Origin of the sequence: Ectothiorhodospira shaposhnikovii, from assembly GCF_047222355.1 — a bacterium.
In the GTDB taxonomy this organism is placed as follows: Bacteria; Pseudomonadota; Gammaproteobacteria; order Ectothiorhodospirales; family Ectothiorhodospiraceae; genus Ectothiorhodospira.
Window position 1 is genome coordinate 1,154,156 of the sequence record NZ_CP178333.1, and the last position, 229,568, is coordinate 1,383,723.

The window sequence follows — 229,568 nt, forward strand, 5'->3', positions numbered from 1 at the left end:
CAACATGCTGGTCTGCTCCAAGGCCATGATCAACGTGGCCAGAAAGCTGGAAGAGCGCTACGGCACCCCCTGGTTCGAGGGCAGCTTCTACGGCGTGCAGGACATGTCCCAGGCCCTGCGGGATTTTGCCTGCCTGATCGATGATCCGGATCTGACCCGGCGCACCGAGGACCTCATCGCCCGAGAAGAATCCCGCATTCATGCCGCCCTGGAACCCTGGCGGGACCGCCTGCGGGGCAAGCGGGTGCTGCTCTACACCGGTGGCGTCAAGTCCTGGTCGGTGGTATCCGCCCTGCAGGATCTGGGCATGACCGTGGTGGCCACCGGCACCCGCAAGTCCACGGATGCCGACAAGGCCCGCATTCGCCAGCTGATGGGGGAGGACGCGGTCATGATCGAGGACGGCAGTCCCGCCAACCTGCTGCGCATCTATGAAGAAACCCGGGCCGACATGCTCATCGCCGGCGGCCGCAACCTCTATACCGCCCTCAAGGCCCGCATGCCCTTCCTGGACATCAACCAGGAACGGGAACACGCTTACGCCGGTTACGAGGGGATGCTGGAACTGGCCCGTCAGCTGGCCATCACCCTGGAAAGCCCCATCTGGCCCCGGGTCCGCGAACCCGCCCCCTGGGATGCCGACGGCATGCCCGCCACCTCGGAGGTCCGCTGACATGCCTGAAATCCTCAAGCGCAACAAGGCCCTGTCCGTCAGCCCCCTCAAGGCCAGCCAGCCCCTGGGGGGTGCCCTGGCGTTCCTGGGCATGGATCGGACCATGCCCATGTTCCATGGCGCCCAGGGCTGTACCGCCTTTGCCAAGGTGTTTCTGGTGCGCCACTTCCGGGAACCCATCCCCCTGCAGACCACCGCCATGGATCAGGTGAGCGCGGTCATGGGCGCCGACGAGGCCCTGGTGGAAGGCCTGGCCACCATTTGCAACAAGTCCGCGCCGGCCCTGATCGGCATCGTCACCACCGGACTGTCGGAAACGGAAGGGGCCGACATCCATCGGGTGGTGCGGGAGTTCCGGATGCAGCATCCCGAGTTTGCCCAGGTGGCGGTGGTGCCGGTGAACACCCCGGATTATTGCGGCTCGGCGGAGACCGGCTTTGCCCTGGCGGTGACCGCCCTCATCGATACCCTGGTGCCCGAGGCGAAGGCGGCCGGGACGGTCCCCGGCAGTCGGCCCCGGCAGCTCAACGTGCTGGTCGGGTCAAGCCTGACCCCGGGCGACGTGGACCATCTCAAGGAGATCATCGAGGCGTTCGACCTGGAACCGGTGGTCCTGCCGGATCTGTCCGCCTCCCTGGATGGTCATCTGGACGAGGCCCGTCTGTCCGCCCTGACCACCGGCGGCACGCCCCTGTCCGCACTGGCTACGCTGGGGAATGCCCAGGCCACCCTGGTGGTGGGTGCCTCCATGGCGACGGCGGCGGACCTGCTCAAGGCCCGTACCGGCGTGCCGGATCTGCGTTTTGACGGCCTGATGGGCATGGATGCCACGGATGAACTGCTGCTGACCCTGTCCCGGCTCAGCGGCCGGCCGGTGCCGGTCCGGCTGCGCCGCCAGCGCGCCCGTCTGCAGGACGCCATGCTCGACACCCATTTCATGATGGGACTGGCACGCATTGCCGTGGCCGGCGAAGCGGACCTGCTGGCGGGGTTTTCGGCCCTGCTGCGGGAAGTTGGCAGCGAGGTGGTGGCCGCCGCCGTGCCCGTCAAGGCGCCGGTACTGGATCGCCTTTCAGTACGCACCATCAAGATCGGCGACCTGGAAGATCTGGAGGCCATGGCCCGGGAGCAGGGAGCGGAACTGCTCATTGCCAATGCCCATGGGGTGGCCTCGGCCCAGCGGCTGGGCATCCCCCTGCTGCGGGCCGGGTTCCCCCAGTACGACTGGCTGGGCGGCTTCCAGCGGACCTGGATCGGTTATGGGGGTGCCCAGCAGGCCCTGTTCGATCTGGCCAACCTGCGGGTGGCGTCCCACCACGGCGTGACCCCCTACCGCTCCATCTACGACCGTTCCCCCGACACCGACCTTCCGGAGGGTCCTCGCCATGGGACTTCAGCGTCGCCTGCAGGTGGTTACGCCGCCTGTCACTGAGACCGCCGTCATGTCATCGCCAGCCCCGGTTCTGATTGCCTTTGCCAGTACGGACCTCAAGCGGGTGGACCAGCATTTCGGGTCCGCCCAGTGCCTGGCCATCTACCGCCTGGAAAGCGAGGGCAGTGCACTGGTGGAGGCCGTGCAGTTCGGCATGCAGGCCCGGGACGGCCATGAGGACAAGCTGATGGCCAAGTTCGATGCCCTGCAAGGCTGTGCCGCCGTGTACTGCGAAGCGGCGGGCGCCTCGGCGGTGAAGCAGCTCCTGGCCCTGGGGGTACAACCCCTGAAGGTGGCCCACGGGACCCGCATCGGTCCGCTGCTGGGCGAGCTTCAGGACGTGATTCGGGACGGTTGTCCGCCGCCCTGGCTGGCCAAGGCCATGCAGCAGGGACGTTCGGACCCGGACCGGTTTGACGCCATGGCCGCCGAGCCATGGGAAGAAGAAGCCTGATCCATCAACCTGTGGACATTTGGGGAAGACATCCATGAGCAACACCACCGCTGATCCCATTCTGGAAACTGATTTCATGAAGGAGATGGTTCGCCAGATGCGGGCCCTGGACACCTTCGGAACCCGGGATGGGCAATCCGACGAAGCGCTGCTGTCCCAATTCGTCATCACCCCGGAAAAGCGCAAGGAGATCCCCCTGGTCGCCGACATGGACCGGGCCACCCTGGCACGGGTGAATGCGTTCTACAACGCCGTCGCGGTGCTGATCGAGAAGGAATGCGGCCGCATGGCCACGGTCATGCTCAGCCTGAACGGGGAGGGTTTTGGCCGCGTGATCATTTCCGTGGGCAAGCTGCTGGTGGTGGACAAGACCCTGCGTGATGTTCATCGCTTCGGTTTCGACAGCCTGTCGAAGATGAAGACCGAGGCGGACAAGCTCCTGTCGGTGGCCCTGAACATCGTCGGCGATCACCCGGACGTGGCGGGGATGTAACAAGCAAGCCCTCATCCCCGGCCCTTCTCCCCCTGGGGGAGAAGGGAGACAAAAAACATACATAGAGAAGAGGCGACACCCATGACCCACATCACCGGCCTCACCCGGGGCGGGACCCCCTGGATACCGGCCTTCATCACCGAACTCAAGGAAGAAAACTGCATCGGCTGCGGCCGCTGCTACAAGGTCTGTACCCGCAACTGCTTTGAACTGGTGGAACGGGAAATCGACGATGACGACGACGATTTCGATGACGATGCCTCCATGGTCATGCGCCTGCTGGACGCCATGGACTGCATCGGCTGCCAGGCCTGCGCCAAGGTCTGTCCCAAGAACTGCCATACCCATGCCCCCGCCGCCCTGGCGAGCTGAACCCTAGAATCCCGGAGGACAGAAGCCATGTGGGACTATTCCGAAAAGGTCAAAGAGCACTTCTTCAACCCCCGCAACGCCGGCGCGGTCGAAGGGGCCAATGCCATCGGCGAGGTGGGTTCCCTGTCCTGCGGGGATGCCCTTCGCCTCACCCTGAAGGTGGACTCTGAGACCCAGGTGATCCTGGATGCCGGTTTCCAGACCTTCGGCTGCGGTTCCGCCATCGCCTCCAGCTCCGCCCTGACCGAACTCATCAAGGGCATGACCCTGGACGAGGCCCTGGAAGTGACCAACGAGGACATCGCCGACTTCCTGGACGGCCTGCCGCCGGAGAAGATGCACTGCTCCGTCATGGGACGGGAGGCCCTGGAAGCGGCCGTTGCCAACTATCGCGGCGAGGTCTGGAAGGATGACCACGAAGAAGGTGCCCTGGTCTGCAAGTGCTTTGCCGTGGATGCCGTCAAGGTGGAGCAGACCATCCGCGAGAACGGCCTGCGCACGGTCCAGGACGTGACCTTCTACACCAAGGCCGGCGGCGGTTGCAGTGCCTGCCACGAAGGCATTGAGGAGATCCTGGTGCGGGTGCTGGCAGAACGGGGCGAGGCCTTCGACCCGGAAAACCATGTCACCGCCCAGCCCGAGGCCCGCCGCGGCAACACGGTTCGCATCATGCCCAGGATGTCGGTGCGGGTCATGGCGATGGAGGAATGATCATGGAACCCATCTATCTGGACAACAACGCCACCACCCGGGTGGACCCTGCGGTGGTGGAGGCCATGCTGCCCTTCTTCACCGAGCAGTTCGGCAACCCGTCTTCCATCCACAGCTTCGGCAACCGGGTGGGGCACGCCATCAAGCAGGCCCGGGGCCAGGTGCAGACCCTGCTGGGGGCGGCGCACGATTCGGAGATCGTGTTCACCTCCTGCGGCACCGAGTCCGACTCCACCGCCATCCTCTCGGCGGTGAAGGCCCAGCCCCAGCGCCGGGAGATCATCACCACCGTGGTGGAACACCCGGCCATCCTCACCGTGTGCGAACAGCTGGAGAAGGAGGGTTACACCATCCATCGGTTGCCGGTGGATGGCAGGGGACGACTGGACCTGGACCACTACGCCGCCCTGCTGTCGGATCAGGTGGCCCTGGTGACGGTGATGTGGGCCAACAACGAGACCGGCACCCTGTTCCCGGTGGAGACCATGGCCCGGATGGCACGGGAAGCGGGTGTAATGTTTCACACCGACGCGGTGCAGGTGGTGGGCAAGCTGCCCATCGACCTGAAGTCCTCCGCCATCGACATGCTTTCCCTGTCCGGTCACAAGCTCCACGCCCCCAAGGGCATCGGCGTGCTCTACCTGCGCCGGGGCCTGCGCTTTCGGCCTTTGCTCAGGGGCGGCCATCAGGAACGGGGACGGCGGGCCGGCACCGAAAACAGCGCCGGCATCGTTGCCCTGGGCAAGGCCGCCGAGCTGGCCATGACCCACATGGAGCATGAAAACACTGAAGTCCGCGCCCTGCGGGACCATCTGCAGGCGGGCCTGGCGGCACGCATTCCCCATGCCCTGGTGATGGGGGACCAGGACAATCGGCTGCCCAACACCTTGAACATGGCCTTTGAGTACATTGAAGGGGAGTCCATCCTGTTGCTGCTGAATCAGGCGGGGATCGCCGCGTCCAGCGGCTCCGCCTGCACCTCCGGTTCCCTGGAACCCTCCCACGTCATGCGGGCCATGGGGATTCCCTACACCGCGGCCCATGGTTCGGTGCGGTTTTCCCTTTCCCGCTACAACACCCGGGCCGAGATCGACCGGGTGATCGACGTCATGCCGGACATCGTGGCCAGACTGCGCAAGATGTCCCCGTACTGGGGCGTGGACGGCCCGGTCACGGATCCGGAAAAGGCCTTTGCCCCCGCGTATGCTTGAACCGGAATGAGTTGACATCCTCCGGAAAGCCCCTCTCCCCCGTGGGAGAGGGTGGCGGCCGTCGTCATCTCGTTTCCTATACTCGGGTTGCTGATTGGAAAAAAGTACGCGCTTGGCGCGAAGCAACTTTGAGGGGGAAATGATGACGAAACCTATTGTGGCGGCCGTGGAACCGGTGGGCATCACCCTTGAAAAGGGCAAGAGGTATGACTTTTGTCGTTGCGGGCGTTCCAGGGATCAACCCTTCTGCGATGGGTCGCACCAGGGTACCGGTATCGAGCCGATCTCGTTCCAGCCCCGTGATGATGGTGAGAATTGGCTGTGCATGTGCAAGCAGTCGGGTGATCTTCCCTACTGCGACGGCAGCCATGGGAAGGTGCCGGAAAGCGCGATTGGACAGGAATTCGACGGCGTGGGCGGTGAGGTGGAAGATACCGAAGATGACGCCGCTCCCGCGCCGCGCAACACCAAGACCGAACCCCATGTGGAATTCATCCATGCTCTCGCCCGAGGTGGACTGGAAGAGGTTGGGGCCATGGGTCCCACGGTTGCAATGGGCGTGCCGCGCGATCGTATACCATCCTGGGACGATATCCAGATCCTCACCGCGCAGTTCGCGCGTCGGCCGCTGACCGGCGACGTGGATGTGGCCAGCGAACTGGTGATCGGCCCGGAGGCCCGTCGTCCCCTGCGTCTGGAGATGCCCCTGCTGGTCACGGACATGAGCTTTGGTTCGTTGTCCCGGGAGGCCAAGATCGCGCTGGCGCGGGGCGCCGAACGGGCCGGCACCGGCATCTGTTCCGGGGAAGGCGGGATGCTGCCGGAAGAGCAGGCCGAGAACTCGCGCTACCTCTTTGAACTGGGACCGGCCCGCTACGGCTACTCCGAGGCATTGTTGGAAAAGGTGCAGGCGTTCCATTTCAAGGGTGGTCAGGGTGCGAAAACCGGTGTCGGCGGCGTGCTTCCCGGTGCCAAGGTCTCGAAAGAGATCGCCGAGGTGCGAGGTATTGAGGTTGGTCGGGATTCGTTATCTCCTCCGGTGATCCCGGACCTTGAAACACCCGCCGATTTCAGGCGCTTTGCGGATTCGATCCGCGAGCGAACCGGCGGAATTCCGGTCGGCTTCAAGCTTTCCGCAAACCACATCGAGCGGGATCTGGGTTTTGCCCTGGAGGCGGGTGCCGATTACGTGATCCTGGATGGTCGTGGTGGTGGAACCGGCGCCGCGCCGGCCCTGCTCAGGGATCATATCGGCGTGCCGACCATTCCGGCGCTGGCACGGGCGCGGCGTTACCTGAACACGCGCGGTGCGAGCGGACGAGTCACACTGATCATCACTGGAGGGCTGCGCACGCCGGCGGACTTCGTCAAGGCCCTGGCGTTGGGTGCCGATGGCATTGCATTGGGCAACAGTGCGATTCAGGCGGTGGGCTGTGTCGGCGCGCGCATCTGCCACACCAACCGCTGCCCGACGGGCATCGCAACCCAGGATCCGGAGTTGCGTCAGCGACTGGACCCGGAACAGGGGGGCGTCGGGCTTGCCCGCTTCCTGCTGGCCTCCGTGCAGCTGATGCAGGTGCTGGCGCGTGCGGCCGGCAGGGCACGCTTGGCGGATCTTGGGCAGGACGACCTGACCACCTTCAATCGTGATCTGGTAGAGATGGCCAACTTGCCCTACGCCGGAGGGCCCGATTACGGGTGAGTCGCGTCTCGCGCCCGTTGGATGAAGTTCCGTGAAAAGCGCCGCGGAACCCGTTTTTAGGAATTTACCTGTGCTGGATCAGGAACTCGGCACTTGTCGTAGTGTAACGTTTGCAGCGTCATACGTGACCGCGTTGAGTCAGCGCGCTATTTCCAGTAAGACTTATTTAGAGGAAATTCAAATGGTTGATGAAACGAAAGGTTCGCTCTCGGGGCTCAGCGAAGATGAAGCCATGGAGTTTCATGGTGTCTTCATGACCAGCATGATGGGTTTTCTGGCGGTTGCCGCCGTTGCCCACGTTCTGGCCTGGATGTGGCGTCCCTGGGGTGTGGCTTGGTAAGACTTGTCGCCTGCAAGGGCGAATCAAGTCTCAAGCCGTGCCTTAAGTGAAGCAGTAGTAGCAGTTTCTTTCCGATATAGGAGATTTCAATATGTGGCGTACTTGGCTGCTGTTCGATCCTCGCAGAGCGTTGGTTGCCCTGTTCACTTTCCTGGCCGTGCTGGCTCTTCTGATTCACTTCATCCTGCTGAGCACCGAGCGCTTCAACTGGATGCACAGCGCCTCTCTGGTTGACAAGACCGAGCAGGTCGTGGCGCAGGCGTAAGCCGGCAAATCAAGCCTTGGCTTGAAAGCGTCTGATGCCCGCGCATCCCGGGCGGGATGGCAGTTAATCTGCGTCCCGCCCGGCATCAGGGCCCGTCCGGCGATAAAAAAGCTTTTACCACTCGGTGGTAAAGGCTTTTTTTTGCGTTCCGGAAAAAATAAAGAATAAAGTCGAGCGGCTAGATGATGACCGAGAATGATCCACCAATACCCGATACTCACCGCTTCAGCGAGGCGGAGCGCATAGCCATCTATCGCAATATCCTCTGTCGAAGGGACGTGCGGGGGCAGTTCCTCTCCACCCCGATACCCGACGACATGTTGGCACGCATCCTCACCGCCGCTCACTTCGCCCCTTCGGTGGGTTTCATGCAGCCCTGGAGTTTCGTGGTGGTCAAGGATCCGGACGTGAAGCGCAGGGTCCACGAGGCCTTCAGCCTCGCCAACGAAGAAGCAGCGGAGATGTTCGAGGGCGAACGTCGGCAAATCTACCGCAGCCTGCGACTGGAAGGCATCCTGGACGCCCCCGTCAACCTGTGCATCACCTGCGACCGGGATCGCGCCGGCCCCGTCGTGATCGGCCGTACCCACGATCATCGCATGGATCTCTACAGCGTCGTCTGTGCAGTACAGAACCTGTGGCTGGCCGCTCGCAGTGAAGGGTTGGGCGTGGGCTGGGTGAGCATTTTCCGGCCCGAGGACATCAAGCGGGTGCTTAATCTACCCGAGGATATCGTCCCCGTGGCCTATCTCTGCATTGGTCGCGTCAATCAGTTCCACGACCGACCGGAACTGGAAACCGCCGGCTGGCGTCCCAGACTACCGCTGGAGCAACTGATCCACATGAATAGCTGGGGCCACGCGCCCGCCGATGACGACCCACTGGTGAAGGCTGTCCAGGCCTGCCAGAGCAAGGCCGCTCAATCGGATCTTCCTCTTTGAGCAGAGACACTGACCCATCTCGATAATGGGATTCTCGTGTGCTCGATTTACGATCCTTGTAGAAGGGGATAAAGCGAAAAAGTTATAGTGATGCTCCTGGGGTCTGGTCGATGGCGCGGGTGAAGTCCGGCACTGGCGCGTTGCCAGCGTTTCTCCGGAACCCGCAATGTGTGCCATAACCCGGCATCAAAGAGGATTCATCCTCATGTCTTGTCTGCTGGCATTGCAGAGACTCGCATTCAGGCGCACTGTATTTGCGGTAGCGTGCTTATTGATTTTCGGTTTTATTTTTAATGCTGCCTTGGGGTACGTTCTGGCAAGTCATGCAGATCCACCGCGCGTGGAGACTCCCCCGGTTGCCGTTATCGTCGGCAATAATGCCCCTGAGTCTTCGAGACTCCGTATTGCGGTCTTTACCCCAACCACGGCGGATAATACCTATTGGCCAGAGATCCATGCGGTGCTACACGCCGTCGCCGCTGATCTTGAGATCGACCTTGAGATTCATGAGTTTAGTGTTCTGGATCGCTTTGCGACAGTGTCGGCTGGAGTGAGGCGGCTGACGACAGAGCCTCTGCCGGATGCGGCCATCTTCTCGGTTGAGTTTGGACAGGCGAGCCGGTTGATGAGGGCAGCCGAGAAAATGGGAATCCCCTTTTTCCTGAACGGCCCGCTTTTTCCTGAAGAACTGGCAGAAATCGGGAAAATACCTGGCCGGGACTATACGTACTGGGCTGGTTATTTCCATGAAGACGAAGAGCGGAAAGGCTATCTCCTGGCGCAGGAACTGATCGCCGCCGCCCGGGAGGCAAATGCAGGGAAGGCTGACACGATTCAGGTGGCGGGCATCAATGGGTCCAGGTCCTGGTACGGATCCATTCAGCGTGAAGCCGGGCTGCGCCGAGCAGTGGACGAACATCCGGATGTCCGGTTGGTGCAGATGGTCTACACCCAATGGTCTCCGGAGGAGGGACGCAGGATGGCCAGCCAGATCTTGCGCCGCTATCCCGAGATTTCTGTGCTGTGGGCGGCCAGTGACCAGTTGGCGATCGGTGCCGCTGAAGCAATCGACAATGATCCGGCCGATGATGGTCCGGTAGTGCTGACCGGTGGATTGGATCTATCACATGCTGGCATTGATGCCGTGCTCAAAGGCGAACTGGTGGCAACCGTCGCCGGTACCAGTTTGCTGTGGGCTCAGGTGATGATCGATTTGCATGATCACCTGCATGGGCTTGATCCTGTCAGCGACTCAAGCTCTGTGCTGCTATCCGCGCCGATCGTTGCCGATCGCTTCACGGCGGAAGACATTCGGGCCTGGATATGTAGTTTCGATTCGATCGATTTTCGCCGATATTCCCGTTTCCATCACGGCAAAGATGTGTTTCGCCTGAGTGAGATCACGGGAGATCGGTAGATCATGCCAATGGCTTGGACAAGAACGAAGCACCTTGGCTTCATCATCCTGATGAGTACCGTTGTAACGATGCTCATTCTGGTGTTTCAGGCCTACGTCTTTTATCAGCAGGGAGTAAAGGATCGTGATCAGACCTTGCAGTCGGTAGAGAAAAGCTATCTCGACCCAACCGCCGCCGCAGTTTTTTTCTTCGAACAGCAGCAGTTGAACCTGATTTCCGGGGGACTGGTCCGGCTGCCGTACATCGATGCGGTATCCGTCTACGAATATGTCCTGGGGGAGTACCAGCCGCTTCTGAGGACGATGGAAGATCCTGGGGACCTCGAGTCGTTTGATTTTGCGTTGCTGTATGACCATGAAGGGGATCAGCGTCATATTGGAAAACTGACGGTCTATTCCGACCTTCGCTACCTTCGGGCGCAGGTATTGGAAAACCTGAGACGTACGGCTGGGTTCAATCTCCTGATCCTCTTGGGGATGGCGGTATGCGTGTGGTGGCTCACCAAGCGCGCTTTTTACCTGGCCTCGATCAAACGCCAGCTCGAGGACAATACGCGGCTTATGAGCATGGCCGCGTCGGTTGCGAAAATCGGCGGCTGGGTGGTTGATCTGGAAACCGATAGGGTGTACTTGTCGGACGAGGCTTGTCGTATCCATGATATGCCGCCCGGTTCGACGGTTTCGGTCAAGGAAGGCATCAGGTACTACGCCCCCGAGTACCGTGAGCGCATCGCCGAACTGTTTGAGGCGTGTGCCCGGAACGGGATGCCGTATGACGAGGAACTTGAGATCCTGAGCGCCTCTGGGAAGCGCGTCTGGGTGCGTACGGTAGCGCAGCCGATACGTGATTTTAACGGGCGCATTGTCCGTGTCGCGGGCGCCTACCAGGAAGTGACACAACGGCGCCAGGCGGAGCAACGACTACAGGAGTCGGAAGCCATGCTGCGCGCGGTCACCGAAGCCTCGCCGGACCCTATCTTCATGTCCGACGACAGAGGCAAACTGGTGTACTGCAACCCGGCGTTCGAAACCACTCTTGGGTTCTCGCCGGAGGCCTTGATCGGGCGGACCGTTCACGAGGCCCTCGCGCCAGAGCGTCACCGTGAAGCGATCGCTCGCGGTTACGCAGATTTTGTCCAGGCGGGTCCCAGTCCCGTACTCAGAACCTTGACAGAGCTTGAAGCCTTGCATGGTGACGGGCGCGAAGTGCAGATAGAGTTGTCCATGTCGGCGCTACAGATCAATGGCCGCTGGCACGCAGTGGGGGTGATGCGCGACATCACCAGGCGCAAGCAGTTCGAACAGGTTCTCTCCACTCTCAATCGCGAGTTGGCCCGGCTGGGGGGTGACGAGTTCTTCGGCCACGCCTGCCGCCTGCTGTGCGAGGCACTGGGCACCGACATCGCCTTTGTGGGCCTTCTGGAGGCGGAACAGCACCGGTTGGAGGCGTTTGCCGGATGGACCGATGGCCATTTGCTCACGCCCTTCCAGTACGACCTACCGGGGACGCTCTGTGCAAATGTCATCAAGGAGGGGGCCGTCTGCTATCCGGAGGACAGCCAGTCCCTGTTCCCCGATGACCCTCTGCTCAAGGAAATCGGCGTCGAGGCGTGCGTCGGCCACAAACTGATCGACAAGCAGGATCGAACCCTGGGGGTCCTGCTCACGTTGGGCCGGCAGCCGCTGACGGAGCAAGTGCGCGGCCTGGCCCTGTCCCTGCTGGGGTTATTCGTCGATCGTGTGGCCTCCGAGATCCAGCGCAGCGCGGCGGAGAAACAGTTGAGGCAGGCCGCCAACGTATTCCATTACGCTAACGAGGGGATCCTGATCACGACCCCTCAAGCCGACATCATCGACGTCAACGCTGCCTTCACCCGCATCACTGGTTACGAGCGGCATGAGGTGTTGGGGCAGAATCCGCGCTTGCTCAAGTCCGGCAGGCAAGGTAAAGCCTTCTACGCCGAGATGTGGCGGGCGCTGCAGGACGAGGGCAGCTGGACCGGCGAGATCTGGAACTGTCACAAAGACGGCGACTCCTACGCCGAGATGCTGACCATCAGTGCGGTGCGCGATGCCGACGGCACGATACAGCGCTACGTCGGGCTGTTTTCCGACATCACGCAGCTCAAGGAGCAGCAGCGGCAACTGGAGCACATGGCTCACTTCGACGCGCTCACCGGTCTACCCAACCGGGTCTTACTGGCGGACCGTCTGCAGCAGGCGATGGCCCTGATGGCACGGCGTCGACAGCAGCTGGCGCTGGTCTATATCGACCTGGACAGCTTCAAGAGGGTCAATGATCACTACGGCCATGATGCGGGGGATCGTCTACTGGTCGCCTTGGCCGAAAAGCTGCAGGCATCCCTGCGTGATGGAGATACCCTGGCCCGTTTGGGGGGGGACGAGTTCGTTGCGGTATTGCTGGATCTACCCGATGTCGAGTCCGCAAGACCGCTGCTGCGGCGCTTGCTCAACGCCGCGTCCTGTCCGGTGAGTGATGGGGAGCACAGCCTGCAGGTCTGCGCCAGCCTGGGGGTCAGTCTCTATCCCCAGGCCGAACCGATTGATGCCGACCAGCTACTGCGCCAGGCGGATCAGGCGATGTACCAGGCCAAGCTCGCCGGCGGGAATCGTTACCACCTGTTCGATGTGGAACATGATCGCTACCAACGCGATCGGCACGAGGCGCTGGAGGCGATCCGCCAGGGATTGGAGAACAATGAATTCGTGCTCTTCTATCAGCCAAAGGTGGCCATGGAGACTGGCGTTTTGTTGGGTGCCGAGGCTCTGATCCGGTGGCAGCACCCGGAGCGGGGTTTGCTACCACCTGTCGACTTTCTGCCGCAGCTGGCGGGCCACCCGCTGATGGTGGGGCTGGGCGACTGGGTGATCGAGGCGGCGCTGGCGCAGATCAGCCAATGGCGTGAGCAGGGGCATGCCCTGACGGTCAGCGTCAATGTGGATGCGCTGCAACTAACCCAATCCGATTTTGTTGCCAAGCTGCGCGCCGCACTGGCCCGCTACCCTGCCGTGCAACCGGGTGACATGGAACTGGAGGTCATCGAGACCAGCGCCCTGCGGGATATTGCCCACATTTCGAGCCTGATCAGGGAATGTCGTGGGTTTGGTGTCAGCTTCTCGCTGGATGATTTCGGCACCGGCTACTCTTCGTTGACCTATCTGAAGCGATTGCCGGTAGAGACCCTCAAGATTGATCAAAGCTTTGTGCGCGACATGCTGGATGATCCGGATGATCTAGCCATTCTACATGGGGTGATCGGCCTGGCCGAGAGCTTCCAGCGTGGTGTGGTCGCCGAAGGCGTTGAGACCGAGGTTCACGGCCAAATGCTGTTGCAACTGGGCTGCAAAATCGGCCAAGGCTATGCCATAGCAAAACCCATGCCTTCAGAAGAGATGACGCGATGGCATGCACGGTGGCAGCCCCATGCCAGTTGGAGTGGAACCTCCGCGATCCCCGATACCCTGCTGCCCGTGCTGTTCGGCATGGTTGCCCATCGTGCCTGGATGAACGCGTTAAAATCTTACGCGCACGAGACAAACCCGCATCCACCCGAACTGTCACCGCAACAATGCCACTTTGGTCGTTGGTTGGCGAGTCAGGATGGTAGGGGAGATACCTGCCCGGTGGTACTGACCCTGCACGAACAAGTGCATCAACTGGGCTGTGAACTGATCATGCTCATACAGAAGGGTGACGATCACCTGGCCCGGAAGCGTTTGGCCGAAGTGGAGGCTCTGCATGATCGACTCATGGAGGCAATTTGGGAGCTGATCGGAACCTGATGGTGGAAGCGGGTCCAACCTTGAGCCTATGGCTTTTCGCCTTCAAGGCCCAGAACGAAAAAAGGACCAGCAACGCCAAGTTACTGGTCCTTTTTTTCCTAATATGGCGCGCCCGGAAGGATTCGAACCTCCGACCACCTGGTTCGTAGCCAGGTACTCTATCCAACTGAGCTACGGGCGCTGAACAACTGAAGCGCGCATTCTATGGACGAGGCTGGGGGGTGTCAAGCATTTTTTTAAAAACTCCCGAACAGGGTTCCCAGGGTGATCAGTACCACCAGCGAGATGAACGGGGCCAGCATGGCCACCATGGCGATATCGAAATAGGCCTGGCGGTGGGTGAGGCCGCAGATGGCCAGTAGGGTGATGACCGCGCCGTTGTGGGGCAGGGTGTCCAGACCCCCGGTGGCTACCGCCGTCACCCGGTGCAGCAGTTCCGGATCGATGCCCCGGGCCTGGGCCATTTCCATGTAGGTCTCGCCCAGGGTGGACAGGGCGATGCTCATGCCCCCCGAGGCGGAGCCGGTCATGCCCGCCAGGATGTTCACCGCGATGGCCAGGGAAATGAGCGGGTTGTCGCCCCCCAGCCCCACCACCGTATCGCGGATCAGCAGGAAGGCCGCCAGGGAGGCGATGACGGCACCAAAGCCCACCAGGCTGGCGGTGTTGAAGATGGGCAGCAGGGAGGCGTTGGCACCGCTATCCACCGATTGCTTGAGTGTGGGCAGGCGCTTCCAGTTGGTGGCGATCACCACCAGCAGCGACAGCACCAGGGCGGCGATGACGGACCAGATCCCCCGCACCTGTTCGATGCTGGTCTCGCCGTACAGGGGCAGGGCAAGGAAGTCCGTGTCCATGCGCGGGATGATCAGGAAGGTGAACAGCAGGTTGATGGCGATCACCAGCACTAGGGGCAGCATGGCCACGAACACGGAGGGCGGTGCCACCGGGCGCTGTTCCACCGGCAGTTCCATGAGGTCGAAGCCCTCGCCTGAGGCCTTCTCTCGCAACTCCTTGTTGGGGGTGAAGTCCGCATCCGGATGGTCGCCGTAGCCTTCATGGGCCAGCTTGCGGGAACGGTAGGTGAGCCAGAGCATGCCCAGGGTGAACATCACCAGGGCGGTGATGATGCCCAGGCCCGGCGCTGCGAAGGGGGAGGTGCCGAAGTAGGGCATGGGGATGGCGTTCTGGATCGCCGGGGTGCCGGGCAGGGCGGTCATGGTGAAGGTGAAGGCACCCAGGGCGATGGTGGCCGGGATCAGACGCTTGGGAATGTTCGACTGGCGGAACAGGGCGGCGGCGATGGGGTAGACCGCAAACGCCACCACGAACAGGGAAACCCCGCCGTAGGTCATCAGGGCGCAGGAGAGCACCACCGCCAGGATGGCCCGGCTGCTGCCCAGCCAGCTGATGATGGCCTTGGCCAGCACGTCCGCGCTACCCGAATCCTCCATCAGCTTGCCGAAGATGGCCCCCAGCAGGAATACCGGGAAGTAGAGGGTGATGAAATCCCCCGCCGCTCCCATGAAGATCTGGGTGTAGCTGCCCAGCACCGGGCCGTCCATGGTGGCCACCACGGCGAAGGTGGCCAGGGCCGGGGCCAGGATCAGCAGGCTGATGCCCCGGTAGGCCAGGTACATGAGCAGGCCCAGGGCGATGAGAATGACCAGGATGCCCATCATGACTTGGCCTCCTTGCGCGGATGGTCGCGGTGGTTGTCGCTGTCCTCATGCTCCAGATCGGGCGGGGCGAAGGTGTCGGTGAACAGGCTTTTCAGGTCGAAGCTGGAGCGCAGGCCCAGGTCATCGAAATGGCGTTCCAGGAAGGCATCCGCCCAGGCCCTGCCCCGGTCACGGAGATGGGTGAGGTAATCCCACTCGGCGTTGAGCTTGCTGGAGGCGTCCAGATCCTTGAGTTCCTCGTGGGCGTGGATCAGGTGCACGAAGATGTCCCGGTAACGTTCCGATTCCAGCTGCTCCGCCTCGATCAGCTGGTGTAGCAGCTCGATGGCGCGCAGTTCCTTGATCAGGCTGGCGTTGAAGGTGATCTCGTTGAGTCGGTTGATGATGGCACGGCCGGTCTTGGGCAGTTCCTCCCGGATCAGGGGATTGATTTGCACGATGATCAGGTCCCGGGTGGCGGTGTCTTCCACCAGGGGGTAGAGGGCCGGGTTGCCGATGTAGCCCCCGTCCCAGTAGGCCTCGCCGTTGATTTCCACTGCCTGGAACAGGAAAGGCAGGCAGGCGGAGGCCATCACCGAGTCCACGGTCAACTCGGGCTGGGTGAAGATGCGGCCCCGCCCGGTGCGCACGTTGGTGGCGGTGACGAATACCTTGAGTTTGCTGCAGTGGTTGACCCGGTCGAAATCCACCTGTGCCGCCACCAGATCCCGCAGGGGATTGATGTTCATCGGGTTGAGTTCGTAGGGGGAGAACTGCCGGGTGAGCTGTTCGAAGAAGAGGTAGCCCGGCGAATGATCCATGCTGAAACGGTGGGTGAGCCGGTCCCAGAGGGTGCGCTGGATGGGGGAGAAGCGGGCGGCGTCGCTGACGGTTTTCCAGAAGGCGGTGAGGGCGTCGCGGGCGCCTTCCCGGCCGCCTCGCTCCAGCCCGTCGGCCACGACCACGGCGTTCATGGCGCCGGCACTGGTGCCGCTGACGCTGCTGATGTGGATACGGGGGTCCGCCAGCAGGCGGTCCAGGACGCCCCAGGTGAGCGCGCCGTGGGCGCCGCCTCCCTGCAGGGCCAGATCCACGGTCTTGCGGGGTGTGCTGTTGCTCATTGGTCACTGATTCCGGTGTGAGCTTGGTTCTATTGCAACGCAGCAGCGGGAGGATGTCCAGTTCTGGAGAAAGTGGGCGGTCCTCGCTGTCACTCCGGGAGTATTCAGCGTCGCTCCCGCGTAAGCGGGAGCCCAGGGTTTTCTGGCCCGTCACTGGATTCCCGCTTTCGCGGGAATGACGGGGAGTCGTGGGAATGACGGGTTGGGCAGGTCGGATCAATCGTCGTCATCATCATCGTCGTCATCGGACAGGTCCACGGTGATGGGGCGATAGATCTCCACCCGGTCCCCTTCCTGCACCGGGTTGTCCAACTTGCAGAACTTGCCGTAGATGCCCACCTTCTGATGATCCAGATCAATGCCCGGAAACCGCTTGAGGATGCCGGATTGCTCGATGGCCTGCTGCACGGTGGCCCCTTCCGGCAGTTCCACCTGCAGCCAGGCCTGGTTGCCGGGTTCACTGTAGGCTACGCCGACTTTCATGGATGTGTTCCTCCCAAGCCTGTCATGTCATGAGGATGTGGCCGGGGCCGCCGCCGGCGCCGTCCGCGCCGCCAGTCGGGCATCCAGCACCCGTTTGCCCGCCAGGATGAAACCCAGGGCCAGGAAGGCGCCGGGGGGCAGGATCATGAGCAAAAAGCCCCGATAATCGGGGATCAGGGTCAGTTCCATCCAGGCAAAGCTTTCTCCCAGCAGCAGGTGGGCATCGGCGAACAGGGTGCCGCTGCCGGGGATCTCGCGCACGGCCCCCAGGACCACCAGGATCACGGTGAACCCCACTCCCATGGCCAGACCGTCCACCATGGCCCGGTGCACCGGCTGGCGGGAAGCGAAGGACTCGGCCCGGCCCAGAATGGCGCAATTGGTGACGATGAGAGGGATGAACAGGCCCAGTGCCTTGTGCATTTCATACAGGTAGGCGTTCATCACCAGGTCCACCAGCGTCACCAGGCTGGCGATCAGCAGGATGAAGACCGGAATCCGCACCTCGGGGGTGATGATGCCCCGGAACATGGAGACCAGAAGCCCCGAGGCCACCATGACGAAGGTGGTGGCCAGGCCCATGCCCAGCCCGTTGGTGGCGGTGCCCGTGACCGCCAGCAATGGGCACAGGGCCAGCATCTGGGCCATGACCACGTTGTTGTCCCAGATGCCGTCCCGGAACAGACGGCGATAGTCCTCCAGCAGTGCCTTGGCGCTTTGGGTCATGGGCGTATCTCCGGCAGATTCCGGGCAGATGGGGATGTCCGGGGGTCCTCGGGGGAGGCAGAATCCTGTGTGGCTGTCGGCATCCGCTCATCCGGTCCATCCGGGGCCCGTTGCAACAGTTCCGACTGATGGGCATGGAACAGGGTCAGCCCGTCCCGCACCGCGTTCACCACCGCCCGGGGGGTGATGGTGGCCCCGGTGAATTGGTCGAAGGGGCCGCCGTCCTTTTTTACCGCCCAACGGGGGGCGGGCAGGGCGGCGAAGCTCAGGCCGTCGAAGGCCAGGATCCACGGATCACGATTCACCTCGATCTTGTCGCCCAGTCCCGGGGTTTCCTTGTGCTGCAGCACCCGCACGCCCAGCACTTCACCCATGGCATCCACCCCCATGAGGATATGGATGGGACCGGCATAGCCTCGGCCCTGAACCCGGAACGCCACGCCGGACACACGGCCTTCCTGCCGGGCCCGGTAGACCTCCAGGGAGCGTCCGTCGTCGGTGCGCAGGGTATGGATGTCCTCCTGGGGGCGATTGTCGTGCATCTGCGCGGGCAGGACCTGTTCCAGGGTGCGGCGGAAATCCTCGGCGCGACGCTCGGCGATGGTGTCCCGGGTCTGCAGGTCGGCAATCACCAGCACGGCGCTGGCCAGCAGGGCGATGCCCCCCAGCAGGGTGGCCTGGTAGCCGACCCGCTTGCGATAGGTGGGTTGTGCCAGGGTGGTCATGGGCGCTTCTCCTGAGCCGGTGCTTCCGTGTTTTTCATCGGCAGGGGCTTACCGCGCCGGGTGCGGCCATAGGCACGGGGGCGCAGGTAGTGATCGATCAGGGGCGTGAGGGCGTTCATGAGGATCACGGCGAAGGCGGCGCCTTCTGGATACCCGCCCCAGGTGCGGATGACATAGATGAGCAGGCCGCAGCCGGCGCCGAACAGTAATCGCCCGGCCACGGTGCTGGGAGAGGTGACCGGATCGGTGATAATGAAAAAGGCCACCAGCATGGCCGCACCGGAGAACAGGTGCAGACCGGGTCCGGCATAACGCTCCGGGTCGATGAGCATGAATATGGTGGACAGGATCACCAGGGTGCCCAGCATGGCCACCGGGATGTCCCAGGTGATGATGCGTTTGGCCATGAGCAGTAGCCCCCCCGCCAGGAGCAGCAGGGCAGAACCTTCACCCAGACTGCTGGGTACGAAGCCCAGGGCCTGCTGGAGCGGGGCATAGACTCCGGGCAGGGTCTCGGACAGCCCCAGGTCCCGGCTGAAGCCGGTCTGGGTCTCGCCCAGCACGGTGGCGCCGGTGACGGCGTCGGGAATCGCCGCCAGGCCGAAGGTGATGGCCAGCCCTTCCAGGAAGCCGGGGGCACCCTCTGAAAACAGGGGGGAAGGCGTGATCCAGGTGGTCATCTCCAGGGGGAAGGAGACCAGCAGGGCCACCCGGGCCAGCATGGCCGGGTTGAACAAATTCTGGCCCAGGCCGCCGAAGACGTGCTTGCCGACGATGATGGCAAAGGCCGCCCCCAGCACGCCGATCCACCAGGGCGCCCACGGCGGCAGGGTCAGGGCCAACAGCAGGCCGGTGACGATGGCCGAGCCATCCATCAGGAACGGCGATACCGGCCGCCGGGCAATGCGCAGGCACAGGGCCTCGAACAGCACGGCGGCCAGAATGGTGATGAGCAGCAGGTTCAGGGCGGGCCAGCCGAACAGGTAGACACCGAAGGCGGTGGCCGGGAGCAGGGCGAGGGTGACCCAGCCCATGTTCCAGGCCACGCTGCCTGGGGCATGGGTATGGGGGCCGCTGACGGGGGTGGTCTGAGTCATGGGTTAGGCCTCTGCCTCATCGGCGGCGGGGGTCTTTGGGGTCTCCTTGGCGGCGCGGGCGGCCTTGGCTTCCTCGGCCTTGCGCTTGGCGGCCTCGCGCTCCGCCTTGCGCCGTTCCGCTGCCTCGGCCTTGGCCCGGGCTTCCGCCTCCTGGCGTTCCCGGCGTTGCTGGGCCAGCCGCTTGATCTCCTCCTGGCGACGCTGCTGTTCCCGCCGCGCCCCCAGCACGCCCTTGGCATGATGGAAGAACTGCACCAGGGGGATATGGGAAGGGCAGACATAGGAGCAGGAACCGCAGGCCACACAATCCATCAGGCCGTAATCGACGGCGCCGTCCATGTCCTCCTTGCGGATTCTTGCCGCCATCTCCAGGGGCATGAGACCGCAGGGACAGGCCGCCACGCAGCGTCCGCAGCGGATGCAGGGCATGGTTTCGCCGATGTTGATCTCTGCCTCGGTGAGGGCAATGATCCCGTTGCTACCCTTGATGACGGGCACCTGGGCATGGGGCATCACCTGGCCCATCATGGGGCCACCCATCAGCAGACGGGCCGGTGGTTGCCGGGTGCCGCCGCAATGGGCCAGCAGGTCTTCCACCCGGGTGCCCAGCAGGACCTCCAGGTTGGCGGGTCGCCGGACCGCGCCGCCGCCCACGGTGACGATGCGGGAGATCAGCGGGCGGCGCATGCGCACCGCCCGATGGACGGCGTAGGCCGTCCCCACGTTGTGGACGATCACGCCGATGTCCGCCCCCAGCTTGCCGGCCGGGATCTCGCGGCCGGTGACCGCCTTGATCATGTGTTTTTCCGAACCCATGGGATAACGGGTCGGGACCGCCATGGCCTCGATGGTGTCCATCTCATACAGCCGCGCCTGCAGGGCGGCCAGGGCTTCGGGTTTGTTGTCCTCCACCACCACCAGGGCGCGTCGCGCCCCCAGGGCATGGCGCATGATGCGGATGCCGTCCACCACCTCGTCGGTGCGTTCCCGCATCAGGCGGTCGTCACAGGTGAGATAGGGCTCGCATTCTGAGCCATTGATAATGAGGGTATCGATGTGATGCCGGGACCCCAGGTTCAGCTTGATGGCGGCGGGGAAGGTGGCTCCACCCATGCCCACCACGCCGGCCTCGGCCACCCGGCGGGCGATGGCTTCCGGTTCCAGGTTCAGGGCATGTTCCGGGTCCGGGTCCTCCAGCCAGCGATCCTCGCCGTCCGGTTCGATGACGATGGTCTCCACCGGCAGGCCGCTGGGATGGGGGGCGGGATGGGGTTCCACCGCCAGGATCCGGCCCGAGGTGGGCGCATGCACGGCCGCCGACACGGCGCCGTCGCCGCGGGCGATCATCTGGCCCTTGAGGACGGTGTCGCCGGCCTTGACCACCGGGCGGGCGGCGGCACCGATATGTTGCTGTACCGGCAGATAGAGCCGTGTCGGCAGGGGCAGGGGTTCGATGGGCAGTCCGCTGGTGGCCTGCTTGCGATCATCGGGATGGACGCCGCCCTGGAAGACGGGCCGCTTGCGCATGAAAGAGAACATGGGGAGCACCTTCAGGCCGATTTGGGTTTGGGCCAGTGCCAGCGACGCAGGCTGGGGGCTTCCGGCACCAGGCTCAGACCCTGGGTGGGGCAGACCTCCACGCATTTGCCGCAGCCGTTGCAGGCCTCGACGAAGACCGTATGGATCTGCCGGTTGGCGCCCATGATGGCGTCGGTGGCGCAGACCTTGTAACACCGGGTGCAGCCGTTGCACTGATCGGGATCGATCACCGCAAAGGCGGGGACTTCCTCACCCATGGCGGACAGGTCCACGGTGATGTCCAGTTTGTCGGCCAGTTGCTGGGCCAGGAGCTTGCCGCCCGGCGGACACAGGGTGACGGGGGCCTCCCGGGACGCCAGGGCCTGGGCGGCACTGGGGCAGCCGGGCAGGCCGCACTGACCGCAGTTGGTGCCGGGCAGCAGGGCCTCGATTTCGTCCACCAGGGGGTCCTTATCCACCCGCAGGTATTTGGCGGCCATGCCTAGACCGTAGCCCAGGAGCAGGCCCATGGTGGTGAGGATGAAAATCGCGGAAAGCAGGGATGGTTCCATCGGAAATTCCTCCTGTCGCGGTCAGGCGAAGTTGAGTCCGGCAAAACCCATGAAGGCCAGGGACAGCAGACCGGCGACGATGAAGCCAATGGGGGCGCCGGCAAAGGCGGCCGGTACGTTGCTGATGGCCAGGCGTTCCCGCAGGGCGGCGAAGATCACCATCACCAGGGTGAAGCCCAGGGCCGCGCCCAGGCCGAAGGTCACGCTCTGCAAAAAGCCGTGGCCTTCCTGCACATTGAGCAGGGCCACCCCCAGCACCGCGCAGTTGGTGGTGATCAGGGGCAGGAAAATCCCCAGCACCTGATAGAGGGCGGCACTGGTCTTGCGGATGACCATTTCGGTGAACTGCACCACGGCGGCGATCACCAGGATGAAGGACAGGATGCGCAGAAAGCCCAGGTCCAGGGGTGCCAGGACGAAATACTCCAGCAGCCAGCCGGCCACGGACGCCAGGGTGAGCACGAAGGTGGTGGCCAGCCCCATGCTCAGGGCCGTGTCCAGCTTGTTGGAGACACCCATGAAGGGACACAGCCCCAAAAATTGCACCAGCACCACGTTGTTGACCAGGGCGGTGCCCACCAGCAGCAGCATGAACTCGGTCACGGTCGGTTCCTTCGGTTCGGTTGACGAAGGAATTGCATCTTGTGTGCCAGCCGCCTCATGCACGATGAAGGCGCATGAATCCAGGGGTCTTGTGGGGAATTGCACCGTGCTGGTGCGTATTGCTCTGTGCGGATCGTGACAGCGTGGGCCGGGTGATGTGGGTTCTGTCGGGAAGGCGACAATGCATGGCTGTCTCGCTCGGGGAAAGACCGGACCTTTTGTATTGGCCTGGATGTTGCAGTGTGTTTATCAGGAACCCAGCCCAACTCACCCGGGAGACACACCTCCATGAGCCGACCCGATCAACCCGCCGTCGCGGGCCTGGCCGATACCATCCTGACCCCGGAGGGGGTGTTGCCGGCGCGCCTGTTCTTTGAAGCGGTGGAGCAGTCCTCGGTGGCCATTTCCATCACCGATACCCGGGCCAACATCCTCTATGCCAATCCGGCCTTTGAACGGGTGACCGGTTACGGTGTGGCAGAGGTGGTCGGGCGCAACGAATCCATTCTGTCGGATCGTCATACTCCAAGTCTGGTCTACGAGACCCTCTGGGGACGGTTGCGCCAGCTCAAACCCTGGTCCGGGGTGCTGGTCAACCGCCGCAAGGACGGTAGCCGCTACCTGGCGGAATTGAGCATTGCCCCGGTGCTGGATGGCCAGGGTCAGCTCAGCCATTACCTGGGCATGCACCGGGATGTGACCGAGATGCACCGGCTGGAGCAGCAGGTGCGCAACCAGAAGGCCCTGATCGAGTCGGTGGTGGATGCGGAACCGGTGGCCATCGCCCTGCTGGACGAGGCCGGTCAGGTGGTGTTGGGCAATCAGGCATACAAGCAACTGGCCGGCGACATGGGCGGGCGCGAGCCGGCCCGGGAATTTCTCACCGCCCTGGCCGAGAGCATGGGCGATGCCTTCGAGACCGCCCGCAGCACCGGGGAAGGCTTCGTCGACCGGGAGGTGCAGTTCGATCCGGGTGGTGGCCGTGCCCCTCGCTGGTTTTCCTGTTCCGGCACCTGGTTCAAGGAGCGCGACACCAGTGCGGATTCGTTTTTCGAGGCCCGCAAGGCCAGTTACCTGGTGCTGGTGGCCAAGGAGGTCACCGAGATCCGTCGCCAGCAGGAAGAGATGCGCATGAATGCCCTGCGTGCCCTGACCGCGGAGAGCGAGCTGGTGGAGAGCATGCGCGAGACCTTGGCCGGCGCCATTTACCAGATGCAGGGGCCGGTCAACATGATCGCCGCCGCCACCCAGCTACTGGCGCGTCGGCGTCAGGGGGAGGGCGGTGCCGATCCCTTGCTGAACGTGTTGCAGGAGGCCCTGGACGCCGGTCGTCGGGCCCTGCAGACCCTGGAAGACTCCATGCCCGAGGAGCGGGATGAGCCGGTGGCGCCGGTCAACATCAATGCCCTGCTGCGTGAGGTGTTGGGGCTTTCCACCCGACGTCTGCTGGCTGCCGGGGTGGTGGTGGACTGGCAGCCGGCGCCGGTGCTGCCCTGTGTGCTGGGTCGGGAAGGACGACTGCGGGGTATGTTCAAGCAACTGGTGGACAACGCCCTGGATGCCCTGGACGGCGCCACCGACGGCCGTCGGGAGATCCGCATCCTCACTGAGTCCCGAGGGGATGCGGTGCATGTGACCATCCAGGATTCCGGTCCGGGCATTCCCGAGCATCTGCGCCTGCGGGTGTTCGAGCCCTTTGTCAGTACCAAGGGCCGTTCCGGCCGTGCCGGGATGGGGTTGCCCATGGTTCAGGAGGTGGTGAACCAGCATGCCGGCCTGATCGAGATCGATCCCGGCTGCCATGAAGGTTGCCGTATCCGACTGCAGTTCCCCACCGCCGCACGACGACAAGACCCGAACTGACTAGGGAAGCCTCATGGTAATGTCTTCTTCAGCCGTAAGAGAGAATGGCGGGCATCGCTCTGCCCTGGTGGAGATGCAGCTGGACGCCCTCTATCAGGTGAGCCAGGTGCTCAGCCGTTCGGCGGATCTGCACGAGATCCTCTCCGACGTGCTCCATGTGCTGCACGAGGCCGCCGACATGCAGCGGGGCATGGTGTCGTTGCTGGACCCCTCCAGTGGCGAGCTGATGGTGGGGGCCGCCCATACCGGCCATCGCGAGCAATTGGAAAAGGTGCGTTATCGTCCCGGCGAGGGGGTGGTGGGGGCGATCCTGAAGGAAGGCGACACCCTGGTGATCCGGCGCATCGCCGACGAGCCCCGGTTTCTGGACCGCCTGCGTCTTTATGTCCCGGATCTTCCATTCATCGGCGTGCCCATTCAGGTGGGAGACGAAGCCCCCATCGGGGTCCTGGCCGCCCAGCCGGCCGCCGACGACGGTCTGCTCACGGAGCGGGCCCGTTTCCTGGAGATGGTGGCCAACCTGCTGGCGCAGACCGTGCGTCGTGCCTGGGACCTGGAAAAGGAACGCCAGGCGCTGACCGACGAACGGGACCGCCTGCGCCGGGAAGTGCGCAGCGGCTATCATCTGGACAACGTGGTGGGGCATTCCCGAGAGATGCGCCGGGTGTTCGAGCAGGTGCGCCAGGTGGCCAAGTGGCACACCACGGTGCTGATCCGGGGCGAGACCGGCACCGGCAAGGAACTGATCGCCAACGCCATCCATTACAACTCTTCCCGGGCCAATGGCCCCTTCATCAAGCTCAACTGCGCGGCCCTGCCGGACAACCTGCTGGAAAGCGAACTGTTCGGCCATGAAAAGGGGGCCTTTACCGGTGCGGTGGCCCAGCGCAAGGGGCGGTTCGAGCAGGCCGATGGCGGCACCATCTTTCTTGACGAGATCGGCGAGATCTCCCAGGCCTTCCAGGCCAAGCTGCTGAGGGTGTTGCAGGAAGGCGAGTTCGAACGGGTGGGCGGCACCCGTACCCTCAAGGTGGATGTAAGGGTGGTGGCGGCCACCAACCGTCACCTGGAGGACGAAGTGGAGCAGGGGGAGTTTCGCGAGGACCTGTATTACCGGCTCAACGTGATGCCCATCTTCCTGCCTGCCCTGCGCAAGCGCACCGAGGACATCCCCGATCTGGCCCGTTTCCTGGTGGCCAAACTGGCCCGGGCCCAGGGGCGTCCCCTGGACATCACCGATGGCGCCATCCGCACCCTGATGCGCCACGACTGGCCGGGTAACGTGCGCGAACTGGAGAACTGCCTGGAACGGGCGGCCATCATGAGCGAGACCGGAACCATCGATCTGGATGCGATCCAGCTTACGGGGCTGGAGGACAAGCTGCCCACACCGCGCAAGAACGGCGCGCCGGCCCCGGAAACGGATCTGGATGATCCGGAACTGGACGAGCGGGAACGAGTGATTGCCGCCCTGGAACAGGCGGGCTGGGTGCAGGCCAAGGCGGCCCGCCTGCTGGGGATGACCCCGCGCCAGATCGCCTACCGGATTCAGACCCTGAAGATCCGCGTCAAGCAATTCTGAGTCCGGCCGGCAACCTGCTGATGCCCGTTCCCTTTTCTGGTACGCTTGGCGACTCGGTTCACCAGGCTGGCCTCCATGCGCACCCGTATCAAGATCTGCGGCATCACCCGACCTGAGGACGCCCGGGCCGCCGTGCAGGCGGGCGCGGACGCCCTCGGGCTGGTGTTCTACGCGCGCAGCCCGCGCGCCGTCACCCCGGATCAGGCCCGCGCCATTGCCGCCGTGGAAGCCCCGTTCGTCACCCGGGTCGGCCTGTTCGTGAATGCGGATGCCCAGTGGGTGCGTGAGGTGCTGGCCCGGGTCAGCCTGGACCTGTTGCAGTTCCATGGGAATGAATCCCCGGCGTACTGCGAGTCCTTCGGTCTGGATTACATCAAGGCCATTCCCATGGCCGAGCCCGTGGCCGTGGGCGAGTACATGGACCGTCATCCCGGCGCCCTGGGCTTTTTGCTGGACAGCCATGGCGCCGGTCAGGTGGGCGGGACCGGCAAGACCTTCGACTGGTCCAGCTGGCCTGACCGGGCAACACGCCCCCTGATCCTGGCCGGCGGACTCCATCCGGACAACGTGGCCGCCGCCGTGCAACAAACCCGCCCCTGGGCGGTGGATGTGAGCAGCGGCGTGGAGTCGGCCCCCGGCCTGAAGGACCCGGAACGCATGACCCGATTCATCAGCGAGGTATTACGTGTCGACCGTGATCAAGCCTGAACAGACGCCGGACTGGCGTGCCTTCCCGGATGCCCGCGGGCATTTCGGGCCCTATGGCGGCCGTTTCGTTTCCGAGACCCTGATGGAACCCCTGCTGGAACTGCAGGAGGCCTATCAGCGTTATCTCCAGGACCCGCAGTTCCTGGCAGAGCTTGACCAGGACCTGGCCCATTACGTGGGGCGCCCCAGCCCCCTCTACCTGGCCGAGCGACTGACCCGGGAGCTGGGTGGGGCCAAGGTCTATCTCAAGCGGGAAGATCTCAATCACACCGGCGCCCACAAGGTGAACAACACCATCGGCCAGGCCCTGCTGGCCAAGCGCATGGGCAAGACCCGCATCATCGCCGAAACCGGCGCCGGTCAGCACGGCGTGGCCACCGCCACCGTGGCGGCCCGGCTGGGGCTGGAATGCGTGGTCTACATGGGCGCCGAGGACATCCAGCGCCAGGCCCCCAATGTCTACCGCATGCGCCTGCTGGGCGCCCGGGTAGTGCCGGTCACCTCCGGTTCCCGCACCCTCAAGGACGCCCTCAACGAGGCCATGCGGGACTGGGTCACCCACGTGGACAACACCTTCTACATCATCGGCACCGTGGCCGGTCCCCACCCCTATCCCGCCATGGTGCGTGATTTCCAGGCCATCATCGGCCGCGAGGCCCGCGAACAGTACCAGGCCGCCGAAGGCCGGCTGCCCGATGCCCTGGTGGCCTGCGTGGGCGGCGGTTCCAACGCTATCGGCCTGTTCCATCCCTTCCTCGCCGACGAGGGCGTGGTCATGTACGGCGTGGAGGCCGCCGGTGACGGTATCGATACCGGACGCCATTCCGCGCCCCTGTGTGCCGGCAGACCCGGTGTGTTGCATGGCAACCGCACCTATCTGATGGAGGACGAGGACGGTCAGATCATCGAGACCCATTCCGTCTCCGCCGGCCTGGATTACCCGGGCGTGGGTCCGGAGCACGCCTGGCTCAAGGACGTGGGTCGGGTGCGGTACGTGCCCATCACCGATCGGGAGGCCATGGATGCCTTCCACCGTCTGACCCGCACCGAGGGCATCATACCCGCCCTGGAATCCAGTCATGCCGTCGCCTACGGCCTCAAGCTGGCACCGACCCTGGAGCCGGAGCAGGGCATCATCATCAATCTGTCCGGTCGGGGCGACAAGGACATCAATACCGTAGCCCGTCTGGAGGGGATCGAACTGTGAGCCGCATCGCCGCCCGTTTTGAAGCCCTCAAGGCCCGTGGCCGCAAGGCCCTGATCCCCTACATCACCGCCGGTGACCCGGAGCCGGGCAACACCGTGCCCCTGATGCACGAGATGGTGGCGGCCGGTGCCGACATCATCGAACTGGGGGTGCCCTTTTCCGATCCCATGGCCGACGGTCCGGTGATCCAGCAGGCCTGCGAGCGGGCCCTCAAGCACCGTGTCAGCCTGCGCAAGGTGCTGGAGATGGTGCGCGAGTTCCGGCGCGACAACATCGAGACCCCGGTGGTCCTGATGGGGTATCTCAATCCGGTGGAGATCATGGGCTATGAGACCCTGGCCGATGAGGCCGCCCGGGCCGGCGTGGACGGCGTGCTGACCGTGGACCTGCCGCCGGAGGAGAGCGCGGAGCTGGCCGGCGCCTTGAAGCGCCACGGTGTTGACCCCATCTTCCTGCTGGCACCCACCAGCCATGAGGCGCGCATCCGCGGCGTGAGCGACGTGGCCGCCGGGTTTGTCTATTACGTCTCTCTCAAGGGCGTCACCGGGGCCGCGACCCTGGATGTGGAGGCCGTGGCTCAAAAGCTGGCCCTGATCCGTCGCCAGACCGACCTGCCGGTGGGGGTGGGTTTCGGTATCAGTGATGCCGAGGCCGCCGCCAAGGTGTCCCGGATCGCCGACGCCGTGGTGGTGGGCAGTGCCCTGGTCAAGCGTATCGCCGCCCATGCCGACGACCCCGCCGCCGGGCGTCGTGAAGTGGCCCAGGTGCTGGCCGGAATGCGTCGTGCCATGGATCAGGCCACCACCGCGACCCCAGCCTGAGCCGGGACCCCGATTCATTCATCCAAACGTTGACGATCGCCCATGAGCTGGTTTGAAAAACTCGTTCCTTCCCGGATCCGCACCGACGCCACCAACAAGCGGGCGGTGCCCGAAGGTCTGTGGCTGCGCTGCGATGGCTGTTCCGCCACTCTGTACCGCCCCGAGGTGGAGCGCAATCTGGAAGTCTGCCCCAAGTGCGGTTTCCACATGCGCATCAACGCCCGCCGGCGTCTGGAAGCCTTTCTGGACGAAGGTGAGCGCCAGGAGATCGGTGCCCAGATCGAACCGGTGGACATGCTGAAATTCCGTGACAGCAAGCGCTACAAGGATCGTCTGGTGGCGGCCCAGAAGACCACGGGCGAGAAGGATGCCCTGGTGGTCATGCAGGGCCGGTTGTTCGGCATGCCGGTGGTGGCCGCCGCCTTCAACTTCAATTTCATGGGCGGTTCCATGGGGTCCGTGGTGGGCGAGCGTTTCGTGCGCGGCGTGAATGCCGCCATTGAGGCCCGCTGCCCCATGGTCTGCTTCTCCGCCAGCGGCGGCGCCCGTATGCAGGAGGCCCTGTTCTCCCTCATGCAGATGGCCAAGACCAGCGCCGCTCTGGCGCGCCTGAAGGAAGAGGGGCTGCCCTTCATTTCCGTCATGACCGATCCCACCATGGGCGGCGTGTCCGCCAGTCTGGCGATGCTGGGTGATGTGAATGCCGCCGAGCCCGGTGCCTTGATCGGATTTGCCGGTCCCCGTGTGATCAAGCAGACCGTGCGCGAGACTTTGCCGGAAGGTTTCCAGCGGGCGGAATTCCTGCTGGAGCATGGTGCGGTGGATCTGATCATCGACCGTCGTCAGATGCGGCCTCGCCTGGGCAAGCTGCTGGCCATGCTGACCCATCAGCCCGCGCCGGATGTGCCGGTGCCGGTAGAAGATGATGACAAGGAGAAGGCGGAAGGTAGTGGCGCCGAGAATGACGGCGACCGGACGGAAGGCGGCGGTGACGCGGGTGCCCAGTCCGCGCCTCAGGGGCAGGGTCACCACGGATGACCACCCCAGCCTTTGCCGGGCCGCGCCACCACACGCTGGCGGCCTGGCTGGCCTGGCAGGAACAGGCCCACACCCGGGCCATTGACCTGGGTCTGGAGCGGGTGGCCGAAGTGGCCGATCGATTGCAGCTCAGGCCCGCCCCGATGCCTGTCGTCATCGTGGGTGGCACCAACGGCAAGGGTTCCACCGTGGCCATGCTGGAGGCCATCTACCTGGCGGCGGGATACCGGGTGGGCTGCTATACCTCGCCCCACCTGATCCATTACAACGAACGTATCCGTATTGATGGCCGCCCGGTGGCGGACGCGCCCATCTGCGAGGCCTTCGCCGCCATTGACCGGGCCAGGGGCGAGATCAGTCTCAGCTATTTCGAATTCGGCACCCTGGCCGCCCTGTGGCTGTTCCACCGCGAGCGGGTGGATGTGATGGTGCTGGAGGTGGGGCTGGGCGGGCGTCTGGATGCGGTCAATATCCTGGATGCGGACGTGGCCGTGGTCACTGCGGTGGGTATCGATCATCAGGCCTTTCTGGGGGACGATCGGGAGTCCATCGGTTTTGAAAAGGCCGGTATCTTCCGGGGTGGTCGCGTGGCCGTCTGCGGTGATGCCGACCCGCCGGCCCGTCTGCTGGCCCATGCCGACGGGATCGGTGCCCGCCTGCTGCTGGCCGGGCGGGACTTTGCCCCGCTGACCGGATCGCGCACGGATACCTGGCAATACCGGGGTGCGGGTCTGGTGCTGGAGGGATTGCCCGCGCCGGCACTGTCCGGGAGTGTGCAGTACCGCAATGCCTCATCGGCGATCACGGCGGTGGTGTCTCTGCGGGAACGCCTGCCCGTGACGCAGGATGCGGTTGGCCGGGGGTTGGCCACGGCACGTCTGCCCGGCCGTTTTCAGCTGTTGCGGGAAGCCCCGGCATTGTGGGTGGATGTGGCCCACAATCCCCAGGGGGCGGAAAGCCTGGCCCTGAACCTCTTGGGCGTGCCCTGCCGGGGACGTACCCTGGCGGTGATGGGGGTGATGGCTGATAAAGATGTGGAAGGCATCCTGCATCCCCTGCTGGAGGTGATTCATGACTGGCATGTGGCCGCGCCCCGCACCGAGCGTGCCCTGGAAGCCGGTGTGCTGGCGGAACGCGTGGCGGTGCTCACGCGGCAACCGGTGCAGTCCCATGCATCGGTGGAGCAGGCCTGCCGGGCGGCGCTGGCGGCGGCCGGCCCCGAAGACCGGATTATCGTCTTCGGTTCCTTCTTCACGGTGGCCGAAGTGCTGCAGGGAGCGTTTTCCGGGCCTCCACCCACGGGCCGTCCTGGGTTATGATTGGGGCATATGTTCATATTGGCCGGAATTTTCGCGGGCCGTCAGGGTCTTCTTCATTTCAGGCTGATCAGATAACACCAACACCCACTTAGGAGTACATGCTGTGACCCAGATCGATATCGGTATCAAGGAGCAGGACAGAGTCGAGATCGCCGAAGGCCTCAAGCGCCTGCTGGCCGACTCCTACACCCTCTATCTGCAGACCCACAATTTCCACTGGAACGTGGTGGGTCCCCAGTTCCGTGACCTGCACCTGATGTTCGAGGAGCATTACACCGAACTGGCCACCGCCGTGGACGACATCGCCGAGCGCATCCGTGCCCTGGATGTGCCCGCCCCGGGGACCTACAAGGAATTCGCCCGCCTGAGCAGCATCCAGGAAGTGGAGGGCGTGCCGCCCGCCAAGGAAATGGTGGACCTGCTGACCGTGGGTCATGAGCAGGTGGTGAAGACCTGCCGCGACGTCCTCAAGCTGTCCCAGGAAGCCGGTGATGAATCCACCTCCGCCCTGGCCTCCGATCGCATGCGCATCCATGAAAAGACCGCCTGGATGCTGCGCGCACTGAACAAGTAAGTCCCATGTCCGTGTCCCCCGGCTTGCCGGGGGACACGATGTTTGTGCGGTCGGCATGAAATGTCCCCGCAAAGTTCCGCATCACCCCTGCCACGTCATTTCCATGACAATCGCCCTTTGTCTTTTTGTGCCAATTAGGGGAACATTACGCCCTTGATCTGGGAACGGGTTCCCTGGGATTCCGGCTTTGCCGGGGTCGACATGGGGTATCTCTCAACGCTCGGCGTTGACCCGGTGCATGACCGGGCCAGGGCGGAGCCTCATCCCGGCATGGGCGCCGCTTGCCGTGGCAGCCCGGCCGCTACCTTAAGGCAGAACAGACAGACTATGGCTTTGACGTTTCCGTTTTCGGCGATTGTCGCGCAGGACGAGATGAAACTCGCCCTCCTCATCTCTGCCATCGACTCCAGTATCGGCGGTGTGCTGGTATTCGGAGATCGGGGCACGGGTAAATCCACCACGGTACGTGCACTGGCTGCGTTGCTGCCTCCCATGGAGGCGGTCGTCAACTGCCCCTACGGTTGCGCGCCGGAAAAGCGTGCCGGCCTGTGCGGCGTCTGTGAAGGTCCCGATGCCAAGGACAAGCCCAAGACCCGCAAGGTGCCGGTGCCCGTGGTGGACATGCCCCTGGGCGTGACCGAAGATCGGGTGGTGGGTGCCCTGGATCTGGAGCGGGCCCTCACCCAGGGCGAAAAAGCCTTCGAACCGGGCCTGCTGGCCCGCGCCCATCGCGGCTTTTTGTACATCGACGAGGTCAACCTGCTGGAAGACCACCTGGTGGATCTGTTGCTGGACGTGGCCGCGTCCGGCGAGAACGTGGTGGAGCGTGAAGGCCTGAGTATCCGCCACCCCGCCAAGTTCGTGCTCATCGGCAGCGGTAACCCGGAAGAGGGGGAACTGCGTCCCCAGCTGCTGGATCGCTTCGGCCTGTCCGTCGAGATCACCACCCCCACCGATCTGCCCACCCGCATCGAGGTGGTGCGTCGCCGCGATGCCTTCGAAAAGGATCCGGAAGGCTTCACCCAGAAGTGGAAGCGTCAGGATGCCAAGTTGCGCAAGCAGCTCGTCGACGGCCGCGCCCTGCTGCCCGAAGTGGTGGTCCCCGACGTGGCTCTGGAGCGGGCAGCGCAGCTGTGTCTGAAGCTGGGCACCGATGGCCTGCGCGGCGAACTGACCCTGATCCGCGCCGCCCGCGCCCTGGCCGCCTTCCAGGGCGACAAGGAAGTGACCGACGAACACCTGCGCCGCATCGCCCCGCCGGCCCTGCGCCATCGACTGCGCCGCAACCCGCTGGACGACGCGGGCTCCACGGTGCGTGTGGAGCGGGCCATCGCGGAAATGTTCGACGCATGACCGATCCGCGCGCACCCGAACTGACACCGTGGGCGGCGGCCGGCATTGCGGCCGGCCTGTTTGCCGTCGATCCGGCCGGTTGCGGTGGTCTGGTGCTGCGTGCCCACGCCGGCCCGGTCCGTGAACGCTGGCTGGAGCAGTTGCGTCAGCTGCTGCCGTCGACCTCTCCCATGCGTCGTCTGCCATTGCACATTGCCGACGGCCGCCTGCTCGGTGGCCTGGATCTGGCCGCGACCCTCAAGGCCGGTAAGCCCATTGCCGAGCGGGGATTGCTGGCGGAGTGTGATGGCGGCGTCGCGGTGGCGGCCATGGCCGAGCGCCTGACCGTGGCCACCGCCGGTCGCATTGCCGCGGTGATGGATTCCCATGAGGTCCTGTTGGAACGGGACGGCCTGGGTCTAAGGGTGCCCACCCGGTTCGGGGTGGTGGCCCTGGACGAAGGTGTCACCGATGACGAGGTGGTGCCGGTGGTGCTCACCGACCGGCTGGCCTTCCAGGTGGACATCGTGCCCGTGGGTATCCGGGATGTGGAAGAGCCCTTCTGGACCGTGGACGACATCGTTGCCGCTCGCAACCTGTTGCCCCAGGTGGAAGCGGGGGATTCCGTGCTGGAGGCCCTGTGCGGGGCCGCCATGGCATTGGGTATCGCGTCCCTGCGCATCCCGTTCCTGGCCCTGAGGGTGGCCCGCGCGGCCGCCGCCCTGGATGGTCGTACCCAGGTTTCCGACGATGACGCGACCCTGGCCGGGCGGCTGGTGCTGGCCCCTCGTGCCACCCGGTTGCCGCCCATGGAGCCGCCGGAGGATCAGCAGGAGGAGGCACCGCCGCCGGAGCAGCAGCCACCGGACGAGCCGCCGCCGGAAGGCGAGGATCAGCAGACCCAGCAGGATCTGGACAAGCCCCTGGAAGACCGGGTGCTGGAGGCCGCCAAGGCCGCCCTGCCGGCCGGGTTGCTGGCCCAGTTGCAGCTGGGCGCCATGCGCAGTCGCTCCGGCTCCGCCGGCAAGGCGGGAGCACTGCAGCAGGGCAAGTCCCGCGGACGCCCCATCGGCACCCGTCGGGGGGAGATCCGTGCCGGTGCCCGGCTCAACGTCATCGAGACGTTGCGGGCGGCGGCGCCCTGGCAGCCCCTGCGGCGGGCACAGGCCCTGGCCAGTGGCGCCGTCAAGGGACCGCGAGTGCATGTGCGGCGGGATGATTTTCGCATCACCCGCTTCAAGCAGCGCACCGAGACCACCACCATCTTTGCGGTGGATGCCTCCGGTTCCGCGGCCCTGCATCGTCTGGCCGAGGCCAAGGGGGCGGTGGAGTTGTTGCTGGCGGACTGCTATGTGCGTCGTGACCGGGTCGGGTTGATTGCTTTCCGGGGGCAGGGGGCCGAGTTGCTGCTCCCGCCCACTCGTTCCCTGGTGCGGGCCAAGCGCAGCCTGGCCGGTTTGCCGGGCGGCGGCGGCACGCCTCTGGCTGCCGCCATCGATGCCGTGCGTGAACTGGCCGAGGCGGTGAAGCGTCGGGGCGAGACGCCGGTGGCGGTGTTCCTGACCGATGGTCGGGCCAATATCGACCGGGAAGGCAAGCCCGGTCGACCCAAGGCCATGGAGGATGCCGTGGCCGCGGCGCGGGTGCTGGCGCAGGAGAACTTCACCACCATCCTGGTGGATACTTCTCCCCGACCCCAGCGTTCCGCCCAGGAACTGTCCCAGGCCATGAACGCCCGCTATCTGCCCTTGCCCTACGCCGATGCGGCCACGCTGTCCTCGGCGGTGCAGGCGGCCAGCAGTTAAGGGGCCGTCATGACAGGCCGGCTGGACTGGACGCGGGATGGTCATGATTGGCCGCACCGTGACGCCAGCCGGTTTGTCGAGGCCGGTGGTCTGCGCTGGCATGTGCAGTGTCTGGGGGAGGGGCCACCGATCCTGCTGGTTCACGGCACCGGTGCCGCCTCTCATAGCTGGCGTGATCTCATGCCCCTGCTGGCCCGTCACTTCACGGTGATCGCGCCGGATCTGCCGGGGCATGGGTTCTCCTCTCCACCGGCGCGCTTTGCCGGGTTTGCCCTGCCGGGCATGGCGGCGTCCCTGGCGGCGCTGCTCGAGCAGATGCACCTGTCTCCGGTCCTGGTGGCCGGGCATTCCGCCGGGGCCGCGGTGCTGGCCCGCATGTCTCTTGACGGACACATTGCGCCGCGGGCCCTGGTGAGCATCAACGGGGTCATGCTCCCCTTGCCGGGTACGGTGAGCCTGTTCTTCAGCGCCTCGGCGCGTGTCCTCTCCATGATTCCCTTCATCCCCCATTACGTGGCCTGGCGGGCCACGGACCGTCGTGCCCTGGAAGGATTGCTGCGGGGAACCGGTTCGCGGGTGGATGCCCGAGGCCTGGAGTTGTACGGGCGTCTGGTGCGCAGTCCCGGGCATGTGGGTGGGACCCTCAACATGATGGTGAACTGGGACCTGCATCCCCTGGCCCGGGACCTGTCCCGTCTGTCGGTGCCGTTGGTGCAGGTGGTTGGCGGCAATGACCGTACCGTGCCGCCCTCGGAGTCGCGACGGGTGCAGGCGCTGCTGCCTCAGTCACGCCTGGTGACGTTGCCCGGCCTGGGGCATCTGGCCCATGAGGAGCGCCCCGACCTGGTGGAACCCCTGTTGCTGGAACAGTTTCCGCCATGTTCATGAATGAACATTGAACAAGTCCTCTGCCGTCACTTCTACGTCCACCGTCATTCCCGCTTACGCGGGAATGACTTTTTCAGGGCATTCTGAAGGGAATGACGTGCCTCATGTAATGCGCATTTAGCCGGTTCAAACGCGCTTCTCTCATATGGTATGCCCCGTATCTCCCTGCTAGACTGTCAAGCAATACTTACAGTTGATAGGGTTGCTCTGTGTCCACGGTGGTAGAACCTCATTCCGCAACAGCCTCCTCTCACGCCAACCCGGATGCCCCTCATGCCGTGGTCATCGGCAGCGGTTTCGGCGGCCTGGCCGCCGCCATCCGCCTGGGCGCCCGAGGCTACCGAGTGACCGTATTGGAAAAGCTGGATGCGCCGGGCGGGCGCGCCTATGTCTTCCGCAAGGACGGCTTCACCTTCGACGCCGGCCCCACCATCGTGACGGCCCCCTTCGTGCTTGAAGAACTCTGGCAGCTTTGTGGGCGGCGCATGGAAGACGACGTGGACCTGCGCCCCATGGATCCGTTCTATCAGATCCGCTTCCACGACGGCGAAGTCTTCAATTACTGGGCCGACGTGGAGGCCGTGCGCGCCGAGGTGGCCCGTTTCTCTCCCGACGATCTGAACGGCTACGATGCCTACATGCGCGACAGCGAGGCCAACTACCGGGTCGGCTTCGAGAAACTGGCCCATGTGCCCTTCAATTCCTGGACCGACATGGCCAAGGTGGTGCCGGAGCTGCTCAGGTTGCGGGCCGACCGCAGTGTCTGCGGATTGGTGGCCAAGCACATCAAGAATCCCCGTCTGCAGCAGGTGCTGAGCTTCCATCCCCTGCTGGTGGGCGGCAACCCCTTCAGGACCACATCGGCCTACACCTTGATTTCCTATCTGGAACGGCGTTTCGGCGTCCATTCCGCCATGGGTGGAACCGGCCATATCGTCAAGGGGCTGGTGGGCCTGATCGAAGGGCAGGGCAATGTGGTGCGCTGCAATCAGGAAGTGCGGCAGATCCTGGTGGAGAACGGTCGCGCCACGGGTGTACAGCTGGCCTCCGGCGAGACCATCGCCGCCGATGTGGTGGTGTCCAACGCCGATTCCGCCGCCACCTACCGTTATCTGGTGCCGGAAAGCGCCCGTCGCAAGTGGACCAATCGACGTATCGAGCGTTCCCGTTATTCCATGAGTCTGATGGTCTGGTACTTCGGTACCAAAAAGCGCTATGAGGATGTCCCGCACCATTCCATCATTCTGGGACCGCGCTATCGGGAGTTGTTGGATGACATCTTCGACCGCAAGGTCCTGGCGGAAGATTTCAGCCTGTATCTCCATCGTCCCACCAAGACCGATCCTTCCCTGGCCCCGGAGGGTTGCGACACCTTCTATGTGCTGTCGCCCGTTCCCCATATGGAAAGCGGTGTGGATTGGCAGCAGCAGGCCGAACCCTATCGCCGCAAGATCGAACAATACCTCTCGGAACACGTGCTGCCGGATCTGGAAAACCAGGTGGTGGCTTCTCACATGATCACTCCGCCTTATTTCCAGAACACCCTGTCTTCCTTCAGGGGGGCCGCCTTCGGACTGGAGCCCATCCTGACCCAGAGTGCCTGGTTCCGTCCTCACAATCAGAGTGAGGATGTGGACCGGCTCTACCTGGTCGGTGCCGGCACCCATCCCGGGGCCGGACTGCCGGGTGTGATCTCCTCGGCCAAGGTGCTGGACCGGGTGGTTCCGGATGCAGCGACTATCAAAGGTGCCTCATGATCAAGCTCAGATCCTCCGAAAAGCGCATGTCCCGGCGCGCCGCCGACGCGGCGGCCTGCCGGTCATTGCTGTGTGACGGCTCCCGGTCGTTCTATGCCGCTTCCATGTTCCTGCCCCAGCATATCCGTCGGCCGGCCACCGCCATGTATGCCTTCTGTCGCCTGGCGGATGACGCCATCGACCTGGACGAGCGGGGCGACGGCCTGGAGCGCATGCAGGCACGTCTGGATGCCATCTACGACGGCAAGCCCATGGACATTCCGGCGGATCGTGCCTTCACCGAGGTGGTGAGGCGCTATTCCATTCCCAAGGCGTTGCCCCAGGCCCTGCTGGAAGGGTTTGAGTGGGATACCCAGGGACACCGCTATCCCGATCTTGCCTCCCTGGAGGCCTACGGCTCCCGGGTGGCCGGCACCGTCGGCGCCATGATGACCCTGGTGATGGGGGTGCGCTCGCCCGACGCCCTGGCCCGGGCCTGTGATCTGGGGGTGGCCATGCAGCTCACCAACATTGCCCGCGACGTGGGCGAGGATGCCCGTAACGGCCGTATCTACCTGCCGCTGGACTGGTTGCGGGAGAAGGGGATCGACCCGGACGAATTTCTGGCCAATCCCCGCTTCACCCCGGAGATGGGAGAGATCGTGCAGCGATTGCTCAAGGCCGCGGATGTGCTCTACGAGCGGGGTGCCGTGGGGATTCATGCCCTGCCGCCATCCTGTCGCAAGGGCATGCAGGCCGCCGCCGCCCTCTATTCCGAAATCGGTCGGGAAGTGGAGCGTAACGGCTGTGATTCCATCTCCCGGCGCGCGGTGACATCTCCTGTCCGCAAGGTGCTGGCCCTGTACTCCATGTCTCGACGCTGGGGCAGGGATGATCTTCGCGTGATCAAAGAGATCCTGTCGGAAGATCCGCTGGAGGCCAATCGTTTTCTGGTGGATGCGGTGCGGGAGCAGGAAGTGCTCACCCAGGAGATCCGTCCCCAGGGCGTGGGTATGGGGCGGGTCGAAGACCGTATCATGTGGCTGCACAACTTGTTTCAGCGGCTTGAGCAGCAGGATCGCCGTTCGCGTACTACCCGTGTCTCCCGCACGGGACCGGGCGGCGGGACGCCGGTGGCCGGCTGAGTCTTGTGCCGCCCTCGGGCCGGGTTCCGTACCCGGCCCGATTCGTTTTCAGCCTCTGGCCCTGCGCGGCATCCGGAACGGCAGCATGAGCTGTACCACGGTGGTCTCGAAACGCTCCAGAGACAGGCTCTCATGAAATGCCAGCCCCGGCTCCCCTTCAATGCGGGTATCCAGCAATGAGCGCACGTAGAAGGGGGTATCCGTCAAGGTCTGTCGGACCGCGGCCCGGCCGTCATCCGCCCGGGTGGCCCGGTCGATCCGCCACCATGCGGAGGTCGGCAGCCCCTGGCGCCGTGGGGGTTCGACATCTCGTACCCCGCCCCGGGGATTGAAGCGCAGGGTCAGCATTCGCTCCTGGTCATCCTTCTGGGTCGCCTCGTAGAGCACCACGGTGTCCCCGTTGGGCATGACGGCCCGCGACCAGTCCCAGTACCGAAAACCGTGTTCCAGGGGTTCGGTCCCGATGTTGCTGTCCATGTAACCGTGGCCCTGCCAGCGTAGCCCCGGTTGTTGCAGATCCACTTCCACGCGTGCGCAGGGGGCGATGGGGCGCCAGTGATGGCGCTCCTGCTGGTCCAGGGTATAGCTTCTGGCCGCCAGCGCCTCGGGACGAAGCCTGATGGTGCCGCGGATGCGGGAGGGGAGGGGGGCGGTGACTTCGTTCAGATGCACCGTCAGGCCGTCCGGCCCCCATTCCAGGGCACTGGGTCCGATCACCAGGTTGTCCCGATCCCTTTGCAGGTCGCCACGGCCGCGCTCGGTCATGGCCCAGCGCCGGGGTGCATTGCCGTAGAGGGCGACGTTGATCGAGACATGGTGACTGGGGTCTGCCGTGCCGCGCCGACGGGCGAGGGCATAATAGGGTGAAAAGACGCTGCCGACGAAGGCGATCAGGGTGATGCCGTGGCGACCGTCATCACTCCAGGCATCCAGATACCACCACAGATAGCCGCCCGGGGTCACTGCCTCCGAGAAGTCAGGTCCTGTATCACGGTCCGTGCCGCCAGTCGTCCCGACAGGGTCGCCATGGGCACGCCCGCTCCTGGATGCACGCTGCCCCCCGCCAGGTACAGCCCCGGTATCCGGCTGCGGCTCTCCGGCCGGTCGAACGACGCTCGCCATCCATGGGTCGCCCGGCCGTAGAGTGCGCCCCCCGTCGCTGGGAACAGGTGCTCGAAGTCCGTCGGCGTGGTGATCGCGTGTGGCGATTCTTTCAGGTCGATCTGCAGACCACAGCGCGCCAGGAGCCTGAAGGTGCTCTCCTCGCATTGGGCAATCTCCGTGGGTTTGTAGTGATGTTGATCGCCGATTGGCGGAGCGTTGACCAGGCAGAGTAACCGCTCCGCGCCGGATTGTCCGTGACAATCATCATCCGTGCGATCCTGGGCGCAGATATAGACCGTGGGCTCTCCGGGCAGGCGATGATGTTCAAAGATATCCCGGAACTCTGCCTGGTAATCCCTGGAGAAGAACACATTGTGCCGGATCAGGGGGAACCCCCGAGGGGCGGCCTTCAGGCTCCAGGTCAGGGCTGACAGGGAGCGTTGTCCGGGCTCCGGCCCCTGCGTGGCGCCGGCCACGTCGAGGCCCAGGCGACCCCGTGCCAGGGCGCCCACATCCCCATTGAAGATCACCAGATCCGCATCCAGGGATTCGTTCTCGCCCAGGGTGACCCCGCGGACCCGTCCCGCCCGGATGTTGATGCGACTGACCCGGGCATTGAAAAGGAACTGTACGCCCTGGGCGGCGGCCAGTTTGCACAGTGCGTCGGGCAGGCGGGACATGCCGCCTTCCACGGTCCAGACCCCCTCCTGCTCCACGTGGGCGATGAGCATCAGGGTGGCGGGCGCCTGATAGGGAGAGGAGCCGCAGTAGGTGGAGTAACGACCAAATAGCTGGCGTAGCCTGGGGTCGTGAAAATGCTTGCCCAGAGCGCGCCAGAGGGTGTCATAGGGGGATATCCGGATCAGGTCGCCGATGCCTCTGAGGCCGGAGCGACTCACCAGGCCTGCGGGCGTGGGGCGGGAATCCCGGATGAAGGTATTTTCAAGGGTTCGGTAGGTTCGCTTGGCACGCTGGCAGAACTCCTTGAATCGCCGGGCTTCTCCGGGGCCGGAAAAAGTGCCGATGGCCGCGGCGGAGCGTTCCGGGTCGGCAAACAGATCCAGGCGCTCGGTCTCGCTCCAGGCATGGCGGGCCAGGATTTCAAGGGGTCTGAGACGAATGTGTTCGTCCAGACGGGTGCCTGCTGATTCGAACAGTTCATCAAACACCCAGCGCATGGTAAAGACGGTGGGTCCGGAGTCGATGGGGGCGCCGTCCACCACGACTTCGCGGATCTTGCCCCCGGGGGTGGCGGCTTTTTCCAGGACCAGAACCTCGATGCCCTGCCGATTGAGTTCCAGTGCCGCGGCCAGTCCGGCGATGCCGGCGCCAACGATGATTGCCTTGGGATTGCGCACCTGAGTTGTTGCCTCCTGCAAAGGCCTTTGACTCGGCCGGGGGTTGTGTCTATGCTGAGCACCAAGCATAAGTGACAACCTAACCTTACACTACGGGGCGGAGGCAAACCATGGATGCCATGACGCGAATTGAGCAGGCTTTGAACCAGGCGTTGGCCCGTGGGGAGACCCCGGCCTGTCCGCCGCTGCTCGCCGAGGCGTTGAGGTATTCGGTCTTCCCCGGCGGTGCCCGGATCCGTCCCCAGTTGTGCATCGCCGTGGCCCAAGCCTGCGGTGATGATGCGCCGGAGCTTGCCGACGCGGCGGCTGCTTCCATCGAACTCATGCACTGTGCCTCCTTGGTGCACGACGATCTGCCCTGTTTCGACAATGCCGACATGCGTCGCGGCAAGCCCTCGGTCCACGCGGCTTATGGCGAGCGTCTGGCGGTGCTGGCGGGGGATGCGCTGATCATCATGGCCATGGAGACGCTGGTACACAGCGCCACCCACCGCCCCGAGCGCCTGGCTCCCTTGCTGCTGACCGTGGGGCAGGGCGTCAGCGTGCCCTCCGGCATCATCCCTGGCCAGGCCTGGGAATGTGAACCGAATGTGGATCTGGCCCAGTACCAGCGGGCCAAGACCGGCGCCCTGTTCGCCGCCGCCACCATGGCTGGTGCCGTGGCCGCCGGTCATGAGCCCGCCGGCTGGCGGGCCCTGGGCGAGAAGCTGGGCGAGGCCTTCCAGGTGGCGGATGATCTGCGCGACGTGGCATCCAATCCGGAAGAACTGGGCAAGCCGGTGGGCCAGGACGAGGCCCTGGGTCGTCCCAACGCCGTGGCTACCCACGGTATCAAGGGCGCCACCAAGTACCTCAAGCAGTTGCTTGACGAGGCCATGGCCTCCATTCCCGCCTGCGCGGGGGAGGCGGAACTGCGTGTGCTGCTGATGAAGAAGGCCGCCAAGTTCCTGCCCAAGGAACTGGCCCAGCAGGCCGCCTGATCCGATCATGGCGCACCGGCCAGGGAGGCTGAAATCCTTTTCCCGGGACGCTCTCTGGCGGGGCCGTTTTCTGGCCCTGCGCAACCGTGTGCTGTCCAGTCCCCGGTTTCAGCGCTGGGCGGCCGCATTCCCGCTGACCCGTCCTGTTGCCCATCACCATGCCCGCCGGATGTTCGATATCGTGGCGGGCTTTGTCTATTCTCAGGTCCTGTACGCCTGTGTTCATCTGCGCATTCCCGAACTGTTGCATGAGTCGGGGCCGCTGACCATTGAAGAGCTGGCCGCCAAGGTCGATTTGCCGGAGGAGTCCTGCCTGCTGCTGGCAAAGGCGGCGGCTTCACTGGATCTGATGGAATACCATGGGCGGGGTCGCTGGGGCTTGGGACGCCAGGGGGCCGCCATGATCGCCAACCCCGGCGTGGCGGCCATGGTGGAACATCACGTCATGCTCTATGCCGACCTGCAGGATCCGGTAGCTCTCCTGAGAGCCGGCAAGAACGGTCAGACCCGGCTCGGTCGATTCTGGGCCTATGCCGGGCAGGAGCCGCCCAGTGGCCTGGACGGAGGGCGGGTTGACGAGTACACGCGACTGATGTCCGTCTCCCAGCAGCTGGTGGCCGAGGAGATTCTCGATGCCTTCACGCCCAGGGGCTATACCCGATTGATGGATCTTGGTGGCGGGAACGCCACCTTTCTCTCCGCGGTGGCCGCCAGGGTGCCGGATCTGGAGCTGGCGCTGTTCGACCTGCCGGCAGTGGCCGAGAAGGCCCGAGCCCGTTTTGCCGAATTGGGTCTGGCGCACCGGGCCACGGCCATCGGTGGTGATTTCTTTTCGGATCCGCTCCCCAGGGGGGCGGATCTGATATCCCTGGTGCGCGTGGTCCACGACCACAACGACGATCACATCCTCGGGCTGTTCCGTTCCATCCGGGAGGCGTTGCCGGATCATGGCGCATTGCTGCTGGCGGAGCCCATGTCCGGCACCTCGGGCGCGGAGCCCATAGGCGACGCCTATTTCGGCATGTATCTTTTCGCAATGGGGCGAGGGCGTCCCAGAACCCCCTCCGAGCTGGAAGAAATGCTTTTAAAATCAGGCTTTACCCGTATTCGCCTGATTCCCACCAGAACACCTTTATTGACACGTGTCATGTTGGCTCAACCCTGACCTGGGGTGAGTGTTAGTTTGGGTTGACAACATCCGGGGTCACGCTAGACTTACACGCATATCTCGTAGGGCCAAATCAGGCCCCAGGCCAAGATTCTTATGAAAGCGACAGCCGTCGTCATCCAACAACCTGAATCTCTTGAAATTCGCGAGCTGGAGCTGACTGCTCCCGGTGCGGGGGATGTGGTTGTGGCGATCGACTGGAGCGGGATCAGCACCGGCACCGAAAGGTTGCTCTGGACAGGCAAGATGCCCAGTTTTCCCGGTATGGGTTATCCCCTGGTGCCCGGCTACGAATCCGTGGGCCGGATCATTCAGGCGGGTCCCGAGTCCGGGCGTCGGGAAGGTGAGTGGGTCTTTGTTCCCGGGGCTTCCTGTTATGGTGAGGTGAAGGGGCTGTTCGGCGGTGCCTCGTCCCGCGTGGTGGTACCCGGCGGCAAGGTGGTTCCCATTCCCGATCGCCTGGGTGAAGAGGGGGTGCTGTTGGCGCTGGCCGCCACCGCCTATCACGCCATCTTCCAGGGGCAGGCCGTGGATGCTCTGACGCCTTCCCAGTTACCTGATCTCATCGTCGGTCATGGTGTTCTTGGTCGACTTCTGGCCCGTGTCGCCGTGGCGGCGGGCGCCTCCCCCGTGGTCTGGGAACTGAATGAATCCCGTGCCGCTGGCGCCGAGGGGTATACCGTCGTTCACCCTGAGCGGGATGAGCGGCGTGACTATCACACCATCATCGACGTCAGCGGCGACAGCGCCCTGCTGGATACCCTGATTGCCCGCCTGGCTCGGGGCGGCGAGGTGGTGCTCGCCGGTTTTTACAGCCAACCGCTTTCGTTTGCCTTCCCGCCCGCGTTCATGCGCGAAGCCCGGATCCGCTGTGCTGCCGAATGGCGCGCGCCCGATCTGGCGGCGGTGAAGGCGCTCATCGAATCAGGCCGACTGTCTCTGGGCGGCCTCATCACACACCGCCGCCCCGCAGCCGAGGCCGATGAGGCCTATCGGACGGCATTCGGTGATCCCGAGTGCCTGAAGATGGTGCTGGACTGGAGATCCAGCCGGTGAGCGGCGGTGGTCATACGACTTCCGTCTCCGTTGATGCGCTCAGGGAACAGATAAGTTCCCGGCCAGCGGCGGAAACGATCCTTCCTGAAGGGGATGAGCGCGTGCAAAGTAGTACAGCCAAAGAAACCCAGATCATCGCAATCTATGGCAAGGGTGGTATTGGCAAGAGCTTTACCCTGTCGAACCTGTCCTACATGATGGCCCAGCAGGGCAAGCGCGTCCTGCTTATCGGCTGCGATCCCAAGAGCGATACCACGTCTTTGCTGTTCGGCGGCAAGGCCTGTCCCACCATCATCGAAACGGCTGCCCGCAAGAAACTGGCGGGTGAAGAGGTGGAGATCGGTGATGTCTGCTTCAAGCGTGGCGGGGTGTTCGCCATGGAGTTGGGTGGTCCGGAAGTGGGGCGCGGCTGTGGTGGTCGCGGCATCATCCACGGTTTCGAAATCCTGGAAAAACTGGGTTTCCATGACTGGGGATTCGACTATGTGCTGCTGGACTTCCTGGGTGACGTGGTGTGCGGCGGGTTTGGTCTGCCCATCGCCCGCGACATGTGCCAGAAGGTCATCGTCGTGGGTTCCAATGACCTGCAATCCCTCTATGTGGTGAACAACGTCTGCTCCGCGGTGGAATATTTCCGTCGCCTGGGTGGCAACGTGGGCGTGGCGGGCATCGTCATCAACAAGGATGACGGTACCGGCGAGGCCCAGGCCTTTGCCCAGGCGGCCGGCATTCCCATCCTGGCTTCCATCCCCGCCAACGAAGACATCCGCAGAAAGAGTGCCAATTACCAGATCGTCGCCCATCCGGACGGCGAGTGGGGGCCGCTGTTCGAGGCCCTGGCGACCCAGGTGGCCGAGGCGCCGCCACAGCGTCCCAAGCCGCTGACCCAGGATGAACTGCTGGGCTTGTTCTCCAGCGATGAAGTGGGACGGGATGTGGTGCTTGAGCCGGCGACCTGGGAAGATGTCCATGGTCATGCCATGGTCAAGAAGCCGTCCCTTGAGGTGGTCTATGACGATGTCTGACCGACATCGCCACCTCATGGAGGCCAGTCACCCCGATGTCGGTCGTGCCGGTGGTGGTGCCGGGTCTCCGGATCAATCTCAAGATGCGACGCCTTCCGTGAAAATCAACAAGATTCCAGTGACCGTCGAAACGACGGCTGCCGCCGCCGGTTCCGGCTGCCATGGCGGCCGGGAAACCATGGCGGCGGCAGCGCGTGCCGCCGGTCAGAGCGAGACCCTGGACCAATACGCCAGGGATTATCCGGCGGGTCCCCATGACCAGCCGCAGAGCATGTGCCCGGCCTTCGGTTCGCTGCGCGTGGGTTTGCGCATGCGCCGCACCGCGACCATCCTGTCCGGCTCCGCCTGCTGTGTCTATGGCCTGAGCTTCACCTCTCATTTCTATGGCGCGCGGCGCACTATCGGGTATGTTCCCTTCGACTCCGAAACCCTGGTGACCGGCAAGCTGTTCGAGGATATCCGGGAATCCGTGTATCAAGTGGCCGATCCGGCGGTCAATGATGCGGTGGTCATCATCAATCTTTGTGTGCCCACCGCCTCCGGGGTGCCGCTGCGGCTGCTGCCCAAGGAAATCAATGGGGTGCGCATCATCGGGATTGATGTCCCGGGTTTCGGTGTCCCCACTCATGCCGAGGCCAAGGATGTCCTGGCCGGCGCCATGCTGCGCTATGCCCGTGGCGAAGCCGAGCAGGGTCCGGTGCAGGCACCTCGGGATGGGCGCAAGGACAAGCCGACGGTCACCCTGATGGGCGAGATGTTCCCGGCCGATCCGGTGGGCATCGGCGCCATGCTGGAACCCCTGGGTCTTGCCGCGGGTCCCGTGGTGCCCACTCGGGAGTGGCGTGAACTGTATGCCGCGCTGGACTGTGCCGTGGGTGCCGCCATTCACCCCTTCTATACCTCTTGCGTGCGCGAGCTGAATGAAGCCGGTCGTGAAGTGGTTGGCTCGGCCCCCGTGGGCTATGACGGCACGGCCGCCTGGCTGGAGGCCATCGGCGAAGCTTGCGGCGTGGCCAGGAGTGCCGTTGACACTGCCAAGAACCGCTTCCTGCCTGCCATCAAGGGTGCGCTGTCCGGTGCCCCGATCAAGGGTCGCATCACCCTGTCGGGTTATGAAGGCTCCGAGTTGTTGGTGGCGCGACTGCTGATTGAAAGCGGCGCGGATGTCCCTTATGTCGGCACCGCCTGCCCCAGGACCCGCTGGTCCGATGCAGACCGCGAATGGCTGGAGAGCAAGGGTGTCCGGGTACAGTTCCGTGCCTCACTGGAACAGGATCTGGCTGCCATCGAAGAATTTGGTCCCAACCTGGCCATCGGTACGACGCCGGTGGTGCAAAAGGCGAAAGAGAAGGGTATTCCTGCCTTGTACTTCACCAACCTCATTTCCGCCCGTCCCCTGATGGGGCCCGCGGGTGCGGGTTCCCTGGCGCAGGTGGTCAATGCCGCCCTCTCCAATCAGGCTCGATTTGATCGCATGAAGGCCTTCTTCGAGGGTGTGGGTGAAGGCCATGCCACGGGTGTCTGGGAAGAGGTTCCACGGGATTATCCTGAATTTCGTGAGCGCATGAAACGTCAGCGGCAGCGTGTCGCCGGGCAGAGCGGTCCGGGGGAGGTGCGCTGATGTTCGTCCTGGATCTGGATCGCGCGGGTGGTTACTGGGGGTCGGTCTACGCCTTTACCGCCGTCAAGGGGCTGCAGGTCATCATCGACGGCCCCGTGGGCTGTGAAAACCTGCCGGTGACTTCGGTGCTTCACTACACCGATGCCCTACCGCCCCATGAGTTGCCGGTGGTGGTGACCGGGCTGGGTGAGGAAGAGCTGGGGCAAACGGGAACCGAGGCCGCCATGAAGCGTGCCCATCAGACCCTGGACCCGGATCTGCCCACGGTGGTGGTGACCGGCTCCATTGCCGAGATGATCGGTGGTGGCGTGACCCCGGAAGGCACAAATATTCAGCGGTTTCTTCCGCGGACTATTGACGAGGATCAGTGGCAGAGCGCGGATAGGGCCCTAAACTGGTTGTGGACTGAATTTGGAAGCAAGAAGGTGCCTGCCCCGAAGGCACGCAAGGCCGGAGAAAGACCGAAGGTCAATATCATCGGCCCCATGTACGGTACCTTCAACATGCCGTCCGATCTGGCGGAGATCCGCCGCTTGGTGGAGGGCATTGGTGCCGAGGTCAATATGGTGTTTCCCTTGGGGAGTCATCTGGCCGAGGTGCCCAGACTGGCGGATGCGGAAGTCAACATCTGCATGTACCGGGAATTCGGCAGACTGCTGTGCGAGACCCTGGATCGGCCTTATCTGCAGGCGCCCATCGGTCTACATAGCACCACCTTGTTCCTGAGAAAACTGGGTGAACTGCTCGGGTTGGATCCGGAGCCGTTCATCGAGAAGGAAAAACATACGACGGCCAAGCCACTATGGGATCTGTGGCGGTCGGTGACACAGGATTTCTTCGGCACGGCGACCTTCGGGATCGTGGCGACCGAAACCTACGCCAGGGGTGTCAGACACTTCCTGGAAGAAGAGATGGGAATGCCTTGCAATTTTGCCTTCGCGCGCAGCGCCGGGGCAAAACCCGATAATCAGTCGGTGCGCAAGGCCATTCATGAAAAGACGCCGCTAGTGCTGTTCGGCAGCTATAACGAACGCATGTATCTGGCGGAGATCGGGGGGAGGGCGATGTACGTACCAGCCTCCTTCCCAGGGGCGATCATACGGCGCCATACCGGTACCCCCTTCATGGGCTACGCCGGGGCGACGTATCTGGTCCAGGAGGTGTGCAACTCGCTGTTCGATGCGCTGTTCCACATCCTGCCCCTGGGTACGGAACTGGACAAGGTGGATGCAACGCCGTCGCGCCTGCACCGGGAACTGCCCTGGGATGATGAAGCCAAGGCCGTGCTGGACAGACTGGTCGAGGCATATCCGGTACTGGTCCGGATCTCCGCCGCCAAGCGCCTCAGGGATGCCATCGAGGCAGCTGCAAGGCGAGAAGGCGAGGAAAGGATCAGCGTGGACAGGGTCAACAGGACCCACGCGGATGTGGCGGCGGGCAGGGCGGCCTGAACAGACGACAGCCAGGGCAGGGTGAACGAACTCTGCCTTGGCGCAGAATGGATTGAAGCAGTAAACGCACATCGGAAGGATTCGATGTCGCGCAGGACAACGGATTCGCGGTTTTCTGGACGTCGCCGCCTTTGCATGCAGTACCGCGAGGCGATGTCGTCCTGACCTCCCGAAGTCAGGGAGGTTATGGGTCGATCGTGAAAGCGCTGTGACATGCAACTGACAGGTTCATGTCTTCAGTCATCACCCGTTGACCGGGTCTTTAAACGGTATGACAGGTGACACGGTCGTGAGTTTCGTTGTGGAGGCAATTTTTTCCATGACGGTCGTGATCGCGTTGAGTCAACGCGGTATTTGCCAATAAGGCTCATTTGGAGGGTATTTAAATGGTTGACGAAACGAAAGGTTCGCTCTCTGGGCTCACCGAAGACGAGGCCATGGAGTTTCACGGTGTCTTCATGACCAGCATGATGGGCTTCCTGGCCGTTGCTGCCGTTGCTCACGTTCTGGCCTGGATGTGGCGTCCCTGGGGCGTGGCTTGGTAAGACCTTGCACCATTCTGGTGTATTGGTCAGTACCAGGTCTTTCGAGCCAAAGTTTTAAAAGTAGTTCCCTAAAAACATAGGAGATTTCAACATGTGGCGTGTTTGGCTGCTGTTCGATCCGCGCAGAGCGCTGGTTGCCCTGTTCACGTTCCTGGCCGTGCTTGCACTGCTGATCCACTTCATCCTGTTGAGCACCGAACGCTTCAACTGGATGCACTCTGCGTCGGCTGTCGAAGCGACTCTGCAGGCTCAGGAAGGCGGTTCAGCACTGTCCTGATAGCGTCTGTAGCCGCAGGTGTTGGGCGGGTGTCGGCAGTCATGCCGGCTCCGCCCGGCATCCAAGGCCCTTCGCTAACAAGCGTGTTGAGAGTATAGGGCTAGGGCCGGAATCTCCGGCCTATGCCTTACTGACCGGAGGTTCTAGGAATGTCCATGCTGAGCTTTGAGAAAAGATACCGCGTACGCGGGGGGACGTTGATCGGAGGCGACCTATTTGACTTCTGGGTCGGGCCTTTCTACGTCGGATTTTTTGGGGTCCTAACGGCGTTTTTCGCGCTGTTGGGTACACTCCTGATCGTCTGGGGTGCGGCTATGGGCCCAACCTGGAACATCTGGCAGATCAGCATCAATCCCCCCGACCTGAGTTACGGCCTTGGCTTTGCACCCCTGACCGAGGGTGGGCTTTGGCAGATGATCACGATCTGTGCCTTGGGCGCATTCGTTTCCTGGGCGCTGCGCCAGGCTGAAATTGCCCGCAAACTGGGTATGGGTCTGCATATTCCGATCGCCTTCTCCGTGGCGGTCTTTGCCTATTTCACGCTGGTTGTCATTCGTCCGGTGCTGCTGGGTGCCTGGGGTCATGGTTTCCCCTACGGCATCATGAGTCACCTGGACTGGGTGTCCAACACCGGTTATCAGTTCCTGCACTTCCACTACAACCCGGCCCACATGCTGGCCATCGCCTTCTTCTTCACGACGGCTCTGGCCCTGTCATTGCACGGTGGTCTCATCCTGTCCGCAACCAACCCCAAGAAGGGTGAACCGGTCAAGACGCCTGAATACGAAGATACCTTCTTCCGTGACGTCGTCGGCTATTCCATCGGTGCCCTCGGCATCCACCGCCTGGGTCTGTTCCTTGCCCTTAGCGCCGCCTTCTGGAGTGCCGTCTGTATCGTCATCAGCGGTCCCTTCTGGACGCAGAGCTGGCCGGAATGGTGGAACTGGTGGCTTGACCTTCCTATCTGGGCTTAATGTAAGGGGACCACAATGGCCGAATACCAGAACATATTTAACCGGGTGCAGGTCCAGGCAGAGCCTGAGGCTGGCGTACCCCTGCCGAATGGTGATCGCGAACGCATCGGGAAACCGCTGCTGTTCTATTGGGCCGGTAAACTAGGTAACGCCCAGATCGGGCCGATCTACCTGGGCTGGACCGGATTGGCATCCATCCTGTTTGGTTTGATGGCAATCCTGATCATCGGTTTCAACTTCTTGGCCCAGGTCAACTGGGACGTCATCCAGTTCTTCCGTCAGCTGTTCTGGCTGGGACTGGAGCCGCCTCAGGCTCAGTACGGCCTGGGTATTCCTCCGCTGGCCGAGGGCGGTTGGTGGTTGATGGCAGGTTTCTTCCTGACCACTTCCATCCTGCTGTGGTGGGTGCGGATGTATCGTCGTGCGCGTGCGCTGAACATGGGTACCCATGTGGCGTGGGCCTTTGCCGCGGCAATCTTCCTGTATCTGAGCCTTGGCTTCTTCCGTCCGATCCTGATGGGTGACTGGTCCGAAGCAGTGCCGTTCGGTATCTTCCCGCATCTTGACTGGACCACGGCATTCTCTCTGAAGTACGGCAACCTGTACTACAACCCGTTCCACATGCTCTGCATTGCCTTCCTGTATGGTTCTGCTGTTCTGTTTGCCATGCATGGTGCAACGGTGCTGGCTGTGGGTCGTTATGGCGGTGAGCGCGAACTTGAGCAGATCACCGACCGTGGTACCGCTTCCGACAGAGCAATGCTGTTCTGGCGCTGGACCATGGGCTTCAACGCCACCATGGAATCCATCCATCGCTGGGGCTGGTGGTTCGCGGTTCTCGTACCGATCACCGGCGGCATTGGCATTCTGCTCACTGGCACGGTAGTCGACAATTGGTATCTGTGGGCGATCGATCACGGCGTGGCGCCGTCCTATCCGATCGTACATCCGAACGTCGAAGATCCGGCCATGCTTCAAGGGATGTCTCAATGAAAACGATGACGCGTAAAACGACGACAGTGGCGGCCCTTGCCGGTGCCGCACTCCTGATGACCGGCTGCGAACTGCCGATCGGGATCGAAACCGAACAGACCGGTTATCGCGGTCTGGGTATGGAGCAGGTAACCAAGCGCCATCTGGAAGCCATGAAGCGTAGCGGCATGGAAATTCCGGAGCCTGAGCGTCCCGCGGCTGCCGCCGGTCCCCGTGCCGGTGACATCTACGAGAACGTGAAGGTGCTGGGTGACCTGAACATCTCCGAGTTCAACCGTCTGATGAACGCCATCACCGCATGGGTGGCACCGGAGGAAGGTTGTAACTACTGCCATACGCCGGGCAACTTCGCCGACGAAAATGTCTACACGAAGATTGTCTCCCGGCGCATGCTGGAGATGACCTACACCATCAACCAGGAATGGACCGCCCACGTGGGTGAGACCGGTGTGACCTGCTACACCTGTCACATGGGCAATCCGGTGCCGGAAAATATCTGGTATGAGGACCCGGGCTTCAAGCAGGCCGGTGGCTTTGCCGCCAGCCGTATGGGTCAGAACCTGGCCGGTACCAACGTGGCTTCCGCCTCGCTGCCGAATGATGTCTTCACGCCCTTCCTGCAGGGTGATGAGCCGAAGAACATTCGCGTGACGCCGCGGACCTCGTTGCCGATGGGTGACAATCCGTACAACCTGGTGGACGCCGAGTGGGTGCATGGTCTCATGATCCACTTCTCGGTGGCCCTGGGTGCCAACTGCACCACCTGCCACAACACGAACAACTTCCCGGAATGGCAGACCAGCCCTCCGCAGCGTGTGACGGCATGGCACGGCATCGAGATGGTTCGGGCACTGAACAATCAGTACCTGAATCCGCTGCAGCCCGAGTATCCGGATTACCGTCTGGGTCCCACGGGTGACGCGCCCAAGACCAACTGCGCCACCTGCCACAACGGTCTGCAGTTGCCGCTGGATCGTGCACAGATGCTGAAGGATTATCCGGAACTGAACCGGGTGAACCACCGCGGCGCTCAGCCCGCGGCTACCACCAGCGCTGCTGCTGAAACTGCCGGTGACGCAGATGCGGAGGCTGTCGAAGGGTAATTCTTCGTACCTCTCGGCTGAATGACCCGGATGGAACCGGGTGAACAGGGGACCTTCGGGTCCCCTGTTTCGTTTGCGCGGAAATGGGTGCAAGGCGTCATGGCTTTGTGTATGTTGCTAGCGGCTTGAAGCGGTTTTCCGCTCTGGTAGCCTTGACGCTTGGTGGCCCATGGGCCTTGAGAGGAACAGCAGTGGTCGGAAATCGAGGGTTCGGGATTGATGGCTTCACCACCTGGCATTGGCTGCTGGGTGCCGCTGCAATGGTGATCGTGCTGGGGGGGCTCAAGACGGTCAGCCATATTCTTACCCCGTTTTTGATGGCGGCTTTCCTGGCCATCATCTGCGCCCCTCCCCTGACCTGGATGCAGCGTCGTGGTGTGCCGGGGGCGCTGGCGGTCCTTATCCTGTTCTCCGTCGTGGGCTTTACCTTCTTTCTGTTGTTTCTGGCGCTCAGGGATGCGGCGGAAAGCCTTGCCGTGCAGGCCCCGCTATACCAGACACGCCTGACAGGCTGGCTGGAGCATCTGCGAGCGATGGCTGAAGCCCGCGGCCTGCCGGAGGATCTGCTACCGGAAAAACCGGCCTTGCCTGCTACCGCAACCATCACCAATGCAGCCAGGGCCATCGCCGGGGGAGTGGGGCAATTCACGGCCAGTACCTTTCTGGTGCTGCTGGCCTTCATGTTCCTGCTGATGGAAGAGCGGGTTCTGGCGGCCAAGCTCAATGCGGCCTTCCCGGGGCGTCGGCGTGCCAGGGTGAGAATGCGGCGCTTTTTGCGCTCGGTCTATCATTACCTTGCCATCAAGACCGGTGCCAGTGTGGCTACCGGTCTGCTGGTGGGTATCGGGCTGAGCCTCATCGGTGTCGACTTCGCCATTCTCTGGGGAATCCTGGCGGGACTGCTCAATTTCATCCCGACCATAGGCTCGATCATTGCCGCGGCCCCGGCGGTGCTGATTGCCCTGCTGGGCATGGGGATGACGGAGGCGGTGCTGGTTCTGATCCTCTATGTGGTGGTCAACGTGGGCATCGGCAGCATACTCGAACCCAAGTTCATGGGGCGTACCCTGGGTCTGTCACCACTGGTGGTGCTGGTATCCTTGTTGGTCTGGGGATGGGTATTCGGGCCGGTGGGCATGTTGTTATCCATTCCCCTGACCATGATTGCCAAGCTGGCATTGGAGTCCAAGCCGGACACGCGCTGGATTGGTATCCTCATGAGTGATCGGCCCAGAGGGAGCTAGCCACGTCCGTGGCCGGCTCGGGACATGCTTTTCAGGAGATCCGGATTTGATTCCCTTGATACTTTCAGGCGGTGCGGGTACGCGGCTCTGGCCCATGTCGCGCCAGCTTTTTCCCAAGCAGTTTCTGCCCTTGGCTGAACCGCAAAGAACCCTGCTGCAGGCGACCCTGGAGCGTTTGCCCCAGGGGGATGATCTGGGCCGGCCGGTGGTGGTCTGCAACGAGGATCACCGCTTTCTGGTCGCCGAACAACTGCGCGCCATGGGGGTGCAACCGGCACGGATCATTCTGGAGCCCATGGGACGCAACACGGCACCGGCGGTGGCGCTGGCCGCGTTGGAACAGGTGCAGGACGGTGCGGACCCTGTGTTGCTGGTGATGCCGGCGGATCATGTGATCGCGGATGTGGAAGCCTTTCGCCGTGCGTTGTCGACGGCCCGTGTGAGGGCGGAAACCGGCGATCTGGTCACCTTCGGCATTGTCCCCACCGAGCCCCATACCGGCTATGGCTATATCCGTGCCGGTATCGGGACGGAAGAGGAGGGGGCCTTGCCGGTGCTGGAATTCGTGGAAAAACCGGATCAGCAGACGGCGGAAGGTTATCTTGCCGGCGGCGACTATTTCTGGAACAGCGGCATGTTCGTATTCCGGGCCTCGGTGTTTTTGCAGGAACTGGAGACTCACGCACCGGACATTCTTGTCGCCTGCCGCAAGGCACTGGAATCCGCCCGGGCGGACATGGACTTCCTGCGGGTTGACCGGGACGCCTTTGCCGCCTGCCGCGGCGATTCCATCGACTATGCGGTGATGGAAAAGACCGGGCGGGCCGTGGTGGTGCCGCTGCGGGCCGGCTGGAGTGACGTGGGTTCCTGGGCCTCCCTGTGGGCGGTGGGGGAGAGGGATGCCGACGGCAATCTGGCCCAGGGAGACGTCATCACCGTGGGTGCCAGGAATTGCTATGTCCACGGCAATCAGCGTCTGGTGGCCGCCGTGGGCGTGGAAGACCTGGTGATCGTGGAAACGGCGGACGCAGTGTTGGTGATGCACAAGGACCGCGATCAGGAAGTCAAGGAAGTGGTGGCGCGGCTCAAGTCCCGTGGTCGTGAAGAGGCGGATATTCACCGCTGCGTGGCTCGGCCCTGGGGCACCTATGAGCGCATTGATGCCTCGGATCGTTTTCAGGTCAAGCGCATCACGGTCAAGCCGGGACAGACCCTGTCGCTGCAGATGCATTATCACCGGGCCGAGCACTGGATCGTGGTGCGGGGCACGGCGCGGATCACCCGGGGGGAGGAGGTGTTCGTGCTCACGGAGAACCAGTCCACCTTCATCCCCCTGGGTGTCACCCATCGCCTGGAGAACCCGGGCAGGATTCCCCTGGAGCTGATCGAGGTGCAGTCGGGAAGCTACCTGGGGGAGGATGACATCGTCCGCTTCCAGGACACCTACGGTCGCAGTTGAGTCGGCGAGGGCGCCGCCTCAGGCGGCATCCTGCTTCGGGTTCAGTGCGTTCACCAGTCTCAGCACCGCCTGCACCCGCTGTTCCAGGGTTTCCATCGGCTCGAAGAACCTGAGCTTGTCGGGGCCGTCGAGCCGATAACCTTGGGGATTGGACTGGATCAGGCGGATGACGTCGGCGGGATCCACGGCCGGGTCCGGATGAAAGAGCACTCGTCCGCCCTGGGGACCCAGTTCCAGCTTGCGCACCCCCAGCGGCTGCAGTTTGAGCTTGAGCCGGGTGGCCTCCACCAGGTTTTTTGCCTGGGGCGGGAACAGCCCGAAGCGGTCGATCATTTCCACTTCCATTTCCCGTAGCTGTGCCTCGTCCCGGCAGCTGGCCAACCGCTTGTAGAGGATCAGGCGGCCGTGGACATCCGGCACGTAATCGTCCGGCAGCAGGGCCGGCAGACCCAGGTCCACCTCGGTGGTGTCGCCGGTCGAGGTTTCCAGGTCCGGGACCTTGCCTTCCTTGAGGGCCTTCACCGCCCGTTCCAGCAGTTCGTTGTAGAGGGTGAAGCCGATTTCCTGGATCTGGCCGCTCTGTTCATCACCCAGCAGTTCCCCCGCTCCCCGGATTTCCAGGTCATGGCTGGCCAGGGTGAAGCCCACGCCCAGGTCTTCCAGGGATTCGATGGCTTCCAGGCGCTTGACGGCATCCGGTGTCATGCCGGAGGGGTGGGGTGTGATGAGATAGGCATAGGCCCGGTGGTGACTGCGCCCGACACGGCCCCTGAGCTGGTGCAGCTGGGACAGCCCCAGCTTGTCCGCACGGTCCATGATGATGGTGTTGGCCGTGGGCACGTCGATGCCGGTCTCGATGATGGTGGTACACACCAGGATGTTATAGCGCCGGTGGTAGAAGTCGAGCATCACCTGTTCCAGTTCCTTCTCCCGCATCTGTCCATGGGCGATGCCGATGCTGGCGGAAGGGAGCAGTTCCGCCAGTTCGCGGGCGGCCTTGTCAATGGTGTCCACCTGATTGTGCAGGTAGTAGACCTGACCGCCGCGCCGGATCTCGCGCAGGCAGGCCTCCTGGATCAGGGCATCGTTGCGCTGGCTGACGAAGGTCTTGATGGCCAGTCGTTCTTCCGGCGGGGTGGCGATGATGGACAGATCCCTGAGTCCCGACAGGGCCATATTGAGGGTGCGTGGGATGGGGGTGGCGGTGAGTGTGAGCATGTCCACCTCGGCCCGCAGGGCCTTGAGCCGCTCCTTGTGTCGCACCCCGAAACGCTGTTCCTCGTCGATGATCACCAGCCCCAGGTTCTTGAACTTGAGATTGCCTTGGATCAGCTTGTGGGTGCCGATGACGATATCCACGCGCCCGTCTTCCAGGCCTTCCATCACCGCTTGCTGCTGTTTCTGGGAACGGAACCGGGACATGGACTCGATGCGGATGGGCCAGTCGGCGAAACGGTCGCGGAAATTCTGGTCGTGCTGCTGGGCCAGTAGGGTGGTGGGTACCAGCACCGCCACCTGCTTGCCGTCCTGGACCGCAACGAAGGCGGCACGCATGGCCACCTCGGTCTTGCCGAAGCCCACGTCACCGCAGACCACCCGGTCCATGGGGCGCTCGGACGCCATGTCCGCCAGCACGGCCTCGATGGCGGACAACTGGTCCGGGGTTTCCTCGAACGGGAAGGCGGCGGCAAAGGCCGCGTACTCATCGCCATGGGGCTGGTAGGCGTGCCCCTTGCGGGCGGCCCGCCGGGCATAGATGTCCAATAGTTCCGCCGCCACGTCCCGGGCCTTTTCCGCCGCCTTGCGGCGGGCTTTGGCCCAGGTATCCGTACCCAGCTTGTGCAGCGGGGCATGCTCCGGATCGGAACCGGTGTAACGGCTGATCAGGTGCAGGGAGGAGACGGGTACATACAGCTTGTCACCGCCGGCATATTCCAGGGTGAGAAACTCGGTTTCCTGGCCGCCGACGGTGAGTTTCTGCAGGCCCAGATAACGGCCCACGCCGTTGTCCTCATGGACCACGGGTGCGCCGGGGTGCAGGTCCGTCAGATTGCGGATGACCGCATCCGCGTCCCGGGTGGGGCGATGACGGCGCCGTTCCTGGCGGACCCGCCGGCCGAACAGGCTGGATTCGGTCAGGATGGCCAGACCGGACTGGGGCAGATACAGGCCGTCATCCAGCGGCGCCACGGTCATGCACAGGGGCTGCTCCGCGGCAAGGAAGGCCTGCCAGGAATCCACCGGGGTGGGCAGAATGCCGAAGGGGCGCAGGGTGTCCAGCAGCACTTCCCGTCGTCCGGCGGATTCGGCGGTGAACAGGACGCGTCCGCTAAAACCCTCCAGAAACCGTTGCAGGCCCTGGGCGGGCTCGTTCTGGCGGGGATGAATCCGCAGGTCGGGCAGGGCTGCGGTTTCCATGTTGCACAGGCCCGCGCCGGTATCGGGCAGTGCCATGGCCTGGATCTGCAGATGCCGGCCCCGTGCCCATTGCCGGGACAGGGTTTCCGGGTCCAGGAACAGGCTGTCGGGGGGGAGCAGGGGGCGTTCCCGGTCATGGCGACGTTGCTCATGGCGATGGGCCACCTGATCGGCAAAGCCCCGGGCCGCCGTGTCCGTGTCGCCTGCCTGGATGAACAGGGTATTGTCGGGCAGGTAGTCGAACAGGGTCTCGGTGTGGTCGAAGAACAGGGGCAGGTAGTATTCGATCCCCGCCGGGGCGGCCCCCTGGCTGACCTCCCGATAGATCAGGCTGGCCTGGGGGTCGCCTTCAATGAGGGTGCGATAGCGTTGGCGAAAACCCTTGATGCCGGCTTCGTTGAGAGGGAACTCATGGGCGGGCAAGAGACGCACCTGCATGACCGTGTCCCGGGAGCGCTGGGTTTCCGGGTCGAAGGTGCGGATGGACTCGATCTCGTCATCCATCAGGTCGATGCGATAAGGCACCTCGCTGCCCATGGGAAACACGTCCAGCAGGGCACCCCGGACCGTATATTCACCATGCTCCATCACTTGGTTCACATGCCGGTAACCCGCCTCTTCAAAGCCGCTTCGGAGCTGATCCCGGTCGATGCGTTCTCCCTGGGACAGGAGCAGACACTGGGACTGCAACCAAGCCTTGGGTGCCAGCCGCTGCATCAGGGTGGTCACCGGGATGATCAGGGCGCCGTGCCGGAGGGAGGGCAACCGGAACAGGGTTTCCAGGCGCCGGGAGACGATGTCCTCATGGGGAGAAAAGACATCGTAGGGCAGGGTTTCCCAGTCCGGGAGGGCGAGGATGTCCCGGGTGTCGCCCAGGAAAAAGCCCAGTTCCAGCTCCAGGCGCTCGGCAGTCTGGGTATCGGGAGTGACCACGACACTCAGGCCCCGGTGCCGTTCCAGGGCGGCGGCCACGGCCAAGCCCAGGGCGGCGCCATACAGCTGCCCCCAGTGGGCACTTTGGTTTTCATGGGGCAGGGCGGGGGGATTGAGGGGGGTGAAGGTCTTTGACTGATCCATCCTGACTGCGGCCCGGCGGCTTCATTGACGAGCGCAGATTATACCCGGATGGGCAGGGGGGTGTCGGCAGGCGGGGAAGAACTGCCCCGCCAATGGCGGGGCAGTGACGGCTCAGGAGGATTCCTTGTCGTCGGTTCTGATGTTGAGCAGGGTGTAGGCAGGGCACCAGCTCATGAGGGCGCTGGCCAGCGGGATCAGACCCAGCCAGCCCCAGGGGGTCTGAGGGCCGACAAAGACGAGGGCAATCAGCCCCAGGCCGACCACGATGCGGATCATGCGATCAGTGGAACCCATATTCTTCAGTTCTTCCAGATTCATGCGGTGTGCTCCTCGGGTTGGATAACAGCTTAAATCATAGCGGTTACAGGGTTATTCTGATTGACTAGGGGCAGGGTTTTTGGGATTCATTCTCCTTTGATTACGGGATTAGTCCCTGTAACGTTTCAGAAGATCCCCATAGGCATCGATCCGTCGGTCCCGCAGATACGGCCAGATTCGCCGTACCGCCTCGCTGCGGGCCTTGTCGATATCCACCACCAGTACCTGTTCCTGGCTGTCCGAGGCCTGGGCCAGGAATTCTCCCTGGGGGCCGCAGACGAAGCTGGATCCCCAGAATTGACTGCCGGCGGTGACCCCGGACGGATCCGCCTCAAACCCTACCCGGTTGCAGGCCGCCACCGGGATGCCGTTGGCCACCGCATGAGCGCGCTGCACGGTGATCCAGGCCTCCCGCTGACGGGCCTGTTCATCGGCCGTGTCGTTGGGGTCCCAGCCGATGGCAGTGGGGTAGATCAGCAGTTCCGCCCCGGCCAGGGCCATCAGCCGTGCCGCTTCCGGGAACCACTGATCCCAGCACACCAGCACGCCCAGGCGTCCCACTCGGGTGTCCACCGGCTCGAAACCCAGATCCCCCGGCGTGAAGTAGAACTTCTCGTAATAGCCGGGATCGTCCGGGATATGCATCTTGCGATAGACCCCGGCCAAGCGCCCGTCGCTATCCAGTACTACCGCAGTGTTGTGGTACAGGCCGGGGGCACGCCGCTCGAACAGAGAGCCGACGATCACCACCCCCAGTTCCGCCGCCACCTCGGACAGGGCCTGGGTGCTGGGACCGGGAATCGGCTCGGCCAGGTTGAACAGCTCGGTATCCTCCGTCTGGCAGAAATACAGGCCGGTGTGCAGTTCCTGCAGGATGATGAGTTCGGCCCCTTGGGCGGCGGCCTCGCGGATGCCCCGCAGGCTTTTGTCCAGGTTGGACCGGGTATCTTCCGTGTTGGAATGCTGGATCAGTGCGATGCGCATGATGAGGTTCTGGGTCGGTTCAATGGTCGTGGAATGAAGGAAAGGCAAAGCCCGTTTCAACTGGAACGCAGGGAGTGCCGGTCCGGTGCGGGCGGCCCCCTGCGGGTCGCCAGGTAAAAGTGGAAGCAGGCCAGGCAGAGCATGAGCAGACTCATCAGCATGGCGCCCCGGTAGGGACCGAAGAAGATCCATGCCCCCAGCACCAGAAAGGCGATGCCCGTACTGCCCTGGATGATGAGTTTCTTTACCCGTCCCGCATTCCAGGTGGACATGGTGATGAACCACCAGCCCATGGGCAGGCCGGGGGCGGAGAACAGCACCACCAGCTGTCGGAAGATCCCCTCCAGATGGCCCAGGGCCAGATGAATGCCGAGGCTGCCGGCCATCAGCAGCAGCACACCGACGGCGGCGATCCGGTAGCTGGGCTGACGTGAGCGGTACCAGGGGCGTTTGACCGGGGTGTTCATCGGAGTGAAATACCTCAAGGATGTTCTGAGCAAACTATTTCGGCATGAAAATCGTCATTCCCGCGCAAGCGGGAATCCAGTCACGGCCCCTCCCGCTTTCGCGGGAGTGACGGCAGGTGCGGCCCGGGAATCCACCCACCCGCCGATCATTCCGGCACCCGTTTTTCGCAGGAAAGTGACGGGGCCAAGATATTGGTCGATTCCGATGCCGGCTGACAACCGCCACGGGCCGATCCATACAGTGCCATACACACACATTGGATCAACCGGAGCAAAAAGCGTTCAGAGGCCGGACCTGGACACATTGATCAGAGATCAAATCTTTGCAAAACAGGCCTGCACCATAACCGAATCATGCCGGATTGCCCATATTGTTTCCCTCATCGCGAAACAGGCGTTTGGGAACCCACCACAGGAAGACGGCCATCCCCAGCAGTTCCACCAGACTCTGGAACACGACCACCACCACGGCCACCTCAAGGGAAGTCGGCAGCGCCAGGGCCAGCGGCAATACCACGAAAGAGTTACGGGTCCCGAAGCTGAAAGCCAGGACCCGGCCCTGTTCCGGGGGTAATCGGAACAGCCTGCTCATTGCCCAGGCCAGCCATCCCGCCGCGACAAGGAACAGAATGAATATCGGCAGCAGATGCAGCAGCAGGGGGAGGGCGCCCACCACCAGTGGGACCTGGGAGGTCGCCACGATGAACACCACCGCCGCCAGCAGCGGCACCGGCAGATCCCCCAGTCTGTTCACGAGCCTTCTGGGCTTGTCGGACCTTGCGGCCCAATGCTCGGTGCCCAGCGCCAGCAGCAACGGCACGATGATCAGACCGAAAAACGCCCGCAGCATCTCGTCCCGGGCCAGGGCAAGGCTCAGGTCACCGGGAAACAGGAACCACAGGTAGATGGGCAGCAGGAGGATCTGAAGCAGCAGACTGACGGGAGAAAAGGCGATGGCCCGCCGTGTGTCACCCCCGCCCAGCTGAGTGAAGGTGATGAACCAGTCCGTGCAGGGGACCAGCAGCACCAGGAGTATCCCCAGGCGCACGGCGGGGTCCTCGGGGGCCAGCAGCATCAATGTCCAGGCCAGCAGGGGGATGAGCACAAAGTTGCCCAGCACGGCCGCGGCCAGAAACCGGCCGTCCCGGAAGGCATCCCGCAGGCGGTTCAGCGGCACCAGGGTGAAGGTGGCGTACAGCAGCAGGCCCAATACGGGCCACAGCAGAGGTTCCAGCACCGCTCCGGCTGCCGGCAGGGCGGTGCCGAGCATGAGGCCTGTAAGAATGGCGGCAAGGTAGACGAAGACCTGATGGCGTTCCAGGGCCTGACGGTTCAAGTGACACCTCTCTTTGATTGACCGGGCGGATGCCCTGAATCGATCACGGGGTGCCGGAACTTGCCGGAATCCCGTCGGTTGGTTCGACTTGCAGGTTCAAGTCACCGCCACGCCCTTGACCATGGCCCAGACGGTCTGACCCTTTGCCAGCGCGAGCTGCCGGCAGGAACGCAGGCTGATACGGGCGAGCAGGGTCTGGCCACCGGCATCCAGATTCAGGATCACATGTCCGGGCTGGGGATCATCACTGATGTCACTGATCCGGACCTGAAGGGCGTTGAGTACGCTGCTGGCATCGGGCCGGGTCAGGGCCACGGATACATCTCGGGCGAGAATGCGTGCCCTCAGGGGAGTGCCGACGGCCCGCTCCTGATGGGAGATCAGCAGACTGCCGCCGGCAAAGGCCAACTCCGTCAGGTGATCGGGTTCATGGTGGACGGCCACGGTGCCTTCAATGACCGCCGAGGCCTGTTCGCTGTGGGCCAGGGGCAGGTCGGTGCGGGTCAGCAGAGTCTGCAACGGCCCCTGGGCCAGGGCGCGTCCCGCCTCCAGCAACACCATGTGGTCCGCCAGCCGTGCCACTTCCTCGATGGAGTGGCTGACGTAGACCACCGGGATGGACAGCTCATCCCTCAGTCGTTCCAGATAGGGCAGGATCTCCCCCTTGCTGGTCACGTCCAGAGAGGCCATGGGCTCGTCCATCAGTAACAGTTGCGGGCTGGTGAGCAGGGCGCGGCCGATGGCCACCCGCTGGCGCTGACCACCGGAAAGGGCATCCGGATAGCGGTCCAGCAGCTCGGTGAGTCCCAGCAGGGCCGACACTTCGCCCAGGGCCAGGCGGCGCCTGTCCGGGATCAGGCGCTTGAATCCATAGAGCAGATTGTCACGCACCTTGAGATGGGGAAACAGGCTGGCCTCCTGAAAGACATAGCCCAGGGGGCGCTTGTGTACCGGCAGCCATCGACGACCCTCCTGCCAGGTTTCGCCGTGGAACCTGAGCCGCCCCTCTCGAATGCGCTCCAGGCCCGCCAGACAGCGCAGGATCGTGGTCTTGCCGGAGCCGGAGCGACCGAACAGGGCGGTGACCCCCTGGCCGGGGATATCCAGATCCACATCCAGAGTGAAGTCGCCCCGGTCCAGAAAAAAGCGTGCCTCGATGCTCATGACACCACCCCCACCACCTTGAAGCGGCGATTGAGGGCATACACGCTCATCAGCAGGATGAAGGCCAGACAGACCAGCAGCAGGGACAGGGCATGGGCCGAGGCGTAGTCCATGGCTTCCACGTGGTCGTAGATGGCGATGGAGGCCACCTGGGTCTGGCCGGGGATGTTGCCGCCGATCATCAGGATCACACCGAATTCTCCCAGGGTATGGGCAAAGGACAGTACCGCCGCGGTCAGGATGCCCCGGCGGGCCAGGGGCAGTACCACCGTGAAGAAACGGTCCATGGGGCTTGCCCGCAAGGTGGCCGCCGCTTCAAGCACTCGACCACCAGTGGCGGCAAAGGCGTTTTGCAGGGGCTGCACCACGAAGGGCAGGGAATAGAACATGGAGCCGATGACCAGCCCGGTGAAGGTGAAGGCCAGGTGACCCACGCCGATGTCTTCCAGAAAGCCCCCCACGGCGCCCCGGGGTCCCAGCAGGATCAGCAGGTAAAAGCCCATCACGGTGGGCGGGAGTACCAGCGGCATGGCCACCAGCGCCTCGATCATGACCTTGCCCCGCCACCGGGTATGGGCCAGCCACCAGGCCAGGGGGGCGCAGAGCACCATGAGGATGCTGGTGCTGATGAAGGCCAGTTTGAGGGTGATCCATAATGCGGTGAGATCGTTGTCGCTGATGCCGAACATGCCGCCGTACTCCCTTGCGTGAAGTGAGTTATTCCCCGGGCAGCACGAACCCGTAGGCCCGCATGATGGCCCGGGTCATGGGGGCGTTCATGTACTCGGCAAAATGGTGGGCGGTGGCGTTGTCCGCGGCCCGCCGAGTGATGATGAAACCCTGTTCCAAGGGGTTGTGCAGGTTGTCATCTATCAAGTGATAGGGTCCCTGGTCCCGCACATGGGGGTTCAGGGCCAGAGACAGGGCCACGATGCCCACCTGGGCCGCGCTGCTTTCCACCAATTGCAGGGTGTGGGCGATGTTTTCACCAAAGACAAAGCGGGGCATCAGTTCGTCCCACAGGCCGACGGCTCGCAGGGCTTCCTCCGCCCGTGTCCCGTAGGGCGCGTGGCGAGGGTTGGCGATGGCAATGCGCCGGAATTCGGGCCGGGACAGGTCATTCAGGGTCAGGGTAGAGGCGTCCACCGTGTTGCTCCACAGCACGATGCGGCCGATGGCGTAGGGGATGACCTCGGAAGCCGCAAATCCCTTTTCCTGCAATATCCTTGGAAATTCAATGTCGGCGGAAAAGTAGAGGTCAAATGGGGCGCCGTTCTCGATCTGGGCGCGGAAGCGACCGGATGACCCGTAGATGACCTCAATGGGGCGGTCCGGGTGGTCTTCCCGGTAGGCCTCCAGGATTTCATCCATGGCATAGCGCAGGTCTGCCGCGGCGGCGATGCGGGTGGGTGCTTGCGCCTGGAGTGTCCCGGTCAGGGCAAGCAGGACCAGGCCGAACAATCCTTTGAGTAACAAGTGGTGCATGATCGTGTTCCTTTTCCTGAAGGGTTGGCGGTGGATGATGGGTACGAATGCCTGAAGCTCGGATAAGTCCGGAGATCACTCATTGACGGCCAGGATGACGTGGGGCGCCTTGATCAGGGCACAGGCCCGAGATCCCTGGGTGAGCCAGCCTTCGTCCAGGGCCTCCCGGGTGACGACGGCGGTGAGGACCCGGCCATGGCCCAGGTCCAGCTTGACCTCCGCGTTCACGGGGCCGGACTCGATGTGGCTGACAACGCCCTGGAGGCGGTTACGGGCGGAAAAGCGCAGCGCGTCGGCCACTTCGCTCAGAATCACGAAGGAAGACTTGATCAGTGCATGGACTTCCCGGCCCACCTGCAGCCCCAGTTCCAGGCCGGCCTCATGGGTGACCACGGCGTGGATCTCCAGCCCATGGCCGATATCCACGGTAATCTCGTCGTTGACCGCGCCCTGCGTGACGCGGGAGATCTTGCCTTGGTAGTGATTTCTTGCCGTTGTGCGCATGGATAGTTTCCTCATCAGTGTCCAGACATCGCCTAATTCGCCCGTGGACCGGGCCATTTGCTGCAAAAATTTCTGGTACGCCTGTTCGGCGGCCCGGTACTGCGCAATCACCTGTTCGCCGTGGGCGGTCAGTCGGGTGCCGCCGCCGTGCTTTCCTCCCGCCTGCCGCAGCAGCAGGGGTTTGTCCGCCAGATTGTTCATGGCGTCGATGGCGTCCCAGGCCGCCTTGTAGCTCATGCCGATGGCCCGGGCCGCGGCGGAGATGGAGCCGGTGGCGGCGATCTGCTCCAGCAACTGGATGCGGGCGCCGCCAAGGAAGGTCTGGCCGTGCAGCTTGAACCAGAACTGCCCGTCGATTTCCGGTTGCATGGGGTTTTCCTGGTCTAAGGTTCGTTATGTATTTCTGTATATAGCGAATGTCGAAACACAACTCACGGGGTCGCTGTGCTCTAACTCAGCATTTTTTAGGCCAGCCAGATTGGTGCTTTTAAATGTCTGGTTTTAAAGGATTTGTTATTAAATCTCCATGGTCTGAGGGTGGGGTTTGCGACAGGAGAAAGGGGAGGGTGAGCCCGTTGTCTGAAATCCTACGTTTCCCGGGATCGGCCCGGCGGGCGGGGTGTCTGGGATAATGGCGTCATGAACGTGGATTGATTTATTTATATTCCTTGTCAGTATATGTGGTCCTGCAAATGGATGTGAGCACGTTATGGAGCCCGGAAAAGACCCATGATCCCTGCCTTCCTGCGCCGTCATCCCCTGACCGTCATCGTGCTGGCCCAGCTTTGCGGCACATCCTTATGGTTCAGCATCAATGGTGTGTGGTGGTCGATGGCCCCGGACCTGGGTCTGTCGAATGCGGATCTGGGGTATCTGACCCTGACCGTGCAGCTCGGATTCATCGTTGGCACGTTGACCATGGCGGCCACCGGCTTGGCGGATCGCTTTCACGCCAGTGTCATCTTCGCCGTGGCCTGTCTGTGCGGTGCGCTGGTCAATGGTGCCTTCCTGCTGGTGGCCGCCCAGCCGCCCTTTGATCTGTTGCTGCGGTTTCTGACCGGTCTTTGCCTGGCCGGGATTTATCCTCTGGGGATGAAATTGATCATCTCCTGGGTGCCACGGCACGCGGGGGTGGCGCTGTCCTGGCTGGTGGGCATGCTGACCCTGGGCACGGCACTACCGCACCTGATGCAGGGGATGACGCTGGGCATACCCTGGCAATGGCCCCTGCTGGGGGCCTCGATGCTGGCGCTGCTGGGCGGGGGACTGGTGCTGCTGCTGGGCGATGGCCCCCACCTGCCCAAGGCCGGAGGTAAGATCCCGCTGCGCCAGGGACTTTCAGGGCTGAAGATCCCGCGTTTTCGTGCCGTGGCCGGGGGGTATTTCGGTCATTGCTGGGAGCTCTATGCCTTCTGGATGCTGGTGCCGTTGCTGGTGGGGCGGGAGATTGGCCGTCTGGGTGCCGCGGATGCCTGGATACCCTGGCTGGCGTTCGCCGTCATTGCCCTGGGGTTTGCGGGGTGTGTGGGCGGCGGTGTGATCAGTCGTTACCGGGGGAGTGAGTGGGTGGCCCGTCGCGCCCTGGCGATGTCCGGCGCCCTGTGTCTGGCCTATCCTTTCCTGACCTGGGCACCCGCCGGTTTATTGCTGATCCTGCTGGCCCTGTGGGGGGTGGCCGTGATTGCCGATTCGCCACAATTCTCCGCCCTGGCGGCAGCCAATGCCCCGCAGGAGCTGGTGGGTTCATCGCTGGCGGTGATGAATGCCATCGGCTTTGCCCTGACGGTGCCCGCCATCTGGCTGACCAGCCTGTTGTGGGAATTGCAAGGTGCCTGGGTCCTTCTGTGGCTGCTGCCGGGACCCTTACTGGGCCTGTGGGCGATGCGGGGCTTGAAGAAGAAGTAGCATCAATGCTTACCTGATGGCCCATCAACCCACCGCATCCGCCTCCGTCAGGGCCGGGTCTTCCGGGTTTTCCGGTTCTTCCTGGCAGTAGACGTAGGTCACGCCGCTCAGGCGACGATTGAGCTGCTGAAAACCGTCCAGAATCTCCCAGGCCGGATAGGGCAGGCCGGGATGGGCGCGCTTGGCCTGGATCAGCCAGCGGCTGTTGTCCTGTTTGCGCTCCAGGATCTTGCGTCCCAGCTCCGGGCGTTCACGCATCAGCATCCGCGCCACGGTGTTCATCTGCTGGGTAAAGCGAGCCGCGGCATCCAGCACCAGCGGCCGCGCGGCCTCCAGGGCCCGGGGGGAGGCCTGTAGCAGGCGCCGGGCTTCGTCATGGAGTTCCGGTCCCAGGGTGCGAACGATCATGGGCAACTCCCGCATGAAGTCGTCCATGGTGTCCTTCAGGGCCTGATCCTCCCGATTGAGGGAATCATCGGGAATGGCATCCAGAAAGGCGGTCAGTTCGTGGCAGACCGTCTGCACCTCACGACCGCGGCGGGTGATGTCCGCTTCCAGACCATCGTCCAGCGCGCCTTGCTTGAGTCCCTGCATCACGCCGTCACCCATCAGGTGGAGGGTATCGAAGATACGCAGGGTTTCCCGCAGGGCCGCGTTGATGGCCAGAGCGGGATTTTGCAGCAGCAGCGGATCCAGCCTTGGGGTACCGGCCTTGCCCGGGGCGGGGCTGTCCGGAATCAGCATCCTGACCCAGCGTTCCAGGGCCGGGGCAAGGAACAGGGCGGCGCAGGCCAGCAGGTTGAACAGGGTATGGGTCCAGGCCGCCTGCTGGGGCAGTTCGCCCGGCAGTACCTGAAGCGGCAGTTGCGGAATGCCCAGCAGAAGGCCGGCCGCGCCCAGGGCCAGGGGCAGTTTGACCATGAGGATGGCCAGTCCCAGACGGCGTCCCTGGGCATCTCCCCAGCCGGCCAGCAACACGGTCAGGCACAGGCCGATATTGGCACCCAATACCCAAAGCAGCAGCATCGGCAGGGTGATCTGGCCGCCGGCCACCAGGGCCAGGGCCACGGCGATGGACGCGGTGGCACTTTGCACCATCAGGGTCAGCAGGACCGCGCCCACCAGAAACAGCAGGGGCAACTGGCTCAGGGCGGCGAACAGAGCCTCCACCGCCGGATCGGAACCCAGACTGGTGGCGGCGTCGCTCAGCAGGCCCATGCCCATGAGCATGAAGGCGAAGGCCAGCAATGCCTGACCCACGCCGCGAGGACGACTGGATTCCACGAACAGGAACAGTCCGGCCCCCACGGCAAGAAATAGACCGATATAGTGTTGCAGATCGAAGGAGACCATCTGCACCAGTACCGTGGTGCCCAGTTGCGCTCCCAGCAGGACGGCCAGCACGTTCTTCCAGGCCACCTTGCCGCGGCGGGTCATCTGTACCGAGAGCATGGCCGTGGCCGTGGAGGAGGGCATCACCGCGCCGCTGGCCACGCCGCCGACAAAGGCGCGGGCGCGGGTGCGGGTGAAGCCCTGCAGCCAGTCCAGCAGGTCACCCCCCATGATGCGGGCAAAGCCCTTGCGCAGAAACCGCAGGCCAAACAGGATCAGCAGGATGCCGGCGATGAGGTTGATCGGTTCCATGGTTCACCTTCGCTCAGATTTAGGTTTGTTGCGTAGGCCATGTGAACGGTTTATCCGATCACATGGCCGATTTCCATATCAGGCGCCGGGAATATGGGCGCCCAGGAGCCAGGCGGCCATCAGGAAGTACACCGCCAGGCCGGTGAAGTCCTTGATGGTGGTGATGAACGGGTCGGCGCCGGGGGCATGGTCCACACCGATCTTGACCATCACCCAGGGCAGCAGGAAACCCAGGATGGAAGCGGTGAACACGGCGGTGAACAGGGCCACGCCCACCACCACGCCCAGCAGCGGAATCCCGTTGGGCGCACCCTGCCAGAAGTAGGCGATGGTGCCCGCCAGGACCGCGATCACCGACGCCATGGCCAGACCCACCATGGCCTCCCGTACCAGATGGGAGCGGAAGAAACGTTCCATGCTGATGTGGCCCAGGGCCAGGCCACGGGCGAAAATGGTGGTGGACTGGGTGCCTACATTGCCGCCCATGTCCATGACCAGGGGGATGAAGATGGCCAGGGCCACCAGGGCGGCCAGGGTGTCCTCGAAGAAGTCAATGACGCCCCCCACCATCAGGCCACCCGCCAGGGTGACCATCAGGAAGGCCAGCCGTACCCTGACCGAATATCCGATGGGGCCGGAGGTGAGCTTTTCCGACCGCACCACATCCTTGGCGTGCACCATGCTCCCGATGCCGGCCTTCTTGTACACGTCTTCGGAGACGTCCTCTTCCAGCACGTCCATGGCATCGCTGAAGCACAGCACGCCGGCCAGACGATGCTGATCATCCAGTATCGGCAGCACCGGCAGGTCACTGCGCTGCAGCAGGCGGGCGGCATCCACCTTGTTGTCATGGGTGCCGGCGGTCACCCCTTCCCCGTTCACCAGGTTGCGGATGGGTGTGTTGCTTTCGGCCCGCAGCAGGCGGGTCAGGGAGACATGTCCCAGGTACTCCCCCTCGGCATTGGTCACGAAAACCACCGCGCCCATGTCTTCCGGGCTGTTCTCGATGCCGCGCAGTCGTGCCATGGCCTCTGCCACGGTGGTGTCCGCGGTCACTGCCACGTGATCCGAACGCATGACACGCACCACGTTGTCCGCATCGTGGCGAAGGATGGTCTGTACCGATTCCCGTTTTTTGGCGGGCAGGAGGGCCAGCAGGTCATCGCCGTAGCGGCGGGAGAGCAGGGCGACGGCCCGGGCGATGGTGTAGCTGGGCAGGCGGGCGGCAAAGCGGGCGGCTTCCGCCTTGCCCATGTGCTCCAGCAGACCCGCCTGTTCCTCGTCGTCCATGTGCAGGAAGGTGGCCACGGCTTCCCTGGGTGTCAGTTCGGAAAAGATGGCCAGTCGGTAGGAGGGTTCGATGGCGGCCAGACAGCGGGCCTTTTCGGTGGGATCGGCATCCATGATGAGAGTCTTGGCCTCATGGAACTGGCCATTGCGAAGATGGTTGAGAACGATGTGGTTCATGGGATGAATTCCGTAATGAATGTTTTCGGCACGAAGCCGTCCACGGAATTCAGGCAAGGGGAGGCCGTGCCTCCCTGGATGTGTGAAGATCAGCGGGGAGGGAAGGCCAGCCGCCTGATATCGGCGAACGGCATGTCAAAACCTCTCAGCCGCCGCAACGGGCGGGGCGAGGGCGGGGGTTCGGGTTCAGGGTCGTCTGGCAAGGACATCACCTCCTGGCATCGGGTTTTGGGTGGCGCACACAGCACCGCGCCACAGGCCGCCGGCCCGTGTCGGGTGTTGGATGCAAGTCAAGGGAAGTGCCCGAAGGGGCAGCCGTCAGCGCGCCCCGGCCCTGTCAGGCAACGGAACGAGCAGGTACCTGTCCACGGGGACAGGATGACGGGGATGCACTTTCGGCTATCGGCTCCCTGGTTGTCGCGGCAGTGTGCGGCGCGCCAGGGGAGCCTCATGGGCGGTAAGGAATTACCGCGGGAGAGAGGGAACCCGAGGGACGCTGCAGACCGCCGTATCGTGACCGTGATCGGCCCGAATCAAGCATCTACAACAAGAACTGTCCATGGGGTTATGGGTACCTCTACAGGTTGCAAAGGGCGGATTTGCCTCAACGGGCGGCATTCTACCCCCAGGAGGCGGTCGGGTAAACCCGATGTTTGCGGTGAGTCGAGCTATTTGGCGATATCCTTTGGCCTTGCCGTGCTTCCCGTTCCACATGCCGTCTGGCGGGCGATGGCTGTTTGCAGGGCGATCGTCCCGCTGTGCCGCCTGCCGATGGCGCCTTCAGGAACTTGTCGTGGAGTCTGGCTACCCAGATAGCGCAGATGGCTGCCGCAGCGTGCGCGGCAATCGGTGGCGCCAAAACCGGCAATCAGCACCTCGCCGCCCGTGGCTGCGTTGAGGTCGCATTCGGCTTCATGATGCAGACTGACGTGGATCACCCGCGCCTCCCGTCGACTCAGCAACCAGTCAATATGCCAGCGCAGCGTCTTGTCTCGGCTCAGGTGTCGCTCCACCCGGGCCACCAGATTGCGTCGGGCGCTGCCGGTATAGACATACCAGCCGGCAGGCAACCGGTGTGATGCCAGTCGCCCCGCCTGGATGCGGCAGGGGCGACTGAGCCGGATATAGAGCTGGTAGGTCGTTGGTAGGGCCAAGGGGCACTGATCCGGGGCGGGGCGACCTGCCCGATACTTCAGGAGAACATGGATTTGAACGTGGCCCTGATCTCTTCCCGAATGATTTCCCGAATCCGTTCTTCGGAGATCGGGGGTTCCTGCTTGGGCAGGGCCTCCAGCTCGGCCTGGATCATGGCATGGATGGCGGCTTCGATGGCGCCGGGGGTGGATGCGGATGCCGCAACGGGCGCGGCGGTCGGTGCTTCATCGATCCGTGGCATTTCTTCCGGTTCGGACATGGGGGCCTCGGTTGCTTGTTCTGGCGTGGTGTCGTCAGGAGTGAGTGTATCTTCTTCCGGTTCCGGTTCCGGTTCCGGTTCCGGTTCCGGTTCCGGTTCCGGTTCCGGTTCCGGTTCCGGTTCCGGTTCCGGTTCCGGTTCCGGTTCCGCCATGGGTGTTTCCATGGTCGCTTCCGTTTCCGGCATGGCCTCATCCTCTTCCCGGACGGGCTGGGGTTCGGCTTCCATGATCATTTCTGCTTCCGCCATCGCCTCCTCGATCACCGGCGTGGATGGAGGGGGTTCGTCTTCAGGCTCCGGTGATTCTTCACCGGCCTGCTGCAGCAGCATGTCGAGGACCGGGTCGTGCTCTCCTGCAGTATCGGGGGGTGTCGGCTCTTCTCTTGCTTCTCGGGACCACATGGCATCACTGACCAACTCCAGTTTCTGGACGGAAGGCGCCTCTGCGGCCAGTATGTCCTCAATATCCGGTTCCGGTTCCGGTTCCGGTTCAATCTGCCGTGGTGGCGCCTCATCGACGATGAATCGGTCAAAGTCACCGTTTTCGATCCAGTCCGCCCATTCATCATAGAGGGCATTCTTGTCCGTGACACCCGGGATATCCCCGGAAATGAAGGCCGAGACATCCGAGACCTTGTATTTCTTCCGGACGTACTCCGCCAGAATGACGCCGATATCCTTGTTTTCGCGGGTCAGCGCCACCAGGCGCATCAAGCTCTCGGATTTTGCATTCATGTCGGTTCCCTTCCGGCTATGCCGGCCGGCTGAGTGGATGGGTCGCTGTGGCCCTCGCCAGGCCCCTCATGAACACCTTATCGGCAAGTGGGCAGGGAAATTGAACATTTCCCCGCGCTACATCGTGCCGAGGATCCAGCCCTCGACCCGGGCGATGCGGGATTCGGCGTGTGTGAGCGAAGGGGTGAGATATGAAGCGAGGCTTCCGTCCAGGTCGAAACGGCGTAGCTGCAGGGCGACCACGTAGGCGTCATGCTGGTCGGGTGTGCGGCCGTCCCGTGGATGTGCCTTGCTCCACAGGGAAGGGTAGACCTCGACAAGGACGGCGCGACCCGGGGGCATGTTCCAGCCATCGAAGGGCCAGACATGCAGCCGCTGCCCCAGTGCCAGCCGCAGCAGGCGTAGCCAGGGAAGTCCGGCATGGGTTGATTTGGCCACCGAGCCGGGGACGTCGAAATGAAACACGGACTTCGCCCCCGCCCTTGCCTCGGTAAGGCGACGCCAGCGGGTGTTGCCGGAACGGTCCCGAGCATATCCGCACGAACCGTCGCGGACAAAATCCACATAGGTGTGTTGATCGTCGGTGGGCCAGTGTTGGTGAAAATCATCCAGGAAGGCGGTCCAATCCGGGGGCAGGTGATGGGCTTCGAAATACCGCAGGGGAAAGGAAAATCCGTGATCGATGCCGACGAGGGTAGGTACGTCTTCGGACAAGCGGGCGGTCAGCCACGCCGCAAGACCACGCCGGGTCCAGTATTTTCGTGGACTTGGTGGCGGAAGGACCTCCGTCGGCAGGGATTCCCGGTCGGCTTCGTAGACACGCAAGCCCTTGAGACTGTCATCCGGCGTTTGCGCGCCGGAGTAGTCGATGCCGATATAACGATGGAAAGCAGGATGTTTCACAAGCATCCCTCTGCTATTCGTCGGCATGGTGTTGCAGCCAACGATGGCCTTTACCGGTCACGCGCTGATGCTCCCGTTCTGGTGAGGTGAACAGGCAGGAAAAGCACTTTCAGGATTGTGGGAGGCAGTGTGGGAACGAAAAAAAAGCCCGCCCGTAACTTTTGCTGAAACGGACGGGCTTTTTTGTTTTGGTGGTGGAGCGGATGGGAATCGAACCCACGACCTCAGCAGTGCGATTGCTGCGCTCTCCCAACTGAGCTACCGCCCCATGGGGTGAAAGTATACTCCAGGGTTCCTGCTTGTCACCAGTGCCGGGGGCGGTGCCTCAGCCGGTTGCCGGCTGGAGCAGGATGCCCGCCAGCGGTGGCAGGGTGAGCACCACGGAGTAGGGTTTCCCCATCCAGGGTATGTCTTCGGCTTCCACTTCCAGGTTGCCCAGATTGCCGCCGCCGTAGTAGTGGGAGTCGGAGTTGAAGATCTCCCGATAGCGGCCGGGGCCCGGTACGCCGATGCGATAGCCTTCCCGGGGTACGGGGGTGAAGTTCAGGGCGCTGATGATGAACTGGTTGCCGTCTTCGGTCTTGCGCAGGTAACTCAGGACCGACTGGGCGGCGTCATGACAGTCGATCCAGTCGAAGCCCTGCCATTCGAAGTCGAGGTGATGTAGCGCGGGCTGTTCCCGGTAGAGACGGTTGAGGTCGGCGACCAGGCGTTGGACGCCTTCGTGGAAGGGGTATTGGAGCAGGTGCCATTCCATTTCCCGGGATGCGTCCCATTCGTTGCCCTGACCGATCTCGCAGCCCATGAACAGCAGTTTCTTGCCCGGGTAGCTCCACATGAGGGTGTAGAGCAGGCGCAGGTTGGCAAACCGCTGCCACTCATCGCCGGGCATGCGGTAGAGCAGGGAGCGCTTGCCGTGGACCACTTCGTCGTGGGAGAAGGGCAGCACGAAATTTTCGGTGAAGGCATAGAGCAGACCGAAGGTGAGCCGGTCGTGATGGTAGTGGCGGTGGATGGGGTCCTTCTTGAAATAGTCCAGGGTGTCGTTCATCCAGCCCATGTTCCACTTCATGGCAAAGCCCAGGCCTCCCAGCCAGGTGGGACGGGTGACCTGGGGCCAGGACGTGGATTCCTCCGCGATGATCAGGGCCCCGGGATGGCGGCCCTGGACGGTACTGTTCAACTCCCGCAGGAACTCAATGGCATCCAGGTTTTCGTTGCCGCCGAACTTGTTGGGTACCCAGTCACCGGGTTCCCGGGAATAGTCCAGGTAGAGCATGGAGGCCACGGCGTCCACCCGCAGACCGTCGATATGGAATTCCTCCACCCAGTACATGGCGCTGGAGACGAGGAAGTTCCTCACCTCGTTGCGGCCGTAATTGAAGATCAGGGTGCCCCAGTCACGGTGTTCGCCCAGGCGAGGGTCTTCATGCTCGTACAGGGCGCTGCCGTCGAAGCGGGCCAGCCCGTGGGCGTCCTTGGGAAAATGTCCCGGCGCCCAGTCCAGCAACACGCCGATGCCGTGTTCGTGGCAGAGATTGACGAAATAGCGGAAGTCATCCGGTTCGCCGAAGCGGCTGGTGGGGGCGTAATAGCCGGTGGTCTGGTAGCCCCAGGAGCCATCATAGGGGTGTTCGGTGATCGGCAGCAGTTCCACATGGGTGAAGCCCATGCGGGTGACATAGTCCACCAGTTCCCGGGCCAGTTCCCGGTAATTGAGAAACTGGCCGTCTGCGTCCCGCCGCCAGGAACCCAGGTGCACCTCATAGACGGACATGGGGCGGTGCAGCCAGGCCTCGTTGCAGCGATCCGCCAGCCAGGCCTGGTCGGACCACTGGAAACGGCTGGGAGGGCTGACCACCGCCGCGGTGCGGGGGCGCAGTTCAAAGCGCTGACCGTAAGGGTCGGCCTTGAGCAGGATGGCGTCGGTGTCGCGGTTGCGGATTTCGTACTTGTAGAGGGCGCCGGGCGCCATGCCGGGGATGAACAGCTCCCACACCCCGCTGCCGCCGCGTACCCGCATGGGATGGCAGCGGCCGTCCCAGCGGTTGAAGTCGCCGACCACGGACACCCGTTCCGCGGCGGGTGCCCAGACCGCGAACCGGACGCCCTGAATGCCGTCTACTTCATGAAGATGGGCGCCCAGGAATCGGTAGGCGTGCCAGTGGCGCCCTTCGTTGAACAGGTGGATGTCGAAGTCCGGCACCTGGGGGGCGAAACAGTAGGGATCGTAGGCAATCTGCTCGTGGCCATGACCATCACTCCATCGTATGCGATAGTGTGAGGGCAGGGCGTCGCGGGGGCCACGCCACTCGAACAGCCCCTGTTTGCCGACGGGCTTCATGGGGGCGTTGAGTTCCATGATGCCGGCCTCGCGGGCGAAGGGTAGCAGGGCGCGCACCACGCACTGCCCCGCCTCCATGTGACGACCCAGAAAGGCAAAGGGGTCGTGATGCCGTGAGTCAAGGATACGTTGGAGATGTTCGTTGTACGATGTAGGCATGAGAGGTTCCGTGGCTGGCGCGGCGGTGTGGCGGCACTTTCCGTGGCTGCAGAAATGATGTAATAGATTCGAAACAGGGACATCGCACTATGATAAGCGGGCCATGCCGGGGGCTGAAGTACCCGATTGAGTCAACCCTATCATGAGCAGCGTGACCGAGTCCCCCATTGACCCGGGTCCGGGAAAGTCAGCGTCAACTACCCCCGACTGAAGTCGGGGGCTTGCCTGCCTGCCGCGTCGCAGGTGAAAGCAAGCCGGGTTGACCAGCCTGAGCCCGCCTGAGCAGGACGCTCGAAAGGGGCTACGTTTGCAACAGGTCGTCAAGACCCACCGGCGGATGCTTCCTCAGTCTGCCGCTCTGGAAGGTTGGGATCATGCTGGCGAAAGGTAAAGCGCCGAAGGTTCCAGTCGCCGCGCCAGCGGGAGCCGGTTGCAGACATTGGCGAGGGGAGATAGGGCGAAAGCCCTGCGTCACTGGTGCCCTTTACGGGGCAGAGCCTTGCGGCCCAGTGGGTGGAAGGCCCACACCTTTTCCTGTGGCTGTAATACCGCAGCCGCAATTCCTCCCGCGATTGAAATCGCGGGTTTCCTTGCGGAAAGATTATGAAATCACAATCTCAACGCTTCGTCAGTCGTATCACCCGAGACACCCTGGCATTGATCCTTGCCGGGGGGCGGGGGTCCCGTCTCAAGCAACTCACCCTGTGGCGCGCCAAGCCGGCGGTACCCTTCGGCGGCAAGTTCCGGATCATCGACTTTCCGCTGTCCAACTGCATCAACTCGGGTATCCGTCAGGTGGGAGTGCTCACCCAGTACAAGTCCCATTCCCTGATCCAGCACATCCAGCGCGGCTGGGGGTTCCTGCGCGGGGAGTTCGGCGAGTTCGTGGAACTGCTGCCGGCCCAGCAGCGCATTGAGACTTCCTGGTATGAAGGGACGGCGGACGCAGTCTATCAGAACCTGGACATCATCCGTGACCATGACCCGGGGTATGTTCTCATCCTGGCCGGCGACCATATCTACAAGATGGACTATGGCGACATGATCGCCTACCACGTGGAGTCCGGCGCCGACATGACCGTCGGATGCCTGGAGGTGGATCTGGAAACCGCCCGGGGGTTTGGCGTCATGGCGGTGGACGGAGACGGCCGGGTGCGTCAGTTCACGGAAAAACCGGCGCAGCCCCAGAGCATTCCCGACAAGCCGGACAAGGCGCTCGCCTCCATGGGGATCTATGTCTTCAATACCCGCTTCCTGTTCGAACAGCTGATCAAGGATGCGGATACCCCGGGCTCCAGCCATGATTTCGGCAAGGACATCATCCCCAACGTGATCAAGTCCTATCGGGTGATGGCGTATCCCTTCCGGGACGTGCAGACCGGTTCCCAGGCCTACTGGCGTGACGTGGGGACCATCGACTCCTACTGGCAGGCCAATCTGGAGCTAATCGGCGTGACGCCGGAACTGAATCTTTACGACATGGACTGGCCCATCTGGACCTACCAGGAGCAGTTGCCGCCGGCCAAGTTCGTGTTTGACGACGATGACCGGCGCGGCATGGCAGTGGATTCCATGGTCTCCGGGGGTTGCATCATCTCCGGTGCGCTGGTGCGACATTCCTTGCTGTTCTCCAATGTGATCGTCAACTCCTTCAGCCAGATCACCGATTCCGTGGTCCTGCCCGATGTGGAGATCGGTCGTCATTGCCGGATTCACAAGGCCGTGATCGACAAGGGTTGCCGGATTCCCGAAGGCATGGTAATCGGTGAAGATCCGGTGGAGGATGCCAAGCGCTTCCATGTCTCGGATGGCGGTGTGACCGTGGTGACGCCCGAAATGCTCGGCAACATGCCCCGCTATGCCCGCTGAGTCCTCCACCCGGATGAATTCTCCGGCGATCAGGCTGGTGCTGTGCTGGCACATGCATCAGCCCGAATATCGCGAGGCGGGCACCGGCCGCTACGCCCTGCCCTGGACCTATCTGCATGCCATCAAGGATTACGTGGACATGGCCGCTCACCTGGAGGCGACTCCCGGCGCCCGGGCCGTGGTCAACTTCGCCCCGGTGCTGCTGGAGCAGATCAAGGATTACGCCGATCAGGTGGCTGCCTTCCTGTCCCGGGGGGAAGCCGTTTCCGATCCGGTACTGGCCTTGCTGGGGGCGCAGTCGCCGCCCGCCGGTGTTACCGAACGCATGCAGCTGGCCGAGGCCTGCGCGCGGGCCAATCGCAAGCGTCTGATCGAGCCCCATGCGGATTATCGGATGCTTGTCGACATGCTGCCCTGGCTGCGCCAGCAACCGGATGCCGTGGCCTATCTGGCGGATCAGTATTTCTTCGATCTTGTGACTTGGTATCACTTGGTGTGGCTGGGTGAGACGGTCCGGCGCAAGGATCCCCGCATCGATTCGCTGATGAAGCAGGGGCGTGATTTCACGCCGGGACAGCGCAGGCTGTTGCTGGAAATCATTGCGGAACTGCTGGGGAATCTGATCGGTCGCTACCGGCGCCTGGCCCGGTCGGGGCAGGTGGAGCTGTCCTTCACCCCCTATGCTCACCCCATCATGCCCCTATTGCTGGACTTGAAATCCGCACGGGAAGCGGTTCCGGAAATGAAGCTGCCCGAGGCTTCCTCCTATCCCGGAGGCGATGCCCGGGTCCGCTGGCACGTGGCGCACGGCATGCGGGTGTTCGAGTCGCATTTCGGCCTGCGCCCGGCGGGTTGCTGGCCCTCCGAGGGCAGCGTCAGCGATGCCACCCTGCGGTTACTGGCCCAGGAGGGGGTCCGGTGGGCGGCTTCCGGTGAGGGGGTGCTGTTGAATTCCCTGCGCACATCATCCGTGAGCCCGCCGGCCGCGGATCGTACCTGGCTCTATCGTCCCTATCGTTACGATGCCGAATCCCTGGCAGTCTTTTTCCGGGATGATGCCCTGTCCGACTCCATCGGCTTTCGTTATGCCGACTGGCATGGGGATGATGCAGTGGCCGATTTCATTCACCAGTTGGAGCGGATCGCCGGTCAGCTGGCCGGCTCACGCAGGCCACAGGACCCACCGCCGGTGGTATCCGTCATACTCGATGGCGAAAATGCCTGGGAATACTATCCCAACAATGGTTTCTATTTTCTCTCCGCCCTGTATCCCAAACTGGTGGCGCATCCGGACATCGAACTCACGACCTTCAGTGACGTCCTGGATGACGGGCCGCCCCCGTCGGCATTGTCCCGCGTGGTGGCGGGGAGTTGGGTCTATGGTAACTTCGAAACCTGGATCGGGTCCGCGGACAAGAATCGGGGCTGGGACATGCTGGTCGACGCCAAGATCCATGTGGACCGGGTTCTGGCACAAGGCCGGTTGACGCCGGTCGAGGAAGCTGCGGTGCTGGATCAGCTGGCGGTCTGCGAGGGTTCCGACTGGTGCTGGTGGTTCGGTGACTACAACCCTTCCTCGGCGGTGAGCTTGTTCGAGCGTCTGTATCGTCAGCACTTGAGCCACCTGTACCGTCTCATGGGGGAAACACCTCCGGCTTATCTGGCACAGTCCGTGAGCCGGGGCAGTGGCGAGCCGGTGGCGGGCGGTGTCATGCGAACCGGTCAGAAATCCGAATGATGAAGGTGGTGGTTCAAGGTTCTCCCGTGTCCGGTCCATGCAGTTCGGTATCATCGGCGGGAGTCAGTCACATTGGACGGAGGCAACGTGTCCGTAACCGTTCCTGAAGCCCGGTCATTTCTGGACCGGCGCCGTGCCGGTATTCTGCTGCATCCCACCTCGCTCCCGGGCAGTGCCGCGCAAGGTGCCCTGGGACATGAGGCCCACCGCTTCATCGAGTTTCTAGAGGCCTGTGGCGCGACCGTCTGGCAGGTGCTGCCGTTGAATCAGCCCCACGCCGGTGGATCCCCGTATCAGTGCATGTCGGTACACGCCGGCCATACCGGTCTGATCTGTCTGGAAGCGCTGCGCCGACGGGGCTGGCTGGCGGAGGAAAAACCCGCCCATCGGGAACTGGGGTTGAGAAACCCCTTCGGCTGTATTGCGTTGCAGGAGGCCAGGCTGGGTTTTGAGGCCCATGCCGGTGATGATGAGCGGGCCGCCTTTGCCGCCTTCAAGTCACATCATGGGTACTGGCTGGAAGACTACGCGCTGTATCTGGGACTCAAAGCCGAACAGGGCCAGGCCCCTTGGTGGGAATGGCCCGCACCCTTGCGTGATCGGGAGGAGGGGGCACTGGCGGCGGCCAGGCAGCGGCTTGAGTCCGTGCTGGAACAATACCGTTTTGAGCAATTCCTGTTCTACGATCAGCTGCAGGCGGTGAAGCAGCATGCCAACCGCAGGGGGATACTCCTGTTTGGCGACATGCCCATCTTCGTGGCCAGTGACAGTGCCGATGTCTGGACCCATCGTCGCCTGTTCGATCTGGATGCCCGAGGTCTGCCCAATACCGTGGCCGGGGTGCCTCCCGATTATTTCTCGGCCACGGGCCAGCGTTGGGGGAATCCTCACTATCACTGGCGGAACATGGAGGCCGACGGATTCCAGTGGTGGATCGAACGCATCAGTGCGGCCCTGGAGATGGTGGACCTGATCCGCATCGACCACTTCCGCGGCTTTGAGGCCTATTGGTCGATCCCCGCGGACGAGGAAACCGCCATCAACGGTCACTGGGTGCCGGCACCGGGCAAGGCTCTGTTCGATACCTTGCGGGAACGGTTTGGCACCTTGCCGCTGGTGGCGGAGGATCTTGGCGTGATCACCCCCGAGGTGGAGGCCCTGAGGGAACAGAACGGCCTGCCGGGAATGAAAATCCTGCAGTTTGCCTTTGAAGGCGGGTCCGCCAATCCCTATCTGCCCCATCATCACCAGGAAAACTCGGTGGTGTATACGGGCACCCATGACAACGACACCACCCTGGGCTGGTATGCCGCCTGTGACGAGACGCTCCAGAGCCGGGTGAGGGAATATCTGGGTTTCCCCGATGAGTCCATGCCCTGGCCCCTGATACGCAGCGCACTGGCCTCGGTGTCACGCCTGGCGGTCCTGCCGATGCAGGACGTGCTGGAACTGGATGGGCATCATCGCATGAACACGCCGGGCACCCAGGAGGGTAACTGGTGCTGGCGTTTTTCCTGGGAACAGGTGCCCGACAGCCTGGCTGGATACCTTCGGCATCTCATCAGTCTCTACGGCCGGGTCTGATCCGGGGCGACGGGGAGCGGGGAACCGTCCTGGAGCAGGCTGCCGATGACATCTGCCGGCTGCGGATGGCTGAACAGGAAGCCTTGTCCCCGCGTGCAGCGATGCGCCATCAGGAAATCCCGCTGGGTCGGGGTTTCCACCCCTTCCGCCACCACCTCCAGACCCAGATTCAGGCCCAGTCCGATCATGGCATCGACGATAGCCATGGTCTGTCTGCAACGTGCGGGATCCCGTTCCAGCTCCGCAATGAAGGACTGGTCGATCTTCAGGCCGTGGACCGGCAGGTTGCTCAGGTAGCTCATGGAGGCATAGCCCGTTCCGAAATCATCCAGGGACAGGGTGAATCCGGCCGTTTTCAGCTCCGATAGGATGGCCCTGGCGTCGTCGATGGAGCGCATGGCCGTGCTTTCGGTGATTTCGAATTCCAGCAGCGCGGGGTCGATGTCGTGTTGTGACACCGTGGCCAGGACCTCGGTCACAAGGCCTTGTTTGTAGAGTTCCTGCGTGGTCAGGTTGATGGCAACCGGTACCACGGGGATACCGGCCGCTCGCCAGCGCTGGATCTGTTCGCAGGTCTTGCGCAACACCAGTGGGCCGAGACTGAGAATGAGGCCGCTGCTTTCCGCCACCGGTATGAAACGGTGAGGGGGCAGGAGCCCCTGTTCCGGGTGAAGCCAGCGCACTAGGGCTTCAAGACTCTGGATCTGCCCGGTGGCCATGTCGACGCGCGGTTGGAAATGGAGCAGCAGTTCATCCCGTTCCAGGCCCCGGCGCAAGGCTTGTTCCAACTGAAACTGATCCTTGAGCTGCTTGTCCATGGTGGAGGTGAAGAAACAGTAGGCGCGCCCCTCGCCGTCGTTCTTGCTGCGATGCAGGGCGGCATCACCTCGACGCATCAGTTCGTCCACGGTATCGGCATCTCCCGGGAAAAGGGCGATGCCGGTGCTGGCGGTGACCACTAGAGACTGGTCCTGGATGGTCAGGGGTTGTTCCACCAGCTGCTGGATGCGTTCCGCCAGATGCAGCGCGTCCTGGGTCTGTGCCATGTGCGCCTTGAGCAACAGGAAGTGGTCCCCACCCAGTCTTGCCAGGGTGTCTTCCTTGCCAAGCAGGCCCTGGAGCCGATCGGACAGGATGCGCAACAGTTCATCCCCCGCGGCATGTCCCAGGGAATCATTGACCCGCTTGAGGTCATCGACATCGATGGAAAAGATCGCCAGGTGATCACCGTTATGTCGGACCCTGACCATGGCGTGCTGGAGGCATTCCCGCATGACCGCCCGCTTGGGCAGGCCGGTGAGAGGATCATAATGGGCCAGGTAACTCAGCTGTTCCGACAGGGCCTTGCGGTCACTCAGGTCCTCGGACATCTTGACGAAATGAGTGATGTCTCCCTGGGTATTTTTCAGCGGGGTCAATGTCGCTTGTTCCCAGAAATGCTCCCCGGATTTCTTGCGTACGGCCAGTTCTCCGCTCCATATCCTGCCCGCGGACAGGTCATGCAGAATGCCGTCAAGATCCGGACTCATGGCCGCGTCATGGGGATGGATCAGTGCCAGGGGTTGGCCCTGAATCTCTTCTCGACTGAAACCGGTCAGTTGGCTGAAACGGGCATTGATGTATTCGATACGGGCTTCCCGGTCGGTAACCAGCACGATACTGGGACTTTGCTCCACCACCAGCGCCAGTCGCTGGATGCGGCTTTGTTGCCGCTTCTGTTCGGTGATGTCAATCAGTCCGCCGTAGAGCCGGACCGGCCCCGTGGGGTGTGATGAGGGGATGCATTCGGAGGTGGCCCTGACCCAGCGGGGCGGGCCAAGCTTGCTGCGCAGGCGCAATTCACAGCAGGAGGCCCGGCCGGGTTCAAGCTCGAGGATTTCCCGTTTGAAGATTGCCTGATCCTCGTCCAGGACCAGGAATTCCCAGGAGCCCCGATCACGGATATCGGCCACACTGTAACCGGTCATGGCCTGGATCGAGTCGGTCATCCAGTCGATCTGCAGTGTGCCCCGGTCATCCCTGAGGCAGGCATAGGCGATATCGCTGGTCACGGCGCAGATATGCCGATAGCGCGCTTCGCTTTCCTGAAGTTCCTTCTGGGCACGACAACGGATGATCATGCCGGCCAGATTTTCCGCGACCATGCGCATCTGGTCGGGCTGTTCCTGCCAGTGGTGAGCCGGCAGCTGCCCGAAGCTTTCCAGCAGCAGCAGGCCCAGGATTTCACCGTCGCTGATCATGGGGACCAGACGGACCGAGCGGGCGTTGTCAGGGCTGAGCAGCTGATGTTCCCGGGCAAATTCCGGGGGTTGTCCCGGCCCCTTTTCCAGCATCAACACCTCACGGGCTCGCATCCGGTGGGTGGTCCAGGGCAGTTGCGTGACATGCCATTGCCGGCGCAGGTCGGGTCCCGTCCCATCGCCTTCCAGGCCGGACCAGTGATGGGTAAGTTCCAGGGCGTTGCGATCCGGGGAATATTCCAGGATACGGCAGCGCTCTGCCTGGAAAAACCGTCCGATCTGTTGCAGTGCCTGCACCATGGCCGGGTCCATGTGCTCGATGCGGGTATTGACGAACAAGGACGAGATATTGGCCAGCATGGCCTGGAAGCGCAGTTGGTGTTCCAGGGAGTCCTGGGCATTCTGCCGTTCGGTGATATCCCGGTTGATCCCCCGATAGCCCATGAATTCACCGTGGGCGTCCATCACCGGGTTGCAGACATGTTCGACCCAGCGGGTTTCGCCGCTCTTGGTCAGGATCCGGAACTGCACCGGGGCACTGTCAAGTGTCCTGTCCGTGGCGGTCTTGTGCGATTGGTACCGGGGCAGGTCATCCGGATGGATGATCCGTTCCATGAGTTCGGGATCGTCCATGAAGTCTTCCGCGCTATACCCGGTGATACGCGCACAGGCGGGGGAGATGTAACGAAATTCCCCGTCATGGCCGAGCCAGAAATCCCAGTCGGGGGAGAAGGTCGCCAGGATGCGGTAGTTGTCCTCACTCTCCTGCAGACGGGCATAGGATTCCATCAATGCGTCACGCTGCTGTATGAGCGGGGTCTGGTCCACGATGCTGCAGATGAAACCCGGCTTGGCGCCATCCGGTTCCGGCAGGCGGATCAGGGCAATGTCGGCGATCAATGGGCGGCCGTCGGCCCGCCGCAGTCGAACGGCCTGGCAGTCCGAGCGTCCATCATGGCGTGCCCGCTCCAGTGCGTTTTCCAGGAAATTGCGGTGCTTTGCCTCGGATAGCTGGGTGAACAACCTGCGATTGAGGGCGAGGGTCCGGTGTGCGGCGCTGTTGGCGTCCTGCAGAAAGCCGCTCCAGTCAATCCGCAGGACCGGTAGCGGCAGTTCCTGATACAGGCGGCTGAACCGGCTCAGCGCCAGTTCGGTTGCCGTCTGGCTCTCCAGCAATGCCTCCTGCTGGATGCGCAGTTCGGCATGGTAGATGTGCAACTCCTCCAGGAGTGTCTCGACGTCCAGCTCACCCCGTTGCAGGGAGAACAGGGTGCTGTCGAAGCTGTGATCCCGCAGGATCTGCTTGGCTCTTTCACGCAGGGTGGCGGCGTTGAGCAGTGGCATCTTGGAGGCCATGAGTTATCCGAAGACGACGTTCAAACGTCCCAGGATACGGCAAACAGACAACTCGATGCACCCGTGGCCCCGCAGGCGGTCTCCCGAACGGTAGTGTTCTTGTGGACCAGCGATCGGAATAGGTGCTCAAAGGTTGCCGCATAGTAATCACAGACCGGCTCGTGGGCCTGGATTTCCTTGCAGATGGGGCCGCCGGTAATGCTCAGTTCCAGGCTCCGGTCGCGGTTGACCTGGAAACGGCCGCTTCCGGTGAAGGTCCAGGCATTGCGTGAAATGGCGGTCAGGAGAATGCGGCTGGCGGGTCCCGCCGGCAGTAGCCGGAGCAGTGTCTGGACCGGTTTGGGAATACGGTTGGCCAGCAGGTATTCGGCGGTCAGGCGGCCTGCCTCGAGGGAGACCGACCGCGCCTCTTCGGGAGTGAGGGTTTCCCGGACCACCCGGTGCAGGGCGGTCACGCCTTTTTCATCCACCATCTGGGTGGGCGGCTCGGACAGATAGTGCATCAGCCCGGCGGCTTCGAAGATCCGTGCGGTTACGGCCTCTCCCTGCTGGTGGGTCAATGCTTGAGCCATGCGGGTGATGGAGTTGGGACCGATGGTGCCGGGGGTATGTGCGTGCGCAGTCATGATGGGTGTGCAGGTTCAGGAGCGAAGACGGCCGGGACCGGCAGCAAGCCCAGTCCCTGGAGACTCCTTGTCAGGGTCATTGGCCACCGGGATGTTGGGTCTGATGGGTCGGAAACAGGGTTCGGGCTGACGGGAGCGAAGCGCCCAGTTCCACAGTGCCTGCGAGGGCAGGGGCAGTACCAGGAACCAATGCTCGAGGATTGCCAGGATCATCAAAATGGCCAGGAAGGTTGCCATGATGGCCTGGTGGGCGGAGACCTCCGGACTCAAGGCCATTTGTACCAGGAATACCGCCACCACCGTGGACGCGGTGACCGTCAGGGGGAACAGCAGATTCATGGGGCGCTTGCGGAAGTAGCTCTCCAGGTAGCGCAGATGATCCGGTAGCCACTCTTCATTGAGATTGCGCACGCCGAGGAAGACGTTGAGCTTGGTGCTGGTGCGCATGATCCAGAGGATGAGGAAGGTGTACAGGCCCATCTGATTGGCGCCCCCCCAGGTTACCCACAAAATGGCGACCGCACTGATCAGTAGTGCCAGTTCATGGTAGATGATGGCCTGGGTGGCGTAGAGGAATCGCCGCCAGCCACGGGCATTGTCCGGGCAGCGGGTACGCCGGGAGCCCGTGATCAGCCCCATGAGGAAGCTCATTTCCACCCAGCCCCAGATCAGGATGGCACAGGTGAAGGCAATATAGGCGCCGGCGACGGAGACATCCTGACTGGTGATGGCCAGACCGTACAGGGCCGCGGCGCCAAGCAGGGTGGCGCCAAGCATGCTCCAGCGATAGGTATGCCGGGGGAGTCCGTCCAGATAGATGATCGCTCCGGTGCTGAACCACCAGAGGAAGACCACATAGAGGATTGGCAGGCCGAACTGTGTCACGGATTCAGTTTACCCGGTTTCGCGGCCTAGCGCGCAAGGAGTGCCGCGGTCAGGAGTCCCTGGCCGCGTCCAGAAGCCGGCCGAAGGCGGCGGCGTTGGTGGAGCCGAAGGCATTGAGCTCGTAACGCAGGCCGGTGGCGGGATCTTCCAGCGTCAGACTGCCGTTGGACCAGCGTGTCAGGCGCAGGGGCGAGGGATCGCTTTTTTCCGCCTCGGTACGACGATCAAGGGCGATGATACGGATGACGGTGCGCATGAACCCGCCTTCGGAAGGGCTGAGCACCTGGAGGACCTGACCATTGGCGCCATCGAGCACCGCCAGATAGCCGCCGGGGCGATCTTCGGTGCGCAGGTCCAGAGTCTGTACCGCCGTGACCTGGGTCGCGCTGGATGGAGCCGCGGCATCGACCTGGGCTGGGGAGGATCTGGTGGCCGTGGCACTGGCACCGAGGTAATACACCCCCGCGCCCAGTGCCACGACCAGCACGCCCAGCCCGGAGAGCAACAGTGTGGTTCTGGATCGCTGGCTCGCCGGCTTCTCACTCATGATGCGGTCTGGCTCGAGGTCTGATCGGTACGTTTGCTGGGTGCGGAACCGGACAGCATGCCCGTCAGCTCGGGTCTGGCGTTCGGATCCGCAGGTACATATTCACCATGGATGGCCTTGCCCAGCAGCTCTGCAACGCGCTTGGCATCGGGGATGCAACGCAACATGGGCTGAGGGGTCAGCAGACGCCAGGGGCGAACATGGGGCCACATGATCAGGTAGGACACCCGTTCCGGCGGCTCAAGCACCAGGGCAATGTCGCCCGTTCCATCGGCGTAGGCCTTAAGTGACGCGGACTGGATCACCCGGTAGGGGAGGTTCACCGACATCTGTATGGCAACCCCGAAACGGATGACGATACGACGATTCGTGATGGTATAGACCGTGGCACGTGCCATCAGCCACGCCAGTAGGTAGAGCAGGGCTACCGCGGTCACGGACAGGGTCAGGACAAGGGCGATGTCGGCCAGTGCTCCGGGGATGGAGGCACCTTGCATCAGGCTGTAGCTGCCCCGGGCCGCAAGGAAGATACCCAGATAGACCATGACCTTTCTGACGTGAAAGGCCCGCCGGGCGAGGGCGCCCCACAGGGGGGCGCCTTGCCACAGGATGTGCTCCCCCTCGGGGGGGAGCTCGGGCAGACCACGGATCGGTTCAGGAGCGTGGTCGTCGTGACTCACAGGAAGGCTTCCCTGCGTTCCTTGGTGGCGTAGAAGTGACCACCACCGAAGTAGGCCATGATGCGGTCTTCTTCCAGGCGGGTGACGGACTCGGCATTACGGGTCACGGGGGCATCGGCGAAGTGATGGGACATCACGGACACCACGCGAACCTCGAAGGGACGACCGTCGATCATGCGCTCGCCCAGGCTGGCGCCTGCCTTGGCCTTGGCGGCGCGAGCCACCTTGGAGAGGAACATCGGCACCAGGACGGTGCGGTTGGCAATCTCGGAATTGACTTCCACCTCCAGATAGCGGGGCATGGCTTCGGAGCGGTCAACCCAGATGTCACGCACGGTGCCGGCCACCTTGCCGTCAGCGGCGTAGACGGGCATGCCGCGCGGATCGGGATCACGGGAAGGCACGCCGAAGCCGTGGCTGGTGACGCGCATGGGCACGATACGGGGCGTACCGTCCATGGTGACGTCGGGCTCGTCGGCACGCTGTGCCCAGGAGGCCGGACCCACGCCGTCAATCATGGGATTGCCGGTGGGCTCCAGCGGAGAACCGGGGAACTTGTTGGCCGGCTTGGCATGCACTTCACGGGTATCGGGGTTGCCGTTGGCGATGATGATGGCACCACCGTCGGCGGTCAGGAACTGCTTGGGACCGGGGACGGGCGGGAAACCCTGAACCGTGATGTAGGGGGAACGATCAGACTCCAGTGGATACCCCTCCCGCTTGTTTTCGCGGTGGAGGTAATAGACTAGGCCTGCAAAGAAGAACCAGAAGACGTACAGCGTGACTTGCGCGACATCCATATATTCAGTAATGGCACCGGTTGGCATTGCATTTCCTCCAAGTTTCGAGTGGGCCTAGCCGGGGAAGTCGGCCATGCCGAACCTCGATGAAGATTGCTCTCGGGAAACGCTCTTGCTGCGCACGAGCGGTCCGATCGCGACGAGTGTGGCTAACAACAACACTATTTCAATATGGTAGACCACCGCATAGCCAATTTCCGGACCGGTCAGGGACGGACCCAGCAGTTCCCTGCTGGTCATGGCATTGACGATGTCGCGAATCACACCCCCCAGGATGATCCCAAGACCCAGGGCGGTTGCCTGAACGGCGCCCCAGGCACCCAGTGCGATGCCGCTTTGTCCACCATTCTCCCGGCTCATGGCCGCAATCAATGTGCCCACGGCGAAAAAGCCTGTACCGAAACCGATGCATGTGGCACCGATACGGAACAGCAACGCCGAATCCATGGGTGCTGCAAGGATCACTGCCGTGAACGCACCAATGCCGATCAGTGCGCCCAGGGCCGAGAGCCGATAGGGGTTCCCGCCGCGGTTCAACCACCAGGCCGCCAGGGCCAGGGAGGCCAGGGTACCGCCCGCAAGCAAGGCCGTCAGTGTCGTTGTGGCACTGACGGACAACCCCAGAATTTCTCCGCCGTAAGGCTCCAATAATATGTCCTGCATCTGGAAACCGGCCGTTCCCAGCCCCACCACCACGAGAAAGCGCGCCGCATGGCTCTGACTCATGTAATTGCGCCAGGCTTCCTTGAAAGGTTGCCGCGGTGCGTTCTTCGAGGTGCGTGCAGGGTTACGTGCCTCTTGTTTCCATAATGCCAGACAATTTACAAGGAAAGTCACGACAGCCGCGCCTTGTATGACCTGGATCAGTTTCATTTCGCTGAAATCGATCAGCAGGGCGCCCAGGGTGAGGGCGCTGACCAGCATGCCCACCAGGAGCATGGTGTAGAGGAGGGCAACCACCCGTGGCCGCTTGTCTTCCGGGGCCAGATCGGTGGCCAGGGCCAGTCCCGCGGTCTGGGTGGTATGCAGTCCGGCGCCGGTCAGGAAAAAGGCCAGCGCGGCCGCCGCGGGACCCGCCCATTCCGGTCCCATTTCGCCGCCGGTGGACATGAGCAGCAGGGCAAAGGGCATGAAGGCCAGGCCACCGAACTGCATCAGCGTGCCGATCCAGATGTAGGGCACGCGGCGCCAGCCCAGGGCGGAACGATGGGTGTCGGAACGGTGTCCGATGAGGACGCGGAAGGGCGCGAACAGGACAGGCAGGGCGACCATCAGGGCCACCAAGGCCGCCGACAGGCCCAGTTCCACAATCATGACGCGATTGAGGGTGCCCGTTAGTAGAACGATGGCCATGCCCACGGAGAGTTGGAACAGGGACAGGCGCAATAGCCGCCCCAGGGGCAGATCCCGGGTGGCGGCATCGGCGAAGGGCAGAAAGCGCGGTCCTACATGGGACAGCGCTCTGGCGATCTGTCGGCTGACGGCCTTCACGTCACATCATTCCTGCCTGTGCTCAATTCCAGTGCCTGGGAGGTATAGAACCCCTTGGAAATGCGATGGGTCCGCATGGGTTTCCAGCCGTCGAGGGCGGGTTCGGCGGCAATCAGTCGTAGCAGTGTCTTTTCGGCCACCGGCTCGATGGCGGGGGAGCGGTCGCTCTTGGGGAATACCTTGCCCACCGTGTGCATGATGGCCAGGGCCGGGGTGCGCGGGGCAAAGGTGAACAGCAGTCCCGCATGGGTGCGGGCAGCCAGCACAGAGAGGGCCTGGACGATGTCCTGGGACTGATAGTGGATCAGGGAATCCATGGCCACCACATAGTCGAATTCACCCAAGGTCGGGTCCAGGTAGTCGCCCACATGGAATTTGATCTCGCCGGTACCCAGATCCTCGGATTGGGCCCGTTCACGGGCCATGTCCACCAGGTTCTGGGACAGGTCGATGGCGATCACGTGGGCCCCGCGACGGGCGGCCTCCACCGAGAGCATGCCCGTACCGCAACCGGCATCCAGCACCCACTTGCCGGTGAGGTCCTGCGGCAGCCAGTCCAGCAAGGTGTTGCGCATCTGTTCCCGACCGGCGCGCACTGTGGCGCGAATGTGGCCCAGCGGCGTGTCGGAGGTCAGCTTTTTCCAGGCATCGACGGCGGTCCGGTCGAAGTAGGTTTCCAACTGGCCGCGTCGCTTCTGATAAGAGGGAGAAGGCATCAGGAAAATCCGTGTGAGTCAAAATGGGGCGGCATGGACCCTGATTATAGTTGGCCGCGGGGAAGTCCTCATCCCCGCGGGCCGTCCATCCTGATCAGGGCAGGACATGCATGGGGCCGCGGCCGGCATGTGTCACCGACCGAAGTGTGCCTTGGCATCGTACAGGGTGTCGATTTCGATGCGACTGATCCCCCGTTCCTTGGCAAAGCGCTCGGTATTGCGTCGTGCCTTGCCGCGGACGAAGAACGGGATCTTGCGCAGTTCCTTTTCCGCTTCCGGAGACCAGACGGGTTCGCCGTCCGTCGGCGTCGCCTCCGGCTCCGGCTCTACCGTGGCGGCAGCGGGGCTTGTGGCCGCCTGGGCGGCCCCCACGGGGCGGGTTTCCGCCGGCGCGCTGGCGCCCAGATGTGAAGGGCCTGCCTCGGCGTGGAACTCGAAGTCTTCCCGGAACATGCCCAGCAGGTGTTCTTCCAGGCCCATCATCAGGGGGTGTACCCAGGTATCGAACAGGACGTTGGCGCCGCCAAAGCCCATCTGGGGGGCGTAACGGGCAGGGAAGTCCTGCACATGGACCGGCGCGGAGATGACGGCGCAGGCCACACCCAGACGCTTGGCGATATGCCGCTCCATCTGGGTGCCCAGCACCAGTTCCGGATGCAATTCCGCCACCTGGGCTTCCACTTCCAGATAATCGTCGGTGATCAGGGGTTCGATGCCGTACTGCTTGGCAGCCTCGCGTACCTCCCGGGCGAATTCCCGGCTGTAGGTGCCCAGCCCCACCACGGTAAAGCCGAATTCCTCGGTGGCGACCCGGGCCGCCGCGACGGCATGGGTGGCATCACCGAAGATGAACACCCGCTTGCCGGTGAGGTAGTTGGAGTCCACCGACCGCGAATACCAGGGCAGACGAGAATCGCCGTCCCCCAGGGCGGGCGCCGGGTCGACACCGGCCAGGGCGGCCACTTCGGCGATGAATTCCCGGGTGGCACCGACCCCGATGGGCACCACCTTGGTGAAGGGTTGCTTGAACATCCGCTCCAGCCACTTGGCGGCGGTGGCGGCGATCTCGGGATACAGGACCACGTTGAAATCGGCCTCGCCCAGGCGGGCGATGTCCATCGGCGTGGCGCCCATGGGGGCGGTCACGTGGACGTCGATGCCGAGGCTGTTCAGCAATCGGGTGATTTCCTGAATGTCATCCCGATGACGGAACCCCAGGGCCGTGGGGCCGAGGATATTGCAGCGTGGCCGTTGTCCTTCGGGGCGGGAAGGGCGCTCGGTGCCCGGCGCCGGGGCATGGGGGCCGGCCAGACCGCGAACGACCTGGTAGAAGGTTTCCGACGCGCCCCAGTTTTCCTTGCGCTGATAGGACGACAGCTCCAGCGGGATGGCGGGAACCGGCAGACCCAAGCCCTTGGCCAGACCGCCCGGGTCATCCTGAATCAGTTCCGCGGTGCAGGAGGAGCTGACCAGCATCGCCTGGGGTTTGAAGCGCTCGCAGGCCTCCCGGGCGGCTTCCATGAACAGTTCAGCCGTGTCCTGACCCAGGTCACGCCCCTTGAAGGTGGTGTAAGTCACCGGCGGACGCTTGTTGCGCCGCTCGATCATGGTGAACAGCAGATCCGCGTAGGTGTCACCCTGCGGTGCGTGAATCACGTAATGGAGGCCTTCCATCCCGGTGGCCACGCGCATGGCGCCCACATGGGGTGGGCCTTCATAAGTCCAGACCGTCAGTTGCACGACATCAGACTCTCAGTTTGGCCTTCCGCAGCAGCGGACGGGCGAAAAGTTCAGCAAGATCAGCCGCCTGGTCATAGCCCTGAATGGGAGTGAAGACCAGTTCGATGGACCATTTGGTGGTGATCCCCTCGGCTTCCAGCGGATTGGCCAGTCCCAGTCCGCAGACCACGACATCGGGCCGGGCGGCGCGACAGCGGTCAAGCTGCTTGTCCAGATGCTGGCCTTCGCTCAGGGTGGTGCCTTCCGGCAGCAGTGTCAGTTCTTCCGCCAGATGCTGGCGATGCAGATGGGGAGTGCCGATCTCCAGCAGTTCCATGCCGGCTTCCCGGTGCAGGAAGCGGGCCAGCGGAATCTCCAGCTGGGAATCGGGCAGCATGAACAGGCGCTTGCCCGCCAGTTGTTCGCGCATGCGGACCATGCCGCGCCGGGCGCGCTCGATACCCGGGGCGGTGACCCGGTCGAACAGGTCGCCGGCGACGCCGAAGGTATCCGCTACCGCCTTGAGCCAGCGGGTGGTGCCTTCCTCACCCAGGGGAAAGGGCGCGGCAATGCGGGTGGCGCCCCGCTTTTCCAGGCAGCGCGCGGTGTCCGCCAGGAAGGGCTGGGCCAGGATGTAGCGGGTGTTGGGGCCAACGGCCGGCATCTCGCGGGAATTGCGTGCCGGCAGGAACTGCACCCGGGTGATGCCCATTTCGTTGAACAGGCGCATGAACTGATCTTCCACCACGTCCGCCAGGGTGCCCACGACCAGCAGGTCGGGCGCGCTGTCGGCGGGGGCCTGGGGCAGTTCCGGGACCAGCGCCGCCAGGCAGGTGTCCTCTCCCTGGGTGAAGGAAGTTTCCAGGCCGCTGCCGGAATAGCTCAGGACCCGCACCTGGGGCTGGTGCTGCCGGGACAGTCGGGAGGCGGCCTTCTCCAGGTCCAGCTTGATGACCTCGGAGGGGCAGGAGCCCACCAGGAACAGCATGCGGATATCGGGGCGGCGTTCCAGCAGGCGGGCCACCACCCGATCCAGTTCTTCATTGGCGTCGGCCAGGCCGGCCAGATCCCGTTCCTCGATGATGGCGGTGCCGAACCGGGGCTCGGCGAAGATCATGACGCCGGCCGCCGACTGCATCAGGTGGGCGCAGGTCCGTGAGCCGACGATAAGGAAGAACGCGTCCTGGATCTTGCGGTGCAGCCAGATGATGCCGGTGAGGCCGCAGAACATGGAGTTCTGTCCCCGCTCGCGGATGACGGGGATGTCCGTCAGCTTGTCACCGCTCATTTGCTCGATCCTTCGGCGGGGGCGGTGCCTTGCAGGCGAGCGGCGCGCAGCTTGATCAGGAACTGGGCGGCGTTGACCACATAGACGGCATAGGCCACCAATGCCAGATACATCTGCTGTTCCGTGCTCAGGAAGTTCCAGAACAGGGACACCATGTAGGCGGTGTGCAGCGCGATCACCAGCATGCTCACCACATCTTCCCAGAAAAAGGCCTTGGCAAAGAGGTAGTGACCGAAGACGACCTTCTCCCAGATGGCGCCGGTAACCATGATGGTATAGAGAATGAGTGTCTTGAGGACGATGGAGGCATGGGCCAGCCAGAGACCCTCGCCGGTCATGAGGTAGCGCACGACCAGCCAGGCACTGATGATGAAGACAACGAACTGCAGTGGCGCCAAGATGCCCTGGACCAATGTCCACGGCGTCTCGTCGCGACGCCGGCGTTCTTCGGGAGTATAGAGTGGGCGGGGCTTGCGCTCACCGGCTCCAGCATGCTGCATTGCGCCTTTCTCCAGACAGCTCAACGTGGTGGCGTGAGTTTGTACAAGGGTCCCTGGTTTGTCAATCAAAGTGGACGTAAGCATTGGTTGACAATCCTTTATCGGGCAACCATGATTTTTGTGGGTAAAAAAGCGCCCTCGTCCTGCTAGACTGCCTGTTTTGAATGCCCGGAGAATGGCTGTGCTTTCCAGGCATTGACCGACTGTCGCCGCCACGGTGGCTTTCCGACGTCCTTGGGAGGGGTTGATGGTGACTGCGAGACGACCGACCAGTCGCGACGAGCGGGTGCCGACCCGAAGTCCTGGTGGGGAAATGATGGATCTGCACATGCTCGATGGTTCCTCCGCCAATGCGGATGGGGAAGGGCGATCTCTTGCGGCGGAGGGCGATATCTCGGATGCGCGGCCGGACCGGGATACCGAGCGTTTGAGAAGCGAGCTTTCCAGGGTCATCGAGGGGGAGATCATCCCCCGTCTGATGCTGGCGCACCGCACCCGAACCGGTGGCGACGGCCGCCGGCCGGGGAGCCGAAAGGGGGGGCGGTCCGTGACGATCGGCCCCGACACCGCGCCTATCAATGGACAGTCGGTGGCAGAGTTTGCCCGCTTGGTCATGGAGCATGATGCCGCCGCCGCCTCGTCCTATGTGGACATGCTGCGTGCGCGGGGTGCCACTCTGGAGATGATCTTCGTGCAGTTGCTGGCCCCCACGGCAAAGCGCCTGGGGGAATTGTGGGAGATCGATCAGGCTGATTTTACAGAAGTGACCGTGGGCCTTTGCCGGCTCCAGCACGTGCTGCGGGAGCTGGGGGGCATCTTCGAGGGAGAACTCGGGCACGAATTGCCCAGTCAGAAGAGGGTGCTGATGGCCCCGATACCCGGGGAGCATCACACCTTCGGTCTTCTGATGGTTTCTGAATTCTTTCGCCGCGCGGGTTGGGAAGTCACCTGTGACCCGGCGATCAGCGCCGCTGAACTGAATCACCTGGTGCATCGGGAATGGTTCGACGTGGTGGCTCTGTCCGTCAGTTGTGAACCGTTGCTGGAACGGGTTTCCGGCACGATCAAGGGGGTTCGTCGCGCATCCCGAAACCCTGCTGTCGGGATACTCGTGGGCGGACGCCTGTTCGTGGAAAACCCTCACCTGGTGTCCGTGGTGGGGGCCGACATGACGGCGACGGATGGCAATGAAGCGGTTCGTCGGGCCGAGGACATGCTGTTCCGGCGGGTGGGTTGCGTGAGTCAGCAGATTGGCTGATGTGATCCGGATACAGGATTTGATACCGATAAGCGTGGAGCGAGTGAAGCAGTTCAAGGCCCCAAAGCAGTCGCTCGGGGAGCTGAAGCCCGACCAGGTGGCGTCCCTGATCGCCGCGGCGGCGGATGTTTCCCTTGTGCTGGATGACGCCGGCGTCATCCAGGATCTCGCCTTTGGCAGCGATGAACTGTCCATGGAAGGGTATGGTCAGTGGTTGGGCAAGCCCTGGGTCGATACCGTCACCCTGGATAGCCGCAACAAGATCGAGGCCCTGTTGCGGGATGCCGGCGCCGACGGCAATACCCGCTGGCGTCAGGTGAATCATCCCTCGGGCCGGGGTGTGGATGTGCCGGTCATGTATTCCGCGGTCAGAGTGGGGGATGATGGCCGCGTGGTGGCCATGGGCAGGGATCTGCGCGGTATCGCCACCTTGCAGCGTCGTCTGGTGGAATCCCAGCAGATGATGGAGCGCGAATATTCACGCCTGCGTCATGCCGAGACCCGTTATCGCCTGTTGTTCCAGGTGGCTTCCGAGGCCGTGCTCATCATGGATGCCGCCACCCATAAGGTGGTGGAGGCCAATCCATCCGCCGGTGAACTGCTGGGGGATAGCGTGGGCAGGATGGTCGGCAAGGTATTTCCGGAAGGCTTCGATCTGGAAAACACCCAGTCCATTCAGGACATGCTGGCCACGGTGCGTGCCACCGGGTATGCGGAAGAAGTCAGTGTGCGTTCCCTTGGGGGCGAGCGTGAATTCATCATCGCCGCTTCCCTGTTTCGTCAGGACAACGCCTCCCATTTCCTGGTCCGGCTGCGTTGCCCGGTGCTGGATGCCCTGTCATCGGTGGGGCCGCAGATGCACTCCCGGGTACTGGCCATGGTGGAACGGGCACCCGACGGTTTCGTGGTCACCGATCTTAGCGGTCGCATCCTGACCGCCAATCCGGCCTTTCTGGAACTGGCGCAGATGCCGACTGAAGATCAGGTTCGTGGCCAGTCACTGGGGCGTTGGCTGGGTCGACCCGGCGTCGACCTCAACGTCCTCATCGGTAATCTGCGTGAACACGGTTCTCTACGCCTTTTCAGCACAGCCATGCGCGGTGAATACGGCTCGTCCACGGAGGTGGAGATTTCCGCCGTGGCGGTGCTTGACGCCGACAGCCCCTGCTTGGGTTTTACCATTCGCAGCGTGGGGCCGCGGCTGTCCCGCGATAGTGTGATCGCCCGGGATGGTCCACGTTCCGTCGAACAGCTCACGGAACTGGTTGGACGGGTGCCGCTCAAGGATCTGGTGCGGGAAAGTACCGACATGATCGAGCGCCTTTGCATCGAGGCCGCACTGGAACTGACCAATGACAACCGGGCTTCTGCCGCCGAGATGCTGGGTCTGAGCCGACAGAGCTTCTACGTGAAACTCAGGCGCTACGGCCTGGGTGACCTGGCCCCGGAAAACGAAGACAAGCTATGACCGGTAGAGCTTGCGAGCATGATTCACCCTTGATTTTCATGCCCCCGATGGCCGTGTGATGGTGGTGTCCATCATTCATTACTTATGGCGCCCGTGGGCAGTGTAAATGAAGCTTGACGATCCTGTTAGCCGCGTATAATTTACCCGCCATGTCGATTCCAGCACCCCGTGCAGTCCTTGAACTGCTCAAGCCCGTCACCTGGTTCCCGCCCATGTGGGCCTTTGCCTGTGGCGTCGTCTCATCCGGTGTCGCCCTGCAGGAGCGGTGGTGGCTCATCATCGTCGGCGTGGTCCTGGCGGGTCCGCTGATCTGCGGCACCAGTCAGGCGGTCAATGACTGGTTTGACCGCCATGTGGACAAGATCAACGAACCCCATCGCCCCATTCCCTCGGGGCGGATTCCCGGCCGCTGGGGGCTTTACATCGCCATCATCTGGACCATCCTGTCCTTGCTGGTTGCCACCTTGCTGGGCGTTTGGGGCTTTCTGGCGGCGCTCTTCGGCATGATCCTGGCCTGGGCCTACAGTGCCCCGCCCACCCGCCTCAAGCGCAACGGCTGGTACGGCAACTCCGCCGTGGCCATCTGTTATGAAGGGGTGCCCTGGTTCACCGGTGCCGTGGTGATGACCGTGGGCACGGCGGCCGCCGGTTTCCCCGACTGGCGCATCGTGGTGGTGGCCCTGTTGTACAGCGTCGGCGCCCACGGCATCATGACCCTCAACGATTTCAAGTCCGTGGAAGGGGATACCCGCATGGGTCTGGGTTCCCTGCCGGTGCAGCTGGGCGTGGAACGTGCCGCCCGCCTGGCCTGCTGGGTCATGGCCCTGCCGCAGGTGGTGGTGATCGCGCTGCTGTTCTCCTGGGGCGCCCTGTGGCATGCATTGGCCATCGCCGTGCTGCTGGCCGTTCAGGGGGGACTGATGCTGCGCTTGCTCAAGCAACCCAAGGAACTGGCGCCCTGGTACAACGCCACCGGCGTCACCCTTTACGTGAGCGGTATGATGATCACGGCTTTCGCCCTGGGCAGCATGAATCTGATGGCGTCGTGATCAGCACCTTGCCAGGGTAGTTTTCGGGGGGGAGTCGAGGCGACGGGTTCGCCGGACTCCCCTTTTTTGTGACTTTTTTCCGTGGTGTGGTAGTGAGCCGCGGAGCCGGACAAAGGTGAATCAAATGGCTGAAATGGAAACCTATGATGTGGTCGTGATCGGCGGCGGTCCAGCGGGGGCGACGGCCGCCACCGATCTGGCCAGGGCCGGGCGCAAGGTTCTGTTGCTGGATCGGGAAGGGCGCATCAAGCCTTGCGGCGGCGCCATCCCCCCCATCCTCATGACCGAGTTCGACGTGCCGGAAGAGGTGCTGGTAGCCAAGATTCGCTGCGCCCGCATGTTCTCTCCCTCCGACCGCAAGGTAGACATGCCCATCGACGGCGGTTATGTGGGCATGGTGGACCGCAAGACCTTTGATCCCTGGCTGCGCGACCGGGCCGAGCAGGCCGGTGCCGAGCGCCGCGTGGGCACCTATGAGAAGATCGACCGTGACGCCGACGGCACCGCCGTGGTGCGTTACAAGAATGCCGACGACGAAGTGGTGGGCGTGCGTGCGCGGGCCGTGATCGGCGCCGACGGTGCCCGTTCTTCCGTGGCCCGCCAGGAAGTTCCCGGCGCCGACAAGATCCCCCATGTGGCCGCCTACCATGAGATCATCAGTCGTCCCACCCGGCCGGACGCGGAATATGATCCCGAGCGCTGCGACGTCTATTATCGCGGCTCCCTGTCTCCCGATTTCTATGCCTGGGTCTTCCCCCACGGCGACACCGTCAGTGTGGGGGTCGGTTCCGCCCATCGTGGCTTCTCCCTGAAGGGTGCGGTGGATGAGTTGAGAAAGGCCGCCGGCATGGAAGACTGCGAAACCCTGCGCCGCGAGGGTGCTCCCATCCCCCTGTACCCGATGAAGTGCTGGGATAATGGCCGTGACGTCTTGCTGGCCGGGGATGCCGCCGGCGTGGTGGCTCCCGCCTCCGGCGAGGGCATCTACTACGCCATGCTGGGTGGGCGTCTGGCGGCGGAGGCCGTGCACAACTTCCTCACCTCCGGCAAGCCGGCGGACCTGAAACTGGCCCGCAAGCGCTTCATGAAACTGCATGGACAGGTATTCTGGGTGCTGGGCATCATGCAGCGCTTCTGGTATATCAACGACAAGCGCCGCGAGCGATTCGTGGCCATCTGCCGCGACAAGGACGTACAGGATCTGACCTGGCAGTCCTACATGTACAAGAAGTTGGTACGGACCCGTCCCCTGGCCCAGATCCGTATCTTCTTCAAGGACATGGGACACTTGCTGGGTCTGTCCAAGGTCTGAGGAGCGAGCCGTGGCCCAGTGGTTTGCCTCCGGTCTGGTCGTCGATCTGATCATCCTGGCCATGGTCCTGGAGGCGGCCCTGCTGGGCCTTTGGCACCGTCGTACCGGCCGGGGGATTGCCTTTGTCAGGCTCTGGCCCTTCCTGCTGGCCGGCGTGTCTCTCATGCTGGCCCTGCGGGCAGCGCTGACGGGGGCGGAGTGGTACTGGATCTCCTTCTGGCTGCTGGCGGGATTCGTGGCCCATGTAGCGGATCTGTGGCAACGCATGCGCTGAACCATGGATGCCATGACCTTCGATACTGCTTCCCTGCGCGACCCCCGTTCCAAGGGGCGTCATATCAAGGCGTGTCTTACCCAGCAGGTGCTTTACCAAAAGAGCACCGGCCTGGAACGCTTTGATTTCGTCAGTCAGGCCCTGCCTGAAATCGCCCTATCACAGATCGATCTTTCCGTGAGTCTGGCGGGGCGTGCCCTGTCCGCGCCGCTGATGATCGCCCCCATGACCGGTGGGGACCGGCGAGCGCTGGTGATCAATCATCGTTTGGCCCGGGCGGCGCAGCGCTGGGGCCTGGCCATGGGCGTGGGGAGTCAGCGAGTGGGCATTGAGGACCGCAGTCGGGCGCGTTATTTCGAGCTGCGCAGTCAGGCGCCCACCGCCCTGCTGTTTGCCAACCTGGGGGCGGCCCAGCTGGTGAAGGGATGGGGTAGGGATGAGGCCCTACGGGCAGTGGAAATGATCCACGCCGACGCCCTGTTCATCCATCTCAACCCCATCCAGGAAGCCGTTCAAGGCGGAGATCTGGATTTTCGCGGTGTCGCGGATCGTTTGAGCCGACTCTGTGAAGCACTCGAGGTTGCGGGTGTGCCGGTGTTTGTCCGGGAGGTGGGTTTTGGCATCAGTGAACAGGCCGCCCGGCAGTTACTGGCCTGCGGCGTGTCCGGCATCGATTGCGCCGGTGCCGGCGGGACATCGTGGGCACGGGTGGAATCACTCTGCGCGGATTCCGAGCGGGAGCGTCTGATGGGGGAGCGCTTCGGTGAATGGGGGATTCCCACCAGCGACAGCATCCTCAATGTGCGGCGGGTTTCCCGGAGCCTGCCCCTGATTGCCTGCGGCGGCCTGACCAACGGCATTGAGCTGGCCAAGGCCCTGGCCCTGGGGGCGGATGTGGGGGGCATGGCCAGGAGCATGCTGGTGAAGGCCTGTCAGGGGGAGGACGCCCTGAACCGTTTCATTGCCGACACCCTGGACGAGCTGCGGATCTGCATGTTCGGTACCGGCGCCGCCACCGTGGCGGCGCTACGGGGCACGGTGGTGTCCTGTCGATAGCTTCTTGGCGCACAACCCCGCGGTAGCTCATCGACGGGGCAATGTTTGTCAAAATGCGCACTCCATCACAGGCAGTGTTGCCTGTTCGGGTCTATACCTTTGCGTCATGGGGGAGTCCTTGCCGGTGTCTTATGCCGAAGTGAGGTGGTGCCATGGACAAATCACTCAATTCCGCTCCCGTTACCGCAAGCGCGGAACCCATTCCTCAGCGCATTTCCCGTGATCGCCCTTTTCACTGGCTATCCATGGGGGCTAGGGATTTCTTGAAGGCCCCCGTGCCTGGACTGATCTACGGCTTGCTGGTGGTACTGCTGGGTTATGCCATTCTCTGGGGTGTGAGAGCCGAGCCCTTTCTGGTGCTGACCTTCCTGGCGGGGTTCCTGCTGGTGGGTCCCTTGGCTGCCATGGGCATCTATGAAAGCAGCCGCCTGCTGGAACAGGGACGGTCGGTTTCCTTCATGCAGACTTGGCGGGTCTGGCGGGAGAACCCGATTGTCATCGGTCTGTATATTGCCTTCCTGTCGGTGGTCATGATCGCCTGGATTCGTTTTACTTCCCTTATGCTGGCACTGTTTTTTGACCGTCTGCCCGCGGGATTGCAGACCAGTTGGACATCCTTGTTCAGCACCGTGGAAGGTCTGGGATTTTTGGGTATCTTCATGGCCAGCGGCGCCCTTGCAGCCTTGTTGGTGTTCATGACCGGGGTGGTCACCCTGCCCATGATCACGGACCGGCGCGGCGAAATCATCGACGGTGTGGTGACCAGTGTGCGGGTGGTGCTTCAGAACCCTGCCGCCATGGCGATATGGGCCGGGCTGCTGGTGGTCCTGACGGCCTTCGGGTTTGCAACCCTGATGCTGGGACTGATGGTGATCCTGCCGATTCTGGGGCATGCCACCTGGCACGCCTACAGGGAGTTGGTGCACTGGTGAAGTGATGCGCCCGAACGGTTGTGGGATGGGTCAAATCAGCGGAAACATCATGGTCAGGGTCCAGCCCAGGAAGGCGGCCATGGCCAGCCCCCCGGCCCAGGGCCGTTGCGCCGGCAGGCTCACCAGCAGGGGCAGGGCCAGCATGACCGGCAGCAGGGGCAGGATGATGAGCAGGAACATCATGCCGTCCACCACGGCGGCGGCAATGCCGACGGTGACCATGGTCACCAGGGTGATGCCCAGGCCAAGGCCGAAGCCCCGGATGCCCTCCCGTCCCAGCAGGGCGGTGGACAGGGCCAAGGCCCAGGGCAGGATCAGCAAAGTCAGCACCGGCAGATAGGGCAGGCGGTGCAGCGGGGGCCACCAGGCCAGCCAGACCTTGGCGCCGAGCACACCGAAGGCCAGCATCAGCACGCCGAACATGACCATTCCCCAGCCCAGGTCCGACCATTCCGGGCGGGGCGGTCGGGTGCCCAGGGCCAGCCAGAACAGGCCGGCCAGGGCCAGCCAGAGGGCGAACTGGGGACTCACCAGGATGCCCCCCAGTCCATCCAGATAGATCACCTCGCCGATACCGATCAGGGCCAGGGTGGCTCCGATACCGCTCAGGGCGGCGCGCAGCAGGGGGCGGCGCGTGTGATCCAGCCAGTCCGGATGCATGCCGAGCAGGGAAGGGGATTCCCGGTGCGCGAACAGGGGGACCAAGGCACGCCAAAGGATCAGGACTGCCAGCAGGTGCAGTAGCCACCAGGCCAGGGTGGGATTGGGCGAAACGTCCGGGATCGAAAGATCCCAGGCGCGGGCAAACCAGGCCAGGGAGGCGGCATGGGCCTCGTGGCGGAACAGGATGCCGATGTGTTCGGCATGGGGAATGACGGTGAGGGTGCGCGCGGTGCCCTGCAGGGGATCTCCCCCCTCGCCGCCGGCCTGTTCCAGCAGGGTTTTCGCCGCCGCCAGGAAGGGGCCTTCCCAGGCGCCGGCCATGAGCATCAGGTTGCGGGGGCTGTCCGGGCCGACCTCGCTCTGGCCGGGGGAGATGGCCACCACGGCGCTGACATCGTCCAGGCGCAGCCTGCCGGCGTCGATAGCGGCCCCGGCTCCCAGGGAATGCCCCAGCAACCCCAGGCGCTGGTGGTCTACCTCGGGACGGCTCAGCAGCAGATCCAGGGCGGTCTGGACATCCCGCTGAAACTGTTCTGGATCATTCCACCAGTCCAGGGGGGCCTGATTGCGACCGTGACCACTCAGGTCCGGCAGGGCCACCACGACGCCGGCGCGGGCCAGGGTCAGCGCCCAATGGCGCATCAGACGGTCGGAGCCGGCAAAGCCGTGGGCCATGACCACGCCCGGCGCCGGCTCGGTCACGGCGGGCAGCAGCAGAGTGACGGGGACGCCGTCCCGGGTGAGGGACAGACTCTGCACACCCCGTTCGGCGGCCAGTACCATCCACCAGGCCAGGGCCATGAGCAGCACCGCGATCAGGGCGGCGCCCAGGCGCAGGGGCAGATATCTGTTCATTGTGAGGCGATCCCCACCCGGGACTCGGCGGGGAGCCAGGGAAGGATCTGTTCCGGGTGATCAATGGCGGCATCCGCGCCCCAGGTGGCGGCTGCCTGGGCGTCGTCGATATAACCGTAGAGGGCGACCAGGGTATGGGTCCCGGCGGCGCGCCCGGCCTGGATGTCCCGCTCGGCATCACCTACGTACAGACATTCGGCCGGTTGGCAGGCCGCCTGTTCACAGGCCAGCAGCATGGGCATGGGATGGGGCTTGCGCTGGGGCGTGGTGTCGCCGCTGATGACGGTGACGGCCCGTTGGTGCAGATCCATGGCGCGCACCAGTGGATCGGTGAGCCAGGCCGGCTTGTTGGTGACGATGCCCCAGTTCAGTCCCTGGTTCTCGATGGCCTGGAGCAGGGTCTCCATGCCCGGAAACAGGCGCGTTTCCAGACACAGATAATGTTCTGCGTAAAGATTCAGGAAACGCAGCCTGAGGGTTTCGAAGCGATCGCCCTCGGCGTCGGGAAAGGCCAGTCTGACCAGGGCCGCGCCGCCGTTGGAGACCTGGTTACGTACGGTTTCGAAGGGCAGTGCCGGCACGCCCTGTTCCCGTTGCAGGGCAACCAGGGCGGCATGCATGTCCGGGGCGGTGTCCGCCAGGGTGCCATCCAGGTCGAACAGCACGGTTCGCAAGGGCTCGCGGCTGGGCATGGACTGGTTTCCCCGGCTGAGTCTGAGTGGCTGCTTCGGCTTACGCCTCGCGGATGGCGTGGGCCAGATAGTTGACATCGACACCGGGACCCAGGCGATAGGTGCCGGAGAGGAACTGGTAGTGCATGCCCATCAGTTCCTTCAGGGTCAGATTGGCCTCGCGCATCCATTGCTCCATCTCCGATGGGCGGACGAAGCGGGCGTATTCATGGGTGCCCTTGGGTAGCATGCGCATGAGGTATTCCGCGCCCAGAATGGCCATGGCGAAGGCCTGGGGCGTGCGGTTGAGGGTGGCGAAGAAGACATGGCCACCGGGCTTCACCAGGCGGGCGCAGGCATGGATGACGGAACCCGGGTCGGGGACATGCTCCAGCATTTCCATGCAGGTGACCACATCGAAGGCGCCGGGCATGGCTTCTGCCAGCACCTCGGCGGAGGTCTGCCGGTAATCCACTTCCAGGCCGGACTCCAGCAGGTGCATGCGGGCCACGCCCAGACCGTCCTCGCTCATGTCGATGCCGGTGACCTGAGCGCCACGCTGGGCCATGGCTTCGGAGAGCAGGCCGCCGCCGCAGCCCACGTCCAGGACCTTGAGGCCCTTGAGTCCGCCGCAGCCTTCATCGATGTAGTCCAGGCGCAGGGGGTTGATTTCGTGCAGGGGGCGGCATTCACCGCTGGGGTCCCACCAGCGGTGGGCCATGTCACCAAACTTGGCGATCTCGGCGGGGTCGACGTTGTGATGGGTCTCGGACATGGGGATCGGTCTGCTGGAATGATGGGGCATTGTACTCACCGGGGCGACATTTTATCCACCTGGAGCCGGAATCCTCCAGGTGTCCATCCCGGTGGGAGCGGGTCTGCCCGCGAACAGTGGCTCATCCGGAGCCGGTCTGATGATCCGCCCTGGCGATCTTCTCCTGCCAGATCCCGATGCGCCGGTGCAGATCGGCCTCGTCAATGGTGGTGAGCTGCCGGTCCCGCAGCAGCGGGCGGCCGTCCACCCAGACATCACTGACCTGATGGCGGCCGCAGGCATAGATCAGATGGGATACCGGGTCATAGACCGGACGGCATTCCAGGTCATCCATGAATACCGCGGTGATGTCCGCTCGCTTGCCGGGGACCAGGGAACCGATCTCATCAGCCAGGCCCAGGGCGCGGGCGCCGTTGAGGGTGGCCATGCGCAGGGCGGTGTGGGCGGGCAGGGCCGCCGCGTTGCCGCTGACTCCCTTGGCCAGCAGGGCGGCGGTGCGCATCTCGCCGAACATGTCCAGATCGTTGTTGCTGGCGGTACCGTCGGTACCCAGGGCCACGTTGACGCCCGCCTCCAGCAGGGCCTGCACCGGGCAGAAACCGGAGGCCAGTTTGAGGTTGGATTCGGGGCAGTGGACCACATGGGTGCCGGCCTGGGCCAGGTGGGCGATCTCCGCCGGTTGCAGCTGGGTCATGTGAATGGCCATGAGATTGGAACCGCTCAGGCCCAGTCCGGCCAGCCGCTCCAGGGGCCGGACACCGAAGCGGGCGGTGGCCTCGTTGACCTCGTGGGCGGTTTCATGGACGTGCATGTGAATGGGCAGGTCCAGTTCATCGGCCAGGGTGACCAGCCGCTTCAGGGGCTCGTCGGACACCGTGTAGGGGGCGTGGGGGGCAAAGCAGAAGGAGAGCAGGGCGTTGCCTTTGTGGCGATCGTAGATTTCCAGGCCCTTGGCGATGTATTCGTCGCCGTTGGCGGCCCAGCTGCTGGGAAAATCGATGACGATGAGGCCGATGGCCGCTCGCAGGCCCACCTGGGAGGCCACCAGGGCGGTGGTTTCCGGGAAGAAGTACATGTCATTGAAACAAGTGGTGCCGCCGCGCAGCATTTCGGCGGCGGCCAGCAGGCTGCCGTCGTGGACGAAATCCTCACCGACGAAGCGGCCTTCGGCGGGCCAGATATGGTTCTGCAGCCAGTCCATCAGGGGCAGGTCGTCGGCCAGCCCCCGCAGCAGGGTCATCGGCGAGTGGGTGTGGGCATTGATCAGGCCCGGGATGAGGGCGTGCCGGTCCAGGCGGCGGTGGGTATCGGCCTGGTAGCGCCGTTCCGCCTCGGGGGTGGGCAACAGATCCAGTATGCGGCCCTCGTGGATGACCAGGGTGTGATGGTCCAGGACCTGATTGTCCGGTTCCACCGGGATGATCCAGCGGGCGGAGATCATTTTTTCGACGTTTTTCATGGCGGAAAAGATAACTGCACCCTGTCGCGGCGGGCAAGCGGTACATCGGTCTTGATCCAACCCACTGGCGGCGGAATCATGGCGGACATACAATCCTGCCCCATGAACACACACGCCCATGACTCCATTCGTGCCGTGCAGTGGACCGGCACCCACCTGCGCCTGCTGGATCAGCGGCGCCTTCCCCACGAATCCGTCTACCTGGACATGGATACGGCCCCGGAGGCGGCCGTGGCCATTCGCGACATGGTGGTGCGCGGCGCCCCGGCCATCGGGGTGACGGCCGCCTATGCGGTGGTCCTGTCCGCTCGTCAGGCCTGGTCCCGTGATCCGTCCCACTGGCGGGACGCCATGCAGGCGGATCTGGACACCCTGGCGGCCTCTCGTCCCACCGCCGTGAACCTGTTCTGGGCCCTGGCCCATATGCGTCGGCTCATGGATCGCCTGCCCGACGGTGTCGACCCCACCGGCGAACTGCTGCTTGAGGCCGAGCGCATCCATCACGACGACATCGAAGGCAACCGCCGCATGGGCGAACTGGGCGCCGCCCTGATCGACCCCGGCAAGGCCGTGCTGACCCACTGCAATACCGGCTCGCTGGCCACCGGCGGCTACGGCACCGCCCTGGGAGTCATCCGCAGTGCCTATGCCAAGGGCCTGATTCCCCATGTCTTTGCCGATGAAACCCGACCCTGGTTGCAGGGGGCGCGCCTGACCGCCTGGGAACTGGTGCAGGACGGCATTCCGGTCAGCCTGCTGTGCGAGGGCGCGGCCGCCAGCCTGATGCGGGAAGATCGGGTGAGCTGGGTGATCGTGGGCGCGGACCGCATTGCCGCCAATGGCGATGCCGCCAACAAGATCGGCACCTATGGTCTGGCCGTGCTGGCCCGGCATCATGGGGTGCGCTTCATGGTGGTGGCCCCCACCACCACCATCGACATGGAAGCGGCCGACGGCAGCGCCATTCCGATCGAGCAGCGCGGGGCCGAGGAAGTGCTGGAACTGGCCGGAAAGCGGGTGGCCGCCGATGGGGCAGGGGCCTGGAACCCGGCCTTTGACGTCACCCCCGCCGGACTGATCGACGCCATCGTCACCGAACGGGGTGTGGTGGAACAGCCGGATCGGGAAAAAATGCTGGCTCTGATGTCGGGACGCTGACTTGACCTGGCCTTGCGGTTGCCGGGACTTGTCCGGCAACCGCCGCCGAAACCATGCGGCGGACGGGGCGGCGGCCCCCTGGCCATCCCGACGTTGTGGTATGATTGTCCGCTTGTTCTGATCCCTTTTTCCGCCCATCATCACGCCCTGAGACTGAATGGCCGAATTCGCCAAAGAAATCCTCCCCGTCAATCTCGAAGACGAGATGCGCCAGTCCTATCTGGACTACGCGATGAGTGTCATCATCGGGCGCGCCCTGCCCGACGTGCGGGACGGACTCAAGCCGGTACACCGCCGCGTCCTCTTCGCCATGCGCGAGCTGGGCAATGACTGGAACAAACCCTACAAGAAATCCGCCCGCGTGGTCGGTGACGTGATCGGTAAGTATCACCCTCATGGTGATTCCGCCGTCTACGACACCATCGTGCGCATGGCCCAGCCCTTCTCCATGCGCTACATGCTGGTGGACGGGCAGGGCAACTTCGGCTCAGTGGACGGCGACGCCCCGGCGGCGATGCGATACACCGAAGTCCGCATGGCCCGGATCGCCCACGAAATGCTGGCGGACATCGACAAGGAAACCGTCGATTTCGTCGACAACTACGACGGTTCCGAGTCCGAACCCTCCGTCTTCCCCGCCCAGTTGCCCCATCTGCTGATCAACGGCTCGGCCGGCATCGCGGTGGGCATGGCCACCAACATCCCGCCCCATAACCTCACCGAGGTGGTGAATGCCTGCATTGCCCTGATTGATGACCCGGAACTGGGCATCGACGGGCTGATGGAGCATCTGCCGGGTCCGGATTTCCCCACCGCCGGCACCATCAACGGCGATCGCGGCATCCACGAGGCCTACCGCACCGGCCGCGGTCGCATCTACGTGCGCGCCCGCACCGAGATCGAGACCGACGAGCGGACCGGGCGTCAGTCCATCATCGTCACCGAGCTGCCCTACCAGGTGAACAAGGCCCGGTTGCTGGAACGCATTGCCGAACTGGTCAAGGAGAAGAAGCTCGAAGGCATCAGCGAGCTGCGGGACGAATCCGACAAGGACGGCATGCGCATGGTGGTGGAACTCAAGCGCGGCGAAGTCCCCGAGGTGATCATCAACAATCTCTATCAGCACACCCAGATGCAGAACGTGTTCGGCATCAACATGGTGGCGCTGGTGGATGGTCAGCCCCGTCTTCTGGATCTCAAGCAGATCCTGGAGGCCTTCCTGCGCCATCGCCGGGAAGTGGTGACCCGACGGACCATCTATGAGCTGCGCAAGGCCCGTGAGCGTGCCCACGTGCTGGAAGGCCTGGCGGTGGCACTGGCCAATATCGACGAGGTCATCGCCCTGATCAAGGCCTCCGGCAGCCCCGCCGAAGCCAAGGAAGGGCTGCTGGCCCGGGCCTGGAATCCGGGTGTGGTGACCGGCATGCTGGAACGTGCCGGGGCCCTGGCTTCCCGCCCCGAGGACCTGGCGCCGGCATTCGGTCTGAGGGAGGACGGTTATCATCTGTCCGAGGCCCAGGCCCAGGCCATCCTGGACCTGCGCCTGCATCGTCTGACCGGGCTGGAGCAGGACAAGATCGTCGCCGAGTATCGGGAACTGCTGGAGCGCATCCATTACCTGCTGGAGATCCTCGGCAGCCCGGATCGGTTGATGGCGGTGATTCGCGAGGAACTGGAAGCGATCCGGGAACAGTACGGTGATGAACGCCGGACCGAGATCCTGAGCACCCAGCTTGACCTGACCCTGGAGGATCTGATCACCGAGGAAGACGTGGTGGTCACCCTGTCCCATGCCGGTTATGCCAAGTACCAGCCCCTGAGCGCCTATCGTGCCCAGCGCCGTGGCGGCCGGGGCAAGACCGCCACCACCTTCCGCGACGAGGATTTCGTGGATCGTCTGGTGGTGGCCAACACCCACGACACCATCCTGTGCTTCTCCAGCCGTGGCAAGGCCTACTGGCTCAAGGTGTATGAACTGCCCCTGGGCAGTCGTACCGCCCGCGGCCGCCCCATGGTCAACCTGTTGCCCCTGGAGGAAGGGGAACGGATCAACGCCATTCTGCCGGTGCGTGAGTTCAGCGAGGATGTCTATGTCTTCATGGCCACCAGTGAAGGCGTGGTGAAGAAGACGCCGTTGGTGGATTTCTCCCGTCCCCGTTCCAACGGCATCATCGCCGTGGGTCTGCGGGATGGAGACTGGCTGGTGGATGTGAAGATCACCGACGGCCGCAAGGACGTCATGCTGCTCACTTCCGCCGGCAAAGCCATTCGCTTCAACGAGGATTCCGTCCGTCCCATGGGGCGTACCGCCAGTGGCGTGCGCGGCGTGAAGCTGAGCGAGGGCCAGCAGGTGATTTCCCTGATCATCGTCGATCAGGGCACCATCCTGGTGGCCACCGAGAACGGTTACGGCAAGCGCACCCCGCCGGAGGATTTCCCGCTCCATGGCCGTGGTGGTCAGGGAGTCATCGCCATCCAGACCGGCGGCCGCAACGGCAACGTGGTCGGCGCGACCCTGGTGGGCGACGAGGACGAGGTCATGCTCATCACCAACGGGGGTACGCTGGTGCGGACTCCGGTGGCCGATATCTCGGTGCTGGGTCGCAACACCCAGGGCGTGAGGCTGATCCGTCTGGCCGACGACGAGAACCTGGTGGAACTGGCCCGGGTGGAAGGTCTCAACGGGGAAGGCGAGGATGAGGCCGCCCCCGAGGATGCCGATGCCTGAGTCCGTTCCGGCTTTCGCGGCCAAGGGCCGCTCCCACGGAGGGCGGTCTCCCACACAGTGCTGCTTTTGCCTGGATGGCGACAAACCGTATTCGTAGTGTGATCCAACCCTGGAGCAAACCATGACACGAGTCTACAACTTCAGCGCCGGCCCCGCCGTGCTGCCCGAGCCGGTGCTGGAACGCGCCCGCGAAGAAATGCTCGACTGGAACGGGACCGGTATGTCGGTGATGGAAATGAGTCACCGTGGCAAGGCCTTTGTGTCCATCGCCGCCCAGGCGGAACAGGATCTGCGGGATCTGTTGCAGATCCCCGCCAACTACAAGGTGCTGTTCCTGCAGGGCGGTGCCACCGGCCAGTTCGCCGCCATCCCCATGAACCTGCTGCGGGGCAAGACCCGGGTGGACTATGTCAACACCGGCGCCTGGTCCAAGAAGGCCATCTCCGAAGCCAGGAAATATGCGGATGTGAACGTGGTGGCCACCGCCGCCGACAGCCACTTCACCACCATCCCGGCCTTTGATACCTGGCAGCGCGGCAGCGATGCCGCCTACCTGCACTACACCCCCAACGAGACCATCGGCGGGGTGGAATTCCACTGGATCCCCGAATCCGGTGACGTACCCCTGGTGGCGGACATGTCCTCCAACATCCTGTCCGGTCCCCTGGATGTCTCCCGCTTCGGCCTCATCTACGCCGGCGCCCAGAAGAACATCGGTCCCGCCGGCCTCACCCTGGTGATCGTGCGTGACGACCTGCTGGGCGGCGCCATGGCATCCACCCCCAGCATCTTCGACTACCAGGTGCAGGTGGAAGCCGAGTCCATGTCCAACACCCCGCCCACCTATGCCTGGTACCTGGCCGGCCTGGTGTTCCAGTGGCTCAAGGAGATCGGCGGCCTGAAGGTGATGGAGGAGATCAATCGCCGCAAGGCCGAGAAGCTCTACAAGGCCATCGACAACTCCGCCTTCTACACCAACCCGGTGGATGTGGCTGCCCGCTCCCGCATGAACGTGCCCTTCACCCTGGCGGACCCCGAACTGGACGGCCTGTTCCTCAAGGAAGCCGAGCAGGCGGGACTGACCACCCTCAAGGGCCACCGCTCAGTGGGTGGCATGCGTGCCAGCATCTACAACGCCATGCCCGAGGCCGGCGTCGATGCCCTGGTGGAATTCATGGTGGACTTCGAACAGCGCAAGGCCTGACATGTACAAGATCCTTACCCTGAACAACATCTCTCCCAGGGGCCTGGACCGGTTCGGCCACGAGCATTACGAAGTGGCCTCCGAAATCAGCCAGCCCGATGCCGTCATGGTGCGTTCGTTCAACATGCATCAGATGGAGATTCCCGCCAGCCTCAAGGCCGTGGGCCGCGCCGGTGCCGGCGTGAACAACATTCCCCTGGATGCCATGACCGAGCGGGGCGTGGCGGTTTTCAATGCGCCCGGCGCCAATGCCAACGCGGTGAAGGAACTGGTGCTGGCGGGGATGCTGCTGGCGGCCCGCAACATCTGCCAGGCCTGGGACTACACCCGCCATCTGGAAGGGGATGACGCCACCCTGCACAAGCAGGTGGAAGCCGGCAAGAAACAGTTCAGTGGTTTTGAACTGCCCGGCCGTACCCTGGGCGTGGTGGGTCTGGGGGCCATCGGTGTCCTGGTGGCCAATGCCGCGCGCGCCCTGGGCATGAACGTCATCGGCTTCGATCCGCACATCACCGTGCGTGCCGCCTGGCAGCTGGATGCCGGTGTGCAGCAGGCCCTGAGCGTGGACGATCTGATCGCCCGATGCGACATGGTCACCTTCCATGTCCCCCTGAACGACCATACCCGTCATCTGCTCAACCGGGAGCGGCTTCACTCCATGCGGGACGGTGCCGTGGTGCTGAATTTTGCCCGCGAGGGCATCGTGGACGAGGCCGCCGTGCTCGAGGCCCTGGAAGCAGGCAAGCTGCGCAGTTATGTGTGTGATTTCCCCAGCAACAACCTGATGGGCAAGGCCGGGGTGATCGCCCTGCCGCACCTGGGTGCCTCTACCCAGGAAGCGGAGGAGAACTGCGCCGTCATGGTGGCGGATCAGCTGCGCGAGTACCTGGAGCACGGCAATGTGCGCAATTCCGTGAACCTGCCGGAGGTGGTGCTGCCTCGGGCGGGCAAGACCCGTCTGGCGGTCATCAACCGCAATCTGCCGGACATGGTGGGGCAGATCTCCCATGTGCTGGGGCAGAACAGCATCAATATCGTCCACATGGTGAATGAATCCCGCGCCGGAGTTGCCTACAATCTCATCGACGTGGAAGACGAGATCGGTGAAGAAGCGGCCCGCGCCATCGCGGGCATTGACGGCGTGTTGCGGGTCCGCGTCCTGTAACAGGTCCCACGGCTAGAGCAGATCGAGATATGAGTGGTCAGGACGGGGAGACGCTGGACGGCATTCGCCGGCGCATTGATGCGCTGGACGATGAGATCATGCGTCTGATCAGCGAACGGGCCGACTGTGCCCAGGAAGTGGCCCGCATCAAGCGGGCCGCCGATGCCCGGGCGGAGTTTTACCGTCCGGAACGGGAGGCCCAGGTATTGCGCCGGATTCAGGCGGCCAATCCCGGCCCCCTGAACAGCGAGGAGATGGCCCGGTTGTTCCGGGAGATCATGTCCGCCTGTCTGGCCCTGGAGCAGCAGTTGTCCATTGCCTTTCTGGGGCCGGAGGGGACCTTCACCCAGGCCGCCGCCCTCAAGCATTTCGGGCATTCGGTCAATACGGTCCCCATGAATGCCATCGACGAGGTATTCCGTGAAGTGGAGTCCGGCAGTGCCCATTACGGGGTGGTGCCGGTGGAGAACTCCACGGAAGGGGTGGTGACCCATACCCTGGACCGCTTCATGCAGTCTCCCCTGAGCATCTGCGGTGAGGTGGAGCTGAGAATTCATCACCACCTGCTGTCCACGGCCGACGCGCTGTCCCGGGTGGAGCGGATCTATTCCCACCAGCAGTCCCTGGCCCAGTGCCGGGAGTGGCTGGATGCCCGTCTGCCCCATGCCGAGCGCCTGTCGGTGAGCAGCAATGCCGATGCGGCCCGGCGTGCGTCCCGGGAGCCGGGGGCGGCGGCCATTGCCAGCGAGGCGGCGGCGGAGCTTTACGGCCTCAACGTGCTGGCGGCCAATATCGAGGACTCACCGGACAACACCACCCGCTTCCTGGTGATCGGACCCCGTTCCAGCGGGCCCTCCGGCAACGACAAGACCTCGCTGCTGGTATCGGCCCGCAATCGCCCCGGTTCCCTCCATGGTCTGCTCTCGCCCTTTGCCGATAATGACGTGAGCCTGACCCGGATCGAATCCCGGCCTTCCCACTGCGTGAACTGGGAATATGTGTTCTTCATGGACATCGAGGGTCATGCCCAGGATGCCCACGTGGCCAAGGCCCTGAGAGAACTCAAGCAGGAAGCGGAACTGGTCAAGGTGCTGGGTTCCTACCCCAAGGCGGTTCTGTAGGCCCTTGCATCGGAGGCGGCCATCCGCGCTCGGGCAGTTTTGTGACGGCTTCCAAGAATCAACCCCGGAGACAACATGAGCTGTGATTACCGTGCCCTGGCCAATGCCGGGGTTCAGAGCCTGATGCCTTACCAGCCCGGCAAGCCGGTGGAGGAGCTGGAGCGGGAACTGGGCATCCGCGAGAGCATCAAGCTGGCCTCCAACGAAAACCCCCTGGGCCCCAGTCCCCGTGCCATTCAGTCCCTGGGCGGATTGCTGGAGGGGCTGGCCCTGTATCCCGATGGCGGCGGTTTCGCCTTGCGCCGCCGTCTGGGGGAGGTGCTGGGGGTGGAACCGGCCTGCATCACTCTGGGCAACGGCTCCAACGACGTGCTGGAACTCATTGCCCGGGCCTATCTCTCCCCCGGCCGCAACGCGGTCTTCTCCGCCCATGCCTTTGCCGTCTATCCGCTGGTGGTGCAGGCGGTGGATGCCGAGGCCCGCGTCGCCCCGGCCAATCCCGTGGATCATGCCATGCCCTACGGCCACGACCTGGCCGCCATGGCGGAGCGGGTGGATGCCCATACCCGGGTGATCTTCGTCGCCAACCCCAACAATCCCACCGGCACCTGGCTGGATGGCGCTTCCCTCAAGGCCTTCATCGCCGCTCAGCCCCGGGAGACCCTGGTGGTGGTGGACGAGGCCTATTTCGAATACGTGGAAGAAGCCGAATACCCGGATACCACCCGCTGGCTGGCGGAATTCCCCAACCTGGTGGTGACCCGGACCTTTTCCAAGATCCACGGCCTGGCGGGTCTGCGCATCGGCTACGCGGTGTCCAGTCCGGAGGTGGCGGACATCCTCAATCGGGTGCGTCAGCCTTTCAATACCAACACCCTGGCCCAGGCCGGTGCCCTGGCCGCCCTGGAAGACGACGCCCACGTGCGTGAGTCCGTCAGGGTGAACCGGGAAGGTTTGGCCTTTCTCACCGCCGCCTGCCGCGAGCGGGGTCTGGATTTCATTCCTTCGGTGGGCAACTTCCTGTGCATCGACATGGGCCGGGAAGCCGGGCCGGTGTATCAGGCCCTGCTGCACCAGGGGGTGATCGTGCGTCCCGTGGGCGGCGGTTACGGTCTGCCCCGTCATCTGCGGGTGACGGTGGGGCGTGCCCATGAAAACCGGCGTTTCATCGACGCCCTGGATCAGGTGTTGGGCCGGTGATTCGTCGTCTGACCATTTTCGGTGTCGGCCTCATCGGCGGTTCCCTGGCCCTGGCCCTGCGCCGGGCCGGTACCTGTGAGGAAGTGGTAGGCTGTTCCCGTTCCGAGGACCATCTGCGCCAGGCGGTGGAGCTGGGCGTGATCGACCGCTACAGCCTGGATCCGGCAGAGGCAGTGGCCGGTGCCGACATGGTGGTGCTGGCGGTGCCCCTGGGCGCGATGGGCGGCGTCTGCGCCGCCATCCGTGACCATCTGGCACCGGATGCGGCCCTCACCGATGTGGGCAGCGCCAAGGGCAGCGTGGTGGACGCAGTGCGGGAAGGGTTCGGTGAACTGCCCCATGGCTTCGTGCCCGGTCATCCCATTGCCGGGACCGAGCGCAGCGGCGTGGCGGCGGCCTTCCCGACCCTGTTTCAAGGCCGGCGGGTGATTCTTACCCCGCTGGATACCACGGACATCGGTGCCCTGGCCAAGGTGCGCACCATGTGGGAGGAGACCGGGGCGGTGGTGGAAAGCATGTCCGTGGCTCATCATGACGAAATCCTGGCCGCCACCAGTCATCTGCCTCATCTGCTGGCCTTCGGCCTGGTGGACAGCCTGGCCCGCATGGGTGAGCGGGACGAGATCTTCCGTTATGCGGCCGGCGGTTTTCGCGACTTTACCCGCATCGCTTCCAGCGATCCGGTGATGTGGCGGGATATCTGCCTGTCCAACCGGGAGGCCATCCTGTCGGTGATGGCCCACTACCAGGAAGATTTGACCATGATCACCGAGGCGGTGTCCCGGGGTGACGGTGAGCGGCTGCTGGAGATCTTTCAGCGCGCCAAGGCGGCCCGGGATCGGTTCTGTGAGTGAATGTTCTTTTCGTGGATGCAGGTGATCAGATGACACACGGCAGTATGCTGGAATTCCTGGTGGAACCGGGCGGTCGGCTTGAAGGCCGCTGCCGGGTTCCCGGTGACAAATCCATCTCTCATCGCTCCATCATGCTGGGCGCGCTGGCGGAAGGCACCACCGAGGTGAGTGGTTTTCTGGAGGGAGAGGACTGCCTGGCCACCCTCAAGGCCTTTCGCGCCATGGGGGTACGGATCGACGGTCCCGAAGCCGGGCGGGTGACCATCCACGGCGTGGGCTTGCAGGGTCTGAAGGCCCCCGACGCCCCCCTGGACCTGGGTAACTCCGGGACATCCATGCGCCTGATGGCCGGCCTGCTGGCCGGACAGCCGTTTGATACCGTGTTGACCGGCGATGCCTCCCTGAGCCGTCGACCCATGCGTCGTGTCACCGAACCACTGTCACGCATGGGTGCCCGCATCGACACCGGCCCCGAGGGCCGTCCCCCCCTGACCATCCGGGGTGGACGGGCGCTGGAGGGCGTTGACTATGACATGCCCGTGGCCAGTGCCCAGGTCAAGTCCAGTCTACTCCTGGCCGGCCTCTATGCCCGGGGCAGGACCTGTGTGACCGAACCGGCACCAACCCGGGACCACACCGAGCGCATGCTCACCGGGTTCGGCTATGACGTGGCGTGCGACCAGGGGCGGGTCTGCCTGCAGGGTGGGGGGCGTCTGCACGCCGCTGCCATCGACGTGCCGGCGGATATCTCATCCGCGGCCTTCTTCCTGGTGGGGGCCTCCATCGCGCCCGGTTCCGAGCTGACCCTGGAGCATGTGGGCGTCAATCCCACCCGCACCGGCATCATCGATATCCTGCAACTGATGGGGGCCGACATCCGCCTGGAAAATCCCCGTGAAGTGGGTGGCGAGCCGGTGGCGGATCTGGTGGTGCGGGCCGCCCCCCTCAAGGGCATCCGTATCCCCGAGGCCCTGGTGCCCCTGGCCATCGACGAATTTCCCGCCATCTTCGTGGCGGCCGCCTGTGCCGAGGGTGAAACCGTGCTCACCGGTGCCGAGGAGTTACGGGTCAAGGAAAGCGACCGGATCCAGGTGATGGCCGATGGCCTGGCCGCCTGCGGTATCCAGGCGCGACCCACGCCGGACGGCATCGTGATTCAGGGTGGCCGGCTGCAGGGCGGCGTGGTGCAGAGTCACGGCGATCATCGCATTGCCATGTCCTTTGCCATGGCGGCGCTGCGGGCCCAGGGATCCATCCGCATCCAGGACTGCGCCAACGTGAATACCTCCTTCCCGGGTTTTGCCGCGCTTGCCGGTGGGGCGGGGCTGAACATCCATGTGATGGAGGGGGGCGTCTGATGTCCGTGCCCGTGATTACCCTGGACGGTCCCGGTGGTTCCGGCAAGGGGACGGTGAGCCGCCTGCTGGCCGAACGATTGGGCTGGTCCTTCCTCGACAGCGGTGCTTTGTACCGTCTGGTGGCCCTGGGCGCCCTGCGCCGCGGGATGGCGCTGGACGACGTGGCGCGAGTGTCCGAGCTGGCCCGTCATCTGGATGTGTGCTTTGAACTGGATGAGGCCGGTGCCCCCACGGTTCGCCTGGACGGCGATCGGGTGGGCGGCGAGTTACGTACCGAGGCCTGTGGCGATGCCGCTTCAAAAGTGGCCGCCATTCCCGAAGTCCGGCAGGCCCTGCTGGATCGGCAGCGGGATTTTCGCAGCGCCCCGGGGCTGGTGGCCGATGGCCGGGATATGGGCACGGTGGTCTTTCCCGATGCGCCATTGAAGGTTTTCCTGACCGCGGACACGGAAGAGAGGGCCCGGCGTCGCTACCTGCAGTTGAAGGAGCAGGGCCTTAATGCTAACCTGCCAGCCCTCATAGAAGAGCTGGCCGAACGTGATCGGCGTGATGCGGAGCGGGCCGTGGCCCCGCTCAGGCCCGCGGAAGATGCCATCGAGGTGAACTCCACCCACATGAGCATCGATACGGTCCTGAACGAGATCCTCGCATTGGCGGCGAAACGCGGTCTGATGGCAGTGCAATGATCGTATGGTCCGGGGCAGGCAAGCCCGGGATCCTTTTTGAATAACCGGTCTGCAACGGGATAGTGCAGGCCCCAATACTATTTTGCAGGTTCAACCAACCCATGACTGAAAGTTTCGCGCAACTGCTCGAAGAGAGCTTGTCCTCCATCGAGATGCGGCCCGGCTCCATCTTGAACGGCACTGTCATCAACATCACCAATGACATGGTGGTGGTCAATGCCGGCCTCAAGTCCGAGGGCGTCATCCCCATCGAGCAGTTCTACAACGAAAAGGGTGAGCTGGAAATCCAGATCGGCGATCTGGTGGAAGTGGCCCTGGAGTCCCCCGAAGACGGCTTCGGCGAGACCCGCATGTCCCGCGAGAAGGCCAAGCGTGCCAAGGCCTGGGAACGCCTCGAAGAAGCCATGGAGAAGGACGAGACCATCGCCGGCATGATCAGCGGCAAGGTCAAGGGCGGCTTCACCGTGGAACTGGGCGACATCCGCGCCTTCCTGCCGGGCTCCCTGGTGGACGTCCGCCCCGTGCGCGACACCGCGTACCTGGAAGGCAAGGAACTGGAGTTCAAGCTCATCAAGCTGGATCGTCGCCGCAACAACGTGGTGGTGTCCCGCCGCGCCGTGGTGGAGAAGGAATACAGCGCCGAGCGCGAAGCCCTGCTCAAGAACCTGCAGGAAGGCATGGTCCTCAACGGTATCGTCAAGAACCTCACCGACTACGGTGCGTTCCTGGATCTGGGCGGTATCGACGGCCTGCTGCACATCACCGACATGGCCTGGAAGCGGGTCAAGCACCCCTCCGAAGTGGTCAACATCGGTGACGAGATCCAGGTCAAGGTCCTCAAGTTCGACCGCGAGCGCAACCGCGTCTCCCTGGGTCTGAAGCAGCTGGGCGAAGATCCGTGGGAAAACATCACCCGCCGTTATCCGGTGGGCACCCGTCTGTTCGGCAAGATCACCAACATCACCGACTACGGCTGCTTCGTGGAAGTGGAAGACGGCGTCGAAGGTCTGGTGCACGTCTCCGAGATGGATTGGACCAACAAGAACGTGAACCCCGCCAAGGTCGTGGTGGTGGGCGAGGAAGTGGAAGTGATGATCCTCGACATCGACGAGGAGCGTCGCCGCATCTCCCTGGGCATGAAGCAGTGCCAGCCCAACCCCTGGGACGAGTTCGCCGCCATGCACAACAAGGGCGAGAAGGTCTCCGGTGTGATCAAGTCCATCACCGACTTCGGCATCTTCGTGGGCCTGGAAGGCGGTATCGACGGTCTGGTTCACCTGTCCGACCTGTCCTGGAACATGCCCGGTGAAGAAGCCGTTCGCAACTTCCGCAAGGGCGAGGAGATCGAAGCCGTGGTGCTGTCCGTGGACCCCGAGCGTGAGCGCATCTCCCTGGGTCTGAAGCAGCTGGACAAGGATCCCTTCTCCAACTTCGTGGCCGAAAACGCCAAGGGCAGCATCGTCAAGGGTGTGGTCCGGGAAGTGGACGCCAAGGCTGCCGTGGTGGAACTGGGTGATGGCGTCGACGGTATTCTGCGTGCCTCCGAACTGTCCCGGGATCGCGTCGAGGACGCCCGCACCGTGCTGAGCGTCGGTGACGCGGTGGAAGCCAAGTTCGTGGGCGTGGATCGCAAGAACCGCACCGTGACCCTGTCCATCAAGGCCAAGGAAAGCGACGAAGAAGCCGAAGTGATGCAGGACTACAGCGGTTCCTCCGCGGCTACCACCTCCCTGGGTGCGTTGCTGAAGGAACAGCTGGCCGGCAGCGGCGACTCCGAGAAGAAGTAAGGCTCGCTCCATCATCCCCGGATGCAACCCATCCGGGGATGTTTGCGTGCCGGGAGTCATGGTCGTGTAACATGCAAAGGGCAGGACGATGACGAAATCGGAACTCATCGATATACTAGCTCGCAAGCAGAGCCATCTCGCGTATAAAGATGTCGAGTTGTCGGTCAAGACCATACTCGAACAGATGAGCCAGGCACTGGCCACCGGAGACCGGATCGAGATTCGCGGTTTCGGCAGTTTCTCGCTGCATTTCCGGCCGCCGCGGGTAGGGCGCAACCCCAAGACGGGTGAGACCGTGTCTCTGCCGGGGAAATACGTGCCTCACTTCAAGCCTGGCAAGGAATTGCGGGAGCGGGTCAATGAGCCGGAAAAGGCCGGGATCCGCTGACGTGGCAACACACTAATGTCCACAATCGGGAAAGCAGCCCATGAGTCGAGTCATTCTTCCGTTGGTTCTCATCCTGGCCGTTGTTCTGGGGGCCAGTTTCACGATTCTTAATGCCGGGGAGGTGGATGTACACCTGTACCTGGAAAGTTTCCAGGTGCCGCTGTCCATCGTAGTCTTCGTCAGCATGCTGCTGGGGGCCGTTCTTGGGGGTCTGGCTTGCAGCGGTCTGGTGATGCGCCGTGGCCGTGACGCACGCCTGCTACGCAAGCGTTGCAAGCGGGCCGAAGATGAGATTGCCAGACTGCGCGCACTACCCAGCAACAGCAAGGTTTAATTTTCATGATGGAACTCCTGTGGCTGCTGCTGCCGGTAGCGGCAGCCTCGGGGTGGCTGGCGGCCCGTCGTACGGCTCGGCATGATGTCGAGCCCGAGCGGGCCGTTACCTTTTCCAGCCATTACATCAAGGGTCTCAACTATCTCCTGACCGAACAGTCGGACCGTGCCCTGGAAGTGTTCATCGACATGGTGGACGTGGATCCGGACACGGTGGAGACCCACCTGATCCTCGGCAGCCTGTTCCGTCGCCGGGGCGAGGTCGACCGGGCGATCCGTATCCATCAGAACCTGGTGGAGCGGGAAAATCTGGATCCGGCACAGCGAGCCAATGCCCTGATGGAGCTGGGGCGCGACTACATGAAGGCCGGTCTGCTGGATCAGGCCGAATCCCTGTTCAAGGAACTCATCCAGCTGGGCTTTCTCCAGGCGGATGCCTACCGGCGCCTGCGTGCCCTGTATGAGCGCGAACGGGATTGGGCCAATGCCATCTGGGCCAGCGAACAGTTGTGTGAATTTTCCACCGAGCCGCAGAACCGCCGTATCGCCCAGTACCATTGCGAACTGGGCGAAATGGCGCGATCGAAGGGGGATGCCCCGGACGCGGGCCGGCATGCCCGCAAGGCCCTGAGTTTTGATCAGGATTGTGCCCGCGCCGGTATCCTCATGGGTGACCTGGCCCTGGATGATGCCAATCCCCGGCTGGCGGTGGAGCACTACAGCCGCGTGATGCGCCGGGATGCGGGATTCATCTCCCTGGTACTCCCCCGCATCCAGGACGCATTTACCCGTCTGGAAGATGCCCGGGGCCTGGAATCCCTGCTGACGGAACTGCGTGACCAGCATCCCTCCGAGGCCACCTCGCTGGCCCTGGCCCAGGCACTGGAAGCCCGGGGACGACTGGATGACCTGGATACGCTGCTGCGGGAGGAGATGGCCCGGGACAAGGTATCCCTGAAACTGTTGCCGGTCTATCTGCGCCTCAAGGCACAGCGCAACGCGGCGACCGCGGACGTGCTTCCGGCGGCCATCGGGATGCTGGACCGGTATCTGGAGGGGCATGTCTGCAACACCTGTACGCAATGCGGATTTCAGTCCCGCACCCATTTCTGGCATTGTCCCAGTTGCCAGGGCTGGGCCACCATCCGTCCCGTTGACAGTCTGATTGATCAGCGTCCGGAAACCTGTTTGACGCCCCCCTGAGCAGGACGGTCCCGCCGTCCTGGTCTGTCCCCCGTTTCCCATTACGAGGTTTGCCAAGATCATGTCCCTGATTTCCTCCGGCCCACGGGTCATCGTGGCCCTGGATTTTCCCGATGCCGATGCCGCACTGAGCCTGGCGTCCCGGCTGAACCCTTCGCAGTGCCGTCTGAAAGTGGGGTTCGAACTGTTTGTCAGCGCCGGACCGGCCCTGATCGAGCGTCTGCACGCCCTGGGTTTTCAGGTATTTCTGGATCTCAAGTTCCATGACATCCCCAATACCGTGGCCGGAGCCTGCCGGGCCGCCGCGCGTCTTGGGGTCTGGATGGTCAATGTCCATGCCAGTGGCGGTCGCCCCATGATGGAGACGGCGCGGGAAGCCCTGGAGTCCGTGGCCACTTCGGGGCAGCGCCCGCTACTGATCGCAGTGACCGTACTGACCTCGATGGATGATGGCGATCTGGCCGGTTGCGGTGTGACCCGCACGGTGGCCGAACAGGCGCACTACCTGGCGACCCTGACCCATGAGGCGGGACTGGACGGGGTGGTCTGTTCCGCCCACGAAGCCGGTGCATTCAGGACGGCCTTTGGCGAACGTTTCCTGCGCGTGACCCCGGGGATCCGCCCGGCGGACGCGGCACTGGGTGACCAGAAGCGGGTGATGACACCCGGAGCGGCGATGGGGCTTGGATCCAGCCATCTGGTCATCGGTCGTCCCGTGACTCAGGCCCAGGATCCCGGCGCCGTGCTGACGGCGGTCAACCGGGAGATCGCTGACGCCCTGGCTTGAATCAGAGGGGGATTTGGGCGATAGTGACGGCGCGGGTACAACGGATTGCAGGAACACGCGACCCGCGTTCAACCAAGGAATGCCAAGGAAATCCTCAAGGAGGCAACGGTATGAAACGTCTGACGTCCCTGATCGTCTTTTTTTCCCTGCTGTTCACCGCCCCCGGTGCCTTTGCGACCGGCCCGGTGAATGTCAACGAGGCGGATGCCCAGTCCCTGTCCCGCGCCCTGACCGGTGTGGGGCTGACCCGGGCCGAAGCGATCGTTGCCCACCGCGAACAGCACGGTCCCTTCACTTCCGTCCACCAACTGACACGGGTGCCGGGCATCGGCCCGCGGACCGTGGAGCAGAACCTGGACCGGATCGAGCTGGGTAGCCACGCGCCACGGGACTGATCCTGCCCGCGAAGGCAGGACCAGTCCCGGATCTGCCGGGACACAACAGACAAGGGGCGGCCAACACCGCCCCTTGTCTGTTTTGTGTCATCGCATCGGCCTATACTGACTGATCCTGGGACCGAATCCACACAATCCGACCAACGAAGACGTGCTTATGCAAAAAAAGATAAGGAAGGCAGTTTTTCCCGTGGCTGGGATGGGCACTCGCTTCCTGCCCGCCACCAAGGCCAACCCCAAGGAAATGTTGCCCGTGGTGGACAAGCCCTTGATCCAGTACGCCGCCGAGGAGGCGGTGGAGGCGGGCATCGACGTGCTGGTATTCGTCACCGGGCGCAACAAGCGCTCCATCCCCGATCATTTCGACAAGGCCTATGAGCTTGAAACGGAGCTGGAAGAGCGCGGCAAGGAAAAGATGCTGGAGATCGTCCGCAATATCCTGCCCGCCGGCGTGACCTGCGTCTACATCCGCCAGGCGGAGGCCCTGGGCCTGGGGCATGCGGTGGGCTGTGCCCGCCCGGTGGTGGGCGATGAGCCCTTTGCCGTCATCCTGGCCGACGACCTCATTGACGGTGCGGGGAAAGGGGCGCTCAAACAGATGGTGGAAGTCTACGAACAGTATGGTTCCAGTATTCTGGGCGTGGAAGAGGTACCGCCCAGCGAGACGCACAAATACGGCGTGGTCACGCCGGAGCCGATTGCCGACCGCCTCTGGAACGTCACGGGCATCGTGGAGAAACCGGCACCGGAGGTGGCGCCCTCCAACATGGCCGTGGTGGGGCGTTACATTCTCACCCCCCGTATCTTCGAGTTGCTGGAAAACACCCAGAAAGGTGCCGGTGGAGAGATCCAGCTCACCGATGCCATCTCCGATCTGCTGGCCGAGCAGCAGGTACTGGCCCATCGATTCAACGGTACCCGTTATGATTGCGGCAGCAAGCTCGGCTATCTGCAGGCCACCGTGGAATACGCCCTGAAGCACCCGGAGCTCAAGGATGACTTCCGGGAGTATCTGCTGGGGAATGTCTGCAGTCGCGGCATCTGAGTGTAGGAATCAGGCCACACACCGGTCGATGTCCTTCAGGAAACACTGGACCAGTCTTCTACCGCCACTCCCGCGGAAGCGGGAGTCCGGAATTTCCAGTAGTCTGTGGCTGGATTCCCGCTTGTGCGGGCATGACGGGTTCAGAATGGTCTTATCCTTGAATTTTCAAGTCATGAGGGCGGTACGGGGTACCGCCCTCAACAAGCATCGGTCGGGAAGTGAGCTGGTTCAGATTCATTCAACGATCCGCTCGGCCCAGGGAAAATACCGTTTCCCTGGGGCGGCGGGATGATGAGCGTTACGAGCGCTGGTCCAGGGCCGTCAAGCGGACGCGCGTCTCCCGCAACCTGTTGAACATCGCATGGACGGCAGGCCCGGTGACCGTGCTGGGCCTGTCCGGTGGCTATTACATCGGTTATGGCCGTCCTCCTTCCATTGAGCTGGTGACTTATTTCGTCAGCTTCACCGTTCTCTCCGGCCTCATCGGCCTGATCGCCAAGATCGTTTACGACAGCATTCACGGCACCGCCAAGGAGCAGGCACAGGCCGATGTCATGGAGGCCATCGACAAGCTGGGAGATCTGATCCTGGCGGTGCGGGACCTGGCCATGGAGGGACTGGATCCGGAGGTGCGTCGTCGTGAGGCCGCCGTGCAACTGCTGCAGCGGGTGGATCTTTCACCGGAAGGGGTGGCCTTTGCCTGCGAAGAACTGACCGGCAATCCGGCGCTGGGGCGCTGGCTGGCGCAGATCGACACCTTCCGGCGGGCCGGTCTGTATTCCCGCATCCGTGACATCCATCAGGAAAGGGGCGAGGAATTCGAGCATATCGTCGCGGATCTGCGGCAGATCGCGCCCGTGGCCGCGGGCATCCTGCGGGAGCGCTACCTGGGCAGGGCGCCCAAGCTGCAGCTGGGCGTACCCCGGGACGAGTTCTTTCTGGAACGGGTGATGGCCGCCATTGAGCAGGACAACCCCCTGCTCATGACCACTACCGACGTGGAAGCCATGCTGGTACTGGCCTTTGAACTGGTCAATGGGCGCGAGATTCCCATGCTCATGTTCAGTTATACCGGCAAATGGCGGTTGGCCGGGGCGCTGGATCAGATGGAGGCGGCGCGCAGCCGTTACCGTATTGCCCAGGCAGCCGCCAGTAACCGGATTCGTGCCCTGGCTTCCTGGCTGGTGGAGGTGGACCTTTTGGCCTACGAGGAAGTGCCCGAGGGGCTGTCGTCCCACCTGTTGGTGGAGCGGGTGGTGCTGGCACTGGATGAACTGGCCACGCTGCTGGATGACCTGTGCAGGGGCCTGCGGGAGGATCAGCCCGACGCCCAGTCCCGAGGAGATCTTCGTCGCCTGGCGGAAAACCTGGCCACGGCCCTGCGCCTGTATCGCACCGCCCACGAGGCGTTTCAGGAAGTGGGACGTGTCCATGCGGAGCTGCTCCGGACATCGGAAGCCTGGGAGGCGCTCACTTCCCGGGATCTGGATGCCTCCGAGCAGCTGCGGGTGGGACCGGGCCGTCGCGGGCTTCGTATCGTGGAAAAGGTGGTCAGCCTGGAGGAGGATGCCCGCGAGTCGGTCTGCCAGCATCTGGTGAGGTATCTGCACGGCGAGCATCTGGAAAAACGCGGGCGACGCTTCTTCACCCGTCGTGACGGTCGTCGCCGTCCCCTGACCCTGGACGGGGCCAGGCAGTTGGCGGTGGAAGTGGCCTTAGCCCTGGAGCCCCATATCGGCCTGTCCCGTCCCGAGGTACAGCGGGGGGTGGGGGCGACCCAGGCCAGCTACCTGGGCAGCCTGGAGCCGGGCATGAGTGCCCAGGAAAAACGCATCCTGGGCGAGGCCATGGCCCTGGAGGTGGAGCAGGACATGAGTCGAGCCGCGGAGCGCCTGGCCCTGGCTCTGGTGAAACACTATCGGGTGAGGCTGACGGATGCCGCCCGGGATTTTCTCATCGAGACCTATGGCGCCCGTCCCCAGGTGTTGAGCATGATCTCCCAGAGCCACCTGGACGAGATGCCCCGCATCAGTCTGTTGAGCCTGCGGCCACCAGTGGTGCCCAGCCCACGCCGGGACTGGTATCGCAGTCTGGTGCGGGCACGCAGAGTGTTGCCGGACTGATCCTGGAGACCTTAAATTCATCATTTTTCAGGGGATGAGAAACCCCATCGCTCCACCAACCTGAACAGGACCAGGGCGGTGAATAGCAGTCCCAGTACGATGACCTCCGTCTCGATCACCCGGGATACCATCCAGTAATGCAGGATGCCGCCCGCCGCCGAGACATAGGCCAGACGATGCAGCCACTGCCAGCGTACCCGACCCAGTCGTTCCCTGGCTCTGTTCACCGAGGTCAGCACCAGCGGCACCAGCATCACCCAGGCAATCAGCCCCGTCTGAAGGTGTCTGAGCGCCAGAACTTCGGCGACCATGAAAGACCATGACCCGCCCTGGATCATCACCACCCAGACCAGGACATGCAGCAGCAGGTAGGTAAAGGCCCATAACCCCATGGCCCGGCGCACCGCCGGGAAGCCCGGCCAACCGGTCAGCCGGAAGGCGGGTCCCAGGGCCAGGGTTGCCAGGAGCAGATACAGTCCCCAGCGCCCCAGTTCATGCAGCAGTCGCTCTTCCGGCACCACCCCCAGCATGCCGGTCTGCCAGGCAATGCCGAGCCATGACAGGGGCAGGGCGGCGCCAATGAACAGGATCACCCTGAATCCCCGGATGAATCGCGGTGAGGCCGACCCCATCAGAAATGGCGGCGCAGGTCCATGCCGGCGTAGAGATCCGCCACCAGTTCCCCATAGCCGTTGAACAACTCCGTACGACGTCGCCCGCTTTCACCGATGCGTCGTTCCGTGGCTTGCCGCCAGCGCGGATGGCGGACTTCCGGGTTCACGTTGGCATAAAAACCATACTCGGACGGTTGCCGGGCGGTCCAGGAACTGACGGGTTGATCCTCTTGCAGGTGAATGCCGACGATGGACTTGATGCTCTTGAAGCCGTATTTCCAGGGCACCACCAGCCGCAGTGGGGCACCGTTCTGATTGGGCAGTATCTCTCCGTACATGCCCACGGCCAGCAAGGTCAGCGGATGCATGGCTTCATCGATGCGAAGACCTTCACGGTAGGGCCAGTCCAGGATGCGACTGCGCTGACCGGGCATCTGTTCGGGATCGTGCAGGGTTTCAAACACCACATACCTGGCGCGGGAAGTGGGCTCAAAGCGTTTGAGTAGATCACCCAGGGGAAAACCGATCCAGGGGATCACCATGGACCAGCCCTCCACGCAGCGAAGACGATAGATCCTTTCTTCCAGGCCATGGGGAGCCAGGATGTCCTCCAGGGCGAGGCGGCCGGGTTTGTCGACTTCACCACTGATCACCACGGACCAGGGATGGGTCTGTAGCCGATGGGCATGCCGTTTCGGGTCTTCCTTGCCGGTGCCGAATTCAAAGAAATTGTTGTACCCGGTGGCCATGGCGTGATCGGTCAGCGGCTCGTCCGTGGAAAAGGGGCCTTGAACGGCATCGGCCAACCCGGCTTGCAAGGCCGGACCGGCGGATAGGCCCGGTGCCGCCGCCGCCAGCAGCAGACCTCCGGCCTGTTGCAGGAAGCGTCGTCGCTGGGCATAGACCGCCTGGGGCGTGATCTCCGAAGCAGGTGGGATCGGGTATTTCAAGCCAACCATTTTGAACTCTCTTGACCCGGCTGAAGGTCGCTTTTTTGATGCGGCTCATGGCTTTGATGCATGGGGGGCGGTTTTGGTTGCACGGCAAGGGAAACAGGTCTATTTCTAGACTTATTCTAAAGTAATATCATCGACGCGAGTCAACGGGAGAAAGTCATGAAACGTATTGTGCAATCCCTTCGCAAAGCCCTGCCTGTGGCGGTTCTGGTCTGTGTCGCCGGCAGTGGGGGTGTTCAGGCCGCCGAATTTGAAAGCTACAAGCGTTATTTCGAACCCCTGCCGGCCTTGCCGCCGCTGCCGTCCAACAACTCACTGACCCCGGAGAAGGTGGAACTGGGCAAGATGCTGTTTTTTGAACCCCGCATCTCCGCCAGCGGGGTGATCAGTTGCGCCACCTGTCACAATCCGGCACTGGGCTGGTCCGATCGCATTCCCAGGGCGGTGGGGCACGATGGCCAGGTCGGAGAGCGCAACACCCCCACGGTCCTCAATTCCGGTTTCCTGGAGGCGCAATTCTGGGATGGGCGCGAGCCTGACCTGGAGGGACAGGCTCTGGGGCCGATCCAGGCCGAGATCGAGATGGCCATGGAACTGGATGATGCCCTGGATCAGTTGGCACGATTCGATGTCTATCAAGAGCGCTTCAAGGAGGCCTTTCCCGGTCAAGCGGATCCGCTGACCGCGGAGAACGTGGCCAAGGCCCTGGCCAGCTTCCAGCGCACCCTGAACACGCCGAACTCGCCCTTTGACCGCTATCTGCGGGGGGATGACAACGCCATGACCGAGCAGCAAAAGCGCGGCATGGCGGCCTTCGTGGGCAATGGCTGTATCGCCTGTCACCGCGGAGCCAATTTCTCGGACAGTCGTTTCCACCGTTTCGAGTTGCCCGGCTCCACCGATGAAGGGCGTTTCGTAGTGACGGGGGAGGAGCGTGACCGCTTTGCCTTCCGTACCCCCACATTGCGCAACGTGGCGGTGACCTACCCCTATTTCAACAACGGTAGCGTGGATGACCTCCATGACGCAGTGCAGTTGATGGGCGAGCAGATGCTGGGCCGCAAATTGGAACAGCCGGTGGTGGATGACATTGTGGCCTTCCTCCATGCCCTCACCGGAGAGATGCCCCGGATCACGTTCCCTTCTCTGCCCTGAGCACCTGACCCCGCCGTATTGATGCGGGAGGCGTGTCCGGCAGGCCTATGGCTTGCCGGACTGATCGCTTAGAAGTTCAGTTGGAGAGACACGGCGGTTCGTGTCTCACGGCGGTTGGCGGGCCAGCTGGGGCCCTCATCGCCGCGACCGGTAAAGCCGCTGGCCAGCAGATCGTCCACGTGCAGCCCGATCTCTGCCTGCTCCCCCAGGGATCTTCGCAGGCCCAGACGCAGGAAGCCGTCGCCGGTGCCCAGGGGCGCGGCCAGTGGGTCATCCAGCCATTTCACATCGGCATGATGGTAGTACTGGAACGACAGGGTCCAGGTATCGTCGGGTGTGTAGTAACCAGCAAGATTGAAGATATGGTCCGGAACCGAGTCTGCATGGAGCCTGGCATCCGGTCCGGCGCTGCGGCTGCCCAGCAGGGACAGTCCTCCGCTCAGGCGCAAGCGGGAATTGAACCGGTAGTCGACCTGCATCTCCACTCCCTGGATGGTCAGTTTGCCCAGATTGCTGATGACCGCAGTGAAGTCTACGGGCATCTGCCCCAGGGGGATCTGGATCAGTCGATCCACCTCGTTGTGAAAGGCCTTGATGTCCAGGCTGCCCCGACCATGATCAAACAGCAGGTGACCGCCCAGTTCCAGGGATTGGATGACCTCGGCCCGGATATGCTCATCCGCGATGAAGGTCAGACCGCCTTCGCCGGGCCGAATCCCGATCGGGGTGGGGAAGACGGCCTCGATCTCCGACTCGATGAGGCTTGGGGTGCGTATGGCACGGGAGGCCACCAGGCGCAGGCTCAGGTCACTGGTGGGGAGGAAGATCAGGGCTGTCCGCGGCATGAATTCATCCCGGATCAGGTCATTGGCCTCATACATCCCGCCCAGATTCAACAGCCAGCGTTCCGCGGGCATCCATTCCAGGTTGGCGAACAGACGCTGGATGCGATTTTCCACAGTGCCGCCGGGCGTGTTGAAATAATAGGTTGAACGGGCGGTGTCCTGGCGCAGTCCACCTCCCCAGACCACCCGGGTCCGGGGCTTCAGTTGACGATGCCATTCCACTTCCAGGTCATGCCGGCGGTTACGTACCCCCTGATCCACATCGACCCACAGGCCGGAGGCCGGGTCTTGCAGTGGGTATTCATCGATCAGGTCATACTGTTCAAAGTAATACTGCAGGCGATAGCCCGCATTGGGATCGGCATGGCCCTCCAGAACGGCATGGAGATGAACGTATTCAAAATTCAGTGTTCTGGAGGGAGGCAGCGGGTTATTGATGGCCTCCAGGCCCTTGTCCACGCGGGTCAGACCGGTGTTCACCGTCAGTGACCGGGAACCCGTCAACTCCCGATCCAGGCGCAGGTTCAGGGCCGTGCGCTCCCACTGGTCGCGGTTGCCGGGAAAGCCGTCATCCTCCGCATGGGACAAGGACAGACGGTAATGTTGTCTGTCCCCCAAACTGCCTCCCTGGCGCAGGGAGGCATCACGGACACCGTGGGTGCCGATCCGGGTCCGGACCTGGGTTCCGGGCGTATCGGCGGCATGGCGGGTCAGGATGTTGATGATGGCAAAGAAGGAGTTGGAGCCATAGGCGGCCGAGTTGGGGCCGCGAATGATCTCGATGCGTTCGACGTCATCCAGGGACAGCGCCAAGTCGCCCCACTGTGCGCCTCCGTTGGTGGGGCTGTAGATGGAGCGGCCATCCACCAGGACCTGCAGCTGGCGAACGAACATGCCTCCCAGGCCGTGATAACTGACGATGCGTCGATTGCCGTCGTGATGGCTGACCAGAAAGCCGGGCACCATGCTCAGAACATCGGCAATATGCCGGGCATCGCTGTGCTCCAGCCAATCCCTGTCAATAATGGTGACCGAGGCCGGGGCCTCGATCTGGGGCTGCTGGAGCCGCGTCGCCGTGAGCGCCACTGGCAGGTCGAGGAAAAAATCCTGCTCCGAGAAGCTGTGAGGTTCCGCCTGTAGCCCCTGGGGCAGGATCATGGCGCCACACAGGAGCAGGGTCTTCTTGTTGGTCATTAATCGAATCAAGCCCTGAAGGCCGCGGCGGCGGCTCACAAAGTGCTGAAAACCATATCGGGATCTTTCACAGACCTCCGGTGCTGATCAAGATCTGCAGGATGGATTCGGCCAGTATCCGGTAGCCATCCTCATTGGGATGAATGGGGTCGGCCTTCAGTTCGTCCCGTGACAGTATATGGGCGAGCGCGTGATTTTCCAGAGGAATTCCAAATTCCCGGGCCAGGGCTTCATAGGTGACGGCATTTCGTAGTCGAATCAGGGTGGGGGTGGGCACGGCCACCAGTACGACCTGGACATTCCGGTCCCTGGCGGCCCGGATCATGGTCGCCAGGTTGTCCTGTTTCTGCTCCATGTCCATGCGGCGGAGCATGTCGTTGCCGCCATGGATCAGCACCAGCAGATCCGGTCTGTGCTCGTCCAGCAGCCGTGGCAACCGTTCACGCCCCTGACGACTGACTTCTCCGGGCACGCCGGCATTGATGACCTCAAGTCCCGTCAATCGGGCCAGATGGGCGGGATAGCTCTCATCCCGAGAGGCGCCGGTGCCAAAGGTGAGACTGTCGCCGAACGCCAGTATCACCGCGTCCTCGGGCAACGGCAGCATGGCCGGCGGGGCAGGGGAGCAGGCTGCGAGGAGGATCAGCAACAGCGCCGAGATCAGTCTGCCCGCGTGGTGCGCAAGCCGGCGCATCTCAGCGGATCTCCCGAGGGCCTGAATGCCCTAGCAACTGGCCGAGGCTCCGTCGTGCCTGCTGGCCGATGAAGACCCGGGACAGGCGTCGTGGACCGAACAGGAGTTGTTGCTGTACACGTCCCCCCAGATACAGCAGATCCTTGGCGGTGGGGTCGAAGGGGCGTCGACTGATACGGGCGATGCGTCCCAGGTTGATGCCCCGCCCATCGTCCAGCAGGATGAAATGCGGACTCAGGCCCCGGGCCGGGTCGGGCCGGGGGAAATCCATCACATCCAGCAGGATCCGGGGGGCTCCATGGACGCGAACCCCCAATTGCATCGGGCTTGGGACCAGTTCCACCAGATAGATGGCGTCACCAATGGCGGCACGCAGTCGTTCGATCTGCGCGTGATATTCGGTGGGAGGCCATAACTGCTCGCTCATGAGCAAGGAGACTAGGCCCGGGCGGAGGGAACTGCAACCCGGCCGACAAAGGGGAAATCCTGCGCCACGAAAAAAGCCCAGGTGGATCCACCTGGGCTTTTCAATCTTGGCTCCCCGGGACGGGCTCGAACCGCCGACCTAGTGATTAACAGTCACCCGCTCTACCGACTGAGCTACCGGGGAATTGCTTGGAAGCCCGGCATATTACGGATTCCGCCGGGCTTCGTCAACACATTTTGTGAAGTTTATTCACCTTCCACCGCGCGGGCGATTCTTTCCACCGCCTGCTTCAGATTGTCCATGCTGGTGGCGAAGGAAATGCGCACGTGACCGTCGGCGCCGAAGGCGGAACCGGGCACCAGGGCCACGCCCACCTTGTCCAGCAGGTACTCGGAGAACTTCACGTCGCTGTCCATGCCCAGCTTCTCCATCGCACCCTTGACGCTGGGGAAGGAGTAGAACGTGCCGTCGGAGGGCAGGCATTCCACGCCCGGGATGGCGTTCAGGGCCGCCACCAGATAGTCATGACGCTGCTCGAAGGCCTTGCACATCTCACCCACGCAGCCCTGGTCGCCGTTGAGGGCGGCCTCGGCGGCCTCCTGGGCGATGGAGGTGGGGTTGGAGGTGCTCTGGGACTGGATCTTCTTCATGGCGGAGATCAGGGCCTTGGGGCCGCCGGCATAGCCGATACGCCAGCCGGTCATGGCATAGGCCTTGGAGACGCCGTTGAGCACGATGGTGCGGTCATACAGTGCCGGGCAGGCCATGAGGATGTTCACGAAGGGCACGCCCCGGAACATCATGTGCTCGTACATGTCGTCGGTGGCCACCAACACATGGGGATGCCGCAGCAGCACTTCGCCCAGGGCGGCCAGTTCCTCGCGGCTGTAGGCCACGCCGGTGGGGTTGGAGGGGCTGTTGATCACCACTAGGCGGGTGCGCGGGGTGATGGCGGCTTCCAGCTGCTCGGGGGTCATCTTGAAACCCTGGGACTGATCGGCGGAAACGATCACCGGCTTGCCGTCGGCCAGCAGCACCATGTCCGGGTAGGAGACCCAGTAGGGCGCGGGGATGATGACTTCGTCGCCTTCGTTCAGCAGTGCCTGGGCCAGGTTGAAGAAACTCTGCTTGCCGCCGCAGGAGACCAGGATCTGGTCGGGCTGGAAGTCATGCCCGTTGTCACGCTTGAACTTGTCGATGATGGCCTGCTTCAGGCCGGGGGTGCCGTCCACCGCGGTGTAGCGGGTCTTGTTGTTGCGGATGGCGGCAATACCGGCTTCCTTGATGGGATCCGGCGTATGGAAATCGGGCTCGCCGGCACCCAGGCCGATCACGTCGCGGCCCTGGGCCCGCAGCTGGGCGGCAAGGGCGGTCACGGCCAGGGTGGGGGAGGGCTTGATGCGCTGAACGCGGGAAGAGAGCTTGATGTCCAAGGCGATGTCCAGGGAATGCGTGTGTGGATGGGGTTCTGCGTGTGCACACCCGGCGGGGGTGCAAGGGCGCGTACAGGAAAGACGCGCCGAGTCAAGGTAGGATGATACTGAAACCAGGTGGATAAAATAAGCCCATGGACTCATGTTTCCAGCTCAAGACCTCATACACCCCGGCCGGCGACCAGCCTGCCGCCATCGCGCAGTTGCTCGACGGCCTGGATGCCGGGCTGGCCCACCAGACCCTGCTGGGGGTGACCGGTTCCGGCAAGACCTTCACCATTGCCAACGTCATCCAGCGCGCCCAGCGCCCGGCCATCATCCTGGCCCCGAACAAGACCCTGGCGGCCCAGCTCTACGGAGAGATGAAGGAGTTCTTCCCGGACAACGCGGTGGAGTATTTCGTCTCGTACTATGACTACTATCAGCCGGAGGCCTATGTCCCGTCTTCGGACACCTTCATCGAGAAGGACTCCGCCATCAACGATCACATCGAGCAGATGCGCCTGTCCGCCACCCGCGCCCTGCTGGAGCGGCGGGATGCCATCATCGTTGCCAGCGTGTCCGCCATCTACGGTCTGGGGGACCCCCGGGCCTACCTGCAGATGGTGCTGCACCTCAAGCGCGGCGATGTCATCGACCAGCGCCTGATCCTGCGCCGATTGGCGGAACTGCAGTACACCCGCAACGATCTGGACCTCAAGCGGGGTACCTACCGGGTGCGGGGCGAGGTCATCGACATCCACCCGGCGGAGTCGGACCGGGAAGCGGTGCGCATCGAGCTCTTCGACGAGGAGATCGAGCAGCTCTCCTATTTTGATCCCCTCACCGGGGAAGTGCTGCGCCGGGTGCCGCGCCTGACCATCTACCCCAAGACCCACTATGCCACCCCCCGGGAGACCCTGCTGGCGGCCATCGAGCAGATCAAGGATGAACTGCGGGACCGCCTGGAGGTGCTGCGCCGGGCGGATCAACTGGTGGAGGCCCAGCGCCTGGAACAGCGCACCCGGTTCGATCTGGAGATGATGCTGGAGCTGGGCTACTGTTCGGGGATCGAGAACTACTCCCGTTACCTGTCCGGGCGTAACGCCGGTGAACCGCCGCCCTGTTTCTTCGACTACCTGCCCGATGACGCCATCCTGGTCATCGACGAGAGTCACGTCACCGTGCCCCAGCTGGGGGCCATGTACAAGGGGGACCGGTCCCGCAAGGAGACCCTGGTGCAATACGGCTTCCGGTTGCCGTCCGCCCTGGATAACCGGCCGTTGCGTTTCGAGGAGTTCGAGGCCCTTTCACCCCAGACCCTCTTCGTCTCCGCCACGCCCGGCCCTTATGAACAGGAGAAGGCTGGTCAGGTGGTGGAGCAGGTGGTGCGTCCCACCGGACTGGTGGACCCGGAGGTGGAGGTGCGACCCGCCTCGATCCAGGTGGATGACGTGCTGTCCGAGATCCGGCTGCGGGTGAAGGCCAACGAGCGGGTCCTGATCACGACCCTGACCAAGCGCATGGCCGAGGACCTCACCGATTATCTGGGGGAACACGGGGTTCGGGTGCGTTACCTGCATTCGGACATTGACACCGTGGAGCGGGTGGAGATCATACGCGATCTGCGTCTGGGAGAATTCGACGTGCTGGTGGGGATCAACCTGTTGCGGGAAGGGCTGGACATGCCGGAGGTGTCCCTGGTGGCGATCCTGGATGCGGACAAGGAAGGCTTCCTGCGTTCGGAGCGTTCCCTGATCCAGACCATCGGCCGGGCGGCCCGCAATCTCAACGGCAAGGCCATCCTGTATGCGGACACCATCACCGGCTCCATGCGTCGGTCCATGGACGAAACGGCCCGCCGCCGGGACAAGCAGATCGCCCACAATCAGGCCCATGGCATCACGCCGAGGGGGGTGCAAAAGCGCATCGCCGATATCATGGAAGGGGCCTATGCCGGCGGCGCCATGGCCACGCCGAAACGCCATGCCAAGGTGGCCGAGGAGGAGGCACGCTACGGACGGCTGTCGCCCCGGGACACGCTCAAGGAGATCAGTCGCCTGGAGGCACGCATGCTGGAACATGCCCGTAATCTGGAATTTGAAGAAGCGGCCCGTCTGCGGGACGAGGTCGCACGTCTGCGTGAGGGGATGTTGGGGGTGGTGGAATCATGAAGTCCAGGATCTTGTCTGTCCTGACCCTGCTGGGGGCATGGGCATGGAGTCTTTCCGCCGGTCTGGGAGCAACGACCCTGTCGCTGCAACCGGGCTCGGATCTGGTGGGCGAGTTGCGGCATGTGGAGGCCCGCCATGAGCATACCCTGATCGACATCGCCCGCAGCCATCAGGTGGGGTTCGAGGCCATTCGCAACGCCAACCCGGACCTCAACACCTGGATCCCCGGCGAAGGGGCCAGGGTGCTGCTGCCGCTGCAGTTCGTGCTGCCGGATGCGCCGCGGCGGGACATCGTCATCAACCTGCCTGAGATGCGCCTGTACTACTTTGCCGCGGACGGCAAGCAGGCAATGTCCTATCCCGTCAGCATCGGGCGCATGGACTGGGACACCCCCCTGGGCACGCTGAAGATCACCGAAAAGCGTGAAAATCCCACCTGGACCCCCCCCCAATCGGTGCGGGAGTCCTACGCGGCCCAGGGCAAGAGCCTGCCGGCGGTGGTGCCGCCGGGACCGGACAACCCCATGGGTGAGTTCGCCATGCGGCTGAGCCGCCCCAGTTACCTGATCCACGGCACCAACTGGTCCACCGGCATCGGCATGCGCGCCACCCATGGCTGCATCCGCATGGACAATAACGACATCCGCACCCTCTATGGCCGGGTGCCGGTGGGGACATCCGTCAATATCGTCAATCAGCCTTTCAAGGCTGGCTGGAAGGGGGATGTCCTGTACCTGGAGGCCCACCCACCCCTGGAAGAGTTCAAGGCGGATCACAGCCTTACCCCGGCCGTCCAGCGCATCATGGCCGCGGTGGGAGAAAAACCCGCCCGGGTGGACTGGGAGCGGGTACGCCAAGTGGCCGAGGCCGCCACCGGTGTGCCTCAGCCCGTGGGCTATCGGGGCGAGCTGACGGCCTTGCCCGAGCTGCGTCTGGGGCAGCGTCCCGCGCCGGCGCCGGCACCGGAAGCTGTCGCCGGGGACTGGTTCGTGCAGATGGGCAGTTTCAGCGAAGCCGACCGCGCCCGGATGCTGGGCACCCGGCTGGAGCAGGATGGCTTTGCCGTGAGTGTTTCCGAGTTCAGAAAGGGAGAACGGCGGATGTACCGGGTGCTGCTGGGGCCGGTGGAAGACCGGACAGCCGCCACTGCGCTGGGTGAACAAGTGGCCCGCCGAACGCTGATCGAAGGCATGGTGATACAGCTGCCGCGCTGATTCAGTGGTAATTTGTAGCCCCTGCCCACCAAGTAACACTGAACCGACGGAAACCTGATGACGGCTTCTCAACTGACCATTGGTCGCAAGCTCGGCTTGTCTTTTGGCATGGTGCTGCTTTTATTGCTGGGTATTGCCTTGATCGGTTGGAACGGGCTCCATCGGGTCAGCGAGGCCAATACCCATGCGGCCGAGATCTACGAGCAGGCCATCTTCCAGGTGCAAAAGGAGGTGGATCACCTGGTCTGGGTCAACGGTTTGGCCAATGTCTTCGTCCTGGGTAGCCGCTTTACCGGTCAGCTCGATCACACCCGATGCGATTTCGGGCAATGGTATTACGGTTTCAAGGACAGCGCGGCCTATCAGGCGGCAGCAAGTGATTTTCGCCGTACCTTTGATGCCATCGAAATGCCCCATATCCAGCTGCATCAGACCGCGTTGCGCATCCTGCGCACGGTGGAGAACGGCAATACGCAGGCGGCCCTGGCAGTTTACCAGGACCACACGCTGCCTCATCTGGAGACCCTGCGTCGCCTGCTGACGGAGCTTGGTCAGGCACTGGAACGGGAACGGGACCAGGCCATGGAGCAGGCCCGGACTGCGGCATCGACAGCAACGTTCATCATGGCTGTGACCGTCTTGGCGGCCTTGCTGGCGGCGGTGTTGCTGGGCTTCATGCTCACCCGCGGTATCGTGAATCCCCTTCGGCAAACCACGCATCATCTGCGTGCCATCGCCGAAGGTGACGGGGATCTGACCCGACGTCTGCCCGTTTCTGGCAAAGACGAGATCACGGATCTTTCTTCCGCCTTCAACGCCTTTGCCGATCGCATTCATGCCCTGGTACGGCAGGTGGTCGGGGCCTCGGCACAGCTGGCGTCCGCGGCGGAGCAGCTATCGGCCTCCAGTGAAGAGACCCGGGAACAGGTGCAGCGCCAGCAGTCGGAAGTGCAACAGGTGGCCACCGCCATGAACGAGATGGCGGCCACGGTGCAGGAAGTCGCCCGCAATGCCGCCGAGGCCGCCGTCATGGCTCGAACCTCCGATTCCCAGGCGCAGGCCGGGGGGCGTGAGGTGGATGAGTCCATTCGTACCATCCGGGAGTTGGCCGCGGAAGTGGAGCGTACCGCCGTTGTGATTGGACGGCTTTCCAAGGACAGCGACGAGATCGGCAAGATCCTGGATGTCATCCGGGGGATCGCCGAGCAGACCAACTTGCTGGCCCTCAACGCCGCCATCGAAGCGGCCCGGGCCGGCGAGCAGGGGCGGGGGTTTGCGGTGGTCGCCGACGAGGTCAGGACCCTGGCTTCCCGCACCCAGGCTTCCACCAACGACGTCCAGGCGATGATCGAACGCCTCCAGAGTGGAGCCGGCGAGGCGGTTCAGGTCATGGAGCAGGGGCGCGGCAAAGCCCGCCAGGGGGTGGAGCAGGCGGGCAAGGCGGGCGAATCCTTGAACGTCATCACCCGCTCCATCGGCACCATCAATGACATGAATGCTCAGATCGCCAGCGCTGCGGAAGAACAGTCCGCCGTGGCCGAGGAGGTCAACCGCAACGTGGTGAACATCAGTGACGGCGTTGAGCATGCCGCCACCGGTTCCAGGCAGATCGCCGCCGCCAGCGATGAGCTGGCCCGGCTGGCCGCTGAGCTGCAGGAGCGGGTCGGGCAATTCAAGGTTTAGTTTCGTCCGCTTGCCGAAGGCTGTTGTTCTTTGTCACCACGCCCGCTCTTTGCCATGACTCCCGCTCTCCTGCCGGGGTACTCCCGCTCTTTGCCATGACTCCGGCTCCCTTGCCGGGGTACTCCCGCCCCTTGCCATGACTCCCGCCCTCTTGCCGTCACTCCCGCCCCTTGCCGTCACTCCCGCGAAGGCGGGAGTCCAGGGTTTTCACTCCGTTGCCTGGATTCCCGCCTTCGCGGGAATGACGTTTTTGGGGGCGTCTCCGGGAATGACGTGACGGCTTTTGATTGCCGGATTAATAGTCTTGTCGGATCGACGGTTTAACTAATATCTACGCGAGATTACGCAGCAGACATGTACCGGTTTGCAGAGACCGGGGCTTGCCAATGGTGATCCGAGTGAACTCGGGGTAAAGCGCGCCTCCGGCGTCAAGCCAGTGGGCAGTCAGTTTGGTCAAAAGTGGCGCGAAAGTCTATCTAATGATAGAAAACCCCCAGCCTTTCTCCCAGTTCCTTGAGTTTCCTTTTCAGTCGGATTTCATCCAGCAGGAACTTCTCGATTCTCCCGTCATGGGCCTGCAGCCCATGGGCCAGGGCATTGCGCAGGTTGTTCAATTGGCGGAAACCTTCCGCCGAGTGTTTGAGAGTGTCTCGGGCGGTTTCCCGATCTTCATACTGGTTCACCTTGCCCTCACTGCGCAGGACTTCCGCCGAGATCGCCGACTCCAGGGAAAAGATGGCCGCCCGCACATAATCCCCCCGATCCAGATACTGCCGGGCCAGGGCGCCTTCCCAGGCCGCCCGGTCTCGTCGCTTGTACCAGGCCACTCTTTGCTCCAGTTCCCGGCGAAACAGGGTGGCCGCCGGGTCGTCCGCCGGAAAACGATCCGGCTTGCTGGACCATCCCGTGAGTGCCTCGCGCGCCTTCACCGGGTTGTTGGTGCGCTCCAGGAAAGCGGCCCTGGCCAGTTGTTCTCCCGCCGGACCCAACAAAGGGGCAAAGGCACCATAGTCTCCATCCTTGTCGTAAGTATTGAGTGCCTGCAGCCAGTCCGCGATGCCCAACAGACCGATCAGATTGTGTACCGGCGCCTGACCGGTATCCGGGTCATAGGCCCCGTACCAGATTCCGTCGATGCTCGCGCCACGGGCCACTCGCAGATACAGGGCCGCCAGTAGCGCAAGCATGGGCAGGTGCCGGAAACCGTGAGTGACATCGATATGCACCCGGTCATTGGCCTGTACATGGTGGGCCATGATGCTCAGGATGTCCGTCTGTTCCTTCTCGGTGCGACAGTAGGGGATGAGTACCAGGTGCACCTCGCAGCCCAGGTGATCCGCCAGCGGCCTGGTCAGCGGAGCGAGCAGATCCGGTGTCACCCGCTTTTCCTCCACCGCCTGCATCAATCGCAGGTGATCCCCTTCGGGCAGATTCACCCCGTCATCGAACAGGTGATCCCACATACTGCCGGATGTGCCCATGATGATCAGTCGTTCGGCGCCCAGACGCCGACGCAGGGGCCAGCCGAAAAAAGCCGTTGGTTCGGCGTCCATGCCGTCGCCGAAGTCATAGCAGGTGGTGCGATACCGCCCCTCCTGTCTGGGGGCACGGCCGAGGAAGGTGAGGAGTGTGGTCACGGGTGCCTTTCCCTTGGTTATTTTGCTTTGCCTGGCGCATTGGCAAGGCCATCAATGATGACCAAAACCTCCTGGTAAAGCCGTTCCAGTTCATCCTTGAGTTTGCGGGCGGTGGTGGCCTGACCGAATCCACCATGGTTGATGTCATTGCGCAGTTCGGTGATGCGCCCGTAACAGCCCGCCAGTTCACCGGGAATTTGTTGCCGTAATTCCAGGGCGATATCCCGGTATTCTGCCAGTTCATGTTCCCATGCTTCCGGCGGTGGGGGCTGTTTGGCTGACAGTACCCCCATGAGCCTTGAAATCAGGGTTCGGCGCTTGGTCTGTGCGGCCTGCTCATCCCGTGTGTCGCTTCGTACCTGCTCCAGCAGTGGCTGATTGGCGTCAACCATCAGGCTGATGATGCCCTCCTGCAGCAGTGTATAGCCTTGCTGGATCTGGCCATGCCGATGGCACCAGGCCACCGCGCGCAGCACGTTCAGGGGAGAGGCATCCTCCCAGTCCTTGAGTTCGCCGGTCAGCTTGTCAATGACCGGACGTAGAGGGGGAAGAAAGTCTTCGCGAACCTGGGCCAGTGGATCGGTGATGCGGGACTTCACCATGAGCCGAGTCAGTTCCCGCCCGCGCACCGTGCTGATGGCCTGACCCAATTCATCCAGGGCACGGCTTGCCTTTTCCAGCGCCTTCGCTGTCGCATCCTTACCCCGGGTGTCCCTCAGCACCGGCTGGGTATGCCGGTTGACCAGCGCGATCACCTCGCCTGGGTCGCCCGAGCGAATGAGCCGGTCAATGCCGATGCTCCAGTCGAACAGCGTCAGAAACGGGGTCAGATCCAGGATCGGGGCATTGCGCTCGGCCATGGGCATGTCTTGCACCACGGCGGGGCTGCCCAGTTTTTCAAAGGCACCGTAATGCACCCCGGCCAATTGAACACCTCGGGTGACCTTGAGGTACTGGATCAGAACAGTGAACAGCATGGGTAGGAAGCGAAACGAGTGGGTGATGTCAAAACTGATTTCATCTCCTTCGCCGACTTCCACCGAGAGTCGCTCAAAGATCTCCCACAACTCGGCCTCGCCCGTGATATCGGGCAGGTCGATCACCTCCACGGGGATCGATTCCGACCAGCCGGAGGCGGCGAGCTCTTCCTCAAAGGCGCTCAGATTCCTGGCTCTGGCGCCGGCGGTGCAGCCAAGAAGGATCCGGTCCCCCGGCTTAAAATGTCCGCACTTCAGATGGAGTAGGGCAGTCTGGATGAAGCGTACATTCTCCATGCGTGAAGGGGCGGGTTCGTCCGTATCCATGAAATAGTGGCAAGGGACGTAATTGCCGGTTCCAAGAAAGGAAATGAAAAGCCTGGCCATCGTATGAACTCCTGTCATATGTGATGCCTGAAAACAGCCATCACTCCACAATACGGATCTGCTCCGGTGTCAACCCAAGACGATACTTGCGCGGACGTGAGCCGCCATCCTGGACTTTGTAGGTGTCGAATGACGGACCGAGTTGGGTGCGAAGACTTTTGTGCAGTCGGGAGAGTAACTGCGAAAAGTAATGGCCGTCCATGCCCTTGCTCAAGGCATTTTCCGTCATTTCGTTGTCCGCCATCGGCGTCTTCTGCACTGCCTGCAGGGCTTCTAGATAGCGGTCACGCCATGCCGCATCGGGGACTTCCTTGCAAGGGGCTTCCAGCGGGGGAAGACTGTCCATGGCGCGCCTTGCAAACAGCACATACAGGGCCATCTGGGTGGGGGGGAGCTGGATATTCCGCCTGCCCAGGGTGAGGCTTCTTTCCGGCAAACGGATGACCAGGCTGGGCGGCGCAAAGGCCTCGCGGGCATTTTCCACGACTTCACGGTAGGTGACCCGACCTTCCATCAACCGGGTATCCAGGCCATGCCGAAGACCGACGAAAGGAATGTCGGCGAGGGTGACCGTCGCTTCCCTGGCATCCACGGGACCATGCTTGGGGAGATTGAGTACCCGTGATTGACGACTGGGGTAGAAAAAATCCCAGGTGGATTCAAAGGGCTCGGATACCAGCACGTGGGAGAGCCGATCCTGGGGACGGCCGAACAGAGACAGGGCATAACCCAGAAAAAATCCCATGGTCTTGCGCCCGCCGGCGATGGACACATGAAGCGCGGAATGTTCGTCTTCGGTCAGGCGACGCACGGTGTCAGTGATCTGGTCGGCGGCGGCCAGATTGTCTGCCGGTGAACGGATATCCTCCAGAGGGCGGCCATCAGGATCCTGAATGATCTGGATATGCGCTTCGGTGAAGGTCATGTCCGGTAGTTCGTATTCGCGACACAAACGGTCAAACCAGCCCGGTTCCTGGGACAGCAATGACAGCCGGGCGCGCTTGGCCCCTTCCAGGGTCGTGAGCAGATGGATTTCCGTGGGCAGAAATCCGGGCGGATCGGCCATCGCCAGCGCATAGAGGGTTTCGGTGACGATCTGGGGAGAAAGCCCGGTCACTGCCAGAAGGATGCGCCTGGGATAATTTGCCGGGTTGTGGTGTGTGGGGTGCATGGCATTCCAGCCTTAGATCAGATGTTTTACGTTGATCGGTATGGGGGTATTGCCAATGGTCACCGGCTGTTCCCCTGGTTCCAGGTCAAGATCGAGCACCGCAATGCCTTTCTCGTCCACCAGTTCGTCCAGCCAGCGGGTGTTCAGTTTGGACGATGACTTGCAGACCTGTCTGCGCAGGGCCAGGATCATCCCGTCCCTTGCCCGAGTCATTCCCACATAAAGCAAACGCCTGGCCTCATCTCCAGCCCGGTCGATGGCTTCCCGGTGTTCGGGATGGCTGGATAGACGCTGTTCCAGGGGGGCAAAGCGTTGCTGGGTGCCAAATGGCCAAGGCCAGTAGTGGATGGTTCGACCGGCCAGTGGATGGTTCAGATCCAGCTCGGTTGAAGCCGCCATGCTCACGCCAAAACCCGATCCCGATATTTCCCGATCCAGATCGGTCAATATCACCACCGGCCATTCAAGTCCCTTGGCGCCATGATAGGTGATAACCTGGACCGATTGATCGCCCTGCAAAGGGGGTTGCCTGGTTTCGTCCCGTTGCAGATGGCGGATCAGACCCGCCAGGGTCGCCGGTCGGTGGTAAAGCCGACAGCGCGCCTCATAGGCCAGAAAACAGCCTCGCAGGGCATCCAGATTGGCCATCCGTCGCAGGGGGCGGTGCCATGCCTGTACCGTGGGAATCAGGTGGATGGCTTCCATGGCCATGAGCAGTGCGTCGGTGGGTGAGGCCTTGACGGCCCACCGGGATCGGGAATCCTCCAGTGCCTGGATCAGCGGATCCCGGCGCCAGTGATCAAGGGCCCGGGCATCGTCGGTGATCAATGCTTCCAGCCATGATGCGTTGGCAGGGTGTTGGCGTGAAAGCGCCACGATTTCCGCAAGCGCCAGCGTGTCGCCGGCGTCCTGCCAGTAGCGCAGGGCAGCCAGGGCCAGACGGCATTCGGTGGCTTCCATCAGGCGGCCCTGCTGTGCCGAGGCGGGAATGCCCGCTGCCTCCAGAGCCGCGGCCACTGACTGACAGTGGCTATTCTGAAAACACAGCACTGCCAGGTCGCCGGGCTGTAGTTCCGGGCGTTGTTCCAGCAACTGGACGATGCCTTTCACCAATGCCCGGTTCGCCTCATTGCCACTGCGGCCATGCAGATGCCAGGCTTCGAGCCATCCACCCTCCGCATCCTTGCCCGGCGGCAGATCAAGGGAGATATCCTCTGCGCTGCGTTCATGGAATACCCGGGTGAAGACGGCATTGCAGAAGTCCACCAGACGTGCCCTTGAGCGCCATGAAGTGGTCAGGGACTGCGTCTGTCGCACTTGGGTGGTGATCTGATCCATCAAGGGGTAGTCGGCGCCGCGAAAGCCATAGATTGCCTGTTTGGGGTCGCCAACCCATACCGAGCGGCCCACCCGGTTATCCAGTGCCAGGAACAGGGCAAGCTGGATGGGGCTGGTGTCCTGGAATTCATCCACCAGAATCTGTTGTACACGGGCATGGATGGCTTCCCGGAAATCGGCGTGTTGCTCCATCATGGACAGGATCAGGTTTTCCTGGTCAATAAAATCCACCAGACCATGGCGCCGTTTATAGTCCTGATATAGATCCAGTGCCTGCGTGGCGCAGTCGAAGATGCCGTGTATCAGAGTCTGCAGATCCTCATGCAATCCGGGATGGGAGAGCACCTGTTCACCCAGAGCCTTGAGGGGGGCCACCCAGTGTCGCCCTTCCTTGGCCGGTGTGAGCTTGGCAAACCGCACCCATTCCGTCCAGGCCAGTGCTTCGCCGCGATGGACCCTGTTCAGGCAGGGTTGAACGACCCGGAGGGCTTCCTGTGTGGCTTTTTTCGTTGAGCGCAGGTTCAGCAGGGCGGAAACGGTTTCCGGCAGGATGGTATCAAGCTGTTGGTCAGGGGATGCCATGTCCGCCGACCCCAGTGCCTTGGCCAGTCCTTGCCAGGATTGTTGCGCACTTTGCCGGAGCTGAGCCTCATTCATGAGGTTGCTCCTGGCCAGGGATACCACGGCCATGACATCGTCGCGCCAGTCGGGACGGCGGGCATGGCCTGAACCGCCGCCATCCCTTTCCAGGCGCCGTGCGACCGGTTCCAGTCGCACGGCATGTTGCTCCAGTGCTTCCGCGGTGGCGATGCGAAACAGGTCACTGGATTCCTGTTCATCCAGCACCTGCAGGCGGGGTGAAAGACCCGCTTCCATGGCGTACTCGCACAGCAAGCGATGGCAGACACTGTTCACCGTGCCGACCAGGCCGCCCAGCACAGCCTGGGCAGCGTCTGTCTTTCCGGAAGCAAACAAGGCGCGGCGCAGACGTTGTCGAATGTCTGTTGCCGCCCGATGGGTGAACGTGGTGATCAGCAGGCCGTCGGCGGGCAGTCCCGTATCCAGAGCCGAGAGTGCTTCCCCGACCAGATGGAAGGTTTTGCCCGTGCCGGCACCGGCATTGATGAGTTTGATGCCATTCATGCTTCATCTCTCCGGTTGAGGCCGCACAATGCGTCAAATTCACAGAAATGACAGGGTGGCGGCAGGTGTAGGCCCGTATCCTCTTCCGGTTGCTGATCCGGATGGGGTTCATCACCCTCGTTCGTCATCTCGGGGGTGTGCTGGGTGGCCCATGCACGGATGCCACTGGCCTCCAGGCGGCCTTCCTGCCATGCGGCCATGCGCTCCTGCAAGGTGACCCAGGCCCGTTCCCAGATGACTTGCGGGTTTACCCCGGCAGGGGCGGGTGTTGCCGGATCGTTGAAGCCGGCGTCAAGGTATTCGCACTGGTTCAGCATGAAGTAGCCCGCCCCCACGTTTGGTGATTCCGGGTCCGTACCGAGCAACCAGGCGTACATGGCCAGTTGCAGCGCCTCACCGCGATCGATTTCCTCGCGCAGGTAGCGGTCCGAGCCTGACCATTTGAGGTCCAGCACATGGCGACGCCCCAGTCCATCCGCCAGGATCAGATCGGCTCGACCGGAAAAACCGATGTCTCCCGCCAGACCGGACAGCGCGCATTCCACGGATTCGATCCGTTGCCCGGTCTTGCGTAGATGATCAAAGAGATGAAAGGCCGAATTTGTTGCCGCCTGTCTGGCTCGTTCCAGACGTATTTCCTGTCCGGGCAAGATCAGTTCTGGAGCCAATATGGAAGCCCAGTAATCAAACAGAAGCATCGCCCGATCCGCGGCTTGCCGTGGCGTGAACCGGCTCGCATGAGGGTGACTGCACAAAGATTCAATCACCCGGTGGCATAGCCTTCCCTGAACCGACGCATCGCTTTGGCGCGCCAGCAGGGCAGGGCCGACCAGTCCGACCTGGTGTTGCAGGCACCATTTCATCGGGCAAGCCAGAAAATCCCGTAAGGTGCTGTAGGAAAAATGCGTCGGACGACGAGTGACCCCGGCAGGCAGTTGATGGATGGCCCGTGGCGGGGAAAGCGGCTGATCCGACGTGGGTGCCACGATCACCCTCCGGCCCATCACCCAAGGGGAATGGGGCTGCAGCAATTCATCGCAGTGGCAGTCGCGGATGGGGGTAAGGCTTTGCAACTCATCCAAAAATGGGTGATTGCCCGTATCCATGCCTGCCGTTCTTTCCGGTTGTACCAGCAGCAGATGATTCCGGCAGCGTGACAAGGCCTGTCTCCATGCGTGGGATTCCAAGTGGAACGTGTCCGTGGGTAGCGTGGGTTGCAGACCATGTGACCGCATGGCCTTGAGTTCCGCGTCGGTCCAGCGATCAATTTCCTGAGGGTGCCGAGGCGCGGTGAATCCCCAGCAGATCAAGGTTTCGCAACTCTCCAGCAGTTGCCCCGGATGGTTCAGCACTTGTCCGGTGGTTTCCACCGGCGCAACCGGCGCGCCTGCCAACGACTCGTTGATGCTGTGGAGCATGCGTTCCAGTCGCGTACGGGGAATCCTGTTCTGACCCTCGCTGATGGCCAGCAATGCATGGGCCTGATCCGTCAGGTCTGTCCTGATGGACGGGTCCAGTTCGCAGGATGCGATCCAGTCCAGTATCCAGCGACAACGCATGGCTACCGCTTCCACGGGGGCCCCCGGTTCCGGTGCGTGTCGGTCCAGCATCAACTGGTGGTGCAATATCCTGATTTCATGCCGGATCTGTTCACGGTCGCCGTCGATGCCGGCCTTCCAGCCCAGGTTCATGGCTTGACGTTCTATCCTTTCCCACGCCTTTTTCCAGGCAGGACCACCTACGCCGGGTTCATTTTCCAGAGCCTGGACCAGTGTAGAACGCACGAAATCGGGAATGGGAGAGCAATCCATCAACAGCAACGGGTAAAACGCTTCCGTATCCAGGGGGGCCCAGAGGTTTGCAAGCAGCAGAGGCAAAATCTGCAGGTGTGCCGACAGTGACGAAACACGAGCCTGCCCCAGTCCTGGCAGTCCCCGGCGCTGCAAGGCCTGATCCAGGATGAGGGAATCCTCAAGGCACAGGAGGCTCACTGTTTCATTGTGTTTCGTCGAAGCGGCAAGCCATGCCGCCACATACTCCGCGCACTGCCATTCATTCCTGCCCAGAACTCTGACCACGGCATCCTTGCCCACCTCGGGGTGCTCCGGTGGATATCCCCGGGGCAGGCCCGCCGGCTGCGAAATCGGGAATGCATGATCCAGAATGAGGGTATTGCCCGCGGCCAGGGCGTCCACGATGCGTCGCCAGGGATAGGGCAGCAGGGAGTAGGGCGTCTGCAGCCGAAGGCACTGAATACCGCACTGCCGGCCCTGTAAAAGCGCATCCTGCACCTTTCGTAGGCGTTCCGCTTCTCCGGCAAGGTCTGTCCCCGGCAGATTGGACAAGGCCCGTAGACGAGGGGAGCCATCCAGAGGGGTAATGCCGTCCCATCCCGCCTGTATCAAGCGATCCCTGGCGTCCAGAAGATATTCCGCGGTTGCCCAGGGATCCGCTGAATATGAACGGACCCACCAAGGATCGGGGTTGCCCATCGCCTGCATGCCGCGAAGACATGCTGCGATACGGACAGGTCTGGAGAATAACGCGCCAGCCAGATCAAGACGGTTTTCCAGCAGGGACAGCAGCCTTTTCGGACCCATCCCGAGCCGGCCTGCGAATGCCGTTTCGGTACGCCGGGGCATCCCATCCAGGTAAAGGCCAAAGGTGATCTGCATGTTTTGTATCGCTCCGTGCTGTCCGAGTGCAGGAGAGTGTGCACCTCGGCACGGCGCCATGAAGACGCGGCAAGCTTGCCATCCATTCCGTTGGGGTTATCCACGTTCATACTGCCATCCAGTGATCCGGATGCCCGGGAGTGACCTGGATGGCGAAACGGGATTTTTACCTGGCGGCGTATGACGTCTCGGAGCGGGGCCGGCTGTCCGCCGCCCTGTCCCTGGTCAGGGCCTATGCCACGGGTGGGCAGAAGTCAGTCCACGAGGTATTCCTGACGGATGCCGAGCGTCGCGAACTGCTTCATGACATGGCCCTGATCCTGGATGAGGAAGAAGACCGCTTCCTGCTGCTGCGTTTGGACCCGCGCGGGCGTGTGCATACCTTGGGCAAGGGCACGCAGCCCCACGACCCCACACTCTTTTATATGGGATGACAGTCATGGCGACCTTGTTTCTGGACAGAGCTCAACTGGAACTGCGTGTCGATGGGGAGGCCCTGGCGCTCTATGAAGGGGGCGAGCGCCGGGGTACCGTGCCGATGAAACTGCTGGAGCGCGTCGTGATCCAGGGGCGACAGACCCGGTTGGAATCCGGCGTCCTGGGTCGTTTGGGAGAATTCGGGGCAACCACACTCATCATGAGTCCCAGGGCACATCGTCGTCTGGCATTGGTGCTGGGACCAAAACACAACGACGCAGGCATTCGCATCGCCCAGGTCCATCGATTGATGGATGACGCCTTCTGCCTTGCCTGGAGCCGGGATCTGGTGCAGGCCAAATTACATCGGCAGTTGCGTCTGCTGAATCGTGCAGTGCTGGCAAGACCGGATGTCCGTCGGGCGCTCACGGGCGCGAGTGAAAGCTTGGGGCGTATCCAGGTGGAACTCTCTGATGGCGAGGTGAATATCGTCCGTCTAAGGGGGCTGGAGGGTGCCGCCGCCCGGGCCTCATTTCAGGGATTGACTGCCCTGTTTGCACCTTCATTGAACTTCACGGGCAGAAATCGACGCCCGCCCAGAGATCCGGTGAACGCCTGCCTTTCCCTGGCCTATACCCTGCTGCACTTTGATGCCGTGCGGGCCGCCCATGTGGCAGGTCTGGACCCCTTGATCGGGTTTTATCACCGTCCCAGCATAGGCAGGGAGTCGCTGGCCAGCGATCTGATCGAACCCATGCGACCCGTGATCGACGAGTGGGTCTGGGCCCTGTTCCGAAACGAAGTACTCCGGGTGAGTCACTTCAGCCAGGATGGCGATGCCTGTCTCCTGGGCAAAGCGGGGCGGCAGAGATTCTACGAACACTGGGAAGCCCGGAGCACCGCCCATCGCCGATGGCTCAGGGCGCGTTGCAGCAAGCTGGCCCGCTATCTGCGGGATGAAGGTCGGCAATGGCTTGAAAGCCCCTTTGAAGAGGCATGAAACATCATGGCGACTCGATCCATCCCATCATCACGGCCGCGAATGGCGGTTCCCGACCGCAAGCCACTTTATCTGCTGGGACCGGAAGCCCGGGAAGTCCGTGCACGTCCGACCAGTCTCTGGATCAGGGGAGCGAATGCCGCGGTAAATCTACCGCTTTCCAGGCTGGAGCGCATTGTCTCGGGAGGGCGAGTGCGATGGGATTCCGAAGCCATCTGCCGCTGTTTGGAACATGGCATCCCCATCACATGGGTGACGGATGATCATCAAGTGGCGGGTACGGTCTATCCGCCCAGGCATCAGGGCAGTCTTCTCCACGATGCGTTGCAGATGTATCTCCAGCGCTGTGAATGGCAGATCCTGCATGAAAACTGGATTGCCCACCGGCGCATGGAGGTATTGCTGACCTGGCGCGGCAGGATGCGTGTGGCTGGTCGGGAAGTGTCCGCATCGGGATTCGAACAATTGCAGCGCGATTATGTGCGTCATAACCGTTTGCCGTTATTGTTCGTGGACGAGGCCCATGTCTGGTGCCATAACCTGGTCTGCCGCCATCTGCACATGGAGGGACTGGAACCGGTCTACTGGGGCTTTGGTGGCGAGGCCATGAATCTGGCCACGGATCTTGCCGATCTGTTCTGGGCGGAAATGAATCTGTGCTGCGGCACCTTGCCGGCGGAAGTGGAAGAGGGTGCCGAGGCGGTCCTGATGTTCGAGAGCTGGGCGGCGAGACACGAGGTGCGGATCCACCATCATCTGGGGGATCTCAAACGCCATGTGCAGGTGGAGAATCATTCATGAGCCAGACCAAGCCCCGGGCCTGGCTGATCTGCTACGACATCGCCGATCGAGGCCGCCTTGGGCGGCTGCACCGGTTCCTCAAAAAGCATGCCCAACCGGTGCAGTACTCGGTATTCCACTTTGAAGGCAGCAGCGCCCAATTGGGGCGCCTGATGCAGGATATCAAGACCTACATCAAGCCGAAGGAAGACGATGTGCGGGCGTACCCCATACCGGAGAAGGTACAGCTATACACCTTGGGCAGGGGGGTACTGCCGGATAACCTGCATCTGGAGTCTTCCCGCAGCCCCGGGTTGGCCCGCCTGGTGCGGCCTGGGGAATGAATGTGGTTGGTCTATCTGGAATCCGGATTTACCGCAGCTTGTTGGTGAGATGGATTGTGGGCTACGATGAGCCTGTAGTCAGTCAAGGACACTCTGTTTTGGACCATCGCTCGGCGATTTCTGGTTTCTTTGCGAACCCCATTCGTAATTCATTGATTATGAATGCCTATTGGCGTCGAGCACTCGGAAAGTAGACCCTGATGAAGAAGGGATTAAGACGAGCATTTCAGTCAGTTGACGCTTGATCTGGCTCGGAAAGTAGACCCTGATGAAGAAGGGATTAAGACGACGGCACATACAGGAAGGTCCGGGCACGCAACCTCGGAAAGTAGACCCTGATGAAGAAGGGATTAAGACTGCGCCGCCGATTCAATGTCGGCATCCTCCGGGCTCGGAAAGTAGACCCTGATGAAGAAGGGATTAAGACCCCTGGTACTGGGCCATCAAGTGCCGAAGCAGGCCTCGGAAAGTAGACCCTGATGAAGAAGGGATTAAGACAACCAGGGCCTCGTGGACTTCTTCGACTGCCTCCCTCGGAAAGTAGACCCTGATGAAGAAGGGATTAAGACCGCTCAAGTGAGCCCTTGTTCTTTCATTCGCCGCCTCGGAAAGTAGACCCTGATGAAGAAGGGATTAAGACCGATCGCGCGAAAAACGATTGCGCTGTTTTCTGCGCTCGGAAAGTAGACCCTGATGAAGAAGGGATTAAGACAAAACGATTGCGCTGTTTTCTGCGTTCTTTACGCTCGGAAAGTAGACCCTGATGAAGAAGGGATTAAGACTTTTTCAAGACTGTATACGTTGTCCCCGTCATAGCTCGGAAAGTAGACCCTGATGAAGAAGGGATTAAGACATAGCGCGGAGAACGATAGTATTGTTTTCGGCACTCGGAAAGTAGACCCTGATGAAGAAGGGATTAAGACCTCGTCCGAGAGCGCCTTCAGGGCGGCGATATCCTCGGAAAGTAGACCCTGATGAAGAAGGGATTAAGACCCCAGCGTTCCTGTCATAAGGGGGTGCAGTGGGCTCGGAAAGTAGACCCTGATGAAGAAGGGATTAAGACTGTTCCTGTCACTCCCCGCCCGCCGGTCCGACACTCGGAAAGTAGACCCTGATGAAGAAGGGATTAAGACGTGACCGGCCTCGTGCAGTTGAGTGGTATCGTACTCGGAAAGTAGACCCTGATGAAGAAGGGATTAAGACCTACTTTCTTCGCATTCGTCCCGACACCACGATCTCGGAAAGTAGACCCTGATGAAGAAGGGATTAAGACGCTTGTTGAGCATAACTATTGGAGAGATTATCTCGGAAAGTAGACCCTGATGAAGAAGGGATTAAGACGTCTCAAGATCTACGCAACAGATCGCGTTTGTCCTCGGAAAGTAGACCCTGATGAAGAAGGGATTAAGACGTCTCAAGATCTACGCAACAGATCGCGTTTGTCCTCGGAAAGTAGACCCTGATGAAGAAGGGATTAAGACATGGCTTGAATTGCCGCGTTCTGTTCCATTTGGCTCGGAAAGTAGACCCTGATGAAGAAGGGATTAAGACGCCTCGCCGGTACCCACAAAGGCCCGAAATGCCTCGGAAAGTAGACCCTGATGAAGAAGGGATTAAGACGTCCTCATTAAGTGAATGTATGGGTCAGAACGTCTCGGAAAGTAGACCCTGATGAAGAAGGGATTAAGACATTAAGACGTAAGGACAGGGCTCACCACCAAACTCGGAAAGTAGACCCTGATGAAGAAGGGATTAAGACTCACATCCTCCGGCGTGACCGTGAACGCATCCTCGGAAAGTAGACCCTGATGAAGAAGGGATTAAGACAAGACGAGGGAATCGTAGGCGCTCGCGCCGGACACTCGGAAAGTAGACCCTGATGAAGAAGGGATTAAGACTGGCCTCGCGTCGCCGGGTGGGGTACCGCTTGCCCTCGGAAAGTAGACCCTGATGAAGAAGGGATTAAGACAGAATCTCCGTCGCATATCCGAATCTGACGAAATCTCGGAAAGTAGACCCTGATGAAGAAGGGATTAAGACGATCGATAGTGTTCATTTCCCTTCTCCCGGCAGCTCGGAAAGTAGACCCTGATGAAGAAGGGATTAAGACAAGAAAAAGCGGGGCATGCCGAAGATAAAACTTCTCGGAAAGTAGACCCTGATGAAGAAGGGATTAAGACCCATTGCGGTAGCACCATTAGCTTCAATTTCTCTCGGAAAGTAGACCCTGATGAAGAAGGGATTAAGACCTTTGACCTCGAAAGCGATATCAAACGCATGATTCTCGGAAAGTAGACCCTGATGAAGAAGGGATTAAGACAAAAGGGGGTGCAATGGGAGCAGCCTACCATCCTCGGAAAGTAGACCCTGATGAAGAAGGGATTAAGACAGGAGAGTGGTGGGGCACTGATCGTCCCAGTGCCCTCGGAAAGTAGACCCTGATGAAGAAGGGATTAAGACGGCGGTCAAGCCGCCCGATGTTGGTGGCGAGGCGACTCGGAAAGTAGACCCTGATGAAGAAGGGATTAAGACCATGTTTGCATACCTTTGTTTGTGGCCTTTGTGCTCGGAAAGTAGACCCTGATGAAGAAGGGATTAAGACATGCGTGTCAGACAGATATCTCAGTTCGACCAGCTCGGAAAGTAGACCCTGATGAAGAAGGGATTAAGACAACCAACGATATCAAACGGCGAATTATCGCGGCTCGGAAAGTAGACCCTGATGAAGAAGGGATTAAGACAACCAACGATATCAAACGGCGAATTATCGCGGCTCGGAAAGTAGACCCTGATGAAGAAGGGATTAAGACCGCCTGCACGCCGCCACATAAGCTCACGCTTCGCCCTCGGAAAGTAGACCCTGATGAAGAAGGGATTAAGACGCTCAAGATCCAGATACTTCCGGGGCATTGTCACCTCGGAAAGTAGACCCTGATGAAGAAGGGATTAAGACTCCATCTCGACATCCACTCTCGCGCTTTCTCGCTCGGAAAGTAGACCCTGATGAAGAAGGGATTAAGACGATACCGCTTGCCCTTTTCCTCTTCCATCAGGAAGCTCGGAAAGTAGACCCTGATGAAGAAGGGATTAAGACGGTGTACGGTAGCCGGTATATATGGAGCGCCTCTCGGAAAGTAGACCCTGATGAAGAAGGGATTAAGACAAGTTTTACTCCCGTATCTTTCTCAAAATCCTCCCTCGGAAAGTAGACCCTGATGAAGAAGGGATTAAGACACCGTGAATGCGTCCAGATCGCCTATGGGCACCCTCGGAAAGTAGACCCTGATGAAGAAGGGATTAAGACAACTGCTGGCGGCCAATCTCCTCGGCCTTGGGCTCGGAAAGTAGACCCTGATGAAGAAGGGATTAAGACTCTGCCTGCTCAACCCTATCTGGCCACCAATGCCTCGGAAAGTAGACCCTGATGAAGAAGGGATTAAGACGGATGCGGGCGCACAGATGGCGTTCCTGCCGGGCTCGGAAAGTAGACCCTGATGAAGAAGGGATTAAGACTCTCGTCAAGCAATTCCCGGCGCTCGGCATGGCTCGGAAAGTAGACCCTGATGAAGAAGGGATTAAGACCACCGGGTGTTAGCGACGTGATGTCGCCACGTCCTCGGAAAGTAGACCCTGATGAAGAAGGGATTAAGACACAGCCTTCACAAACCTGCGTGCAAACCCTGGGTGCTCGGAAAGTAGACCCTGATGAAGAAGGGATTAAGACAGCCGCGGGAGTGACAACGGCAGGGCCGGTATGGCTCGGAAAGTAGACCCTGATGAAGAAGGGATTAAGACGGCGCGAACGGCGTACATGGCCGTCAAAAGGGCTCGGAAAGTAGACCCTGATGAAGAAGGGATTAAGACGCAGGCGCTCCATGTAGGTCATGGGCCGGGACCCCTCGGAAAGTAGACCCTGATGAAGAAGGGATTAAGACCCGCCATCCGGGTGGTCCGTGGTCTCCCTGTGTCTCGGAAAGTAGACCCTGATGAAGAAGGGATTAAGACGGCTCAGGATAGTGATGGCACGGGTGGTGAGCCTCGGAAAGTAGACCCTGATGAAGAAGGGATTAAGACTGCCCGGAATAATCCAGGCACACGATTCTTGTCCTCGGAAAGTAGACCCTGATGAAGAAGGGATTAAGACCTGATATGCCGCTGCCAGTGCCAGCTCCAGAACTCGGAAAGTAGACCCTGATGAAGAAGGGATTAAGACAGAAAACCTTATCCTTTTCTGCCGCCGCCTTTCCTCGGAAAGTAGACCCTGATGAAGAAGGGATTAAGACGAATAGCAACCGGGATGCTTTCCGTGGACCGCCCTCGGAAAGTAGACCCTGATGAAGAAGGGATTAAGACGAATATAAGCAAGTAACCTTTGCCAGCGCTCCAACTTGGAAAGTAGACCCTGATGAAAAAAGGATTAAGACCCAACTACCCCGGGTCGGCAGCTGTCAAGGGACTTGTCGCCTGAGAGTACATCGTTATGCAGCTATTTTTAGTGGCTAATCCTTCGTGGGATACTCGGCATTCCGTTTGATGGACCTGTACGGCCATGGCAAGCTTGCCATAGTCGTGCAAGCCTGCCAGCATCGGCTACGCTGAATATCCAAAGACAGAATGGACGCCCTCATGGAACAACGAAGCTATGAAATCACCTTTCTGACGCCCGCCTTTCTTGGCGGTGCCGATCAAGGCGCACGGTGGCGTAGTCCTCCCTTCAAGCAACTACTCCGGGCCTGGTGGCGGGTGGCTTGGGCACAGGATCAGGATTTTCGACTCCATGGCGATGCTGTCAAGAAAATGCGCGCTGCCGAGGGCAGGCTATTCGGGAATGCCTGGCTGAGTGAAGATGAAGGTGGGCATCGCAAGTCAAGGCTTCGATTGAGACTGGATAGTTGGGATCCAGGCAAGCTCAAGGACTGGGAGGGCACGGCCGAAAGGAAGACGCACCACCCCGAAGTAGGGATGGGTGGAAACGGCATGCCGGTCGGCTCCGAACTCTATCTTGGTTATGGTCCGCTCACCCACGATAAGAATAGGCGCTGCACTGTCCTCAAGGGCAACGCCGCCATCCAGGCCGGTGAAACGGCCACCCTGAGGCTGGCGATTCCCGGCGATGACCAGGCCGAAATCCACCGTATTGACCGTGCCATGCACTGGATCGACCGCTTCGGCACGATTGGTGGCCGTTCCCGCAACGGCTGGGGCGCATTACAGGTCCAGGTCAAGACAGGCACGCCATCGGGGCGAAGCACACCGCTGCCACTGGTGCCCTGGGAAAAAGCCCTTGAGACGGAATGGGCTCACGCGGTGGGTGCGGATGACACGGGTCCCCTGATCTGGCAGACCGGTTCGCAAGCCGACTGGCACGGGCTCATGCAGACCTTGGCCGCCATCAAGATCGGTTTTCGCACCCATCTATCTTTCACAACGGGTAAGGGCGCAAAAAAAACGGAACCCCGTCACTGGCTCAGTTATCCCGTCACCAATCACGATGTGCTGGGCTGGAATAACCAGCGTCTGCCCAACAGCATGCGTTTCACGGCACGCAAGGATGCCCAGGGTCGATTGCGCGGCGTGATCTACCACATGCCCATCCGCCCGCCGGCCGAATTCAGGCCCGATGGTCGGGCCTTGTGCAGTGCCTGGGGGAATGTACATGACTTTCTCGACACGCAGTGTCACGGACTGAATCGCATCAAGGAGTAGTGCCGATGACCACCACACTCTGGAAAACCAAACTGGCGGCCCGTATCCATGATCCGGCGGAGAAGGCATTGGTGCTGTTGCGGGATCCCGCCGGGCACGAGGGGGGAACCAGTCGCGTGCTCAAGCGTGACTTGGGCCTGGAGTCCGGTACTGAGGACTTGCCCGCCGATCCGGATGCCCTGGGAGATATCCTGTTTGATCGGCTGGCCGCCGATATTCACCGGGCCGTCAAGCGGGCGGATTGGTGGTCGGCGGCTGCTGATCGCCCCCAGTGGCCGCTTCGGGAGATTGATATCACCACCCGAGACGGAAAGGAAAAGACCCTGGCGGTCGCCGACTACGCCCGGGTGAACTGGGTCAAGCGACCGATACTCAAGCATCCCCTGACCGGCGAAGCCCTCGACCTCAAGGGGCTGCAGGAAACTGATATCCGGGACATCAAGCAGCGCAGCCGCGAGCACTTTCAAGGATTGATCTGTCGTGATGGGGCCGGGAATACCGACTGGCAGCGTACTCTGCTGGCTTTCTGGCGTTTCGGGCCGACACTCAAGGAAACGGCTGATAACCACACCCTGGGTCACCTCTGGCCATTGCTACCCGCCGATACCCGGGTGCCGGATCATTCCATTTGGGATCATCTGGATCTGGCTTCTGCCTTTGCGGGTGCTTTTGCCGGCGACAGCCAGGGCGAGGCAGCCCTGCTGGCCATGAGCATTGGGCCAGTGCAGGAATTCATTGCCAGCGCCCGTTCCACTTCCGACCTGTGGGCCGGTTCCCATCTGCTGTCGCGATTGGCCTGGGAAACCATGCGGGTGATCTGCGAGGAGTTGGGTCCCGATGCCATCCTCTTCCCACGGCTGCGTGGTATTCCGCAGGTGGACCTGTGGCTACGCGACACCATGAATTTGCCCAAGGAATGGTTTGCCGATGAAGCATGGGCAAAAAGGGAAACTGACGCCAATCCTCTGTTCTCCGGCGCACTGCCGAACCGCTTTGTTGCCGTGGTGCCCGCGGAACGGGCAGAGGCGCTAGCGCAGGCAGCGAGTGATCGCGTCCGCCGTTGGCTGGATGACATGGGCCGGCAGGCTGTGGATGCGTTGCTCGATAGTCTCCAGATCAATGCCTCGGATTCACGCGCTCACCGGCAGATGCGCGAGCAGTTGGAGGGATTCCCCGAGGTGCATTGGGCGGCGGTGCCCTTCTCCTTGATCCGTGCCAATGATCGTAAAAGGGACACCGATCTTGATGTGACCAAGCTGTCCGAGGCCATGGCGCCTTTCTTTGACGGTGAAGATGCCCCGGGTTTTCTGGGTAGCCCTGTCTGGCATGCGCTGAGCCGGGCGATGGAAGCTGATGGCATCCGGTTCTTTTCTCCCAACCCGGGGGTGCTTTATCCCGCGGTACACGATCTGGCAGATCGGGTGCTGGCGGCGGCCAAGGCCGTGCGTCCTTTTCAGCAGACCCGGCAGGAAGGCTGGCGTTGTACGCTGTCCGGTGAGGCCGAGCGGCTGGCGCTGGACGATGAAGATTTACAGGAATATCCAGGCCGGACCGGAGACAGCCTGTGGAACCGGGTGGCGGGGCAGAAAAAGAGCTGGGCAAAGCGCGGTGAGCATCTGGCCGGTCTGCCGGCACTCAAACGACTTTGGCCCAGCCTGTTTGCCGCCGAGGTGGCGCAGGCGCTGGGCATGGACAGGGGCCAGGTTCCCCGTTTCGTGGTCTCCACCCACACCATGGCCCTGGCCGGGCAGTTGGAGCGTTGGATGAGCGAAGGGGGGCGCTCGCCTGATACCTCGCTGATGCAAAGACTGGAGGCCGCACCGGCGGTCCCCCTGCCCAGGCGTCTGGCTCGTCAGGCCGTCGGCAAGGGGGATTTCAATATCGCCCGTCGCTTGCCCGGGTTGCTGGAATCCGCCGCCGAGGCGGATCAGGACCAGGCCATGGAGGAAGCGCGCCAGGCAGTGTCCCGTCTGCTGGGTCAGAAGCCGGAGGCCTACTACGCCTTGCTGATGATGGACGGCGATCATATGGGCCGCATCCTGAGCGGTGACCCTGCGCATGCCGTCACCTATCGCGAGAGTTTCCACCCCGATGTTCAGGCGGGCTTCGATCGTCTGGCCGGAAAACATCCGCATATCCGTCGTTACGGCGAGCAAAAACGAGCCTTGTCACCGGGGCGGCACATGGCCATTTCCTCGGCCCTCAATGACTTCACCCTGCATGTGGTGCCCGAAGTCGTGGAAGAGGAGCATCCTGGGCGACTGCTCTATGCCGGTGGGGATGATGTGCTGGCCATGTTGCCGGTGGGTCATCTGTTGCCCGCTATGCGCCGACTGCGTGACGCCTACAGTGGCCGGGGCGAAACCTCTAATTGGCAGAGTGCCCGGCAAAGCCGGAACCTTGTCTTGAGTAACGGCTTTGCCATGCTGCGTGGGCGACTGATGCGCATGATGGGAGAGGGAGCCACCGCTTCCGCTGGGGGGGTGGTGGCACACCACCAGGCACCCCTTACTGCCGTGCGTCGGGCACTGGAGGCCGCGGAAAAACGTGCCAAGAATGAGGGGGGGCGTGATGCATTCAGCCTGACCATCGTCAAGCGCAGTGGTGGGGAGCTGAGTTTTACCGCCAAGTGGGACAGTGTTCCATTGCTGGAGCGCCTGATTGCTTTTCTGGCCGATCCCCGCGTCTCTCGCAGGGCGGTGTATCACAGCCTGCAATGGTTGGCCACGCTGCCTTCCCATCCGCCTGAAGACATGATGGCCGGTTTGCTCTGCTACCAGTTCGAGCGGCAGTGCGCGCACAAGTCGGCTGCCCAGCATCACGACGTTCCCGGTCTGAGTCGGGCCATCGCCGGTTTTGCGCTGGATGGCGAGGCTCCCGTGCGGAAACTCGCCAACTTGTTGGCTATCGCTGAGTTCCTTGCCCGTGAGAGTCGTTCGGGCGCCTCGTCATTCCGGAGTGCTGAACACGGAGAGATCGCACATGCCTGATATTGCGCTGTTCATTCGTCCCTTGGACGTGCTGTCCTTTCGGGGCAACCGCATTTTTGGCGAGGCAGGCAGCTATGGCGTCAGCCAGATGCCGCCTCAGCCATCGGTAGCCGCCGGCGCCCTGCGTTCTGCGCTGATGGTCTCCCGTGGCATCGACCCTCATGCCTTTGCCGAGGGTCGGTTGGAAGACCCCGACCTGGGCCACAGGGATGCGCCAGGGCGCTTCCGGCTCACACACTGGCAACTGGCCCGGCACGATGGCCTGCGGATATCGCCACTGTATCGGCCGCCGTCTGACCTGGTGGCCAAGCGGGATGACGAGGGCGGATTACGCATTGAGCGCGTGCGCCCTCGAACCCGGGGGGCGGGTATCTCCTGCTCCGGCGCTACGCCGGATCTGGCCGTGTTACCTGAATCTTCCCGGGGAAAACCGGTGAGCGGCTATTGGCTGGATGAACAGGGATGGTCCGACTATCTGGCTGGGCAAACGCCGGCTCCGGCTCACTGGATCCCCGGTTCAGAGCTGTGGCAGACGGAAATTCGTACCGGGGTTGGGCTCGAACCTGTCAGGCGCTGTGCCGATGACGGCAAGCTGTTCACCACTCAGGCCATCTCCCTGATGCGTGGTAATGACAGCACGATTGGATTTCTGGCGCGGGTCCACACGGCGGACTGTCCTGCCCGGATCACCCTCCGGCTGGGGGGGGACGGCCATGCTGCTGAGGCAGAGACTGTCGAATGGCAACCCGCGCAAGGTGATTTGCAGGCGATGGCCCAAGCCGGGCATGCCCGCCTGATCCTGACCACGCCGGGATTGTTCACTGAAGGTTGGACGCCGGGCGATGGGGCGGGCGTGATCCGCGCACCGGGTATACGGGGAAGGATTACCTGCGCCGCAGTGCCCCGTGCCGAGATCATATCGGGCTATGACCTGGCCTTGCGCCGTCCGAAGTCGGCCCGGCGGGTCGCTCCGGTAGGCAGTGTGTATTGGGTGGCCTTTGATGAGGTCAGCCCACAAGCCCTGGCTGACTGGTTGGATGCAGGCCTTTGGTCCACGGACAGCCTGGACAGACACCGCCGTGCCGAGGGCTATAACCGCTTTACCCTCGCTATTGTTTGAACATAAAGGCATGACCACGGAGAACACCTAATGTTTATGGAAAAAGCCCCGCTCTTTCTCTACGCCGTCAGTCCGGTGCATGCCGGTGGCGGCCAGGCCACTGGTCTTATCGACAATCCCATTCAGCGTGAATGCCACACGGGTCATCCCTGCATTGCGGGTTCCGGACTCAAGGGTGCGGTTCGTCATGGTTTCGAGCAACTCGGGGGCAAGCGTGAGCACATCGATCCGCTGTTTGGACCGGAGAGCGGTTCCAGCAACCTGCACGCCGGTGCATTGAGTTTTGGCGATGCTCAGACGGTGGCCCTGCCGGTAAGATCCCTCAAAGGGGGCTATGTCTATGCCACCTGTCCGCAGGCATTGGCCCGTGCCCAGCGTTTGCTGGCCCTGTGTCACCAACGGGTCAACTGGTCGATCCCCGAGGTGCCGGAAGGCCATGCCCATCTGGTAAATCCCGCCTGTCTGTCCACGGATCAGGCGCTTCACCTTGAGGCTCATGAGTTTCGTGCCAAGATGTCGCCCGAGGTCCATGCCATTGCCGAGCAACTGGCAGCACTCGCGCTGCCGGCCGACCCGATCCATGACTATTTCCGCAATAAGCTCAGTCAGGATCTGGTGGTGCTCAACGATCACGACTTCTCGCACTTTGCCGAACATGCCATGGTGATCGAACCCCACGTGCGCATTGATCCCAAGACTGGAACAGCCAGCGATGGTGGTCTTTTCTATACCGAAAACCTGCCGCCGGAATCGCTGCTCATCGCCCCCGTGATGGCCGGCGCCACCCGCGGCAGCCATGGTGATTTACCGCTGGATGCCGGGTTCGTCATGGCTAAAGTGCGGGCGGTTCTGCACAGCGATCTGCTGCAGGTGGGGGGCGATGCCACCACCGGACGCGGCCTGCTCATCTGCCACATGCCCGGTTAAGGGGGGAGTCGTCATGGAGACCATTGACCACAAGCGCGCCACAGACGCCTGGCAGGCGGCGCAGGATTACACGAAAGACCATGTGAATGCAGCCAAATCTCTCCCGGCCCTGATCATCAACAGTGGCTTGATGCAGGTACTGGCCTTCTGCCATGACAAGGACAAGGAAAGCGAGGACGTGGCCCGTCGCCTGCGTCGCTGGCTTGCCGGACGATTCGACTGGATTCGAAGCGATGAATTCGAGCCTTTCATGGAAAGCCTGATGAACGCCACACCGGCCCAGTTTCGGGATGTCAATCGCGAGGCCATGGCCTGGCTCAAGTGGTTGCGTCAGGTTGCTCCGGCCCGTCAGAAGGGAGGTGTCTGACATGCCCCGTGCCGCCGTACCTGATTATCTGGGTCAGCACTTCAAGACCCTATTGGGGGAAGCCTCCCCCGGTATGCGATTTGGCATGTATCTCCCGATCTGGACGTCGCGGGATGAACAGAATTCCAAGGAGCCCGTTTGGAGTAAGAATGATTCCGCGGCACTTAAAGCATGGGAAACCATCACGGCACTTGGATCGGATGATCGGAGGCGCATGAGGGCTTTGGCCGACCGTCAGGATGGGCTTATTGCACAGCTTGCGGACAGCGATCGTCTCAGCGTCGATGCCATCGGTATTGCCCCGTTTGTCACCGGCATGGGCAACGAGCACCCTCTGGAAAATGGTTTTGCATTTCTCAATCCCCACGGCCTGCCTTATCTGCCCGGCAGTGGTATCAAGGGGGTGCTGCGGGCCGCCGCCGAGGAGTTGGCGGGTGATCCGCGCCGTGACTGGAGACCCGAGAATACCTTTGGCTGGGACCAGATGTTCGACACCAGCCAGAAGGAGCGCCGCTCCGCCATTGAGCTGTTGTTCGGCCACGATCCACAGGATGGACAGAAAGCGGATGCGCCCCTGTTTCGTGGACTGCTGGATATCTGGGACGTCATACCCAGGCTGGACAAGGGCAGCAACCTGATGGTCGAGGTCATGACACCCCATCAGAAGGAGTACTACGAAGGCAAGGCTACCCCCCATGACTCCGGGCAACCCATCCCCATTAAATTCCTGGCCGTCCCACCGGGTGCCCGCTTTACCTTTCATCTGCGAATCGACCGGGCACGCATGCAATCCCTGGGGGTGACGGATACCTTGGGTAAGGTCTGGCAGGATCTCATGCGGGCGGCCTTTGACCATGCGTTTGAGTGGCTCGGTTTTGGTGCCAAGACCAGCCTGGGTTATGGCGCCATGGCCATTGATTCCAGTGCCTCCGAGACTCGACGGGAGAAGCAAAAGGCGCAGGCCGAACAACGTGCCGCGGCAGCAGAGTCAGCCTTGCTGGAAAGCCTGTCAGAAGAGGACCGCGAGCGGCATGAGGCAGAAAAACGGATCGCAGCCTTTCGTGCCTGTACCCAGGAGGCCCGCAAGCAGCCCTATCAACCCGGTGGCGTATACGATCAGGAGCGAAATGATTTCATCAAGGTCGTCACCCAGTGGGATGATCCGGGTCTGCGCGGCATGGCCGCCGATGCCCTGGTGGAGAGCTTTGATAAACAGTGGGGTGCGAGCAGTAGGAAAATCAGAGACCTGAAAGCAGTGATCAACTCACTGCGGGGCGAATGACTGGAAGGCAATCAGACGCGAGGCCTCCTTGCCTCCCTGGCCGTTTCCCTTGCCGGCCTCGCGTCTGGATTGGAAATGTACCAGGGCGCCATGCCCGTGTGCCAAACGGCAAGCTTGCCGTTTGGCAGGGATGAAGCCTTGCCCCGAGCGGAAGTCCTGGCCAGACAAACCAGTCCCGGCTCTCCGGTCAAGGGGTGGTGACGCTTGACGTTATTAGTGCGTCGCGTCATGATCATCCCGATGATTATCTCATTCAGGTGTAAGGATACCGAGAAGCTGGCAAGTGGTGGCCGTGTGAGGCGGTTTGTCAATTTTGAGCGCGTCGCCTTGAGGAAGATTCGGCAACTGCAGGCTGCAGGCCGGCTGGACGATCTTAAAGTACCGCCCGGTAATATGCTGGAGCCGTTGTCTGGTGATCGCCAGGGGCAACACAGCATTCGAATCAACAAGCAGTTCCGGGTGTGTTTCCGCTGGACCAGCGCAGGAGCGGAAGATGTAGAAATTGTTGATTACCATTAGGAGGTAAACCATGCGCACGATTGATGCCGTAACGCCAGGGGAACTACTGAAAGAAGAGTTTCTAGACCCCATGGGCATTTCTCAGTATCGATTGGCCAAGGAAATTGGCGTGCCCGCTCAGAGAATCGGCCAGATCATTGCCGGAAAGCGCTCGATAACCGCGGACACTGACTTGCGTCTCTGCCGTTTCTTTGGGTTGTCGAATGGCTATTGGCTGCGGGCGCAGGTGGCCTATGACACCGAGGTTGCAGAAGATGTCCTTAAGGATCAGTTGAAGAGTATTCGTCCTTGGAACTCTGTGTCAGAAAATTGCTCAACCCCAATGGTTGAGCATGGGAAGTTCTGAATCAGTGGTTCCCGCCCAAGCGGGAATCCAGTCATAGGCCGGAGATTATGGACTCCCGCCTTCGCAGGAGTGACGGTGGGGGGCTTGTTGGGTGTTTCCCCCATGCCACGGTCTTTCTTGATGGGCCTGATCCGGTTTTTATCTCAAGCTTGCCATTTGGTATCGCCCCTGTCCCATCACCGTGCCCGCGCCGGCATGAATGAACTGCCCCAGCCAGAGATACGGCCAGAAGGGTTCGATGCCTTCGTGGGGGAGGGTCAGTTGTCCGGTGAGTCCGTCCATGTTGACGTGGGCTTTCTGGCGCGATGAGTAGCGCTGCCAGCTCTGCCACTGCAGCCGGGCATGATCTGCTTGCCATGGGTGCCATGCCCGGGCGGCCTGGGTGAGTTGGGCGAAATCGGTGTCCAGGGGCGTGTCGGTGTGAAAGTAACTGAGCATGGAGACGCGCCGAAGCAGATTGGAGAACAGGTCGGCAAAGTGAAATTCATCCGGCTGTACGGTGTGTCCATCGCGCTTGAGTCGCAGGGGGGTGTGCAGCGTCAGTGTGATCGGTTGTTTCGGCGTTGCCGGGATGGAGGGCGTGAGCGCCGGCAGGGTCTGGACGGGTTGTCCCGGTATGAAGATGGTTTGCAAATCCATGGCATCGACCGTGACGGCCTGATCCACCCGGATCAGTTCAAGAGCGCCCCTGGTCTTGCCGATCCCGTTGCGGGCCCCCAGGGACAGGGCATGGATGACATAGGGCAGGTGACGATTGCCCTGGCCGATGAGTGTGAGATCCAGGGGATATTCGTCCCCGGGTGACAACTGATGCGGGCCGTCGGGTGGACTGAGTACGAAGGGGTGGGGGGCCGCGGTGTATTTTCGCATCTTTCCGGCGCTGGGCGGCGGCGGGGTCTCGAAGATGTAGGCGTGGGCGCAGGCATGCAGCAGCATGCAGGATCTGCAATGGGGTTGACGGGTTACGCAGACGGCCTTCTTGAGGGCATGACCGAGGGTGCCCCGCCAGGTGGAGCCGGCAAATCGGGGTAGTGTGACCGGGGTGTGTGCCTGGAACAACAGCCGGTAACGGGCCAAGGGCAGTTTGATGGTCTGTGACGTCATTGGGCCGGATTGCTGCGTGGTGGATGGGTCATCATGGCTCATGGGGCTATTTCCTTGCCTCCGGACAGGGTTTGCGGACGGCTTCGTATTCTTCCAGCCGTGCCCCCAGCCGTTCCAGTGTCTCGGCGGATAATTCCTGTCCTCTCAGTTCCGGGGGCAGCGACAGGCTCAGGTGAAGATAGCGGCCGCCCCGTTCGCAGACCCGGGCCACCAGGTTGATGGGCAGGGTGCCGATGACGGTGTCACCGGGATGGACGAGTTCGATCTCCAGATGATCCAGGGTGCGATCCACGGGGATACCCCGCCTGGCGGCCCAGGTCACGGCGCCGGGGTGGCGGCTGATGAAATAGGTGTTGCCCATGGTGTGCAGACTCCGATGTGGAAGGTGTCCGCATAAGTTTAAGCAGTTTGGTCCTTATCTTGGCCCCGGCAAGCTTGCCTTTCTCGCAAGTCGGGGCACCTATTTTCTTCAATTGGGGTGTCTGTTTTCGTCACTCCCGCAAATATTTCGTCACTCCCGCGAAGGCGGGAGTCCAGGGTTTTCACTCCGTGGCCTGGATTCCCGCTTTCGCGGGAATGACGTGTTGGGGGCGTCTCCGGGGATGACGTGTCTGGGGGGCGTCTCCGGGCATGACGTTTTCGGAAGTGGCGTTCGTAAAGTGCTTGCCGCCCTCAGAACACCACCAGCATTCCCGCCAGCAGCAGGGCCACGCCGGAGCCGGCGGCGGCGCTGCCGTAGCAGGCCAGCATCATCTTTTTCGAGGCGGGTATGCCAAGGTCATGCAGGGTGTGGTAGATGCGGTGGGCGCCGTGGAACAGGAACAGGCTGATGACCACCGCCAGGCCCAGGGCCGGCAGGGGATGGCCGAACAGGCTGCGCAGGCTGTCGTAATGCATGGCGTCGGGACCAAAACCCAGGCCCATGGGGACGAGGATGCCGATGATCAGGACCAGCATGGTGCCCAGCAGGGCGGCAAAGACGCCACCGGCGCCGAACAGGGACCAGACGATGGGTTCGTGGGAACGGGCTCTCATCACAGAAACCTCATGGCAAGCACCAGAAGGACCAGGGAGGCGATGCCCCAGGCCCAGAGGGCGGCGCGGAAGATCATCCGGTCAGGGATCGACCGGCCCCGGAATCGCATCGGGGGTGTGGTCAGGGGCATGACCTTGAACCAGGTCCAGGCATGGAAGGCGAAGGCCGCCAGGGCCGCCAGATGGAAGATCACCGACACTGGCGATTGCAAAAAGCCCCGCCACAGGTTGAAGGCGGTTTCTCCCAGCACCAGGCAGACCATGCCGGCGAGCAGGAACAGGGCATAGGCCGCCACCATCACGCTGGTGCCTTCCCGCAGCAGGTAGCGGCGGTAGGCGGGGTGTCGCATCCACCAGCGGTTCATGGGGCGGACGTAGGTCTTGGGTGCAGGCGTCATCACGAACCCCTCCCGAAGGGCGCCAGAAAGCGCAGGAAGTAATCCTGGGTGCTGTTGATCTTGTTGCGGTTGATGGCCCGGGCCGGGTCCACGTGCTTGGGGCAGACTTCCGAACACAGGCCCACCAGGGTACAGCCCCAGACGCCTTCCTCGGCATTCACCACCTCCATGCGGGTTTTTTGTCCGGCATCCCGGGAGTCGGCGTTGTAGCGGGCCAGCAGGGCCAGGGCGGCCGGTCCGGTGAACGCATTGTTGAGGCCGTACTGGGGGCAGGCGGCGTAGCAGAGCAGGCAGTTGATGCACTGGGCATACCCCAGGTAGTCCTCGATCTGCCGGGGTGTTTGCAGGTTGGGGCCGTCCTCCGGGGTGAGCGGCTGGGCCGGGACCAGGTAGGGCGTGACGGATTCCAGCTTGCCCAGGAAGTCGCTCTGGTCGATGACCAGATCCTTGACGATGGGGAAGTGCTCCAGGGGTTCCACCCGGATGCGGGCCGGGTAGTAGTCCCGCAGGAAGCTCTGGCAGCTCAGGATGGGCTGGTGGTTGACCATGCAGCCGCAGCTGCCGCAGATGGCCATGCGACAGGACCAGCGGAAGGTGAGGCTGCCGTCCAGGTGGTCCTTGATGTATTGCAGTCCTTCCAGCACCGACATCTCGTCGGTGAAGGGGACCTCATAGGTCCGGTAATGGGGGGCCTGGTCCTGCTCGGGATCATAACGCAGGCACTCGATCATGATGGTGCGGGTCTGGCTCACGGTATCCCCCGGCTATGACTGGTTCTGGGCGCCGCCGCCGTAGACCCGCGCCCTGGGCTGGGAGCGGGTGATGGTGACCGGGCTGTGGGTCACACGGGGCGGGGCGTCGCCCTGGCTATGGATGAGGGAATGACACAAAAAGCGTTCGTCGTCCCGGGCCTCGAAACCGTCGATGCGCATGTGGGCGCCGCGGGATTCCTGTCGCAGCAGGGCGGCATGGGCCATGGCCTCGGCCACCTGCAGGGTATGGCCCAGTTCGATGGCGGTGAGCCATTCGGTGTTGAAGGCACGGCCCCGGTCATCCAGGGCCACTCCGGCCCGGAACTGTTCCCGCAGCTCCGCCAGTTGTTCGCAGGCCTGTGCCATGCGCGGCCCTTCGCGGACGATGCCGACGCCGGCTTCCATGATCTCGTGCAGGCGTTGGCGCAGCCGGGCCACCCGGGTGCCGCCTTCCCGGCGCAGCATGTCCAGATGCACGGCGGCCCGGCTTTCGGCCTGGGCCTGGAGCGCGGCGGAGGCGGCAGGGGTTTCACGGGCATGGCGGGCGGCGGACAGGCCGGCGGCGCGGCCGAAGACCAGCAGTTCGGCCAGGGAGTTGGAGCCCAGGCGATTGGCGCCATGGATGCCCACGCTGCTGCATTCGCCGGCGGCGTAGAGGCCGGGCAGCGGCGTGGCGCCATGGACATCGCAGAGTACGCCACCCATGGTGTAGTGCACGGCGGGCCGCACCGGAATGGGGGCGGTGACCGGGTCCACGGCGGCAAAGGTGCGGGCCAGTTCGCAGATCATGGGCAGGCGTTCCATGATCTTCTTCTCCCCCAGGTGGCGCAGGTCCAGATGGACCGCCGTGCCGTGGGGGGTCTGCAGGGTCCGGCCGGCCTGGTCCTCGTGCCAGAAGGCCTGGGACAGGCGATCCCGGGGCCCCAGTTCCATGGCACGGGGGCGGGGCCACGGGTCCAGGGGACCCAGGCCGTAGTCCTGCAGGTAGCGGTGGCCGTCCTTGTTGAGCAGGATGCCGCCCTCGCCGCGGCAGCCTTCGGTCATGAGAATGCCGCTGCCGGGCAGGGCGGTGGGGTGCCACTGCACGAACTCCATGTCCCGCAGGGGGACGCCCTGGGCGTAGGCCATGCCCATGCCCTCGCCGGTGACGATGCCGGCATTGGTGTTCTGGCCGAAGACCCGGCTGGCGCCGCCGGTGGCCAGCACCGCCGACTTGCACTGGAACAGCACCGGTTCGCCGGTGGCGATGCACAGGGCCAGCACGCCCTGCAGGCGACCGTCTTCCACCAACAGATCGGTACAGAAGAACTCGTCATGGCGCCGGATGGCGGGGAACTGCAGCGAGGTCTGGAACAGGGTGTGGAGGATGTGAAAGCCGGTCTTGTCGGCGGCAAACCAGGTGCGGGGGGATTTCATGCCGCCGAAGAAGCGCACGTTGATGCTGCCGTCGTCCCGGCGACTCCAGGGACAGCCCCATTGTTCCAGCTGGATCATCTCCCGGGTGCACTGGCCGACGAAGTACTCCACCACGTCCTGCTCACAGAGCCAGTCGCCGCCGGAGACGGTGTCGTCGAAATGCTTGTCCAGACTGTCATCCGGGTGAATCACCCCGGCGGAGCCGCCTTCGGCGGCGACGGTGTGACTGCGCATGGGGACGACCTTGGAAACCAGGGCCACGGAAAGCCCCGGGGCTTCCTGTGCCACGGCGATGGCGGCCCGGAGTCCGGCACCTCCGCCGCCGATGATGACCACGTCGGACTGGATGACCTGCATGGAATGATCCCGTTGTGAAGGGTTTGGAGACACTTTAGCAGGATTCCTCGCGGCCACACTTCCAGCCAGATCAAAAAAGGCATAAGATCCCGCCGCCGCGTCCTGCGGTGTATGAGTCGGTCGTCTTTTTACCTCTTTTTCAGGAGAACTTGCGTGGCGCAGCAATGCGATGTGCCGCCGCGAGGCGATGGGCTGTGGCTGCACCTGATCACTTTCGATCCCTTCCGGACCATCGGCATGCCCGGTGTGCGCTATGTGCGCCCGGAAAACTACCTGGTGGAACGTCAGCGTCTGCAGGAAGCCGACTGGCTCTTGTTTCCGGAATACTGGCAGGTGAACAGCCTCCATTACGCCCTGGGGTGCGCGATTTTCCCTTCCGTGTCGTCCTATCACCTGGGGCATGACAAGATCGAGATGACCCGGGCCTTTCAGGCCCTTTGTCCCCGGCATGTGCCCGATACCCTGATCCTTCCGGCCACGCCCGCCGCCGTGGAGGAGGTGTTGGATGTTCTGGGGCTGCCCTGTGTGCTGAAGGTGCCCCGTTCCTCCATGGGGCAGGGGGTGGCGCTGATCCGGACAGTGGCCGAACTGCGTGACTGGGCCTCCCGTCAGCCGGTGCTTTATGCCCAGGAACTGCTGCCCATCCGCAAGGACATCCGGGTGGTATGGGTGGGGGATGGGGTGTTTACCGCCTACTGGCGCGAGGCGGCGGAAGGGGCATTTCACAATAATGTGGCCCAGGGTGGACGGATCCACTTCGATGCGGTGCCGCCACAGGCCCTGGAACTGGTGGCCGAAGTGGCCTCCCGGTTGAAGATTGACCATGCCGGTTTCGACGTGGCCATGGTGGGGGAACATCCCTATCTGCTGGAGTTCAATACCCTGTTCGGCAACGCGGCCCTGAACCGCCATGGCCTGCGGGTGCAGGATGCCATCCTGCGCTGGCTGCTGGCCCGTCAGCCCACCCCCCGTTCTCCCAGTCCCCTGCTGGCGGCCTGATTCCGATCATTGTTCCGGGACTACGGCCTCCCGCGGCGATTGTCTGTCACTTCTGATCTGATACTTGGTCTAATATAGGGGTCAGGTTCGTCCGGTACCCGATACCGTGCGATGCAAGGGAAATACTGAGCAAGTCCCCTGTCGTGACTCCCCGAACATGTCTCCTGTCGTCACTCCCGCGAAGGCGGGAGTCCGGGAGTGACAGCAGTCCGCGGCTGGATCCCCGCCTGCGCGGGGATGACGTTCCAGGGAAGCGCAGGAGTGTTCCTTTGTCGGCTGGATCTCCGCCCGTGCGGGGATGACGGATAGATCAGGCGGAGTAAGATGGAGAGGACAGCTGGATTCCCGCATGCGCCGGCATGACGTATTCAGAACATCCCAAGGTGATTCATGGTAAGTGATGTGGACAAGCGGGGGCATACCCTGCTGGTCGTGGAAGACAGCCGCTCCGTGGCTGGCCTGCTGGCGGATCGCATCGGTCTTATCGAAGGTGTGACGGTCGAGGTGGCCGGCACCCTGGAAGAGGCCCGCAAGATCGTGCTGGCCCGCAAGGACGCGCTGTTCCTGGCCGTGCTCGACCTCAATCTGCCCGATGCCCCGGATGGGGAAGTGGTGCCCTGGGTCATGTCCCAGGGCGTGCCGGTCCTGGTGCTGACCGCCGGTCTCAATGACAACGAGCGGGACGGCCTCATGGACATGGGCATCGTGGACTATGTGAACAAGACCAACCCATCCGAGATCGAGCATGTGGTGCGTACGGTGGAGCGCATCTACCGCAATCGCCATATCAGTGTGCTGGTAGTGGATGATTCCAATTCCGCCCGGGCCTATCTCATGGAGTTGCTGCGCCGTTATGGTTATCGCCTGCGGGAGGCCCGGGATGGTGCCTCGGCCCTGGCACAGCTGGAGCAGCACGAGGACATCCGGTTGGTCCTGTGCGACCAGAACATGCCGGGCATGGATGGTGTCGCACTCATCGGCCGCATCCGTCAGCGTTATTCCCGCAGCCATCTCTGCATCATCGGCATGTCCAACTACGGATCGGGCATGCTCTCTGCCCGCCTGCTCAAGGCGGGTGCCAATGACTTCATCAATCGCCCCTTTCTGGAAGAGGAGTTCTTCGTTCGTGTGAATCAGAACGTGGAACTGATCGAGTTGATCCGGAGTATGGAGGAAAATGCCAACCGTGATCCGTTGACGGGTCTTTACAATCGCCGTTATCTGGCCGATGCCGGTCGGATGATGCTTGAGGCCGCGGCCCGGAACGGCCAGGGGCTGGCGGTGATCCTGATGGATCTGGATCACTTCAAGAGCGTCAATGACCGCTTTGGTCATTTCGGGGGCGACGAGGTGCTCAGGAAAGTGGCCCGTCATCTGCTCGAAATCACCCGCAGTTCCGACATCGTGGCCCGTTACGGGGGGGAGGAGTTCTGTGTGGTGGCGCAGAACGTGGACGGTCACAAGGCCCGGCTGCTGGCCGAAAAGCTCCGGGCCGAGATCGCCGCCCTGGAAGTGACGATCAAGGGAACCGCCGTGTCGCTCAGCGCGAGCCTGGGGGTGGTGGTGCGTCCGGGGAGCGGTCTGGAAGACATGCTGACCCGGGCCGATCGATTGCTGTATGAAGCCAAGTCTTCGGGCAGGGATCAGGTCCGTATGGAGCAGGAGAATCCGTGATGACAAACAGAACCATCCTGGTCGTTCTTGCGTTGGTGGTATTCACCGCGGGATGTGCCACCCGCTATCCCTTGGGGATTCCCGAGGAACAATGGGTGTCGCTCAGCCTTGAGGAGCAGATCCGGGCCAGGGAAGCCCAGGCGGCCCTGGACCAGGCGCAGGCGGAGCGGCGCGCGGCCGAGGCCAGGGCGCGTGAGGCGCAGGCTGCCCGTGAGCAGGCGGAACTGGAAATGCGGCGCCGTGAAGCTCGCTACGGAGAGCGGGTCCAGTGCGTGCTGACATCGGCCGAGGGCAGGCTGGGGGGACGTTGGCGCCCGCTGGAGCCCTTGGCCGTGGATCTGGTGCAAGGGATGGAAATGCCGTTTCAGTTGATGACCACGGCCGATGGGGGCCGGTATCGGGGGCAAGGCCATGCCTATTTCGATGGCACGACGGTCAGTTTGTGTTCGGTGCGGGGGCAGCATGACCGGGATCCCGGGGCTTGTGCCCGTCTGCTGGGCACATTTGAGGATTATCGTCGAGGTCTGAGGAGCGAGGTGTCGTCCGAACGCTTCATCAGGGGGCAGTTGCGTTGCCATCTTGGCCCCGAGGCAGGGGTGTCCCCTAGGAGACACTGAACAGGCCTTGCCGTTGGATTCCCGCTTTCGCGGGAATCCAGGAGGCCCAATCCAGGACTGGATTCCCTCGCGCCCGGGAATTCCCTATTCAGAGTGCCCGTAAAGGCATGATAGAGTTTGACAATAATAACGATTATCAATAACAATTCTCTGCCAGCTGATCGACTATCGGTTCGGTCGCCGCGCGCGGCGGCCTGGACCCTGACGCAGAGAGATTGTTCTGATGAACCAGGTGCAGAAACACCATTTGAGCGGAGGGAAGGGGACGCAGGAGGCAGGCATGGAATCGGCATCTCCCCTGGGCGGCAGGCTGCTTTCCAGTACGGATCTGCTGGAGGGACGTCGCCAACTGCGGATCGAGCACCAGGGCGAGATCTATACCCTGCGGGTCACCAGCAAGGGGAAACTGATTCTGACCAAGTGATAGGTGAGATGGGCAAGGCACCCGGCCCTACTCTGTGATGGGGTAGGGCCGGGTGCTCAGGTTTACAACGATTTAGAAGCGATAGCGTGCGCCCAATTCAAAGCTACGCTCCGGTCCCACGTAGATTCCCTGTCGCAGTCCGCCGATATAGCGTTCGTCGGTCAGGTTCTTGATGGCACCAAAGACCGTGAACTGACTGTTCACGTCGTACAGGCCCGTCAGGTCAAAGGTATGGTAGCTGGGAATTTCGCCACCCCAAATACCCGAGACTGGCGTGATTTCCTTGGTGTTCGTACCATCACCATACTGCTTGCCGACATAGTTGCCCGACAGGGCGGTTCTGATGGGGCCTGCCGCATAGCCCAGAGTGACATTGGCCATCAACTCCGGTGAGTAGGGAAGGCGATTGCCCCTGTCAATGCCACCACCTCGGTTTTCCCGGTATTCGGCCGTCGGTATGTAGGTGACGTTGGCATCCAGACTGAACCCGTTGTGCCACTGATATCCCATCGTCGCTTCCAGACCCTGATGCAGGGTGCTGCCGGCGTTGGCATTGGCCAGATTGCCGCTCACGGCAGGGGTGATCTGGTTGTCGAAATCCATATGGAAGGCGGTGAGTTCATACCGCAGATTGCCATGATGTGCCCGGACGCCGATTTCCAGGTTGATGGAGTTTTCCGCATCCAGTTTCTGGTCCACGCCGTCGACGATGGACTGGTTGTTGAGTGGCGGCGAGAACGCCTTGTAGATGCCGCCGTAGTACTGAACCTGGGGAGAATATTGGAACGTGGCGCCGATGCCCGGCAGCACCTCGGTATTGCGAGAGGTGCCATCGTTATCATTATTGACCCTGTCATCCCGTTCCTGCTCGTAAGTCTCGATGCGAAGACCGGGGGTGATGGCCAGTCGTTCATTGACCAGGAAACGGTTTTCTGCAAATACCGCCAGGCTCTGGGCAGTCTGTTTTTCATTTCTGTCGACGTTTCCGTGACGCGGTTGAGCCCGGGTGGCTCTGACACGCTGGTCGGTCATGCTTTCGTCCATGAAGCGCAGGCCGATTTCCGCCTCGTTCTGCATGCCGAAGCTGTTGTGATCCACCTTCAGGCGGGTATCCAGGCCAATTCGTTCAAAGGCGCGGTTATTACCTGTGACGGCGTCGGTATAGATCCAGCGGCCGGCGGCCACGGAATCCGCTTGATTGACCCCGTAACGCCAGTAGTCACGGTACATCTGGCTCCAGTACACCAGCGTATTCAGGCGCATGGTATTGCTAATCTGCCATTCGTGGTTCATATCGAAGGACTGACGCTCGGTCAGGAACCAGTCATCCGGCGCCGGATTATAGTCTGCCCCGGACTTGTAGGCGTCAAGGAAGAGGCCGCGATAGGAAATATTGGCGTCATTGTCATAGTGGCTGAATTTCATGCTCACCCACTGGTTTTCGCCGATCGCCATACCGCCCTTGATCATGACGTCGGACATCCTGTAGCCCTTGTCCATGAATCCGTCGCTTTCCGCCCATGTCACCACGGCGCCCAGACGAGCATCGCCCGAGGGTGCGCTGCCGCCGACTTCCACCGTGGATTCGCGCAGGTTATGGGAGCCGATCCGGCCACTGATGCTCACGCCGTCCTCGGGTTCCTTGGTCAAATAATTGATCACTCCGCCGATGGTGTTGGGGCCGTAACGCAGGGCCGCCGGGCCCTTGAGGATCTCGATACCCTCCATGCGCTGGATGCGGGGGTTGTAGTAGCGACCGTTACCCACGAACAAGCCCGGTGCCACCGGCACACCATCTTCCAGAATGAGGGTCTTGTAGTCGGCGGCGCTCAGGCCACGAATGCCGATATTGGCGATTACCGCGGATTCTTCTTCCTTTTTGATGCTGATGCCGGGAACACGCCGCAGTGCGTCTTCCGTGGACAGAGGCTGCCACAGTTCAAGCTCTTCCCGAGTCACTTTATTAACGGCCCCTGGTTGGCGGGCGATGTCGGCATCGGTCTGGCCGACTACGTCAATACGTGGCAGGTTGAATGTGGCCTGCTGTGCCATGGCCGTCGAGGCACCACCCATGGCGAGTGCCATGGAAACCCCGGTGGCCAATGCGGTCAATCTGAGTCGATTCGGCATGTCGCCGGACGTGCGGCATGTCTTGGGCACGGATGTATCCCCTTGCGTGAGGTCAAAAGTGACGCTGGCTGGCTAGGCCCTCAGGGGGATTGGCTGGCTTGCGGGCTGGGTTGTGGAACGAGAGATCAGGATTTCGATCTCCATCAAAAATTCACGATTATTCTCATTCTCATTCATTTTTTTGGGATCTGTCAAACCTGGATCCGGCCATGGCGACGGTCTGGTCTGGAACGGTGTTGGCCGGGCAAAAAGAAAGCCCGCCATAAGGCGGGCTTTCGTCAGGGGCGGGCAGTCGCGGCCGCAAGGTCCGCGCTGCCAAAATCCGGGGAGGGAATTACTTGCCGGGGCGCTGGTAGGTGCGCTCCATGCGCTCGATCATCTCGCGCAGGCGGGCATTTTCCTGCAGGGCGCGGTCAGCCTTGCGGTTGGCTTCGTTGGCGGTGCGATTGGCCTGGTCGGCGCCGGCCTTGGCGTCGTTGGCGGTACGCAGGGCCTGGTCACTGGTGACCTTGGCGTTGTCGATCAACTGGCGGTTTTCTTCCAGGTTCTTGGTCGTGGCACAGCCCGTGGTCAACACCAGCGTCAGGACCGCTGCTGAAGCCATGGCCACTTTGAACATTCCTTTCTGCATTGGAACCTCCGGTTTAAGCTGGGTTGTAGGATTGGGAATTGAATTCTAACAGGTGGCTTTAAGTATCCATAGTATCCCCCCGAAAGATATTTAATCGGTCACAAAAATACCCGTTCAAAACGCATCCGGTCGTTGCACCATGTTGGGGCGGATTTTATCGTCTTGCCTGAAAAAAGTGCATTGCATTCAATGTGTTGTCATGGAACTCTCCTCTGTGTCGGCATTTTTTCTGGCATGCTTCATGCATTTCATTACGTGTCTGACATCCGGCCCTCTTGGTCATGTCGGTCATCGTTTACTCCTCCTGCTTGCGGGGTGCTTCGGCACCCCGTTTTTTTATCTTCGGCTTTCTGCATTCAGTGGCGTGAAACCGGTGGGGATTTGGTTACAATTCCCGCTTTCCGAGCCGGGAGAGTGTGCGTCATGCCCCTTGGGCCTGTGATGGTGGATCTGGAAGGCACGTCGATGACGGCCTGGGAACGGCAGTTATTGAAGCGTCCCGGGGTCGGGGGCGTGATCCTGTTTACCCGCAATTTCGAATCCCGTGAACAGCTCATGGCCCTGGTGGCCGAGATCCATGCCCTGCGGGACCCCCATCTGCTGGTGGCGGTGGACCACGAGGGAGGCCGGGTGCAACGTTTCCGCGAAGGATTCACCCATTTGCCGGCCATGGCCGCCCTGGGTGCCCTGCATGATCGTGACCGGGCGGCCGCCCGTCGTGCGGCCCGGACCTTGGGTTGGCTGCTGGCGGTGGAGCTACGCGCCGTGGGGGTGGATTTCAGCTTTGCCCCGGTGCTGGATCTGGCCCACGGCTGCAGCGGCGTGATCGGTGACCGGGCCTTTCATCGTCGCCCCGAGGTGGTGGGAGAACTGGGGCATCAGGTCGTGGCCGGCATGCGGGCGGCCGGCATGGAAGCCGTGGGCAAGCACTTTCCGGGGCATGGCGGGGTGCAGGCGGATTCTCACCTGGCCCTGCCGGTGGATCACCGGCCGTTCGATCGGATCCTGCACGATGATCTCCAGCCTTTTGACCGTCTGGTGCGTGAGGGTATCGCCGGCATCATGCCCGCCCATGTGGTGTATGACCAAGTGGATGATTTGCCCGCCGGTTTTTCCCCCCTCTGGCTGCAGCGCGTGCTGCGCGGACGTCTGGGTTTCAAGGGGGCCATCTTCAGTGATGATCTGAGCATGGCCGCCACCGAGAGTTTCGGCGATTTTCCCCGCCGTACCCGCCTGGCCCTTGAGGCCGGTTGTGACATGGTACTGGTCTGCAATCACCCGGAAGGCGCCTCGCAGGTGCTGGATACCCTGGAGGGGCATGCGGACCCGGTGTCCATGGCCCGCCTGGCCCGCATGCATGGGCGCCGTGCCCCATCCTGGGCCGGCCTGGAAGCCGACCCGGAATGGGCCGCGGCGGTGCGCATCGCACGGGCGCTGGATGATGACATGAATCTGGAACTGCCGGTCTGAGAGTCCTGTTTCCACCTCCGTGGCTGATCCCGGAATAAGCGGTTCTTATACATTGTGAGGCCTGGAATCCGGTGCCTATAATGCCTTTGCAACATAAGGTAATACCACCCGAGGAGACACAAGATAATGGCCGACAAGTTACTGATCATCATGGTCAACACCGATCCGAAAAACCCCTCCGAGTTGGGGGCGCCCTTCTTCCAGGCCACCGTGGCCGCCGCCATGGAGTACGAGGTGGAGGTGATCATGACCGGCCGCGCCGGCGAACTGGCGAAGAAGGGCGTGGCCGAAAACCTGTTCGTGCAGGAGGGGAGCACCAAGTCGGTGTATGATTTCATCAAGGATGCCCATGAGGCCGGTGCGCACTTCAAGGTCTGCACGCCCACCCTGGATCTTTGGGGGAATGATCTGATCCCCGAGATCGAGGAAACCGTGGGCGGTGCCTATGTGATCGGCCAGGCCATGGATGACGATACCGTGACATTCACCTACTGATCTTTCCGTCAAAACCAGAAAGGGTTGCCATGTCTGTAACTCCGGAGCATGTGAAACAGGTCCTAGCCGAGGCTGACTGCCTCGTGTCGCGTGAACAGGTGGAGGCGGCCATGGACCGCATGGCCGAGGCCATCACCCGTGATCTGGCGGACAGCAACCCCTTGATACTGTGTGTCATGACCGGCGGCGTGGTGGCCGCCGGTCATCTGTTGACACGTCTGCATTTTCCCCTGCAGGTGGACTACCTCCATGCGACCCGGTATCGGGGCGCGCTCACCGGTGGCGAGGAACTGCATTGGCTGGTGAAGCCGCAGACCTCGCTCAAGGGTCGCACGGTCCTGGTGCTGGACGACATCCTGGACGAGGGGCATACCCTGGCGGGCATCCTGGATTACTGCCGCGAGGAAGGGGCCGGCAGGGTCCTGTCCGCGGCACTGGTGCTCAAACACCATGACCGGCGTGTTCCCGGACTGATGGTGGATTATCTGGGAGTGGAGGTGGAAGACCGCTATGTCTTCGGTTACGGGATGGACTACAAGGAATACCTGCGTAATGCCCCCGGCATCTATGCCGTGAAGGGTTGCTGAAATCCCCGACAATTCCCCTGGACGGCATCCTCGCGGATGCCCGTCCTGTCTGTTGCATCAACGAGGACCTCATGACTGATACCACCATCGCCATCATCGGCGGCACCGGACTGACTTCCCTCAAGGGCCTGGAGATCACCCGCCGCGAGGTGATGCACACGCCCTATGGCGAGCCTTCAGGCCCCATCACCCATGGCGTGCTGGCCGGCCGTGAGGTCATGTTCCTGGCCCGTCACGGGTATGGGCATACCATCCCGCCCCATCGGATCAACTACCGCGCGAACCTGTGGGCACTGAAGAATGCCGGCATCCGCCGGGTCGTGGCGGTGGCCGCGGTCGGGGGCATCACTCCCGAGATGGCGCCGCCCCGGCTGGTGTTTCCCGATCAGATCATCGACTACACCTGGTCCCGCGCCCATACCCTGTTCGAGGCGGACCTGAGTCATGTCACCCATGTGGATTTCACCCATCCCTACTGCGAGGAGCTGCGTCATGCGCTGATCCAGGAGGCCCGTCGGATCGGTCTGGATTTCGTGGACCGGGGCACCTATGGCGCGACTCAGGGGCCGCGGCTGGAGACGGCGGCGGAGGTCAATCGCCTGGAGCGGGACGGCTGCGACATCGTGGGCATGACCGGCATGCCGGAGGCGGCCCTGGCCCGTGAGCTGGAGCTGTGTTATGCCACCTGTGCCGTGGTGGCCAACTGGGCCGCGGGCCGTGGAGAGGGGCAGGGTGAAATCTCCATGGAGGAGGTGGATCGCAACGTGGCCGAGGGCATGGTGAATGTCCGTACCCTGCTGGAGAACATCATTCCTACCCTGTGAAGGGGTTAACGTCGCTGTTCGCGGGCCTTGCCCGCGAATGCGCATGTCAGATCAGCCCCTGAAAGGGCTGTACCTTGACCAGGTCCCCGGCCGCCACCGGACCCTGTTCCAGTTCCAGCACGATGAAACAGTTGGCCTCGCTCATGGAACTGAGGATCCCCGAGCCTTGGGAGCTGGTGGCCCGGACCACCCATTCGCCGTCATCCGCCTGACTGAGTACGCCCCGCTGGAACTCCATCCGGCCGGGGCGTTTTTTCAGGTCCGACAGGCAGCGCACCGGGAAGCAAGGCGGCAGGGAGACCTCGATCTCGCCCATCATCCGCCGTAGCGCCGGCTGGACGATCTGGTAAAAGGTCACGGCCGCGGACACCGGGTTGCCGGGCAGGCCCATGAACACGGTCTGCCCCATATGGCCGAAGGCCATGGGACGACCGGGCTTGATGGCCACCTTCCAGAAACTGATCCGTCCCAGTTCCCCCAGCAGGTCGCGCACGAAGTCCGCCTCGCCCACCGAGACGCCGCCGGTGGTGATGAGCACGTCGGCGCAGCGGGCCGCTTCTTCGAAAGCCTCCCGCAGGTGCCGGGGTTCGTCCCGCACCACGCCCATGTCGATCAGTTCCACTCCCAGTCGTGTCAGCATGCCGGACAGGGTATGGCGATTGCTGTCGTGGATCCCCCCGGGGGGGAGCGGCTTCCCCAGGGCGGTCAGTTCATCGCCGGTGGAAAACAGCGCCACCCGCAGGCGGCGGTGTACGCTCACTTCCACCCGCCCCAGGGAGGCCAGCAGGCCCAGGCGGGCCGGCGTGATGAGCGTCCCCGCCGCCAGCACGGTCTGGCCGGTGTGGATATCCTCCCCGGCGGGCCGGATGTTCTCACCCGGCCGGTGGCCGGTACCCACATGCACCCGTTGGTCCTGGACTTCCACGTGCTCCTGCATGATCACCGTATCGCAACCGGACGGGATCATGGCGCCGGTCATGATGCGCACGCACTGCCCCTGCCCGATGGCGTTCATGAAGGGGCGCCCGGCCCAGGCGGTGCCGATGACGTCCAGGACGGCCTTGCCCTGCCGGGGGAGGTCGGCACCCGCGAGGGCGTAGCCGTCCATGGCCGCATTGTCGTGGGCCGGGACAGGGGCACCGGCAATGACCGGTTCCGCCAGCACCCGTCCCAGGGCAAGGCGCAGCATCAGGCATTCCCGACCCCGGATCGGACTCACCTGAGCCAGCGCCCGGGTTCGGGCCTGTTCCAGTGTCAGGGCGTCAGGATCATGATCATCACGGCAGGAGGAAAGGGGGGAGGTATGGGCCATGGATCAGCCGCCTGTGCGGTTCATGTGTCGGAAGATGACGGGTTGTGCGTTCAGCTGGAATTCGTGGCCGCGGGGCTTGATCTGCATCCCTTGTCGGATCGCCGTGGTCAGGGCCTGCAGGTCGCCGGGATGGGAGCGGATCACCCGCCTGAGGTCCACGGCGTGCTCCTGACCCAGGCACAGCAGCAGCCGGCCTTCCGCGGTGAGTCGCACCCGGTTGCAGCTGTCGCAGAAGTTATGACTGTGAGGAGAGATGAAGCCCACCCGGATGGAGGTGCCGTCCAGTCGATAGTAACGTGACGGGCCACCGGTCTGTTCGGTGGTGGGAATGAGCGCGTGTCTGGCTTCTATATCGGCCCGGACCTCGTCGCTGGAATAGTACACCTCGGCCCGGTCATGATCGCCGATGAGACCCAGGGGCATTTCTTCGATGAAGCTGATGTCCAGATCCCGGATGCGGGCGTAATTCACCAGGTCAAGGATTTCGTCCTCGTTGCGTCCCTTGAGGATCACGCTGTTGAGTTTGATGCGATCGAAGCCGGCATCCATGGCCGCCTCGATGCCTGCCAGCACCCGCGCCAGATCACCGGTGCGGGTGATGCGGCGGAATCGGTCGGCCTTGAGGCTGTCCAGGCTGATGTTGACGCGGGTGACGCCGGCGGCCCGCAGGTCCCACGCATGGCGGGCCAGTTGGGAACCGTTGGTGGTCAGGGTCAGATCCTGGAGGCCGTCGAGTGTGCCCAGGGTTTCGAACAGGCTCATCACGCCGCGCCTGACCAGCGGTTCCCCCCCGGTGATGCGGATCTTGTTGACGCCCAGTGAGACGAAGGCCCGAGCGATCCAGGCGGTTTCCTCCAGGGTGAGGAGTTGCTGTCGGGGCAGGAACTGCATCTCTTCGGCCATGCAGTAAACACAGCGGAAGTCGCACCGGTCGGTGACGGAAATACGCAGATAGGTGATCTGGCGGCCGAAACGGTCCATCAGCGGGGGAGGCGGCATGATCGGCGGGTTCATGGTCTGCGCTCCTCGGTGATGGTTCTGGCGAAGGTTCTGACGATGGTCTTGCCGGCATGACTTCATGGGCGTGAAGCCCGCTTTGAGTCCAGGTGTCGAAGGGCCGCGACCTGGTCCGCGGGTGTGTTGATGTTCAGGAAGGCCTGGGGGCAATCGGAAAAATCGGCAATCGCCGCACCCTGGCGCTGGAACCACCGGCCGGCCCGATATTCGCCCTGCATCAGGCTGGTCTCCAGGTCCGCCGCCAGATGCACGGGCACCAGGGCGAACAGGGGCTGCAATCGGTCGCCGTCATGGGCCACGCTCAGGGCGGCGTCACCGGTCCGGACGGCCTGGATCAGCCTGGAGGCCAGATCCATCGGCAACAACGGGGCATCACAAGGGCAGGTGAGCACCCAGGGCTGCCGACTGGCCCGCAGGCAGGCGGCCAGTCCGGCCAGGGGGCCGGCGAAATCACCGACACCGTCAGCGACCACCGGAACCCCAAGGTCCGCGTAGACGGGTTCATTGCGGTTGGCATTGAGCAGCAGTTCGGTGACCTGGGGTCGCAGCCTGGCGATGACGGATTCCACCATGTAACCGCTGCCCAGGGGAATCAGCCCCTTGTCCCGACCACCCATGCGTGTCCCCCTGCCGCCGGCAAGGATGGCCCCGGTCACGGTGATCTGCTGGTCTGGACTATGCATAGTATGGATGATTCTATGTCATTGATCGGGGTCCGGCCAGTCCATCCGGGATCAGGTGCCCAGTTGACCCATGTAGATCCAGAACGGCAGGGTGACGGCGGCGGCCAGGGTGCTGGTGGCGATGATGGCGGCGACGATCTGGCCGTCTCCGCCCATGCGCACCGCCAGGATATAGGCGGAGGAGGCGGTGGGAAGGGCCGCCAGGATCAGGGCCGAGGCCAGATACGGGCCGCTCAGGCCGAACAGGGTGGCCGTGGCCAAGGCAATGGCCGGGACCAGCAGCAGCTTGACGATGCTCAGGTAGGTCACCGCCGGCAGGCGACTACCCAGCCCCGCCAGTCGCAGGCCCGCGCCCACGGCGATCAGGCCCAGGGGCAGGGCGGCCTCGCCCAGAAAGCGCAGGGTGGTATCCGCCATCTCCGGCAGGGGCCAGCCGGACACGGACCAGGCCAGCCCGGCGAAGGTGGACAGGACCAGGGGGTTGCGGGCCAGCTCCCGCAGCAGGCCCTGATTGCCGTGGCGTGCCAGGGCCCAGACCGCCCCCAGGTTGGCCAGGGGCACCATGAACCCGGCCAGGATGGCGAACACCGCCACCCCTTCGGCGCCATACAGCCCGCCGAGGATGGCAAAGCCGATATAGGTGTTGAAGCGGAAGGCGCACTGGAATGAGGAGGCGAACTCGGTCTCCGTCAGCCTGAGCAGGTATCGGCCCAGATAGCCCAGCAGCATCCCTGCCGTCATGAAGATGACCCCGGTATAGATCATGCCCGCCGCGCTCTGCAGTTCCAGGGGGCGGCGGGCCAGGGCGCCGAACAGCAGGGCGGGGAAAAGGACGTAGTAGATCAGCCATTCCAGGTCCGACCAGAAACCGGCGCTGAAACCGGCATGACGACGCAGCAGATGGCCCAGCACCACCAGGGCAAAGGTGGGCAGCAGGATGTTCAGTGGATTCATGGATGAAAGGTTATAAAGGATCGACCCGTTCCGCGCCCGGCGCCTCGATACCCCGCCGCAGGAGCAGGGTGCCGCTTTGGCGGTAGAGTTCGGTCAGGGCCTGGCGGTGACGGATCAGGGATTCAATTTCTTCCAGCTGGCTTTCCAGCAGGTCCCGCTGGGCCTGGGAGACGGCAAGCGCGGTGCCGGTACCCACCCGGAACCGGACCTGTTCGGTCCGCAGTACCTCCTCCTGCAGTTCCCGGGTGAGGCGGGTGGCCTGGATCTGTTCCCGGGTGCGGTTGGCCTCGAACCAGGCATTCTGCACGTCCAGGGCGGTGAGCTGTTGGAGATTGCCCAGGGCCTCCAGGGATTGCTGGCGGGTCAGGCCCGCCCGTTGGGACTCCGCCCGGGCGGCGCGGTTGCCCAGGGGGTGTTCCAGGCGCAGTCCGGCGCTGTAGTCGTAGCCGGGGCCGTCGATCTCACGCCAGGCCTCGCCGAAGGCGGCGGCATAACCGGTCTGGCCCAGGGTGATGAACAGATCCAGCCGGGGCAGCAGCCCCTGGCGGGTACGGATCACCTCCAGCTCTCCCCGTTGCACCCGCAGCCGGGCTTCGTTCAGGTCCGGGCGATGGTCCCGGGCCAGGGCCAGGTGCAGGTCCACCGACTCCATCGGGGGAACCTGGTGGTCGGGGCGGTCCAGGGGTGTGACGGCGGTGCCCCAATGGGCCTGTTGCGGATTGATCAGTTGCAGTAGCCGGATGCGGGCTCGGGCCTGGTCGGAACGGGCGTTGATCAGCCCCTGGCGGCGCAGGGCCTCTTCGGCCCGGGCGGCGGTTTCCTCGGTTTCCGGCCGTTCTCCCACCCGGATGCGCTGGCGGGTCTCTTCCAGCTGGCGGCGTGCCACCGCCAGGGATTCCTCAAAGATGGCGGTGCGGCGGCTGGCCAGCACATAGTCCCAGTAGGCCGCTTCCACATCGGCCACCAGGTTTTCGGCAAAGCCGCGAAATTCATACAGGGAGCTTTGGGTATCCAGACGGGCCTGACGCAGGCGGGCCAGGTTGGAGTCGATGCGCGCCCCTTGCAGAAGGGCCTGGGTCAGGGTCAGTCCCGCCCGCGAGGTGAACTGTTCGCGGGTCTGGGTGGATTCGCTGCGCACCGTGCGCAGGGATAGCTCCAGGTCCGTGCCCGTGGGCAGGCGCTGGCGCAGGCCGCCCTCGAAGAGGTCACGGTCGGAGCGGGTGATCTGATCGGGCAGATCCGGGCGCTGGTCGAACTGGCGTACCGTCTCGTCCCGACGCAGGGACATCTCGGCGAACAGCACCGGATCGAACACCGCCCGTTCCACCGCCTCGAAGGTGCCGGTAATCAGGGGCTGGAGCTGCTGAACCGCCAGGGACCGGTTGTGCGTCAGGGCCAGGAACACCGCCTGTTCCACCGACAGGGACAGGGCATCCGGCCCCAGGGTGTCCAGGGGCAGGGTACCGTCCCCGTCCCGGGCGGGTGTGACCATGGGCAGGTCATCGGGGGGGAGCAGCCCGTCGGGCAGGTGGGCGTCCAGCCGCTCATCCAGCCAGCCGGGCGGGGTGTAATGGGCCGGCGCCTCCTGCCGGGCCTGGGCGCCGTCGCCGAGCATGAGCAGTGCAACGGCCGCCGCCAGGGCGATCCGTGCCGGCCGGGGATGGGGTCGATCAGGCTGGGGCATGGGTCAAGGGTCCGTCAACGGTTTGCCGGGTGGGTCGGTCCCGGTGGAACAGGGTGTAAAGGGCTGGAATCAGCAGCAGGGTGATCAGGGTGGAACTGATCAGGCCGCCGATCACCGCCCGGGCCATGGGGGCCTGGGCCTCGGCGCCTTCACCGAAACCCACCGCCAGGGGGATCAGGGCCAGGATGGTGGTGAGGGAGGTCATGAGGATGGGACGCAGGCGCCGCCGCGAGGCCTCGCGGACCGCGTCACGGACCTTGAGGCCCTCCCGCCGGTGCAGGCGGGCGCTCTGGTCCACCAGCAGGATGGCATTGTTCACCGAGATCCCGGCCAGCATGATGATGCCGATCAGGGACTGCACGTTGAGCGTGGTGCCCGTGACCAGCAGCATGAGCACCACCCCGATCAGGGCCAGGGGGACGGCGAACATGACGATGAAGGGATCGCGCAGGGATTCGTACAGGCTGGCCATTACCATGTAGACCAGGGCGATGGCCATCAGCAGGGCCAGACCCAGTTCGGTGAAGGCCCGCTGCTGTTCTTCCACGTCGCCGGCGAACAGGATCTCCACATCGCGGGACAGGGGCATGGCTGCCAGTTCGGCGCGCACGTCGGCGACGATGGACCCCAGGTCACGACCTGAGATGTTGGCATTGACGGTGTTGACCCGTTGCTGTTCCTTGCGTTCGATCTGCAGCGGAGCAATGGCTGCCTCCAGGCTGACCAGATTGCGCAGGCTGACCGGTTCTCCGTCCCGGCCCGGCAGGGTGATGTTGAGGATGTCGTCCAGACCCAGGTGCTCGGCATCCCGTAGCTGAACCCAGATGCGGGTCTCGCTGCCGCTATCCCGGAACTGGCCGGCCATGCCGCCGCTCAGTGCGGTTTCCAGGGTGCGGGCCACCTGGGCCACGCTGATGCCCAGGTCGGAGGCCCGGGCGCGGTCGATGCGGACCAGCTGCTGGATGCGTCCATCTTCCCGGCCCAGGCGCACATCGGTGATGCCGTCGATGCTCCGGATCCGGGCGGCCAGGTCGCTGGCGGCCAGATCGATGGTCTCCAGATCAAAGCCGCGGACCTCGATGCTCAGTTGCTCTCCGTCCTGCCCGGCCCCCATGCCACGCATCATCATCCCCTGGCTGGCGCGAACCCGCACCGTGATGCCGGGGATCTCCGTGACCTGCCGTCGCAGGGCGGTGGCGATCTGTTCCGTGGAACGGCCGCGTTCCGACAGCGGCACCAGTGCGATGTTCAGGCTGGCGGTGGAAGGGGAGGTGGCCCGAAAGCCCGAGGCCCCCACACTGGCGATCATGCTGCGCAGCTCCGGGACTTCGGCGGCAATGACGGCTTCGATCCGGCGGACGGCATCATCCAGGACCTCAATGCGGGTGCCCGGCTCCATCTCGATGCTCACTCGCAACTGGCCTTCATCCGTGGCGGGCATGAACTCGGTGCCCAGGCGGGGGATCAGGGCCATGGCGCCAACGAAGAGTGCGAGGGTCAGCACGACGACCACCCAGCGATGGTCGAGTGCCCGGTCCAGCAGGGCCAGGTAGCCTCGCTCCAGCCCGCGTACCAGGCCGCCGGCCGCGGTTCCCAGTCGATGGATGCCGCCGGGGGTGATACGGGTCTTCACCGTGGCTTCCCGCCCCATCAGCATGGGAACCAGGGTCAGGGCCACCAGCAGGGAGCAGAACAGGCTGAAGGCCACCACGAAGGCCAGCTGCTTGAACAGGATGCCGGCCATTTCCTGGGCAAAGAACATGGGCAGGAAGATGGCCAGGGTGGTGAGGGTGCTGGCGGTGATGGCGGCGGCCACGTCACCGGTGCCCCGGGTGGCTGCTTCCACCGCGCTCAGGCCTTCCTCCTTGCTGCGGCGGGCGATGTTCTCGATCACCACGATGGCGTTGTCCACCATCAGACCCACGCCCAGGGCCAGGCCGCCCAGGGTCATCAGGTTGAGGGTGAAACCGCCGAAATAGATCAGCCCGAAGGTGGCGATGATCGACACCGGAATGGCGGTGGCGGCCACCAGGGTGAAACGCAGGTGGCGCAGGAAAAACAGCAGCACCAGCACCGCCAGACTGCCGCCGTAGAGGATGGAGCGGCCCACATTCTGGATGGAGCGCTCGATGTGTCCGGCGGTGTCGATGGCAGTGGCGATGTTGAGCTGGGGAAAATCCCGGTCCAGGCGCAGGATTTCTTCCTGCACCGCCCGGGAGACCTGCACCGTGTTCGCATCCGACTGTTTCTGGATGGCCAGACGCACGCCGGGGGCGTCATTGATGCGGATGATGCGGGTGATGCGCTGGTGGGTGTCGCGCACATCGGCCACTTGGTGCAGATGGATGGGGATGCCGTCGCGCACCGCCACCACGGTGGCGCGGATCTGATCCAGGTTTTCGAACTCGCCGGGGGTGCGCAGGCGCAGGTCCATGCGGCCCCGCACGATTTCGCCGGCGGGGTGGATGACGTTGGCATCCCGCAGGGCCTGACGGATCTCGTCCAGGCCCAGGCTCAGGGCCTGGAGGCGGTCCGGGTCCACTTCCACCCGGATTTCCCGCTCCAGGCCTCCCCAGACATCCACCGCCGCCACGCCGGGCACCCGCTCAAGGCGGGGACGGATGCGGTCGTCGATCAGCCGGCGCAGGTCGATGGGGTCCAGGTTGCCGCCCACGCCGATCATCATGATCGGGAAGGCGGCGCTGTCAAAACGCCGGACCAGGGGGCGTCCGGCTTCTTCGGGCAGGGCGTTGATGATGCGGTCGAGACGATCCCGTACCTCGTTGGTGGCGGCGTCCAGGTTGGTCCCCCAGCCAAAGGAGACCCGCACGCTGCTGGAGCCTTCCGATGAGGTGGACGTGACTTCCTCCACCCCGGGGACCGCCGAGACGGCTTCCTCCACCGGTCGGGTGATGAGCTGCTCGATCTCGTCGGGACCGGCATTGTCATAGCTGGTCATGATCGAGACGGTGGGAAAGGTAATGTCCGGCATCAGGTCGATGGGCAGGCGGAACAGGGACATCAGCCCCAGGGTGACCACGATGGCCGTCACCATGGCCGTGAAGATGGGACGCGGAACAGTGAAGACGGCCGGGTTCATGGCTCGGTGCTCCCGGCCTGGGCCTGATCCGGCTCATCCCGCTCCACCGGTCGCAGGCGTGTCCCGTCGCTGATCAGGTGATGACCCAGGGTGACCACCCGGCCTTCCAGGGCCGGGCTGATGATCTGGACCCGATCCCGCTCCTCGATGCCGGTGTCCACCGGGATAAACCGTGCCGTGGGTCCCGCGTCTGTGGCCTCGACCAGGAACAGGCCGGACCTGCCCTGTCGTTCCACCAGGGCATCCACGGGAACCAGGGTGACATCGGACAGGGCGCGGGTGGTGATCCGGGCCTCCACGAACATGCCGGGCCGCAGGCGTTGATCCTCATTGGGGACATGGATCTCCACCCGTGCCTGGCGGGAGGCTTCGCGAAATTCCGGCGACAGCCGTTCCACCCAGCCCGTGAAGGTCTCTCCCGGGTAGGCAATGGTGGTCAGGGTCACCGGCTGACCCGGTGCCAGGCGGGCATAGTCCCGCTCGGTGACGAACACCCGGGCTCGCAGGGGGGTCAGATCCACCAGGGCCAGGATGGGAGTGTTGGCCTGCAGGATACTGCCCCGATCCACGAAACGGTCCGCCACCAGCCACTGGGTGTCTTCCGCCTTGGCATCGGCGTGGATGCGCGTAAAGGCCTGTCGGATTTCCGCGTTGCGCACGGCGGCCTGACGCTGGTCGATCTGGGAACGGGCCAGGGCCACCCGAGCCTGCTGGGCCTCCAGTTCGGTCTGTGCCGCTTCCAGTTCGGACTGGGAGGCGATGCGCTGTGTCCGCAATTCCTGAGTGCGGGTCAGGGCGCGTCGGGCGGCGGCCAGGGCGGCCTGGGACTCTCCCAGACTGGCCCGGGCCACGGCCAGTTCGGCCCGGGCCTGCTCCAGGTTTTGCACCACCTCGTCGTCATCCAGCTCCGCCAGCAGGGTGCCGGGCGCCACGGCATCGCCGATATCCACGTGCAGATGTTCCAGGCGCCCGGCAATCCGGGTGGCCACCTCCACCCGGTGGGCGGCCACCAGAGAGCCGGTGAAGACCACCCGTTCGGTGATGTCGCCGCGGGTGATCGGCGCCACGGCCACGGGTACGGTCGCGGAACCACGCTGGGAGGCGGGGGCCCGGGAGGCATCCTCTTCGCCGCCCAGCCGGAACAGGAGCAGGATGAGCAACACGAGGGCGGCCGCGGCGGCCGCGGTAAGCAGGCGTTTTTTGTTCATCGGTGGCGTTGATTGTCCTGAAACGTGGGCAATGCATCCAAGGGACCGCAATCCGGTCATCGGGTTCGGTAGAATGCGGATCTCCTACTATCTTCCCATGGATTCACCTTCCAATGTGCCCCGTGTCATTGGCACCCTTGCCCTATCCCGAGGATTCCGCCCGCCTGTTCGAGGCGCTGCGCGAGGAACCCTGGGCCGTCTTTCTGGACAGCGCCCGTCATGGCCAGACCAGGGGGCGCTTCGACATTATCACCGCCGACCCCGCCCTCACCCTGATGACGGAGGGGGATCTGACACGGGTGCGGAATCGGGAAGGCGAACTGCTGGAGACAACCGGGGCCGATCCCTTCGAGGTCCTGCGCGCGCGCCTGGGTGAGCCCATCCGCCCGGTGGCCGGACTGCCGTTTGCCGGCGGGGCGGTCGGTTACTTCGGCTATGATCTGGCACGGCGCCTGGAACGCTTGCCCAGCCTGGCCCGGGATCATGAATCCCTGCCACAGATGATGCTCGGCATCCATGACTGGGCGGTGGTGGTGGACCATGACCTGCGAACCTGCGTGCTGGTGGGGCAGGGCCGGGATCCGCGCACTGCCGAGCGCTGGGAGTCCCTGGTGCGGCGGTTCAGCCATCCGGCGCCGTCGGCTCCCCCGGGCGGTTTTGTCCTGGGCGGGCCGCTGCGCGCCAACCTTTCCCCCGATGCGTACCATCAACGCTTTGACCGGGTGCAGGCGTTCATCCGTGAAGGTGACTGCTATCAGGTCAATCTGGCCCAGCGGTTCGAGGCCCCGGCCCAGGGAGATGCCTGGGGGGCTTACCGGCGCTTGCGCGAACTCAGCCCGGCCCCTTACGGGGCCTTTCTCCGGTTTCCCGAAGTGGCCGTCCTGAGCAATTCTCCGGAGCGTTTCCTGCACCTTCGGGACGGCACGGCCACCACCTGTCCCATCAAGGGCACCCGGCCCCGGGGAAGGACGCCGGAAGAGGATGCCCGATTGCGGGAAGCCCTGGCGAACAGCGACAAGGACCGGGCGGAGAACGTGATGATCGTGGATCTGTTGCGCAACGATCTGGGCAAGACCTGCGCCGTCGGCAGCGTGGCGGTGCCGGAACTGTTCGCGTTGGAAAGCTATGCCACGGTGCATCACCTGGTCAGTACCGTGACCGGTCGGCCGGCGCCGGGACGGGATGCCGTCGATCTGCTGCGGGGCTGTTTCCCGGGCGGTTCCATCACCGGAGCGCCCAAGTTGCGGGCGATGGAGATCATCGAGCTGCTGGAGCCGCACCGCCGGGGCATTTACTGCGGCGCTATCGGCTATCTGGGCTTTGACGGCGCCATGGATACCAACATCGCCATCCGCACCCTGGTACACAGCCATGGCAGGCTCAGGTTCTGGGCCGGGGGAGGGATCACCACCGGTTCGCGGATGGCGCACGAATATCAGGAAACCCTGGACAAGGCGGCGGCCATGATGCAGCTTCTCGATGTGAGCGGCTTCGGCCGCAACGGAATTCAAGAAAATCTCCTCGCCGGCCGATAACACTAACAGAGCCATCAGGTGCCGCGTCCGGTCGTGTTTTCGTGCCGCCAGTGATCCTGCCCGTCCGTCTCCCGACTTGAGCCGCCTGACTCCAATGACATCCGAGGACATCCGATGCTGGATAACATCACCATCCGCGCAAGACTGATCCTGCTGGCCATCGTCGGCCTGACCGCCGTGGGCTGCCTGCTGGCCGCGGTGTCCTATCAGTCCGCAGCCGGCACCGCCCGCAGCCTGGTGGAGCACAGCCTGCTCGTCAAGGCGGATGGCGATCTCAAGGCCGCTCGGGTCTACCTGCAGCAGTATTACGGCGAATTGAGGTTGCAGGACGGCCGCCTGGTGGATGCCCAGGGAGTACCGCTGGATGGACGCCATGACATGGCCGATGCCGTCAGCCGTGATCTGGGGCTGGTATTCACCTTTTTCGCCGCCGATCGCAATGAATTCGTCCGGGTGTCCACCAGCCTGATCGGTACCGACGGGCGCCGGGCCGTGGGAACGCCCCTGGGACGGGATACCCCGGCCCATCAGACGGTGGCCAGGGGGCAGCGTTACGTGGGGGAATCCGTCATTCTCGGCAACCCCTACCTGACCGCCTATGAACCCATCTTCAACCAGCGTAACGAAGTCATCGGGATCATGGGGCTGGGCATTCCCCGCGCCCAGGCCGACAGCATCGTGGCTTCCGGCATGTCCAGCCTGATGGTGCGGATGGTCATGACCCTGGTGATCGTGATTGCCCTGGGCATGGTGGGTGCGGTGGTGTTTGCCCGTTCGATTGTCAATCCGATCCGGGAGGTCGGCGCCACCCTCAGGGACATTGCCGATGGCGAAGGGGATCTGACCCGGCGGCTCAAGGTGACCGGCAGGAACGAACTGGCCGACCTGGCATTGGCCTTCAATGCCTTTGCCGAACGCATTCACGAGCTGGTGCGTCAGGTGTCCGTGGCTACCTCCCAGCTGGCATCCGCCTCGGAACAACTTTCCACCACGTCGGAAGAAACCCGCGAGCAGGTTCGTCACCAGCATTCGGAGACGGATCAGGTGGCCACCGCCATGAATGAGATGACCGCCACGGTGCAGGAGGTGGCCAGGAATGCCAGCGAGGCGGCTCAGGCGGCTCAGGAGACCCAGCATGAGACGCATGCCGGCAGCCAGGTGGTGAAGCAGACCATTACTTCCATCGAGGCCCTGGCGGGCGAGGTGGAAAATGCCGCCGAGGTGATCGGGCGCCTGTCCACCGACAGCGAGGAAATCGGCAAGGTGCTGGACGTGATCCGGGGGATTGCGGAGCAGACCAATTTGCTGGCGCTGAACGCGGCCATTGAGGCAGCCCGGGCCGGTGAACAGGGACGGGGATTTGCCGTGGTGGCCGACGAGGTACGCACCCTGGCCAGCCGTACCCAGTCATCCACCAAGGAGATCCAGGCCATGATCGAGCGGCTCCAGAGCGGCACCAGCGGTGCGGTCAAGGTGATGGAGCAGGGCCGCGGCAAGGCCCGGGAGAGCGTGAGCCAGGCTGCCAGGGCAGGCCAGTCCCTGGAAACGATCAATCAGGCCATTGCCGGCATCAACGACATGAATGCTCAGATTGCCAGTGCCGCGGAGGAGCAGTCGGCGGTGGCCGAGGAGATCAATCGCAACGTCTCCAACATCAGCCATTCGGTGGATCAGACATCCCGGGGCGCCGCCCAGATTGCCTCGGCCAGCGAGGAGTTGGCCCGTCTCGCCGCCGATCTTCAGGTCAGGGTCGGCGGTTATCGCATTTGACTGGACCCGATTGTGCCCCACCCCTCTGCCGCCCCTTCGGGCAGGGGGGAGTCTGCGTTCCCCGGCACCCGCGGGAGGAGCGGCCCGCGGCCGCGAACCAGGGGCGCCGGCCCGGGTCAGGGGGTGGCGGCATCTCCGGACAGGACCCGGGTGAGGACATCCAGGGTCTGAGCACGGGTGCGGGATTCGGTGCCGGGCGCATGGTCGTTCAGTCTTGACCATTCCGGGTGCAGCCGCGCCTTCTGCACCGGTTTGGGCAATGAACCCTTGCGCCAGGTCTCGTCCGCCGGGGTATCCAGCTTCAGCGCCTGGTCGGCGCCGTGTCCCCGGTGGATCAGAGCCTCCACCAACTGACTCTGGCGCAGGGCCAGCAGTCTCAGGGTGTTGTTGTTCACCCGCAGTTCCCGGTGGCCACGCATCCGGTGCATGAGCCGGCGCCCCAGATCCAGGGTATTGCCCAGCAGGGCCCCGGCCGCCGCGCCGGCCGCCGTCCCGGCGCCCAGGGTGGTGCCCAGGGCCATGACATCCACCGCCATCCCCATGGCACCGCCGACGGCGGCACCTTCACCGGTACGCAGTCCGTAGTGACGCAATGCCTCGGGGGTGAACAGGTCCAGCCCCCATTGCCCATCTTCCAGGGGCAGACGTTCACCCAGGTAATCGCTGGGGCGAAACCGGAACAGGTTCAGCAGGGCATCCACGCAGGCCTGCTCCCGCTCCCGGACCCGACCCTGCAGGGCCTCCATGGCCTTTTCGGTATCTTGCCGGCCCCCGCCCTCCACCACCATCACGCAGGCGGCCACGTCGATGAGCATGTCGGCCACGGTTTCCGCCGCCGCCTGCCGGAGCCAGCGGGCCTCCCGTTCCCGGGCCTGCATCAGCCGTTCCAGGGGAATCCGCCAGGGGTCCAGCAGGCTGCGCAGCTTTTCGTACAGACGCAGCTCACCCTGCAGGTCGTAGACCACGGAGTCGAAGGTGATCACGGCATGCAGGCCCAGCCGTGCCAGCGCATCCCGCCATTCCTCGGCCCGGTTGTGGGGGCCGGCGACGAAATTCAGCACCGGCAGCAGAGGCCGGGCGCACAGGCCCAGCACGGTCAGTTCGTCCCGGTATTTCCCCAGCACCGGCTCCCTGGCATCGATGACGTAGAGGCCCACCTGGGAGGCCCGCAACTGGCGCAGCACCTTGGTTTCCTGGTCGAACCGACCGGCGGCATCCGGTGACGCCAGAAAGCGTTCCAGGTCATCCGCACCCGTCTGACGGCCGCCGCCGGCCTCATCCAGCCAGTCCAGAATGCCGGAGGCATCTTCCAGGCCCGGGGTGTCGTACAGGGCCACGAGGGGCTCTCCGTCCACCAGCAGCTGGGTGCCTTCCACGTGTCGGGTGGTGGCGGGGGCATCGCAGACTTCGCCGAATTCCGTATCCCGCGACAGGGTGCGAAGCAGCGAGGTCTTGCCGGTATTGGTATGGCCGACCACGGCCACCTGCAGGATCGAGGTCATGGTTTGGCATCCTCTGATGCGGCAAAGGCTGCTTCCAGAATCTCCGCCGCCGGCCGGTCGGCATCCGCCGGTCGCTCCGGCAGGAGTTGGTCCACGCCGGCCCGCTCCGCCAGTTGTTCCCAGGCCGTGCGACGGGCCCGCGGGTCGATGCCGCGGGTTTGCGCCATGTCCTGCTGGTCCAGCAGGAGCCAGACGGGGGCACGGGTCCGGGCGCGCAGTTCGGTGAGAAAAGCCTCGGTACTGCGATCCGGGGTCCGGGCCAGGGAGCAGACGGCCACCACCACGGCGGGGGGCGGTTGCAGGCTCTGCGCCGCGGCCAGGACATCCCGCCTTGTATGCCGGTCGTCCACCTGGCCAAGGGGGATCCATGCCGGCCGCTTGTGATGTTGGATCCAGTGGTCGTCGGCCTGTTCCAGCTCATATCCCAGCAGGGCCAGGGTAGCGCCCCCGTGGCGTTCGCGGTGACGGGGCGGCTCGGGGGGATGGATCAGGGTCAGCGGTGGCGGGTCCACGACCCCCAGACGCTGGGAGTTGGGCAGCAGTCGGGGGGCCAGGCGGGCATAACCGGGACCGGTCAGATCCAGCCGCAGCCGCCGCCTGGCCCGTCGCGCCATCAGGGCGCACCACAGACCCAGTCCCAGTCTGGGTAGCAAGCCGTAGAACAGCAGGCTGCCCAGTAGCCAGCTTGACCACTGCACCCGCCCCAGGGTGTCTTCGGTCACGCCCAGTCGGCTGGCCCGGATCAGGGCTTCATCGGGCATGGGCAGTCCCAGCCAGCCGGGTAACAGGCCCAGGGCGGTGATCAGGCCGACGAAATGATCCTCCGCCAGCAGGGTGGTCCCCCAGACGAAATCATACTGGCGCACACTCAGTGCCCACAGGCACATGAGCAGGGCCCCGGCGGTGAAGGCCGCCCAGATCAGGTGGGTGAGGGTGCCGGCGGACCAGCGTCCGAGGCCATTGCGGCTCATGAGTTGCAGCAGGGCGCGGATGGCCAGTACCGGGGCCTGGCCCCGGACCAGACGCCGCGCCAGTCCCCCACCCAAACCCAGTACGCCCTGGCCCAGCAGCCCCCCGCCGCCACGGGGGCGAACGAGCATAAACAGCGCCCACAGCAGCAGCATCAGCAGCTGTACGCCCAGCAGACTGCCCAGGGCCCACAGGATGTTGATCTGGGAGCTGCCCGCCACCAGGGGGGCCGCCAGCGCCGCGCCGGCGGCCGCCATGCCGCTCAGCCCGGTGAGCAGCAGGATCAGGATCAGGATCCAGCCCGCCAGGGTGCGGGCGCCGCCAAGGGCATCCCTCACCTGGGCACCCAGGCGAGTGGCTCGCGCGCGAACCAGCACCCGATGCTCCAGATCACCGCCGGCATCACGCCCGGCCTGCCAGGCATGGGGCTCGTCGATCACGCGACCGGCCTGATCCTCGTGCAGGCGCACGGCTTCGGCCACGAGACGGTCGGTGAAGCGGTCATGGGGGGCTGGGCTCGCCCTGTCGGAAATATGGGTATTCATTGCGGGCACACTATAAGGCCATGTCCCCGGGACGCCAACCTGGGCGCGAGGAAATCAGTGGTATGGACATGTGCTTGGGAATGACGGATTTGGAATATCCCGCATACAATCGTCGGAACATCCCTTGATGAACTGGAAGCCGGCATGTTGCGATGGTTGTTGATCCTGTTGGTCGGTCTGTTGTCCCTGGCACTCGTGGCGGGGCTTTTGGGGCCGTTTCTGATTTCCCCCCGGCCACTGCCCGATCTGTCTTCGGCGACGGACGTGGCCCTGCCGGAGAGTCGTTTCCTGACCATCCCCCATGACGGCACGGACGGCCTGATGATTCACTACCTGGAGCGGGAACAGGAGGCCGCCGAGGGCCCCGTTCTGGTGCTGCTGCACGGCTTCACCTTCAACGCCTTCACCTGGAACGGGATGATGGACGACCTGGACGGGGCAGGCAGGGTGCTGGCCTACGATCAGGTGCCCTACGGCCTGAGCGCCAAGCCGGTGCGGGGGGAATGGTCCGGCAGCAACCCCTTTACCAAGGCCGCGGCCCTGGAACACCTGTTCGCCTTTCTGGACGCCAAGGGGGTGGAGCAGGCAGTACTGGTGGGGAATTCCTCCGGCGCCACCCTGGCGATGGAGGCGGCCCTGAGCCGGCCCGAGCGGGTGAGCGGACTGGTGCTGGTCAATCCCTGGGTCTATGTAAATCGGCCCAGCTTCCCCGAGTCGGTGGCGGAATGGCCTCAGTTGCGGCGTCTGAACCTGTGGCTGGCCCGCCGACTGGGCAGCAGCGGCGCTCTGCTGGATCTGTCCTACCATGACCCGGAGCGCATCACCGATGAGCGCCGGGCACTGACCACCCTGCATACCCAGGTGCGGCACTGGGATCTGGCCTGGGGTGAACTGTTCGTGCGGGCCATGTCCAGTCCGGTGGATGTCAGTGCCCATCTGGCCGACATCCGTCAGCCGGCGTTGGTGATCATCGGTGAGCAGGATCGGGTGGTGTCGCCGGAGGATTCCATCCGCGCCGCCCTGGCATTGCCGGCGGCGGACCGGATCCTGCTGCCCGAGTGCGGCCACGTACCCCAGGAGGAATGTCCGGCGGCGGTAGCGGCGGCGGTGCGTGACTGGCTATGGGCACGGGCAGCCCCCGAGACCTCACCATGAACCGCCGCGGATGACCCCGACGCCGATGCCCTCGATGTCCAGGGACTGGCTGCGAAGGTCCACTTCGATGGGCCGGTAGTCGGGGTTTTCCGGCTTCAGCCGAACCCGGTGGCCCTGCCGTTCAAAGCGTTTCACGGTGACTTCGTCCTCCAGACGGGCCACCACGATCTGGCCGTTGCGGATCTCGTGGGTGCGATGGACCGCCAGCAGGTCTCCGTCCAGGATGCCGGCCAGGCGCATGCTGTCACCCTGGACCCGTAGCAGGTAGTCCGGTCGGGGCCTGAACAGGCGTGGGTCCAGCTGGTAATGATCCTCGATATGGGCCTGGGCCAGGATGGGCGCCCCGGCGGCCACCCTGCCCACCAGGGGCAGTCCCGTCCCCCCCAGCAGGCGGATGCCCCGGGAGGTGCCGGCCAGGATCTCGATGGCCCCCTTGCGGGCCAGGGTGCGCAGGTGGCACTCGGCGGCGTTGGGGGAGCGAAAGCCGAAGGCCCGCATGATCTCCTCCCGAGTGGGAGGCAGGCCGTTGGATTGCAGACAGTCGCGGATGAAATCGAGGATTTCCGTCTGGCGGGGGGTGAGCTTTTCCATGACAGGCTCTCGATCAATGGGCGAAGGTATATCTTTGCACAGTAGGGCAAGCCCCGGTCATTGGCAAGTCGGTATCAGCGCATCAGCCGTCGCCGCAGCAACGCCGTGGCCACGGTCAGCCCCACCAGACCATAGACCAGAATCACCGACAGGTGCAGCGGCACCTGGGATGGCCAGGCCCCGGTCATCAGGGGACGGACGATCTCGACCACATGCACCAGGGGCAGGGCCCAGGCCATGGCCACCACGGCGGGCGGGAGCTGTTCCAGGGGGAAGAATACTCCGGAAAGCAGCAGCATGGGGGTGACCGCCAGGGTGAAGTAGTAGAGGAAGAAGTCATAGCTGCGGGAGACGGCGGTGACGACCATGGCGCAGGCACCGAAGCAAAAGCCCGCCAGCAGGATGACCGGCAGGGCCAGCAGGGCGCGCAGATCGCTGATCAGGCCCAGCACGGCGGCCACCAGCAGGATGGCGCCGGCACTGAACAGTGCCTTGGTGGCGGCCCAGATGATCTCGCCCAGCACGATGTCGTCCAGGTTGAGGGGGGCGCCCAGCATGCCGTCCCAGGTCTTCTGTTCCGACATCCGGGTATAGGCGGAGTACATGCCCTCGAAGCTGGCGGTGTACATGGCGCTGGAGCAGACGATGCCCGAGGCCAGGAACACCATGTAGGGTAACTCCCCCAGATCTCCCACCAAGCGGCCGAAGCCATACCCGAAGGCCAGTAGGTAAAGTACCGGCTCGCCGAAGTTGCCCATGACGGAAGGCACCATGATCTTGCGCCAGACCCGCAGGTTGCGGCGCCACACCGGAATGAATCGCAGGCTGAGCTTGGGTAGGGGGAAAGCGGACATTTCAGTCCCTCAGTTCGTGACCGGTGAGCTTCATGAAGACATCCTCCAGATTGGCGGGACGATGCAGGTATCGGATACCGGCCTGTTCCAGGCGCGCGATCAGGGGGCCGGCCTGATCGGTGTAGATCAGGGCCAGGTCGCCGATTTGCCGGACCCGGGCCTGAAGTTCTCCCGCCTGATGCGTCAGCCAGTCCATGGCGGCCGGTCCGTTGAGTTCCAGGACATGGCGTTCGATATGGGTATGGATCAGGGACTGGGGTGAGCCCCGGGCCACCACGCGGCCCCGATCGATGATGGCCAGGCGATCGCACAGCCGCTCCGCCTCTTCCATGTAGTGGGTGGTGAGGATCAGGGCGGTGCCGGTCTTGAGCAGGCCGCGCAGGCATTGCCAGATATGATGCCGGGCCTGGGGGTCCAGGCCGGTGGTGGGTTCGTCCAGCACCACCAGTTCGGGCTGGTTGATGAGGGCGCGGGCCAGGGTCAGGCGACGTTTCATGCCGCCGGACAGGGCACTGATGGGGGCATCCCGACGGGATTCCAGGCTGGCGAAGCGGAGCAGATCCTCCACCCGCTCACGGCGTGCCCGTCCCTTGAGGCCGAAATAGTCGGCGTAGGTGTGGAGGTTTTCCCGTACGGTGAAGTCCGGGTCCAGGGTGTCGAACTGGGGCACGATCCCCAGTCGCCGGCGGGCCTCCCGGGCCCGCTCCGGGATGGGTTCACCCAGCACGGACAGGGTACCTTCGTCGGGCGGGGTCAATCCCAGCAGCATGCGTAGGGTGGTGGTCTTGCCGGCCCCGTTGGGGCCCAGCAGGCCGAAGCACTCACCCGGCTGGACCGTAAGGTCGATATGATCGACCACGAGACGGCCATCATAGCGCTTGACCAGTCCTTGGGCCTGGGCAATGGGGGCGGGGATCGAGGGGAGATCGAGCGGGTCCATGTGGGGCAAGGCAATCCTTCCGGGTCTTGGGGCGGTGGACAGGCTAACCTATCGGCAGGCATTTTTGTCGGTCCCGTCCCGGTGAAGGAGGGGATGTCGTCAGACAGCAAACCCCTAGGGAATATTCAGGGATGTTCTGAAACGGTTTTTTTCAATAACGCGGAGGGAGTTTTTTCAATGACGCTGAAAATCGGCTGTATCGGTCTTGGCATCATGGGGCGCCCCATGGCGGGACACTGGCTGGCGGCGGGGCATGACGTCACCGTCTGGGCCCGTCGCCCGGAGACCGTGACCACCCTGCTGGGGCAGGGCGCCCATTGGGCCGACAGTCCCGCGGATCTGGCCCGGCAGGTGGACGTGGTCTTCACCAATGTGTCCGATACACCCGATGTGGAGCAGGTTCTGCTGGGGCCTGACGGCGTGGCCGAGGGCGCCAGGCCGGGGATGATCGTGGTGGACCACAGCACCATCTCGCCCACCGTCACCCGGTGGCTGGCGGACACCTTGGCGGAGCGGGGGATCCATCTGCTGGATGCCCCGGTGTCCGGCGGCGAGCGCGGCGCCGTTGACGGTACCCTGACCATCATGGTGGGCGGCGAGACCGCCATCCTGGAGCGGGTGCGGCCGCTGCTGGAGGTGGTGGGCCGGACCATCACCCATGTGGGGGGCTCCGGGGCCGGTCAGTTCACCAAGGCCTGTAATCAGCTCATCGTCGCCCAGACCATGGTGGCGGTGTCGGAGGCCATCAGTTTGGCGGAGGCGGCCGGGGTGGACCCGGCGGCCATGCGCGAGGCCCTCATGGGCGGTTTGGCCTATTCCCGGGTGCTGGAGGTGCACGGGGAGCGCATGATCCGGCGGGAGTATCCCCCGGGCTTCAAGGCCCGTTTGCATAACAAGGACATGGCCATCGTCCTGCGGGCGGCGGCGGATCTGGGCCTGCCCCTGCCGGGCACCGCCCTGTCCGCCCAGTGGATCAGCGCCGCCGTGGGACTGGGGCATGGAGAGGAGGATTCCGCCGTGGTGGCCGAGGTGTTGCGCCGGCTGGCGCCTCCGGGACCGATGAACGGCGGGAACCGATCGCCTCTTGCAACGGCCGAACAGGAATAGAATCACCATGGATCCACAGACCGGAGCGAACGTGAACCTGTCCGAAGCCCCCAAGCCGTCTTCCATCGACCCGGAGGAGGTGGCCCGTTATACCGCCCTGGCGGATCGCTGGTGGGATGAAAGCGGCCCCTTCTGGCCCCTGCACACCCTCAATCGGTTGCGCACCGACTACATTTGCCAGCGGCTTTGCGCCCATCTCGGCCGCGATCCGTCTGCGCCTCGTCCCCTGACGGGTCTGCGCCTGCTGGACATCGGCTGCGGCGGCGGCATCCTCAGCGAGTCCATGGCCCGTCTGGGTGCCCGAGTCGAGGGGGTGGACGTGACCGAAAGGAACATTGCGGTGGCCCGCTTGCATGCCGCGCGTTCCGGGCTGGACATCCAGTACGAGGCGGTGCCGGTGGAGACCCTGGCCGCCCGCGGAGAACAGTACGATGTGGTGCTGAACATGGAAGTGGTGGAGCATGTGGCGGATCTGCCGGGCTTCATGGCCGCCTGCAACCAACTGGTCAGCCCGGGAGGGTACAGCTTTATCGCCACCATCAATCGCAACCCGGTGTCGTTCATCGTGGCCATCCTGGGGGCGGAATATATCCTGCGCTGGTTGCCCCGGGGGACCCATCAGTGGCGACGCTTCCCAAAACCCGCGGAACTGGAGGCGTTGCTGGTGCCGGACGGCTTGCGGGTGCTGGAGCGCACCGGCGTCAGGGTCAATCCCTTCAACCGCGGCATGTACCTCACCGGCTATCTGGGGGTGAACTATATGCTGATGACAACCCGGACTCCCGCTTTCGCGGGAGTGACGGAATTGAGGAGTCGCACATGTGGTGGTTCGTGATCGGATATGCCCTGGGCCATGTGGGTTTCTTGCTGGGATCCATGCCTGTCATTGTGGCGGGCGGTGTGCTGTTTCTCTACGGGGCCTACGTGGTGGTCTACGGTCGGGACGGCCGGGAGTGAACGTCACCCGGCGATGAGCGTCGGCAGCGGCTTGTTCCACGGTTTGCCCTTGGCCTATAGTCACCCCATGATGATCTCGCCGGAATCCGTGTTCAAGGCCCTGTCCGATACCACCCGCCTGCGGTGCCTGGTCCTCCTCGTCGAGGAGGATGCCCTGTGCGTGTGCGAGCTCACCCATGCCATCGGTGTGCCGCAGCCGAAGATGTCGCGGCACCTGGCCTTGCTGCGGGAGAGCGGGTTGGTGGCCGACCAGCGCCGGGGGCAGTGGATCTTCTATCGCATCAATCCCGCGCTGCCGGCCTGGGTGCGGGAAGTGTTGCGGCAGACGACACGGGCCTGTGGCGGTACGCCCCCCTACCGCGACGACCGTGCGCGTCTTGACGCCATGGACGGCCGCCCCGGGAGGGGATGCGCCGCCTGAGCTAGAAATCCCGTCTTGCCCACAGGTCCTGTCGGCTCTTGCGCCGATCCTTGCCGGACCTTCGGGGTTCCTTTTCGAGTTCGAAACGGATCATTTCCCTGCGATCGGGCAGCTTGCGCCGCTCTCCCTTGCGTCGTTCGGGACCGGTATAGGGCTTCGGATTGTCCGTGGACATCGGTTCTTCGCTCACTGGTCGCCTCCTGCCGGGCCCGTCCCGTGGGACGGGCCGGATTGCCGATGGCGCGGCCTAGTCCTTGCCGCGCAGTTGCGAGATTTCCTGGCGCAGGGCCGAGATTTCCTGGCGCAGCGCCTTGAGGTCCTCGTGGAGCTGGGCGTTTTCCGCATGCACCACCTCTTCGATGGTGTCATGCTCGAATTTCTGCTGCTCCTCCTGCATGGACTGCATGGTGTTCACGATGATGGCGATGAACAGGTTGAGTATGGTGAATGTGGCGATCAGGATGAAGGGCACGAAGAACACCCAGGCCCAGGCATGGGTTTCCATCACCGGGCGGGAGATGCCCATGGACCAGCTCTCCAGGGTCATCACCTGGAACAGGGTGTACATGGATCGGCCCAGGTGGCCGAACCACTCCGGATGGGAGTAACCGAACAGGCCGGTGGCGATGACCGCGAACACATAGAAAAGCAGGATCAGCAGCCCGAAGATCGACAGGATGCCGGGAATGGCCTTGAGCAGCGCCTCGACGATGAATCGCAGCTTGGGCACCATGGATACCAGGCGCAGCACACGCAGCACACGCAGTACGGCCAGCGGGCCGGTGGTGGGGATCAGGGCAATGGTCACCACCAGGAAGTCGAAGACGTTCCAGGGACGGCGGAAGAAGCTCAGGCCCTGGGCGTAGAGCTTGAGCAGGATTTCCACCACGAACACCCCCAGGATGACGCGGTCGGCATTCATCAGCCAGGGACCGGCCTTTTCCATGAGCGTGGGCGAGGTGGCCAGACCGAGAATCGCGGCATTGATCAGGATCAGTGTGATGATCAGGCGCTGAATCGGCGCCGATTCGATGAAGGCGCCCACTCGGGCGCGAAGGCCGGCCTCGGCTTGCATGTCGGAAACTCCCGGGTGTTCTGTTGCGGCTGGAAAACGGGCGGACAGGGCGCCCAAGCGTGGGGCAGATTAATGAAATCCGCCCTCCGGCACAATCATCAGGGGCATGGAATCAATTCAGTTGCATGCCTTGCAGGCTGTGCTTGAGCACGTCGGCGGAGTCGTGCATGCCCTTGAGTTCTTCTTCATTGATCAACGGGGCAACCTGGGCCTCGATCCCCTCCCGGCCAACGATGCAGGGGATGCTCAGACAGACATCCGCCAGGCCATAGGTCCCGGCCGGGTTGACGCTTACCGGCAGGACGCTTTTCTGATCTTCCAGGATCACACTGATCAGGTGGCTGATCACTAGGCCGATGGCGGTGTTGGTGTAGCCCTTGCGTGCAATGATGTCGTAGGCGGCATTTTTTACCCCCTGGAACAGGCGCTGCATGGCCTGGGCATCGAAATCCCTACCGTTGATGGTCTGCTGATGGATGCTCAGTCCTCCTACCCTGGCGGTGCTCCAGACCGGGACTTCCGAATCACCATGTTCTCCCATGATATAGGCGTGGACGGAGCGGGGGTTTACCCCGTAGTAATCTCCCAGGGCAGCCCGGAAGCGGGAGGTGTCCAGCATGGTGCCGGTGCCGATGACCCGTTCCGGAGGGCGCCGACTTAGGTGCTGCATCACGTAGGTCAGGATATCCACTGGATTGGTGGCAATGACCAGGACCGCGTCGGGGGCGTGGTGATCCAGGTGGGCGGCGATTTCCCTGAACACGGCGGTATTGCGGTTGAGCAGTTCCAGGCGGGACTCTCCCGGTTTCTGGCTGACCCCGGCTGTGATGACGATCACGCCGCACTCGGATAGATCCGGAAAGTCTCCCGCCAGGACCGAAACCCGGCCCACCAAGGATTGCCCGTGCATCAGATCCATGGCCTCGCCTTCGGCCCGCCGCCGGTCCCGGTCCACCAGGATGATGCGGCCGGTGGTCTGTTGCTGGAACAGGGAGTAGGCGGCGGCGACACCCACGTTACCCGTACCGATGATACCCACGCTGCTGAGTCTGCTCATCTGCGATGCCTCCAAAGATGCTTTACACTCCTGGAATGTCAATAATTTGCCTTTTATCGACATGGTGTGGATCTTCCACGACCCACGGCCGGGAAGATGCGTCCCGGCGTGGCTCTTGACAGTTAGTCTGGATGAATTCAGCAGGCCATCACAGAACCTTTTGCAACGTCGATGTAGAATCCTTACAAAAATATTTTGCAGAACATGGGTGGTTCGCAGATGAAGTCAGTTTCCGGCATTCCAGATGATGAACATGAAGAAGGCTCTCCAACTCAGCGCATCAGTGCGGAGGCGGTGCGCGCTCTGTACAACCTCGACGCGGTCATGGCCTTCTCGGTGCATGGGGAGAAGCATGAGTTCAAGGCTGGGGCGCGGGTCTTTGTGGTCGGCCGCAGTGCCGACTGTGACCTGGTGGTGAATGTGCCCGTTGCCTCCCGTCACCATGCGCGGGTGATTTACCGCAAAGGCAAGTTCGTGTTGGTGGATCAAAGCACCAATGGCACCTATGTCCGCATCCACGGCATGGACGAGATCTGTCTGCTCAATGGTGAGGAGCTACCGCTGGTGGGGGAGGGGGTCGTCAGTCTCGGGCGCCCCGTGACGGAGGGTGACGCGGATCTGGTGACATTTTCCGTGCCCCATTAGTAGTGGCGTCTGTACCCTCCTATCTGTGCTCCATCTTATCTGTGCTCCATGACTTGCCAGCGGCGAATATCATTTTGAGGTTCTTTCCGTCGCTCCCGCGAAAGCGGGAGCCCAGGATTTCCGTGCTCTGTGCTGACTGGATTCCCGCTTTCGCGGGAATGACTGACCGGAATTAGGACTGATCGGAATTGGGAATGACTGACCGGAGAGGGGGCGATCCTGGTGGTTCCCAGGTCACTCTGCCGCCGGGCGGCTCAAGACCGGGATCCCGGTTCGGGTCAGCATCCGGCACAGACGGATCAGGGGCAGCCCGATCAGGGCGGTGGGATCGTCACCCTCCAGGCGCTCGAACAGGGCAATCCCCAGACCTTCCGACTTGAAGCTGCCGGCGCAGCCGTAGGGCTGTTCCCGATGCACGTAATCCTCGATCTCTTCCCGGCCCAGGGTGCGAAAGTGTACCCGGAAGGGCTCCACTGCCTCCTGTCTCTCACCGCTTTCGGCATCCAGCAGGCACAATCCGGTATGAAAGGCCACGCTGCGCCCCGAGGCCGCGCTCAACTGGGCGACGGCCCGTTCATGATTGCCGGGTTTGCCCAGTATCTTTCCATCGAGTTCCGCGCACTGGTCCGAGCCGATGATGAGGGCCCCGGGAAAGCGGTCCCGGACCGCTTCCGCCTTGGCCCGGGCCAGGCGGGCCACCATGGCCGCGGGAGACTCCCCCGGCCGGGGGGTCTCATCCACGTCCGGGGCGCAAGTCGAAAACGGCAACCCCAGCCGTTCCAGCAGCTCGCGCCGGAACGGTGAGGTAGAAGCCAGAACCAGGGTGCGTGCCGCCCGCGTCATCAGGCTTCCTCGATTTCCACCAGGGCATCATCCGGGTTGACGCTGTCGCCCTTGGACACGTGAATGGCCTTGACCACGCCACCCACCGGGGCCTGGACCTCGGTTTCCATCTTCATGGCCTCCAGGATCAGCACGCCGTCACCGGGCTTGACCGTATCCCCTTCCTTGACCAGTACGTCAATGATGGTGCCCGGCATGGACGTGGTGACATGGCCGGGCTTGGTGGCCCGGGGGCGGCCGCTGCCCTGGGGACCGCCGCGCCGCGCGCCGTTGTCCCCGTCCACCAGGATCTCGTCCAGGGTCTCGATGACGATCTCTTCCGGCATGCCGTCCACGGTCACGTAGAAGGGACGCATGTGATCGCGCTTGTGGCCGGTGCCGGTGAGCTTGATATGGTAGGTCTCCCCATGCAGGGTGGCCTTGAATTCCACCGGGGCCACCTTGTCCTCGCCCTGGCCGCCCAGGGGTTCCAGGGGTTCGGGGACCAGCTTGCCGTCGCGGCGCTGTTCCAGGAACTCCCGGCCGATCTCGGGGAACATGGCATAGATGAGGACGTCTTCCTCGGAATGGGCCAGTTCGCCGATCTGGCCGCGCAGGGCGTCCATTTCGTCCTCCAGCAGATCCGCCGGCCGGCATTCGATGACGTCGGCGTGGCCGATGGCCTTTTGCCGGACCACGCTGTTGACGTGGCCGGGGGTACGGCCGTAGCGGCCCTGCAGATAGAGCTTCACCTCGTTGGTGATGGTCTTGTAGCGGGACTCGGTGAGGACGTTCATCACGGCCTGGGTGCCCACGATCTGGGAGGTGGGGGTGACCAGGGGCGGATAGCCCAGATCCTCCCGTACCCGCGGGATCTCGGTCATCACCGCGTTCACCTTATCCAGGGCGCCCTGGGCCTTGAGCTGGCTGATGAGGTTGGAGATCATGCCGCCGGGGATCTGGGTGGTCTGCACCCGGGTATCCACACCGGTGTATTCGCTCTCGAACTGGTGGTACTTCTTGCGAATCTCCCGGAAATAGAAGCCGATCTCCTGCAGCAGGTTCAGGTCCAGGCCGGTGTCGTACTCGGTATCCCTCAGTGCCGCCACCATGCTCTCGGTGGGGGCATGGCTGGTGCCACCGGCAAAGGCGGACATGGCGGTATTGATGTTGCTGCAGCCGTTTTCGATGGCCTTGAGGTGGCACATCTCGGAAAGGCCCGCGGTGGCGTGGGTATGCAGGTGCACGGGCACCTTCACTGCGTCCACCAGGGCGGCGGTGAGTTCGCCGGCGGCCCGGGGGGTGAGCAGACCCGCCATGTCCTTGATGGCGATGCTGTCGCAGCCCATCTCCACCATCTCCCGGGCCATGGTCACGAACTGGTCCAGGGTATGCACCGGGCTGGTGGTGTAGCTGATGGCGCCCTGGGCGTGCTTGCCCGCCTTTTTCACCGCCTCGATGGAGACTCGCACGTTGCGGGTGTCGTTCATGGCATCGAAGATGCGGAAGACGTCCATGCCGTTGTCGGCGCAGCGGGCGACGAAATCCCGTACCACGTCATCGGCATAATGGCGATAGCCCAGCAGGTTCTGGCCCCGCAGCAGCATCTGCAAGGGGGTGTTGGGCAGGGCCTCGCGCAGCTTGCGCAGGCGCTCCCACGGGTCTTCCTTCAGAAACCGCAGGCAGGTATCGAAGGTGGCGCCGCCCCAGACTTCCAGGGACCAGAACCCCACCGCGTCCAGCTTCTCGCAGATGGGGAGCATGTCTTCCGTGCGCATGCGGGTGGCGATCAGGCTCTGGTGGCCGTCACGCAGGGTCAGGTCAGTAATCGTTACCTTGGACATCTATCAATACCTTTTGTCTTAAAGACCCTTGTGAGCCGTGATGGCGGCGGCGATGACGGCAGCCAGTTCGCGGGTCGGACGGCGTACGGAGTAATCGGTCAGTTCCGGATGGGCATCCACATAACCGGTGTCGAAACTGCCCTGGCGGAAGGCTTCGCTGTTGAGGATTTCCAGGTGGTAGGGGATGGTGGTTTTCACCCCGTAGACCCCCATGTCGCCCAAGGCGCGGCGGGCGCGGCGGATCAGGCTGTCCCAGTCCATGGCCCAGACGACGAGCTTGGCGCACATGGAGTCATAGTGAGGGGGGATGTGGTAGCCGGTATAGATGGCGCCATCGGTGCGCACGCCCGGCCCGCCGGGGGCGAAGTAGCGGGTGATGCGGCCGAAACTGGGCAGAAAGTCGTTCTTGGGATCCTCGGCGTTGATGCGGAATTCCACCGCGAATCCGCGCCGGGTGATCTGATCCTGAGGGTAGGTGAGGGGCAGTCCCGAGGCCACGCGGATCTGTTCCTGCACGATATCCACGCCGGTGATCATTTCAGTGACCGGGTGTTCCACCTGCAGCCGGGTGTTCATCTCCATGAAGTAGAAGCGACCGTCGGCGTCCATGAGGAACTCCACCGTGCCGGCGTTTTCATAGTTCACCGCCCGGGCCGCCCGTACCGCCAGCTCGCCCACCTCCCGGCGCTGGGCCTCGGAGAGCTGGGGAGAGGGGGCGATCTCCACCAGCTTCTGGTGGCGGCGCTGGATGGAGCAGTCGCGCTCGAACAGGTGAATCACGTTGCCGTGGCGGTCGGCCAGGATCTGCACCTCGATGTGGCGCGGATTGATGATGGCCTTCTCCATGAAGATCTCGGTGCTGCCGAAGGCCTTGGTGGCCTCGGAACGTACCCGCTCATAGTTGCGGCGCAGGGCGGTCTCGTCGTCGCAGCGACGGATGCCGCGGCCACCGCCACCGTTGGTGGCCTTGAGCATGACCGGATAACCGATCTTCTCGGCCAGGGCGGCGGCTTCCTCCACGTCCTGGAGGTTGCCATCACTGCCGGGAACCACGGGGACGCCGGCGGCGACCATGGCCTCGCGGGCGGCCACCTTGTCGCCCATGCGGCGGATGATCTCCGCGTCCGGTCCGACGAACTGGATGCCGCGCCGGGCGCAGTTCTGGGCGAACTGGGGATTCTCCGACAAGAAGCCGTAGCCGGGATGAATGGCGTCACAGCCGGCGCCGCGGGCCACGTTCACCAGGCGATGAATGTTCAGGTAGCCGGCCAGGGAGTCGGGGCCGAGGGAGTAGGATTCATCGGCCTTCTTGACATGGAGGCCGTGACGGTCGGCGTCGGTGTAGACCGCCACCGAGGTAATCCCCATTTCCGCGCAGGCACGGATGATGCGGACGGCGATCTCGCCGCGGTTGGCAATCAGTAACTTATTTATCACGCAAGCATCCCGCACGTTATAAGCAAAGACCTCAGTATCCTTGAACCGGGCGGGGCTTTTCAAGCAGAAGGGGGCAGATTGCTTTTGACACTGGTGCGAGAACGCCTTTAGAATTGCGCGCTTATGTCCGACAGCCTGCTACCCGAACTGGTCGATCCCTTCCGCCTGGCGGACAAGTCCCGCGTCCTGGAGGGCGTGCTGGATATGGCCGCCATGCCTCGTCTGGCGGAGGCGATGGGCGAGCCGGCCCGGGGCCTGTGCCGGGTGGAACTGACTTTCGACCGCGGCCCCTCCGGCAGGCCCCGGCTGACCGGCCATGTGGTGGCCGAGCTGGCTCCCCTGTGCCAGCGCTGCCTGGAGCCCATGCGTTTGCCGGTGGACAGCCGTTTCGAGATGCGACTGGTACAGGAAGATCGCCAGGCCGCCGGCGCCCTGGACGAGGAGGACGTGCTGGTGGTCGGCGACGAGCGCCTGGATTTGGCGGCGCTGGTGGAAGACGAACTGATGCTGTGCCTGCCGGTGGTGCCCCTGCACCCGGAGCAGGCATGCGTGGCCCGGCTTCAGCCCGAGTTCAACGGCCGGGATGTGAAGGCCGCGCAAAAAGAAGAGAACAACCCGTTTGCCGTGCTGGGCCGCCTCAAGGGCGGGCAGGGCGCAGACAGTTGAAACACCCCATGCCCCCCGGGTTCCGGTCGGGACCCGTGGGGCATTAATGTTTTTCAGTATAGATTGGAGATGACACCATGGCTGTTGCACAAGGTCGCACCACCCCTTCCCGTCGGGGCATGCGTCGTTCCCACGACGCCCTCAAGGGTCCCACCCTGTCCACCGAACCCACCACCGGTGAGATCCACCGCCGTCACCACATCAGTGCCGACGGTTTCTACCGTGGCCGTCAGGTGATCAAGGCCAAGGAACAGCAGGACGAAGAGTAAGACCTGCGCCGACCGGATCCGGCAGGGTCCGGCGGCCGTCCGCCCCAACAGGGGCCGCGGCTCGCATCGGGCCGGCGTGTGTGTCATCCTGCCCACGTCGTGCCGCCTACCGGATGGAGCCGCAGGCAGTATTCCATGGGCTTCGTGGACACTGTCCGCGAAGCTTTTTCGCGCTGATTCAAAGCAGGTTTTCCCATGAGTGGAATCTTTACCATCGCACTGGATGCCATGGGCGGTGATCATGGTGCCCACGTGGTTGTCCCTGCGGCAGTCAAGGCCCTGGAAGCGTTTTCCGACATCCACCTGATCCTGGTGGGCGACAAGGAGCGGGTCGGGCAGGAACTGGCTGCCTGCGGCAAGGCGCCGTCCGATCGGCTGCGCCTGCATCATGCCAGCCAGGTGGTGGGCATGGATGAGCCCCCTTCCCAGGCCCTGCGCAACAAGAAGGATTCGTCCATGCGGGTGGCCATCAACCTGGTCAAGCACCAGCAGGCCGATGCCTGCGTCAGCGCGGGCAATACCGGTGCCCTCATGGCCACGGCGCGCTACGTGCTCAAGACCCTGCCGGGCATCGACCGACCGGCCATCATCACCGCCATCCCGTCCATCAAGGGCCACACCCACATGCTGGATCTGGGGGCCAATGTGGACTGCACCGCCACCCATCTTTATCAGTTTGCGGTGATGGGTTCCGAGCTGGCCAGTGCGGTGGACAATATCGCCTCGCCCCGGGTCGGCCTGCTGAACATCGGCGAGGAAGAGATCAAGGGCAACGATCAGGTCAAGGAGGCGGCGCGAATGCTTGAGGCCAGCCACCTGAACTACATCGGTTTCGTCGAAGGCAACGACATTTACTGTGGTGACGTGGACGTGGTGGTCTGCGATGGCTTTGTGGGTAATGTCGCCCTCAAGACCAGTGAAGGGGTGGCCCGCATGGTCTCCCACTACATGCGCAATGAGTTTGCCGGCAGCCTGTACAGCAAGCTGGCCGCGTTGGTCGCCATGCCGGTGCTCAAGGCCTTCCGCAAGCGCATCGATCCTCGCGCCTATAACGGTGCCAGCCTGCTGGGGCTGCAGGGGGTGGTGATCAAGAGCCATGGAGGGGCCGATGCCGTGGCCTTCGAGAATGCCATCCGCATCGCTCGCCTGGAGGCTCAGAAACGGGTGCCGCAACGCATCGACAAGCGGCTGGAAGAACTGCTCAAAGAGGCGAACCAACAGTGATCTACTCCCGGATTACGGGCACCGGGAGTTATCTTCCGGAAAAGGTGCTCACCAATCGCGATCTGGAAAAGATCGTGGAAACCTCCGATGAATGGATTCGTGAACGCACCGGGATCGGGCAGCGCCACATCGTCGGCCCCGATGAAACCACCTGCGACCTGGCGGAGCAGGCGGCACGGGCCGCCCTGGCCATGGCGGGGCGACGCCCGGAAGACATCGACCTGATCATCGTCGGCACCACGACCCCGGATCAGGTGTTTCCCAGTACCGCCTGCCTGTTGCAGCAGCGGTTGGGGATTCACAACGGCTGTGCCGCCTTTGATATTCAGGCGGTGTGCACCGGCTTCGTCTATGCCCTGGGCGTGGCCAATCAGTTCATCCGTGCCGGCAGCGCTCGCTGCGCCCTGGTGGTCGGCGCCGAAACCATCTCCCGCATTCTGGACTGGACCGATCGCGGGACCTGTGTCCTGTTCGGCGACGGCGCGGGCGCGGTCGTTCTGGAGGCTTCCGAGGAACCCGGCATCCTGTCCACCCACCTGCATGCCGATGGCCGCTACGAGAGCCTGCTCAGTGTGCCCCGGGGTGTCGGCAAGGGTTATGCCGACATGGTGGCCGGCGAGGCCTACCTGCAGATGAAGGGCAATGAGGTCTTCAAGTGGGCGGTCAATACCCTGGGTCGCATCGTCGAGGAAACCCTGGAAGCCGGCGGCATCGACCAGTCCCGGGTGGACTGGCTGATCCCCCATCAGGCCAATATCCGGATCATCCAGGCCACCGCCCGCAAGTTGAAGATGCCCATGGAGAAGGTGATCGTGACCGTGGAACAGCACGGCAACACTTCCGCCGCCTCCGTTCCCCTGGCGCTGGATGCCGCGGTGCGTGACGGCAGGATCAAGCGAGGCGATCTGGTGCTGATGGAGGCCTTCGGTGGTGGTTTCACCTGGGGATCGGCCCTGCTCCATTTCTGATTGCTGCATCGCGGCATCCGATGCCCGAAAGCCTTTCGAATCGTGGTAGCATGGCGGGCGTATCCACCGCAGGGGTGTCCACGGACCGCCATGGGACAGGAAATCGAAAAAAAATTCCTTGTAGTTTCCGACGCCTGGAAAGACCAGGCCACCAAACGTGTTCGGTATCGTCAGGGCTACCTTTGCGGTAACGAGAGAAGCTCGGTCCGGATCCGGGTTTCCGACGACACGGCGTATCTCAACATCAAGAGTGCGACCCTGGGCGTCCAGCGTCAGGAGTTCGAGTATGCCATCCCGGCCCGGGATGCCCGGGAGTTGCTCGATACCCTCTGCATCCAGCCGCTGATCGAGAAGACCCGTCACTACGTGCCCCACGGCGACCATGTCTGGGAGGTGGACGTGTTTGAGGGCGACAACGCGGGGCTGGTGGTGGCCGAGGTGGAACTGAGGCACGTGGATGAGATTCCCGCCCTGCCGTCCTGGGTGGGAGAAGAGGTCTCCCACGATGTCCGCTATTACAACACGAGCCTGGTCCGGCATCCCTACAAGGACTGGTGAGTCATGTCTTCCTCAACCGGGATTCGTGCCGCAGGGGAGATCATGGACAATACCGGACGGACTGCCCTGATGGTGGATGTGCTGCTGGTGGACGATCACCTGCTGGTGCGTCGCGCCATCCGTGGACTGCTGAACGCCCAAACCGAGCGCACCGGCATCAAGGTGGTCGGCGAGGCCGCCTCCGGTGAGGAGGCCCTGGAGCAGCTGTCACGTCTGCGTCCCGACGTGGTTCTGATGGACCTCAATATGCCTGGCATGGGGGGGCTGGAGGCAACCCGCAAGGCGTTGGCCCTGCGGCCCGGGCTGAAGGTGATTGCCCTGACGGTGGAGGAGGATGGCCCCCATGTGGGCTGGATGCTCGACAGCGGCGTCGCCGGTTACCTCAGCAAGGGCGCGGGGGAGGAGGAACTGGTTCATGCCATCCGGTTGGCCATGCAGGGCGACCGGCATGTCACCCCCAGTGTGGCCCGGAAACTGGCGCAAACCGATTCCGGGGAGCCGGATCCGATGACCCGGCTCTCCCATCGGGAACGCCAGATCCTGATGCTGCTGGTGGCGGGCAAGAAGCCGGGAGAGATCGCCGCCGCGCTGGATTTGAACGTGAAGACGGTCAGTACCTACAAGGCGCGTTTGCGCGAGAAGCTTGGCTGCGCGTCGGACATGGAGCTTTTCCGCATGGCCATCGATCGCGGTATCATGACCCCTTGCCCATCCTCCGAGTAAGTGCCGGCCCGGCCGGCGAGCGTCAGATCCGATGAATCCAGTGTGTCCCGTCCCTCCGGACTGTTTTGATCCGGCCTGTACCCGTTGTCCGCGGCTGGTGGATTTTCTGACCCGGGTGCGTGCCCGTCACCCCGGCTATCATGCCGCCCCGGTGCCTCCCTTTGGGGATCCCGAGGCCCGGCTGCTGATCGTGGGCCTGGCCCCGGGGATGCATGGTGCCAATGCCTCCGGCCGTCCGTTCACGGGGGATTTCGCCGGTATCCTGCTCTACCAGACCCTGTTTGAGATGGGTTTCGCCAGTGCACCGGAGTCAAGCAGCCGTGATGACGGGCTGAAGCTGAGAGATTGTCGAATCACCAATGCCGTCAAGTGCCTGCCTCCCGAGAACAAGCCGCTCACCCCTGAAGTCCGGGCCTGCAACGACTACCTGGCCCGGGAACTGGCCTTGCTGGCTCCGGGCAGCGTGGTGCTGGCCCTGGGTACCGTGGCCCACAATGCGGTACTGCGCGCCCTGGGGTTGCGGCAGTCGGCTCACCGGTTCGGCCATGGTCATGAGCATGCCCTGGGCAACGGGCTCATGCTGGTGGACTCCTATCACTGCAGTCGTTACAACACCCAGACAGGTCGCCTGACCAGCGAGATGTTCAAGGTGGTTTTTGCACAGGTGAAGCGGCATCTGGACGGTTCATGATCATCACCGAAGGTCTGCAGTCCGACGCATTTGATCCGCGTCGCTTTCTGGCCGACCTCACCACCCAGCCCGGGGTCTACCGGATGGTGGGGGAGGAGGGCGCCGTGCTCTATGTGGGCAAGGCCAAGAACCTGAAGAAGCGGGTATCCAGCTACTTTCGTCCCACGGTGGCCAATGCCCGGATCGCTGCCATGGTGGCCCAGATCCGGGATGTCCAGGTGATCGTCACCCGCAGCGAGGCCGAGGCCCTGCTGCTGGAAAACAATCTGATCAAGGAGCACCGGCCCCGTTACAACATCCTGTTCCGGGATGACAAATCCTACCCCTATATCTTCATCTCTCATCATCCCTATCCCCGCCTGGCCTTTCATCGTGGTGCCCGCAAGGCATCCGGCCGCTATTTCGGTCCCTATCCCTCGGGCGGCGCGGTCCGTGACACCATCCAGCTGTTGCAGAAGCTGTTCCTGATCCGTCCCTGCGAGGACAGCTTCTTTCAGAACCGTTCCCGTGCCTGTCTGCAGTATCAGATCCAGCGCTGCAGCGGACCCTGCGTTGGCTTGATCGATGCCGATGCCTATGGGGTGGATGTGCGCCATGCCGTGGATTTTCTCGAAGGACGCAGTGAGCGTATCATCGCGGATCTGGTGCAGGGAATGGAGCAGGCCGCCGTCGCCCTGGAGTATGAGCAGGCCGCCCGTATCCGGGATCAGATTGCGCGGCTACGGCAACTCTCAGAGCGTCAGTACGTCAGCGCGGAAGACGGCGACGTGGACATCATTGCCGTCGCCCGGGAAGCGGGGGAGGTCTGCGTGCAGGTCTTCTCCATTCGCGGGGGGCTGAACCTGGGCAACCGATCCCTGTTTCCCCGGGTGCCGGATGACGTCGCCGACGGGTCGCTGATGACGGCGTTCCTAGGCCAGTATTACCTGAATCGTGAAGTCCCCTCCCGGCTCATTCTCAGTCACCCCCCCGAGGATCGGGCCGTGCTGGAAGACATGCTCACCCTGCGTCGCGGGCAGAAGGTGACGCTGGCCTGGCAGGTGCGGGGAGATCGCGCCCGCTGGCTCGAGATGGCGATACGCAATGCCCGGATGACCCTGGCGACCCGCCTGGCCGGGCGCGCCGGCATGCGGGAGCGCCTGGAGGCCCTGCAGGATGCCCTGGACCTGGATGATCCGCCACGGCGGATGGAGTGTTTCGATATCAGCCACACCCAGGGCGAGGCGACCGTGGCCTCCTGCGTGGTCTTTGACGAAGAGGGGCCGCTCAAGTCCGATTACCGCCGCTTCAACATCAAGGACATCACGCCGGGGGATGACTATGCCGCCATGCGCCAGGCCCTGATGCGACGTTATACCCGTCTCAAGGCCGGTGAGGGCAAGTTGCCGGACATCCTGTTCATCGACGGCGGCAAGGGGCAGGTGCGCCAGGCCCTGGACGTGTTGGAGACGCTGCAGGTCAGTGGCGTCATGGTGGTCGGTGTGGCCAAGGGCGAGGACCGTCGTCCGGGGATGGAGACCCTGATCTTGAGCGATGCGGCCCAGCCGTCTATACTGCCGCCGGGCTCCAGGGCGCTGCATCTCATCCAGCAGATTCGGGACGAGGCCCACCGCTTTGCCATCACCGGGCACCGGCAGCGCCGTGCCAGAGCCCGCGGTACCTCACCGCTGGAGCAGATATCCGGCATGGGTCCCAAGCGACGCCAGCAGTTACTGAAACACTTCGGCGGGCTTCAAGGTGTGTGCCGTGCCGACGTGGAAGCGCTCGCCAAGGTGCCCGGCATCAGTCGCAAGCTGGCGCAGCAGATTTTCGATTCGCTACATGACGACTGATCCATGACATTTTCGATTCCCAATCTTCTCACCTGGATGCGCATCGCCCTGATCCCCCTGATCGTGGTGGTCTATTACTATCCGCATCCCCTGTCCGGGCCGGTGAGCGCCATGATCTTTGCCCTGGCCGCCATCACCGACTGGCTGGACGGTTATCTGGCGCGGCGTCTGGGGCAGACCTCCAGTTTCGGCGCCTTTCTGGATCCGGTGGCGGATAAGCTGATGGTGGCCACGGCCCTGGTGCTGTTGGTGGACAATCCGGGCGGTATGCTGTTGGCGGTGGCCGCCGCCATCATTATCGGTCGGGAAATTGCCATTTCCGCCCTGCGTGAATGGATGGCCGAGTTGGGGCAGCGGGGCAAGGTGGCCGTATCCTGGATCGGCAAGCTCAAGACCACCGCGCAGATGGTGGCCATCTTCCTGCTGCTCCATGCCCAGCCCATCCTGGGGCTGCCCACCTTCACCCTGGGTCTGGTGCTGCTCTACGTGGCCGCGGTCCTGACCCTGTGGTCCATGTTCCATTATCTGCGCGCGGCCCTGAGCGTCGCGGACAGCTGATTGCGCTAGAGGGAACTGGCAGCCTGCGCCTCCGGGCGCAGGCTGGTGTCGAACCGTACGCTCTGGGGGTAGGGAAATACGTCGCCGTGGATTCCCTTCTTTACGTCCTCCTGCCTGCGTTGCCAGTAGCGGTAGTCGAACAGGTCCCGATGCAGCTGCATCAGCATGCGCCGTATCCGCGGGTCGGTGCTCAGGAAGGTGGGGAATTCCTCCGGAAAGATCTCGTTGGGTCCGGCTGAATACCAGGCATCCGAGCTGAGTTCATCTTCCGGAAACGGCGAGGGGGGGATCTTGCGGAAGTGGCACTCCGTCAGGTAGCAGATCTCGTCGTAATCGTAAAAGACCACCTTGCCGCTGTCGGTCACGCCGAAGTTTTTGAACAGCAGGTCCCCGGGAAAAATGTTCACGCCGATGAGCTGCTTGATGGCCAGACCCCATTCTTCCAGGGCGGCGCGGGTATGGGCTTCGTCGGCCTGTTCCAGATAGACGTCCAGCGGCAGCATCCGCTTCTCGATGTAAAGGTGCTTGATGACCAGGTTGCCGCCGTCGATCTCCATCTGGGACGTCACTTCCTTTTTCAGGACCTCCAGCAGTTCGGGTGAAAAACGCGCCAAGGGGAAGGCCACTTCGGAGAACTCCAGGGTATCCGCCATCCGGCCTACCCGGTCATGCATCTTCACCTGCAGGTAGCGACGTTCGATCAGTTCATGGGTGACATCCTTCTGGGGGGGGAAACGATCCTTGATCACCTTGAATACGTAAGGATAAGAGGGCAGGGTGAATACCACCATCACCAGACCCGGGGTACCCTGGGCAATGGAAAAATGATCGGTACTGTTGGCCAAGTGGTGCAGGAAGTCCCGGTAGAACTCGTTCTTGGCCTGCTTGTGAAAGCCGATGCTCATGTACAGTTCGGCCACCGGCTTGTCCGGCATCAGATCCTGCAGAAAAACCACGGTGGCGGCCGGTACCGGCGTTTTCACGACAAAGTAGGCCCGGGCAAAGCTGAACACCGCCTCGGCCTCTTCTTCGGTGGTGAGCAGGGCGTCCGCCACCAGGCCCATGCCCTCGATATTGTTCAGGGGGATGATGAAGGGATGGCTGCTGCCCTCATGCACCACCCGTCCGATGAGATAGGCCGCCTTGTTGCGAAAGAAGGGAAATTCCAGCACATCAATGCGCAGATCCCCCATGGCCTCCGGGCCGAATTCGGAGCGGGCCTCCAAGGCGCGGGCGATATTGTGCACGTCCTTGGACAGGTCGGCGTGGGGCAGGTTGAAGTAGAAGGCCGAGAGGATTTCCCAGATGCAGGTATCCACGCCGCCGTCGCGGGTATGAAAGGAGAGGTAGCCCCGGTATCGTTCGGCCAGTTCCTGTCGATTGGCCACTGATTCCAGGAAGATCATGTCATTGTTGTAATACTTGCGCTCGAATAGCCGGCAGAATACGGAGTTGTAGAAGGTCTCGGCCAGCTCCGGTCTGGAGTGGTGTTGCAGCAGGTCCATATAGGCGATCTTGACCAGTTGCCACAGGCGCTCTTCCAGCCCGTCGATGCCGAAGGTGGCGCGCACCTTGCCGAGGGTTTCCTGCACCCGCTGGTCATAGGAGCTGATGCGCTTGACCGAGGCGGCCCGGACGGCGTCCCAGTCGGCATGTTCGAAGCGCTCCCGGGCGCTGCTGGTGATTTCCTGGAAAAACGAGAAATGACGCTCAAAACCGGTCAGGATGGAGCGGGCGATCTGCCGCGCGCGTTCATTCATCAGTCGGGTTACCTGTGGTCGCTGGGCGGTTGACGGTCGGCAATGAGGGAAATCTACTACATTCCGGCCCTGTCATGGCACTGCAATTTTGCAGTGCGGAAGGCGGATCGTGACCTGCGACAGGTATCATTATTAAGCCGATTTGCCTCAAAATTGCACAAGCATTTAATAGATTAATAATGAATATTGAAATTTATTTTCCGCATACGGGCGTTTCTGGACTACGCTTGCTGCCCTTGCGCTGAATGGTTAACTGTAATGCTGGGACTTGAGCCCGACCTTCGGCACAATCCATGTTCCGAGCAGTACCGCCCGGTCGATACGGGCAAAACGACTCAGAGATCACAGAGGACCAAGGCAACATGAACAGAGAAGAACAGATCAAGGCGCTTGAGGCGGACTGGGCCAACAATCCCCGCTGGAAGGACGTGAAGCGTGGTTATACCGCCGCTGATGTGGTGCGTCTGCGCGGCTCCGTTCAGCCTGAGTACACCCTGGCCCGCATGGGCGCCGAGAAGCTGTGGAAGCGCGTCAACGGCGAGGCCAAGAAAGGCTATGTGAATGCCTTCGGTGCCATCACCGCCGGTCAGGCGATGCAGCAGGCCAAGGCCGGTCTGGAAGCCGTGTACCTGTCCGGCTGGCAGGTGGCCGCCGACGGCAACACCTCCGAAACCATGTACCCGGACCAGTCCCTGTACGCCTATGACTCCGTGCCCACCATGGTGCGTCGCATCAACAACACCTTCAAGCGTGCCGATGAGATCCAGTGGTCCCGCGGCATCAACCCCGGTGATGAAGGTTATGTGGATTACTTCCTGCCCATCGTGGCCGACGCCGAAGCCGGCTTCGGCGGCGTGCTCAACGCCTTCGAACTGATGAAGAACATGATCGCCGCCGGCGCCGCCGGTGTGCATTTCGAAGACCAGCTGGCCGCCGTGAAGAAGTGCGGTCACATGGGCGGCAAGGTGCTGGTGCCCACCCGCGAGGCCATCGAGAAGCTGATCTCCGCCCGCTTCGCCGCCGACGTCATGGGCGTGCCCACCATCGTGCTGGCCCGTACCGACGCCGAGGCCGCCAACCTGATCACCTCCGACCACGATGAGAACGACAAGCCGTTCCTCACCGGCGAGCGGACCCAGGAAGGCTTCTACCGGGTCAAGAACGGCCTGGAGCAGGCCATCAGCCGCGGCGTGGCCTACGCCCCCTATGCCGATCTGGTGTGGTGCGAAACCGGCACCCCCGACCTGGGCTTTGCCCGTGAGTTCGCCCAGGCCGTGCACGCCGAATGCCCCGGCAAGCTGCTGTCCTACAACTGCTCCCCGTCCTTCAACTGGAAGAAGAACCTGGACGACAAGACCATTGCCAAGTTCCAGGATGAGCTGTCCGCGCTGGGCTACAAGTACCAGTTCATCACCCTGGCGGGTATCCACGTCAACTGGTTCAACACCTTCAACTTCGCCTACAACTATGCCCGCGGCGAAGGCATGAAGCACTACGTGGAAATGGTGCAGGAGCCGGAGTTCAAGGCCCGCGAGCGTGGCTATACCTTCGTGTCCCACCAGCAGGAAGTGGGTGCCGGTTACTTCGACGAAGTGACCACCGTCATCCAGGGCGGTTCCTCCAGCGTCAAGGCGCTGGCCGGTTCCACCGAAGAAGAGCAGTTCCACGGTTGATTCAGTCCGTCCCGGATGCCCCTGGCGGGTGTCCGGGACACACCGTGAACCGGTCGGGCCGTACTCGCTGCATGGCGGTACGGCCTTTTTTTTACACGTTTGCAAAAGGGGACGAGCAATGGCTTCCGAAGCACTGGATTTTCAGGGGACGGCGGACCTGTGTGATGAATACGAGGATCATCCGGGGCTGCAGGTGGCAGAGCCCCTGTTCAGGGATTTTGGCGGCGAGCGGGCCTTTTCCGGCGAGATCGTGACCCTCAAGTGTTTCGAGGACAACACCAAGGTCCGGGAGATGCTGGGTGAGGATGGGCGCGGCAAGGTGTTGGTGGTGGATGCCGGCGGTTCCCTGCGCTGCGCCATGCTGGGGGATCAGCTGGCGATGCTGGCGGTCAAGAACGGCTGGGCCGGGGTGGTGATGTACGGCTGCATCCGGGATTCCCGTGCCTGCGCCGGCATGCCCCTGGGGGTCAAGGCTCTGGCCACCCATCCCCTCAAGAGCCGCAAGCAGGGCGTGGGGCAGGAGAACGTGCCGGTGAAGTTTGCCGGGGTCAGCTTCCGGCCCGGTGACCGCCTGTTTGCCGACGAGGACGGTATTGTTGTGTTGCCGGCCTGATTCGGGCCGTCATCGCCGCACCACCTGAGGTCCCGGCTGCGCTATCATGGCCCCTCGTGCCCGCGGCCCTTGAGCCGGTGCGGGCGTATGACCCTTTCCGGCAACTTCAGCGAGATTCATGAGCTATCAGGTCCTGGCCCGCAAGTGGCGCCCCCGCAGTTTCGAGGAACTGGTTGGACAACCCCACGTGGTGCGCGCCCTGTCCAATGCCCTGCGCGAGGACCGGTTGCACCATGCCTATCTCTTCACCGGCACCCGGGGCGTGGGCAAGACCACCATTGCCCGGGTCCTGGCCAAGTGCCTCAACTGTGAAACGGGGGTGACCGCCACCCCCTGTGGCCGGTGCGGTGCCTGTCGCGAGATCGACGCCGGACGCTTCATCGATCTGATCGAGGTGGATGCCGCCTCCCGCACCCGGGTGGAGGACACCCGGGAATTGCTGGAGAACGTGCCCTACGCCCCCACCCGGGGACGCTTCAAGGTCTATCTGATCGACGAAGTGCACATGCTCTCCACCCACAGCTTCAACGCCCTGCTCAAGACCCTGGAAGAGCCGCCGCCCCATGTGAAGTTCCTGCTGGCCACCACGGACCCCCAGAAGCTTCCGGTCACCATCCTGTCCCGCTGCCTGCAGTTCAATCTCAAGGCCATGCCGGCGTCGATGATCGCCGATCATCTGAGCCAGGTGCTGCAGAGGGAGGCCATCGAGGCCGAGCCTGCCGCCGTCCTGCAGATTGCCCGCGCCGCCTCGGGCAGCATGCGCGATGCCCTGAGCCTGCTGGATCAGGCCATCGGTTTCGGTGACGGCGTGCTGCGCGCGGAGGAGGTGCGGGAGATGCTCGGCGCCATGTCCCGGGACCACCTGCTGCGGCTGCTCCAGGCCCTGGCCGCCGGAGATGCCCGGGCGGTGCTGGCGGTGGTGGAAGAGCTGTCGGCCCAGTCTCCAGACTATGGGGCGGTGCTGGCCGAACTGATCACCCTTTTGCATCATCTGGCCCTGGCCCAGCAGGTGCCCGAGGTCCTGGACAACCTGCCGGATGAACGGGAAGCCCTGGCGGAAATGGCCCGGGGGATGGCACCCGAGGACATCCAGCTCTTTTATCAGATCGCCCTGATCGGGCGCCGGGATCTGCCCCTGGTCCCCGAGCCCCGTAGCGGCCTGGAGATGGTCCTGCTGCGCATGCTGGCCTTTCGTCCGGTGGCCGATGCCGCTCCACGGGTACCGGCACCACCCGCGCCGCCCCGGGCCGAATCGACGCCGGCGGTGCCTAAGCCGGCGGCGCCGGGGCCGGTGCCCCGAGGGCCGCGGGATATCCTCGCCCAGCTGGAAGGCGGGCCTGCCCGGGCCGCGCCGGTTGGACGTGCCGATCTCCCGTCCGTGCCATCCGTAGCGGCACCGGACCCGGTACCCCCTCCACGGGCCGTGGCCCCGGAGCCGATTGAGCCTGACCTGCCCGAGCCGCCACCCTGGCTGGACGAGGAAGGCGCATCCCCCGCGGCCACGGTGCCCCCCGCCCCGGCACGGGAGGCCCCGGCGCCGACAGCCCCCCTGCCGCCGCACCCTGTGCAGGCCGATGCCGCAGCGCATCTGGACTGGGGAGCGCTGGTGCCCACCCTGGGCCTGGGGGCGGTGGCCGGGCAGCTGGTGAATCATTGCGCCCTGGAAGGTTACGACGGCCACGAGCTGGTGCTGAGTCTGGAGCCCAAGTACGACCACTTAAAGACGGATATGTCCCTGCAGCGGCTGGAATCCGCCGTGCAGTCACGGTTGGGTCGGCCTGTCAGGGTGCGCATTCGGTCGGGACAGCCCGCTTCGGATACCCCGGCGGCGGCGGCGGCCAGGGCCCGTGCCCGGCGACAGCAGGCGGCCGAGCAGGACATGGAGGAAGACCCCGTGGCCGGTGCCCTGAAAGCCCGTTTCGATGCGGCGCTGGTGGCCGGTTCCGTGCGCCCCGTGGAAGGAGATTGAGCGCGGGCGCGTGTTTCACGCATCGGGAGGCATTACACTACGCCTCCCTGAATTCACTGAACCTTAGAAAGGTGATTGATATGCTCAAAGGCGGACTTGGGAACCTGATGAAGCAGGCCCAGAAGATGCAGGAAGAGATGGCCCGTGCCCAGGCCGAGCTGGCGGAGATGGAAGTGACCGGTCAGGCCGGTGGCGGCATGGTCAGCGTGGTCATGACCGGCAAGCACTCCGTGAGCCGTGTGACCATCGACCCCAGTGTGCTGGAAGAAGATCGTGACATGCTCGAAGACCTGCTGACGGCCGCCATGAACGACGCGGTACAGAAGGTGGAAGACATGACCCGGGAACACCTGGGTGCCGTCACCCAGGGCATGGGCCTGCCGGGCGGATTCAAGCTGCCGTTCTGATCCATGGACGGAGCGCCCCTTCTTGATCGTCTGGTGGAGGCACTGCGCTGCCTCCCCGGCGTGGGTCCCAAATCGGCCCAGCGGATGGCTCTGCACGTGCTGGAACGGGACCGGGAAGGGGCGCTGCGGCTCGCCGAGGTGCTGAAGGAGGCGGTCGAGCGCATCGGTCATTGCCGGTGCTGTCGCACCCTCACCGAGCACGCGCTGTGTCGGGTCTGCGCCGACACCCACCGGGACAGGCACTTGCTGTGCGTGGTGGAGACGCCGGCGGACCAGATGGCGATCGAGCAGGCCACCGGCTTTCGCGGCCAATACCATGTGCTGCTGGGTCAGCTTTCCCCCCTGGACGGCGTTGGCCCCGAGGAACTGGGTCTGGATCGGCTGGAGGCCCGTCTGGCCGAAGGCGAGATCCGGGAACTGATCCTGGCCACCGGGACCACGGTGGAAGGGGAGGTCACCGCTCACTACATCGCGGACATGGCCCGGGCGCTGGGGGTGCGGACCACCCGCATTGCCCACGGCATCCCGCTGGGCGGCGAACTGGAATATGTGGACCGCGGCACCCTCTCCCATGCCTTTTCAGGCCGGCGTGATCTCTAGACCGGCCATCCATCGAGTGGAAAGAGAATGACAGACTGTATCTTCTGCAAGATTGCCGAGGGCAGGATCCCGGCGGATATCGTTTATCAGGACGACCGGGTGGTGGCGTTTCGCGACCTCAATCCCCAGGCCCCCCTGCACGTACTGGTGATCCCCAGGCAGCATTTCGACACTGTTGCCGACATGACGCAGGCCGACATGGACCTTCTGGGTCACATGCATTGGGTGGGGCTTGAAGTGGCCCGGGGGGCGGGCGTGGTGGAAGACGGTTTCCGCACCGTCATCAACTGCAACGCCGACGGCGGTCAGTCGGTCTATCACCTGCACATGCACGTCCTGGGTGGCCGGCAGATGGAGTGGCCGCCGGGCTGATCGTGCCGATGGGGCCTGGCGCGTGGGTTATGCCTCGGCCGCTTCCAGCAGCGTGCGGTAGCTCGCGTAGCGCCGCGGATCGATCCGTCCCTGCTCAAGGGCGGCCTTGACCGCGCAACCCGGTTCCACCGTATGGGTGCAGTTGTGAAAACGACACTCCGGCGCCAGGGTCCTGAGTTCCACGAACCCTTGCGCCAGTTCCCGCTGGGGGGTGGGGCCGGGGCTGAAGTCGCGCACGCCGGGTGAGTCGATCAGGGCGCCGCCACAGGGCAGGCGATAGACGGTGGCATTGGTGGTGGTGTGGCGTCCCTCGCCGCTGAGTTCGGACAGGGCGCCGATGCGGATCTCCAGATCCGGCAGCAGTGCCTGGATCAGGGAGGACTTGCCCACCCCGGACTGGCCTACCAGCACGCTGGTGCCCATGGCCAGGAAGGCCTGCAGGGCCTCCATGCCCTGACCATTCGCCACGCTGGTCCTCAGGACCGGATAACCCAGTGCCTCGTAGCCCTGGAGGGCGACGGCCGTGCCTTCCGGGTCCGGATCGGGCCGGTCTGCCTTGTTGTAGAGGATCAGCGCCCGGGCCGGCATGCGCTCGATGGCCACCAGGTAACGGTCCACCAGGGGCCAGCTCGGGGCGGGGGCGGCGGCGGTGACGACCACCACCTGATCCACGTTGGCGGCGATGTTCTTGCGCTGGCCACGGGGATCGACCCGTTCCAGCAGGTTGCCGCGGGTGTGAATGTCGGTGACCACGCCGTCTCCGCTGGGCTCGGGATGCCATGACACGGCATCGTTGCAGACCACGTGTTCAAGCCGGCGGCGGGGCGTGCAGCGGTGGACACGGCCGTCCTCGTCCTCCACCAGCACCTGTGAACCAAAACGGGTGATGACCCTGCCGGGTCTGGATGCTTTCATTGCCTTCCCAGGTCGATGTCCGATTCAGTCTTCCAGTAAGCGGTCCACCCGGGCAGCGCAGATGAAGTCGTTCTCCGACAGGCCGCCGATGGCATGGGTGGTGAACCGCACCAGACAGCGATCATAGCCTACCTCAAGGTCCGGGTGGTGATCTTCCCGATGGGCCACCCAGGCGGCGGCATTGACGAAGGCCATGGTCCGATGAAAGTCGGGAAACCGGAAGGCGCGTTCAATGGCACGGCCATCGTCCACCACCGTCCAGTCCGGGGCCAGGGATTTCATGAAGCTCTGGATGTCCACCTTGTCCATGGGCGGGGTGCCGCCCTCGCAGGGGGTGCAGTGTCGGTCATGGAGCTGGGTCATGGGGATGCCTCCTTTTCCGGCCGGCGGGTCCGGCCTCGAAAAAGCGTTCATGTACAGTGTAGACTGTGGCCCCGCCGTCGGCGTTCGCCCGTCGCCGGCGATCTTCTTGCCATGAACGCTCAGAGCGTGCCGCCACGGCACAAAGGAAGCCCATGAATCCCAATCCGGAGAATCTGGTCTGGATCGACCTGGAAATGACCGGCCTGGACCCGCAATCCGACTACATCATCGAGATTGCCACCATCGTGACGGACAAGGAGCTGAATGTCCTGGCGGAAGGCCCCGTGATCGCCATCCATCAGACCGAGGAAATCCTGAGCCGGATGGATGACTGGAACCGCAATACCCATGGCCGCTCCGGCCTGCTGGACCGGGTGAAGCTGAGTCTCTACAACGAGGTGGAGGCGGAGCAGGAAACCCTGCGGTTCCTGAAGCAGTATGTGCCGCCCCGTTCATCCCCCATGTGCGGCAACAGCATCTGCCAGGACCGGCGCTTTCTGTTCCGCTGCATGCCGGATCTGGAAGCCTTCTTCCATTACCGCAACCTGGATGTGAGCACGCTCAAGGAGCTGGCCCGCCGCTGGGCGCCCGGCGTGCTCAACAGCCTGTCCAAGGATGCCACCCACAAGGCCCTGCAGGACATCCGCGACTCCATCGCCGAGCTGCGCCATTATCGGGAGCACATGCTCAAGGTCTGAGCCGACGTGTTTCAGGTCTCGATGGGGGTGTCGTCCCGGTTGCCCCAGTCGGACCAGCTACCCGGATACCCTCGCACCCGTTCGTAGCCCAGGTGCTCCAGCGCCAGCCAGTTCAGGGCGGAGCGATGGTGGGTGTGGCAGTAGACGACGATCTCCTTTTCCGGCGTGATGCCCTGTGCCTCCAGATCCCGGCGCAGGGCTTCTTCGGCGCGCAGGCGACGGTTGTGCTCCAGATCCATGCAGCGGGTCCATTCGAAGGAAACCGCCCCGGGGATGTGGCCGCCCCGGGCCGCATAGGCCACCCGGCCGGTGAATTCATCGGTGCTGCGCGCATCCACCAGGATCACGTCCTCATCCTTCATGTGGGCCAGGATCCACGCCCGGTCGGCCACCCGTTCGGTACCATAGGCGAGGGGGTATTCCGTTTGCGTCGGCGCGACATCCACGGCGGCTTGGGTGGAAATGGTCAGGCCCGCCGCCGACCAGCCCGCCACTCCCCCGTCGAGCAGTGACAGCGCCTCATGACCACACACGGCCAGGGTCCAGAGCAGGCGCGCGGCCTTGCCGCCGCCTTCCTCGTCGTAGCACACCACATGGGTGTCCGGGCCGATGCCCAGTTCCGCCAGGATGGTGCGTAGCACGCCGATCTCCGGCAGCAGTCCCATGACCGGAGCCGCCGAGGCGACGATGCGACCGTAGTCCAGATGGAGGGCGCCCGGCACGTGGCCGGCGGCATGGCGCTCGGCCGGGCTCAGGTCCACAATCCGCAGACGCTGGTCCTGCAGCCTTGCCTCAAGGGCCAGGGGATCGATGATGCGTGGCATAGCCTCGTGCATGGGGCGTATCTCCTGATTCATGCCGGGGAGCCGGACGGGGTCAGTACGGTGGGACGGCCGGCCAGTGCCGGATCGGTCCGCGGGTAGTCCAGGGTGTAATGCAGGCCCCGGCTCTCCTTTCGGCTCTGAGCGCTGCGGATGATGATTTCCGCCACCAGGGCCAGGTTGCGCAGCTCGATCAGGTCATTGGTGACGCGGAAGTTGCTGTAGTAGTCGTGGATCTCGCCCTGCAGCAATTCAATGCGTCGTTGCGCCCGCTGCAGTCGTTTGCTGGTGCGAACGATGCCCACGTAGTCCCACATGAAGCGGCGCAGTTCTTCCCAGTTGTGGGCCACCACCACCTCCTCGTCCGAGTCGGTGACACGGCTCTCGTCCCAGGCTGGAATCCGGTCCACCGGCACCGGCTCGGGACGTTGCCGGCCCATGTCCTGGGCGGCGGAGCGGGCGAAGACCAGGCATTCCAGCAGGGAGTTGCTGGCCATGCGATTGGCGCCGTGCAGGCCCGTGCAGGCCACTTCACCGATGGCATAGAGCCCGTCCAGATCGGTGCGGGCCGCCAGGTCGGTCATCACGCCGCCGCAGGTGTAGTGGGCGGCGGGCACCACCGGAAGGGGGTCCCGGGTCATGTCGAAGCCGTATTCCAGGCAGCGTTCATGGATGTTGGGGAAGTGGGATTTGATGAAGTCCGCCGGCTTGTGGGAGATGTCCAGATAGACGCAGTCCGCCCCCAGGCGTTTCATTTCATGGTCGATGGCCCGGGCGACGATATCCCGTGGGGCCAATTCCCCCCGGGGGTCGAAGCGTTCCATGAAAGGGGTGCCGTCGGGCAGCAGCAGTCTGCCGCCTTCGCCCCGAACCGCCTCGGAGATGAGAAAGGACTTGGCTTTGGGATGGAACAGGCAGGTGGGATGAAACTGCATGAACTCCATGTTGGCCACCCGGCAACCGGCCCGCCAGGCCATGGCGATGCCGTCGCCGGTGGAGCCGTCCGGGTTGCTGCTGTAGAGATAGACCTTGCTGGCGCCGCCGCTGGCCAGGACCACGAAGGGCGCGGCGAAGATTTCCACCTTATGGGACTTGAGATTGAGCACATAGGCACCCAGGCAACGCCGGGGGCCCGTCAGGCCGAGCTTGTGGCTGGTGAGCAGATCCACCGCGATGTGATGTTCGAACAGCTCGATGTTGGGGTGGCGCCGGACCTGTTCCACCAGGGTGTTTTCGATGGCCTTGCCGGTGGCGTCGGCGGCGTGGACCACGCGGCGGTGGCTGTGGCCACCCTCCCGGGTCAGATGCAGTTGCACCCGGCCGTCGTCAGCCGGTTCGCGGGTGAAGGGGACGCCCAGATCCAGCAGCCATTGTATGCTTTCCGGGCCGTGCTCCACGGTATGGCGCACGGCGGCCTCGTCGCACAGGCCACCGCCGGCGTTCAGGGTGTCGCGGACATGGGCTTCCAGGGAGTCATGACGGTCCAGCACCGCGGAGACGCCGCCCTGGGCGTAATAGGTGCTCCCTTTGCTGACGGGTCCCTTGCTCAGCACCGCCACGCGTTGTTCCGTCGCCAGGTGAAGGGCCAGGCTCAGGCCGGCGGCGCCGCTGCCGATGATGAGGACGTCCATGGATTTGCGGACCTCCGCCTGGGACGAATCTTGCATTGATGGTTTCTCCAGAATGGCCTCGGCCCGGGAGGGAAAGGTCGGCGGTCCCTGGCGGGATGGGCCGGCGTCCGAGCGGGGGGCTCGCTTGAGGCTGTGTCTCGATCTGAGTTATTTTGTCACGGTTTTTTGCAGTGTTACATGCACCGGGCAGACTGACAAATTGACCTGTGCCATGAATTCCCGGGAATGATGGGAGCATGGTGCAGTTTGGGCGTCATTTGCAAGAACTTAACGAGGGTTTCCATGTCCATCGCAGTTAGGGTACAGGACGTGCCCTCAGAGGGGGAGTGCCCGAATGGGCAATAAAGTAACCGACGAGGAGCTGGTCAGGCGTGTTCAAGCCGGAGACAAGAAGGCTTTCGACGTACTGGTGCAGAAGTACCAGCACAAGATCGTCAACCTGGTCTCCCGCTATGTGCATGACTCTGCCACGGCGCTTGATGTGGCCCAGGAGGCCTTTATCAAGGCCTACCGGGGGCTGGCCAATTTCAGGGGCGAAAGCGCTTTCTACACCTGGCTGTACCGGATCGCCATCAATACGGCCAAGAACCATCTGGTCTCCCAGAGCCGCCGGACGCCGGACGTGGAGGTGGACGCCCAGGATGCGGAACAGATGGGGGGCGAGTCCGCCCTCAAGGAATATGCAACCCCGGAAGGGGAATTGCTGTCGGAGGAGATACGACTGGCCGTGCAGAACGCCATCAGCACGTTGCCGGACGACTTGAAGACAGCCATCACCCTGCGTGAACTGGAGGGGATGAGCTATGAGGAGATTGCGCAGACCATGGGATGCCCCATTGGTACGGTGCGCTCCAGGATTTTCCGGGCGCGGGAAGCGATCGATCGCGTCTTGCGGCCATTGCTTGATTAAATGTGCTTTCAAGAGCGAGACGCATCATGACGACCACTAAAGAGGAACGACTCTCCGCGCTGGTGGATGACGAGGCCGAGGCCTTCGAGACCCGCCGGTTGCTGGACGAGCTGGCAAAGAACCCGGAAGATCTGGCCCGATGGGGTCGCTATCATTTGATCGGCGACGTCATGCGGGGCAATCTGGATCGTACCGCCCCCCCCGATTTTTCCGCGCGCATCATGGCCGCCGTGGCTGAGGAGCCGCAGCCGTTGGCCTCGTCTTCCCGGACCCTGCAGGGACGTCTGCTCAAGCCGGTGGCCGGCATGGGCATGGCGGCCGCCGTGGCCGTGGCGGTCCTGGTGGGATTGCAGAACTTCACCGGCGATCCCGCCGACCCGCGCATGGAACCGGCCATGGCCGGTGCCGAGCCGGTGATCCGCGCCGCCCAGTGGGATCCTGGTCAGCGCAACGCCTTTCAGTCCATGCTCGAACCCGATGCCCGGACCGCCCAGATACAGCACTCGCCCCTGGAGCATGGCAGTCAGCAGTTCCTGCGCATCGACATGGGAGATGCCCGTTTCAGCAGTTATCTGATCAATCACGCGGAGTCAGCCGTGGGGCGGGGCCCCATGCCGCCCCATGTCCGCACGGTCGGACACGGCTTCATGGGTGATTGAACCCATGTTGCGGCGCCTGCACCTGATGTGTGTGGTGGTGGCGCTGCTGGCCACCGCGACGGCGGCCGCCTCGGAGCAGGCGGCCCATGCGTTGCTGCAGAAGATGGCCCGGGCCGTGGATGAGCTCAACTACGAAGGCGTCTTTGTCTTTGCCCATGACCAGCGCATGGAGACCCTGCAGATCATCCATGCCCGGGACGAGCGGGGTTCACGGGAACGACTGGTGGCCCTGACCGGGTCTCCCCGTGAAATCATCAAGGATGAAGACAGCATCATCTGCGTGCGTCCCGATGATTTGGACCCGGCTCTGTGTCTGGACCCGGGCAAGAGTTTGCTGGGCCTGCCCGGCGTGTTGCCCCTTCGCCAGGGGCTGGACGGCCTGGGCGAGAACTACCGCCTGCGCCTTGGGGAGCAACAGCGGGTTGCCGGCCTGTCCTGTCAGGAAGTGTCCATCATCCCTCGTGACCATCTTCGCTATGGCTATCAGCTCTGCATCCACGAGCCCACCGGCATGTTGCTGCAGTCCCGGCTGCTGAGCCGGGAGGGGCGCATTTTCGAGCAATTCATGTTCACCCGCATCGAATTTCCCGCCCGTGTGGCCGACGAGCGTCTGCAACCGCGCATGCGGGGGGAGGGCGTGACGGCGCGTCCCATGGAGACCCCGTCGGCCCGTACCCAGGTCATGGAGCCGGATCTCCGCTGGCGGATTGGAGAGATGCCGCCGGGATTCCAGGTTACCGGCGTCAGCAGGCGGCTCATGGCGGCCAGTCCCCATCCGGTACAGCACATGATCCTGACCGACGGATTGGCCACGGTATCCGTCTTCGTCACGCGGATGGATCGTCCGGAAGACCGCCTGCGTGGCCTGACCCGTTCCGGCGGTCTGCATGCGGTGGTACTGCCCTGGGGAGAGTATCAGGTGACGGTCCTTGGCGAGGTACCCGAGGCTACCGTGCGCCTGATTGCCGAATCGGTGTTTCATGATGGGGAGAATGCACGGTGATCGAAGAGACTGCCCGCGTGATTGCGGTGGACGAGGCTGGATTTGCCTGGGTGGAAACCGAGCGCAAGACCGCCTGCGGAACCTGTTCCGTGCAGAAGGGGTGCGGCACCAGCGTGATTGCCAAACTGTTCGGACAGCGCCGCACCCAGGTGCGGGTCATTGATCCCGTCGGGGTCAGCCTGGGGGAAGAGGTCATCATCGGTCTGGATGAGTCCGCCCTGGTACGTGGTTCGCTGGCCGTCTACATCCTGCCTCTGCTGTGCATGTTGGTGTTTGCCGCCCTGGGGCAGTGGCTTTGGGGCGGGCACGGCGAGTTGCCGGTGGTGGCGGCCGGTCTGACGGGGCTGTTGGCGGGCCTGGGCGCCGTCGGCGGGTTCACCCGCCGCATCCGCCGGGACCCCCGTTATCAGCCGGTGGTGGTGCGTCGCCTCGGGCCGCCGGCGATCCGGATTCATGGTGTGCTGGCCCCCTGAGCGCATCTCCATTTCCCGCGACCAGCGTATGGAAGCGGCCCTTTACATTCGCGAGTCCTATATGAAGACAACAAGCCAACGTCCGCATGCCTTTCTGCTGATCCTGCTTGTGTCCCTGTGCCTGGTGGTCGCAAGTCCCGTTCACGCCCGGGGGCTGCCCGAGTTCGTGCCCCTGGTGGAAGCCAATAGCGCGGCGGTGGTCAATATCAGTACTTCCCGGGCCATGGAGCTGCCCAGCGGTCATCCCCCGCTGCAGTTGCCCGAAGGTCTGCCGGAGGACGGCCCCTTCGGTGACCTGCTACGCCGCTTCTTCGGTGAGCGGGGCGGCAGCGCACCGCCGCCGAGGGGCTTTGACAGCACCTCCCTGGGGTCCGGGTTCATCATCTCGGCGGACGGCTATGTGGTCACCAACCATCATGTCATCCAGGGCGCGGACGAGATCGAGGTCCGGCTTAGCGACCGACGCACCTTCATTGCCGAACTGATCGGCTCCGACCCGCGTACCGATGTGGCGGTGCTGCGTATCGAGGCCCGGGATCTGCCGACCCTGACCCTGGGGGATTCCGATAGCCTGCGGGTGGGTGAGTGGGTGCTGGCCATCGGCTCGCCCTTCGGTTTTGATCACTCGGTGACGGCGGGTATTGTCAGTGCCAAGGGACGCAACCTGCCCAGTGAGAGCTATGTGCCCTTCATCCAGACCGACGTGGCCATCAACCCGGGTAATTCCGGGGGGCCGCTGTTCAACATGAACGGCGAGGTGGTGGGGATCAACTCTCAGATCTACAGCCGTACCGGCGGCTTCATGGGGCTGTCCTTTGCCATACCCATCGAAGTGGCCATGGACGTGGTCAATCAGCTGCGGGACAAGGGGTATGTGAGCCGTGGCTGGCTGGGGGTGATCATCCAGGAGGTGACACGGGAGCTGGCGGATTCCTTCTCCATGGAGCGCCCCACCGGGGCACTGGTGGCGCGGGTCCTGCCCGACAGCCCGGCGCAGGCCGCCGGACTGCGTACCGGCGACGTGATCCTCAGTTTCAACGGCACCGAGGTGCCCCGGTCCTCGGCGCTGCCTCCCATCGTCGGACGTGCGCCCATCGACAGACCGGCCCGGGTGGAGATCCTGCGTGACGGCAAGCCCATGACCGTCGAGGTGGTGATCGGTGAACTGCCCTCGGAAGACGAGCTGGCTCAGTCCCATGCCCAGGCTCCGACCCCGGCCCAGTCCCGCTTCAAGCCCTTCGGCATGCATCTGGA

203 protein-coding genes, 3 tRNA genes and 1 CRISPR repeat array (2 of these 207 running past the window's edge) are annotated in these 229,568 nt (G+C 63.3%); of the genes, 120 read left to right on the forward strand and 86 right to left on the reverse strand.

What is annotated here, in order from left to right; all coding sequences use genetic code 11:
- The 13 genes from nifE to ACLF6L_RS05320 form a co-directional block, all read left to right on the forward strand.
- Positions 1 to 673, forward strand: the end of a protein-coding gene (gene nifE, locus ACLF6L_RS05260) for a nitrogenase iron-molybdenum cofactor biosynthesis protein NifE (RefSeq protein ID WP_238618169.1). The gene continues 740 nt to the left of window position 1, outside the view; 673 of the gene's 1,413 nt are visible here — the last part of the coding sequence; the start codon falls outside the window, past its left edge; its stop codon occupies positions 671 to 673.
- A 1-nt stretch (position 674) separates the two neighbouring features.
- Positions 675 to 2,105: a nitrogenase iron-molybdenum cofactor biosynthesis protein NifN gene (gene nifN, locus ACLF6L_RS05265; protein ID WP_412852518.1), complete on the forward strand. Its 1,431-nt coding sequence runs from the start codon at positions 675 to 677 to the stop codon at positions 2,103 to 2,105.
- A 10-nt stretch (positions 2,106 to 2,115) separates the two neighbouring features.
- Positions 2,116 to 2,559 (forward strand): NifB/NifX family molybdenum-iron cluster-binding protein, encoded by a 444-nt coding sequence (locus ACLF6L_RS05270; protein WP_008932815.1) that lies wholly within the window; start codon positions 2,116 to 2,118, stop codon positions 2,557 to 2,559.
- A 34-nt stretch (positions 2,560 to 2,593) separates the two neighbouring features.
- On the forward strand, positions 2,594 to 3,052 hold the full coding sequence (locus tag ACLF6L_RS05275; RefSeq protein WP_238618171.1) for a NifX-associated nitrogen fixation protein: 459 nt from the start codon (positions 2,594 to 2,596) through the stop codon (positions 3,050 to 3,052).
- An 81-nt stretch (positions 3,053 to 3,133) separates the two neighbouring features.
- Positions 3,134 to 3,424, forward strand: a complete 291-nt coding sequence (gene fdxB, locus ACLF6L_RS05280) for a ferredoxin III, nif-specific (RefSeq protein ID WP_238618172.1) — start codon at positions 3,134 to 3,136, stop codon at positions 3,422 to 3,424.
- Between the two features lie 27 nt (positions 3,425 to 3,451).
- Positions 3,452 to 4,135, forward strand: a complete 684-nt coding sequence (gene nifU, locus ACLF6L_RS05285) for a Fe-S cluster assembly protein NifU (protein ID WP_412852519.1) — start codon at positions 3,452 to 3,454, stop codon at positions 4,133 to 4,135.
- 2 nt (positions 4,136 to 4,137) lie between these two features.
- Positions 4,138 to 5,346 (forward strand): cysteine desulfurase NifS, encoded by a 1,209-nt coding sequence (nifS, locus tag ACLF6L_RS05290; protein ID WP_238618174.1) that lies wholly within the window; start codon positions 4,138 to 4,140, stop codon positions 5,344 to 5,346.
- Positions 5,347 to 5,488: 142 nt separating this feature from the next.
- A complete protein-coding gene (locus ACLF6L_RS05295; protein WP_238618175.1) occupies positions 5,489 to 7,048 on the forward strand; it encodes a glutamate synthase-related protein in 1,560 nt (519 codons plus the stop codon).
- A gap of 70 nt (positions 7,049 to 7,118) precedes the next feature.
- A complete protein-coding gene (gene pufB / locus ACLF6L_RS05300) occupies positions 7,119 to 7,388 on the forward strand; it encodes a light-harvesting antenna LH1, beta subunit (RefSeq protein WP_338081498.1) in 270 nt (89 codons plus the stop codon).
- Positions 7,389 to 7,479: 91 nt separating this feature from the next.
- A complete protein-coding gene (gene pufA, locus ACLF6L_RS05305; protein WP_238618176.1) occupies positions 7,480 to 7,653 on the forward strand; it encodes a light-harvesting antenna LH1, alpha subunit in 174 nt (57 codons plus the stop codon).
- Positions 7,654 to 7,835: 182 nt separating this feature from the next.
- Positions 7,836 to 8,594 carry a 5,6-dimethylbenzimidazole synthase gene (gene bluB / locus ACLF6L_RS05310; RefSeq protein ID WP_412852520.1) on the forward strand — a complete coding sequence of 253 codons (759 nt, stop codon included), beginning with the start codon at positions 7,836 to 7,838 and terminating at the stop codon, positions 8,592 to 8,594.
- A gap of 205 nt (positions 8,595 to 8,799) precedes the next feature.
- On the forward strand, positions 8,800 to 10,011 hold the full coding sequence (locus tag ACLF6L_RS05315) for an ABC transporter substrate-binding protein (protein ID WP_412852521.1): 1,212 nt from the start codon (positions 8,800 to 8,802) through the stop codon (positions 10,009 to 10,011).
- A 3-nt stretch (positions 10,012 to 10,014) separates the two neighbouring features.
- On the forward strand, positions 10,015 to 13,815 hold the full coding sequence (locus ACLF6L_RS05320) for an EAL domain-containing protein (protein ID WP_412852522.1): 3,801 nt from the start codon (positions 10,015 to 10,017) through the stop codon (positions 13,813 to 13,815).
- 104 nt (positions 13,816 to 13,919) lie between these two features.
- Here the strand turns inward: ACLF6L_RS05320 and ACLF6L_RS05325 are convergent.
- From ACLF6L_RS05325 to rsxA, 10 genes are all read right to left on the reverse strand, one after another.
- A tRNA-Arg gene (locus ACLF6L_RS05325) sits at positions 13,920 to 13,996 on the reverse strand.
- 55 nt (positions 13,997 to 14,051) lie between these two features.
- Positions 14,052 to 15,497 (reverse strand): GntP family permease, encoded by a 1,446-nt coding sequence (locus ACLF6L_RS05330; protein ID WP_238616531.1) that lies wholly within the window; start codon positions 15,495 to 15,497, stop codon positions 14,052 to 14,054.
- Positions 15,494 to 16,597 carry a patatin-like phospholipase family protein gene (locus ACLF6L_RS05335; protein ID WP_238616532.1) on the reverse strand — a complete coding sequence of 368 codons (1,104 nt, stop codon included), beginning with the start codon at positions 16,595 to 16,597 and terminating at the stop codon, positions 15,494 to 15,496. Before ACLF6L_RS05335 ends, ACLF6L_RS05330 begins: the two co-directional genes overlap by 4 nt.
- A gap of 216 nt (positions 16,598 to 16,813) precedes the next feature.
- Positions 16,814 to 17,080 (reverse strand): RnfH family protein, encoded by a 267-nt coding sequence (locus tag ACLF6L_RS05340; protein WP_238616533.1) that lies wholly within the window; start codon positions 17,078 to 17,080, stop codon positions 16,814 to 16,816.
- Between the two features lie 27 nt (positions 17,081 to 17,107).
- Positions 17,108 to 17,806 carry an electron transport complex subunit E gene (locus tag ACLF6L_RS05345; protein ID WP_412852523.1) on the reverse strand — a complete coding sequence of 233 codons (699 nt, stop codon included), beginning with the start codon at positions 17,804 to 17,806 and terminating at the stop codon, positions 17,108 to 17,110.
- Positions 17,803 to 18,531: an electron transport complex subunit RsxG gene (gene rsxG / locus ACLF6L_RS05350; RefSeq protein ID WP_412852524.1), complete on the reverse strand. Its 729-nt coding sequence runs from the start codon at positions 18,529 to 18,531 to the stop codon at positions 17,803 to 17,805. Before rsxG ends, ACLF6L_RS05345 begins: the two co-directional genes overlap by 4 nt.
- Positions 18,528 to 19,628, reverse strand: coding sequence for an RnfABCDGE type electron transport complex subunit D (locus ACLF6L_RS05355; RefSeq protein WP_412852525.1), 1,101 nt, complete (start codon positions 19,626 to 19,628; stop codon positions 18,528 to 18,530). Before ACLF6L_RS05355 ends, rsxG begins: the two co-directional genes overlap by 4 nt.
- Before the next feature lie 3 nt (positions 19,629 to 19,631).
- The gene (rsxC, locus tag ACLF6L_RS05360) at positions 19,632 to 21,167 is read right to left on the reverse strand and encodes an electron transport complex subunit RsxC (protein WP_412852526.1); all 1,536 of its coding nucleotides are present in this window, start codon (positions 21,165 to 21,167) and stop codon (positions 19,632 to 19,634) included.
- 11 nt (positions 21,168 to 21,178) lie between these two features.
- Positions 21,179 to 21,718: an RnfABCDGE type electron transport complex subunit B gene (locus tag ACLF6L_RS05365; RefSeq protein WP_238616538.1), complete on the reverse strand. Its 540-nt coding sequence runs from the start codon at positions 21,716 to 21,718 to the stop codon at positions 21,179 to 21,181.
- A 21-nt stretch (positions 21,719 to 21,739) separates the two neighbouring features.
- Positions 21,740 to 22,321 carry an electron transport complex subunit RsxA gene (gene rsxA, locus ACLF6L_RS05370; protein ID WP_008932848.1) on the reverse strand — a complete coding sequence of 194 codons (582 nt, stop codon included), beginning with the start codon at positions 22,319 to 22,321 and terminating at the stop codon, positions 21,740 to 21,742.
- 288 nt (positions 22,322 to 22,609) lie between these two features.
- Here rsxA and nifL point away from each other — a divergent pair, with 288 nt between their 5' ends.
- The 13 genes from nifL to ACLF6L_RS05435 all read left to right on the forward strand — a co-directional run bounded on the left by nifL (position 22,610) and on the right by ACLF6L_RS05435 (position 38,339).
- Positions 22,610 to 24,184, forward strand: coding sequence for a nitrogen fixation negative regulator NifL (nifL, locus tag ACLF6L_RS05375; RefSeq protein WP_238616539.1), 1,575 nt, complete (start codon positions 22,610 to 22,612; stop codon positions 24,182 to 24,184).
- Between the two features lie 19 nt (positions 24,185 to 24,203).
- Positions 24,204 to 25,766, forward strand: a complete 1,563-nt coding sequence (gene nifA / locus ACLF6L_RS05380) for a nif-specific transcriptional activator NifA (protein ID WP_238616540.1) — start codon at positions 24,204 to 24,206, stop codon at positions 25,764 to 25,766.
- A gap of 75 nt (positions 25,767 to 25,841) precedes the next feature.
- The gene (locus ACLF6L_RS05385) at positions 25,842 to 26,474 is read left to right on the forward strand and encodes a phosphoribosylanthranilate isomerase (protein ID WP_412852527.1); all 633 of its coding nucleotides are present in this window, start codon (positions 25,842 to 25,844) and stop codon (positions 26,472 to 26,474) included.
- Complete coding sequence (gene trpB, locus ACLF6L_RS05390; RefSeq protein ID WP_238616541.1) at positions 26,461 to 27,681, forward strand: tryptophan synthase subunit beta; 1,221 nt, start codon at positions 26,461 to 26,463, stop codon at positions 27,679 to 27,681. Before ACLF6L_RS05385 ends, trpB begins: the two co-directional genes overlap by 14 nt.
- Positions 27,678 to 28,502 (forward strand): tryptophan synthase subunit alpha, encoded by an 825-nt coding sequence (trpA, locus tag ACLF6L_RS05395; protein WP_412852528.1) that lies wholly within the window; start codon positions 27,678 to 27,680, stop codon positions 28,500 to 28,502. Before trpB ends, trpA begins: the two co-directional genes overlap by 4 nt.
- Positions 28,503 to 28,544: 42 nt before the next feature.
- Positions 28,545 to 29,540, forward strand: a complete 996-nt coding sequence (gene accD, locus ACLF6L_RS05400) for an acetyl-CoA carboxylase, carboxyltransferase subunit beta (protein ID WP_238616543.1) — start codon at positions 28,545 to 28,547, stop codon at positions 29,538 to 29,540.
- Complete coding sequence (gene folC / locus ACLF6L_RS05405; RefSeq protein ID WP_412852529.1) at positions 29,537 to 30,859, forward strand: bifunctional tetrahydrofolate synthase/dihydrofolate synthase; 1,323 nt, start codon at positions 29,537 to 29,539, stop codon at positions 30,857 to 30,859. Before accD ends, folC begins: the two co-directional genes overlap by 4 nt.
- A gap of 103 nt (positions 30,860 to 30,962) precedes the next feature.
- Entirely contained in the window at positions 30,963 to 31,433 is a 471-nt protein-coding gene (locus ACLF6L_RS05410) for a Dps family protein (RefSeq protein ID WP_238616545.1), read from the forward strand.
- Between the two features lie 327 nt (positions 31,434 to 31,760).
- Complete coding sequence (gene bchI, locus ACLF6L_RS05415) at positions 31,761 to 32,786, forward strand: magnesium chelatase ATPase subunit I (RefSeq protein WP_238616546.1); 1,026 nt, start codon at positions 31,761 to 31,763, stop codon at positions 32,784 to 32,786.
- The gene (locus tag ACLF6L_RS05420) at positions 32,783 to 34,570 is read left to right on the forward strand and encodes a magnesium chelatase subunit D (protein ID WP_238616547.1); all 1,788 of its coding nucleotides are present in this window, start codon (positions 32,783 to 32,785) and stop codon (positions 34,568 to 34,570) included. The genes bchI and ACLF6L_RS05420 overlap by 4 nt, the downstream gene beginning before the upstream one ends.
- A gap of 9 nt (positions 34,571 to 34,579) precedes the next feature.
- Entirely contained in the window at positions 34,580 to 35,458 is an 879-nt protein-coding gene (gene bchO, locus ACLF6L_RS05425; protein WP_412852530.1) for an alpha/beta fold hydrolase BchO, read from the forward strand.
- 218 nt (positions 35,459 to 35,676) lie between these two features.
- On the forward strand, positions 35,677 to 37,215 hold the full coding sequence (locus ACLF6L_RS05430) for a phytoene desaturase (protein ID WP_238616549.1): 1,539 nt from the start codon (positions 35,677 to 35,679) through the stop codon (positions 37,213 to 37,215).
- Positions 37,212 to 38,339: a phytoene/squalene synthase family protein gene (locus ACLF6L_RS05435; RefSeq protein ID WP_238616550.1), complete on the forward strand. Its 1,128-nt coding sequence runs from the start codon at positions 37,212 to 37,214 to the stop codon at positions 38,337 to 38,339. Before ACLF6L_RS05430 ends, ACLF6L_RS05435 begins: the two co-directional genes overlap by 4 nt.
- A gap of 48 nt (positions 38,340 to 38,387) precedes the next feature.
- Here the strand turns inward: ACLF6L_RS05435 and ACLF6L_RS05440 are convergent, their stop codons facing one another.
- Positions 38,388 to 39,302 (reverse strand): carotenoid 1,2-hydratase, encoded by a 915-nt coding sequence (locus ACLF6L_RS05440; protein WP_412852531.1) that lies wholly within the window; start codon positions 39,300 to 39,302, stop codon positions 38,388 to 38,390.
- Complete coding sequence (crtD, locus tag ACLF6L_RS05445) at positions 39,299 to 40,801, reverse strand: 1-hydroxycarotenoid 3,4-desaturase CrtD (protein ID WP_238616552.1); 1,503 nt, start codon at positions 40,799 to 40,801, stop codon at positions 39,299 to 39,301. The genes ACLF6L_RS05440 and crtD overlap by 4 nt, the downstream gene beginning before the upstream one ends.
- Before the next feature lie 110 nt (positions 40,802 to 40,911).
- Between crtD and ACLF6L_RS05450 the strand changes: the two genes are divergently transcribed.
- The 13 genes from ACLF6L_RS05450 to ACLF6L_RS05510 all read left to right on the forward strand — a co-directional run bounded on the left by ACLF6L_RS05450 (position 40,912) and on the right by ACLF6L_RS05510 (position 54,697).
- Entirely contained in the window at positions 40,912 to 41,781 is an 870-nt protein-coding gene (locus ACLF6L_RS05450) for a polyprenyl synthetase family protein (protein ID WP_238616553.1), read from the forward strand.
- A gap of 7 nt (positions 41,782 to 41,788) precedes the next feature.
- Positions 41,789 to 42,946 (forward strand): acetylserotonin O-methyltransferase, encoded by a 1,158-nt coding sequence (locus ACLF6L_RS05455; RefSeq protein WP_238616554.1) that lies wholly within the window; start codon positions 41,789 to 41,791, stop codon positions 42,944 to 42,946.
- A gap of 99 nt (positions 42,947 to 43,045) precedes the next feature.
- Positions 43,046 to 44,005, forward strand: a complete 960-nt coding sequence (bchC, locus tag ACLF6L_RS05460; protein ID WP_412852532.1) for a chlorophyll synthesis pathway protein BchC — start codon at positions 43,046 to 43,048, stop codon at positions 44,003 to 44,005.
- 101 nt (positions 44,006 to 44,106) lie between these two features.
- Positions 44,107 to 45,030 (forward strand): chlorophyllide a reductase iron protein subunit X, encoded by a 924-nt coding sequence (locus ACLF6L_RS05465; protein ID WP_238616556.1) that lies wholly within the window; start codon positions 44,107 to 44,109, stop codon positions 45,028 to 45,030.
- 178 nt (positions 45,031 to 45,208) lie between these two features.
- Positions 45,209 to 46,651: a chlorophyllide a reductase subunit Y gene (gene bchY / locus ACLF6L_RS05470; RefSeq protein ID WP_238616774.1), complete on the forward strand. Its 1,443-nt coding sequence runs from the start codon at positions 45,209 to 45,211 to the stop codon at positions 46,649 to 46,651.
- Positions 46,651 to 48,102, forward strand: a complete 1,452-nt coding sequence (gene bchZ / locus ACLF6L_RS05475; protein ID WP_238616557.1) for a chlorophyllide a reductase subunit Z — start codon at positions 46,651 to 46,653, stop codon at positions 48,100 to 48,102. The genes bchY and bchZ overlap by 1 nt, the downstream gene beginning before the upstream one ends.
- Positions 48,103 to 48,488: 386 nt before the next feature.
- Entirely contained in the window at positions 48,489 to 48,647 is a 159-nt protein-coding gene (gene pufB / locus ACLF6L_RS05480; RefSeq protein ID WP_008932826.1) for a light-harvesting antenna LH1, beta subunit, read from the forward strand.
- A 91-nt stretch (positions 48,648 to 48,738) separates the two neighbouring features.
- The gene (pufA, locus tag ACLF6L_RS05485; protein ID WP_008932825.1) at positions 48,739 to 48,924 is read left to right on the forward strand and encodes a light-harvesting antenna LH1, alpha subunit; all 186 of its coding nucleotides are present in this window, start codon (positions 48,739 to 48,741) and stop codon (positions 48,922 to 48,924) included.
- A 149-nt stretch (positions 48,925 to 49,073) separates the two neighbouring features.
- Positions 49,074 to 49,898 (forward strand): photosynthetic reaction center subunit L, encoded by an 825-nt coding sequence (gene pufL, locus ACLF6L_RS05490; protein ID WP_238616558.1) that lies wholly within the window; start codon positions 49,074 to 49,076, stop codon positions 49,896 to 49,898.
- A gap of 15 nt (positions 49,899 to 49,913) precedes the next feature.
- Positions 49,914 to 50,891 (forward strand): photosynthetic reaction center subunit M, encoded by a 978-nt coding sequence (pufM, locus tag ACLF6L_RS05495; protein WP_238616559.1) that lies wholly within the window; start codon positions 49,914 to 49,916, stop codon positions 50,889 to 50,891.
- A 5-nt stretch (positions 50,892 to 50,896) separates the two neighbouring features.
- Positions 50,897 to 51,994 carry a photosynthetic reaction center cytochrome PufC gene (gene pufC, locus ACLF6L_RS05500; RefSeq protein WP_238616560.1) on the forward strand — a complete coding sequence of 366 codons (1,098 nt, stop codon included), beginning with the start codon at positions 50,897 to 50,899 and terminating at the stop codon, positions 51,992 to 51,994.
- Positions 51,995 to 52,185: 191 nt separating this feature from the next.
- On the forward strand, positions 52,186 to 53,238 hold the full coding sequence (locus ACLF6L_RS05505; RefSeq protein WP_238616561.1) for an AI-2E family transporter: 1,053 nt from the start codon (positions 52,186 to 52,188) through the stop codon (positions 53,236 to 53,238).
- 94 nt (positions 53,239 to 53,332) lie between these two features.
- Positions 53,333 to 54,697, forward strand: a complete 1,365-nt coding sequence (locus ACLF6L_RS05510; RefSeq protein ID WP_238616562.1) for a mannose-1-phosphate guanylyltransferase/mannose-6-phosphate isomerase — start codon at positions 53,333 to 53,335, stop codon at positions 54,695 to 54,697.
- An 18-nt stretch (positions 54,698 to 54,715) separates the two neighbouring features.
- On the opposite strand, the gene mfd is transcribed toward ACLF6L_RS05510, so the two are convergent.
- From mfd to ACLF6L_RS05555, 9 genes are all read right to left on the reverse strand, one after another.
- Positions 54,716 to 58,192 carry a transcription-repair coupling factor gene (gene mfd, locus ACLF6L_RS05515; RefSeq protein ID WP_412852533.1) on the reverse strand — a complete coding sequence of 1,159 codons (3,477 nt, stop codon included), beginning with the start codon at positions 58,190 to 58,192 and terminating at the stop codon, positions 54,716 to 54,718.
- Between the two features lie 111 nt (positions 58,193 to 58,303).
- A complete protein-coding gene (locus ACLF6L_RS05520) occupies positions 58,304 to 58,510 on the reverse strand; it encodes a DUF2892 domain-containing protein (protein WP_238616564.1) in 207 nt (68 codons plus the stop codon).
- 108 nt (positions 58,511 to 58,618) lie between these two features.
- Positions 58,619 to 59,494, reverse strand: coding sequence for a carbon-nitrogen hydrolase (locus tag ACLF6L_RS05525; protein WP_008932187.1), 876 nt, complete (start codon positions 59,492 to 59,494; stop codon positions 58,619 to 58,621).
- Positions 59,495 to 59,550: 56 nt separating this feature from the next.
- Complete coding sequence (locus ACLF6L_RS05530) at positions 59,551 to 59,961, reverse strand: hypothetical protein (protein WP_008932188.1); 411 nt, start codon at positions 59,959 to 59,961, stop codon at positions 59,551 to 59,553.
- 352 nt (positions 59,962 to 60,313) lie between these two features.
- A complete protein-coding gene (locus ACLF6L_RS05535) occupies positions 60,314 to 61,297 on the reverse strand; it encodes an arsenic resistance protein (RefSeq protein ID WP_412852534.1) in 984 nt (327 codons plus the stop codon).
- Positions 61,298 to 61,393: 96 nt separating this feature from the next.
- Positions 61,394 to 62,461 (reverse strand): molybdenum ABC transporter ATP-binding protein, encoded by a 1,068-nt coding sequence (gene modC, locus ACLF6L_RS05540; protein ID WP_412852535.1) that lies wholly within the window; start codon positions 62,459 to 62,461, stop codon positions 61,394 to 61,396.
- Positions 62,458 to 63,150: a molybdate ABC transporter permease subunit gene (modB, locus tag ACLF6L_RS05545; protein ID WP_412852536.1), complete on the reverse strand. Its 693-nt coding sequence runs from the start codon at positions 63,148 to 63,150 to the stop codon at positions 62,458 to 62,460. The genes modC and modB overlap by 4 nt, the downstream gene beginning before the upstream one ends.
- A gap of 28 nt (positions 63,151 to 63,178) precedes the next feature.
- A complete protein-coding gene (modA, locus tag ACLF6L_RS05550) occupies positions 63,179 to 63,937 on the reverse strand; it encodes a molybdate ABC transporter substrate-binding protein (RefSeq protein ID WP_412852752.1) in 759 nt (252 codons plus the stop codon).
- Positions 63,938 to 64,021: 84 nt separating this feature from the next.
- A complete protein-coding gene (locus tag ACLF6L_RS05555; protein WP_412852537.1) occupies positions 64,022 to 64,819 on the reverse strand; it encodes a TOBE domain-containing protein in 798 nt (265 codons plus the stop codon).
- A gap of 360 nt (positions 64,820 to 65,179) precedes the next feature.
- Between ACLF6L_RS05555 and ACLF6L_RS05560 the strand changes: the two genes are divergently transcribed.
- A complete protein-coding gene (locus ACLF6L_RS05560) occupies positions 65,180 to 66,355 on the forward strand; it encodes an MFS transporter (protein WP_412852538.1) in 1,176 nt (391 codons plus the stop codon).
- A 24-nt stretch (positions 66,356 to 66,379) separates the two neighbouring features.
- On the opposite strand, the gene ACLF6L_RS05565 is transcribed toward ACLF6L_RS05560, so the two are convergent.
- The 7 genes from ACLF6L_RS05565 to glgB form a co-directional block, all read right to left on the reverse strand.
- Positions 66,380 to 67,999, reverse strand: coding sequence for a Na/Pi cotransporter family protein (locus ACLF6L_RS05565; protein ID WP_238616570.1), 1,620 nt, complete (start codon positions 67,997 to 67,999; stop codon positions 66,380 to 66,382).
- 78 nt (positions 68,000 to 68,077) lie between these two features.
- Positions 68,078 to 69,466 carry a magnesium transporter gene (gene mgtE, locus ACLF6L_RS05570; protein ID WP_412852539.1) on the reverse strand — a complete coding sequence of 463 codons (1,389 nt, stop codon included), beginning with the start codon at positions 69,464 to 69,466 and terminating at the stop codon, positions 68,078 to 68,080.
- Positions 69,467 to 70,134: 668 nt separating this feature from the next.
- On the reverse strand, positions 70,135 to 70,620 hold the full coding sequence (locus tag ACLF6L_RS05575; RefSeq protein ID WP_238616572.1) for a GIY-YIG nuclease family protein: 486 nt from the start codon (positions 70,618 to 70,620) through the stop codon (positions 70,135 to 70,137).
- Between the two features lie 38 nt (positions 70,621 to 70,658).
- Positions 70,659 to 71,615: a hypothetical protein gene (locus ACLF6L_RS05580; RefSeq protein WP_412852540.1), complete on the reverse strand. Its 957-nt coding sequence runs from the start codon at positions 71,613 to 71,615 to the stop codon at positions 70,659 to 70,661.
- 117 nt (positions 71,616 to 71,732) lie between these two features.
- Positions 71,733 to 72,524: a hypothetical protein gene (locus ACLF6L_RS05585; protein ID WP_238616574.1), complete on the reverse strand. Its 792-nt coding sequence runs from the start codon at positions 72,522 to 72,524 to the stop codon at positions 71,733 to 71,735.
- 186 nt (positions 72,525 to 72,710) lie between these two features.
- Positions 72,711 to 72,786: transfer RNA gene (locus ACLF6L_RS05590), tRNA-Ala, on the reverse strand.
- Between the two features lie 57 nt (positions 72,787 to 72,843).
- Positions 72,844 to 75,021, reverse strand: a complete 2,178-nt coding sequence (gene glgB, locus ACLF6L_RS05595; RefSeq protein WP_238616575.1) for a 1,4-alpha-glucan branching protein GlgB — start codon at positions 75,019 to 75,021, stop codon at positions 72,844 to 72,846.
- Positions 75,022 to 75,624: 603 nt separating this feature from the next.
- On the opposite strand from glgB, the gene glgC reads away from it, so the two are divergent.
- The 3 genes from glgC to malQ all read left to right on the forward strand — a co-directional run bounded on the left by glgC (position 75,625) and on the right by malQ (position 80,212).
- On the forward strand, positions 75,625 to 76,890 hold the full coding sequence (gene glgC / locus ACLF6L_RS05600) for a glucose-1-phosphate adenylyltransferase (protein ID WP_238616576.1): 1,266 nt from the start codon (positions 75,625 to 75,627) through the stop codon (positions 76,888 to 76,890).
- A 13-nt stretch (positions 76,891 to 76,903) separates the two neighbouring features.
- On the forward strand, positions 76,904 to 78,628 hold the full coding sequence (locus ACLF6L_RS05605; RefSeq protein ID WP_238616577.1) for a glycoside hydrolase family 57 protein: 1,725 nt from the start codon (positions 76,904 to 76,906) through the stop codon (positions 78,626 to 78,628).
- Between the two features lie 87 nt (positions 78,629 to 78,715).
- Positions 78,716 to 80,212, forward strand: a complete 1,497-nt coding sequence (gene malQ, locus ACLF6L_RS05610) for a 4-alpha-glucanotransferase (protein WP_412852541.1) — start codon at positions 78,716 to 78,718, stop codon at positions 80,210 to 80,212.
- Here the strand turns inward: malQ and ACLF6L_RS05615 are convergent.
- The 11 genes from ACLF6L_RS05615 to bchF form a co-directional block, all read right to left on the reverse strand.
- Positions 80,197 to 83,808, reverse strand: coding sequence for an EAL domain-containing protein (locus tag ACLF6L_RS05615; RefSeq protein ID WP_412852542.1), 3,612 nt, complete (start codon positions 83,806 to 83,808; stop codon positions 80,197 to 80,199). The genes malQ and ACLF6L_RS05615 overlap by 16 nt on opposite strands.
- A 20-nt stretch (positions 83,809 to 83,828) precedes the next feature.
- The gene (gene bchJ, locus ACLF6L_RS05620) at positions 83,829 to 84,434 is read right to left on the reverse strand and encodes a bacteriochlorophyll 4-vinyl reductase (protein WP_412852543.1); all 606 of its coding nucleotides are present in this window, start codon (positions 84,432 to 84,434) and stop codon (positions 83,829 to 83,831) included.
- A gap of 15 nt (positions 84,435 to 84,449) precedes the next feature.
- On the reverse strand, positions 84,450 to 85,319 hold the full coding sequence (gene puhE / locus ACLF6L_RS05625) for a putative photosynthetic complex assembly protein PuhE (RefSeq protein WP_008932210.1): 870 nt from the start codon (positions 85,317 to 85,319) through the stop codon (positions 84,450 to 84,452).
- Positions 85,320 to 85,368: 49 nt separating this feature from the next.
- On the reverse strand, positions 85,369 to 85,866 hold the full coding sequence (puhC, locus tag ACLF6L_RS05630; RefSeq protein ID WP_412852544.1) for a photosynthetic complex assembly protein PuhC: 498 nt from the start codon (positions 85,864 to 85,866) through the stop codon (positions 85,369 to 85,371).
- Positions 85,863 to 86,546, reverse strand: coding sequence for a photosynthetic complex putative assembly protein PuhB (gene puhB, locus ACLF6L_RS05635; protein WP_238616582.1), 684 nt, complete (start codon positions 86,544 to 86,546; stop codon positions 85,863 to 85,865). The genes puhC and puhB overlap by 4 nt, the downstream gene beginning before the upstream one ends.
- Entirely contained in the window at positions 86,543 to 87,373 is an 831-nt protein-coding gene (puhA, locus tag ACLF6L_RS05640) for a photosynthetic reaction center subunit H (RefSeq protein WP_238616583.1), read from the reverse strand. Before puhA ends, puhB begins: the two co-directional genes overlap by 4 nt.
- 27 nt (positions 87,374 to 87,400) lie before the next feature.
- Positions 87,401 to 88,837, reverse strand: coding sequence for a BCD family MFS transporter (locus ACLF6L_RS05645; protein WP_238616584.1), 1,437 nt, complete (start codon positions 88,835 to 88,837; stop codon positions 87,401 to 87,403).
- Complete coding sequence (gene bchM / locus ACLF6L_RS05650) at positions 88,834 to 89,553, reverse strand: magnesium protoporphyrin IX methyltransferase (protein WP_412852545.1); 720 nt, start codon at positions 89,551 to 89,553, stop codon at positions 88,834 to 88,836. Before bchM ends, ACLF6L_RS05645 begins: the two co-directional genes overlap by 4 nt.
- Positions 89,554 to 89,685: 132 nt before the next feature.
- Positions 89,686 to 91,293 carry a ferredoxin:protochlorophyllide reductase (ATP-dependent) subunit B gene (bchB, locus tag ACLF6L_RS05655; RefSeq protein WP_412852546.1) on the reverse strand — a complete coding sequence of 536 codons (1,608 nt, stop codon included), beginning with the start codon at positions 91,291 to 91,293 and terminating at the stop codon, positions 89,686 to 89,688.
- Between the two features lie 4 nt (positions 91,294 to 91,297).
- A complete protein-coding gene (locus tag ACLF6L_RS05660; protein ID WP_412852547.1) occupies positions 91,298 to 92,560 on the reverse strand; it encodes a ferredoxin:protochlorophyllide reductase (ATP-dependent) subunit N in 1,263 nt (420 codons plus the stop codon).
- Positions 92,557 to 93,060, reverse strand: a complete 504-nt coding sequence (gene bchF / locus ACLF6L_RS05665; RefSeq protein ID WP_412852548.1) for a 2-vinyl bacteriochlorophyllide hydratase — start codon at positions 93,058 to 93,060, stop codon at positions 92,557 to 92,559. Before bchF ends, ACLF6L_RS05660 begins: the two co-directional genes overlap by 4 nt.
- Before the next feature lie 247 nt (positions 93,061 to 93,307).
- On the opposite strand from bchF, the gene ACLF6L_RS05670 reads away from it, so the two are divergent.
- From ACLF6L_RS05670 to ACLF6L_RS05700, 7 genes are all read left to right on the forward strand, one after another.
- The gene (locus ACLF6L_RS05670) at positions 93,308 to 94,318 is read left to right on the forward strand and encodes a B12-binding domain-containing protein (RefSeq protein ID WP_412852549.1); all 1,011 of its coding nucleotides are present in this window, start codon (positions 93,308 to 93,310) and stop codon (positions 94,316 to 94,318) included.
- 1 nt (position 94,319) lies between these two features.
- Positions 94,320 to 95,786, forward strand: coding sequence for a transcriptional regulator PpsR (gene ppsR, locus ACLF6L_RS05675; protein WP_412852753.1), 1,467 nt, complete (start codon positions 94,320 to 94,322; stop codon positions 95,784 to 95,786).
- Between the two features lie 149 nt (positions 95,787 to 95,935).
- Positions 95,936 to 96,835 (forward strand): chlorophyll synthase ChlG, encoded by a 900-nt coding sequence (chlG, locus tag ACLF6L_RS05680; protein WP_040405525.1) that lies wholly within the window; start codon positions 95,936 to 95,938, stop codon positions 96,833 to 96,835.
- Positions 96,836 to 96,959: 124 nt separating this feature from the next.
- Positions 96,960 to 98,147: a geranylgeranyl diphosphate reductase gene (locus ACLF6L_RS05685; RefSeq protein ID WP_238616592.1), complete on the forward strand. Its 1,188-nt coding sequence runs from the start codon at positions 96,960 to 96,962 to the stop codon at positions 98,145 to 98,147.
- Positions 98,148 to 98,157: 10 nt separating this feature from the next.
- Positions 98,158 to 98,421 carry a hypothetical protein gene (locus ACLF6L_RS05690; protein ID WP_238616593.1) on the forward strand — a complete coding sequence of 88 codons (264 nt, stop codon included), beginning with the start codon at positions 98,158 to 98,160 and terminating at the stop codon, positions 98,419 to 98,421.
- A 12-nt stretch (positions 98,422 to 98,433) separates the two neighbouring features.
- A complete protein-coding gene (gene fni / locus ACLF6L_RS05695) occupies positions 98,434 to 99,477 on the forward strand; it encodes a type 2 isopentenyl-diphosphate Delta-isomerase (RefSeq protein WP_238616594.1) in 1,044 nt (347 codons plus the stop codon).
- Positions 99,478 to 99,752: 275 nt separating this feature from the next.
- Positions 99,753 to 100,409: a DUF2189 domain-containing protein gene (locus ACLF6L_RS05700; RefSeq protein WP_238616595.1), complete on the forward strand. Its 657-nt coding sequence runs from the start codon at positions 99,753 to 99,755 to the stop codon at positions 100,407 to 100,409.
- A gap of 30 nt (positions 100,410 to 100,439) precedes the next feature.
- Here ACLF6L_RS05700 and ACLF6L_RS05705 read toward each other — a convergent pair whose 3' ends face one another.
- The 4 genes from ACLF6L_RS05705 to ACLF6L_RS05720 all read right to left on the reverse strand — a co-directional run bounded on the left by ACLF6L_RS05705 (position 100,440) and on the right by ACLF6L_RS05720 (position 104,832).
- Positions 100,440 to 101,927 carry an alpha/beta fold hydrolase gene (locus tag ACLF6L_RS05705; protein WP_412852550.1) on the reverse strand — a complete coding sequence of 496 codons (1,488 nt, stop codon included), beginning with the start codon at positions 101,925 to 101,927 and terminating at the stop codon, positions 100,440 to 100,442.
- Positions 101,924 to 102,619 (reverse strand): phosphoglycolate phosphatase, encoded by a 696-nt coding sequence (gph, locus tag ACLF6L_RS05710; protein WP_412852551.1) that lies wholly within the window; start codon positions 102,617 to 102,619, stop codon positions 101,924 to 101,926. The genes ACLF6L_RS05705 and gph overlap by 4 nt, the downstream gene beginning before the upstream one ends.
- A 40-nt stretch (positions 102,620 to 102,659) precedes the next feature.
- Positions 102,660 to 103,373, reverse strand: coding sequence for a bifunctional 2-polyprenyl-6-hydroxyphenol methylase/3-demethylubiquinol 3-O-methyltransferase UbiG (ubiG, locus tag ACLF6L_RS05715; protein ID WP_238616598.1), 714 nt, complete (start codon positions 103,371 to 103,373; stop codon positions 102,660 to 102,662).
- 121 nt (positions 103,374 to 103,494) lie between these two features.
- Complete coding sequence (locus ACLF6L_RS05720; RefSeq protein WP_412852552.1) at positions 103,495 to 104,832, reverse strand: TRZ/ATZ family hydrolase; 1,338 nt, start codon at positions 104,830 to 104,832, stop codon at positions 103,495 to 103,497.
- 102 nt (positions 104,833 to 104,934) lie between these two features.
- Between ACLF6L_RS05720 and mtnA the strand changes: the two genes are divergently transcribed.
- The 17 genes from mtnA (at position 104,935) to ACLF6L_RS05805 (ending at position 124,367) form a co-directional block, all read left to right on the forward strand.
- Positions 104,935 to 105,990, forward strand: a complete 1,056-nt coding sequence (gene mtnA / locus ACLF6L_RS05725; RefSeq protein WP_238616600.1) for an S-methyl-5-thioribose-1-phosphate isomerase — start codon at positions 104,935 to 104,937, stop codon at positions 105,988 to 105,990.
- Positions 105,991 to 106,147: 157 nt separating this feature from the next.
- Positions 106,148 to 108,718, forward strand: a complete 2,571-nt coding sequence (gene gyrA / locus ACLF6L_RS05730; RefSeq protein ID WP_238616601.1) for a DNA gyrase subunit A — start codon at positions 106,148 to 106,150, stop codon at positions 108,716 to 108,718.
- Between the two features lie 121 nt (positions 108,719 to 108,839).
- Positions 108,840 to 109,922, forward strand: a complete 1,083-nt coding sequence (serC, locus tag ACLF6L_RS05735; protein WP_412852553.1) for a 3-phosphoserine/phosphohydroxythreonine transaminase — start codon at positions 108,840 to 108,842, stop codon at positions 109,920 to 109,922.
- Between the two features lies 1 nt (position 109,923).
- Positions 109,924 to 111,087, forward strand: coding sequence for a phosphoglycerate dehydrogenase (locus tag ACLF6L_RS05740; RefSeq protein WP_238616603.1), 1,164 nt, complete (start codon positions 109,924 to 109,926; stop codon positions 111,085 to 111,087).
- A gap of 29 nt (positions 111,088 to 111,116) precedes the next feature.
- On the forward strand, positions 111,117 to 112,208 hold the full coding sequence (gene pheA, locus ACLF6L_RS05745) for a prephenate dehydratase (RefSeq protein WP_238616604.1): 1,092 nt from the start codon (positions 111,117 to 111,119) through the stop codon (positions 112,206 to 112,208).
- 75 nt (positions 112,209 to 112,283) lie between these two features.
- A complete protein-coding gene (hisC, locus tag ACLF6L_RS05750; protein WP_238616605.1) occupies positions 112,284 to 113,408 on the forward strand; it encodes a histidinol-phosphate transaminase in 1,125 nt (374 codons plus the stop codon).
- Entirely contained in the window at positions 113,405 to 114,262 is an 858-nt protein-coding gene (locus ACLF6L_RS05755) for a prephenate dehydrogenase (protein WP_008932235.1), read from the forward strand. Before hisC ends, ACLF6L_RS05755 begins: the two co-directional genes overlap by 4 nt.
- Before the next feature lie 29 nt (positions 114,263 to 114,291).
- Positions 114,292 to 115,620 (forward strand): 3-phosphoshikimate 1-carboxyvinyltransferase, encoded by a 1,329-nt coding sequence (gene aroA, locus ACLF6L_RS05760; RefSeq protein WP_240544915.1) that lies wholly within the window; start codon positions 114,292 to 114,294, stop codon positions 115,618 to 115,620.
- Complete coding sequence (gene cmk, locus ACLF6L_RS05765; RefSeq protein ID WP_412852554.1) at positions 115,620 to 116,306, forward strand: (d)CMP kinase; 687 nt, start codon at positions 115,620 to 115,622, stop codon at positions 116,304 to 116,306. The genes aroA and cmk overlap by 1 nt, the downstream gene beginning before the upstream one ends.
- Before the next feature lie 101 nt (positions 116,307 to 116,407).
- Positions 116,408 to 118,093: a 30S ribosomal protein S1 gene (gene rpsA / locus ACLF6L_RS05770; RefSeq protein WP_238616608.1), complete on the forward strand. Its 1,686-nt coding sequence runs from the start codon at positions 116,408 to 116,410 to the stop codon at positions 118,091 to 118,093.
- 88 nt (positions 118,094 to 118,181) lie between these two features.
- Entirely contained in the window at positions 118,182 to 118,481 is a 300-nt protein-coding gene (locus tag ACLF6L_RS05775; protein WP_238616609.1) for an integration host factor subunit beta, read from the forward strand.
- A 40-nt stretch (positions 118,482 to 118,521) separates the two neighbouring features.
- Positions 118,522 to 118,815, forward strand: a complete 294-nt coding sequence (locus ACLF6L_RS05780) for a lipopolysaccharide assembly LapA domain-containing protein (protein WP_238616610.1) — start codon at positions 118,522 to 118,524, stop codon at positions 118,813 to 118,815.
- A gap of 5 nt (positions 118,816 to 118,820) precedes the next feature.
- The gene (lapB, locus tag ACLF6L_RS05785) at positions 118,821 to 120,017 is read left to right on the forward strand and encodes a lipopolysaccharide assembly protein LapB (RefSeq protein ID WP_238616611.1); all 1,197 of its coding nucleotides are present in this window, start codon (positions 118,821 to 118,823) and stop codon (positions 120,015 to 120,017) included.
- Positions 120,018 to 120,078: 61 nt separating this feature from the next.
- On the forward strand, positions 120,079 to 120,804 hold the full coding sequence (gene pyrF, locus ACLF6L_RS05790) for an orotidine-5'-phosphate decarboxylase (RefSeq protein WP_238616612.1): 726 nt from the start codon (positions 120,079 to 120,081) through the stop codon (positions 120,802 to 120,804).
- 110 nt (positions 120,805 to 120,914) lie between these two features.
- Positions 120,915 to 121,199 carry a ComEA family DNA-binding protein gene (locus ACLF6L_RS05795; protein ID WP_238616613.1) on the forward strand — a complete coding sequence of 95 codons (285 nt, stop codon included), beginning with the start codon at positions 120,915 to 120,917 and terminating at the stop codon, positions 121,197 to 121,199.
- Between the two features lie 157 nt (positions 121,200 to 121,356).
- Positions 121,357 to 122,244: a UTP--glucose-1-phosphate uridylyltransferase GalU gene (galU, locus tag ACLF6L_RS05800; RefSeq protein ID WP_238616614.1), complete on the forward strand. Its 888-nt coding sequence runs from the start codon at positions 121,357 to 121,359 to the stop codon at positions 122,242 to 122,244.
- 218 nt (positions 122,245 to 122,462) lie between these two features.
- Positions 122,463 to 124,367, forward strand: coding sequence for a hypothetical protein (locus ACLF6L_RS05805; protein WP_412852555.1), 1,905 nt, complete (start codon positions 122,463 to 122,465; stop codon positions 124,365 to 124,367).
- A gap of 20 nt (positions 124,368 to 124,387) precedes the next feature.
- Here ACLF6L_RS05805 and ACLF6L_RS05810 read toward each other — a convergent pair whose 3' ends face one another.
- Together ACLF6L_RS05810 and msrP are read right to left on the reverse strand one after the other, a co-directional pair.
- Positions 124,388 to 124,960, reverse strand: a complete 573-nt coding sequence (locus tag ACLF6L_RS05810) for a sulfite oxidase heme-binding subunit YedZ (RefSeq protein ID WP_238616616.1) — start codon at positions 124,958 to 124,960, stop codon at positions 124,388 to 124,390.
- A gap of 38 nt (positions 124,961 to 124,998) precedes the next feature.
- Positions 124,999 to 125,940: a protein-methionine-sulfoxide reductase catalytic subunit MsrP gene (msrP, locus tag ACLF6L_RS05815; RefSeq protein WP_238616617.1), complete on the reverse strand. Its 942-nt coding sequence runs from the start codon at positions 125,938 to 125,940 to the stop codon at positions 124,999 to 125,001.
- A 156-nt stretch (positions 125,941 to 126,096) separates the two neighbouring features.
- Here msrP and ACLF6L_RS05820 point away from each other — a divergent pair, with 156 nt between their 5' ends.
- Entirely contained in the window at positions 126,097 to 127,092 is a 996-nt protein-coding gene (locus ACLF6L_RS05820; RefSeq protein WP_412852556.1) for a cytochrome-c peroxidase, read from the forward strand.
- Positions 127,093 to 127,160: 68 nt separating this feature from the next.
- Here the strand turns inward: ACLF6L_RS05820 and ACLF6L_RS05825 are convergent, their stop codons facing one another.
- The 5 genes from ACLF6L_RS05825 to ACLF6L_RS05845 form a co-directional block, all read right to left on the reverse strand.
- Positions 127,161 to 129,131 carry a TonB-dependent receptor plug domain-containing protein gene (locus ACLF6L_RS05825; RefSeq protein ID WP_412852557.1) on the reverse strand — a complete coding sequence of 657 codons (1,971 nt, stop codon included), beginning with the start codon at positions 129,129 to 129,131 and terminating at the stop codon, positions 127,161 to 127,163.
- Between the two features lie 67 nt (positions 129,132 to 129,198).
- Positions 129,199 to 129,825 (reverse strand): arylesterase, encoded by a 627-nt coding sequence (locus ACLF6L_RS05830; RefSeq protein WP_412852558.1) that lies wholly within the window; start codon positions 129,823 to 129,825, stop codon positions 129,199 to 129,201.
- Between the two features lies 1 nt (position 129,826).
- Positions 129,827 to 130,252, reverse strand: a complete 426-nt coding sequence (locus tag ACLF6L_RS05835; protein WP_238616621.1) for a hypothetical protein — start codon at positions 130,250 to 130,252, stop codon at positions 129,827 to 129,829.
- A gap of 107 nt (positions 130,253 to 130,359) precedes the next feature.
- Positions 130,360 to 130,435: transfer RNA gene (locus tag ACLF6L_RS05840), tRNA-Asn, on the reverse strand.
- Between the two features lie 62 nt (positions 130,436 to 130,497).
- Complete coding sequence (locus ACLF6L_RS05845; protein WP_008933233.1) at positions 130,498 to 131,685, reverse strand: pyridoxal phosphate-dependent aminotransferase; 1,188 nt, start codon at positions 131,683 to 131,685, stop codon at positions 130,498 to 130,500.
- 134 nt (positions 131,686 to 131,819) lie between these two features.
- Here ACLF6L_RS05845 and uvrB point away from each other — a divergent pair, with 134 nt between their 5' ends.
- From uvrB to ACLF6L_RS05860, 3 genes are read left to right on the forward strand one after another with little or no spacing between them, the layout of a single operon-like run.
- A complete protein-coding gene (uvrB, locus tag ACLF6L_RS05850; protein WP_412852559.1) occupies positions 131,820 to 133,838 on the forward strand; it encodes an excinuclease ABC subunit UvrB in 2,019 nt (672 codons plus the stop codon).
- 11 nt (positions 133,839 to 133,849) lie between these two features.
- Positions 133,850 to 135,052, forward strand: a complete 1,203-nt coding sequence (locus ACLF6L_RS05855) for a L,D-transpeptidase family protein (RefSeq protein WP_412852560.1) — start codon at positions 133,850 to 133,852, stop codon at positions 135,050 to 135,052.
- Between the two features lie 57 nt (positions 135,053 to 135,109).
- Positions 135,110 to 136,735 (forward strand): methyl-accepting chemotaxis protein, encoded by a 1,626-nt coding sequence (locus ACLF6L_RS05860; RefSeq protein WP_238629498.1) that lies wholly within the window; start codon positions 135,110 to 135,112, stop codon positions 136,733 to 136,735.
- 476 nt (positions 136,736 to 137,211) lie between these two features.
- Here the strand turns inward: ACLF6L_RS05860 and csx2 (ACLF6L_RS05865) are convergent, their stop codons facing one another.
- The 5 genes from csx2 (ACLF6L_RS05865) to ACLF6L_RS05885 are packed head-to-tail and all read right to left on the reverse strand — an operon-like array spanning position 137,212 to position 145,679.
- Complete coding sequence (csx2, locus tag ACLF6L_RS05865) at positions 137,212 to 138,372, reverse strand: TIGR02221 family CRISPR-associated protein (protein ID WP_412852561.1); 1,161 nt, start codon at positions 138,370 to 138,372, stop codon at positions 137,212 to 137,214.
- 17 nt (positions 138,373 to 138,389) lie between these two features.
- The gene (gene csx2 / locus ACLF6L_RS05870; protein ID WP_412852562.1) at positions 138,390 to 139,736 is read right to left on the reverse strand and encodes a TIGR02221 family CRISPR-associated protein; all 1,347 of its coding nucleotides are present in this window, start codon (positions 139,734 to 139,736) and stop codon (positions 138,390 to 138,392) included.
- Between the two features lie 40 nt (positions 139,737 to 139,776).
- Entirely contained in the window at positions 139,777 to 140,907 is a 1,131-nt protein-coding gene (gene csm6 / locus ACLF6L_RS05875) for a CRISPR-associated ring nuclease Csm6 (RefSeq protein ID WP_412852563.1), read from the reverse strand.
- 12 nt (positions 140,908 to 140,919) lie between these two features.
- Positions 140,920 to 143,388: a UvrD-helicase domain-containing protein gene (locus ACLF6L_RS05880; protein WP_412852564.1), complete on the reverse strand. Its 2,469-nt coding sequence runs from the start codon at positions 143,386 to 143,388 to the stop codon at positions 140,920 to 140,922.
- The gene (locus ACLF6L_RS05885; protein WP_412852565.1) at positions 143,385 to 145,679 is read right to left on the reverse strand and encodes a PD-(D/E)XK nuclease family protein; all 2,295 of its coding nucleotides are present in this window, start codon (positions 145,677 to 145,679) and stop codon (positions 143,385 to 143,387) included. Before ACLF6L_RS05885 ends, ACLF6L_RS05880 begins: the two co-directional genes overlap by 4 nt.
- A gap of 533 nt (positions 145,680 to 146,212) precedes the next feature.
- On the opposite strand from ACLF6L_RS05885, the gene ACLF6L_RS05890 reads away from it, so the two are divergent.
- From ACLF6L_RS05890 to ACLF6L_RS05945, 12 genes are all read left to right on the forward strand, one after another.
- Positions 146,213 to 146,497 (forward strand): CRISPR-associated protein Cas2, encoded by a 285-nt coding sequence (locus tag ACLF6L_RS05890; RefSeq protein WP_412852566.1) that lies wholly within the window; start codon positions 146,213 to 146,215, stop codon positions 146,495 to 146,497.
- Positions 146,498 to 146,502: 5 nt separating this feature from the next.
- On the forward strand, positions 146,503 to 147,480 hold the full coding sequence (cas1, locus tag ACLF6L_RS05895) for a CRISPR-associated endonuclease Cas1 (protein ID WP_238623365.1): 978 nt from the start codon (positions 146,503 to 146,505) through the stop codon (positions 147,478 to 147,480).
- Between the two features lie 42 nt (positions 147,481 to 147,522).
- Complete coding sequence (locus tag ACLF6L_RS05900; protein WP_238623565.1) at positions 147,523 to 148,281, forward strand: CRISPR-associated endonuclease Cas1; 759 nt, start codon at positions 147,523 to 147,525, stop codon at positions 148,279 to 148,281.
- The gene (gene cas2 / locus ACLF6L_RS05905) at positions 148,278 to 148,604 is read left to right on the forward strand and encodes a CRISPR-associated endonuclease Cas2 (RefSeq protein WP_200172521.1); all 327 of its coding nucleotides are present in this window, start codon (positions 148,278 to 148,280) and stop codon (positions 148,602 to 148,604) included. The genes ACLF6L_RS05900 and cas2 overlap by 4 nt, the downstream gene beginning before the upstream one ends.
- Before the next feature lie 182 nt (positions 148,605 to 148,786).
- Positions 148,787 to 153,028: direct repeats of the CRISPR family, unit length 37 nt; unit sequence CTCGGAAAGTAGACCCTGATGAAGAAGGGATTAAGAC.
- Between the two features lie 202 nt (positions 153,029 to 153,230).
- The gene (locus tag ACLF6L_RS05910) at positions 153,231 to 154,310 is read left to right on the forward strand and encodes an RAMP superfamily CRISPR-associated protein (protein WP_238623407.1); all 1,080 of its coding nucleotides are present in this window, start codon (positions 153,231 to 153,233) and stop codon (positions 154,308 to 154,310) included.
- A gap of 5 nt (positions 154,311 to 154,315) precedes the next feature.
- A complete protein-coding gene (gene cas10, locus ACLF6L_RS05915; RefSeq protein WP_412852567.1) occupies positions 154,316 to 157,300 on the forward strand; it encodes a type III-B CRISPR-associated protein Cas10/Cmr2 in 2,985 nt (994 codons plus the stop codon).
- Positions 157,293 to 158,420 (forward strand): type III-B CRISPR module-associated Cmr3 family protein, encoded by a 1,128-nt coding sequence (locus ACLF6L_RS05920; protein WP_238623405.1) that lies wholly within the window; start codon positions 157,293 to 157,295, stop codon positions 158,418 to 158,420. Before cas10 ends, ACLF6L_RS05920 begins: the two co-directional genes overlap by 8 nt.
- Positions 158,421 to 158,456: 36 nt before the next feature.
- Complete coding sequence (gene cmr4 / locus ACLF6L_RS05925) at positions 158,457 to 159,347, forward strand: type III-B CRISPR module RAMP protein Cmr4 (RefSeq protein ID WP_238623404.1); 891 nt, start codon at positions 158,457 to 158,459, stop codon at positions 159,345 to 159,347.
- Positions 159,348 to 159,360: 13 nt separating this feature from the next.
- Positions 159,361 to 159,714 carry a type III-B CRISPR module-associated protein Cmr5 gene (locus tag ACLF6L_RS05930; protein WP_238623403.1) on the forward strand — a complete coding sequence of 118 codons (354 nt, stop codon included), beginning with the start codon at positions 159,361 to 159,363 and terminating at the stop codon, positions 159,712 to 159,714.
- Positions 159,715 to 159,928: 214 nt separating this feature from the next.
- On the forward strand, positions 159,929 to 160,996 hold the full coding sequence (cmr6, locus tag ACLF6L_RS05935; protein ID WP_412852568.1) for a type III-B CRISPR module RAMP protein Cmr6: 1,068 nt from the start codon (positions 159,929 to 159,931) through the stop codon (positions 160,994 to 160,996).
- Between the two features lie 228 nt (positions 160,997 to 161,224).
- Positions 161,225 to 161,515 carry a type II toxin-antitoxin system RelE/ParE family toxin gene (locus ACLF6L_RS05940; RefSeq protein ID WP_412852569.1) on the forward strand — a complete coding sequence of 97 codons (291 nt, stop codon included), beginning with the start codon at positions 161,225 to 161,227 and terminating at the stop codon, positions 161,513 to 161,515.
- A 10-nt stretch (positions 161,516 to 161,525) separates the two neighbouring features.
- Positions 161,526 to 161,861: a HigA family addiction module antitoxin gene (locus tag ACLF6L_RS05945; protein ID WP_238623547.1), complete on the forward strand. Its 336-nt coding sequence runs from the start codon at positions 161,526 to 161,528 to the stop codon at positions 161,859 to 161,861.
- A gap of 138 nt (positions 161,862 to 161,999) precedes the next feature.
- Here ACLF6L_RS05945 and cas6 read toward each other — a convergent pair whose 3' ends face one another.
- The 6 genes from cas6 to frdA all read right to left on the reverse strand — a co-directional run bounded on the left by cas6 (position 162,000) and on the right by frdA (position 166,923).
- A complete protein-coding gene (gene cas6 / locus ACLF6L_RS05950; RefSeq protein WP_238623546.1) occupies positions 162,000 to 163,007 on the reverse strand; it encodes a CRISPR system precrRNA processing endoribonuclease RAMP protein Cas6 in 1,008 nt (335 codons plus the stop codon).
- Between the two features lie 4 nt (positions 163,008 to 163,011).
- Complete coding sequence (gene csx16, locus ACLF6L_RS05955; RefSeq protein ID WP_238623545.1) at positions 163,012 to 163,326, reverse strand: CRISPR-associated protein Csx16; 315 nt, start codon at positions 163,324 to 163,326, stop codon at positions 163,012 to 163,014.
- 311 nt (positions 163,327 to 163,637) lie between these two features.
- On the reverse strand, positions 163,638 to 164,000 hold the full coding sequence (gene frdD, locus ACLF6L_RS05960) for a fumarate reductase subunit FrdD (RefSeq protein ID WP_238616627.1): 363 nt from the start codon (positions 163,998 to 164,000) through the stop codon (positions 163,638 to 163,640).
- A complete protein-coding gene (locus ACLF6L_RS05965; RefSeq protein ID WP_412852570.1) occupies positions 164,000 to 164,398 on the reverse strand; it encodes a fumarate reductase subunit C in 399 nt (132 codons plus the stop codon). The genes frdD and ACLF6L_RS05965 overlap by 1 nt, the downstream gene beginning before the upstream one ends.
- Positions 164,398 to 165,150: a succinate dehydrogenase/fumarate reductase iron-sulfur subunit gene (locus tag ACLF6L_RS05970; RefSeq protein ID WP_008933156.1), complete on the reverse strand. Its 753-nt coding sequence runs from the start codon at positions 165,148 to 165,150 to the stop codon at positions 164,398 to 164,400. Before ACLF6L_RS05970 ends, ACLF6L_RS05965 begins: the two co-directional genes overlap by 1 nt.
- 12 nt (positions 165,151 to 165,162) lie before the next feature.
- Positions 165,163 to 166,923 (reverse strand): fumarate reductase (quinol) flavoprotein subunit, encoded by a 1,761-nt coding sequence (frdA, locus tag ACLF6L_RS05975; protein WP_412852571.1) that lies wholly within the window; start codon positions 166,921 to 166,923, stop codon positions 165,163 to 165,165.
- Positions 166,924 to 167,076: 153 nt separating this feature from the next.
- Between frdA and ACLF6L_RS05980 the strand changes: the two genes are divergently transcribed.
- The 4 genes from ACLF6L_RS05980 to hemP all read left to right on the forward strand — a co-directional run bounded on the left by ACLF6L_RS05980 (position 167,077) and on the right by hemP (position 170,637).
- Positions 167,077 to 167,922 carry an ATP-grasp domain-containing protein gene (locus tag ACLF6L_RS05980; protein ID WP_412852572.1) on the forward strand — a complete coding sequence of 282 codons (846 nt, stop codon included), beginning with the start codon at positions 167,077 to 167,079 and terminating at the stop codon, positions 167,920 to 167,922.
- A gap of 390 nt (positions 167,923 to 168,312) precedes the next feature.
- A complete protein-coding gene (locus ACLF6L_RS05985; RefSeq protein WP_412852573.1) occupies positions 168,313 to 169,596 on the forward strand; it encodes a diguanylate cyclase in 1,284 nt (427 codons plus the stop codon).
- Positions 169,596 to 170,213, forward strand: coding sequence for a hypothetical protein (locus tag ACLF6L_RS05990; RefSeq protein ID WP_412852574.1), 618 nt, complete (start codon positions 169,596 to 169,598; stop codon positions 170,211 to 170,213). Before ACLF6L_RS05985 ends, ACLF6L_RS05990 begins: the two co-directional genes overlap by 1 nt.
- 280 nt (positions 170,214 to 170,493) lie before the next feature.
- Positions 170,494 to 170,637, forward strand: a complete 144-nt coding sequence (gene hemP / locus ACLF6L_RS05995) for a hemin uptake protein HemP (protein ID WP_238616633.1) — start codon at positions 170,494 to 170,496, stop codon at positions 170,635 to 170,637.
- Positions 170,638 to 170,709: 72 nt separating this feature from the next.
- Here hemP and ACLF6L_RS06000 read toward each other — a convergent pair whose 3' ends face one another.
- Both ACLF6L_RS06000 and ACLF6L_RS06005 read right to left on the reverse strand, forming a co-directional pair.
- Positions 170,710 to 172,797, reverse strand: coding sequence for a TonB-dependent receptor family protein (locus ACLF6L_RS06000; RefSeq protein ID WP_412852575.1), 2,088 nt, complete (start codon positions 172,795 to 172,797; stop codon positions 170,710 to 170,712).
- A gap of 304 nt (positions 172,798 to 173,101) precedes the next feature.
- Complete coding sequence (locus tag ACLF6L_RS06005) at positions 173,102 to 173,371, reverse strand: Lpp/OprI family alanine-zipper lipoprotein (protein WP_238616635.1); 270 nt, start codon at positions 173,369 to 173,371, stop codon at positions 173,102 to 173,104.
- A 450-nt stretch (positions 173,372 to 173,821) separates the two neighbouring features.
- On the opposite strand from ACLF6L_RS06005, the gene nagZ reads away from it, so the two are divergent.
- The 4 genes from nagZ to ACLF6L_RS06025 all read left to right on the forward strand — a co-directional run bounded on the left by nagZ (position 173,822) and on the right by ACLF6L_RS06025 (position 176,774).
- Entirely contained in the window at positions 173,822 to 174,868 is a 1,047-nt protein-coding gene (gene nagZ / locus ACLF6L_RS06010) for a beta-N-acetylhexosaminidase (protein ID WP_412852576.1), read from the forward strand.
- A 126-nt stretch (positions 174,869 to 174,994) separates the two neighbouring features.
- On the forward strand, positions 174,995 to 175,363 hold the full coding sequence (locus tag ACLF6L_RS06015) for a DsrE family protein (protein ID WP_008933148.1): 369 nt from the start codon (positions 174,995 to 174,997) through the stop codon (positions 175,361 to 175,363).
- Positions 175,364 to 175,392: 29 nt separating this feature from the next.
- On the forward strand, positions 175,393 to 175,950 hold the full coding sequence (locus ACLF6L_RS06020) for a hypoxanthine-guanine phosphoribosyltransferase (protein WP_238616637.1): 558 nt from the start codon (positions 175,393 to 175,395) through the stop codon (positions 175,948 to 175,950).
- A 71-nt stretch (positions 175,951 to 176,021) separates the two neighbouring features.
- Complete coding sequence (locus tag ACLF6L_RS06025; protein ID WP_238616638.1) at positions 176,022 to 176,774, forward strand: S-methyl-5'-thioinosine phosphorylase; 753 nt, start codon at positions 176,022 to 176,024, stop codon at positions 176,772 to 176,774.
- A gap of 46 nt (positions 176,775 to 176,820) precedes the next feature.
- On the opposite strand, the gene glp is transcribed toward ACLF6L_RS06025, so the two are convergent.
- The 7 genes from glp to ACLF6L_RS06060 all read right to left on the reverse strand — a co-directional run bounded on the left by glp (position 176,821) and on the right by ACLF6L_RS06060 (position 186,732).
- Positions 176,821 to 178,086: a gephyrin-like molybdotransferase Glp gene (gene glp, locus ACLF6L_RS06030; RefSeq protein WP_412852577.1), complete on the reverse strand. Its 1,266-nt coding sequence runs from the start codon at positions 178,084 to 178,086 to the stop codon at positions 176,821 to 176,823.
- Positions 178,087 to 178,089: 3 nt separating this feature from the next.
- Positions 178,090 to 179,100: a GTP 3',8-cyclase MoaA gene (moaA, locus tag ACLF6L_RS06035; RefSeq protein ID WP_412852578.1), complete on the reverse strand. Its 1,011-nt coding sequence runs from the start codon at positions 179,098 to 179,100 to the stop codon at positions 178,090 to 178,092.
- A 62-nt stretch (positions 179,101 to 179,162) separates the two neighbouring features.
- Positions 179,163 to 179,786, reverse strand: a complete 624-nt coding sequence (mobA, locus tag ACLF6L_RS06040) for a molybdenum cofactor guanylyltransferase MobA (RefSeq protein ID WP_412852579.1) — start codon at positions 179,784 to 179,786, stop codon at positions 179,163 to 179,165.
- 51 nt (positions 179,787 to 179,837) lie between these two features.
- Complete coding sequence (locus ACLF6L_RS06045; protein WP_238616642.1) at positions 179,838 to 180,740, reverse strand: AEC family transporter; 903 nt, start codon at positions 180,738 to 180,740, stop codon at positions 179,838 to 179,840.
- A gap of 10 nt (positions 180,741 to 180,750) precedes the next feature.
- Positions 180,751 to 182,424, reverse strand: coding sequence for a TolC family protein (locus ACLF6L_RS06050; protein ID WP_412852580.1), 1,674 nt, complete (start codon positions 182,422 to 182,424; stop codon positions 180,751 to 180,753).
- The gene (locus ACLF6L_RS06055; RefSeq protein ID WP_412852581.1) at positions 182,411 to 185,524 is read right to left on the reverse strand and encodes an efflux RND transporter permease subunit; all 3,114 of its coding nucleotides are present in this window, start codon (positions 185,522 to 185,524) and stop codon (positions 182,411 to 182,413) included. Before ACLF6L_RS06055 ends, ACLF6L_RS06050 begins: the two co-directional genes overlap by 14 nt.
- A complete protein-coding gene (locus tag ACLF6L_RS06060; RefSeq protein ID WP_412852582.1) occupies positions 185,521 to 186,732 on the reverse strand; it encodes an efflux RND transporter periplasmic adaptor subunit in 1,212 nt (403 codons plus the stop codon). Before ACLF6L_RS06060 ends, ACLF6L_RS06055 begins: the two co-directional genes overlap by 4 nt.
- 113 nt (positions 186,733 to 186,845) lie before the next feature.
- On the opposite strand from ACLF6L_RS06060, the gene pabB reads away from it, so the two are divergent.
- Both pabB and ACLF6L_RS06070 read left to right on the forward strand, forming a co-directional pair.
- Entirely contained in the window at positions 186,846 to 188,267 is a 1,422-nt protein-coding gene (pabB, locus tag ACLF6L_RS06065; protein ID WP_238616646.1) for an aminodeoxychorismate synthase component I, read from the forward strand.
- A gap of 114 nt (positions 188,268 to 188,381) precedes the next feature.
- Positions 188,382 to 190,037: a methyl-accepting chemotaxis protein gene (locus ACLF6L_RS06070; RefSeq protein WP_238616647.1), complete on the forward strand. Its 1,656-nt coding sequence runs from the start codon at positions 188,382 to 188,384 to the stop codon at positions 190,035 to 190,037.
- Positions 190,038 to 190,153: 116 nt separating this feature from the next.
- On the opposite strand, the gene ACLF6L_RS06075 is transcribed toward ACLF6L_RS06070, so the two are convergent.
- Positions 190,154 to 191,539: a GTPase/DUF3482 domain-containing protein gene (locus ACLF6L_RS06075; RefSeq protein WP_238616648.1), complete on the reverse strand. Its 1,386-nt coding sequence runs from the start codon at positions 191,537 to 191,539 to the stop codon at positions 190,154 to 190,156.
- The gene (locus tag ACLF6L_RS06080) at positions 191,536 to 193,053 is read right to left on the reverse strand and encodes a DUF2868 domain-containing protein (protein WP_238616649.1); all 1,518 of its coding nucleotides are present in this window, start codon (positions 193,051 to 193,053) and stop codon (positions 191,536 to 191,538) included. The genes ACLF6L_RS06075 and ACLF6L_RS06080 overlap by 4 nt, the downstream gene beginning before the upstream one ends.
- A gap of 144 nt (positions 193,054 to 193,197) precedes the next feature.
- Here ACLF6L_RS06080 and ACLF6L_RS06085 point away from each other — a divergent pair, with 144 nt between their 5' ends.
- Entirely contained in the window at positions 193,198 to 194,208 is a 1,011-nt protein-coding gene (locus ACLF6L_RS06085; protein ID WP_412852583.1) for an alpha/beta fold hydrolase, read from the forward strand.
- Here the strand turns inward: ACLF6L_RS06085 and lexA are convergent.
- From lexA to ACLF6L_RS06100, 3 genes are all read right to left on the reverse strand, one after another.
- Positions 194,200 to 194,799: a transcriptional repressor LexA gene (lexA, locus tag ACLF6L_RS06090; RefSeq protein WP_238616651.1), complete on the reverse strand. Its 600-nt coding sequence runs from the start codon at positions 194,797 to 194,799 to the stop codon at positions 194,200 to 194,202. The genes ACLF6L_RS06085 and lexA overlap by 9 nt on opposite strands.
- 74 nt (positions 194,800 to 194,873) lie before the next feature.
- A complete protein-coding gene (locus tag ACLF6L_RS06095; RefSeq protein WP_238616652.1) occupies positions 194,874 to 195,653 on the reverse strand; it encodes an ABC transporter permease in 780 nt (259 codons plus the stop codon).
- A 1-nt stretch (position 195,654) separates the two neighbouring features.
- Positions 195,655 to 196,593 (reverse strand): ATP-binding cassette domain-containing protein, encoded by a 939-nt coding sequence (locus tag ACLF6L_RS06100; protein WP_238616653.1) that lies wholly within the window; start codon positions 196,591 to 196,593, stop codon positions 195,655 to 195,657.
- A 177-nt stretch (positions 196,594 to 196,770) separates the two neighbouring features.
- On the opposite strand from ACLF6L_RS06100, the gene ACLF6L_RS06105 reads away from it, so the two are divergent.
- The 4 genes from ACLF6L_RS06105 to ACLF6L_RS06120 all read left to right on the forward strand — a co-directional run bounded on the left by ACLF6L_RS06105 (position 196,771) and on the right by ACLF6L_RS06120 (position 199,078).
- Positions 196,771 to 197,700 carry an NAD(P)-dependent oxidoreductase gene (locus ACLF6L_RS06105; RefSeq protein WP_412852584.1) on the forward strand — a complete coding sequence of 310 codons (930 nt, stop codon included), beginning with the start codon at positions 196,771 to 196,773 and terminating at the stop codon, positions 197,698 to 197,700.
- A 7-nt stretch (positions 197,701 to 197,707) separates the two neighbouring features.
- Positions 197,708 to 198,535 (forward strand): bifunctional 2-polyprenyl-6-hydroxyphenol methylase/3-demethylubiquinol 3-O-methyltransferase UbiG, encoded by an 828-nt coding sequence (gene ubiG / locus ACLF6L_RS06110; protein ID WP_238616655.1) that lies wholly within the window; start codon positions 197,708 to 197,710, stop codon positions 198,533 to 198,535.
- Complete coding sequence (locus tag ACLF6L_RS06115; protein WP_008932661.1) at positions 198,520 to 198,657, forward strand: hypothetical protein; 138 nt, start codon at positions 198,520 to 198,522, stop codon at positions 198,655 to 198,657. The genes ubiG (ACLF6L_RS06110) and ACLF6L_RS06115 overlap by 16 nt, the downstream gene beginning before the upstream one ends.
- 67 nt (positions 198,658 to 198,724) lie before the next feature.
- Positions 198,725 to 199,078, forward strand: coding sequence for a metalloregulator ArsR/SmtB family transcription factor (locus ACLF6L_RS06120; protein WP_238616776.1), 354 nt, complete (start codon positions 198,725 to 198,727; stop codon positions 199,076 to 199,078).
- Position 199,079: 1 nt separating this feature from the next.
- Here the strand turns inward: ACLF6L_RS06120 and ACLF6L_RS06125 are convergent, their stop codons facing one another.
- From ACLF6L_RS06125 to ACLF6L_RS06135, 3 genes are all read right to left on the reverse strand, one after another.
- Positions 199,080 to 199,268, reverse strand: a complete 189-nt coding sequence (locus tag ACLF6L_RS06125) for a hypothetical protein (RefSeq protein WP_238616656.1) — start codon at positions 199,266 to 199,268, stop codon at positions 199,080 to 199,082.
- Positions 199,269 to 199,325: 57 nt separating this feature from the next.
- Positions 199,326 to 200,153: an ion transporter gene (locus ACLF6L_RS06130; RefSeq protein ID WP_238616657.1), complete on the reverse strand. Its 828-nt coding sequence runs from the start codon at positions 200,151 to 200,153 to the stop codon at positions 199,326 to 199,328.
- A 112-nt stretch (positions 200,154 to 200,265) separates the two neighbouring features.
- Positions 200,266 to 201,210 carry an L-lactate dehydrogenase gene (locus ACLF6L_RS06135; protein WP_412852585.1) on the reverse strand — a complete coding sequence of 315 codons (945 nt, stop codon included), beginning with the start codon at positions 201,208 to 201,210 and terminating at the stop codon, positions 200,266 to 200,268.
- Positions 201,211 to 201,429: 219 nt separating this feature from the next.
- Here ACLF6L_RS06135 and ACLF6L_RS06140 point away from each other — a divergent pair, with 219 nt between their 5' ends.
- Positions 201,430 to 201,855 carry an FHA domain-containing protein gene (locus ACLF6L_RS06140; protein WP_238616659.1) on the forward strand — a complete coding sequence of 142 codons (426 nt, stop codon included), beginning with the start codon at positions 201,430 to 201,432 and terminating at the stop codon, positions 201,853 to 201,855.
- Between the two features lie 234 nt (positions 201,856 to 202,089).
- Here the strand turns inward: ACLF6L_RS06140 and ACLF6L_RS06145 are convergent, their stop codons facing one another.
- Genes ACLF6L_RS06145 through ACLF6L_RS06155 form a run of 3 tightly spaced genes read right to left on the reverse strand, consistent with a single transcriptional unit; the run spans position 202,090 to position 205,958 of the window.
- Entirely contained in the window at positions 202,090 to 202,698 is a 609-nt protein-coding gene (locus ACLF6L_RS06145; RefSeq protein WP_412852586.1) for a Maf family protein, read from the reverse strand.
- Positions 202,698 to 204,521, reverse strand: coding sequence for a sodium-extruding oxaloacetate decarboxylase subunit alpha (oadA, locus tag ACLF6L_RS06150; RefSeq protein WP_008932655.1), 1,824 nt, complete (start codon positions 204,519 to 204,521; stop codon positions 202,698 to 202,700). Before oadA ends, ACLF6L_RS06145 begins: the two co-directional genes overlap by 1 nt.
- An 18-nt stretch (positions 204,522 to 204,539) precedes the next feature.
- Entirely contained in the window at positions 204,540 to 205,958 is a 1,419-nt protein-coding gene (locus tag ACLF6L_RS06155) for an acetyl-CoA carboxylase biotin carboxylase subunit (protein WP_238616661.1), read from the reverse strand.
- A 123-nt stretch (positions 205,959 to 206,081) separates the two neighbouring features.
- Between ACLF6L_RS06155 and ACLF6L_RS06160 the strand changes: the two genes are divergently transcribed.
- The 9 genes from ACLF6L_RS06160 (at position 206,082) to pgsA (ending at position 213,447) form a co-directional block, all read left to right on the forward strand.
- A complete protein-coding gene (locus tag ACLF6L_RS06160; RefSeq protein WP_238616662.1) occupies positions 206,082 to 206,624 on the forward strand; it encodes a YceD family protein in 543 nt (180 codons plus the stop codon).
- 77 nt (positions 206,625 to 206,701) lie between these two features.
- A complete protein-coding gene (rpmF, locus tag ACLF6L_RS06165; protein ID WP_008932652.1) occupies positions 206,702 to 206,893 on the forward strand; it encodes a 50S ribosomal protein L32 in 192 nt (63 codons plus the stop codon).
- A 195-nt stretch (positions 206,894 to 207,088) separates the two neighbouring features.
- Positions 207,089 to 208,117, forward strand: coding sequence for a phosphate acyltransferase PlsX (plsX, locus tag ACLF6L_RS06170; protein ID WP_238616663.1), 1,029 nt, complete (start codon positions 207,089 to 207,091; stop codon positions 208,115 to 208,117).
- Positions 208,114 to 209,085, forward strand: coding sequence for a beta-ketoacyl-ACP synthase III (locus ACLF6L_RS06175; RefSeq protein WP_238616664.1), 972 nt, complete (start codon positions 208,114 to 208,116; stop codon positions 209,083 to 209,085). The genes plsX and ACLF6L_RS06175 overlap by 4 nt, the downstream gene beginning before the upstream one ends.
- A 90-nt stretch (positions 209,086 to 209,175) precedes the next feature.
- Positions 209,176 to 209,643: a CYTH domain-containing protein gene (locus ACLF6L_RS06180; protein ID WP_238616665.1), complete on the forward strand. Its 468-nt coding sequence runs from the start codon at positions 209,176 to 209,178 to the stop codon at positions 209,641 to 209,643.
- A 3-nt stretch (positions 209,644 to 209,646) separates the two neighbouring features.
- Positions 209,647 to 210,366 carry a response regulator gene (locus ACLF6L_RS06185; protein ID WP_238616666.1) on the forward strand — a complete coding sequence of 240 codons (720 nt, stop codon included), beginning with the start codon at positions 209,647 to 209,649 and terminating at the stop codon, positions 210,364 to 210,366.
- A 31-nt stretch (positions 210,367 to 210,397) separates the two neighbouring features.
- On the forward strand, positions 210,398 to 211,057 hold the full coding sequence (locus ACLF6L_RS06190; protein ID WP_238616667.1) for a uracil-DNA glycosylase: 660 nt from the start codon (positions 210,398 to 210,400) through the stop codon (positions 211,055 to 211,057).
- Entirely contained in the window at positions 211,054 to 212,889 is a 1,836-nt protein-coding gene (gene uvrC / locus ACLF6L_RS06195) for an excinuclease ABC subunit UvrC (RefSeq protein WP_412852587.1), read from the forward strand. The genes ACLF6L_RS06190 and uvrC overlap by 4 nt, the downstream gene beginning before the upstream one ends.
- A 3-nt stretch (positions 212,890 to 212,892) precedes the next feature.
- The gene (gene pgsA / locus ACLF6L_RS06200; RefSeq protein ID WP_238616669.1) at positions 212,893 to 213,447 is read left to right on the forward strand and encodes a CDP-diacylglycerol--glycerol-3-phosphate 3-phosphatidyltransferase; all 555 of its coding nucleotides are present in this window, start codon (positions 212,893 to 212,895) and stop codon (positions 213,445 to 213,447) included.
- 5 nt (positions 213,448 to 213,452) lie between these two features.
- Here pgsA and aceK read toward each other — a convergent pair whose 3' ends face one another.
- Complete coding sequence (gene aceK, locus ACLF6L_RS06205) at positions 213,453 to 215,207, reverse strand: bifunctional isocitrate dehydrogenase kinase/phosphatase (protein WP_238616670.1); 1,755 nt, start codon at positions 215,205 to 215,207, stop codon at positions 213,453 to 213,455.
- Positions 215,208 to 215,569: 362 nt separating this feature from the next.
- Between aceK and aceA the strand changes: the two genes are divergently transcribed.
- The 6 genes from aceA (at position 215,570) to ACLF6L_RS06235 (ending at position 220,841) form a co-directional block, all read left to right on the forward strand.
- Positions 215,570 to 216,880: an isocitrate lyase gene (gene aceA, locus ACLF6L_RS06210; protein ID WP_238616671.1), complete on the forward strand. Its 1,311-nt coding sequence runs from the start codon at positions 215,570 to 215,572 to the stop codon at positions 216,878 to 216,880.
- 118 nt (positions 216,881 to 216,998) lie between these two features.
- Positions 216,999 to 217,493 carry a ribonuclease E activity regulator RraA gene (gene rraA, locus ACLF6L_RS06215; protein WP_238616672.1) on the forward strand — a complete coding sequence of 165 codons (495 nt, stop codon included), beginning with the start codon at positions 216,999 to 217,001 and terminating at the stop codon, positions 217,491 to 217,493.
- A 118-nt stretch (positions 217,494 to 217,611) separates the two neighbouring features.
- Positions 217,612 to 219,462, forward strand: a complete 1,851-nt coding sequence (gene dnaX / locus ACLF6L_RS06220; protein WP_412852588.1) for a DNA polymerase III subunit gamma/tau — start codon at positions 217,612 to 217,614, stop codon at positions 219,460 to 219,462.
- Positions 219,463 to 219,542: 80 nt separating this feature from the next.
- Positions 219,543 to 219,869, forward strand: coding sequence for a YbaB/EbfC family nucleoid-associated protein (locus tag ACLF6L_RS06225; protein ID WP_238616674.1), 327 nt, complete (start codon positions 219,543 to 219,545; stop codon positions 219,867 to 219,869).
- Between the two features lie 3 nt (positions 219,870 to 219,872).
- Entirely contained in the window at positions 219,873 to 220,469 is a 597-nt protein-coding gene (recR, locus tag ACLF6L_RS06230; RefSeq protein ID WP_238616675.1) for a recombination mediator RecR, read from the forward strand.
- A 27-nt stretch (positions 220,470 to 220,496) separates the two neighbouring features.
- A complete protein-coding gene (locus tag ACLF6L_RS06235) occupies positions 220,497 to 220,841 on the forward strand; it encodes a histidine triad nucleotide-binding protein (protein ID WP_008932638.1) in 345 nt (114 codons plus the stop codon).
- A gap of 27 nt (positions 220,842 to 220,868) precedes the next feature.
- Here the strand turns inward: ACLF6L_RS06235 and rsgA are convergent, their stop codons facing one another.
- On the reverse strand, positions 220,869 to 221,756 hold the full coding sequence (gene rsgA, locus ACLF6L_RS06240; RefSeq protein WP_412852589.1) for a ribosome small subunit-dependent GTPase A: 888 nt from the start codon (positions 221,754 to 221,756) through the stop codon (positions 220,869 to 220,871).
- A gap of 24 nt (positions 221,757 to 221,780) precedes the next feature.
- A complete protein-coding gene (locus tag ACLF6L_RS06245; RefSeq protein WP_008932636.1) occupies positions 221,781 to 222,119 on the reverse strand; it encodes a 4a-hydroxytetrahydrobiopterin dehydratase in 339 nt (112 codons plus the stop codon).
- Between the two features lie 152 nt (positions 222,120 to 222,271).
- On the opposite strand from ACLF6L_RS06245, the gene orn reads away from it, so the two are divergent.
- Positions 222,272 to 222,817, forward strand: coding sequence for an oligoribonuclease (orn, locus tag ACLF6L_RS06250; protein ID WP_238616677.1), 546 nt, complete (start codon positions 222,272 to 222,274; stop codon positions 222,815 to 222,817).
- A gap of 11 nt (positions 222,818 to 222,828) precedes the next feature.
- On the opposite strand, the gene ACLF6L_RS06255 is transcribed toward orn, so the two are convergent.
- Positions 222,829 to 223,653, reverse strand: a complete 825-nt coding sequence (locus tag ACLF6L_RS06255; protein WP_412852590.1) for a sulfurtransferase — start codon at positions 223,651 to 223,653, stop codon at positions 222,829 to 222,831.
- A gap of 17 nt (positions 223,654 to 223,670) precedes the next feature.
- Positions 223,671 to 225,305, reverse strand: coding sequence for an L-aspartate oxidase (gene nadB / locus ACLF6L_RS06260; protein ID WP_412852591.1), 1,635 nt, complete (start codon positions 225,303 to 225,305; stop codon positions 223,671 to 223,673).
- Between the two features lie 298 nt (positions 225,306 to 225,603).
- Between nadB and rpoE the strand changes: the two genes are divergently transcribed.
- The 5 genes from rpoE to ACLF6L_RS06285 form a co-directional block, all read left to right on the forward strand.
- Entirely contained in the window at positions 225,604 to 226,179 is a 576-nt protein-coding gene (gene rpoE, locus ACLF6L_RS06265) for an RNA polymerase sigma factor RpoE (protein ID WP_238616680.1), read from the forward strand.
- Between the two features lie 26 nt (positions 226,180 to 226,205).
- Positions 226,206 to 226,838, forward strand: a complete 633-nt coding sequence (locus ACLF6L_RS06270; RefSeq protein ID WP_412852592.1) for a sigma-E factor negative regulatory protein — start codon at positions 226,206 to 226,208, stop codon at positions 226,836 to 226,838.
- Positions 226,839 to 226,842: 4 nt separating this feature from the next.
- Complete coding sequence (locus tag ACLF6L_RS06275) at positions 226,843 to 227,841, forward strand: MucB/RseB C-terminal domain-containing protein (protein WP_238616682.1); 999 nt, start codon at positions 226,843 to 226,845, stop codon at positions 227,839 to 227,841.
- Positions 227,838 to 228,314: a SoxR reducing system RseC family protein gene (locus ACLF6L_RS06280; RefSeq protein WP_238616683.1), complete on the forward strand. Its 477-nt coding sequence runs from the start codon at positions 227,838 to 227,840 to the stop codon at positions 228,312 to 228,314. Before ACLF6L_RS06275 ends, ACLF6L_RS06280 begins: the two co-directional genes overlap by 4 nt.
- A gap of 61 nt (positions 228,315 to 228,375) precedes the next feature.
- Positions 228,376 to 229,568 carry the 5' portion of a DegQ family serine endoprotease gene (locus ACLF6L_RS06285; RefSeq protein ID WP_238616684.1) on the forward strand. It continues 256 nt past the right edge of the window, so only the first 1,193 of its 1,449 coding nucleotides appear in the window; its start codon is at positions 228,376 to 228,378; the stop codon falls past the right edge of the window.

Bases quoted from the DNA above. Each gene is read 5' to 3' on its own strand.
- galU (WP_238616614.1), top strand. From the start codon at position 121,357: ATGCAAAAAAAGATAAGGAAGGCAGTTTTTCCCGTGGCTGGGATGGGC.
- pufL (WP_238616558.1), top strand. From the start codon at position 49,074: ATGTCCATGCTGAGCTTTGAGAAAAGATACCGCGTACGCGGGGGGACG.
- ACLF6L_RS06075 (WP_238616648.1), bottom strand. From the start codon at position 191,539: ATGACCTCGATCCTGCAGGTGGCCGTGGTCGGCCATACCAATACCGGC.
- pufM (WP_238616559.1), top strand. From the start codon at position 49,914: ATGGCCGAATACCAGAACATATTTAACCGGGTGCAGGTCCAGGCAGAG.
- ubiG (WP_238616598.1), bottom strand. From the start codon at position 103,373: ATGTCCGAGACCCATCACAACGTCGACCCCGCCGAGATCGCCAAGTTT.
- ACLF6L_RS06050 (WP_412852580.1), bottom strand. From the start codon at position 182,424: ATGCCCCAGCCTGATCGACCCCATCCCCGGCCGGCACGGATCGCCCTG.
- rpoE (WP_238616680.1), top strand. From the start codon at position 225,604: ATGGGCAATAAAGTAACCGACGAGGAGCTGGTCAGGCGTGTTCAAGCC.
- ACLF6L_RS05320 (WP_412852522.1), top strand. From the start codon at position 10,015: ATGCCAATGGCTTGGACAAGAACGAAGCACCTTGGCTTCATCATCCTG.
- bchO (WP_412852530.1), top strand. From the start codon at position 34,580: ATGACAGGCCGGCTGGACTGGACGCGGGATGGTCATGATTGGCCGCAC.
- bchI (WP_238616546.1), top strand. From the start codon at position 31,761: ATGGCTTTGACGTTTCCGTTTTCGGCGATTGTCGCGCAGGACGAGATG.
- ACLF6L_RS06115 (WP_008932661.1), top strand. From the start codon at position 198,520: ATGTGGTGGTTCGTGATCGGATATGCCCTGGGCCATGTGGGTTTCTTG.
- pyrF (WP_238616612.1), top strand. From the start codon at position 120,079: ATGTCCCTGATTTCCTCCGGCCCACGGGTCATCGTGGCCCTGGATTTT.
- mtnA (WP_238616600.1), top strand. From the start codon at position 104,935: ATGAACACACACGCCCATGACTCCATTCGTGCCGTGCAGTGGACCGGC.
- lexA (WP_238616651.1), bottom strand. From the start codon at position 194,799: ATGGAAAAGCTCACCCCCCGCCAGACGGAAATCCTCGATTTCATCCGC.
- ACLF6L_RS05270 (WP_008932815.1), top strand. From the start codon at position 2,116: ATGTCATCGCCAGCCCCGGTTCTGATTGCCTTTGCCAGTACGGACCTC.
- bchJ (WP_412852543.1), bottom strand. From the start codon at position 84,434: ATGACTGCGCACGCACATACCCCCGGCACCATCGGTCCCAACTCCATC.
- dnaX (WP_412852588.1), top strand. From the start codon at position 217,612: ATGAGCTATCAGGTCCTGGCCCGCAAGTGGCGCCCCCGCAGTTTCGAG.
- ACLF6L_RS05890 (WP_412852566.1), top strand. From the start codon at position 146,213: ATGGCGAAACGGGATTTTTACCTGGCGGCGTATGACGTCTCGGAGCGG.
- ACLF6L_RS05435 (WP_238616550.1), top strand. From the start codon at position 37,212: ATGATCAAGCTCAGATCCTCCGAAAAGCGCATGTCCCGGCGCGCCGCC.
- ACLF6L_RS05670 (WP_412852549.1), top strand. From the start codon at position 93,308: ATGGTGACTGCGAGACGACCGACCAGTCGCGACGAGCGGGTGCCGACC.
- bchY (WP_238616774.1), top strand. From the start codon at position 45,209: ATGGCGGCGGCAGCGCGTGCCGCCGGTCAGAGCGAGACCCTGGACCAA.
- ACLF6L_RS05920 (WP_238623405.1), top strand. From the start codon at position 157,293: ATGCCTGATATTGCGCTGTTCATTCGTCCCTTGGACGTGCTGTCCTTT.
- rsxG (WP_412852524.1), bottom strand. From the start codon at position 18,531: ATGACCACCCTGGCACAACCCACCTATCGCAAGCGGGTCGGCTACCAG.
- ACLF6L_RS06020 (WP_238616637.1), top strand. From the start codon at position 175,393: ATGTCTGTAACTCCGGAGCATGTGAAACAGGTCCTAGCCGAGGCTGAC.
- mfd (WP_412852533.1), bottom strand. From the start codon at position 58,192: ATGGATCAGTCAAAGACCTTCACCCCCCTCAATCCCCCCGCCCTGCCC.
- ACLF6L_RS05275 (WP_238618171.1), top strand. From the start codon at position 2,594: ATGAGCAACACCACCGCTGATCCCATTCTGGAAACTGATTTCATGAAG.
- rpsA (WP_238616608.1), top strand. From the start codon at position 116,408: ATGACTGAAAGTTTCGCGCAACTGCTCGAAGAGAGCTTGTCCTCCATC.
- nadB (WP_412852591.1), bottom strand. From the start codon at position 225,305: ATGCAAGATTCGTCCCAGGCGGAGGTCCGCAAATCCATGGACGTCCTC.
- bluB (WP_412852520.1), top strand. From the start codon at position 7,836: ATGATGACCGAGAATGATCCACCAATACCCGATACTCACCGCTTCAGC.
- csm6 (WP_412852563.1), bottom strand. From the start codon at position 140,907: ATGCACCCCACACACCACAACCCGGCAAATTATCCCAGGCGCATCCTT.
- ACLF6L_RS06080 (WP_238616649.1), bottom strand. From the start codon at position 193,053: ATGAATACCCATATTTCCGACAGGGCGAGCCCAGCCCCCCATGACCGC.
- ACLF6L_RS05580 (WP_412852540.1), bottom strand. From the start codon at position 71,615: ATGAATGCAAAATCCGAGAGCTTGATGCGCCTGGTGGCGCTGACCCGC.
- ACLF6L_RS05830 (WP_412852558.1), bottom strand. From the start codon at position 129,825: ATGCGCCGGCTTGCGCACCACGCGGGCAGACTGATCTCGGCGCTGTTG.
- ACLF6L_RS05825 (WP_412852557.1), bottom strand. From the start codon at position 129,131: ATGACCAACAAGAAGACCCTGCTCCTGTGTGGCGCCATGATCCTGCCC.
- cas6 (WP_238623546.1), bottom strand. From the start codon at position 163,007: ATGAGCCATGATGACCCATCCACCACGCAGCAATCCGGCCCAATGACG.
- ACLF6L_RS05315 (WP_412852521.1), top strand. From the start codon at position 8,800: ATGTCTTGTCTGCTGGCATTGCAGAGACTCGCATTCAGGCGCACTGTA.
- ACLF6L_RS06190 (WP_238616667.1), top strand. From the start codon at position 210,398: ATGAATCCAGTGTGTCCCGTCCCTCCGGACTGTTTTGATCCGGCCTGT.
- ACLF6L_RS05340 (WP_238616533.1), bottom strand. From the start codon at position 17,080: ATGAAAGTCGGCGTAGCCTACAGTGAACCCGGCAACCAGGCCTGGCTG.
- ACLF6L_RS05615 (WP_412852542.1), bottom strand. From the start codon at position 83,808: ATGGCCTCCAAGATGCCACTGCTCAACGCCGCCACCCTGCGTGAAAGA.
- ACLF6L_RS05450 (WP_238616553.1), top strand. From the start codon at position 40,912: ATGGATGCCATGACGCGAATTGAGCAGGCTTTGAACCAGGCGTTGGCC.
- ACLF6L_RS05355 (WP_412852525.1), bottom strand. From the start codon at position 19,628: ATGACTCAGACCACCCCCGTCAGCGGCCCCCATACCCATGCCCCAGGC.
- nifA (WP_238616540.1), top strand. From the start codon at position 24,204: ATGTCTTCTTCAGCCGTAAGAGAGAATGGCGGGCATCGCTCTGCCCTG.
- ACLF6L_RS06135 (WP_412852585.1), bottom strand. From the start codon at position 201,210: ATGAGCAGACTCAGCAGCGTGGGTATCATCGGTACGGGTAACGTGGGT.
- ACLF6L_RS05940 (WP_412852569.1), top strand. From the start codon at position 161,225: ATGATCATCCCGATGATTATCTCATTCAGGTGTAAGGATACCGAGAAG.
- ACLF6L_RS06105 (WP_412852584.1), top strand. From the start codon at position 196,771: ATGACGCTGAAAATCGGCTGTATCGGTCTTGGCATCATGGGGCGCCCC.
- ACLF6L_RS05660 (WP_412852547.1), bottom strand. From the start codon at position 92,560: ATGAGCGGTGACAAGCTGACGGACATCCCCGTCATCCGCGAGCGGGGA.
- ACLF6L_RS05420 (WP_238616547.1), top strand. From the start codon at position 32,783: ATGACCGATCCGCGCGCACCCGAACTGACACCGTGGGCGGCGGCCGGC.
- ACLF6L_RS05555 (WP_412852537.1), bottom strand. From the start codon at position 64,819: ATGCAACCGGAAATCGACGGGCAGTTCTGGTTCAAGCTGCACGGCCAG.
- ACLF6L_RS05820 (WP_412852556.1), top strand. From the start codon at position 126,097: ATGAAACGTATTGTGCAATCCCTTCGCAAAGCCCTGCCTGTGGCGGTT.
- csx2 (WP_412852562.1), bottom strand. From the start codon at position 139,736: ATGGCCAGGCTTTTCATTTCCTTTCTTGGAACCGGCAATTACGTCCCT.
- ACLF6L_RS05945 (WP_238623547.1), top strand. From the start codon at position 161,526: ATGCGCACGATTGATGCCGTAACGCCAGGGGAACTACTGAAAGAAGAG.
- ACLF6L_RS06015 (WP_008933148.1), top strand. From the start codon at position 174,995: ATGGCCGACAAGTTACTGATCATCATGGTCAACACCGATCCGAAAAAC.
- ACLF6L_RS05345 (WP_412852523.1), bottom strand. From the start codon at position 17,806: ATGACCCAAAGCGCCAAGGCACTGCTGGAGGACTATCGCCGTCTGTTC.
- ACLF6L_RS05530 (WP_008932188.1), bottom strand. From the start codon at position 59,961: ATGAACACCCCGGTCAAACGCCCCTGGTACCGCTCACGTCAGCCCAGC.
- ACLF6L_RS06055 (WP_412852581.1), bottom strand. From the start codon at position 185,524: ATGAACCCGGCCGTCTTCACTGTTCCGCGTCCCATCTTCACGGCCATG.
- chlG (WP_040405525.1), top strand. From the start codon at position 95,936: ATGTCGATTCCAGCACCCCGTGCAGTCCTTGAACTGCTCAAGCCCGTC.
- pgsA (WP_238616669.1), top strand. From the start codon at position 212,893: ATGACATTTTCGATTCCCAATCTTCTCACCTGGATGCGCATCGCCCTG.
- frdA (WP_412852571.1), bottom strand. From the start codon at position 166,923: ATGCAGGTCATCCAGTCCGACGTGGTCATCATCGGCGGCGGAGGTGCC.
- pufA (WP_008932825.1), top strand. From the start codon at position 48,739: ATGTGGCGTGTTTGGCTGCTGTTCGATCCGCGCAGAGCGCTGGTTGCC.
- folC (WP_412852529.1), top strand. From the start codon at position 29,537: ATGACCACCCCAGCCTTTGCCGGGCCGCGCCACCACACGCTGGCGGCC.
- msrP (WP_238616617.1), bottom strand. From the start codon at position 125,940: ATGGTTGGCTTGAAATACCCGATCCCACCTGCTTCGGAGATCACGCCC.
- ACLF6L_RS05685 (WP_238616592.1), top strand. From the start codon at position 96,960: ATGGCTGAAATGGAAACCTATGATGTGGTCGTGATCGGCGGCGGTCCA.
- ACLF6L_RS05705 (WP_412852550.1), bottom strand. From the start codon at position 101,927: ATGAACAGATATCTGCCCCTGCGCCTGGGCGCCGCCCTGATCGCGGTG.
- modC (WP_412852535.1), bottom strand. From the start codon at position 62,461: ATGAGCATCGAGGCACGCTTTTTTCTGGACCGGGGCGACTTCACTCTG.
- recR (WP_238616675.1), top strand. From the start codon at position 219,873: ATGGACGGAGCGCCCCTTCTTGATCGTCTGGTGGAGGCACTGCGCTGC.
- ACLF6L_RS05795 (WP_238616613.1), top strand. From the start codon at position 120,915: ATGAAACGTCTGACGTCCCTGATCGTCTTTTTTTCCCTGCTGTTCACC.
- uvrC (WP_412852587.1), top strand. From the start codon at position 211,054: ATGATCATCACCGAAGGTCTGCAGTCCGACGCATTTGATCCGCGTCGC.
- ACLF6L_RS06160 (WP_238616662.1), top strand. From the start codon at position 206,082: ATGTCCGACAGCCTGCTACCCGAACTGGTCGATCCCTTCCGCCTGGCG.
- ACLF6L_RS06140 (WP_238616659.1), top strand. From the start codon at position 201,430: ATGAAGTCAGTTTCCGGCATTCCAGATGATGAACATGAAGAAGGCTCT.
- ACLF6L_RS05565 (WP_238616570.1), bottom strand. From the start codon at position 67,999: ATGGAACCGATCAACCTCATCGCCGGCATCCTGCTGATCCTGTTTGGC.
- ACLF6L_RS06255 (WP_412852590.1), bottom strand. From the start codon at position 223,653: ATGCACGAGGCTATGCCACGCATCATCGATCCCCTGGCCCTTGAGGCA.
- bchF (WP_412852548.1), bottom strand. From the start codon at position 93,060: ATGCAGCATGCTGGAGCCGGTGAGCGCAAGCCCCGCCCACTCTATACT.
- ACLF6L_RS06270 (WP_412852592.1), top strand. From the start codon at position 226,206: ATGACGACCACTAAAGAGGAACGACTCTCCGCGCTGGTGGATGACGAG.
- ACLF6L_RS05985 (WP_412852573.1), top strand. From the start codon at position 168,313: ATGGTAAGTGATGTGGACAAGCGGGGGCATACCCTGCTGGTCGTGGAA.
- cas10 (WP_412852567.1), top strand. From the start codon at position 154,316: ATGACCACCACACTCTGGAAAACCAAACTGGCGGCCCGTATCCATGAT.
- puhA (WP_238616583.1), bottom strand. From the start codon at position 87,373: ATGCCAACCGGTGCCATTACTGAATATATGGATGTCGCGCAAGTCACG.
- bchZ (WP_238616557.1), top strand. From the start codon at position 46,651: ATGTTCGTCCTGGATCTGGATCGCGCGGGTGGTTACTGGGGGTCGGTC.
- pufC (WP_238616560.1), top strand. From the start codon at position 50,897: ATGACGCGTAAAACGACGACAGTGGCGGCCCTTGCCGGTGCCGCACTC.
- modB (WP_412852536.1), bottom strand. From the start codon at position 63,150: ATGTTCGGCATCAGCGACAACGATCTCACCGCATTATGGATCACCCTC.
- gyrA (WP_238616601.1), top strand. From the start codon at position 106,148: ATGGCCGAATTCGCCAAAGAAATCCTCCCCGTCAATCTCGAAGACGAG.
- ACLF6L_RS06045 (WP_238616642.1), bottom strand. From the start codon at position 180,740: ATGAATCCACTGAACATCCTGCTGCCCACCTTTGCCCTGGTGGTGCTG.
- ACLF6L_RS05930 (WP_238623403.1), top strand. From the start codon at position 159,361: ATGGAGACCATTGACCACAAGCGCGCCACAGACGCCTGGCAGGCGGCG.
- ACLF6L_RS05365 (WP_238616538.1), bottom strand. From the start codon at position 21,718: ATGGAACCATCCCTGCTTTCCGCGATTTTCATCCTCACCACCATGGGC.
- ACLF6L_RS06060 (WP_412852582.1), bottom strand. From the start codon at position 186,732: ATGAACAAAAAACGCCTGCTTACCGCGGCCGCCGCGGCCGCCCTCGTG.
- ACLF6L_RS06025 (WP_238616638.1), top strand. From the start codon at position 176,022: ATGACTGATACCACCATCGCCATCATCGGCGGCACCGGACTGACTTCC.
- fdxB (WP_238618172.1), top strand. From the start codon at position 3,134: ATGACCCACATCACCGGCCTCACCCGGGGCGGGACCCCCTGGATACCG.
- ACLF6L_RS05780 (WP_238616610.1), top strand. From the start codon at position 118,522: ATGAGTCGAGTCATTCTTCCGTTGGTTCTCATCCTGGCCGTTGTTCTG.
- nagZ (WP_412852576.1), top strand. From the start codon at position 173,822: ATGCCCCTTGGGCCTGTGATGGTGGATCTGGAAGGCACGTCGATGACG.
- ACLF6L_RS05965 (WP_412852570.1), bottom strand. From the start codon at position 164,398: ATGACGCCTGCACCCAAGACCTACGTCCGCCCCATGAACCGCTGGTGG.
- ACLF6L_RS05720 (WP_412852552.1), bottom strand. From the start codon at position 104,832: ATGAAAAACGTCGAAAAAATGATCTCCGCCCGCTGGATCATCCCGGTG.
- nifU (WP_412852519.1), top strand. From the start codon at position 3,452: ATGTGGGACTATTCCGAAAAGGTCAAAGAGCACTTCTTCAACCCCCGC.
- ACLF6L_RS06180 (WP_238616665.1), top strand. From the start codon at position 209,176: ATGGGACAGGAAATCGAAAAAAAATTCCTTGTAGTTTCCGACGCCTGG.
- ACLF6L_RS05560 (WP_412852538.1), top strand. From the start codon at position 65,180: ATGATCCCTGCCTTCCTGCGCCGTCATCCCCTGACCGTCATCGTGCTG.
- plsX (WP_238616663.1), top strand. From the start codon at position 207,089: ATGAGTGGAATCTTTACCATCGCACTGGATGCCATGGGCGGTGATCAT.
- nifN (WP_412852518.1), top strand. From the start codon at position 675: ATGCCTGAAATCCTCAAGCGCAACAAGGCCCTGTCCGTCAGCCCCCTC.
- cmk (WP_412852554.1), top strand. From the start codon at position 115,620: ATGTCCGTGCCCGTGATTACCCTGGACGGTCCCGGTGGTTCCGGCAAG.
- accD (WP_238616543.1), top strand. From the start codon at position 28,545: ATGAGCTGGTTTGAAAAACTCGTTCCTTCCCGGATCCGCACCGACGCC.
- moaA (WP_412852578.1), bottom strand. From the start codon at position 179,100: ATGAACCCGCCGATCATGCCGCCTCCCCCGCTGATGGACCGTTTCGGC.
- nifL (WP_238616539.1), top strand. From the start codon at position 22,610: ATGAGCCGACCCGATCAACCCGCCGTCGCGGGCCTGGCCGATACCATC.
- pufB (WP_008932826.1), top strand. From the start codon at position 48,489: ATGGTTGACGAAACGAAAGGTTCGCTCTCTGGGCTCACCGAAGACGAG.
- ACLF6L_RS06095 (WP_238616652.1), bottom strand. From the start codon at position 195,653: ATGTCCGCTTTCCCCCTACCCAAGCTCAGCCTGCGATTCATTCCGGTG.
- ACLF6L_RS06100 (WP_238616653.1), bottom strand. From the start codon at position 196,593: ATGGACCCGCTCGATCTCCCCTCGATCCCCGCCCCCATTGCCCAGGCC.
- ACLF6L_RS06070 (WP_238616647.1), top strand. From the start codon at position 188,382: ATGCTGGATAACATCACCATCCGCGCAAGACTGATCCTGCTGGCCATC.
- aceA (WP_238616671.1), top strand. From the start codon at position 215,570: ATGAACAGAGAAGAACAGATCAAGGCGCTTGAGGCGGACTGGGCCAAC.
- ACLF6L_RS05860 (WP_238629498.1), top strand. From the start codon at position 135,110: ATGACGGCTTCTCAACTGACCATTGGTCGCAAGCTCGGCTTGTCTTTT.
- ACLF6L_RS06145 (WP_412852586.1), bottom strand. From the start codon at position 202,698: ATGACGCGGGCGGCACGCACCCTGGTTCTGGCTTCTACCTCACCGTTC.
- frdD (WP_238616627.1), bottom strand. From the start codon at position 164,000: ATGAGAGCCCGTTCCCACGAACCCATCGTCTGGTCCCTGTTCGGCGCC.
- puhC (WP_412852544.1), bottom strand. From the start codon at position 85,866: ATGAGTGAGAAGCCGGCGAGCCAGCGATCCAGAACCACACTGTTGCTC.
- cas1 (WP_238623365.1), top strand. From the start codon at position 146,503: ATGGCGACCTTGTTTCTGGACAGAGCTCAACTGGAACTGCGTGTCGAT.
- pheA (WP_238616604.1), top strand. From the start codon at position 111,117: ATGAGTGGTCAGGACGGGGAGACGCTGGACGGCATTCGCCGGCGCATT.
- ACLF6L_RS06185 (WP_238616666.1), top strand. From the start codon at position 209,647: ATGTCTTCCTCAACCGGGATTCGTGCCGCAGGGGAGATCATGGACAAT.
- ACLF6L_RS06085 (WP_412852583.1), top strand. From the start codon at position 193,198: ATGTTGCGATGGTTGTTGATCCTGTTGGTCGGTCTGTTGTCCCTGGCA.
- hisC (WP_238616605.1), top strand. From the start codon at position 112,284: ATGAGCTGTGATTACCGTGCCCTGGCCAATGCCGGGGTTCAGAGCCTG.
- orn (WP_238616677.1), top strand. From the start codon at position 222,272: ATGAATCCCAATCCGGAGAATCTGGTCTGGATCGACCTGGAAATGACC.
- cmr4 (WP_238623404.1), top strand. From the start codon at position 158,457: ATGGAAAAAGCCCCGCTCTTTCTCTACGCCGTCAGTCCGGTGCATGCC.
- mobA (WP_412852579.1), bottom strand. From the start codon at position 179,786: ATGCATAGTCCAGACCAGCAGATCACCGTGACCGGGGCCATCCTTGCC.
- gph (WP_412852551.1), bottom strand. From the start codon at position 102,619: ATGCCCAGCCGCGAGCCCTTGCGAACCGTGCTGTTCGACCTGGATGGC.
- bchC (WP_412852532.1), top strand. From the start codon at position 43,046: ATGAAAGCGACAGCCGTCGTCATCCAACAACCTGAATCTCTTGAAATT.
- glgB (WP_238616575.1), bottom strand. From the start codon at position 75,021: ATGCCTACATCGTACAACGAACATCTCCAACGTATCCTTGACTCACGG.
- lapB (WP_238616611.1), top strand. From the start codon at position 118,821: ATGATGGAACTCCTGTGGCTGCTGCTGCCGGTAGCGGCAGCCTCGGGG.
- ACLF6L_RS05835 (WP_238616621.1), bottom strand. From the start codon at position 130,252: ATGAGCGAGCAGTTATGGCCTCCCACCGAATATCACGCGCAGATCGAA.
- ACLF6L_RS05880 (WP_412852564.1), bottom strand. From the start codon at position 143,388: ATGAATGGCATCAAACTCATCAATGCCGGTGCCGGCACGGGCAAAACC.
- ACLF6L_RS06225 (WP_238616674.1), top strand. From the start codon at position 219,543: ATGCTCAAAGGCGGACTTGGGAACCTGATGAAGCAGGCCCAGAAGATG.
- rsxC (WP_412852526.1), bottom strand. From the start codon at position 21,167: ATGTTCTCTTTCATGCGCAAGCGGCCCGTCTTCCAGGGCGGCGTCCAT.
- glp (WP_412852577.1), bottom strand. From the start codon at position 178,086: ATGGCCCATACCTCCCCCCTTTCCTCCTGCCGTGATGATCATGATCCT.
- ACLF6L_RS06130 (WP_238616657.1), bottom strand. From the start codon at position 200,153: ATGCAAGCCGAGGCCGGCCTTCGCGCCCGAGTGGGCGCCTTCATCGAA.
- ACLF6L_RS05510 (WP_238616562.1), top strand. From the start codon at position 53,333: ATGTCGCGCCAGCTTTTTCCCAAGCAGTTTCTGCCCTTGGCTGAACCG.
- rraA (WP_238616672.1), top strand. From the start codon at position 216,999: ATGGCTTCCGAAGCACTGGATTTTCAGGGGACGGCGGACCTGTGTGAT.
- ACLF6L_RS05295 (WP_238618175.1), top strand. From the start codon at position 5,489: ATGACGAAACCTATTGTGGCGGCCGTGGAACCGGTGGGCATCACCCTT.
- ACLF6L_RS06120 (WP_238616776.1), top strand. From the start codon at position 198,725: ATGATGATCTCGCCGGAATCCGTGTTCAAGGCCCTGTCCGATACCACC.
- ACLF6L_RS05775 (WP_238616609.1), top strand. From the start codon at position 118,182: ATGACGAAATCGGAACTCATCGATATACTAGCTCGCAAGCAGAGCCAT.
- aroA (WP_240544915.1), top strand. From the start codon at position 114,292: ATGACACACGGCAGTATGCTGGAATTCCTGGTGGAACCGGGCGGTCGG.
- mgtE (WP_412852539.1), bottom strand. From the start codon at position 69,466: ATGAACCACATCGTTCTCAACCATCTTCGCAATGGCCAGTTCCATGAG.
- serC (WP_412852553.1), top strand. From the start codon at position 108,840: ATGACACGAGTCTACAACTTCAGCGCCGGCCCCGCCGTGCTGCCCGAG.
- rpmF (WP_008932652.1), top strand. From the start codon at position 206,702: ATGGCTGTTGCACAAGGTCGCACCACCCCTTCCCGTCGGGGCATGCGT.
- uvrB (WP_412852559.1), top strand. From the start codon at position 131,820: ATGGACTCATGTTTCCAGCTCAAGACCTCATACACCCCGGCCGGCGAC.
- ACLF6L_RS05605 (WP_238616577.1), top strand. From the start codon at position 76,904: ATGAATTCTCCGGCGATCAGGCTGGTGCTGTGCTGGCACATGCATCAG.
- glgC (WP_238616576.1), top strand. From the start codon at position 75,625: ATGAAATCACAATCTCAACGCTTCGTCAGTCGTATCACCCGAGACACC.
- ACLF6L_RS05335 (WP_238616532.1), bottom strand. From the start codon at position 16,597: ATGAGCAACAGCACACCCCGCAAGACCGTGGATCTGGCCCTGCAGGGA.
- ACLF6L_RS05455 (WP_238616554.1), top strand. From the start codon at position 41,789: ATGGCGCACCGGCCAGGGAGGCTGAAATCCTTTTCCCGGGACGCTCTC.
- oadA (WP_008932655.1), bottom strand. From the start codon at position 204,521: ATGTCCAAGGTAACGATTACTGACCTGACCCTGCGTGACGGCCACCAG.
- ACLF6L_RS06275 (WP_238616682.1), top strand. From the start codon at position 226,843: ATGTTGCGGCGCCTGCACCTGATGTGTGTGGTGGTGGCGCTGCTGGCC.
- ACLF6L_RS05910 (WP_238623407.1), top strand. From the start codon at position 153,231: ATGGAACAACGAAGCTATGAAATCACCTTTCTGACGCCCGCCTTTCTT.
- hemP (WP_238616633.1), top strand. From the start codon at position 170,494: ATGGAATCGGCATCTCCCCTGGGCGGCAGGCTGCTTTCCAGTACGGAT.
- ACLF6L_RS05740 (WP_238616603.1), top strand. From the start codon at position 109,924: ATGTACAAGATCCTTACCCTGAACAACATCTCTCCCAGGGGCCTGGAC.
- ACLF6L_RS05385 (WP_412852527.1), top strand. From the start codon at position 25,842: ATGCGCACCCGTATCAAGATCTGCGGCATCACCCGACCTGAGGACGCC.
- ACLF6L_RS05585 (WP_238616574.1), bottom strand. From the start codon at position 72,524: ATGCTTGTGAAACATCCTGCTTTCCATCGTTATATCGGCATCGACTAC.
- rsgA (WP_412852589.1), bottom strand. From the start codon at position 221,756: ATGAAAGCATCCAGACCCGGCAGGGTCATCACCCGTTTTGGTTCACAG.
- csx16 (WP_238623545.1), bottom strand. From the start codon at position 163,326: ATGGGCAACACCTATTTCATCAGCCGCCACCCCGGCGCCGTGACCTGG.
- bchM (WP_412852545.1), bottom strand. From the start codon at position 89,553: ATGCCTTCTCCCTCTTATCAGAAGCGACGCGGCCAGTTGGAAACCTAC.
- ACLF6L_RS05330 (WP_238616531.1), bottom strand. From the start codon at position 15,497: ATGATGGGCATCCTGGTCATTCTCATCGCCCTGGGCCTGCTCATGTAC.
- pufA (WP_238618176.1), top strand. From the start codon at position 7,480: ATGTGGCGTACTTGGCTGCTGTTCGATCCTCGCAGAGCGTTGGTTGCC.
- ACLF6L_RS06005 (WP_238616635.1), bottom strand. From the start codon at position 173,371: ATGGCTTCAGCAGCGGTCCTGACGCTGGTGTTGACCACGGGCTGTGCC.
- ACLF6L_RS05900 (WP_238623565.1), top strand. From the start codon at position 147,523: ATGGCGGTTCCCGACCGCAAGCCACTTTATCTGCTGGGACCGGAAGCC.
- aceK (WP_238616670.1), bottom strand. From the start codon at position 215,207: ATGAATGAACGCGCGCGGCAGATCGCCCGCTCCATCCTGACCGGTTTT.
- ACLF6L_RS06235 (WP_008932638.1), top strand. From the start codon at position 220,497: ATGACAGACTGTATCTTCTGCAAGATTGCCGAGGGCAGGATCCCGGCG.
- pabB (WP_238616646.1), top strand. From the start codon at position 186,846: ATGTGCCCCGTGTCATTGGCACCCTTGCCCTATCCCGAGGATTCCGCC.
- nifS (WP_238618174.1), top strand. From the start codon at position 4,138: ATGGAACCCATCTATCTGGACAACAACGCCACCACCCGGGTGGACCCT.
- ACLF6L_RS05520 (WP_238616564.1), bottom strand. From the start codon at position 58,510: ATGAATCTGGAAGAACTGAAGAATATGGGTTCCACTGATCGCATGATC.
- ACLF6L_RS05525 (WP_008932187.1), bottom strand. From the start codon at position 59,494: ATGCGCATCGCACTGATCCAGCATTCCAACACGGAAGATACCCGGTCC.
- fni (WP_238616594.1), top strand. From the start codon at position 98,434: ATGACCTTCGATACTGCTTCCCTGCGCGACCCCCGTTCCAAGGGGCGT.
- cmr6 (WP_412852568.1), top strand. From the start codon at position 159,929: ATGAGGGCTTTGGCCGACCGTCAGGATGGGCTTATTGCACAGCTTGCG.
- ACLF6L_RS05990 (WP_412852574.1), top strand. From the start codon at position 169,596: ATGACAAACAGAACCATCCTGGTCGTTCTTGCGTTGGTGGTATTCACC.
- ubiG (WP_238616655.1), top strand. From the start codon at position 197,708: ATGGATCCACAGACCGGAGCGAACGTGAACCTGTCCGAAGCCCCCAAG.
- cas2 (WP_200172521.1), top strand. From the start codon at position 148,278: ATGAGCCAGACCAAGCCCCGGGCCTGGCTGATCTGCTACGACATCGCC.
- ACLF6L_RS06245 (WP_008932636.1), bottom strand. From the start codon at position 222,119: ATGACCCAGCTCCATGACCGACACTGCACCCCCTGCGAGGGCGGCACC.